The sequence below is a fragment of the Rhodococcus sp. USK13 genome (assembly GCF_018343855.1).
In the GTDB taxonomy this organism is placed as follows: Bacteria; Actinomycetota; Actinomycetes; order Mycobacteriales; family Mycobacteriaceae; genus Rhodococcus_F; species Rhodococcus_F oxybenzonivorans.
Window position 1 is genome coordinate 1 of sequence record NZ_CP069241.1, and the last position, 230,686, is coordinate 230,686.

The window sequence follows — 230,686 nt, forward strand, 5'->3', positions numbered from 1 at the left end:
CTGGTGCTCCGCACCGGGAGACGGAGCGAGTCGCTTCGCTCCCCGCCAGGGAGCCGCTGCGCGGCTCGCAGTCAGTCAATTTCCGTTGCCGTCGATCGAGTCGCTTCGCTCCTCTGAGTTTCCGAAATTAGGTGCAAACCACCGCATTTGATCGGAACGTTCTAACCAGTCCCCGCACCCCAACGAAGCCGGGGAGGCCGGTTGGCGTGCCTGGCTTCGACACCCACTACGCCTCCCCGCGCCGCTTGATCATACCCCACAGCATACCACCCAACACTCAAACATCTCAAACCTTTATAAACTAGACAATCTTCTAAACCTGTTGCTCTACACCATATTACGAATATCACAACCTGGTATTTGTGCATAACTCACGTAAGACCTTATCTGACAACCTTTTATCTAAACATATTGCATACCAACAACTTTAAAAACGGCACCAAACGGTGAAACAGACACCCGTGCGCCCCGCCCCTCACCCCGGCACCCCCACATCACAAACCGGGGACATGTCACCAACCCAGGTCACAACACCATTACGCGTCGATCCGCTCATAACCACCTACCCACCGCACAGGATCCCCAGAATGAACAACAGGGAAGTCAGCAGCGGTTCGCGTCGTACAGCGACGCCCGGGGAGGAAGTGCGTGTGTTCGAGAAATTCACCGATCAAGCCCGCCAAGTCGTCATCCTCGCCGCCGGCGCTGCCCACGCACACCACCAGAACTCCGTCGGCACCGCCCACCTCCTCCTCGCCTCGTCGACGACCCCACCTCCACCGGCACCCACATCCTCACCAACCTCGCACCCCCGCCCATCAGCGACATGCGCGAGCACCTCAGACGCAAACTGACCCAGCAACCCACCCCCGGCGCCACCCACCGCGTTACCGACGCTCTCAACACCGAACACCCCAAAAGCCAGGACACCTCCTCCGGATCGATACCAACCGGCGACCCAACGCGCCGTCACCGGCACGCAATGCCTCCCGCACCGGACTCAGACGTGCACGGACGATGCCTAAGACCTTCGCTGACCACCGACTCCCACATCGGAAACAGCCCCCGAGGCGGTCTGCGGGCGATCAACTTCGCCGCCTTCGCTCGGCCGACACCCGGCAACGCCAGCAGGGCCGTTTCCAGCCCCAGGCAGGCCACCGGGATGGTCGACCAACCCCGTTCCGATCCGGGCGCACCGCCGTCAGAAGGGCGCTCAGCAGCACCGTCCCGGTGTCGAGGAATGCCCGCATCGCCCTCGTCGGGACCTGCACCGACAGGAAGGTCACTCCGATTGGATCCGCGGGGAACCGGTCCGCCTCCCCGCCCGCTCCCCGGTACTCGACCAGGAGTCGAAGTGCGCACCCACGTAGGCATCATCGCCCAGATGCGAGCGACCGTAATACTTCGTCAGCGCCAAGGTCGCGGCAGCATCCGGAGAACACGGGGGTGGTCGGCAACCGCAATGTCACACCCCGCGCCCTCTCACCCCAGGCCCCGGCGGACCGGTGACCGGCAACCGGCGGCGATCAGGCCGACATCGACACTTTCCTGCAAAAAGACCAGGCATAATCGTTCTCTCAACCTTTCCAGGAGGTGTGGTGGAGCCAAGTAGAGGCGAAGTGAACGCCGTTGTCGGGTTCGGTGGGCAGTTCGAGCTTGCTGCGCGGGTAGTACTTGCCAAGCTCTCCACCCTCGAATGGATCCGGGTGGCAGATCCCGAAGCTGGCGTAGCTGATGACTTCCAATTCAAGTCCGGTCCTAGGCGCCACGCGCTGCAAGTCAAATGGTCTCAATCCGCTGGATCATTCACTTGGAGCGACCTCACGAGCGGAGAAGGCGGCAAACCGGGTCTACTTGCGAAGCTGGCCGATGCATGGCAACGCTTGAGGCCTTTGTCGTCCGATCCGCTCACGGTGTATCTGTGTACCAACAATCACGCTTCGAACAGCCCATCGACGGGAAAGACACCCATAGCGCTCGCATCAGCCCCCGGTCCGCGAAGCATGGCAGCATTTGTAGTGCGGTCGTTCGAACCGGTTCAGGCGAAGGTCCGGGGCGGAACAACACTGTGGAGCAATCTTGCCCAACTGCCCGAAGTAGTCCAATGGGCTCCCGTGTGGACGAGGATGCGTGAGCTGACAGGTTTGACTGCCGACGAGTTCGCCAGTTTCGTAGGCGACTTCGAGATGGTATTCGGGCTTCAGCTCGCTGACCCATTGGTGCGTCCGGACCAAGACCCGACGGACCGTGAGGTCCAGCACCTGGCGCAGACGCTTCAGAACATCGTTCGTGATGACGCCAGACAAGTCCATTTGACTCGGGACCAGCTAATGGATCGCCTGGAGTGGTCCGAGCGGCTCCGGTACCGTCACCCTCACCAGTTCCCGATACCAGCTGTCTACACGACGAACGAGGCTGCGAGAGCTGGCTTAGAGACCGCGCTCGGCCAGCTGACGAGAGGCTACATAGCCCTGCTGGGGCCTGCAGGGTCCGGCAAATCCACCCTATTGACGAGCCTACGACTGCACGGGCACGTGGCTCGCTACTACGCATTCGTGCCGGACGCGCCCGATCCGCTCAGCAGCCGTGGGGAGGCGGAGAGCTATCTGCACGACGTATCGCTCGCGCTGGAAGAAAGTGGCCTGCCTCGACAAGGAGTTGGGAACGACCTACCAAGCCAACGGTCTGTACTTCTTCGACAGATCGATGCTGCCGGACTGCGTTGGAAAGATCACGAAGAGCGAACAGTGATAGTGATCGACGGGCTCGACCACATTCCGCGGGAACAGCGACCAAGCCGTTCACTCCTCGAGGAACTACCCGCACCAACTGCGCTTCCCGATGGGGTGTTCGTCGTTCTCGGCACCCAGACCACGTCGATCCTGCCGGCTGTAGTGCGGACGGCATTGGACCAGGACGGCCGAACGGTACCGCTACCGCCACTGTCCAACGACGAGGTGGAACGTGTAGTTGTCATCGCAGGGCTTGACAGCTGGCTCTACCCAGGACAGGTGGCGAAGGTAGCCGAGGCAAGCGAGGGTCACCCGCTCGCCCTCACATACATCCTCCAAGAACTCACCGCGCTGGAATCGAGTGAACCGGACCTCCCCGGCCGACGAGAGCGAGCAGATCGGCTACTCGCCGACGCATCGGGCTACGGCGGCAACATAGAGTCGCGCTACCAGGGATATCTGCAGGCCATCGGCACGGACCACCACGTACTGGACCTCCTCGGCCTGGTTGCCCGGCTTCGTGTCCCGGTAAATATGGATTGGCTATTGACATGGGCCGACTCCTACGCGGTGTCGGCATTCGCTGAACAGGCATACACCTTCTTCCGCCGCTCCGGAACCAACTGGCAATTCATTCACAACAGCTTCCGTCGATTCCTTGAGGATCAGACTGCGAAGGTTGCCGACGAGGTCGATGAGACACGAAACCTTCTATTCCATCAGCGACTTGCTGACATCTGCGCAAATTCTGAGGACTGGAGCCTGTATCGCGATGAGGAGATGGCACACCGATTTCTTGCGAATCAGCACGATCGTGTGCTGACGCTCGCCACGCCCGCCAGGTTGCGCGAGTCGCTCCTTCAGCTCCGCCCTTCGACCACCGTTCGCGATCACGCGCTTATCGCATTGCGATCGGCGACACTAATCGATGACTCACGGTCATTCCTGCTCATGTTGATGTTCCTCAACGAGCTGCACCTGCGGAGTTTTGTGTTGGAGACCGATAAGTACGCCTCAGCGGTGTTCTCGTTCGATCCGCAACTGGCTTTGGAGCATGTCGTCCGCGGCGGTCGACTGAGAATCGAGTTGGGCCCTGCAATCGAGCTTGCGGTTGCATTCGCAGCGGAAGGGGATGTGAGTGCCGCACAACATATCGTGCGCACTTGCGGAGGGCTGGCGGGCCTCGCCAACAACACGAGCCTATCGCCGAATGTTGTGGCGGATTGGGCAGAAGTGACTTGGCGGCTGTCCGGTTTGGAAGCCGTACTAGCGGAACTCGATCACCACCTACCGGCGCCGAAACCGTACACAGCGCCATTACCGGCCTCCACAGACTCGACACGCCGTGAAGAGATCGAGCAAGACATCGACACGGCCGCCTGCCGTAACTGGGCTCATGCGCGATGCTGCAACCTTCTAACTGAAATTCGCGATGACGAAGCTCTGGATCGACTTCTCTCGCTCATTGACGTCCAAGCGTCTGCTAGCTGGCGAGGCCTCGCTCGCTATGTGCGTGCCAAGACCGCCTCGCAAGACCGCGTACCGTCGGAGGTGATGCGGTGGGTCCGTGAGATTACCGCTATCGACGCCGAAAAAATCATACCGGATGAGGAAGAAGGCGACGATGAGGATCTGACCGCGAATCGATCCACTCATGCGCTACCTTTAAACATTCGAGCCGCCGCTGTAGAACTACTCATTCGTAACGGCTTCCACGACGAACCCGAGGTCGTTCAACTGCTGCCAGCGGGCACCGCAGCAGCATGGCCATCCTCGCTGTACGGGCAGCACGGTCTCGATCCGTTCAGCACGCTGATTAGTCTCACATGCATTCGCCATGTACTGCCCGATCCCGCAGGCCTTGACCCGATGCCGCCAGGCAAGTGGTCGTCATCAGGTGACCCCGGCACCGAACGACTTCTGCGCGCCATTCGCGCACTCGCCGAGATAGAAGGGCGACAGCTCGCGGCGGCGGTCGGCCTTGGGGAAACGTCGACGGTCGCGGCACACGCGGGCCCCATTCTTCGCCTTCTCGAAGTGCCGTCGGATCAGACACGCGATTGGACCGGATGGTACAACGTCCAAGATGTCGCGCCCGATCTCTTCAGTCGCGTCGTGCGCCTCGCGGCGGCGTCCGACCCTGGCGCAAAGTTCATGCGCCTTCTCGAAATGTTCGACGAAGCTTGGACTATTCCGGAGCGGGCGCAATATTGGACACCTACACAACAACAAGCTGTAATCATCGCAGCAATCAACGCGGGTCCCGAGGCTCGCGAATGGGCGTTGGAACGACTCCATCGACTCGACGGTATGGTCGATACCCAGTCCCACGATCCCCATTCCCGAGTATCCAACTGGCTGAAACAATCTCAAACCTGGTCAGCAGCCGGCGAACCCCACCTGGCGCGACGATCAGCGCAGTCCGCCGTGCTGGCATCGCTTGGAATCGACTCCAGCGATAAAGACTATCAATTGGTCGAGTGGCTCGCCTGGCTCCGCGCAGCAATCGAACAGGGTGAGCTTACTTCAGTTGAGTTTTCGGAAACTGTGCGTAGGTATGCGAGCCGGATCGCGTCGGCCGCATCCAGCGGTTCCCGCCAGGTAGAGGCAGCTGCCGAAGAGTTGATCTCGCTCATATTCCCCCGCGACGTTTCGCTGGGGTGCGAACTCGCTGAGTGGCTGTGCGACTCCGGAGCGCTCGGCGAAGCGCACGCGATACAGGCTGTGGTACTGGCCGCCTGCCGGCATCCCGACATCCCTATTGTGATCGGCGTAGCCGCTGCAACAGAGTTGCTCTATCCAATCATTCCAGAGCCGACCAGTGGCATTTCGAAGGCAGTAAGTACTCGGAAAAACGAGGATCCAGAAGCCGTTGCAGCACTGAGTCAGGCGACTCGACTGTGGACTGTGAGTCAAGAACGTGCAGATACTACGGATGCCGTGGATGCCGAACAGGGTCACGAGGCAGCGCAGGGGGTGTCCACGCCCAGCACAGACACTTCACCGCCCGTCGTGACAATCGGCGCGCTGCTGACTCATTTGCGGAAATCTGCAACTATCGCCGATAGCCCAGAAGGCGGATGGGACAAAGCCGTGACACGAACAGCCCCGTCATCGGTGCCCGTGGGGATGGCGCGCGCTCTGTTGGAGGAGGGCAAACGTCTAGGTCTTAATGGCATTGCACTCGGAGAGCTCGTAGCTCTAGGTGCGCGTTCCGGTGAAATCGAGGGAGCCGTTAAGACGCTCACCGATGCGCTTAGCCGCATGCCTGCCTATGGTTGGCTCCGGCACTACGATGGTGGCACCAGGCTTGCCCTCTTCGCTTCTGCACTCCGAGACCGGAATCCCAGCTTGGTGCAGGTGGCACGAACGGATCTCGCGACCTCACTTGCCACCGGCGCCTTGTCGGGCCAGATGTCTCCTGACCATATCCGACGGATCGTGGACTTGGTCGCCGGTCCCGACACCGTCGCGCGCGCATGGCCCGATATCGAAGAATATCTCGATGTGGCCGCCCCCGCGGACACCGGCATGCCACCCTCGGCCACCGGGAAAACAGTCGCTCCGTTCATGGCGTTCGCGAATTGGGTTACATCCTATCTCGGCCATCCCATTCGAACCCTCGACTTCGGGGCACGGCGGGCGTTGCAGCTAATCTGTGGACGCGACGAAGCGGTGGGACAATTGGCCCTTGCCCGAGCAATCCGGCGTGGGGGTTGGGACGCCGAAGCTGCAATTCTGGCAATGATCACCGCCCGACCCGCTGACCGGGTATCAAGTCTGCTCCCTGAGCTCACCGTAGCTGTCCAGCAGGTAGCTATCGGCGACGACGGCCTGTGTCGCGACCTCGCTCGTCGACTCGCACACATCCACGATGTGGCCCTACCGGAGCCGAAACGGCGAAGTTTGCCGGGAAGCTATGGGTTGTCGCTACCGCCGCTGCCCGACCGAAGGCCGCCTGAGTTGGACCGCCGGGGAACCCCCCACCTGGATCCAAACGATCCACAACAGATGGTTGCGCCATTCGACGAACCACTACGATGGCTCGCTAGGCTCGCCGAGTTGGAGGAGTCGGCGGTTCTCTATCGCGCAGCCACGATCGCGACCGCCAGCGACCAACGATGGATTCGTGGTGGGCACCGCGCGCACGCAAGTCTGCTCAAGGGTCGCCAGCAGAAGCACAGCCATCGACCGTGGGCCTACATGGCTGGCCGCCGGGCGCTCGGTAACGTTATCGCCGAGCTAGATGATGCCGGCGCCCTGGGCGTCCTACCGAAGCTGCCCTCCTACTACCTTAGGCTTGTGGACGAACGGCTCTCGGGCATCGAACCATTCCCGCTGCCCTCATGGGTGCCGCTACCTTGGCGACCTGCAAATACACGAGACTACGACACAAGTGGCTGGTGTTCAGAGGTCTCACAGGCTGCCGCGCACTACAAGGACGAATACTCCTCCACCACAACATATGTACTTGCAGAATGCGGCGAGTGGCGCAGCCTCGAGTGGGGAAGGCCAGAGGAGGAGCGTCGAATCTATGCATCGCACCGAACTGCCTCTGCTACAGAGCTATTAGATGAAAGCTCAGCTTGGGAAGAGTCCCTGGCGGATGCACTTCGATACCCGCACCAACCTGACCTCGACTGGAATCATCAAGAACTGATATTGCGTGGCCACGAACACTGGACCGATGCACCACATACTACCTGGCTCGCCCTCCACCCCGCCGTGGGCCACAGTATTGGCTGGACGCCCAGCCCAGAAATTCTGTTTACCTGGACAGGAAGCGACGGTGACTGGCGCGCGCGAACAGTCCTTTTTGTTCGCGGCCAACTCACCCACCAACCACCCATGAGCGCGGCATGTACGGAGACATGGCAGGTGCAACTCAGCGAGAAAGGCTATAGCGAGCTAAAATCCAACTTTCCCTTTCTCCGCCGGGAGTTGCAGGTGACCCGTACGCTCCCGCAGAGCAGACGAGAAAACCGTCTCGCACAGACATTGTCACACCGAGTTGAATTGGTCGACACGGCAACGTAACCGGTGAGCCGTTGGCCTCCCTGGTCAGCGCGGGATCCTCCACCGAAACTCCGGCGACTGCGGACCGATGGATGGCGGATCGACCATGCCGAAGCCTTTCAAGTGCGCGCCTCGGGCGTGCATCGCCTCGGTTCCCGACGTGAGATCCGTCGGGCAGCGCGCACACGATGTCGTCGACCTCGTCGACCTCGTCGACCTCGTCGACCTCATCTGGGTCTCGACTGCGAACTGTGCTGGGGATGGCGTGGCCCCCTTGAGTAGGTCCGGGTTGTTCAAGAGTCCTGATTGCCCTGATGAGGGCGGAGAAGGGACGATAGGGATCATGGCGGGACGCAAACGTCACTCGGCGGAGGACATCGTGCGCAAGTTGCGCCGGGCCGACGAGTTGGCCGCAGAAGGAAAGAACGGTGAGGAGATCGCCGCCGCACTCGAGGTGTCGGCGGCGACGTTGTACAACTGGCGTCACCAGTACTCGGGTATGGACGCCGACGCCGCGAAGGAACTCAAGGAGCTGCGGGAGCAGAACAGCCGGCCGGTTGATCGAGGGCTTGGAGAAGGCATTCGCGATATGGGGTGGTCCGCCGCTGGTGCTGCGCATAGATAATGGGCCCGAGTTCATCTCGGAAGCACTGCGGGCATTCTGCGCTGGTTCGGTGGGGGTGTCCTACATTCCGCCGGGTACGCCGTGGAACAACGGGTTCATCGAGTCGTTCAACAACCGGTTGCGTGATGAGTGCCTGAACCGCAACTACTGGCCTACGCTGCTCGAGGCTCGCGTGGTGATCGAGGATTTCAAGGACGACCACAATCATCGGCACCGGCATTCGGCACTCGGGTACAAGACTCCTGCCGAGTACGCTGCCGGATGCACCCATCGGCACCAGTCGGTGGCGTGCGAGATCGACTGATCGACTGCACTGTCGCTTGCCAGGGTGATGGGACCACCTCGTTGCCACGAGCATGGGACCACCCGAAGATGTCATCGAGCATCGACCTCGCCTTCTGAACTGTCAACCGCGCCATGCCCCAGACGGGTGCGTTGCCGATAGGACGGGCCCTCGATGACGAGGGTGTGCGCCGAGTAAGTGAGCCGGTCGATCGCCGACTGCGCGAGCAGGGCGTCGGTGGTCATCGACAGCCATTCCGACGGTTCCCTATTCGAGCTGACGATCGTCGCCTTGCGGCGATGCCGCTCGACGACCAGTTCGTAGAAGTCATTGGTCTCGGTGGCGTCGAGCGGGCGAAGTGCGAAATCGTCGAGGATGAGCAAATCGACGGTGGCGATGCGCCGCATCTCCGCTTCGACCGTGTTATCCAGCCTGGCGGCGCGCAGCCGGGCGAACAGTTTGTCGGCTCGGGCGCAGAGCACCGTCATTCGGCACCGGATCGCGACGTGTCCGAGGGCGGTCGCCAGGTGCGTCTTGCCGACTCCGACCGGTCCCAGAACCAAAACCGAGTGGCCGGCCTCGGCGAACCGCAGCGAGACCAGATCCGACAGCAGGGATCGGTCGTAACGCAGGTCGTCGAGAGCGTTCCAGGTGTCGATTCGCATCGACTGCTCCAGGACGGCCTTCGCCGAACGCAAAGTTGCCGAGCGTGATTCCCTCCGGGATACCTCGTCCGCGAAGAGCAGTTCCAGGAACGCGACGTGGCTGAGTCGGTGCTGGCGGGCCAGGGCGAGGCGCTCGGGCAGGGTGTCCTTGAGGGCGCCGAGTTTGAGGGTTTTGAGGATCGCGATCAGGTCGGCGCCGACCGGGTCCACCGGCCCGGCCGCCGGTGCGGGTGGGTGGTCATCGCGTCTCCTCCGTGTCGCCAGCGCCGCCGACGATCACCGTCAGATACCCGGGCCGCTCGGCCGCAACCCCGGTCCCTGTAGTGGCAGGGGTGGTCCGCTCGGTGGCAGGGTCGATCCCCGCAGTGGCAACGCGGGCCCCGGTGGTGGGCGTGACGGTCCTGTCGGTGGCGAACTCGGCGGGATCGCGGGTGAACCTGGACGGTGCCGCCGATCCGGCGGCCGGGAGCAGCGGCGTCGTGTTCTCGGTGGCCCGTTCGAGCATCGAGGCGATCTTGCTCACCGACACCACATCCAGATCCAACGCCGTCGAACACGCCGTCTCGACCGGGCCAGGCCCGTAGCGGCGGACCAGCCCGAGCAGCCGGTAGACCGCCCGCATCCGCGTCCAGGGCAACCGGTCGTCGAGCAGCCGTTGCGCGTAGATACCGACGGCGGGGCCGTGCCCGGTGCAGGTGCCGATCAGTCGGTCCAGGTCCTTCCATCGCGTATCCGACCTTCTCGGTGGGCAGATCCTCCGGGTCGGTGCTCCGCCCGCCAGCGGGCTGGCGGGGGTGCACCTTCACCAGGGTTCCGCGCAGATAGAACTTCACCAGCGCACTGTCCGCCCGGGCCTCGAGCGTACTGCCGATCCATTGTCCCGGGATCGAATACAACGCCTTGGCGACCTCGGCATGAAAGTCGCGGTGCACCTTGACTTGTTTGAAGATCGGCACGTCATAAGTCGGTTGGGACGGGCAGCAGCATCGGCGCTTCGTCCTCGTCGAACACCTCGAGTGGGCGGGCAGCGGTGATGCCGTGCATCCGCATCCCCGCGGTGTCACGGCACCATGCCTCGGCCCGATGTTGCGCCTCCGTTAGATCTGCGAAGTGTTCACCAGCCCAGTAGTTTCCGCGCACATATTGCGTCGCCCTCTCGACCCGGGGTTTGTCTTTCGGCGACCGGATCCGCGCCGGGTCGGTCACGAACCCGGCGTGCTGGGCGTAGTCCAGCCAACCCTGCGACAACCGCGGGTTGATCGCGTCCGCGTCCGCCACTACCGGCCTCAGGTTGTCGGGGATCAGCACCTTGAACACACCGCCGAAGAAGGTCCACGCCGCCTCACAGCCGGCGATCACCGCGACCAGGGTCTGCGAGTACCTCACCCACACGAACATATGCCGCGAGTACACCGCGGTGAAGACCAGTGCATGGACCTTGCGTCGCCGCCCGGTCTCCGCATCGGTCAGGTAGCCGAGGTAGCCGAAGTCGATCTGGCATTCGCTGCCGGGATCGCCGTCGACGATGCGGACGGTGGTGTCCTTCCGGCCGAAACCGCACCGCTCGGTGGCGAATCGGTGCAACGTCCGATACGGGACCACACAGCCCTGACGGGCCAACAGCGTATCGATCTTGGTGATCGTCAGCGGCGGATGGTTCCCGTCGCCGGCCACCCACGCCCGGATCTGGTCCTCGAACCCCAGCAGCCTGTCCCAGGCGGGCCCGTGTCCGTTCGGGCGGGTCGGGCGCACCGCCTCGATCACCGTCCCGATCAGCCCGTCGTCGAGGGCCTCGACACCGTCGTCGCGCTGCAGGCCCGCAGCCTGCGCGGCCTCGACATACCGACGGGCCGTCTTGCGGTCCACCCCGCAATGCGCCGCGATCGTGCGCAACCCCGGTGGCCGGGACCCAGGCACCCCGAGCCAGACGCGGAGCACCTCCTTGACTTCGTTCACGTTGACCTCCCGAAACGCCATGCCCGTCCGCCTTCGTGACCGGGGATACCGACACGACGATCAAACGAGCGATCCGACGGGACTTCGGCGCGACGCGCCGGGTGGTCCCATAACTGGCAATCCGAGTGGTCCCATGAAGGTGGCAAGAATCAGGTCAAAACGGTCCCATGCTCATGGCAGGCGACAGCACGTAGGAACCGGCTCTAGAAAGTACCGGACCGACTATCGGGGACCCTGCCACTGCCACACGACCGTGGACGGAATGGGCTCCCCGCGCAGCATCGGCTCCCACTTCGAGAGACACGACCGGTTACGTCGCAGGTCATACGAGCCCGAACGAGCGTCGTCGCGCAGTTCGGCGAGCGTCAACCCAGGAAGTCATGACCCGAAACCAGCTTCTATATCACAGGTTTCGCCATCTGGCGACCCGCGTCTCACGTGTTTGCCGGCCACGGACCAGACCGCGGAATCAGAAGAACGAACCTGCATAATTGCCCTGTGCACACGATGACGACTCCTCCGTCCGATCTCACCGAAGCGGAGGCTCAAGTAATCGAAGCAGCCCAGTCAGGACAGTTTTGCAACCTCGCCAGCGATGTGCACCTCGATAGCACTCCGGCAACAGCGGACGGGACCCGCCGGCCGATCCGCGCTGCGCTGCTTTCCCTACTACTTTCAGATACATATCCAGGAATTAAGGTTCAGCGAGTATCCCTAAAAGGAGCCGCCATCGTCGGAGAATTGCGACTAGAAGGGGCCCAAATAGTTTCCACCCAATTAACAGATTGCCGCGTCGAGCGTGCACTATTTGGCAAATCGAAGTTCACTGGAGCCGCAGTGTTCAATCGTACCGAGTTTAGCGGAACAAGTATATTCAGCAACGCCACTTTCGTCCTCAATGCACAGTTTAAAGGTTGCACTTTTGCTAATTCGGCCGTGTTTGATAACGCAGTTTTTAATGCAGCCGCAGATTTCACGCGTGCCAAATTCTTTGCACTCGCCGATTTTAACAATGTCGAGTTTGGAGGAAAAGCCGATTTCAGTCGGAGCCTTCTAAATGAGTCGAGCATATTTAACGACGCGAGATTCAAAACCATATCGGACTTCAATGATGCTTCATTTCTGGGGACCGCCAACTTCAAAAACTCAACATTCGAAGGTACCTCGCGATTCAAGAATGTAACCTTCGCTTCGTCAGCCAGTTTTTTCGAATCCATTTTCAAAAAAGATTGTCGATTCAACGAAACGCTATTTGCGAACGGTGCCGGGTTTTCGTCTGCAACTTTCACGGGAACAGCCGGATTCAATAAGAGCCGATTCATTCATAAGGCGTGGTTCAAAGACGCGCGGTTTCTTAGCGACGCGCGATTCAACTATTCGGTCTTCTCTGACGAGGCGATCTTCAGGAGAGCAGTTTTTACAGGAGCAGTTTCATTCCAGGAAGCATACGCAAAGGATTGGAACCTTCGAGGTTCCGAACTTAGTTCCGAGATCGACGGGCTTGCAGGCGACAGCATTAACTTGGATCAGGTGTCAATCACGTCTCGAACCGATATAACATTGCTCGCGGAGCAGGTGTCCTGCGTCAGGCTGATAGCCCGCGGTGGCGTACACGCGAAAATCCGCGCCTTGCGCGTCGATATGTCGGACGCCGACTTTTCGCAGAGCAGCATCGTCGAAGGGGTATCCGAGCTGAAATTTACTATCCCCGATGCAATTCCAATCGATCCGAAATTATCCGACGAAGTGAAGTCCATCCGCCAAAGTGCCCATTACCGCATCCACACGCGCGCATCGAATTTCGATCAAGAAATTGCATCTCCGAAAAACACAAAGATACTTTCATTAGAACGTTCAGATGTCTCGGGATTATCGATATCTGATGTGGACATGACCCAGTGCACGTTCTCAGGCGCCCACGGGTTGGATAAACTGAGAATCGGTTACGGTTGCATCTTCCAACGGGTTCCAGACCGCGAAAAATACAGCCGAATCTTTCGCCGGTCGGAGCGAAACATCATCGCCGAGGAGTTGCTTTGGCGTCGTGCACATAGTCGAGGCTGGGGACCAACGCCCGCAGACGACACGAAAATTCCGGATGGAATTCGCGTAGCCTCCATCTACCGGGAATTAAGAAAAGGTTTCGAGGATGCAAAGAACGCACCGGGAGCAGCTGATTTCTACTACGGAGAGATGGAGATGCGCCGAATCGCCAGTCGCGGCCGGAAGAGTAAGGATGGGCAGTCGTCGATATTAGGAAAACAATCTTTAATCGAACGCTCCTTGCTTTCGATGTACTGGGCGATATCCGGATACGGTCTGCGCGCATCCCGGGCAATTATTTGTCTATTTATTCTTTTGCTAGTATCTGCCATACTATTTACCCTGCCGACCTTCGCGACGATTGTCCCATTGCCTGAGCGCGCAATAGCTGTCGACATGACTAATGGCCAGTTCCTTTTCGTCGCTGAAAGCACTGGGAGACAGACTGCGAGCTTGGCTCAGGCATTCCGTTTCGTAGCACAGGAAGGTGTATCGTTGCTACGCCCAGTGGGTACATCCGCTTTGCGTACAACAGGTCCGGGCACGGTTCTCGATTACATCATTCGGCTGGCGTCCCCTGTACTCCTAGCACTTGCTGTACTAGCTGTTCGAGGAAGAACAAGGAGATAGTCGAGAAGAACTTGTTGACACCGTCTCCGTGTCGGAGCCGGGTGCGAGTTTGGATGGGCGGATACTTCATCCAACTGCATTTCACCTGGCTCTAGGACCACCTGATGCAGAAGAAGGCTGGACGGACCGCGGCGTGCGGATAGCTAGCGAACGGACTGAATCGGGTGGGTCAAGATTACAGTGGTCACGATGTCGGATACGTGCGGGGCAGATCGGGATGGCAGCGACCTGGGTTTCCAATTGGGCTGATAGAAAACCGGACCCCAGAGCTGTTCCGCTCAAGCCTCCCCCATCAATCCGCCGCGGAGACGGCGATGAAGCCACCCCACCCGAGCGCCTGTGAAGCGCAAACCAGCGACGATCACGGCTGAGATGTGCTCATCAGCGCAAGTTCCTGTCTGGCGCGGCGTCGACGGTTCGCAAAGGAGACGTCATCGATCTGGATCGGGGTGCCGGCGGGAACTGGTTGATAGTGCGGTACCCAGGATTGCCGGGGCACAACCTGCTCGAACTGGTCCCTGTAGAAGTCCCCGAGTGTCCGCCTACCGGCATATGGGGTGATGCCGATGTTGATGCCCACGAACCTGGCGGCGACATCATCGAGTGGACGGCCACCCTGGAGGATGTCATCGACGCGTTCACGGAGTTTCCTCTGGCTGTCCTCAGTGAGAAAGCCGAGGTGAAAGAGCACCGAACCCGCCACGGCTGTCTCCTGGACATCGAAGTCGGCGATCGCCGCAGCGAGAGACTTCGCTTCCAGGTGCTCGACCGCAGTACGCTCCGGTCCGGACAGCGTTGTTCGATCGATTCTTGCGAGAGCTCGCACAGCCTGAGGCAGCGTCCATTCTGCCTCGACACGATCAATTACCCGGCGGGCCTCGTCGTCGGATGGAGCCTGGGTGAGGGCGGCTCGGACGAGCCAATCCGCGAGGCGAATGCGTGCGGACCACCACGAGGCCGATTGTGGGTCTTCAATCAGGCGCCCGATTGCGAATGCTGCGGACATCGCGTTCGCGGTGTTGAACTCCGAGACTCTGTCCGGTAGCAAGCTGATTGCCTTGTCTGCGGTGAAGTTAGCGGTGTTCTCGCCGGCAAGTGCCGCGCCCAATGCTGATGCGGGGTCGAGTTGTCCCGTGCTAGCCATCTCGGACAAGCCCTGCAGGACTTGGGCGTCGCTGATATCGCCGATCGGGATTCCGAACACGAAATACCGATCGAAGTACGCGGGTTCGGAAACCCGTTTTCTGCCGGGGCCTCGGCCGATGGAACGACCAATCAGTCCTCGTGATGCTGTCGCGGGGAACAGATATCCGAGCAGAAGTTTCAAGCGCTCGCGCCGTTGGTCGGTACTTTGTGGCACCGCGTCTATCAAAATCGGCGACCAGTCGACGTGCTGGTTTCCCGATCGCGTGCGGGTGTCAGTCAGGTCTATCTTCATCCGTGCGATCTGACGGTAGAGCGTGGGGTAGCGCAATCGAAGGAACGTCAGCAGAAGCAGATCCTCGGCATTGATGTCCTCCGGGCCGATCACCATCAGTGTCGTGTCGAACTGGGCAACGAGGCGGTGGATCGCACGTATGGTGGCCAGGTCGACCTCGGGAACAAGTTCGAGAAGGTTGTTCGCGGGGGACGTTCCGAATTGGCTGCGCCCGGTCAGGATCGCGCCGAGGTCACGATCAATCTCGAGAGCCTGTAGTGCCTCGGTGAGGTCGCGAAGACGGTGGCCATGCTGCAAGGGCGGGAGGTCGAACGGGTATTGCACGATCTTTTCGAGGAACTGTAGTGCACGGTCGTTGTTCGCCGCGATCGGAGTTTTTGCGAGGACCTCGCACACGGTTTCTTGGTCGTATGCCAGCAGGTAGTGGATGCCGGGGAAGTTTCCCAGTAGTCGCACGGTCTTCAGAACGGCGTTCAGTTCGTCGGGGTGGAGTCGGTCGATGTCGTCGACGATTACCAGGACCTGGAGGCCGGAGTCGGCGAAGATCTTCGACGCGGACTCGAACTGCTCGCGAAAAGGTTTATCGAGGGCCTTTGCGCCCCTTTCGATGAGCGCTTTCAAGCCGTGGCCGGCCATGGGCACGCCCGCGACGGCGCCAGCAGCGACTGGGGCCATCGATTCGAACATCTTCGAGACCTTCGCGAGTGTCTTTTTGGGAAGAGCGGAGCCGATCACGGCATAAAACTCGGCCATGAGCGTCGCCGGGTCGGAGGCGGCCCACGGCGTGAAGTACCGAACCGACCACGCCTGCGGCATCTGCTGCTCGATCATGCGTAGGACGGACGACTTTCCGCTGCCCCACGCACCGGTCAACCCGAAGGTCACACTCGGGCCGCTCCCCGCCGTTTCGATACGACGTGCAACCTGGGCGGCGAACGCTTTTCGATCGAGCCGGTCCAGGGTGATGTCTGTGATCGGTGTGTCGGTGAAAATCCCCGCCGACTGATTACTTGGCATCCGTTACCTCATCACAAGTTCAGGAACAGTCGGCGGTCGCCGCCCATCCTCGCGTCAGTAGATCCGCATGTTGCGGAGCCTGGCCGCGTCCACCAGGGTCTTGGTATGAACACCGATGTCATCTTGGCTGATGGACGTCAGCTGTTCGGATGCGGGGTCCAGTCCGTCGTCGACTCTGCGGAGCCAGATCGCCCAGGCGGGCCAATCGGCTCCCCATTTCGATCGATACACGATCCCGTGCGGAAGTGATCCGTCGTCGAGAACAACAGAACGGATCCACTCAGCGATCGTGGTGGTGATCATCTTGTCGAGGTTTCCGGTGATCACGCCCAAGGTGAGTTCGCTGACGCCGAGCTTCCCCAGGGTGTCACGCAGTTCCGCTTGGATGGTCGAGATACTCTGCGCCGCCGTCACGTCCACGAACCAACCCTGCCAGGGAAGACTCAGGGTATAGATAGACCGAGCCTGTCGCCACCCTTTTGAGATTGACGGGATCAGCATCGAGCCGTGCCGAGGGAGTTCTGCGGCGATCTGGGCATCTAGGGTCTCGGCGTCGTCATCACCGACGTCATCGAACAGCTCGTCCATCGGCGTGGCGGGCAAGCCCGGCCTGATGTAACTGATGACCTCGGAAAACGCTGCGGTCTCCTCGCTGGCAGCGTAGAGGGTGCGGTGCCCGGGGACATCCCAGCGCGACCACGATCCCCGATCATCGCTCCGGGGACGCTTCAGCGGGTTCATCGGGCCCCACTCGGTCTCGCCGATACGGTAGACCGTTTGGCCGACACTGGGAACGATCTGTAGACCGGTGCGCGAACAGATGCGCTTCTCTCCACTGCCCGCACTGGTTGTTGCTGTCTGTGTCACCGGTCTCCCGCCGCCCTATACCAAGATCAACAGTATAGGGCGGGGCGAGACAGCACCGTCCGCCAGTCTCCGCTTGGCAGAGTCCGTTTAAGCGTTGTAGCTTCCTTCGAGGAACGCTTTCGCCGCTGCAAATACGCGCTGCATCTCATCTTCGCGTATCAGCTCCGCGGGGGACGCACCGCCAAGTCGCGGGTTGGCTGCGATCAACCATGCTCTGGCCACTTGGTCGTTTTCTTTCTGGTCGATAGCCGTAGCGAGAGTGTGGGCAGCGCGCAATCGGCGCACCTTGTCCACAGCCGGGGTGACGTGATTTGGCTCCCCTGGAGCCAACGCCCAACGCGCGGGTAGTGCCCGACTCCGGGAACCGGCCACGAAGGCAGTAAAGGTGCGACCGAAGTGGTCAAGTAGGTACTTGGCAACTTCGTGGGTTTCGAGCCTGGTGGTGTCTTCGCTTGTACGTGTCAACAGATCAGTAGGCATGTGTGAACCTCTTCGAGATGGACCGACAAGGGTCCTCAGCCAAACCTGAGGCTCTTGTCAAGACAGTTGGCATTGTCGGACTAGAAGTCAGTGCGCATGGTCTGCCGTCGATCGTTCTCGTTGTGTCATACGCCTAGTGTAATCATAATTATCGCCAAATTGACCACTTATAGCGCTTGGATCTTCCGCCGGTAATGAATAAGTGCAGTTCAGGGGATTCCTGACTTGTTCCTCCACTGATGGCCCTAGGTCGCGTGGGCCGCGGGCGCCCCGACATCAGGTCCCGGAGCCTTGTCGGACTCTCAAGTTGCTCGATCATGAGGCTCGGGCGCGCCACCATCCGCGCCGGCAGTGGCCGTAGGCAGCTGACGCATCTCCGAGAAAGGCATCGTCAGACTCAGTTCGAGGTACACGCAGATACATTCATTCGATCTATACCGCTGCATCGAGTTGTCTGGTTTGATCCGACATGGAGACTCCCAGTCGCTGACGCGCAGAACCAGATTAAAGCTGCTCTGCCGCAGATGACTTCGGAGGGGTCCACTACAAGGGGGCAATTGTGACGACCGTTCAACCGACGTCGATGATCCGGAAGCAAGGGCCATGGGGGTTGTGGTGGCTGACCGTCATCACCTTCGGTATCTACTACCTGGTATGGTACGACCGCATCGGCGGGGAATTGGCCGCCACCGCAGGCGTCAGCCGGGAAGCCTGGACTCGGTGGTGGTCCCAGCTGATCCCGATCTACGGGCTCATCGGCCTGTCCCGGACTGCCAAGCGCCTCAACCAGGCTCACACCCAGGTCGGATCCTCGACGCGGGTGTCGCCGGTCGTCACGTGGCTGTGGGCGCCGTTCTGGTTCGGCTCCCATACCAGGTACCTGCAGCGCCGCATCAATATTCTCGTCGATATCTACTCCAGCCGCACCACCCAGCACGCACCCGCGTAGCCCCGGAAGCAACCCCGGCCTTCCCCTTCGAGTCGACCAGGCCTCCACATCATTCCGCGTGATGCGGAGGCTCCTGGATACGTCTCGGCCTACCTTCGATGGCCTCGCACATGTCACCTCGAGGCGCCGTTCGCGGTCCAGGCGACCAGCCCCACCAGCATGACGCCGCGCTCCGCGGATCGGCAATGGGACTACCCGTCACGTACATCGAGTGAATGACACTGACACGCCATGCATTCGCCCTATATGGCAGACGCAAGGCCGTGGCCGTCGTGCCCGGCCTCGGGCGGAATTACCGGTTGCTTCCGGTGGCGTATCCGGCCTCGGACGCCGGCAAAATACCCGCTCGCCACGCATGACCCTCGGGTACGTCAACGACGACATGGTCACCGACAACCCACGAGTCCTCGGCATCGCCGCGGCCATCGACCCTCCTGTTGCCCAGTGTTGGCGGCGTTCGCTCCCAATTATGGGAAGTCGCATGTAGCCACACGAGACAACCGATAGGCAGCTTTCGCGGCCGACCGTGACGTCGACGACCAACTTTCTGCGCCCGGGAACTACTCGATGTAGCCGACTTCAACGCCCACGATAGTCCCGTCACCGACGATGGCGCTGCAATTGAACTCGCTGCGGACGGTGGCACCAAAGGAGTTGCTGGCGTCTACATCGCCGGTGACGACCCAGCGGCTCAGTTTGCCGTAGTTGCTGTACCTGTCCAACTGCGCGTAGTCCTCGTCGATGGTCTTGAGGCTGTCTGTCTCGAACGCGGACACGTCACTGAACTCGGCAGTGCTCGGAGACTTCATCCGATCGGCCACGGCGCTTGTGCATCGGTCGACGGCTTCATCCTCTGTGCTGTCGCCGAACACGGTGAAACCGACGATGACAGCAACGATGACCAGAGCGCCCGCTGCAATCCACATGCCCTTGCGGCTGCGCTTAGCCGGCGCTGCTGACGCAGGTGTGGCCGAAGGTGCGACTTGGGCGGCAGGCGCATCGAGTTGTCGCGTATCCGTCCAAGTCTGGCCGTCCCACTACCGGACTGAGTTGGGCTCCCCCGATGGGTTGGGATACCAGCCGGGGGATGCGGAGTCAGGCATGCGGGTCCATTCGTGGTCGGGAAGCGTTCGGTCAAGCGATAGCAACTTCAAATGTCCCGAAGGAGCGAATCAATGAGTCCCGTTCGATGAATTCGAACGGGACCATCGAAACTCGCGTTGGTGGGGAGATCGAGTCTGGAGCTCACCGACAGTTCGGGACCGCCGAGCGCCCGCTGCGGTGAACGAGCGAGCCCATGAACGAGAAGTAGCTGCGAGCCGCTCTCCGTGGTCTACGTGGATGACACCGTGCGCCGCCGAACGCGCCACGCACCTGCTGCGATGGGCTAGATGTTGACGCCGTAGTCTCGGGCGATCCCGGCCAGACCGGAGGCGTAACCCTGACCGATCGCGCGGAACTTCCACTCGCCGCCATGCCGATACAACTCCCCGAACACCATTGCCGTCTCGATGGAAGCGTCCTCGGTCAGGTCGTAGCGCACCAGTTCGTTGCCGGTGCTGCGATCGACCACGCGGATGAACGCGTTGGTGACCTGCCCGAAGCTCTGCCCCCGCGCCTGCGCATCGTGGATGGAGACCGGGAAGAAGATGTTGGTGACGTTCGGCGGCACCGCCTTGAGGTCGACGTTGATGACCTCGTCGTCACCGTCACCGTCGCCGGTGAGGTTGTCGCCGGTGTGCTCGATGGACCCGTCGGGTGATCGCAGGTTGTTGTAGAACACGAAGTGCTGGTCCGACAGGACCCGCTTGCTCTCGCCGGTCGCCAGCGCACTCGCGTCGAGGTCGAAGTCGTGACCGGTGGTCGAGCGTGCGTCCCATCCCAAACCTACGGCGACCGCGGTCAGGTTCGGTGCCTGCTTGTCGAGGGAAACGTTGCCGCCTTTGGCCAGGGTGACGCCCATGAAGATCCTTCCGCCCACAGCGTGTGGATGCGCACTGTTTGCCCACCCCATTCGACGCTCAGGCTACCCACCTTAGAACGTGATGTTTCGGACACGCCATTGCAGGGTGCATCCGTGTTATGCCCGTACTATCAGCGCGTGATCGGTTGCCAGACAGCACACACCGGAGATCGAGGACGAGGGTCGAGGCGCCGCCCGGTGCAACCATGTCCGGCGGGGCGTCCGGTGTCTGAGCGTTTGCCTCGTCCGTCGACGGTCGCATAGGCCGACCATTTCCCCCTGCGGGCGGTACGCGCGATACCCACTGACCTCACCAGCACCCGGAAAGGACCGGCTCCGGCCGCACCTCATGACCGATCTCGCCCGCGGCCAGAACACCCCCATCGACGACGGCACGCTGACCGTGGCCGTTTCCGGCGTCAGCCACGGCACCATCGACCTGATGGCCTTCCAGCTCGGCGGTGATCAACGGGTCCGCTCCGATGCCGACTTCATTTTCTTCAACCAACCCACCTCCCCCGAGGGTGCGGTCCGACTGGTCGCCGCCGACCGCATCACGATCGACCTCCGCGCTGTTCCGGCCGGAATCGAGAAACTGTCCATCGCCGTGGCGCTCGACGACCAGGTCGCCGGGAGCCTCGCGGACACCGGCAACCTCGGGGTCGTCCTCGAACAACCCACCGGGATGCGGGTCACCGCACGGGCGCTCGGCCTGACCACCGAACGGGCAGCGGTCCTGCTCGAGGTCTACCGCCGCCAGGGCACCTGGAAGGCCCGCAATGTCTCCGCGGGCTGGGACACCGGGCTGGCAGCCCTGGTCACCCACCACGGTATCGACGTCTCCAACGAACCCGCCTCCCCGCCGGCGGCCCCGGCACCGCCCGCACCGGCGGCGCCGCACCAGTACACGCCCGTGCACCCACCGGTCGTGGCCGCAGCGGCAGCCACCCCTACCGTTCCCCGCACGCCCCACCACCACAGCCAGCGGTGTCGCCGATCAGTTTCGAAAAAGTCAAGGTAACCCTGTCGAAGGACTCGGCCACCAAGACCGCGCGCATCGATCTCCGCAAGAGCCAGGGCGACCCCAACTGGGTGCTGACCGTCGGACTCGAATGGGACGGCCGCGGCGCCCATTACGACGCCTATGGCAGGGTCACCCGCTACGGGACGGGGGATCTCGACGTGTATTTCTTCTGCCGCGACGAGGTCACCAACAAGTTCGTTGTCATCAGCGGCGAACCCCGCCACCGCGGCAGCCTCGACAAGTGGCCGTTCATCCACCACTACGGCGACAGCAAAGGCCCCGGCAACGGCAACCGGGCCGCCGTCGAACAGGTCCGCGTCCTGCCCACCGAGAACGGTGATCTCCTGGTCAACGTCTACCAGAGCGTTGACAACGGCACCGGCGCGATCGACACCTTCGGCCGCCCCCGCGTCGCCATCCGATACGGGCGCGCCGCACCCGGTGGGCTCCCCGGAGAGGACGCCGACGAAATCCTCGTCTACGTCGGCAACGGACAGGACTCTTACTGGGCCACCATCGCCCACATCGACGTGCAAGACGGCATCCTTACTGTCGACGGCGAAACCCGCTACAGCCACCCCGGCAGCGAACACATGCCCGGACTCGACACCACCGGCTCCTGGGTCCGTGAACCCCAGGGCGGACCCGTCGGCCGCAGCAAAAAAGCGAACCGCGGTATCGGACTCACCAAATACACCGGGCGCTGCCCCACCCCCACAGGAAAGTACTGACTATGCACCCGCACACCCCGACACGCACTGTCCGTGCCGCCGGCGTCCTCACCGCCCTCACCGGGACGCTACTCCTCGGTGCCGGCTCCGCAGGCGCCGCGGAACCAGTTCTGGCGCCGACCATCACCGCCGACGCGGACGGGCTCGTCGTCCACGCCACCGTCACCAACCCCAACCCCAACCTCGGGCCTCTGACCTACCCGGGAATCGAATGCTTCCCGCAACTGACCGACCACCAGAACACCGGCGGCGACATGCCGTGGATATGGCCGCCCCTTCCCCAAGCCAGCGTCCCCGGCTTCGGCGCATCCATCGGCGAAACCAAACAATTCCTCATCACCGTGCCCCACACCGGGGACTACACCGTCGAGGCGTACTGCTGGCTCCAAGGCGACGTGCAATCCGCCGCCGGCAGCGACAAGTTCACCCTCACCGTCGACGGAAGCACCAAACCACAACCAGAACCCGAGCCTGAACGTCCTGGGATGCCGTTCTTCGGCAGCTGACACAGCCCGCCCCATCTTCAGGTCTCAGCGCTGCACCACACGGCTCAGCCAGCGGCGGGCCCGATGGATGCGGCGAACCGGTATCTCCTCGTGGCTCTCGTGCAAAGCCGCGGCATCGACGGCCTCTCGGTGCCCGGCGGCGGTCCTCGCCGCGTCGCGGTCACGCCGTTGTTGGTCGTTGTATGCCGTCAGTTCGGCCCGCAACCCGGCCCGGAGTTCCGGGACCGTCTCGGTGGCCCCGAGCAGCTCGAAGAAACCGGGGAGTGAGAATGTGCGCTTGATCCCGTGCCGTGTCCAGTAGATCCCGACGTGATCGATGTGGTGTTCGTCGTCGAAGTCCAGCAGGGTATACCCGGCGAGTTGATAGACATCGGACTTGGTGATCGTCGTCGCGGCGTGGGTGGATTTGAAGTCGAGGAGCAGCCCGTCGACCAGCAGGTCCGCGTCGGCGCCCCCGATGGCGTCGGACCCGGAAAAGCTCATCCCCGAGCGCGCGGTCCTCGCATCGGCACGTAGCTGCCCGAGTCCGGTGTTCGCGAGGCAGACCTGGTCGTGGAGTTGGTCGATGACGAACCACGGCACCTGTTTACGCGCCTGATCGAACGTGACCGCCTTCCCGCCCTCCAGTAGCGGTGTCTTGTCGATGACGTGCAGGTACGAGCGGTAGAGCTGATCCAGCTGGCCGGCGACCACGCAGAGGCGGAGCAGGTCGTTCTCCATCGATTCGGGCAACTCGATACGGTCAGCCGGCTGCGCCGGGAACTCGGCGAGCACGCTGGCGATCGCGGCCGTCAACTCGCCCAACAGAGGTGAGGCTTCCGGATGGTCTCTGGTCAGCGCCGCGTGGCCCCTGCGCGCCGACACCGGGACGAGATCCTCCGTGGCGAACGACAGTCTCAGACGAAAATCGATCGATGTTCCGATCAGACCCCAGTCCGGCCGCTTCCCGGTATGACTGGACTTGGTCCGCAGCGCCTGCTTGCGGACACCATCGTGAACCAAAGTGACCGCGGCAGCATTAGGAATCGACTTCTGTGCGAATCGCATGAACGGCGATCCGGCCCACTCGATCTGAGACGTCAAGGACACCGGCCGAACAATACTGGGCTACTCCCGGGCACCCCCGCGCAGGTACAACCGCCGAAGCCACGGTGCCGGAACCCACCGTCAGCGACACCCCAGCTGCCGCTGAGGGTTCGTCGAACGGCCTCTGAGAGCAAGGAATCCGGCAGCGAGGACCGCGGATTCGCATCTTTATCGGTGTCTCACTTGATCCCGATGAGGTGCTACGGGCGGTAGGCCGTCGCCGCTGCGAACGTCAGGCTCGTTACTGCCCGGCGCTCACGATGGCTTCTAACACCGCTCTGCCTGCGGTCTCGCGCTGTGAGATCACCTCACCGCTGTTGTAATCGGTGAGCGTCGTAGTGCACGTCCCAGTGGTCGGCGATGTCGTCACGGACAGCGTCGCGTCATCAAATTCCACATCGGTGCCATACTGCCGGGAAAAGGTCGCCATGCCACCAGCGGCCTGCGTTGTGGGATTTCGGCCTACGAGGACACCACCCCCGTCAGACGAGTTTCCGCCATACGACACCTTGACGCTGGCGACGCCATCGTCGCCGCAGTCCACCTGCACGACGACACTGGCATCCGACCCCGTCACTGTGGGCACCGCTGACCCCTCCGCGTCGGACTCATCTGCGTTGGTCGAGCATCCAGAGACGATTGCGCCGCATATCGCAGCCGACGCCAGGAACTGGACAAGGTGCACAGGACGATCACTCATGAAATTGCTCCTGGTTCAAGCGAAGCGGACCTACGACCTTAGCAACCGCGAGTACCGCCAGCCGCACGTCAGTCAGGTGAATGAGAGATCGGCTGTACAGCCCGCACCACCCGCTTCCCGTCGCCGCTAGAGGACAAAGTCCCTGTTCTAATGCTCTTGTCGGTCGAATGATCTATTGACTCGGATATTTTGAAGCGCAACACATTGCGCGGAGAGCGCGCTACACGCGGGAGATCGTTCCGAATTGTGTTATCGCCCGGTTCGTCTGGTATTAGTTTCAACTATCGCACTCATCAACGGCGCACGACCTGGGCTTGCGCGCCTTCATGGCGCAAGGCTAGTGACTCCCCCTGAGAGACGAGACACCCGCATGACGCACCACGATTCGGCTCCTCGCTTCAGCTCCGCAGGGTTTTCGATGAATACCCCGGCAGATCCGAACAGCCGCCGACGGCTACGAGTCGGTCAAGAGTGCAACTGACCTTGTCCCTGATGTGGGTGGTTGGTTCCCCGGCCCGAGGGCTGGCCGGGGAGCACGTCCACTCCCATCAGGGGTACCACACTGAACAGGAAGGGCGCCCAATGCGTCTGACACGTCTCGCAACGGCCGTGGCTACCACCACTGTCGCTGCCGCCGCCATCGCCACCGCCGGCGCCGGCACGGCCCAGGCCACCACCTACTACGGGGACAAGGTTCGCTCGTCGATCTACTACTCCGGCACCAACTGCATGAACTACGTCATCTGGAAGGAAGACGGCTCCAAGTTCGACGGCTACACCTGCCGGGGCGTCGTCGAGGTCGACCAGATCGTGAACAAGGGCGACTGGCTCGGCATCGAGCCCACACCGGCCGCCGGTTTGTACGTTTCCTGCCACACCTTCAACCTGCGCACCTACGAAACGATCGTCTCCAAGGGTGAGTACTGGGACGAGGACTACGCAGGCTCAGGCTCGCTCGGGTCGCTGTTCGGGCCCCCGCCGCCGATGTGCATGTTCCAGGCCTGACCCACACCCTTTCCCGGACAACCACAACGGTAAGACCGCACGGTCCGAGCGACCCCGAGACACGGCCCCAGATCTGAGGGTCGTGTCCGGGGTCGCAACCCCCAGCGTACGGACGGTGCCGACCCGGCAACACAGCTCGCCTTGACCTCGACGTTCGCGTCATCACCAGTGCGAGTGAGCAGGGGATCGCCAAGGCGTGGAAGCCGATCGACGGCAAGCAGGCTCCGGAGCTGAACAAGCACCACCAGCGCTGGAAGATCATCGAGGCCGACCGGGTCCACGCGGACGCCGCCCGGGCCATGGTGGAGGACCACCCTCGTCGACCGGTACGCCTCGGAGTCGGAGCTGCGGGAGGTTCTGGCACCACCCACCCGATGGCGCACATCAAAGAGCCTTCCGTCACTGCACTAACGCCGTGGGACACCCGACGGTTACGGACAGGACGCAGCAGGCGTCGACTATCGAAAGAGACACCCAGTGAACGACACGCCCTTCCCTCCTCAGGACCCGAACCAGCCGAAACCGGGCCAGCTCGGGCAGCCCAGCCCCGGCCAGGCCCCCAAGCCGCCGATGCCTCCCAAACAGCCGTGGGCCACCGGCGACAAGAAGAAGCGCTGGCCCTGGGTGGTGGGCGGCTGCTTCGCCGCCGCGATCCTCTTCCTCGGCATCGCCGCCAACCAGCACGAGAACACCCCGACGGCGTCCGAGACCGCCCTCGCCTCCCGCACCAGCGCCGCCGCCGCGACCCTGTCAGCTCAGCAGGCCGAGGCGAAGCGGCTCGAGCAGGAGGAGATCAAGCGGCAGCACGAGGAGGAACGGGTCCGCCGCGCCGCCGAGGCCGAGGCCGAAAGTAAGCGGCAGCAAGAACTCCTGGCCGCGAAGATGGACCGGGGCACCTACGAGCAGATCGGCGACCGTGACTTCGCCCTGTTGGCGAAGGACCCGGACGCCCACAAGGGCCGCAAGCTGGTGATCTACGGGGTGGTCACCCAATTCGACTCCGCGACAGGGAAGACCACGTTCCGCGCCGAGACCGGCGCCAACCCGGGCGACTACTACGACTACGACGTGAACTCCATGGTCGGAGTGCTGTCCACCACGGCCGCGAATGTGGTCGAGGACGACCTGGTCACCCTGTACGTCGAGGTCGTCGGCTCCTATTCCTACGACACCCAGATCGGCGGCAACACCACCGTGCCGAAGTTCTTCGCGAACATCGTCGACGTCACCGGGAGCAAGTAGGGATGCACCGAGTGGTTCCCCTGCTGCTGGCAGTGAGGCTCTGGCACTGGCCGGGTGCAGCTCGGAATCCGTGCCCCGGGAGGAGACGGTCACCACGCAGGTAACCACCACCCACGGAGGTTCGGCCGACGAGGGCGAGGCCCGGTCAGACCGTGGCCCGGCCCACCGTCTCGGAGACGTTGGCCCCGCAGGAGAGAGCGTTCATCGATGAACTGAACTTCCACTGGCGCGGGGTCAGCGTGACAACCGTCCTCGGGCTCGGGGCGGACGTGTGCGCGCAGCTCGACTCCGGTGTGGACAGGAAGGTGGTCATGCAGATCATGACCGAAGCCTCCGACGCCCGAGAACGCGGAGAACCTGATGTACGCGTCGACGAAGGCGTACTGCCCACAGTACTTCACCGGCGCCAAATAGGCCTGAATAAGGCTTGCCCTGGCGGAATCCCGTCTACCAGAGGGTCCGCCGGTTACTTCCATCTGCCCATCCAGCCCGGACACGATCTCCGGACCCGACACGGCGTGACCGCTCATCCCATCCCTGCACTCCCCATTGACGGGGGTCGATCAGCGCACCTCGTGCCCCACGCCGCCATCGCGTACCAACGCTCACTGCTCTCCCCCTCGTCACCACCTACCCGGAAGGATCTGCCATGACACAGCCCCCGCCACCGAACGGGTACTACCAGCAACCCCAAGCGCACTACCCACCGCAGCAGCCCCCCGCACCTGGTCCCCAGTACGCAACGGGCACATACGGAATGCCGCCGCAGGGATACCCACCCGCCGCTCCGAAGACCAAGCCCAAATGGCCCTGGATCGCCGGCGGGATCGTCGCACTGCTCGTCATCGCCGGCCTCGCCGGCGGCGGCAACGACAACAAGTCCGCCGCCACTGCAACAACCACCACCGCGGTCGCGGCACTGGCACCGAAGATCACCACCACGACCGCAGCACCCACCACGGTTCCCGCGCAGGTCACACTGCCCGACGTCGCAGGACGCAACGGTGAAATCGTGCGACAGGAACTGTCCAAGCTCGGCCTGACCAACGTCTCCCTCGCCTCCGCCGACCCGTATGACACCCTCGTGATCATGGCCGCGAACTGGACCGCCGTCAGCATCGAGCCGGCCCCGGGAACCATCGTCGCCGGCGACGATCCGGTCGTCGTCACACTGACGAAGAAGTAGCACGTGGGCCGGTCTTTCGCCTCGAAACATCCCGTCCTGACCGGACTGGGCGTCCTGTTCGTGCTCGGGTTGATCATCAAGTACTGGTGGGTGATCGCCGCAGCGGCGGCCCTCGCCGCGATCGCGTACGGCGGCATCGGAGTGTGGGAGAACCACCGCGCCCGGCAGGGTGCCGAGCACCAACGCCGGCAGGAGCTCGCCGCACGAGCCACCTACGAGCACAACCTGTACCTGCAGGGCCACCCCGGCGGCGTGTACGGGCAGTACCACCCGCCCGCTCCCTGACAGGTGGCACCGACAGGCGGGACCTTCCAGGCCGCCGACCCCCACCTCGCACCCAGCGTCCCCTGGTGGTCGCCCTCACCGCAGAATCCGCGGTGAGGGCCAGGGCCGAGAACGATTCCTTCCGGTTACGGACCCGTCTGCGAACAGGATGAGAGGGAAGCGCTGACATGGGCGTTCCCGTAACGTTCGCCACCGGATGGGCGATCTAACAAGCACACTCATCTCTTCCCTCAGGGGTCCGGAGCCTCGCTCAGACGCTCGCTGCCCTGGACAAGGACGAATGTTGAATACCTCTATCACACACCGTATTTCAGGAAAGAAGAACTGCGGTTCACCGAGGTGCTGACGGATCACCGGGCCACCCTCAGCGCTCCCGCCCATCGCGTCGCCACTCCGGCGAGACCGTCGAGGCGGCGCGCACTTGCGTCGGCGGAATGGCATCGGTGGCGGGGCAACCACAACACCCGATAACCCGGATGCGTGTCCCGGCGGCGGGACCCTCTAATCTGGCGGATCCGAACACCCAAAGCATCAGGAAGCAGCAGGCATGGCCACCGACTACGACGCCCCACGGGTCACCGAATCCGACGAGACGGACACCTCCCTCGAACAGCTGACCGCCAGCCGGAAAGACACCCAGTCCCCCGTCGTCGACGTCGAAGACACCGACACCGCCGAATCCTTCGAACTACCCGGCGCCGACCTCTCCGGCGAAGAACTCACCGTCCGCGTCATCCCCAAACAGGCCGACGAATTCACCTGCACCAGTTGCTTCCTCGTCCACCACCGCAGCCGCCTCGCCGACCCCGCGCAGCTGATCTGCCGAGACTGCGCCTGAGAACGCCGGAGCAGCCGACGACTCGGACGTTTCCGATAGAAACGGTGCGATCCTCCGCGCCACCACCCGACCGGAGGACCACCTCTCGCCGTCTCGCGCACACTCGCGGCACGACGGCCTGACCTCGTTCATCCACGAGCCTGTCGGGCGCATGGCGATGAACGCGGTGGGGCGGGCGGGGCTCGAACCCGCGACCAAACCGATGATGAGTCCACAGCTCTCACCGCCGAGTCCGGGTTCGGGGCGGAGCGGTAGGAGCCCGGATCGATGGTCACATCTTTGGTGTCCACGAAGACCAGCCGCCCGTCGTCGAGCGCGACCGCCCACCGATGCACCGGCGCCCACTCGTGCCCACCACCGTCCCCCGCCCACAGGTGGCTCCAGCACGACTCCCACACACCGCCGTCAGCCACGTCGGATCGCACGAGATCGTTCGACACTGCTCAGCTCATCGAGAACCTCATCGAGCACGGTCGCCGGGATACGGAAGTCCTCACCCCTCCCACGCACAAAGTCGTCCGCATATATAGGCGAGCATGGCCAGTCCACACCCGAGGTCCGCTGCGGTTCGATCGCCCACAACCTCATCCTGCCCTGAGCGGGCGGTCATCAGAGCGCGCCGCTCGACACACACCAGTGGCACCGTCAGTGCGGCGCACCCTCCTGGTCACGGGGAGGACTTGGCGTTCGAGCAACTCAGCAAGCACCTCGACGGTGACCTCCACGGTGCCGAACATGCGATCACCCTCCATGGCGGCGCGGGCGACGGCCCGGGCCGAGACGGCATACCGCGGCAACAGCAGTCGGTCGGTCACGCTCATCAGCGGACCCCCACCCATTTCAACCGAGCGGGAGCGGCAACTTCGCCGCAGCGTCCTGGAATGCTCGCACAATCGCGGCCGAAATCCGACCGCGCAAGGACACTTCACGGCCCTCCCCGATTGCCCACTCGCGAATCTCCTTGGCCGTCGCCTTCGCCGGAGCGGTGCCCGCCGCCGCTCCCGTCACCGGAGCCTTCTTCACGCCCGTCGCTTCCACAGCCGACTCCGCCACCGTCGCCTTCGCCGTCGCCTTCGCCGGAGCCTTCCTCGCGACGTTCTTTTTCACGGCAGGCGTCTTCACGCCCGTCGCTTCCACAGCCGACTCCGCCACCGTCGCCTTCGCCGGAGCCTTCCTCGCGACGTTCTTCTTCACGGCAGGCGTCTCCGCGGCCGTCGCATCCGCAGCCGACTCCACAGCCGCCGTCTTCGCCCCTGCCGTCTTCGCGGCCGTCGTCTCCGCGGCAGTCGTCTTCGCGGCAGTCGTCTTCGCCGAAGCCTTCTTCGCCGCCGGAGCCTTCTCCGCGACCGTCTTCTTCGCGACCGACGTCTCCGCCGGAGCCTTCTCCGCAACTACCTTCTTCACAGGCGTCTTCTTCGCCGGCATCGCTTCTGCCTGAACCTTCTTTGCCTGAGCGTCATGGAAGGCTCGCTCGATCTCGGCCGAAACCCGACCGCGGGGCGACACTTCACGCCCCTCTCCGATCGCCCACTCGCGAATCTCCTTGGTCGTCGTCTGCGCGGGAGCCTTGCCGACCGCCGCCGCGCTCTTCGCCGGAACGTTCTTCGCAGCCACCTTCTTCGCCGCCGGTGCCTTCTTGGCGACTGCCTTCTTCGCGGCTACCTTCCTCGCTGGCGCCGTTTTCGTCTGAGCGTCTTGGAAGGCTTGCTCGATCTCGGCCGGAATCCGACCGCGGGGCGACACTTCACGACCCTCTCCGATCGCCCACTCGCGAATCTCTTTGGTCGTCGTCTTCGCCGCAGCCTTGCTGACCGCCGCCGCGCTCTTCGCCGGCGCCTTCGTGGTGACTATCTTCTCCGCGACCGACTCCTTTGCAGCCACCTTCTTCGCCGCCGGCGCCTTGTTGGCGACTGTCTCCTCCGCGGCCGCCTTCTTCGCGGCCGGTGCCTTCGCGGCCGGTGCCTTCGCGACCGTCTTCTTCGCGACCGTCTTCTTCGCGGCCGTCTTCTTCGCGGCCGTCTTCTTCGCGGCCGTCTTCTTCGCGGCTACCTTCGTTGGCGCCGTTTTCGCCTGAGCGTCATAGAAGGCTTGCTCGATCTCGGCCGGAATCCGACCGCGGGGCGACACTTCGCGACCCTCTCCGATCGCCCACTCACGGATCTCCTTGGTCGTCCTCTTCGCCGAACCTGCGGAATTCCTCGGTGATACCGCCATCGTGCTCTCCTTCTACATCGGCAACGTCGACCGCACACAGTAACGGCAGGCCCGTCTCGGTAATGAGGAAGCTCACCCGAACTGACATTTCAATTGTCTCAAGACATTGCCCATGTGAGCTAACCAACACGACCCGTTTTGGGGTTCACACTCACGTCGCTCATGCAGGACGAGCGCGGCTCGCCATGGCAGGGTTGATCTCCAACGAAATTCCGAAATTGTCTCGGCGGCTAGGGATTTAGTCTGGTTGCTTTGACGCTTTCTGTGTTCAGGCGGCGAGCGGGCGTGCGCCTTACGGCCCCCACCATCCACCCGGCGACTGTGCCGCAACTTCCGGCGGTGCAGCGTCTCCCGGACTTCCGGTCGCAGCGGTACCGACCCTGCGGCGCAGGCGCGCGCCGGCCACATCCCAGCTGCCGGGAGAACACTGTCATGACCGCGGCACCGCACGTGGAGTGTGGTCACTGCCACCGACTACGACGCACCCGCAAGTCACCGAATCCGACGACACAGCGGACACCTCCCTCGAACAGCTCACCGCCAGCCGGAAAGACACCTCATCCCCCGCCGTGGACGTCGAAGACACCGACACCGCCGAATCCTTCGAACTACCCCGGCGCCGACCTGTCCAGCGACGAACGCACCGTCCGCGTCATCCCCCACAATCCGACGAATTCCCCTGCACCAGTTGCCTTCTGGCCCACCACTTGCAGCCGTCCTCGCCCGGGGTGGGCAGCTGATCTGCCGGGACTGCGCACTCTCACAAGGCGACGCCACGTGACTGTCCTCCTCGACGCTCGACCTAGGGGCACAGGTGACAGCGTGGCACCAGATCCGCGCGCATACCCACGCTGACCGCCGCATCGATGATCCGCGGCCACATCCTCGGTTCGGCGAGCGCGAAGTCCTGCACCTCCCCGCCCGTGTCGGTGACCACCTCGATCCGGGACTCGGTGTTCCACAACGCCACAGCGGGTCCGTTCGAGTGTGCAGCGTCGTAGTAGACGCCGTGGATCCGGTGCCGGGCCACCGGCTGATCCTCATAGATCGCCCGCGCCCACTCCTGGGTACGCGGCCGCGGATGCTCGCCGGTGGCCAGCGACGGCAACGCACCGATTCGCATCGCCGCGCCCTGACCCCGCAGATCGAGCACAGCCAGCGGCGCCGTCGGTCGCAGCAGCGCCACCCGGTACCGCGGGCACACTGCAGCGGCCGGGTAGTCACCGAACACCTCACCGACGGCCGTGGCCACGTTGCCGGCGACATACAGCACCGACCGGCCGTCCGGGCACTGCCGCGGAACGCCACCCGGTGCCGGCAGGTGCGGATCGAGGCGGTGCAACGGCACGAAGCTGCGGTGGGTGATCCCGTCCGGGGTGTGCGGGGACGGGTGGTAGATGCGGCACCACCGCCACGGGTGCCCCGCACTGGGGTTCCGCCACCGCCACATCCAGGCTTGTCCGCCGCGCAGCGGCCGTACCGGTGCGCCCAGGGCGGCTACCACGCGGCCGCGGTACCCACCTGAGCCGCCCGCACCACGTCGTCGACGTGTCCGGCCGCCAGCGCCTCCACGGGGGTGGCGCCGTCGAGGTCACTGTTCGGGGCGAGAGCCCATTCGGTCAACGACACCGCACCCCCGGCGAACACCGCGGTCACCTTGGCGAGCCCGGGCACAAATCCCAACTCCGAGTCCGCGCTGAACTGCCAGGACGGCAGCCTCCACTCCCGGCCCTTCTTCAGCCCGACCAGATCCCCCGCCTTGAGCCGGTCGAGGACCGCCTGCTCGGACACATCGAGCAACTCCGCCGCCTCCGGGCGGGTCAGCGACGCCTCCACCACCGCACGGCGCGCCTGATACTGCCGGCGCAGGTTCACCAACGCCGCCGCTTTCCGCTCCGCCGGTGACGGTCCCGGGCCCCACAACGCACGGTCCAGCCCGTCTGCGTCCTCACCGACCACACCGAGCACGAAACTCTCCCGCTCGACCTCCGGCACACTCGCCAGCGCATCCTCGAGGACCGTCGAAAACCCCGCCGCCCGGCCGGTGCGGCCCTTCCGGCCGGCCGCAGCCGCCGTACGAGGATTGGTGCGTTCAGCGTGCGCCTTGGTGCTCATACCCCCATGCTACGCCGTCAAACAAGATAAACAAGTTACGCAACCTGCGGTCTCCGGAGCGATAGAAGTCACCAATACCTCGACCGCGTCCATCACACCGACCGAGTTTGCCAGGCACGTCAGCGGCGGATGCTGCCGAGAGGGGCGACCCCGTAGTCGGATGTCACCACCGGCATCGTCGCCACTGCCGCGGGCACCACGACGCTCAAGCGGTCGGCTCAGTCGGGTCCTCGGGCGAGCCCGGCGGGGTTTTTCCTTGGTCGGGAACACGCGCTCCGTGCGCCTGCGACTTCTATCTCGGTTTGGTGTGATGCAGCGACACGGCTCTGTGTTTTCCGCAGCCATGAATCTTCCCGAACACGGCGTGGGCGACAGTACCCCAGATTTCGACACACAATCGAAGGACGAAGAAGCGGAACTTGCTGGGGGGTGAGTGATGCGCCCGGAGGAATCGGCGCCGGCGCCCACACCGATCCGGTGGTGGCGGCTGCGTCCCTGGAGCCGCAACCACCTGATGCGTCGAAGCGACCGCATCGAGACCACCCTGGTATTACTCGCCGCGATACTGGTCCTGTTGGCGATCCCCGTCGCCGCCGCGTTCGGAACCGCGACGCACACCCGGCTCGAACACCGCACCCAGGCACTGCGCGCCGGCATGCATCAGGTACCGGCCGTTCTGCTCGAGGACACTCATCCCGCGCCCCGACACCCTGGAAGTCTCGCTTCGTTCCGTCGGCACTGCGGGATACTGCCCGGGCCCGCTGGTCCACCCCGCACGGGCACCGCACCGCACCAGTGCCCACTGAGGGCCCGCCAAGTCGGGTCAGACGGTCACCCTCAGTGTCGACGCCGACGGTGACCTCACCGGCCCCATTCCCAGCAGCCGGGAAATCACCGTGCTGGCTGTGAGCGCCGCGTTCGGAGTATGGGCATCCGCCGCCGACGCTGTCCTGCTCCCCATGACCCTCGCACACATACTGTTGGCCCGTAACCGGTCGCGGCAGTGAGAGAAAGAGTGGACACAGTTCGACATGCCACCGCGATCGCCCACAACCCACATCGCTGGACCGGCCACTCCCGCTGACGGGACGCGCACCGCTTACAGCACCCGCCGGGCGCTGATCTGTCAACGCGATAGTCCAGTGCACTACCGGACGGGGCCGATCCGCCCAGGACACACTCGGAACTGCTGACGCCGACCTCGACGTGGCGAAACGGCACACCGCACGGCTGGAAAAAGCGCGAATGACCGTGGTCACCGCCGACGAAGTTTCGGCGGGCCACTCGCTGTAGCAGTCCGCCGTAGGCCCACCCATCTCTCCTCGGCGGATGGCCGTGAATCGGTTCGAACCGACGCACACCCGAACGAAGTCCGATCAGTGGCAGGGAGATGGAGAGCACGTATTTTTTGCTTTTCATTGCCTGATTTCCGAGCGCATTGGCTTCGAGGAGCGTCCTTTTCGATACCTCCGGACAGGGAATGACGTCGACCGCCCCTTGGGAGGACACCCGGTGGGGCGGTCGACGAGTACGTCGATCATCTCCAGGGAGGACACCCGGCGGAGACGATCGACGAGCTGGTGGGCACGGTGACTGTTCGTCAGTGTCTGCGGTGAGAGAGGAAGTCGAGCCCGACATTCCGGGCAGGGAAGACGGCGTTCGATGGGTCAGTCCCTCACCGATTCCGGCATTTCGGTCGCCGTGGGATCGAGGGGTGATGGTGCGGAGTCTTTCAGTTAGGCAGGTGTCGGCGCGTCCTCCCGGATCAGCCCCGCGGCCCTCAGATCGTCCCAGAATTCGGTTGGGATCGGGTGTTCGAGCCAGGCCGCGTTCTGCCGCAGCTGCTCGCAGTTCCGTGCACCCAGCAGAAGCTCCCGTACCGCGGGATGCGCGGCCGCGAACTGAATCGCGGCGGCCGTCAACGGAACCCGATGACGCTCGCAAAACTTCTCGATGTCACGCACCCGGCTCAGCACCTCTTCGGGTGCGGGCTGGTAGTTGAACTTGGCGCCGGGCACCGCACCGGTGGCCAGGATGCCCGAATTGAACACACCGCCGAGGACGATCGCGACGTCGCGCTTAACCGCGAGCGGCAGCAGGTCCGTCACCGGATCCTGCTCGATCAGTGTGTATCTCCCCGCGAGGAGGATGCAGTCGAGATCGACGCGTTCGAGGGCGTCGACGCAGACGTCGGCCTCGTTGACCCCGACGCCGATCGCCCGGACTACGCCCTCCTCCCGCAACCGGATCAGCGCGGGGAACGCACCCTCGAGCGCTTCCGCGAACCGTGCGGGCTGGGCGTCGCCGTGCGTGTACCGGTCGACGTCGTGCACGTACAGGATGTCGAATCTGTCCTGGCACATGCGCTGCAGGCTGTCCTCCACCTGCCGCAGGACCGCGTCGTACGAGTAGTCGAAGTCGGCCCGGAACGGCGGGGTGTCCACCCAGATTCCGGTGTCGAACGACCCATGCGGTGCGGGTGTCAGCGTGCGCCCCACCTTCGTGGACAGCACGTAGTCGTCGCGGTCCCTGGTCAGCAGTGCATGGCCCACCCGGTGCTCGGACAGTCCGTGCCCGTACATGGGTGCGGTGTCGAACGAACGCACCCCCATCTCCCACGCCTCGGTGATCTGAGCCTGGGCCTGTGTTTCGGGGATCGGCCGGAAGATGTTGCCGATGGGCGCACCGCCGTAGCCGAGCAGGGTCACGTCGAAGCCGTTGCGGCCGAACCTCCGAGTGTCGTTAACCTTCATGAGTTCTCGCCTCCGTTGCCGAGGAACAGGGTGCCCGGGTCGCGCATCACGGCGTCCATCTCGCGGTGGCACACGAGGGTGATCGCGGCGACGACGAGCTCTGAATAGAACTGGTCGTGGAACCACTTGTCGCCGCTGTACGCCACGACCAGCCCGCCCTCGCCCACCGCGCTGCCACCCCATTTGGTCCAGCCTTGTTGGTAGAGGTACGGATGCAGCTGCTGAACGGCATGCGATGGCAGGCCGGTGGTCCAGCTGATCCGCGCTTTCGACTCGGCGATCGTGTCGTACGGCCCGGCCCAGTCCCTCTTCTCACCCCAGCTGTGGCGGTAGACGACGGGTAACTCCGCGTCGGCGGATGGGGTGACGCCTGGCCGGAGCACGACGAGATGTCCCGGAGATCCGTGGGAGAGGTTCTCGATCGACGGTCGAGCCAGCTCGGCCGCCTCCCGAGCCACGTCCTCGGTCAGTCCGGAAAAATGGGTCATCCGGTCATTCTTCCCCACGGATCAGGTCGATTGCCTTCTCGGCGATCATCACCGTGGGTGCCTGGGTGTTGGAACTGACGATGCGCGGCATGACGGACGAGTCGACCACCCGCAGACCCTCGATGCCGATCACCTTCAGTTCCGGTGAGACCACGGCGTCGTCGCCGACACCCATCGCGCACGTGCCGACCGGGTGGTATGAGGTGCGGCCGTATGCGCGCACGAACTTCACGTAGTCGTCTTTCGTGTTCACCGACAGACCGCCGGCCAGATGTTCGGCCTTGATGTGCCGGGCCATCGACGACTGCGCCATGATCTCGCGGCTCTGCCGGAGCCCTTCGATGCTCGACTCCAGGTCGAAGTCGGTGGCGAGGAAGTTCGGGTCGATCAGCGGCGGGGCGGTGGGGTCGTTCGATCTGATCTTCACCGAGCCGCGGCTCTCCGGCCGCAGTGAGTACGAGTTCAGGGTGCAGCCGTAGCCTGGGCGGACGGCGGCGACACCGGCCTCGACGCCGGCGGCGGGCAGGAAGTGGAATTGCAGATCCGGAATCGACTCCGCCGCGTGCCCGAAGCTGAACCCGCCGGCCTCGACGACCGTCGACGCCAGCGGGCCCCGCCGGAAGGCCGCGTATTCGAGTCCGGCCTTGGCCGTGGCCGGCCGCATCAGGTTCAGGCGGTCGAGGCTCTGGTACTCGCGGAGCTCGTAGATGACGTCGAGGTCGCAGTGATCGTGCAGGTTCCGGCCGACACCGGGAAGGGCATGGGCCACGTCGACATTCGCGTCGCGAAGGTCGTCGGGGTGACCGATCCCCGACAGCTGCAGGATCTTGGGTGATCCGAACGCACCCGCGGCGACCAGCACCTCGCGGGATGCGCGGAACGTCTCCACACCGTGCGGGGTGAGCACCTCGATTCCGGTGGCGCGCCCGCCGTCGAGCAGCACCCGCGACACGGCAACGTTCTCCCGTACCGTCAGGTTGGGTCGCTTCCGGGCGGGTGCGAGGTACGCGACCGCGGCGCTGCACCGGCGGGCGTTCTTCGTGGTCGTCTGATAGAGGCCGACACCGTACTGGTGCTTGCCGTTGAAGTCACCGTTGAACGGCAGCCCGAATTCCTGACCCGCCTGGACGAACGACTTCGACAGCGGATGCGGATTGATGGGATCGGAGACGCCGAGTGGCCCGTCGGTGCCGTGGTACGGCGCCGACAGCCGTTCGTTGTCCTCTGACCGGAGGAAGTACTTCTGGATCTCCTCGAACGACCATCCCGCGCAACCGTATTTCAGTGCCCACTCGTCGTAGTCCTCGTGCGCGCCGCGAGTGAACACCTGCGCGTTGATCGAGCCGCCACCGCCGATGACCTTGCCCTGGGCGAGGGGGATGACCCGATCGTTGCAGTGTTTCTGCGGAACGCTCGAGAAGCCCCAGTCGTACTTGCTCGCGGTGAGTTTCGCGAAGCCCGCGGGCACGTGGATGAACGGATGCCGGTCGTTGCCGCCGGCCTCGAGCAGGAGAACGCGGACCGTCGGATCCTCGGTCAGCCGCCCGGCCAGCACACAGCCCGCGGTGCCGCCGCCCGCGATGACGTAGTCGTAGGTGGCACTCATCGGTTGCCTCCGGTCCAGTTCGGAAAGACGCGCTTGCGTGGTCCGGTGCGGATCTGAATGGTCTTGACGTCGGTGAACTCGTCGAAGCCGGCCTGGCCCATCTCGCGGCCGAACCCGCTCTGCTTCATGCCGCCGGCAGGCAGCTGCGGGGCGCCGTCGATGGTGGTGTTCACCCACACGCGGCCGCTGCGCATCTCCTTCGCCACCCGCAGCGCCTTGTCGATGTTCTTGGTCCAGATCGATCCGGCGAGTCCGTATTCCGTGGCGTTGGCGAGCCGGATGGCGTGGTCGACGTCGCTGAACCGGGTGATGGTGAGCACGGGTCCGAAGATCTCCTCCTGGAAGGCGGCGGACTCCTCGGTCACGCCGTCGAGGATCGTGGGAGCGACGAAATGCCCACTCTCCCAGTTCTCGCCGTCGAGCCGGTCACCGCCGGTCAGGACGGTCGCGCCGTCCCGCCGGGCCGCGTCGATGTGTCCGAGCACCTTCTCGAGGTGGCCGGCGTCGATCATCGGTCCCAGTTCGCTCGCGTCGTCGAGCGGTCCGCCCACCGTGATGCGCCCGGCGGCGTCGACGAGGCGGGCGAGGAACGCGTCCGCGATCGAGTCCTGGACCAGGAGCCGGGCACCCGACACGCAGCACTCGCCCTGGTTGAAGAACACCCCGAAGAGGACGCCGTCGATTGCGTCGTCGAGGTCGGCGTCGTCGAACACGACGCTGGCGGCCTTGCCGCCCAGTTCCATCGACAGTCGCTTGACGCTGCCCGCCGAGGCCTCCACGATGCGCTTGCCGGTGGCGGTGCTCCCGGTGAACGACAGGATGTCGACCAGGCTGCTCTCCGCGAGCGGGGCACCGACCTCGGCCCCCGCGCCCGTCACCACGTTCACCACGCCGTGGGGAACCCCGGCCTCGGTGAGCAACCGGGCCAGCTCGACGGCGGTGCCGGATGTGAACTCGGACGGCTTCACCACCGCCGTGCAGCCCGCGCCGAGCGCGAACGGCAACTTCTGCGCGAGCAGGAGCAGCGGGAAGTTCCACGGGATGATCATGCCGACCACGCCGGCGGGTTCCCGGACCACCATGGCGGTGCAGTCGTCGCCGAGCGCCGTGTGCGCCTCACCGTGCATCGTCATGGCCAGCGCCGCCGCGTACTCGAACAACTCGATGCTCGCCCCGATGTCGCCGCGGGCCAGGGTGATCGGTTTGCCCGACTCCTCCGCGTCGATCCGGGCGAGTCGCTCCTCGTGTTCGCGCATCAGCCCGGCGCAGCGCAGCAGCGCCCGGCCGCGGTCCATCGCGGTCCAGTGCGGCCACTCGCCGTCGTCGAAGGCCTCCCGCGCGACCGCAACGGCCCGGTCCGCGTCGGCGCGGGTGCCCGCGGTGAACGTGGCGACGACGCGGCCGTCGGCCGGGCTGACCCGTTCGATGATGTTGTCCGACGGGGGCACGCTGCGCCCGCCGATGAAGTGTCCGTAGCTGCGGATCTGTGTTGCTTCGACTGTCGACATCTTTGGCAGTTCCTCGTCAGTGTTCGTGGATCAGGACACCACGCAGGTTGAGCCCCGCGTGCATGTCCACGTATGCGTCGTTCACCTGGTCCAGGCTGTAGCGCCGGGTGATCAGTTCGTCCAGCTTCAGTCGTCCCGACTTGTAGTAGTCCAGCAGGGCCGGGATGTCCCGGGTGGGGTTGCAGTTGCCGAACAGGACCCCGCGCAGATGCTTGGCGTAGACAACCAGTTCTAGCGGGCTGATCGGGATCCCTGGTTCGTTCTGGCCGATCGACACGACGGCGACGGTTCCCTCCTTGCGGACGGCGCCGAACGCGTCGGCGATCAGCTGTCCGTCGACCACGCCGACGGTGACGACGGCGCTGTCGGCGCCCTGCCCGTTGGTGACCGAGCGGACGAACGGCATGGCCTCGTCGATCGACGCGTACGCGTGGGTGGCGCCGAGTTCGAGGGCTCGTTCGCGTTTGAACGCGACCGGGTCGACCGCGACGACGTGCGCGGCACCGGCGTGGTGGGCGCCCTGCACCGCGTTGATCCCCACACCGCCGACCCCGACGACCAGCGTTGTGTCCCGGGGACGGACACCTGCGCCGTTCACGGCGGAGCCCCACCCGGTGGCGACCCCGCACGAGACGAGGCAGGCCACGTCGAACGGGATGTCGTCGTCGATCTTGACGGCCTGGGCTTGCGAGGTGACGAGGTAGTTCGCGAACGTGCCGAGGCGTTGCATGGCGCCGATCGGCCGCCCGGACTGCGTGGCGAATCGCGCCGTTCCGTCGAGCATGAAACCGGCCTCCATACCGGCCCCCGTGTCGCAGATATATTGCATCCCCTGCGCGCACCATGCGCAAGTTCCGCAGGCCGGCAGGTAGGCGGTGGCGACGTGATCGCCGGCGGCGAGCCGGGTGACACCGGGTCCGACCGCGTCGATCACACCGGCACCCTCGTGTCCGCCGACCAACGGTAGCGCGTTGGGGATGTCACCGGTGACGAGGTGGTCGTCGGAGTGACACAGTCCGGACGCCATCACCTTGATCCGCACCTCGCCGGGTCCGGGCTCCGCGAGGACGAGGTCGTCGACCTCCCACTTGCCGCCTACTTCGGAAATCACCGCACCGCGTGCCGTCGTACTCATCGTTCTCCTTCGAATCTCACACTGACACAGAGTCTTACTTGATGATCGAGAGCCGGCTGCGGTCGAGGGTCACGGCGACCGCGACGATGACGACCGCGCCGTACACGATCTGCTGGAAACTGGGGTCGATGCCGGCCACCGAGCCGCCGACCCGGAGAACGGTGACCACCAGGGCACCGACGAGGACCCGCCACGCTCCGCCGATTCCACCGGTGATGGCGCAGCCGCCGACCAGCACGGCCGCGATGGCGGGGAGGAGCAGCGAATCCGCGAGTTGCGGTGCGGCGCTCTGCTGCTGGGCCGACAATACGATACCCGCCGCGCCCGCGAAGAATCCGGAGAGGGCGAATGCGCCGATCCGGACGATCCGGGTGCGGACGCCGCTCATCATCGCGGCCTTCTCACTCAGCCCGACGAGGTGAAAGACGTTGCCCCGCGGCGAGAACCGCATCGCGCAGAATATCGCGGCCACCGCCGCCACCGCGGCCCACACCGCCATGGGGAGACCGAGTACCGTCCACGAACTGAGCCAAAAGATCGCGTCGTAACCTTCGCTGATGTAGATGGTGGTCGACCCGGACACCACGAGTGCGACCGCACCCCAGAACCCCAGCGCCCCGAGCGAGACGACGAACGACGGGACCTGCCCGAACACGATCAGCAGACCGGTCAGCGCACCGATCAGAGTCAGCGCCACGAGGGTGACGGCGACGGCGAGCGGACCGAGGGAGCCGATCGCCGTCGCCAGGATCACCGTGGCCAGCGACGCCAGCGCCGCCACCGACAGGTCGATGCCGCCGGTGAGGATGACGAACATCTGGCCCAGCCCGAGCAGCAGAATCGGGACCGCCTGCGCCGAGACCACCGCGAGGGCGTTCATCGACAGGAAGTTCGGTTCGGCGAGAGCGACGAGTAGGACGAGCGCGACCAGCACGACCGACGGGCCGGCCAGCCGCAACCGGTCCCGCATCGTCCGGGACACCGCCGGCGCCGCACCCTCGGGTGCGCGCATATCGGCGGAAGTTCTCGCGGTGAAAGTTTCTGTTGCCACGGCGATCACATCATCTTCTCGAGGAGTTGGAGTTTGCTGGGCGGGTTTTCGGGCGGCGAGTCGAACGCGCCGGTGATCTCGCCGTCCCGCATCACGATCACGCGGTGGCCGAGGCCGATCGCCTCGTCGAGGGTGTCGGCGAGCACCACAATCGCCACTCCCCTGTCGGAGAGGTCACGGAAGACGGCGTAGAGGTCTTCCTTCGCGCCGATGTCGAGGCCGCGGGTGGGGTGGTCGAGAACCAGTACCTTCAGGCCGTCGCCCAGGATCCACTTGGCCACCACGGCCTTCTGCTGGTTGCCGCCCGACAGTCGCGCGATGTCGGCGTCGGGGTCGGCGGGCCGGATGCCGAGTTTCTCGATCCAGCCGCGGGCGGTCTCTTGCACTCGGGCGCCCGAGGAGATCCGGCCACCGCCGGCCTTCACCGGATGCACTGTCGCGATGTTCTGCGCCACGGTCGCTCCCGAGATCATGCCTTCGACGCGACGCTCGGCGGGAACATATGCGACACCGGACCGCACGGCGTCCGCGGGTGATCCGGGGGCCGACCGCTGTCCGTCGATCTCGACGGTTCCAGAGTCGACGGGGATCGCGCCGAAGACGGCGCGGGCCACCTCCTCGCGCCCGGAGTCGACGACGCCGACCACCGAGACGATCTCGCCGGCGTGGACGTCCAGCGACACCTCCTTCGCCTTGCCGCCGCAGGTGAGGTTGCGAATCGACAGGGTCGGTGTGCCGGTCCGGGAGACGGCCTGCTTGCGCTCCGACGAGTAGATTTCCTCGGCCGCGCCCTTCCCGATCATCAGCTGGTATAGCTCGGATTCGGTTGCCGTCGAGGCGATCCGCTCACCGACCACCTTGCCGTCGCGCAGCACGTACACGCGGTCGGAGAAGCGGAGAACCTCGTCGAGACGGTGGGAGACGAAGATGACGGAACCGCGCTCCTTGAGGGCGGTGACCCGGCGATGGAGCACCTCGACGTCCTCGGGTTCGAGCACCGATGTCGGCTCGTCGAGAATGAGCAGCGGCGGGTGTTCCACCTGCCTGCCGCCGACGGCGCGCGCCACCTCCACCATCTGGCGCTGGGCGAAGCCGAGCGTCTCGGTCAGCGCGCCAGGGTCGACCGTCGACTCCACCACCGACAACATCTCCTGGGCTCGGGCCCTGATCTTCCGTCGGCGGAGGAACCCGGCACGGGCGGTGTCACCCTCGTGTCCGAGGACCAGGTTCTGGCCGACGGTGAGGTTCGGGAGCAGCGACTGCTCCTGGTGCACCACTCCGATCCCGTGGTCGGCGGCGTCAGCCGGACTTCCGAAGCTCACCTCGCGCCCGCCGAGGACTATCCGGCCGCCATCCTGGTGGTGGACTCCCGCGAGGATCTTGAGCAGCGTGGATTTTCCGGCGCCGTTCTCGCCGATCAGCCCCACGACCTCGTTCGGAGCGATAGACAGGCTCACGTCGTCGAGGACGGTGTTGGGTCCGAATTTCTTGGTGACATTGCGGAGTTCCAGGAGAGATGTCATTTCACGACCCTCAATCGACTGCGGGCGGGCCACCCGGTGGCGATCACCGCGACAACGATGATGAGACCCTGCGCGCCCTGCTGGATGTACGGGCTGGCGCCCGACAGGAGAAGTCCGTTGCCGAGGACAACGAGGAGCAGCACACCTACTAGGGAATGCAGGGGTCCGCCGCGACCGCCGCTCAGCAGCGTGCCGCCGACGACCACCGCGGACAGGGTGAGGAAGAGGCTTCCCGATCCGACGCTCACGTCGCCGACGCCGAGCCGGATGGTGGCCAGCACTCCGCCGAGCCCGGACAGCAGTCCGGCCACGGCGAACAGGATGATCTTGGTGCGCCCGACCGGGACGCCCGCCAGGCGACTGGTCGCCTCGTCGCCGCCAATCGCGTAGGTGTGCATGCCGAGCCGGGTTCCCTTGCACAGCAGCACTGTCACGACCACGGCGGCGAGCGCGAACACCACGACGACGGGAAGTCCGAGCCAGTGGCCGCCTGCCCAGGCCGTGAGCGACGGGTCGGCGAGCTGAGGGGTGGCGGTGCCGAAGAGCACGGTGGCGACACCGAGGCCGACGAACCAGGTCCCCAGTGTGACGAGGAAGGACGGCACCCGGACGACGACGTGCAGCACGCCGTTGATCACTCCGAAGAGCAGACCGACCCCCAGCGCCAGCAGGACCGCGAGAAGTCCAAGGTCGTTGCCGTTGACGCTGTTCGCCGCGAGCAGGACGAACGTCAGCCCGCTGGCCGCCATCACGCCCTCGATCGACAGGTCCACGCCGCCCACCAGGACCACCAGCGTGGCGCCCATCGCGAGGACCATGGGAATCGCGGCCTGCTCCACGATCGCTATCGCGTTGCTCGCCGTCGCGAAGCCGGGAGCCAGTGCCGCGAATACGGCGCACAGTCCCAGCAGGGCAGCAAGCGGACCGGCCGTGGCGAGCAGTCGGCGCACGCGTAGCCGTGTGGTTCGGGCGGGCGCGGGCGGTTTTGCGGGGGTCGTCACCTCCCCGGCCACTTCAGTCGTCGACATCGTCACTCCTTCGGAAGATTGTGTGGTTCGTGAATCGTGAGCGGGGGTTATCGGGCCACCGGGCCGGTGATGCGGGAGAACGGATCCTGCACGGACCGCACGATCTCCTCGTCACTCGGGACGGCGAGGAACTGGTCGGCGTTGGTCGCGGTAATCAGTGTCTGGTCGACGTAGAATTCGCGGTTCTCCCGGGGCAGCGACTCGACATCGAGTGCGCCGGTCATGGCCTGGTAGCAGATGGCGAGTCCCATCGCGCCGTTGAAGTAGGGGTCGGTCGTGTAGGTGGAGAGCAGTTCCCCGTTTGCGATGGCGGCTAGTCCTTCCGGGGTGGCGTCCGCGGCGCTGGCGATCTTGATCTCCCCGGCGCGGCCCGCCTCGCGCACCGCCTGCAGAGCGCCCAGTGCCATGGAATCCGTTGCGGCCCAAATGCCGTTAACCTGGTCGCCGTATTTGTTGAGCAGGGTCTGTGTGGTGGTGTAGGCCTTGTTGCGGTCGAAGTCGGCGGGTTGGTCGTCGAGCAGGGTGACGCCGGATTGTCCGTCCATGGCCTGCTGGAAGCCCTGGAACCGGGTCTGGCTGATCTCGTTGGCGAGCAGACCCTGCAGCGCGATCACGCCGCCGGTGCCGCCGAGCGAATCGGCGAGGGCCTTGCCCGTATCGGCGCCCTGCTGGATGCCGTCGTAGGCGACGTAGGACGCCCAACCGTTCCCGACGTCCCAGGGGTGGAGGTCTGCTGGCTTGCTCCACTGGGTGACCGCGCAGCCGCCGCTGTTCTGCACGGCGCGCACGATCGCGGGGGTGTCGGCGCTGGTGTTCGGGTTGATGTTGAGCAGGACGGTCTTGCCTGCGGCGAGCACCGACTGCAACTGCGACAGCGCGTTCTGCGAGTCACCGCCGTAGACGATCACCTTCAGTTCGATCCCCAGCGATTCGGCGTACGCGCGGCTGCCTTGCACCCACGCGGCCTCGTACGGGTTGGTCAGCGACCGGACCTCGGAGACCATCACCATGTCGCTCCGGTTGACGGCAGCCCCGTCCCGTTCGATCTGTTCCGATCCCGTCGAGCAGGCGATGGCGGAGCTCGCCATGACGGAGACTGCCGCGGCAACGCCGACGGCCCGGGCTGCCGCCCTGATTGATCGTTGCGTCCGTGTCATCGTTCGTCCACTTCCTGAAAATGAATGTAAACGCTTTCTTACCCGTGATTGCCGTCACAAGTCAAGCGCTTCTTGGTGTAGTCAGGGGTTATCCGGATGGGCCGGACACATGAGAAATCGGTTACAAGCTGCTGGTGAGGCGGGCGGCCGCGGTCGCGCCTGCCACGCGGCACCACATCGTGGGTGCGGCGAGTGCAGCTTCGGAGCTCCCCGCCAGGTCGGACAGTGAGATCCCGATGCCGGGCGGCGACGCTGTTAGGCGGCCTGCGACGACCACGGATCGGGTCGCGGTCTCCGCGCACCGTTCCAGCACGGAACCGACGAGTTTGCCGGACAGCGACGTTGCGTCGAATTGGCCTTCACCGGTGACCACGACGTCGGCGCGGTCGAACTCGGCGCTCAGCCCGGTGAGCTCCGTGATGCGGGCGGCGCCGGGCACCAGCCGGCCGCCCCAGGCCGACAGTCCGAATCCCGTGCCTCCCGCCGCTCCCGCGCCGGGTTCGTCGGGACTGCACGGCAGTCGTGCGCCGAGGCAGGTGGCGAACGTCGCGAGCGCGCGATCGAGGCGGTCGCGCTCCGCGGGGTCGGCGCCCTTCTGTGCCCCGAAGACGTGCGCCGCCCCCTGTGGGCCGCACAGGAGGGCCGTCGTGTCCGTCAGTAGTTCGACGCCACCGGGCGGGGGGGCGGTCAGCGAGCCCACGTCGATCGAGGCGAGGGCGGCCAGGCCGGCGCCCCCGTCGGGAATCTCGCGGCGGTCGCGGTCCAGGAGCTTCGCGCCGAGCGCCCGCAGTGCGCCCGCACCGCCGTCGGTGGACGCGGAACCGCCGAGTCCGATTAGCAGCGCCTTCGCACCGTCCGCGAGGGCTGCGGCGATCACCTGTCCCAGGCCGGTCGTCGACGCTCCCCCTGGATCCGGCGAATCCATCAGGGGCAGCCCACTCATCTGGGCGAGCTCGATCACCGCCGTGCCGTCCGGGAGTAGCAGCCAGCGTCCGGTGGTCGGACGTCCGTCGGGGCCTCGAACCCCCGGCACCTCTCGCCACACGCCGGTGTCGTGGCAGGACGCGACGGCGTCCACCGTGCCTTCGCCGCCGTCCGCTTGCGGGAGCAGGACCAGCTCGTCGTTCGGCCGGACCGTCGACCAGCCGGCTGCCAGAGCGGCTGCCACCTCCGACGCGGTCAGTGAGCCCTTGAACGAATCCGGGGCGATCGCCACCCGCATCGGGCCGGCGTCAGGTGACGTCATCGGGGTGGGGTCCCGTGCGCTGATCCCGATTCAGGGCCGAGATCGCGTCCATCTCCGCGGCAGACAGCCGGAAGTCGAACACGTTCGCGTTCTGCCGCATCCTGTGCACCGCAGAAGATTTGGGCAGTGGAATCGTCCCGATCTGCATGTGCCAGCGGAGCACGATCTGCGCGATCGACACACGGTGCCGGGCCGCGAGCGCAGTCAGCAATGGGTGGTCGTTCAAATGTCCCCTCGCCAGCGGCGCCCACGCCTGGGTGTGGATGCCCATCGACCGGTGCAGATCCATCAGTGCGGACTGTGTGAGCAGCGGGTGCAGTTCGATCTGATTGACCGTGGGGGTGATCGTCGCGATCTCCGCGAGCCGCTCGAGTTGTTCGGGCTGGAAGTTCGACACGCCGATCGCCCGCACCCGTCCGTCGTAGTACAGCTTTTCGAGTGCGCGCCACGTCTCCAGATAGAGCTTGCGGCTCGGTGCCGGCCAGTGGATCAGACACAGGTCGATGCGGCCCAGTTTCGCCGCACTCGCCGCGAACGCGTCCAGTGTCTGCCGGTAGCCGTGGTCCTCGTTGGAGATCTTGGTGGTCACGAAGATCTCGTCCCGATTGACATCGGCCCGGGCCAGCGCCGCGCCCAGAGACGCCTCGTTGCCGTACATCGGGGCCGTGTCGAACGCGCGGTAGCCCGCGGACAGTGCGTGAGACACCGTGGAACCCATGTCCTCGTCGGGGATGGTGAACAGGCCGAACCCGAGCGCGGGCATCGTGACGTCGTTGTTCAACGTGACCGCGGGAACGGTCGCCAGGCGCGTCATGTGATCGAGTACCCGCCGTCGACGGGCAGGACCACCCCGGTGACGTACCGCGCGGCGTCGGAGACCAGGAACAGCACCACGTCGGCGACGTCGTCGCCGTCGGCGAACCGTTGCAACGGGATACGGCTCAGCGTCTGGGCGCGGAAGTCTTCCTGGCCCAGCACGTCCGCTGTCATCGGGGTTTCGATGTAGCCCGGTGAGACCGTGTTGACGCGCACGCCGAGGGGGCCGAGTTCCACGGCCAGACCCTTGCCGAGCTGAGTCAGTGCGGCCTTCGTCGCGCCGTAGGGAACGATGCCCGGGACGGCGCGATCCGCGGACAGCGACGCAATGTTCACGATGGCGCCGCGGGCGTCGACGAGCGACTTGGCCGCCTGCCGCGTCAGCCGGTAGGCCGCCGACAGATTGACGTCGAGGAGGCGTTCCCACCCGTCCTCGTCCACGTCGATCGCCGTGGTCCGCAACTGGATCCCGGCCGCGTTGATCAGGATGTCCAGGCGCCCGGACAGGTGCTGGGCGAGATCGACCGCGCGTGCGCCGAACTCGGGGTCGGTGAGGTCGCCGCAGAGGCCGTGTCCGCCGAACTCCTCGGCGACGTCGGTGACCTTCGGGTCGGCGTCGGCCGCCACCACGAGTGCCCCGCTGCGAGCGAGGGCGCGGGCGATCGCCGAACCGATGCCGCCGGCCGCACCGGTCACGATGGCGGTCTTTCTGGACAGATCGACCGAGGTAGTGGGTTGTGCAGCGCCGCTCATGCCGCGGCTCCCTTCAGTACTGACCGGCTGATGATGAGCCGCTGCATTTCGCTGGTGCCTTCGTAGATCTTCGTGATGCGGGCGTCGCGGTAGAGGCGCTCGACCTCGTATCCGCGGATGAAGCCGTTGCCGCCGAACACCTGCACGGCGGCGTCGGCGTGGCGCACGCATCCCTCTGACGCGTAGAGCTTGGCCATCGAGCAGAGCGTCTCGGCGTCCGCTACCCCCGTGTCGAGCGCCCGTGCCGCCTCGACCGCCAGCGCGGTGCCGGCCCGCAGCTCGGTGGCGACGGTGGCGAGGGAGAAGGAGATGCCCTGGTTGGCGGAGATCGGCTTGCCGAACTGGCTGCGGTCGAGGGACTGCCGGGTGGCGGCGTCCAGGGCGGCGCGGCTGATGCCGAGGCTCAGGCCCGAGATGCCGAGACGGCCCTTGGCCAGCACCTTCATCATGTACCCGAACGCCTTGCCTTCGTCGCCGAGGAGGGCGTCGGCCGGCAGTTGGACGGAGTCGAACACCAGCCCACCGACCTGCGAGGCCCGCTGGCCCATCTTGTGTTCGTGGTAGGCCCGGCTGACGCCGGGCTGGTCGACGTCCACCAGGAAGACGGAGATGCCGCCGCGCTTCCCGAGTTCGGGGTCGGTGACGGCGAGGACGACGGCGAAGTCCGCGACGGGGGCGTTGTGGATGTAGATCTTCTCGCCGGTGAGCACCCAGCCGTCGCCGCTGCGGACCGCCCGTGTGGTGATCGACCCGAGGTCGGAGCCGGATCCTGGCTCGGTGAGCGCGTAGGCGCAGCGCTTCTCGGCGGTGAGCATGGGGCGCAGGTACTGCTCCTGCTGCTCGGGTGTGCCGTAGTTGCCGAGCAGGCTGCCGAGGATCTCGACGAGGCCGCACTGGTCGGCCACCGACGCGTACCCGTAGGACAGGGACTCCATGACGAACAGGTAGTCGAGGGCGGTGCCGCCGACCCCGCCGAACTCCTCGGGCACGGTGATGCCGAAGAGCCCGATCTTGCCCATCTCGCGGTAGATCTCTTCGGGGAATCGTTCGGTCTCGTCCAATTCGGTGGCGACCGGGCGGATCCGTTCGTCGACGAACTCGGCGACGAGCGTGCGTTCGTCGGCGCCGAGCACCGACGAGGGGATGACGCTGTTTCCGGTTGACATGTGGTTCTCCTCAGATGTGTACGGCGACGGGGGCGAATAGCCCCGCGTCCATCAGGCGTGGGTTCTTGATGATCGGACGGAATCCCATGTGCGGAAGAATGTCCCGATCGATGTTGATGCCGGGTGCGATCTCGGCGAGCTCGAGGCCGTCCCGGGTAAGGGCGAAGACGGCGCGTTCGGTGACGTACACCGCCTCGCGCCCCTCACGGACGGCGAGAGCGCCGGAGTAGGTGACCTGATCGACGCGGTCGACGAACTTCGGCACCGAGCCCTCGCGCCGGATCACCAGTCCTCCCCCGACGATCTCGACATCGAGGCCGCGGGCGGTGAACGTTCCGCAGAACACGGCGCGCGGCGAGTTCTGGGAAATGTCGATGAACCCGCCCGGTCCGACGATGCCACCGCCGATCTTGCTGACGTTGACAGCACCGGTGGTGTCGACTTCGGCCATACCCAGGCAGCTGACGTCGAGCATTCCACCCGAGAACAGGTCGAACTGGGTGGTCGACGAGTGCACGACCTTCGGTCCGCGCGCCGCGCCGAACAGATCACCGGAGACTGGGATGCCATCGATGAGCCCCTGCTCGATGGCAAGTGTGACGTCATCCAAGCGATTCTGTTCCGCGAGCGCATCCACGACCAGCGCGGAAACCCCGAAACCGACGTTCAGGACGTCGCCGTCCCGGACCTCGGCGGCGGCCCGCCGGGCGATCAGCATGCGGATCGGGTCGTGGTTCGTGGCGCCGAAACCCGAGCTCGCCGCATCGCCGGAGAGTTCCGGGTCGAATTCGCCAGCATACGTCTGCCATTGGGCCGGCGCGTGGACGACATCGTCCACCAGAACGGCTGGGATGTGCACGAGCCGCGGATCGATCGGCCGGTCCAGCAGGTTCTTCACCTGCACGATGACCCGCCCGCCACTCGCCTTCGCAGCCTGTGCGACGGCCAGCGCGTCGAGCTGGGCCGCCTCGCCCGAGCACGTGACGTTCCCGGACGGGTCGATGGAATCACCGCGGACGATGGCCACGTCGACGGGAAAGGGCTTGTAACGCAGGTACTCACGGCCGTCCAGCGTGAGGAGTTCGACGAGGTTTTCCGTGGCGGACGGCGTGAACTTGCCGCCGCCGTGCCGCGGGTCGACGAATGTGTCGAGACCAGTCGCGGTGATGAGGCCCGGCCGGCGCGCGCCGATCTCCCGCAGCAGCTGGCTGATCGCCCCGCCCGGCCACGCGTACGCCTCGATCTCGTCGTTGCGGACGAGGTCGATCATCGTCGGTGACCACGTCCAGTGCCCGCCGATGACCCGTTTGACCATGCCCTTGTGCGCGAGGTGGTTGGTTCCGCGGCTCACTCGGTCCCCGATACCGAGGGCGTGCACGATTGTCAGTTCACTCGGCGATCCGGTCGAGAGGAAGCACCTTTCCAGTGCTTTCAGGACGGTGTCCGGTTCGAGGATCCCGCCGCCCGAACCAGTCAGTGCGATCGTCGATCCTGGCGCGATGTCGCTCACGGCTCGTGTCGCGGTGGTCAGTGTCCAGCGCCTCGAGGCGGCACCCGTTCCGGGCTGTGTCATATCCGCTCCTGTAAATGCTTACATGATGCCGATCGGCCCATGAATGGTGTGGACCTCGGCAATTGCCACAGTATATTGTGAGCTGCACAACATCAAGAAAACGATTACAGGAGTTCTCATGGCCTCGATCCTGCTGCCTGATCGTCACGGATCGCTCACGACTCTCACGTTGAGCGCACCGGCACGGCTGAACACCCGGTCCACCCCACCGACCAGCAGGGCGGTGTATGCGGCCGCGCATGTGGTCGCCGATCCGCTGCGGGCATCGGCGGAGAATGCCGCGGACCAGATCGATTGGGACACGACCCTGCAACTGCGCCGCGACCTGTGGTCGCTGGGCCTCGGGGTGGCCGAGTCGATGGACACCGCCCAGCGCGGCATGGGACTGGACTGGGCCGCGGCGAAGGAACTCGCCGTCCGCACGCTGACCGACGCGAGGGCGGTCGACGGGAAGGTCGTCGTCGGGATCGCCACCGATCAACTGAAGACCGACACCCCCTCGCTCGGCGAAATCCGCGACGCCTACCTCGAACAGGTAGAGGCCATCGAATCCGTGGGCGGCGAGGTGGTGCTGATGGCGAGTCGGCACCTCGCCCACGCCGCCACCGGGCCCGACGACTACCTCGCCGTGTACGACGCGGTGCTGTCGGCGGCCACCCGCCCGGTGGTCCTGCATTGGCTCGGTTCGGTGTTCGATCCCGCCCTCGACGGCTACTGGGGATCGGCGGATCCGGGCGCGGCCATGGACACCGTGCTGGCGATCATCACCACGCACCACGAGCGCGTGCGCGGCATCAAGGTCTCGCTGCTCGACCCGGCACTCGAGATCGCCCTGCGCAACCGGATGCCCGACGGGGTGCGGGTGTTCACCGGCGACGACTACAACTACGTCGGCCTGATCGCCGGCGACGGCACCCACACCAGCGACGCCCTCCTCGGTGCGTTCGCCGCGCTCGGCCCGTTCGCCTCCGCCGCCTTCGCGCGGTTGGACGACGGTGACGAGCAGGGCTTCCGGAACATTCTCGGCCCCACCGAAACCCTGAGCCGGCTGCTGTTCACCGCCCCCACGCAGTACTACAAGGTCGGCGTTGCCTGGTTGGCGTATCTGAACGGCAAGCAGGAACACTTCCGGATGATCGGCGGCTTCGAAACCGGCCGCAGCCTCCCTCATCTGGCCGAACTGGTCCGCGCAGCCGACGCGATCGGCCTGTTCACCGATCCCGACCTCACCGCCGCCCGCGCCGCCGCCTACTTCGCCGTGCACGGAATCCGCTGACATGGACCTCGCACAGTGCAGTCTCAACTCCGTCACCGTCAAGGGGGCCGGCTTCACCGAGGTCACCGGTCTTGCCGAGGAGTGGGGATTCGGCGGCGTCGGCCTGTGGCGGGACCTCCTCGACGGCGTGGACCTGGCGGACGCGTCGGCCCGGCTCCGACGGTCGGGTTTGCGCGTCACCAGCGTCTGCCGGGGCGGAATGTTCCCGCAGCCGACCGCTCGGCTGCGACGAGAGGCCTTGGCCGACAACCGGGTGGCGGTCGATCAGGCACACGCCCTCGGCGCCGACTGCCTCGTGCTGGTCTGCGGCGCCGCCCCCGGCGACCTCCCCGGCGCACGGCGGCAGGTCCACGACGGCATCACCGAACTCGAGCCGTACGCCCGGGCTGCGGGAGTGCGACTCGCGGTCGAGCCGATGCACCCGATGATGGCGTCGAGCCGGTCGGTGATCACCTCACTGAGCGAGGCCAACGACCTGGTCGAGGCGATAGGATCCGACCTGGTCGGCATCGCGCTCGACTCGTATCACGTGTGGTGGGATGCGGCTTTGCCGCAGCAGATCGCCCGGGCAGGCGACCGCCTGTTCTCAGTGCAACTCGCCGACTGGGTCACCCCGATCCACGGCGAACTCAGTAGCCGCGGCATGCCCGGCGAAGGATGCATCGATATGACCGGATTCGTCGCCGACTGCAGAAATTCCGGCTACTCCGGGCTCGTGGAGGTCGAGGTCCTCAGTGACCGCTGGTGGGCCGCGGACCCGAAGGAGGCGGTTCACGCCGCGGCGAAAGGTCTTGCCGCCGTTCGCAATCCGGCTTAACTGGGGGCGGGCCCCGTCGACTCGCGAATGACGACGTCGGCGGGGATCAGCGGCGGAGACGTGGTGGTCTCGTTGTTCAGGGCCGCGCGCATCAGCGACCACGCCTGGTTGCCCAGGTCGATCTTCGGGCTGACCACCGTGGTCAGGCGCGGTGCCAGGTGGCGCGCCATGTCGATGTCATCGAAGCCGGTGACCGAAATGTCTTCGGGGACGCGGAGTCCGCGCTCCCGCAGTTTCGAGATGACGCCCAGCGCGGTCAGGTCGTTGAAGCAAACGAGGGCTGTCGGCTGGTGCGTGAGTGCTTCTTCCACCACGTCGTAGCCACCCTCAATGGTGCCGTCCGACGGGACCGCCGTCGCCTCGATTCCCAGTACCTTCGCCATTTCGATGGCTCGCCACCGTTCGCGGTTCTGCCAGGCCAGATCCGAGCCCTTCACGTAGACGATTCGCCGATGGCCGAGCTGCGCGAGGTGCCCACACAGCTGCATCATGGAGGTGAAGTTGTCGACGGCGACCATGGGGAGATCGACTTCCAGTTCCACCCGATTGACGAGCAGGACGGGAGTCGACTGCTTGGCGAGTTCCTTCAGGCCGCTCGTCGGAATCCTCGACGAAAGCAGCACGAGGCCGTCCACCTGGCCGAGCAGGTCGAGTGCGGTGGCGAGTTCGTCGGCCGCGTCGCCGGAGTAGTCGGCGACGAGCATCCGATATCCGTCGGCTTTGGCGCCGTGGTGCATCTGCTTGACGACGTCGAAGAAGTACGCATTCGCTAAGTCCGGCAGAATCACGCCCATGTTCCTCAGCGACCCGAGGACGAGTCCGCGTGCAGCCGTGCTGGGCCGGTAGGACAGCTCGTCGGCGACCTTGTGGACCCGAGCCGCGAGATCCGGGGTCACCGCCGGGCTGCCGCTCATAACACGGGAGACGGTGGCGATCGAGACACCAGCCGCCTTCGCTACGGTATTGATCGTGACCCGACGGCTCGCGGGCACACGGGTCTGATCAACCATCGCTGCCTCTATATCTCTCGTCACCATTGCTACCGTTTACCACCTCGATCAGTGGAAACGCTTACAGCGTATCGCGAAGATCGCCCACGATCACGCCGACGCGGGCTCCTTGCACAACAACGCGCGCGTTCCGAGCAGTTTCCGCGGCGTCAGTAACACCTTGACGTGCTTGCTGCCGTTCGATTCGAGTTGCTCGACCGCGCGTCCGAACTCGTCCAGCGGGAACGTCGCGGTATGCAGCGGTGACGCGTCCACCTTCCCGGACTCGAGCAGTTCGGCCGCCTCGACGAAGTCCTGCCGGACGTAATTTCGGCAGGCCACGACGGAAAGTTCGCGAGCATAGAGCGCGCTGTAGTCCAGGGTCAGTTCGTGCCCGGGTTTCGCGGACGCGATCGCCACGTTGCGGCCGCCGGGTGCGAGCACCCGCAGCGCCAGCCGAGACGATTCCTCGGTGCACACCGTGTCGTAGACCAGGTCGACCGAGTCCGTCCGCTCCCGGAGCCAGCCCTCGAGCGCGTCCCCCGAGTCGGTCGTGAAGTCGCTCACCCCGCACGCCAGGGCAGGCTGCGCACGCTCGGTGTAGCGATCGACACCGAACACCCGGACGCCGCGACTCCGGGCCACCAGCGTGGTCGCGAGACCAATCGCACCGGTCCCGATGACCAGCGCGGTGTCCCCCTCCGCCGCGCCGCCGCGCCGGACCACATGAACACCAACGGCGAGCGGTTCCACGAGCGCCCCGAAACGGTCCAGCACCGAGTCGCTCACGGGCACGCACTGCGCCTCGGGAACGATGAACTTCTCGCTGAAGCACCCGCGGGGGTCGGACAATCCGAACACCCGGATGCTCGGGCAGTTGTTGATCCTGCCGTCGCGGCAGGCGCGGCACCGGCCGCACCCCGTGGTCGGGTAGACCATCACCGGCTGACCGACCGTGAGACTCGTGCCCGGACCCACCCGTGACACCCGCCCGGCGCATTCGTGGCCCAACACCGTCGGATACGCGGCGACGGCGTTCCGGCCACGCAGATGCGACAGGTCGCCGCCGCAGATCCCGGCCGAGTCGAGAGCGACGAGCACCTCCCCCTCGCCGGGTACCGCGACGTCCCCGTGGTCGAGGCGATACTCATTTGGACCGTCGACCCGAATACTCAAGACTGACATGCACTTTCCTTTTCCTCGGAGAGAGTGCTCGTGATCGGCATCGTTCCGGCTGTGGCGGACCGGTAGGCGGCGTCGATCACCGACTGCACGGGCAAACCGGACCGGGCCTCGGACAGCGGCGTCGCCCCCGCCGCCCAACTGGCGAACACGTCCTCGTACAGCGACCGGAACCACGCCGTCATCGGCAGCGGGTCGGGTCCGGACGCGTCGACAGACCCGTCGACGAGCGTGCGCACACCCTCGTCGATCCGCACGAGCGAATCACCCGTCAGCCGAAGCTGTCCCGCGTCGCCGAAGAGGTGGATCGTCTCGGCGCCGCCCGGCCAGGCCGCAGTGCTCGCCGTCACGGACGCCGCGTGGGTGCCGTGGTCGATCAGCAGGTGGATCGTGTCCTCGGCCTCGAGCCGGCCTCGACTGGTGGAAGCCGTCGCCACGACACTGCGCGCGGGGCCGGTCAGAGACAGGTAGAGGTCGAGGGTGTGGATGGCCTGGGTGATCAGCACTCCGCCGCCGTCGCGGTCCCAGGTGCCGCGTCCGGCCTCGGCGTAGTAGAAGTCGGGACGCCACAGCGGGACGGTGACGGTCGCCGAGCGGAGCGCTCCGATCGCACCGTCCGAGAGCAGTTGCCGGGCGCTATGCGCCGCCGCCTTGTAGCGGTGTTGCAGCGTGACCGCGGCCCGCACGCCGGATCGCTCGGCGACGTCGACGATCGCCTGCGCTTCGTGCAACGTGGCCGCCAGCGGTTTGTCGATCACCAGGTCCAGGCCGCGCTCGGCCAGTACCGACGCGACGGCCAGGTGACTGGACGGCGGCGTGACCACCACCGCCGTGTCCGCGTCCAGGGCGGACGCGGCATCGAGGCTCGGGAGTATCTGTGCCTCCGGTGCCAGCCGGCGTGCGGCCGCCGCCCTCGCCTCGTCGCGCGTCACCACACCGACCACGTCGGCGCCGACAGCCCGGATGGCTGTGAAGTGCGCGGCGCTCGCGAGGCCGGCACCGACCACCACGACGCGACGGGTCACGATGCGGCCTCCGCGGATATGCGCGAACCCACGCTCCGGCCGAGGGTCTCGGGAAGCAGGGCGATGCCGATCAGCCCCACCACACTCAAGCCCATGAGGTAGCTCGCGACGAGCCAGGGCGTTCCGCCCGCGACGGCGACGAGGGCGGTGGCGACCAGCGGGATCGTGCCGCCGACCACGGCGGCCGGGATCTCCCGGGAGATCGCGATGCCGCTCCACCGGATCTTGGTGGGGAACAGTTCGGAGAGCAGCGCACCACCCGGACCGGACGTCGTGCCCTGGACGAGGCAGATGCCGAGGATCAGCGCCAGTCCGACGATCCACGGCGACCGGGTGTCGAGCATCATGAACATCGGAAACGGAAACACGATGCCGAAGATCGCCCCGGACAACAGGACCGGCTTGCGACCGATCTTGTCGGCCAGGCGACCGAACCCGATGATCACGGGGATGGCACAGAACTCGGCGACAATCAATCCGATCAGGGCCTGAGTTGAATCAACACCGAGCGTTTTGGTCACGAACGAGAGCGCGAAGACCTGCATGACGTAGGCCCATGGAATCACGAAACTGAACAGGGCGAGTCCGCACAGGATCTGTCGCCAGTGATTGCGGACCGCGTCGACCAGCGGCGCGCGGTCCACCTCACCGTGCTGCGCGGCCTCCTCGAAGACCGCCGTCTCGTTCACCTTCAGCCGCAGATAACCGGCCACGACAACGATGACGGCGCTGGCCAGGAACGGTATACGCCAGCCCCAGGACAGGAAGAGGTCGTCGGGCATCAGCGTCAGCAACGCGAAAATCAGCGTGGCGCCGCCGGTTCCGACGTAGATCGCGGCCCCCGGATACGCGCTGGAGAGGGCTCGCCGGGAGCTGTCCGTGGATTCGGTGACCATCGTGATCGCCCCGGCGAACTCGGCGCCCGCGCCCGCACCCTGGAACAAGCGAAGGACGATCAGGAGAATCGGCGCCCAGATACCGATCGAGTCCGCGGTGGGCAGCGCACCGATCAGCGTCGTCGAGGCGCCCATCACGAGCAGAGTCATGAGGAGCATCGGCTTGCGACCGAGCCGGTCGCCGAAGTGCGCGAAGACCAGTCCCCCGATCGGGCGGGCGCCGAGCCCGACGGCGAACGTCCCGAAGGCGGCCATCGTGCCGGCGAGGGACCCCGCCCCGGGGAAATAGAGGGGTCCGAAGACGAGGGCGGCCGCGAGACCGTAGAGCGTGAAGTCGTACCACTCGATCACGGTTCCCGCCGCGCTCGCCTTGATCACCCGGCGGCGTTGCTGCCCCGCCGACCCGTACGGCATCGCGGTCGACCGCTCATTGCCGAGTTCGGTCATGCCCATCGAGAACTCCCGACTGTGAAAAAGAAACTGCCGGAACCCGACTACTATGACCCACGTCACCGAATTTGTAAACGCTTTCTCAACGGGTCTGTACTTCTCCGTATTGGCAGTTCAGAGGTACACCACGGCGAAAGAAGCGCTTATTTGTCCTGGGTGCCGCTTTATTCAGGATCAGTCCTGGCCGAGATTAGCTGGATGCTAGCGCTTGGGTCAGCATTGGCTACCCGCCCGCCGAACGCCGCTTCGCCGCCTGACGGAGCCGAGCCCTAGACGGCCCTCCCTATGCCAAGCCGAACCTGTGGCGGTTGTAGAAGTGGAAGTTGGTGAGTCCGGGAGGTGACTGGTCCGAAGTGCCGCTGTGCGGAGTGTCAGCCGGCCGCGCAGGACGATAGAGCCGTCCCGGAGCGCCGCCAGACCTGTCGCCGAGTCGCGGAGAAGCTGCCGATAGACGAGGCCCGAGAGGCGCCTCTTCAAGCAGCGCAACGCTTCCCTGTGACTCTTTCCGGCAGCGCCGTTGATAAGTACGCGTGGCCGGGTGCGTCTCGACCGAAGTCGCACAGTCCTACATTCTCGACCTCGACGGCCTCATCCCGTTCGATTCATTTGCAGTCAGCCAATGTGATGCGCGCCTCCGAGATATGGCGACTCTCAATCGTCGGCGAGGGCGGCACGCACAGTCATGGCGATGTCTGCCAATCGAGGTTCGGGAAGTCGGCTACTGGGACCGGCAACACCGATCGCAGCGTTCGAGCCGATGGAGACTGCCACGCAGGCGACTCCGAGGTGGAACTGTTCGAGGTCGAGCGCGTAACCGTCCCGGCGCGCGTCGGAAATGCGGGCCTCGTTGTCGGACCACCGCGCGAACTCGGCCGTAGAGAGCCGTGCTGCCAGGTCCGGATCGGCGGCCAGGAGAGCGTGCCCGATTGCGGTGCCCAGAAGTGGCTCACGTTCCCCGGGGCTGACGGTCAGGCGCAGAGGTTCGCCCGACTGGACAGCCTCGACGCACAGATACTCCTCCCCGGACACGAAGGCGAGATAACTCGTCTCACCCGTCTGCTGGGTGACGCGCTCGAGGATAGGGCGCATCCGCAGCCGAAGGGCCTGTTCGGCCTCGACCGCGGGGCGCACCAGCCGGGCAAGTCGGCTGGTCAACCGGTACGGGGTCCCCTTACCTGCCTGCTCGACGTAGCCGAGCGCCTCCAGGGAGGCCAAGAGGTTGTGCGCCGTACTGCGATTGAGCCCTGCAGCATCGGCGAGCTCGCTCAGGCGGGCGCCATCGCCACCCGCGGCCACACCTTCCAGCAACTCGAACGCACGCTGCACCGACTGGATCACCCGACCCGACCCTTCACGCTGTTCCACAATATTGAACTATAGCACATTTATCTCGCCTCTAATTTGACAATAGTGCAGATGAGCCAACATCATGTTCACATCATCAAATTTTCGGGCACAATTTCGGCACCTGATTCACCAAGGAGGAATCGTGAGTGATGTTGCGCGAGCAGAGCGGGCAATCGCGGCGGTGGCCAAGTCGGCCGCCACGCAGGGTTTCGCGGTGGCAATCACCGTGGTCGACACCGCGGGTGTGCTGGTGGCGTTCCACCGCATGGACGGATCCGTGGTGGGCCCTGTCGACGTGTCGCAGAAGAAGGCACGCACCGCAGCGCTGTTCGGGATGGACAGCACCGACTTCGGACAGGTCGCACAACCGGGTGGGGCGATCTACTCGATCGAGCACACGAACGGCGGCCTGATCAGCTTCGGCGGCGGCGTGGTCCTGCGAGACGCGGACACCCTCGTCGGCGCGATAGGTGTCGCCGGCGCCACCACCGAAGCGGACGAGAGTCTTGCTCGCGCAGGCGCGCAGGCGTACTGATCCGCACGAGCCCGCGTGGGGACCCCGCGCCCACACGCGGCAACCCACAGGGCTCACACACACCCACGGTTACGAGGAACTCCCCATGATCCGTCTGATCTCTCTGACACTCGCCGCGTTCGCTATCGGCATCAGCGAGTTCGTGCTGGTCGGCCTGCTGCCCACCATCGCCGCCGACACCGGCATCTCACTGGGCACGGCCGGACTGCTCGTCACCAGCTACGCCCTCGCCATCACCCTGCTCTCCCCAGTGCTGACAAGTCTGCTCAGCCGCTACAACTCCCGCTGGATGCTCGTCGCTCTCATGATCGCCTTCACCATCGGCAACATCCTCGTCGCCACCGCCGGAGGCTTCACCGGTCTGCTCATCGGACGTATCGTCGCCGGTGCCGCCCACGGCACCGTCTTCGCGCTCGGCGCCCCGGCCGCCGCCGCGATCGTGCCGCACGACAAGGCTGCCCGCGCCATCTCCCTGATGTTCCTCGGGCTCACCGTCGCGATGGTCATCGGAGTCCCCCTCGGCACGATCATCGGCTCCGCCCTCGGCTGGCGAACCACCTTCCTCCTCGTCGCCGCCCTCGGCGCAATCGCTGCCCTTGCGATCGCGATCCTGCTCCCTCCCACCCGCGCCGGCGAAAGCATCTCCATCCGCAAGCAACTCACCCTCCTCACTGACCGCCCCCTCGCGCTCACCTATGTCGTCACCGGCCTCGGCTTCGGCGCCACCTTCGCCGTATTCACCTACCTCGAACCCTTACTCGGCGAGCACGCCGGCTACACCGTCACCGGGATCACCCTCACCCTGTTCCTCTTCGGCGCCGCCACCGTCCTCGGTAACCTCACCGGTGGCGCCCTCTCCGACCGGATCGGCACCACACCGGTCATCCGCATCGCGCTCACCGGGTTGGCCGCAAGTTTCATCGCGATCCTGCTCATCTCGACCCACCCCACCGGGCTCGCAGTCACCGTCTTCGCCTGGGGCGTCTTCGCCTTCCTCATCTCCCCCGCCGTGCAGACGCACTCCGTCGCCCTCGCCGCGCACCGCGGTGAGGGCGCCCAGAAAGCCGCCAGCGGACTCAACATCGCCGCGTTCAATGCCGGCATCGCCCTCGCCTCCTGGACCGGCGGCATTCTCGTCGAAACCACCGGCGTCACCACCACCCCCTGGGCAGCGATCGCCTTCGTCCTCATCGCCCTCGCCGCCAGCACCGGAATCACCCGCACCACACCCGTCACAGCGCAAATCCCCACCACCGAGCAGCCGTCACCAACCCGCCGATGACCCGAGCAGCGGGATGCGCCCGTCTCCGGACACATCGGCCCCACCCGCGCCCCTCGTCGTGCACTCACCACACCAGCGGGTTCACTCACCGGCCCCCGACGCCGATGCGACATCTCCTACCCCATGCTGAAAACACAACCCCAACCCCGGTAACCGCAGCCGCTGGGCGAAACGCATACAGACACAACCCGATGCCAGACCCATCACCCGCGCGACCGCACTCAGAGAGCAGACTAGCTGTTCGGCATTCCTCGGCGGAATTACGCACTTCTGGAATCGCTCGGCGTAATTTGAGGGATCAGTCAGTTGCTGCAGAAGAGTGGGACTGCACCCGAACACAGCATCCCCTTCTCCGCGTCAGTAAGGAAATGACAGGTTGGCCGCCTCGGTAAACCCCCAAATCGACAAGCTCCGCACCGGCACAACAGCTCTACAGGCGATAACGACTGAGGCGACACAACGCGCCGCGTACTTTAAGGACGCTGGCGTGTCCCCCTTGAGTAGGTCCGGGTCGTTCTAGAGCCCTGATTGCCCTGGTGAGGGCGAAGAAGGGACGATAGGGATCAGGCGGGACGCAAACGTCACTCGGCGGAGGACATCGTTCGCAAGCTGCGACGAGCCGACGAGTTGGCCGCGGAAGGCAAGAACGGCGAAGAGATCGCCGCCGCACTCGAGGTGTCGGCGGCCACGCTGTACAACTGGCGTCGCCAGTACTCCGGTATGAACGCCGACGCCGCGAAGGAACTCACAGAGCTACGGGAGCAGAATCCGGTCCAGTTCCCGCGCCGAGTCACGCTCCTGGGTGCGGTCGTCGTACGCGGCGGCCGGGCGGTAGCCGGCGGGCTTCGATGCGGGCGTGCTGCTGGTGCCGGCCTCCGGATCCAATCGGGTCGGAGGCGCGTCCGGGCTCACGTTGTACGTCACCAAATCCCCTCCCACTGCGTCGAACACACCCCAGATACGACGAAGTGTGGCAGGCATTGATGTCCCAATTGACGGCCTGCCACGCTCGAACCCAACCCGAGGGCGGGTCTACCGCGGGAGCAGCATTCCGGTGACCAAACCAGTAACTCGCTCCCACGCGCACCGTCAGCGTTACCGACGACGGCACGAGCATACCGAAATTCTATGGACCAGTGTGGAGCTCGGTGGGAGGGGCCGGACGTCGGTATCGGGAGCTAGCGGGGAGTTTCCACTGGGTGGCCGCATATAGGTCTCCGGCGCGCTACCTCGGTGCTGACGTTGCTCGGCGGTCGACCCCGTGTTGCGACTTCAGAAAGGTGGCTGATCGTTGCTCGTGTCTCCCGCGTCGCCTGGATCGTTGTCGTCAGGGGTTTGCGGCCCCTCGTCCAAGAGCGCGGTCAGCCAGGCATTTGTGACCGACATTGTTCTGCTGTTCGGCTCTGCTGCTTCGGGGAGTTTACCCACTTTCACGACGACCGGCACCTGTGCGGACACGCCTGCGACAACGCAGGTTCCTGTCGGCAGGATCGGGAGGGATTCGAACGACACCGTGTCGAGGTACGCCACGGCTTTCTAAACTGCGCGGATGTCGAGGTTGTTTACGAGTCTGTGCAGGAAGTAGTTGTGCAGCTGGGAGATGATGGTCTCGGAGATGTCATGAGGCCGTTGGCTGGCGATGGTGAGAAACACGCCAAATTTGCGGCCCTCCTTCACAATCTCTTCGAAGGTTTCGAGCCGGTAGTCGCGCCACGCTTCACTTTCTCGGCTCGACTGGGTCGAGAGAATGTTGTGCGCTTCGTCGATGATGAGGTTGAGGTACCGGTCTCCGCGCGGGTCGGTTTCTTTCTTCAGGTCGTACAGTTGTTTGCAGAGAACCATGGGGATGACCTTGCGCATCGACAGGTTCACATCACGTAGGGATACGACGGTGAGCGGGTGCGCCGCAAGAGCGTCATCTGAGACAGTGATCAGCTTCTTGATGCTGGGCACGCGCTCGTTCATCCGCTTGATGAGTGGGCCGAGGTGTTCACGGTTTGCGTGTCCGCTAATGATGTCGCGGTAGTACTGCATGACGATCTTGAATCGCACGAGGTCGACGTCGCTGATTGAGGTGAAGTCGAGGTCCAGTGTTGTGATCATGGGGGTCAGGAACTCGTCCCACCCGTCGGCATTAGCCCACCGGCCGCTAGTTGACCAGAAGAAGCTACCGTACTTCGAATGGAACCGCAGGTTTGTTCGGAAGTCCTCGATGACCTCGTCGAACTCCGGGGTTGATGCCGGACCCAAGCAGTCGCGAATTTCTTCGAGGAAGTTGAAGCTAAGTTGCCGATCGATTGTCGCGTCGCTGATTTTCGTTGCTCGGCAGACGAGGTTGGCAATGACGCCGAGCAGCGACGAGCTGTCGGGCAGGAGGTTGTCCCAGTACTCGCTCGTAAGTACACGGTTGATGAAAGGTGCCTGGGTTCGTTCCGTTGCGTCCAGTAGGACCGTCCAGAAGAGGGAGTCGTGGACGGCTTTCCGGGGGAGTGGGAGTTTGTCGCCGGAATCGGTTCGCGTCGATAAGACATAGGACTGCTTGATCGGAGCGGCGGCAATCACTTCCGTCGCGTGCGCTCCCGGCTCGTCGTCACGGTCCACGTACTCCCCGTTGAAGTCGATGAGTAGGAACTGGGCCCGATCGGCGAACCCTGGTGCTGTGGCGAACTTCTTGAAGAGCTCATGGTAGAGCTTCGCGAGGGTGTAGGACTTGCCGCTTCCGGTGTTTCCGAAAACCCCGATGTGGCTGGCGAAGACAGCATCAACTCCGATGGCCACTTCCTGAGTCGGCTCCATCGCGAGAACACCGATGGGAAGGGTTGCTGCGCCGGGTGCGACGAACTGGTGGATTGATTGGAATTCGGTCTGAGTAAGGATGAAGCACTCGTTGTCGAGGAGGGGCAACTCTCGGATGCCGCGCTGAAACCTTCCGTCTTCCAGAAATCCGATCAGGCTGACGTCGAGTGTCCTCGTGAAGCTGTCGACGGCCCGCCGGTAGCCCGGGGAAGCGTTTCGGTCTTCCTGGATGTACTCGCCGTCGACCTTGGCGATCATCTCTACGAAGCCTTTTGTGATTTTCAGGTAACTGCCGACTGCGACGTTGCGAACAATGCCACCGCGGTAGAGCAGGTGTGCCCCATTCTTCAGCCTGTCCACCACTACCCGGACCCGGCGGCCCTCGACTAGGACCACACGACCGACGCGGAAGACCGCGTCGTCTTGGAGCAGCGATTCGTCGATCACGTGTCCTCGCCATCGTCAGTCTTAAAAATGAGTTCGATCTGTCCGTCCGGTCGGCGCTGCGGCTCTGGGATCAGCGGCGCGAGGTACCTCTCGACTACGGTGTCCAGGTCGAAGACAATGGGCGGGTCACTGTCGACGTCCGGTGGCGTTATGTAGGTGAAGTTTCCGTTGGGTACGTCGAGTTCGGGGATGAGCGTTTCGTAGGAGACCCGATCGGATGCGGTGTAGCAGAATACGAGGACCTGCAGTGTGGGGTTGGTCCGCGCTGCCCGCACTATCAGCTTGCGCAGGTGCTCGTCGCGAAACGAAAAGCCATGGACGATGAGTGCGCTGTTTTCCTTCTCGAGCTCGTTCGCGAACCGTCGGATCAGCTCGTAGTAGGTCTCGGTGAGCACCGTGGTGGCGAACTTCTGTTTCTCGGGGTTCACGATCACGAGGCGGTCATACGCTTCTGAAAACGCCGAGTGCTTCGCCGATAGCGTCAGGCCGTCAGCGTGCTGCAGAAGAGTTGCTGCGTCGACGTCCCCCCGCGCGACAATTGGGATTAGTTCCGGGCGGAGCGCCTCGAGCGCATCGCGGGTCGCCGCAACGCCGGTGAGCGACCGATCGAACGCGATGTCGGACGTGGTCGTGGGGTCGTCGAGCAACTCCCATCCGATCGATCCGTGCAGTTTGTAAAGGTCGAACGTAGGTATCTCGGAGAGATGCTCGTATCTGACTCCTGAGCGATACCGCAACGAGCTCAGCGATCCCATATCGAATGTCGGCCGGATCTTGCCAGTGAATCCATCGTTGAACTCGACGCCGAGCCTCTCAAACGAGACTTCGAAGACCAGGTCGATATTGGTCGTGAAGAGGTTGACCTTCTTGCTGAGCAGTGTGCTACGCCGACGGAGGAGGATCCGGTTCAGCGTCTGCCCCAAAATGGCGTAGGACCTCAGGACCTCACTCGCCTTGCCTGTTGGGACTGGGGCGAGCAGAGCGAAGTTCGGCATGATGACGTTGTCGAAGAAGTACGCCCGGATCGACGCGCGCACAATCTTTTTCGCCTCGTCGTCAGCATCAATCTCGTTGAGCGTTGTCAGCGCGTTTTCGATGTCCCCGAGCATGCCAAAGAATGCGCTTGGAGTGCCTGCACCGATCAGAAAGTTGAGATGCGAGTCCTGAACTATGGTCCGCAATCGATCTAGTGGGAGACTGCCAGGCTGTTCCGTCGATGCTGAAGCGGTGGTGATCCGTACTCCCGTCACCGTTTCGCTCCCCGACGAGCGCCTGCGCTTCGCAGTTGCGGAAGGGCCCTGCGGCCTGCCTCATCGCTGAAGGGGCAATGTGCCCTCGCGGATTCGGGTGTCAACTCAGCGGTCGACGGTGCTGCGATCATGGCTAATACATAGCAGACGGACCGGGTCGGCTACTCGCGGGAAACCGTATGTGCGTCAATTGCTGGTCGTATTAGTCCATATGAATGACAAGCCACCGGGTGGGGGACGCGATCGGCCGAAACACCGGCCGATCGCCGTAGCCGTCGCTGACAAGCAAGTCGCCTTGCGCCGGCAGCGGGCCACGGACCCGCCTACCGTTCCGGACAGGGGTATCTCCTGCCGCTGGCGCGTCCTGAGGACTATGCGCAGTCACATGCGATCGCTCTCGGATGCCGGGGCTCTGTCCGCGGGGTTAGGACTGTCAAGTTCGCCCCACGTTCGTTCTAGCTGTCCACCCGCGGTGCGTTCCCGGCGTTCGATGTGCTCCGGCCCCCGGTCCACCGCAACGGTGCGGTACAGGTCGTATCGGGAGACGGCCAGCGATTCCTCGCTGACCTCGCGGGCATTGACTTCGCTGACGGACATGCCGTGCAGCGGTGTCCCGTCGGGCAGCCGCGTGTCGGTGAACAGTCGGTCGACGGCGGAGAGCGGAAGCCACCGCCCACCCATCCGCGTCGCCGGGTCTGCGTCGGACGTAGTCAGTGCGGCGGTCAGGCCCTGCTGCCACCGGTGCACGACCCGGGCGGTAGCAATCTCTTGGGAGGCTTCGACGTCGGCGACGTGAATTGTGTAGTGCTCCCGCTCGAGGCGAGTGACCAGCTCGGTTGCCCATGGTTTCCAGGCCATGGTGCCGTCGATGATCACGTTCTCCCCCACCGACAACGACTCCGTGAGGGCACGCTCGAGCAGAAGGTTCGATTCGATGTGCACCAGCGCGGACAGCTCGTTCGGATAGAACCGGCTTGGCTGCCCCGGCTGTGCCCGAAGCTCCTCGGGCAGCAGCTGCTGCACGGAGCCGTCCTCTACGGCCGCCTGAAGGAGGCGGAGTTTGAACTCGTCCGCATCCAGATGCCGCCACCCCTGCGCGCGGCCTCCCACCATATGGGCTGGGGCGGTGGACTTCCCGGCACCAGGCGGGCCGGCCATGAGAATCAAAACCCGGTCGCGGCGGACCTGGGTGCGCGAGGCTCGCCAGTCCGCGAGGATCCGCTCATGCAGCCGCAACCGTGCCCCGGTGGGGACAGGGTCACCCTTGATCCGGCGGAAATAGCGGCGGTCGTTGATCGTGGCGTGCGGGGCGTCGATCGTCAGCGGGCCGCCCGGGATGGACAGCGAGGCGAGGAAGGCACGGCGATCCTCGAATTCGGGAGGTGGCACAGGTCAGTCGGCCAGTGCGTCGAGGATCAGGTCGTAGTCCTCATCGGTGAGGAACCCATGGGTGAGCGCGCGGCCGATCTGGTGGTTGAAGCCGCCCTCTGTCTGGGGGCGGACGTCGTCCACGTCGGGGTAGGCGGTGGGCGCCGTCGGCTTGTCGTACTCCCAGCCGATCAGCTCGGCGCGCATCGTCTCCGGATCGATCTCGCCGGCCGCACACCGCGCGGCCACCTCGTAGGCGGTGCCGCCGTGAGTGCCCGGACGCACATCCGGCGCCTCGACGCGGGCCCGCTGGAGCATCTGGCTGATCGCGGGCTGGCTGACCCCGTTGACCTCCGCCAACCGTGTCTGTGTGACCCCACCCTCGTACAGTTGCCGCAGGTTACGCAGGAAACCGATATGCGCGACCACCTCACGTGCCCGGTTCTCGGCCATGCTCGAGAACAGCCGGTCCCGGTCCATCATGATCGTCATAACCCACACCTCCTCTATAAGTAATCTTATACCCGCAGTTCCAGGCCGTAAAGGCCGCCACACCCGCCTCGCAGACGCCCTGCGACTCGTGGGCGGCCGGCCCTCGCTCGTCGCCCGGAAGGAATCAGGTCGGATCCCACGGCAATGATTCGAGACCGCTGAGCTCATCGAGCACCTGATCGACGGCGGTGATGGGGATCCGGAAGTCTGCGCCCTCCGATGCCCGGAGGCGGTCCCGTACGTAGGTGAGCATGACGAGTTCACGCTCGAGGTCGGCTGCGGTGCGGTCGCTCACGAACCCATCCTGCCCCAGCTGGTAGCGATCAGTATCGTGCCGCCTCGTTGGCGTCGAGAAGAACGCCGGCAGCACGGCATTTGTGGGCCACCACTGCGCTTCGAGGGGCATGCTGTCACCGCAGCTCAGATGCCCCATCCTGCGAACCAGTCCTCGACCGGACGGATCACCGGTCGTTCGGCCGGCCGGGTGTCTGCGGCCCGTACTGTGTGCCCATGTCCGCCTGCCCCGGCAACCTCACCACCGACGCCGTGCTGCCGTGCCTGGCCACCGACGATGACGCCTCAGCGGCTCCCCACATCCTCGCGGCGGCGGCCCGTACCGGAACGGACATCGAACTGCGGATTCATACCTCCCTCACCCCGTTCGATGTCGCCGCCGAGCAGTGGTTCCCCGCTGCGGTCGGGTTCGTTGTCACGGTCATCGTGCACACCCTCGACGCGGCGACCGGCGGACTGCGGTATCTGCCGCCCGCCGAACCCGCCGAGTGGGCGCGGGCGATCTTCTCCACCGCCGGCGCCGCGCACGGCTACTTCCTCGGCGCCGTCGACCCGAACACCGGCACCCATCGGCGCGGGCAGCTCGCCTACCGGCTCTACCTCGACACCGACCCTCAGGTGATACCCGTGCCGCGGCAGCTGATCACCTGCCCGCACTACCTCCTACCTGGCCTCGACGGCAGAGCCGAGATCACCATTCCCACCACGGCCTGACCCCACCGCAGAATCCAGATACCGCGGAGCCGATCCAACTCGACCGCACAAAGTCGGCTCGATTCCATCGGGACAGCCTGCGAACGAAGACCTTCCGGATCACCGACCGCAATACCAGTTGTCGTGCGGCCACCCTTTCGACCCGGGCGACGACGTCCCAAGCCGCACACCCCTCCCCACCCCCGGCGGCCACACCTCGGGTCAGGTCACATCCTCGGTGGGAGCGGAGGCGGCATTGTCCTTGATCGACGCAATCCCGTTCTGGGCCGCCGCCTTCGAGGTGTAGCCCTCGCTGGCCGCGATGATCTCCCCCGTTGGCTGCCTTCAGGTGAAACCGGAACTTGCCGGCCCGCGTCCGTGAAAAGCTCGAACTTCGCAGTCATCGCCCCTCCCCGGCGTGAGCCCACGCCGGTCGCGGACACTGCCCCCTCACGGTAGGCCCACCAAACCCTCATCGGCGGCGGAACCGCCTTGACGGCGACGCGCGTGACCCCTTCCGGGGACATGCCATCTTCGCAGGTCAGTCGATGTGTTCGGCCTCGGCCCTTACCGTGTCCGGGCAGAAAGCACCGCAGTGGGAGATTGGGCCACCCCATCAACAAGATCGAAAAATGTGTGATGGTGTGGATCACAATCCCTGGACTTCCCCACCGCGGCTCACGAAGATCACTCATGCGCCGCTCGTCACTACGTGCAGGTTGACCGTGTAGCGCCCCTGTCAGCTGATATCCCTCGTTGGCGGGGGCTGCGCTTGACTGTCCCCCAACACAACCCACACCGCCACCGGCTGCCACCGATGTCCCCGGCCCCCGACTGCCCGCCGACAGTGTCACTCACGAGACGGTCGCCGCCGCCCGCGACCGGGGCCCGCCCACTCGGCGCTCGACCGACCAGCCGACACCCACTCCTCCGGCAGTGTCAGGGTGCACCCAGCTCGGCAACCCGATACCCCAGGACCAGCGACGAACTCCCCGTCGCCCTCCTGGACTACGTACCGTCAGGAGGCGGATCAGTTCAACACCTGGTCAGTCCTGCCACCACGGGGAGAACCCTGCAGCCCGGTCGCCCCTCGGGGGCGCGGCCCCCATGTGGTTCTTCCACCGGCCAGGGTCGGTCTACCCGGCGAATCCTGACGTGCTCGGATCGGCAGTGAGGTCGTCGGTGTCGGCGAAGACCAGGCGACCGTCGTCGAGGGCGACAGCCCACCGATGCACCGAAGCCCAGGCATGCCCGCGCTCGCCCTCGAGCGCGGACTCGACCACCAGCTTGGTCAACTTCGCCAGCAACCCACCGTCTCCGGTGAGCTGCAAACCCTCGGCCCGCGCCTGATCCACCAGCTCCTGCAGCCGCGCGTCGCTGACACCCACACGTGCCGAGTTCGACTCGGCCTCACGATCAATCACATCAGTCATAATGGTGCATCTCCTTTCAGAGTTACACCGTTGTTCTTACAGTCCCCGCGTTACGGGTGTACCGGTTTTCCGGCCGCGGCTCCCCAGATCAACGCGGCCAGCTCGTCGGGAACCGCCTCGCCGTCACCGAGTGGAACGCGGAGCTCGGTGCGGGCTTTGTCCGCCGGGACCTTCAGCTGCCAGCCGGGCCTTCCACGGCACCCGCGGCCCCTAGATGTTCGCGCCGGCGAGAAAATCGGCCGAACAAAATGCGCTCTGGGCCGCACTGCGATCGCACCTCACCGGCACCGATCATCCTGCGACCGAACCACATTGGCCGCCAACTTCACACACGCCACAACCCGCTGCCGAACCCGACCCGCATCCCCCGGTCACCGCACCCACCGCCACCACAGGTATGGGGCTGACACCACTGGCCACCATTGCGGGACTGACCGACACCAAGAAGCGCAAGGCACTCTCCAACCCGGTCGCCTGGCTGACCAGCCTCGCCCACAACGAACAACTCCCGATACCGCACTGGGACTACCACACCGACGGACTCGCCCACGCACACCCCGATTCACCGCCACCGCCCACCTCGCCGGCCGAACCACCACCGCCACCGCCGGGACCAAAACCGCCGAACGCGTCCTCGCTGTCACCGCCTGGAAAACAGTTCGCGCATCAACTCCCCGACCACCACAGCATCGGTGGCCTACCATCCGGCCATAAAGATGACCGCAATGCTCGCGACCACCGTGGTGCTGATCGGCGTCACCATGACCCGGTTGCGGTGCAGGAACGGACGCGTCCGACGACACCACCGCAGCGGAGGTAAACGGCTACCGAGTCGACACCCCCGGCGCAGAAACTCTCGTCCTGCACGGCCACACCCACAGGGAGCTTCGGGCTCACCCGCGTCGAAGTTGCCGACACCCGGGTCACCTGGCACACCAACAGTCCCGTCCCAGAAAACGGCGTCGTAGCGTTCATTGTGCGCGGCGGCTCCACTATGCGCGGCCTCAAATTCCTCGACGGCGCAGTGATAGCGAATCACACCTTCGCCGTCGCCTCAGCCCAACAGCAAGAAAGTTCCGAAGCGCCGACGGTCATCGGTACGCAATACGAGGTCGTCATGCCGCTCGGTTACACAATCGGCGGCGACTGGACAGCAGACCTCGAAATCCGCACCGTCGACGAGTTGGTGCGCCACGGCGCGGTCGATCGCGGCCGCGCCAGTCACTCCCACAGGCATAGAGTCGACTGGTACGTGCATCCCCACATAGATGAGTCCGATACCTGCGATGGCGATAAGTGCACCTATGGCGTCCTATCTGTAGCGTTGTTAATATGGCGAAAATTCAGACGACGACCATTATCGACGATATTGATGGGCGCGAGATCGACGCCGACGAGGCGCGCACCGTGTCCTGGACGTGGATGGGAGTCGACTACGAACTCGACGTCTCACCCACCAACCTGACGAAAATCGAAGAAGGAAAGATCACCGTCGCCAAGCTCCTCGCCGCATCCACACGAGTGGGCGGCCGCCGACGTACCCACTCAGCCGCCACCAGCAAAAGAACTCCCGATAGCGCCTCGAGGAGTGCTCAGATCCGCGAGTGGGCTCTAACCAACGGTTTCGACGTTTCCACGCGAGGGCGCATCCCAGCCCACGTCGTCGAAGCATTCACATCTATTAGCTGAATCAGTCAGTGCAAAAACATTTTTCACACCCCCAGGGACGCACCATGTCCAGAATGCTCGACGGGGACAGCCTTCCATCTGGCATATCCCACATGCTGTAAACCGGCCGGGCTCCTGGTCATCAGGGTTGACCGCAACGGTCAAAATACTCACGCTGCCGGCTAATCAGGTTGGCTTTTCCCAACGAAGTTCGCAATGTTCGCGACTGTATAGTCATCGAAACTCTGGGGTTCCCTACCGGACACCTCCAGAACGTCGCCTGTTACGAAATCTTCCAATCCCTCTGCACACGCTTCGACAACACCCGCCGCGATACTTGCATCGCGCCACGAGACCTTCCCGACGACGACCAGCATCAGACGAAACAGAGACAACGGAAGATGAAGGGGTTTTATGCGCCTACCGGCGCAGCTTGTCAGCCGCTCGCAAACCTCGAACAGGCTGACCGACTCGGGCCCTGTCAGCAAGTAGATTCGCCCATGGAGCGCTGCCGGAGTCACGGCCAACGTAGCGACAGCGAATGCCACATCGTGGAGATCCACGAAAGCGACACGTCCTCGTTCCAGGGGAAGCGGCAGACGGCCAAATTTGCTAATAGGTTCTTTGAACATCTCCAGTGACTGATAGAAGAATGTGGGTCTCACAATCGCCCACGGCAGTCCGCTCCGTATGAGGTATTCCTCAATCTGCGCGTGGGCGACTCCGATTGCACGTGGTGGGGACATTCCTGCAAGCGCCGCGGAGATCTTGATGATCCTGATTCCACCGGTCTCCTGTACGGCGTCGATGATCGCCGTCTCGCGCTGAATCTGTCCATCGCTGTCCCCAGTGGCCAGGATGACAGTCCGTACACCGCCCCGGAGCGATCGCTCGAGATCTTTTTGATTATCGAAGTTTCCTTGGATCACCTCGAGCCCTAAGGCCGCTGGTCTGGGCACTGCTTCAGGACGGCGGCTGAGAACCCTGACCGGGGGGACCGTGGTTGGGGATTGGCTTGCGATACCGTTCAAGGCCCATAGGGTTGCAGAACCAACTTGACCGGTCCCTCCGAAAATAACGATCATCGAATTGTCCTTAAATCATTCCAGAGGTCTTGCGCTGGTTGGTCCTAAACTGTCCGGATTGTGGTCCGGGCGTGGACTGTCTTCGTGTGAGGCGGGTTTTCGCAGTTCAGTTGGGCTGGTTCGAAGTGTGGTGCGAGTGCTCCGGTTTTTCATCTGTGAGTACGGATTGCGCAGTTCAGTGCACATATTGCAACGCAGGAATAGTGCACGCTCGGCGCAGCGGGACGCCTGGACGTCCGCGGGGGTGAGTCCCCCGGCACGAACATCGATGCTGCGACGGCCGCCGCGACCGGTGCGGTGTCGCATCGGCCGGGTCCAGTGTGTCTGGTACGCATCGGTACTCCTTAGCCCGCGGGTGTCATGATGACGCTCGGCTCCGCAATGTACGACTGCTCGACAATCCGGTCGCGCTCGTCAGCCCATCGAGGGAACCTCCCCAATAAGAGCTGCGTGCAGCAGCATACGAAGGTCCGCTGCCGTCACCGCCCTGGGATTCGACGGCGGCACCGACGCCAAGATTAGGTCGGCGGCCTCGGGGATGACATCGTCGGTGAACCCGTGATCGCGCAGCGCGCGAGGAGCGCCGAGGATGATGCGCAGATCTTCCAGCCCATCCACTGCGCTTGAGGAGCCGAACGCGACGGCGATCCGGCGTTCCGCTTCCGGCGCTGCGGGTGCGTTAAACGCGAGGACGTGGGGGAGCACGGCAGCGTGGGTATGTGCGTGGGGCAGATCATAGGCCCCACCGAGCACGTGGCAGATCTTGTGGTGCAGGCCCGATCCTGCGGAGGAAAACGCGACGGCCGAGAGATACGCGCCGTAGAGGGCCTGCTCACGTCCGACTATGTCTCCGGGGTCAGCCAAGATACGGCGTAGTCCCTCTGCCAGCGCTCGGATGCCTTCGCCCGCGTGTGCTCGATCGATGGGATCGGCGCGCGGTGCCCACATCGAGTCGACGCAGTGCGCCAACGCGTTCAGGCCGGACGCCACGGTCAATTCCACCGGGAGCGTCACGGTGAGTGCGGCGTCGTACACGACCGCGATCGGCAGGACGCGGTCGTCCACACCGGTGGTCTTCCGTGCCGCTTCGGTGGACCCCCACATGTTGGTAGCCTCCGATCCGGCATAAGTTGTCGGCACAGCGACGATCGGCAGTCCGGTGGTGAGCGCGACAGCCTTGGCCAGTCCCGTGGTCGATCCTCCTCCGACGCTGATCACGAGGTCCACCGCGTGATTCTCGGCTACCCGACGGGCCCGTTCGGCGTGGGCGACCGGAACGTGCTGGGCAACGTCGTCGTGATGGACCGCCACAGCGACTCCCGCCGTAACCTCACGTGCCACGACGCTCTCGGACGGGGCGGCGATGACCATGACGCGCTGCGCGCCGAGGCGTTTCACCTCGGCCGCGACCTTCTCCGCAGCTCGGCCGGTGCCGAACAGTACTCGTTGGGGGGCCGTGACGTGCTCGAAGTGCAGTGTCACATTCGGGTCCTTTCTGGCAGGGTCCACCGGGGCCGAGCCCGCGCGGACAGAGTTGTCACCGCTCGGTCATACCGCGCGCGCATAGCGGGCCACCTTCTCTTCGTCGACCTCGACGCCGAGACCGGGACCGGTGGGCAGATGCACGAATCCGTCTTCGAACGCCACCGGCCGGACGACGACATCGTCGGCGAGCAGAAGAGTGCCGAAGAGCTCGGAGCCGGCCTCAAGCGAAGGCATCGCGCAGAACGCGTGTAGCGACGCCGCCGTCCCTATCGACGATTCGATGGTGGTGCCGCCGTAACAGGTCACCCCGAACGCCCCCGCGACGACACCCGTCTCGACGACACCAGTGATGCCGCCGCCCTTGGCGAGTTTCACCGCGAGCACGTCGGCCGCTTGCTCCTGACACAAACGGGTCGCGTCGTGCACGGTGCGTACACTCTCGTCCGCCATCACGGGCACAGTGAGCAGATCGGCGATCCGAGCCATCCCACGAACATCCCAGTGCGGCAACGGTTGTTCGATCAATCCGACACCGGCTGCCACGATCTCGGGCAGAAAACGTTCGGCAGTCGCGAGATCCCACGACCCGTTCAGATCCACCGCAAGATCGGCCTCAGCCGACAGTGCATCGGCGACGAGGCACACCCGAGTGACGTCGTCTTCTGGCCGCCCCGCCCCCATTTTCAGCTTGAACGATCGGTGCTCACCCGCCGCAAGTTTATGACGGGCTTCGGCCACGACCACATCCGCGGGGTCTGCGCCCAGCGCCCAGGTCACGGGTAACCGGTCACGGTGTGGTCCGCCAAGGAGTTGATTGACGGACAGGCCGCACCCCTTCCCGTATGCGTCCCACAGCGCCATGTCGAGCGCTGCCTTCGCGAACTCGGCGCCGGCGACCATGCGGTCGAGCATCTTGCCGAGTGCCCCGATCCTGGTGACGTCCCTTCCCACAAGGAGCGGGGCGAGGTATCGATCGATGAGGATCTTCATTCCTTCGATCGATTCACCACCCCACCACGGCCCACCCGGCACGACTCCCTCACCGACACCCACGATGCCGTCGCGGGTGGTGACGCGCACCAGGAGGAGAGCCTGTGAATCGATGGTCAGGATCGAGAATTTGTGCGGTCGCCGTAGGGGAATGTCGAGAATTGTGGTCTCGATCGAGTCGACGATCATGCGGAAGCACTTGTGTTGGCGCGGCGTTCGAGCACGAAATCGTACCGGGCGTCGACGAACGGCCGGTCGAAGCCGTGCTCGGTCGAGCGCGCTGGGTCGTCGACGGTGACCAGGGGGATCACCAAGCCGTCCCGTACGGCTCCGGCGACATCGTCTTCCAGATAGTCACCGCCCTCAAAGTACAACTGGCTCGTCATTTCCTCGAAACCGGCGCCTCGAAGCTTCACGTGCAAGTGTGCAGGACGGAAGAAGTGCCGCCCCAGAGCGCGGAGCACGCGACCGGTGGGTCCGTCTTTTGGGATCTCGTACGGGGGCGGGAGGATGGTGCGGACCTGAAAAGCGCCGTCGCCGTCCGTGGTGAAACGGCCACGGAGGTTCCAGTCCGGGATGCCGGGGTGGATGTTCGAATACAAACCGTCCGCGTCCGCATGCCAGAGATCGAGCTCGATGCCGGGCAACGGACGCCCGTCGACGTCGGTCACCGTGCCGCGGAACAACAGCGGGACTCCTCGTTCGTCCGGACGTTGCGGCATCACGTTGACGGGACCCTGTAACTGCGGAGCGTTTTCCAGATAGAAGGGGCCCTCGATGGCCTCGGGGCTGCCCTCACGGCCTGCGTTGCCGACATCGGTGGCTTCCGCCTCGAAGAAGACGTCGAAAAGCAGCGATTCCTCGCCCGCTTTGACCGATTCGATGATCAGGTCCGTCGCGGCACGGTACTGCGCATGCGTGATTCCACGGGTTCGAACGAAATCCAGCAACACTCGTTCCAGATCTTCGACGACCGTACGGATGCGGTCCGCGCCGGCGACCTCGATGTGGGTCATGACGTCATTCCTTTCGTGACGAAACGAAGAGCAGCTGCGAGCGCCGGGCCGTAGACGGGGACGAACGTCGCGCGACAGGGGGGTGGAAGTTGGGTCCGCATTGCGTACTGTTGAACCGTAATGCGGACACGGTTACGATAGGTCTGCCACGCCCAACGGTCAAGAGGTGAGAAGGAGCCGCATGAACGAGCCGCCTGACATCGAACGGCGTGACTACGTCCAATCGATCGAGCGTGCAATCACCGTGATCACCGCTTTCACCGGCGCCGGTCCCGATCTCGCGCTGGCCGATTTGGTCGAGGGGACAGGTTTGACCAAGCAGACCATTCGTCGAATCCTCATGACCCTGGAGAAACTCGGTTTCGCGCGGTCCGTCGGCCATCGGTGGACGTTGACCCCCCGAATGCTCAGTTTGGGTTACGCCTACCTGTCGTCCGTCGATCTACCGGGCGCCGCGCAGCCGGTGATGGAGGCGCTGACCGATCGAATTGGCGAGGGAACTTCGGTAGCCGTCCTCGACGGGACCGAGGTGGTCTACGTTAATCGTGTTCAGCGACACAGGATAACGAGCGTACCCTTGGCGGTTGGCGCACGATTGCCCGCGCACGCGACCTCCATGGGCCACGTGCTTCTCGCGGGTGCAGCCGCGGAGGATCTCGAACATTACTTCGCCTACGCGGACCTGCGCGCGTTGACCGTCCATACTTTGAGCACCCGCGACCATCTGACCGCCAGACTCGACCTGGTGCGCGAGCGCGGGTGGGACGCAGTGGACCAGGAGCTCGAGTATGGGCGGCGATCCGCTGCTGCGCCCGTTTTCGGCGCGGACGGGCGCGTGATCGCGGCCTTGTCGCTGTCGTCTAGCACCACGTCGCGCTCGTTCCAATCCATGGTGGACGAGCTCGTACCGCCCCTCGTCGAGGCAGCCGCGGAGATTAGCGCCGCACTCGGCGCCGGCACCTCTTCCCATCACACACCGGAACAGCGAGGTCACCCATGACGTCATCGGCGTCCACCACCGATCCCTATCCCTCCTACAACGAGCTTCTCGATCGACGGGACGGACCACCGGGCTCGTCCTGGGGCGTCTTCGGCGCCGATGATCAGCTCGGTACGCTGAATTTCTTGCGCCTGGCTGATCTGACTGAATCGTCGATGTCCGTGAGTGCGGGGCAGGCATTCTCGCTCGACCTCCGGTCCGACTCGATCTCGCCGTCACTTGCACCCACTCGTGAGCCGTTGCGGCACTATATCTTTCAGCGAACCCCGTTCCACCGCGACGAGTGGCTCGACGGCTTCTACACCCAGTACGGGTCGCAGATCGACGGACTTCGCCACATCGCGCATCCGGATCACGGCTTCTACAACGGAGCGGACGGGTCCACCTTCCTCCCGGGCACCGAAAGTCTGAGCATCCACCATCTCGCGGGACTACCGGTGGTCGGCCGGGCGGTATTGGTCGATCTAGACCGATTCACCTGCGCGACCGAAGCACCGCTGAACCACGAGTCGGGCCAACCCGTTCCGCTCTCGACGGTGACCGCGGCTCTCGACTTCCAGGGCACCACCGTCCGACCCGGAGACATCCTGCTGCTGCGATTCGGCTGGCTCGATCACTACCGAAACGTCGGTGGTCCCGAATGGCGTGCGAATCTGGCGACAAAACAGTTCCACACAGGCTTGCTGCAAACCGAGGACTTCCCCCGATGGTTGTGGGATCAACGCATCGCCATGGTCGCTGCCGACAATTTCGCCGTCGAATGCTGGCCCGCTCAGCCGACCACGCCGTTCCGCTCCGTCGCCGAGTGTCAAGGCGAGACCGGCGATCCGCACGCCGGAATCATGCACCGATCACTAATCGGGTTGCTAGGTATGCCCCTGGGAGAGCTGTGGGATCTCGACGATCTCGCCGCTGCCTGCGCGGCCGAGGGTCGCTACGACTGCCTGCTCACCGTCTCACCACTACCCCTGGTGGGTGGCGTCGGTTCGCCGGCGAATGCGACGGCCGTCCGCTAACCGCGCCCCGCGTAAAGGTTTCACCACCTTTGCGCCGGAAAGTCCCGATGGTTGCGTCGTCACCCGAACGGTAGCGTCGTACAGAGGTTGCACAACGTCTACGAGAGGAGGCTGGAATGTCGGTGAACGACATTGCGGCAGACGGCTCTACGCATATCAGAGGGGGTACGCCGGGGCGCTTTCGCAGCCGACCAGACGTGCCGCCCCCGGGTTTAGGCCGGGATGCCGCATTCGAGTTCGCCCTCGAGGTTCTGCACGAACGGCGGGACGAGTTCCGCGATCAACACTTCGTACCCCGCGACTTTGTCGACCTACTCAAACTCGCAGGGGTCTACCGGGCGGCCGTGCCGGCGCAGTTCGGTGGCGAGCCGACCCCACCCGCGGAGTTCCTCGAACTCGTCGAACGCATCTCCAGGGTTGATCCGGCAACGGGCTGGGTGGCAAGTTTCGGCGCCACCGTCGTCTACCTAGCTCCCCTGCCGATCGACTCCCAGAAAGCGATCTACTCTCACGGTCCCGACATCACATACGCAGGCGCGATGTTCCCGATGCAGGACGCGGAGCGCGTCGACGGCGGCTACATCCTCGACGGCACATGGCAGTTCGCGAGTGGATGTCGGGCCGCCGACCTGATCGGCGTCGGGTTGACCGGTGGTCCGGACTCGAACGGACGTCCGCTGACAGCCTTGCTCGACCCGTCCGATGTCGAGATCGTCGACAATTGGGACGTGGCGGGGATGCGATCGACCGGCTCGCACGCTGTTCGCGTGAAGGGTGTCTTCGTGCCGGACGAGATGACCTTCGTCCGCGGCGGGGAACCCCTCGTGAACGAACCTCTGTTCCGCTACCCGTCGCTCGCCTACGCCGCGCAATTGCTCGCCGTCGTCGCGCTGGGCGCAGCCCGCGGAGCCCTCGACCACATGTGCGACGCCGGTGCGGTCAAGACCTCGGTGACGGGAGGCGCGTCAAAGGGCGCACGACCGTCGTTCAAGGACTGCATCGCGCGGAGCGAGGCCGACGTTAGGTCCGCGCGCGCATTTTTCTACGAGGCCACCACCGCAGTCTGGAAGAAGGCTGTCGCCGAGCGGCCGATCACCGAGGCGGACCGGAACGAACTGCGCCTCGCCGCCACTCACGCCGCGCACGTCGGGCGCCGAGCGGTGCTCAGCATGTTCGATCTGGCCGGCACCGCAGCCATCTACGAGTCCCATCCGCTGCAACGATACGTGCAGGATTCCCTCGTTCCCGCCCAGCACGCAATGTTGCAGACCCACACCTACGAGGCGGCAGGCTCGGTGATCCTCGGACAGGATCCCGAGCTCCCTAGCTTCCCCTGACCCTTCGGCCCTTCTCGAGAAAGGCATAGCCATGTCCGAGCGACCCCTTCGCACCTTGTTTTGTATCGGCAACAACCAGAACTTTTTCGACCTCCCTAAATCCGAGATCCGTCCGATCTGGGAGGGGACGATGGAATTCCTGTCCGCCCTCGCCGCTCTCGACGGCGTCGACGTCATCGGCACGATGGACGACGACGCCCACATGGTGGGCCCGTCGACCGGATGGCCCTGGACTGCATACGTTCTCGCCGACGTCCGGGATCAGCCCACGGTTCGCGAGGCCTGCAACCTGTTGCGTACTATCATGATCGGCGAACACGCGCTGTGGCGGTACTTCGCGATCGAGGCACGTATGGGCCGCGAACTCGTGATCCGCACCGATGTGGAGACGGCGTCGTGACTGCACTCGACGATGCGGCCGTGCCCACTGCCGACCCAAGTCGCGCCCCAGGTTCCTTCGCCGGTCTCGCCGGTGTCGACCGAGTTGCCGGTCGTTTGTACACCGACCCGGAGATCTACGCCGAGGAGATGAAGCGCATCTTTTACCGCACCTGGGTGTGGGTCGCGCACGAGAGCGAGATTCCGGAGCCGGGGTCTTTCAAGACGACGCAGGTCGGCGACCAACCGGTGATCGTCACGCGTGATCGTCACGGCACGTTCAACACACTTCTGAACCGTTGTCGGCATCGCGGCGCAACGGTGTGCGACCAGCGCAGCGGCAAGGCTAACGGCTTCACGTGCCCCTACCACAACTGGTCGTATACGTTGGACGGTCGCCTGCGGGGCATTCCCTATCCGGACGGGTACGAGGGCGTCCTCGACAAGAACGATTTTCCGCTGCGGAGACTGCGAACGGAATCGTACGCGGGGATGATCTTCGCGACGTTCGATGCCGAGAGCGAACCGCTGGTCGATCACCTCGGCGACGCCAAGCTGTGGATGGATCGATTCCTCAAGCAAACTAACGGATACCCGGCCAAGGTCCTCGGCTCGCACAAGATTCGTTTCAAGGGAAACTGGAAGATCCAACTCGAGAACACCACCGACGGCTACCACTTCCCGATGGTGCATAAGTCGTGGATGGCCTCGGTGGATGCCGAGACGGCCAACATGATGTCGTTCATGGATGACCCGGATGCGCAGACGCATGCCCTCGGGCACGGCCACAGCGTCGCGGTGATGGCCGGCGAACACGTCGACCTCGACATCGACGACGGGAGCGAAGCCATTCAGCCGCGTTTCCAGCACCTCGTCGGCGACTTGACGGCGGCCGGTGAGAGTCCCGAACGCATCCGTCGGTACATGCGGTCCATGCACGGCTGTGGGTTCAACTTGAACATATTTCCGAACATCGCGATGTCGTCGTCGTTCCTTCGAGTTCTCATTCCGATCAGCGTTGACGAGACCGAGGTCTGGCATATGGCCATTGGGATGGACGGTGGTCCGGAAAACGTCAACCGCGAGCGCCTGCGAATCCACGAACACTTCCAGGGTCCGTTCGGTTTCGGCAGCCCCGACGACGCCGAAGGGTGGGACCGGGTCCAGATTGGCGCAGTGGCAGACCCGACGATGCCGATCATGGTCAATCGCGGCGTGAACCGTGAGACGACAACGGACGAAGGATGGCCCACGTCGCACGTCACCGACGAGACCGGTATGCGCGAGTCCTACCGCATGTGGAAGGCGATGATGAGCGATGACTAACCCGATCGATCTCGGGGATCCGCGCGTCGGCCGCGCCATCGGCCTCGTGTGGAAAGAAGCCGAACTGCTCGACGACAAGGACTATCCGGCGTGGGAGGGTCTCTACACCGCAGACGCATACTACGTGGTGCCGATCGACCCGACCACCGAAGACTTCGCAGCGTCGTTGAATCTCGTCTACGACGACGCAACGATGCGCCATGCCCGAGTGGAACGCATGATGCAGGGCTACTCAATGTCCGCGGTGGCCGCAGCTCGGACCGCGCGCACGATCTCGCGCTTCACTGTGGTGGACGTCGCGGACGACCGAATCACTGTGCGGTCCGCTCAGATCGTCACCGCATTTAAGCGAGGCACCACGACGGTGGTCGGCGCCGACCTGACACACACCATCCACCTCGGCGTCGATCCCGGAGAGGATCGAATCGTCCGAAAAGTCGCCCGGCTGATCGACAGCGAAGACGCAGTCGGCGCGTCTGGATACATGCTGTGAGCGCGGTATCCCTGATCACGGGGGCGGCGGCCGGTGTGGGTGAGTACATAGCCCGCCGCCTGCACGCCCGCGGAGACCGCGTGGTGATTGCCGACATCGACGATGAGCGTGCCGCAGCACTCGCTGCCGAGCTCTCGGGGGGAACGGGCACGGCACGTGCGGCCAGGCTCGACGTGGCGCACAAAGCCGAATTCGAGCGTGTCCTCGCCGAGATCTCGTCGTCCTGGGGCATCCCCGATGTCCTGGTGAACAACGCAGCCAAAACGGTTGTCGCGCCGGTCATGACGATCGACGAAGCGTCGTTCGCTGACGTCCTAACAACGAATGCGGGCAGTGTGTTCCACGGGTGCCAGGTGATCGGCGGGGCGATGGCCGAGCGCGGGTCGGGCCGCATCGTGAACATGGCGTCGTTGGCGGGCCAGAACGGCGGCACCGCGACCGGTGCGCACTACGCCGCGTCCAAGGGCGCCATCCTCACGGTGACGAAGATCTTCGCGAAGGAATTTGCCCAGCGCGGCGTGACGGTCAATGCGATCGCTCCGGGCCCACACGACGTGCCTTCCGTCCGGGCGGTGCTTCCTCCGGACCGGCTCGACGCGATCGTCGAGGCCATTCCGGTCCGGCGGCTGGGCAACGCCGACTTCCTCGCCGACACCGCCGCACTGCTGTCCGCGCCCAACGCCCACTTCGTCACCGGCGCGTGCTGGGACATCAACGGCGGGCTGCTCGTTCGCTAAACAACTTCGCCCCACCATCTCTCGAGGAGTGTTTCCCATGGATTTTATCGACGTCGTGGTGTCGACCATTGTGCAGGAGACCTCAACCGTGCGAACGTTGTACTTCACTCGCCCGGACGGGTCATCGGTGGGACCGTACGAGCCCGGCGCCCACGTCGACGTGGTCGGTCCCACGGCGGTCACCCGCCAGTACTCGCTGTGCAGTCGACCCGACGGTCGCGAATCCTTCGCCGTTGCGGTCAAGCTGACCGAGTCGTCCCGAGGCGGATCGTCGGCCATGCACGACCTGGCCGTGGGTGACAGGGTCCGTATCAGCAATCCTCGCAACCTTCTTCGGGTCGATGAGGGCGCTGCACATCACGTTTTGATCGCCGCCGGCATCGGCATCACGCCGATGCTGAGCATGGCGCGCCACTTGGATGTTCAGGGTATTTCCTGGGAGCTGCACTACTTCGCACGGTCCGAGGAGGAAGCGGCGTTCCTCCCACTTCTGCGCGAGCGAGCGCCGAGCAGGGTCCACGAACATCTCGGTGTGTCACGTGCCGACCAGGTCGGCCGGCTCACTGCCGCCTTCGACGCGGCACCGGAGGGCTCCCACGTCTACCTCTGCGGGCCGACCGGGTTCATGGACAAGATCCGGCGGCACGCCGAGAACTACGTGCCTGCCGACGCGATCCATATCGAGAACTTTCAGGCGAGCGAGACCGACACGTCGGGTGACAGCGAGTTCGACGTCGAGCTCGACGGCAAGGTCTTCCAGGTTCCTGCTGGTCGTTCCATCGTCGACGTTCTTGACGAGGCCGGGGTCGAGGTCGACACCTCGTGTCAGGAGGGCATCTGCGGGACCTGCATCATGCAGGTCCTTGCCGGAACACCCGACCATCGAGACAACGTCCTGTCCAAAGCCGAGCGCGAGTCCGGCACCGTCATGGCCGTGTGCGTCTCACGCAGCGCCGACGGCGGCAAGATCGTCCTCGAACACTACTGACTTTCACCGAATGTTTCGCGAACGGAGAACCGATGTCACATGCTCCACTATCCCACCGGTGTGGTGATCGTGGCCGCGGCGATTCAGTGGCCTTGATCGACGGGCGCATCCGACACTGTCGACGCCGGCGACCACTAGATAGTGCTCTTCAGCGCTCTGCACCGTTCGTGACCGCGCGGTCACCAACCCGGCGTCCCCGCTCCTCTTCTTCCAGGGCGGCTACGGCAGTTTCGTGTCGAGGCGACGCCACGCTCCTCTCAAGCCAGGTCGGCCGGTCCTTGTCGTTCCGTGCCCAGTGCGAGGAGCTCGGATTGTCCTATGTGCTCGCTACTTCGGTGAACCAACGCGTCATCACCGTCGACGGCGCCGAACTGCGGGCCGATACGGCGATCGCGGCGTTGCCTGCCCAGGCGTGGCGGACCCGCTCGGCCGGCGACGGTGCGAAAGGCGAGCGACTCTACGACTGGGCGCGTGCACCGATCCGCGGGCTGAACTGGCCGACGACGGGGTACTGGCTCTTGGCCCGGCGCAGTCGCACCGACCCGGAGGATCTGGCGTACTACCTGTGCCACAGCCCGGCGCGCACCACCTTGACCGAACTGGTCACCGTCGCCGGAACCCGTTGGGCGATAGAGGAAACCTTCCAGACCGCGAAGGGACAGACGGGCCTCGACCACTACCAGGTTCGGCAGTACGCGGGCTGGTACCGGCACATCACCCTCTCGATGCTCGCGCACACCTTCCTCACCGTCACCCGCTCAAAAAGGGGCCCGAGAACACGGTGACGACAGCGACTTGATCGCACTGAGCGTGCCGGAGATCCGACGGCTGCTCTGCCACCTGATCTGGAGGTATCTACCCGATTCCCGTCACGTCCTCGCCCGCTCCCACTGGCGCCGCCGCCATCAACACCGAGCCCGGCAATCCCACTACCGAGCCCGAGGACACCTGCCCTAAACGCAACTGTAGTACTAGGTAGCGGGCTTGAGTCACGACGATCAGAAGAAGTGGCTCGCCTGGCCTCCACGGCGCCGATGCCGCGACCCTGGAAATGCAGCGAGAACGGTTGCGTCACCTCGATCGACACGCGTACCGGGGTGCGTCCGGCACTCCCCCGCCTCATGAACAGAACCCAACCCATCGGACGTTAGTTCGACCGGGCGAGTCGCACACTTGAGTCGCCACTGGAGACACTGCACCGCTCACTCGGCCTGCTCGCGAGCTCCCATCGATCGCTTCGCTTATATTGCCGATCGACTCTCTCGACAACGACGACCTCCACGCAATAGCGTCGCGTCGCACAATTATTCAGTTGGTCAGCGTCGTTAACGCCGGCCTGCGACAGGCCGACAACTGGCGTTCCAGAACAGCGTCATTCGCCTAGATCGCGCTTGCCGCCAATCACCGCGGCCAGGGAACCGCCATTCCTGAGCGGATACTCCCGGGACCGAGGTATGCCCAAGGCGCCCGACAGATGTCCGGATGGCCTTCCGTGGTGGTGACGGCAGCGCCTGGGAGTGACCCGCGAGCGACCTATGAGCAATCCTCAACTCCGCGTTTGGATCACGCTCGCCATTAGACCCGCGAACCACTCCAGCCGAACAGTCCGTCCTGCGGTAACCAACCCGCGTATATCAGTTATGTGGTCCCCTTCCGGGGACGCCCGCGCATGCGGGAAAATCGGGTGCGGTCGCTCGCCGAGGTCAATCACTCTTTGGCGCGGGTGAGCCCGAATATCAGTTTGATCCAGGGAGCCGATGGTGGGGCTGCGCATTGTTGCCACGAGCACTAGGGTCCGACTCTTTCTTTCCCCGTTCGGCTCCTGCGGGCGACCGCGTTTCATGCATCGGTTCCGTGGGAAGGAATTTCGTCATGGATGAGGTCGACGATGTCGAACTGTTAGTGGAGCGGGTCGCGGCGCTGGATCTCGGCAAAGCCGTCCTGGAGGCGTGTGTGCGGGTGCCACACCCACAGCGGCCCGGCAGGCGAATGCAGGAGCTGCGCGATTACGGCACGACCACCGCACAGCTGTTGGCGATGGTGGCCTGGTTGCGACACTGGCGCGTGCAGCGGGTGGTGATGGAATCCACCAGCACCTACTGGAAGGGCGTGTACTACCTCCTCGAGGCCGAGGGTTTTGACTGCTGGCTGGTCAACGCCCGCGAGGTGAAGAACGTGCCCGGCAGGGCGAAAACAGACCGGGCCGACGCGGTCTGGCTGGCGAAGGTGGTCGAGCGTGGCATGTGCCGGCCGTCGCTCGTGCAGCCGCCCGAGATCCGCCGGCTACGCGACCTCACCCGCTACCGCCGTGCCCTGGTACAGGACCGCACCCGCGAAGAGCAACGGGTCGAGAAGCTGCTCGAGGATGCCCAGATCAAGATCTCGTCGGTGCTTGCGGACCTGCACGGCGTATCTGGACGGGCGATGATGCGCGCCCTGATCGCCGGAGAGCGGGATCCGCGGACGCTGGCCGGGCTGGCCAAGAGCGGTGCGCGGAAGAAGACCGACCAGCTCGAAGAGGCGCTGCGTGGATTCTTCACCGACCACCACGCGACGATTCTGAAGATGATGCTCGACAACAGCGACCGGATCGGCGACCAGATCGCCGCACTCGACGCGCTGATCGAGGACGCGATCAGCCCTTTCTCCCCACAGGCGACCCGCCTCGCTGAGATCGTCGGCGTGAACACCGTTGCCGCCGCCGACTTGATCGCCGAGACCGGAGTCGACATGACCCGATTCCCGTCCGCCGCGCATCTGGTGTCGTGGGCGAAGTTCTGCCCGCAGACCCACCAATCCGCCGGCAAGTCTATGAGCAAGGGCCGGCGCAAGGGCAACCCGTGGCTGGCGGGTACTCTCGGCCGCATCGCGTTCGCCAACTCCCGCGCCGACACGTTCCTGGGCACCCGCTATCGGCGCCTGGCCCGACGCCGCGGCAAGCAGAAGGCGATCGTGGCCACCGGCAACTCGGTACTCACCGTCATCTACCACCTGCTCTCGGACCCAGACGCCAAATTCTGCGACCTCGGGCCCGAATACTACGAATCCCGGATCAACAAGCACCGCCGCGCCCGCGACCTCGCCACCCAGCTCCAGGCACTCACTGGCCAGCACATCGCCATCCGCGACGGCAAAGCCGTCATCACCGACACCGCTGCCTGACCCCAAACCTAACGCGGCAGAACAACATAACCCGGCTCCGCCGGCTGCCTTCGGCCTGCCCACTCACCATCCAATTTTCGGGTCAGAGTGACCGCGCGTCGATACAGACACGCTCGCCACCACCTCTCCCGGTCATTCGGTCAAATGAAGCGGCGTCCGCGACGACGGTCGTGGGCGCCGCTTCTCCCTGCCCTCTTGACAAAGTCCATTCCATATCAGGTTGCCGCCGGGTGCCTCTGGGCTCGAACAGATTCCACCCAGAATAGGAGACCAAAGGAGGCGATCGATGATCTTCGTCGGAGACGACTGGGCCGAAGACCATCACGGTGTCCATTTGATGGACGAGGCCGGGCGACGGCTGGCATCTCGGCGGCTCCCCGAGGGGCTGGCCGGCATCCGGCAGCTGCACGAACTGATAGCCAGCCACGCCGAAGAGGCAGGTCAAGTCGTTGTCGGCATCGAAACCGACCGCGGCCTATGGGTGCAGGCGCTGACCGCCGCCTCCTATCAGGTCTACGCGATCAACCCCCTCGCGGTCGCGCGCTACCGCGACCGCCACCACGTCTCCGGCGCGAAATCCGACCCCGGTGACGCCAAGCTGCTCGCGGACCTGGTGCGCACCGACCGGCATAATCACCGGCCGATCGCCGGAGACAGCCCGGACGTGGAGGCGATCATGGTCCTCGCCCGCGGACACCAGAACCTGATCTAGTCCCGCACCCGGCAGACCAATTCACTGCGTTCGGCGCTGCGCGAGTACTACCCGGCCGCGCTGGAGGTGTTCGACGACCTACACGACCGCGACACCCTGGCCGTACTCGGTCGCGCCCCGACTCCCGCCGAGGCCGCGCACCTGACCCTGCCGGCGATCCGATCCGCCCTCAAAAAGGCTGGTCGGCAACGAAATATCGACGGTCGGGCCCGCGAAATCCAGGCCGGACTGCGGGCCGAGCACCTGGCCGCGCCGGCGCCGGTCGCTGCCGCGTTCGCCGCCACCACCAGAGCGGCGGTCGGTCTCATCGTCGAGTTGAACCGGCAGATCACCGAACTCGAGACCACCCTGGCCGACCATTTTGAGTCACACCCGGACGCCGACATCTACCGCTCCCTGCCAGGACTTGGTGTCATCCTCGGCGCCCGGGTGCTCGGTGAGTTCTTCGGACGTCCCCGACCGCTACACCACGACCAAGTCTCGCAGAAACTACGCCGGGACCTCGCCGTTGACGGTCGCGTCGGGCAAGAAACGCGCGGTGCTCGCCCGCCACGTCCGCAACCGGCGCCTCTATGATGCGGTCGATCAATGGGCGTTCTGCGCATTGTCGTTCAGTCCCGGTGCCCGCGAGTTCTACGACCAGCGACGCGACGCCGGTGACCTGCACCACCAAGCGCTCCGTGCCCTCGGTAACCGCCTCGTCGGTATCCTCCACGGCTGCCTCCGCCACCGCACCCACTACGACGAACACATCGCCTGGGACCACCGCCGCGCCACCCGAGCTGCTTGACGACTTACGGCCCTGGGATGTCTACAATCTTCTGATGGTGCCTCAGATGAGTCCAGGGCCCAACGGAAGCCATGCAACGGATTGTTCGCGTTCGCGTCCCCAACTCAGGTTACGACCAAAAGCCGAAAATCGCAGTTACAGACACTCACTGTGGGTGCTGTCGTTCAGATGTCTGAGTTGAGGCTTGGATGCTCTCCCGCTGTCCTTACGCAACACCATCTGCTTGTGCTGCTGCCCCAACTGCGGCCGCAACGGCCGGGGCGACACGCGGGTCGAGTGGGCTCGGGACAATTTTGTCCGTCGCCAATTCGTCACCGAGAACCGAGAGGATTGCCTCGGCAGCGGCGAGCTTCATGCCATCGGTGATGCGGCGTGCTCCGACGTCGAGAGCGCCTTTGAACACGCCGGGAAAAGCGAGCACGTTGTTGATCTGGTTCTGGAAGTCGCTTCGTCCCGTTGCAACGATTGCTGCGTACTGCGCGGCCCGGTCCGGGAGAATCTCCGGGTCCGGGTTGGACAAAGCAAAGACGATCGAGTCAGATGCCATTGATGCGATTAAGCTCTCGTCGATCTGTCCAGCCGAAACACCGATGAACACGTCGGCTCCGACGAGCGCGTCGGCCGTGGTTCCGGTCACCCCGCGCGGGTTGGTGCGGACAGCCAGTTGGGCCTTGACAGTATTGAGATCAGTGCGATCGGACGAGACGACGCCTCTGGAGTCCAGCACTATGACGTCGGAAATTCCAGCGGTGAGAAGAAAGTTCGCGCATGCGACTCCTGCAGCTCCAGCACCGGAAATGACGACCTTCAAACCCTGGGTGTCACGACCTTGAACCCTAGCCGCACCGTTGAGTGCGGCGAGCACAACGATAGCCGTGCCGTGTTGATCATCGTGCATCACCGGGCAGTCCAGCGCTTCGACTACGCGTCGCTCGATCTCGAAGCAGCGCGGCGCCGATATGTCTTCGAGATTGACAGCTCCAAAACTGTGGCGCAGACGTACGATCGTTTCGACGATTTCGTCGGCGTCGGTGGTGTCGAGGACGATTGGGACGGAGTTGAGCCCGGCGAAGCGTTTGAACAGTGCGGCCTTGCCCTCCATCACTGGAAGGGATGCGAGCGGCCCGATGTCGCCTAGGCCGAGGACCGCGGACCCATCGGTAACGACGGCGACGAGGCGATCGGTCCAAGTGTACTGTTTGGCCAGCGCACCGTCTTGGGCGATTGCGCGGGAAACCTGCGCTACGCCCGGCGTGTAGGCGATGGACAGATCACGCTGAGTTTCGAGAGGTGCGGTGAGCTCGACAGAGAGCTTTCCACCGACGTGCCCGAGGAAAATCTCTCTCTCGGTTACGGCGGACAGATCAACGGCTTTGTTGATCGGCTTGGTCAAAGGCGTCATAGCGAATCCTAATTGTCGGTGAGGGTTATGGATATGGTGCGAGAAAACTGACACTTACGCAAACAGGTTCACGACTGCTGCGATCCTTTTTCCGCCGCCGATGCACATGGTTCGAATCGGTATCGCATTCAGATCAACAAAACGGCGCGCATACCTGGTCCACAGTGCCGGTCGACTTTGTTGGTCGGGGACGTCGATGTCAAGGCCTTCGTCAAGGGCGGCGACGTGGCCGAATGCGGTTACTTCTCAGTTCGGTGATACTCGTCCGTCGTCGATGTCGTTATCAGAGACGCCTATACGCGAGGGGGCCGTCTGCTACGTCGGTGGCGTCCAATGCCTCGGACGTAACGTCTTCGAACACGAATTCGAAACGGGCCGACTGGGTTAGAGAGGGATTCACAGAAACGGCGTCACGCATGACGGTGTCCTTCGCTAGGACGCGTTCGCAGTCGGTGGAGGTCGATTTCAATCGCGCCGGGCTACGGCTACCTACACACTGTCTTCATCTACCTTACGTGAAGCCCGAGACTGGCAAGCTAACAATGCCGGGCCATATCGAGGCAGCAGTAGTCAGATCATCCCGCTGCCAGCTGAACGGAATCCGACGGTCTCAGCCGAGGACGTTTTGAGACGCTGCGGTGCCGTTTCGGGCAACACGAGAAGGCAAGCCAAAGTTACTTCCATTCCGGCGGCGAGATAATAACCGACGGAGCTAGCATGGCCGGTCCACTCGATGAGGCGATTGGCGACCGAAGGGGCCAGGCGGCCGCCAAATACAGCACCGATTTGGTAAGAGAGACCGGCGTCAGTTTGTCGTCTATTGGGCTTGAACAACTCGGTGAGGTACGTAAGAAGAGGGCCGTAAAGAAATCCAGCAAGAGCGAAACCCACGGCGACCGATACTCCCCCAAGCGGTCAACGACCGCGCCTGCGCGATTGGAAATAATGCAAAGGAAAACGCGAGGACCGCAGCGGACGCAGAGAGCATGACTGGTTTACGCCCAAGTCGATCGGAGGCGATTGAACCCAGCACGACCGAGAGCCCCGCCAGTAAGAAACCGGGCAGCGAGCACCAGAGCAACGATTGAAAATCCAACCTAAACCCTCGGAGCCGGTGATGCCGCGTACGAGATCATAAACCCACCCAGTACGAACAATACCGCATTGATTCCCATATTCGCGCCGGCCTGCCGCCATAAGAATATGTCCCCAGCGATCTGCAACACGTGGGGGCCAAAGGGAAACTATCCACTCCCCTATAATCTGAAGGTCCGTGGTCACTTCAACTTGCCAAGAAGAGTATGCAACTCATCGATTCGCACCGGGCTAAATTAGAGGGCGGTACATGGATTTCTTTGCTGCGGTATCAACGGCCACGTCACGCACGCGCGCCCGTTACCGACGGTCACCCGTGACGAACGAGTAATCGGCCGGGTCCGCGGAACGCGATGTTGGGGACGAACGGGTGCTGCTGACCGGGAACCAATCCGAGGTCCGGAACTCGGTCGAGGAGCGCGGTGAGCAGCACTCTTGCCTCCAACTTCGCGAGCGGAGCACCTAGGCAGAAATGCCGACCGAATCCGAAACCGAGGTGTCGTCCCGAGTCCCGCCGGTCCAGGTCGAATGCCGCAGCCTCGGTGAAGCGGGTGTCGTCATGACCGGTGGACCCCAGGTGAACCAACAGGTTCGATCCTGCCGGTATGTGCACGCCGCCTAGCACAACGTCCTCGGCCGTTTGGCGGCGCCAAGCCGCAATCGGCGGCTCGAGTCGCAAGGTTTCAGTGAAGGCGCGGTCAATCAGGTTGCGATTGCCCGCGACGCGCTCCCATCGCGACCTGTCCTCGAGCAGCAGGCGCAGCATCGACGCCAATGCGTTGGCCGTAGTCTCCTGTCCGGCGAAGATCAGGCCGAAGACTATGCCGGCGACCTCTTTCAACGACAATTGCGTCGGGTCGGCATGGTGCTGAGCCACGAGGCGTTGGGTGATGGTGTCCTCGCCACCGCCGACACGCGTCCGATTCACAAAATCGACGCAGTACTGCCAGTAATTGTTCAGGCCTTCAGCGACCCGCAATTGCTCGGCGGCTTCGGTGCGTCCGTAAAATAGTTGCAAACGATCCATGCACCATCCCTGTAACCGGAGGTCGTCCTCCGGGGGAAACCCGATGAGCCGAAATACCACGCGTGCCGGGAACGAGTAGGTTAGTCGCTCGACAAGGTCGAACTCCCCCGAAGCGGGGAGCGCGTCGATTGCATCGATCGCCGCGTCCCGCACAACGGGTTCGAGCGAGTCGAGCCTGTCGATGCTCAAATCCAGTGCGTTCTGGACGCAGGCCCGCAATCGGGCGTGCAGGTCACCGTCGCTTCCGGTCAACGCCGGTCCGGGCGCGAACCCAGATGCGGCGAAGTACTCCACTGTCTCCGGCGCGAACGGAAAGAGAGGTTGCTGCGCGTTGGCATTGGTGAATCGGACCGGGTCTCGTAGGACCTCCCGCACGTCGTCGTATCTGGTCACTAGCCACAGCCCGACCTCGGGGATTAGCACCACTGGCGCCTCTGCGCGTGCCACAGCGAGTGCCGGATAGGGGTCTGCGACATAGGTCGGGTCGAAGGGGTTGGAATAGGGGCAACCGGTGGTGGTCACAAGTGAACGCCTTTCGTTAGATCGGGGTCGAGGACTGAGAAGTGGTCGACGCCCGGAATTTCGTGCAGGGTGGCTGTGCATCCACGACGTTGGAGATGGCGGACCAGCGCGCGACTTTGACCACGGAACAGCTCGGTCTCATTGCTGCCGTGAATGACGCGATACCGGACAGCCGAATCAGGATCGAGGCCGAGCGGACCAAGCCTCTCGACCTCGATGTCGGTCAGCCGGACCACGTCCTGCAGAAAGGACCGTTGCACAGGATCGAGGTCATACAGACCGCTGATCAGTACCGCCTCAAGGATGGGGGTGCGTGTTCGTCCGATCGTTCTCCACGGGTCCGGGCAGCAGGCCATCATCGCGAGATGCGCGCCCGCAGAATGACCCAGCAAGCGGATCGGCGACTGCGGCCGGCGCTCAGCGATCTCAGCCAGCGCGGCAAGGATCTGCCCCACAATTTCCGTTAGCGTCACGTCCGGACACAGTGCGTAATTGATCGAGGCGACCGTTTGGCCCGCCTCCCGCCAAGGATCGAGAACGAAGAAGAAGTCATCAGCGCCGTAGGCGCGCCAGTACCCGCCGTGAATGAATACAGTCACCGGGTCCTGCGGGGACGCGCTCTCAGATTCTGCCTCGAGAATCCATTCGGCCGCCGAAAGACCGTAGGGGGTGCGAACAGCCGACCACTGGGCCACGGACCGAGCGCCGAGTGCCCGTAGCCGCTCTATCCTCCCGTTCATGTCGGTGACCGTCTTGCGTAAGTCGAGGGACCGGTCGATATCTGCTGTGGTCCAGTTGGAGTCGGTCATCGCATGAACCGTCCGCCGTTGATCGGCAGCACTTGACCGGTGATGAAGGCCGAGCTTTCGCTCAGAAGAAAATCGATCGCGCCGACACAGTCCGCGGTGTCCGCAAGTCGACCCATCGGGATACCGTTGGCGAAGGTGCTTGGGTCGAACCACGACTCGACGTCGCGGGTACCGGGTGCGGTGCTCCCACCAGTCACGAACGGGGTGTCCATCGCGGAGGGTGCGATGGCGTTGACACGCACCTCCGGTGCAAATTCGAGTGCTAGCGCACGGGTCAGACCGATCATCCCGGCCTTCGACGCGATGTAAGGTGCAAAACCCGCTACCGGACCGAATGCCATTGCCGACGACACCAGCACAATGGCACCCTGTCCTGCTCGAAGTAATTGCAGCGCTGAGGTGGAACATCGGAACGCACCGGCAAGATTGACGTCGAGAATCGATGCCCATTCGTCGTCGGTCACGTCCGGTGCGGGTCGAGGAGGTGACAGAGCGTAGCCGGAGAGATATACCAAGCCGTTCGCGGCGCCCCAACGACCGGTGAGATCCTCAACGGCAAGGTCAACATCACTGCGGCTCGTGACGTCTACCGAGTACCGGAGCACCTCGTCGGGCAGGGTCGCCCGATCCAGAGACACAGGAAGATCGAGCACCGCGACAGTTGCGCCGCGCGACACGGCCAAGTCGACGTAGGTCAACCCCACCGCGCCTGCGCCCCCGACCACGATGATGCGTTCGCCCTCCATCGTTTTTCCTCCGCTCGATCTCTCGCCGTCCGAGGTGGATCGGCAGTCGAATGCTAGGAGGCCATGATCAGCTTGTGAAGTGCATCGTTTAAATTGTGGATATTCATGTGGTTAATGACCCGCCGGTGTGGTAATTCGATCGAATCAGTCCGAATGCAGTTTCCGAAGCGTAACCGAGGACGTATAAATAGCATCATCGTCACACGTCAATAAATCAGGCGGCCGAACCGATAGATTCGCCAAACGTCACTTAATGCGCAATCGGCCCGTTACCATCCGCAAAATTTCTCGAGTTCTTGTCGAGAACTACACGTTGGTACACCGCAGCCTCGTCGCAGAAACGAAATACGTGACCCGATTTTCTTCAAACATCGAGACCACCGCAGGCAACCGGCGTTGCACGACCGGCGCTGCGGACTCCGTTGATGCTCTCGGTCGGCCCGCCCACGCCCGTCGACATCGTCGATCCTGCCCATCCCGATCCCGATCCCGATCCCGAAGGGTGACTACATGCCGAAAGCGCAGCGATGGTAGAACCACGCTGCCTCAGAGGAATCACCCTCGTGGGATGCGTCTTTGCTTTAGTATCAGGTCATGCACCACGTCGATCTTCGTAGTGTCGACCTCAATCTACTCGTAGTTCTCGACGTTGTCTTGCGAGAGCGCAGCATGACCCGCGCATCGCAGGCTCTGAATATGAGTCAGCCAGCAGTCAGTCACGCGATGTCGAGGGCCCGAGACATGTTCAGGGACCAATTATTGGTGCGCTCTGGCAACGAGATGGTACCCACTCGCAGGGCTATCGAACTCAGCAATGATTTGACCGACACGCTGCGTAGGATTCGAGAAATTGTAGACTCGGGAGAGAGATTTGAACCGTCTGAGTTCGACGGGACAATCAGCATCGCGGCCACGGAGGGGGCGACCATCGCTGTCCTCGGAGACGTTCTATCGAAGATCGCTACAGTCGCGCCGCGAATAAGAATCCGATTGTCCAACGATGTCGAGGATGCCTACGTACGGATGCGCAGCGGGGATATAGACATGCTTGTGGATACTGCACCATCCTCGCTCCCTGCCGACTTCCGTCAGCACTCGCTGCTCTCAAACGGACTGGTTTGCGTGACCTCCACCGCCGCTGGCAGAGGCGATTTGACACATAGAGACTACTCCGAACTTTCCCACGCAATAATATCAGGCGGAACAAACGACGATATTAGTCGCCAACTTCTCCTACGAGGGGTGAACCGTCGAGTGATGTGGGAATTTCCCGGCCTCATCTCGGCGGCAAGCATCGTGTCGTGTACGAACCTCGTGCTCACGGTCCCAGAAGCGCTCGGCTTGAAGGCTGAGCCGCTCTTTCCGTTGACAGTATTTCCGATGCCGATCTCAGTGCCTCCCGTGACGCTGACTCTGGTGTGGCATGCTCGCCATCAGGGTGACCGGGCTCAGTCGTGGCTGCGAGATCAAATCGTGGCGGGCATTATTCGCTGATTCAGATCGTCGGGATGGATTGAGCGCAATGCACGACGGCTATCTGACCCGTCGGCTGACCACCGAGCGTCAAAGCCCGAAGGGTCGCACTTCAATGGCTACAACGGGCGACACGTCCTCGTTCCAGCGGAAGCGGCAGACGGCCAAATTTGCTAAGAGTTTCTTTGAAATCTCCAGTGACTGATAGAAGAATGTGGGCCCACAATCGCCCACGGCAGTCCGCTCTGTTTGATCTCTCGACCTCCCGGGCACCACATTCTGACCCGGAGACATCCTGTTGCTGCGATTCGGCTGGTTCGATCACCACCGAAGCGTCGGTGGTCCCGAATGACGTGCGAATCTGGCCTGACTTGCACAGATTTAGTGTGCCAACACAGACTACGAGTGCGGGATGTCCAGTGCGGTGAGGATGCGGGCGGCGTCGGCGGTGAGTGGGTCGGCGGCGGTGTGGGGTTGGCCGGCGATGGTCAGGCTGATTTCTTGCAGGGGCCGGAGGGTTTTCACGATGCGCCCGATCGAGATCCCCCGGTCTCGGCTTGGAGGTAGCGGGCTACGGCGAGGGCCGTGAACACGACGGTGAGGTGGGCTTCGATCGCGTCTCGGGTGTGGTGGAACATCGGCCGCTCCCGTAGATCAGTTTTCGACATGCGGAACGACTGCTCGACGTGCCAGAGGTCGTGATATTTGCCGATGACCTCGCCCGGTGTCATCAGGGTGGCGGAGAGGTTGGCGGATGTAGCCCTTCAACCCGACCAGCGACCGGGCCCGATCGAGAGATGCGCTGTCGAGGGCGCGGCCGCCCGCGGTGGTCTTGACGAACCTCGTCGATTTCGGTGCTTTCGCCCGTCGACGACCTCGCGGGCCCGGGCTTCTTGGGCGTTCAGGGTTTGGTTGTCGCGGACGGCGCGGCGTTTCGAGTACTGCCACACGGCCCGCCACGACTTCAGATGTCCGGCTGCGTCCCAGACGGGTTCGGTGCGGTGACGGACATTGTTGACGGTGCTCTTCGCATGCCCCGGGGTGACGGTGTCGATGATCTGACCTTCGGTGAAAACATCACCTTCCAATGAAAATGGTTCGCTAGATCAGCGGGCGCCTTGGTAACACGGGAGCCGACGATGAACTTCAGGACAGCGTCGTCGAGGTCCTTGAGGTTGCCGGCCGACAGCATGCCGGCGTCCGCGGCGACGACCATCTCGACACCAGCGATGTCGTGCCGGGTCTGGAACTGCCGGATCATGGGCACGATCGTGTGGGTTTCGGCCTTGTTGCCCTCGAAACAGCCGATCTCGAGGGGGAATCCGGTCCGGTCGACGAGCAGGCCGACCACGATCTGTGGATCGACGCGACGTTCCTTCGAGTAGCCGACCTTGCGGAGGTCGTCTTCCTTCTCAGCCTCGAACTACAGGGTCGTCACGTCGTAGAGAATCAGTGACAGGCCCCCCGGTCGGCGCGGCATGCTCGAAGCATTTCGTGGCGACACGGTCCTGGTAATCGCCTGTAGTGCAACGCTTGAGTGCGTTGGCGTAGGTGTTGCGGTGGGCTGGGGTCAGGCCGATCTCGCCGACGACACGGGCGGTGTCGCTCATCGAGGTCGGCTCCACGAGTCGACCGAGGACCAACTGGAAGAACGCGTCGTCGTCAATCGCATCGAACCCTAACCTGCGCCATCCGGTCTCGATCACCTCGATCAGCCAGCGGGATCGTTTCCCCGCGATCACCGACCCGCGCTCACTACCGCCAAGGCCGAGGTCGAGTTCCTGCTGGCCGGCCTGCAACTTCTCCCGATCCGTCTGCGGCAGGGCCGCCAACTCGCCGTCCGTGTGTGCGGAGCCGAGGTGCTCGACGACTTTGTCGCGGCGGCCCTGCTTGACCGCGATCTGCACCGCCGTCGCCCCGGATGCAGTCCGAACTTTGCGAATGTACGCGCCACCTGCTAGATCCTACCGACCCGTTAGTGTGCCAAATCTCAAACCAGCAAGCTCTCTACCAGTGCAGACGCCACGTCGACCCTGGCAATCCTCTCCAACCTGTGCAAGTCAGGTGCGAATCTGGCAACAAACAGTCCCACACACGATCGCTAATCGGGTTGGTGGGTACGCCCCTGGAGAGCTGTGCTCGCGATCTGCCTGCTCACCGTCTCGCCACTACCCCTGGTGAATGGGGTCGGTTTGCCGGCGAATCCGCTGACCGCGCCCGGGTAAAGGTTTCACCTCCTTCGCGCTGGAAATTCCCGATGGTTGCGCTGGCACCCCGTCGATAGCGTCGTACACAGGTTGCACAACGTCTACGAGAGGAGGCTGCGATGACGGTGAACGACTGCAAGCTGCACTACTTCACACGGTCCGAATAGGAAGCGGCGTTCCTCCCATCGCTTCCCGAGCGAGCGCCGAGCAGGGTCCGAGAACATCGCCAGTGTGACACGCGAGGTCCTCGGGGTCCCTGCCGACCGTTCCATCGTCGACGTTCTCGACGAGGCCGGGGTCGAGTTCGACACCTCGTTTCAGGAGGGCATCTGCGGGACCTGCATCATGCAGGTCCTTGCCGAAAGACCCGACCATCGAGACAACGTCCTCTCCAAAGCCGAGCGCGAGTCCGGCACCGTCATGGCCGTGTGCGTCTCACGCAGCGCCGACGGCGGCAAGATCGTCCTCGAACACTACTGACTTTCACCGAATGTTTCGCGAACGGAGAACCGATGTCACACAGCGAGATCGATGTGATCGACACGCAGGTGTTCCGCACCGTCATGAGCCACTATCCCACCGGTGTGGTGATCGTTACCGGTATCGATCCTGCCGGCGACGTGCTGGCAATGGTGGTCGGAACGTTCTGTTCGGTATCACTCGACCCACCACTCGTGTCGTTCATGCCGATGAAGTCGTCGCGGACGTTCGAGCGGATGCAGCAGTGCACGTCGCTCTGCATTAACGTGATCGGTGACCGACAGGAGAACGTCGTCGTCGACGTCGCCCGCCGCTGGGAGAACAAGCTCGAGGGTATTGCGTGGTCACCGTCCCCGTCGGGGGCTCCGGTCCTCGACGATTCAGTGGCCTGGATCGACGTGCGCATCCGTGACACCGTCGACGCCGGCGACCACTGGATAGTGCTCTGCACCGTTCGTGACCTAGCGGTCACCAACCCGGTGTCCCCGCTCTTGTTCTTCCAGGGCGGCTACGGCAGTTTTGTATGCACGTCACTGATGGCAAGAATGGACCACGAAATCCTCCCGGCAATTCACGCCGCGCAGGCCGGCCGGTCGGCCCTCGAAGAAATGGCCATCGACATCGGGTGCGAGGTTCAGGTGTTCACTGTCGTCAGCCGCGACGAGATGGCGGAAGTTCTCTCGGTCACTGCACCCGACGTGGACCGGGCCAACGGTCTCTCACAACGGATTCCGATGGTCCCACCGGTCGGCGACACCTATGTAGCAGGCCTAAGTCACGATGAGCAGGAGAAGTGGCTCGCCGGCCTCCACGGCGCCGATGCCGCGACCCTGGACATGCACCGAGAACGGCTGCGCCACCTCGATCAACACGGGTACGCCGTGTCCTTCCTGCCTGCTGAGGGCGCCGCTGCCTACGCTCAGATGCGCCAAGCGACGAGGGAATACGAGAGTGGTCGCCTCACCCCCGCGCAGGAACGTGACATTCGCATGCGCATCGCGGCTTCCCTGATCGATCACCGAGTCCGCGAGATCCACGACGACGAGATCTACGACGTCGCGTCCCTCGTCTTCCCCGTCCGGAACGCGGCGGGTACTCACGAGTTGACGGTGCGGTTCTCGCAGCTGCCCACCCGGGTCCGCGGCTCCCGACTCACCACCTGGATCGACCAAGCAACCCATACTCTTCAGGAGCTCGCACGATGACAGACCGTTCCACACTGGCCGCGCTCGCTGCCCGACTCGATGTTCTGGAGTCGGAGGCGGAGATCCGCCGCATTCAGTCCCGCTACATGTTCCTCTGCGACACCCCGTGTCCCGAATTCGCTGTCCGCGACGATGCCGACCGTGTCGACGCTGTCCTGGACCTGTACACCGATGACGCGATCTGGGAGGGAGTCGGAGATTACTACGCCGATCAGTTCGGTGCCGTCCAGGGCACCGCGGCGTTGCGAGCGCATTTCGAACGGTTCTGGGGGACACGAACGAACCCTCGACTCGTCCTGAACGCGCACTATCTGACATCCGAACAGATCCATGTCGACGGTGACAACGCATCCGGTCAGTGGATCCATATGCAGCCGTGGCTTTTCGCGGACGGCACCGGTGTTCTGCGGTCGAGCAGACTGAACAACCGTTTCCGCCGAGACGATGGCATCTGGCGCGTGTCCCGCACCCGTACCGAGAATGTCTTCGTGGCCACTCTGCCGACCAATTTCGCCGATAGTTACGCCCGGACGACGGTCCTGATGGACGAGTGACCACCCGGCTCACGGTGTCGCCCCGGTCTCCAGTGGAGATCGGGGCGACACCGTGTTCAGGGGTCCTCAGAGGAGGACGGACACCGTTTTCAGCTCGGTGTCCGCGAGGATGCCGTCGTATCCGAGCTCACGGCCGATGCCGCTGCTCTTGAGTCCGCCCCACGGTAGTTGAGGCGCCAGCGGCGACCAGCAATTGACGCCGACAGCACCGGCCTGCAGGCGGTTGGACACTGCGTGGGCTCTACCCACATCGCGAGTCCATACGCTCGCACTCAATCCGTACCTCGTGTCGTTGGCCAGTTCTATCGCGGAGTCCTCGTCGTCGAAGGGGACGACGGTCGCAACCGGTCCGAAGATCTCCTCGCGAGCGATGGTCAGGTCGTTCGTGCCGACGAAGACGGTGGGTTGCACGTAGAAGCCCGGATCGACAGTCTCTCCACCGGTCACCAGGCGTGCACCTTCGGCGCGGCCCTTTTGCACGTAACCCATGACCCGCTCGCGCTGCCGGGCGCTGATCAAGGGACCCATCGTCGTCGCAGGGTCCAGCGGATCCCCGAGCATCAGTGACCGTGCGGCACTCTGCATGCCGTCGAGGACGTCGTCCACTATCGACCGGTGGACGAGGATTCGCGATCCAGCGGCGCACGACTGGCCCTGGTTGACGAAGATGCCCATTGCCACGCCTTGGGTGGCGGCGGCGAGATCGCAGTCCTCGAAGACGATCTGGGGTGCCTTCCCGCCGAGCTCCAGGGTCGTTCGTGTCATGGTGTCGGCCGAGTGGCGCAGAATTCGTTGTCCGACTGCCGTCGACCCGGTGAAACTGACCTTGTCCACTCCGGGATGGGTCACCAACGCCTCCCCGGTCACGGACCCCGGCCCCGTCAGTATCTGGACGACACCCGGCGGGAAGCCGGCCTCGGCCACGAGGGACGCTAGGTGCAGAATGGCCAGGGAGGCGTCTTCGGCCGGTTTGACGATCATGGTGTTCCCGGTCGCCAGCGCAGGCCCGAGCTTCCATCCCAGAATCATCAACGGGGAATTCCACGGCACGATCGCGGCGATGACGCCGATCGGTTCCCGTCGCGAGTAGGAGTGCAGTGGCCGCCCCATGGACCCGTCGTTGGCAATGGACTCGCCGTTGATCTTGTCCGCCCACCCTGCGTAGTACCGCAGCGTCGAAATCAGGTTCGGTACGAACAGCATCCGTGCAACGGTGATCGGTGCGCCCATGTCCGATGCCTCCAACGCGGCCAGCACATCTTGGTCTCTCTCCACCAAATCGGCCAGCCGGAACAGCAGGACGCCTTTGCCCGACGGAGGTGTCGCCGCCCAAGCACCGCGCAGAGCGGCCCGCGCCGCGCCAACGGCACGGTCCACGTCTGCGGCGTCCGCACTCTGCAATCGGGTGATCGTGTCACCGCTCGACGGGTTGATCGCGGGAAACTCGTCACCGTGGCCGGCGACCCATTCACCGTCGAGGAAGAGCTGGCGCGGAGCGTCCGAGATAGTCGTCACAGTGTATTTTCCTTAACATTGTTGGAGACGGTTCGACGAAGGCCGGCGGTCGCCGACCCGCTCGATGGCGTGGGAATGGACCCGATCAACCCAGGCCCGATGCGGTGAGGGAATTGAAGTCGTTGGCCTGCAGCAACTCCTGGAGCTGTCGCCGACGCACCCCAATGTTGCTGCCCTCGATGAGGGTAAGCGACAGGGTGTCGTGCAATAGACCAATCAGCGGATGCGCGTTGTCGTACGCTTCCACGCCGACAACCTTAATCATCGAATTGACGACGTCGAGTGCCATTTCCGATCCGAAGATCTTCGCGTGCAATGCCAACTCCGGTCCGGCGGGCGATTGCGCCACCACCGCATCGAGCGCCCGCCAACCCAGCAGACGGGTTGCCTCGATCTTGCCCTTGGCGTCCGACAGCAGGTCGGCGACTGCCTGATGCTCGATAATCCGAACCGCGCCGCCGCGCTTCTCCCGGCAGGCGAAGTCGTGCGCGATGTCGAAAGCACGACGCATGAATGCGGTCGCGGTGATGGCTATGGACGCACCGCTTCCGAAGAAGGCGTTGCGACACAACTGCACGCCGTCGCCCTCCGCACCGATCAAGTTGTCCTTGGGGACGCGGACGTTCTCGAGCAGGACACGCGTGGTCAGACAGCCACGGAGGCCAGGCAGGTCGTAGACGTGATCGACGGTCAAACCGTTTGCCAGGTGCTCACGCTCGGCTGCGATGAGCGAGACCCCGCCCGGGGTTCGACACACGATCGTCATGACATCGGGTCCCTTTCCGTCCCACCCGGAGAGGTGCGACGACCACGCCTTGGCGCCGTTAATCACCCATTCGTCACCGTCGAGGTACGCCGTGGTCCGGGTGCCCTCGGCGGGCGGTGGTGCGTCGAAATTGGCGCTCCCGCCGGGCTCGCTGTAGGCCATCGCGGCGAGCGGGGCGCCGGAATCGGCCAGGAAGGGTGCGGTGAATCGTTGGATCTGATCGGGGGTCCCCGCCTCGAACACGGGCGCCAGAGCGATCACCGGACCCGCCATGGAGATCAGGAAATCCGGTGCCACACAGCAGAGTTCTTCGATCGCGGCGGCGAGTCCCGCCCCGCTGACAGCGCGTCCCCCGAACGGAGCGGGAATGAACTCCTTCAAGAGCCCCGCGGCGACAGCCTTCTCCATGTACGGACGGGCGAGCATTGCACGCTTCTCGGGATCGGGCTCCGAGGCGAAGGCCGCTGCAAGGGGCGTAAGGTGTTCGACGGCGAATGTGCGCGCGAATTTCGCCAAGTGCAGCTGCTCGTCGGTGAGGGTGAACTGTGCGTTCATCTGATACTCGTTTCGTCAATCGGGTGACGCCGCCACGGGCCGTGTCGTGTTCGGCGCCGACGGCTTCGCATGTCGATCGGGAGCCTAGGGGGCCGGCGGCGGGACGGTGCTCGTCGTAGGCGAATGCACAAATATGGGGGGTTTTTGCACAGCCTTCGACGGGGGCCTGGCTCCACGCCCGTCAAGACGGGCTTCGGGCCGTTCGTTGGTATTCGCTGGGGGTGGATCCGAACTCACGGCGAAACGCGCGCGAGAAGGAGGCGGCGTTGTCGAATCCGAACTCCGCAGCGGTGGCAGCGATGCTACGGGTCGGCGACGTCGTGAGCGCTGCCGCGCACCGGACCAACCGCTCGTGGCGGACGTGGGCCGCGAACGTTGTCCCCGAGGCACTGAAAAGCTTTTGCAGTGACCGTTCCGAGATGCCGAAGTACGCGCAGACCGATGCCGCAGACAGGGAGCCGTCACGCGAACGACTGGCTACGTAGGTTTCGACTGCACGGCGCAGGGCGGCGGGATCCGTGACGATGTCCGCAGCCGACCCACTCGGCATGCTGGCACTAACTGTTGCCGCAAATGCTCTCTCCCACAGCGTGTCCTGGACGTCACCCCTACGCGGGGGGCCGTCGTCCGCGATAGCTGGATCATCGGCGGCCATCTCCCACACCTGCCGCATCATTGCACTGACTACTCGGCCGATACCGTCTCTGGTGTCGAGGACGGCACCCACGCCGGGTACCTCGATCTCCGACGGGTCGACGTCCGGCGACCGGCGGAGTTGAAAGGAGACGATCTTGAAGTCGGCCGGGCAGATGAACCGATACGGTGCGCGGGTATCCACCACGGTGAGCTGACCGGGTCGGACTCGAATTCGTCGGCCCGGGTGTTCGACCAGCGACTCTCCAGTCAGCTGGAGATTGACGTAGTAGTAGTCACCGACTGTTCGTCGGACCTCGGCTATTCCGTGTCGGACGTTCTGGGGGCGCGACGACAACACGCTGCACGTCAGCCCACCGACCGACCGCTGTTCCACCCGCGAGGTGAAGCCCACTCTGGAGTCGGGAGTAGGTACCGTCGACAAAGGCACGAACGCCCGCGCGACGATGTCGCACCAGCGATCGAACTGCTCGTCGACGGGCGCATCCGTGACATCCCAGACCGGCACCGTGGACCTCCTTTGTTGCGCTACGCGGTCGTTCTGCCGACTGTACGCCCTCCGAACTGCACAAACTGGACAGCCAGAGCAAAGGTTCCTTTACTTGCCAACAGCCGCACACCAGGGGCAAACAGATCAGTACAGGGTGACTCCGATGTCGTTGGCGGTTGCAGTACAGGAGTGGCCAGACTTGGATTCCGATCAGGCTCCGTCGCCCAGCAGCAGGCCGGGCACGCGCCCGAGATCGCCCCGCCAGGAACTGCCATAGCGATCGCCGCTCACGAGCAACTGCCCGTCAACGCGCGACGGACCAGGTTTGACAGGTCGTGGCATCTCTGTACTTGTTGGTACACTATGTACTGGTCAGTACATAGTGTATCCTTTGGTACAGTTTTTGCCCTCGAAAGGAGCCCTTCATGTCTCGTCCTCCGCTTCCGCCGTTCACCGAGACCACCGCGAGCCAGAAGGTCCGCGCCGCCGAAGACGCGTGGAACACGCGTGACCCCGAGCGCATCTCCCTCGCGTACAGCGAGGACAGCTGGTGGCGTAACCGCTCGACCTTCGTCCAGGGCCGCGCCGCGATCGTCGAGTTCCTCACAGGCAAGTGGGACCGCGAGCTCGACTACCGGCTCATCAAGGAGCTGTGGGCATACACCGGCGACGTCATCGCTGTGCGCTTTGCCTACGAGTATCGTGATGTCACCGGTCATTGGTTCCGCGCGTACGGTAACGAAAACTGGCGCTTCGACAAGGACGGCCTGATGACCCACCGCCACGCGAGCATCAACGACGTCGCGATCACGGAGCCCGACCGAAAGTTCTTCTGGGACGCCTCCGGCTCCCGTCCGGCCGACCACCCCGGCTTGAGCGACCTCGGACTGTAATGGCCCGAACCGTCCTCGACCGCTCGGATGCGGTCCGCGCCCTGGCCGGAGTCTTCCGCAAGCGAGGCTTCGAAGGCAGCTCTCTGTCGGTCATCCAACAGGAGACCGGACTCGGTCGCGGTAGCCTCTACCACTTTTTCCCCGACGGGAAAATAGACATGGCCCGCGCCGTCCTCGACCAGGTAGGCGAGTGGTTCGAGGAACGGGTCTTCGCACCCCTGCGCACGGCCGAGAACACAGCGAAAGCGGTCGAGGCGATGTCACAGGAGGTAGCCGACTACTTCATGTCCCACGAAAGCGTGTGCCTGTTCGCGGCAATCACGTTAGGCCAGGGGAAGGAGACCTTTGCCGAGGCGGTCCGGAGCTACTTCACTGACTGGATCGACGCCCTCGCGGAAGCGTTGCGGCGCGGCGGGCTCGCCAACCAAGAGGCGGCCGACCGCGCCCTGGACGCGGTCGCGACGATCCAGGGCGGGCTGATCTTGGCCCGTGCCTACGGCGACTACGCGACCTTCCTGCGGATCGTCGACCGCACCCAGCAGCACCTGCTCGCACCCGTTCCCTGATCGGGCTCACGCGGTAGACCCGCGCCGACGTCGCTCGGTTGCCGGACTGGCCCCGTCTCATCACGCACAACGTTCGTGCCCTGTGACTATCTCGTCCAATCCGCTACGCCTCAGACACACTCAGCATCAGTCCAACGGGTCGTGTGCCAGACCGCCGTCGGCGACTCCGGTGGGAGCCGCGCAAAGTGTCGCTGTGCCTCCTCATCGATGGCCTGTGCGAAGAACAATTGTCGCGAGACCCTCGATGGGTGAGGGTCGGCCGGGCGAGTGGGGTCGGTGGGGCGCTCGATCGGCTCCGGCGCAAAGGTGGTCTTAGGAACCACCGGCGCGAGCAGCACCAGCGCGGCCGTCTCGGCCGGATGCCCGCGTCGCACAGGTGAGGGAGGCAAGTCCGCCATTCTGTGCCCGATGAGGATCGGCCGGCTGTCCGCCTCCCGGGTCACGGCTGCGCAGACCGTGCCTACGTCCTCACAGGCCGCCGTCAGGATGTCGCAGCAGATCCATGTCTGCTCAGGCAGGGCCGCGGAGTCACCGTGGTTCAGTCGAGCGCAATGGTCCGCCAGCGGCGTCGGCCGAGAAGAGGCGCTGCACTGGCTTCCAACACCAGGCGCCGTGATGGCCCCATGCACCATGACGACAGGAGGACGGTCAGTCGGGGCCGGCCCCAGCTCGGTCACGGCGATGTCGCCGAGCTTCCGGTAGTCGACATCGGGAATGGGTGAGGACATGACCGCAACGTAGGGCACGCCGCGAACGACACAGGGTCACCCGAACGACGCAACTTTAGGCTGCTAGACCGCGCCGCGAAAGTACACGTCCAGGTGACGGAGCCGGAACTTGAAACCGCCTACGCTACGTGGGGTCAGACCGCCGACCATCTGGGGGAGCCCGTGCACGACCAACGCCTGCGAGCCGAGACTCCTGAGCCGCCGGACGCGATGGACGAGGTCGCCTACGTCGAGGACCTCGTCCGCCGACGCGGGTACGCACTGATGTACCACCGCGTCCTGGCCAAGCACGACCTCCCCGTGCTGCGCGCCGCGGACGGTCTGGTCTCGGCCGCCTACCTCGAGCACCGGAGCTTGGACCGCAAGACCAAGGAACTGTTGTTCGTCCTAAGCCTGACCGTTCTGCGGGGCGACCCAGCGCACATCGCGAGCCATGTGCGCGTGGCCCTCGAGGTCGGCGCGACCCCCACCGAGATCCTGGAAGCCATCGAGATCGCGCTGCCGGAGGCAGGCGTCGTCGCCTTCCAGCACGGGTTCGACGTCTGGCGCGAGGTCGTCGGTGCCGAGGGCGTGGTCCTCCCGTCCGAGGCAGAGACGGGAGCGAAGTAATCCCGGACGAGGCCGCGATCGAACGCCGGAGGATGCCACACACTCCTGACCGGAGTTGTTAGGCCATAACGGAAGTTCTGTACACGACGAGAGTCCCTGGGACAGTTAGCAGATGAGCCCGTCGTCAACTCATCCTAGCCGTGCATGGCTGGAAGAACGTGCTGAGCGCGGCGGCCCGCGCCGCAGGAGCCGCACCGATCTACGCCGGCCAACCCGGTTACAGCCGCAAACTCGACCGCGACGGCGACGGCGTCGCGGTCGAGTTTGCAGCGCTATCTGGACACGGTGGATCGTCGGCTGAGAGGTTTCAAGGTGGCATGCGAGAGTTTATGGATGTATTTGGTCCGCCGATCGCGCTCCTGACACTCATCCTTCTTGTCTGCGGCCCCCGATCGCAGGGGGAATGTGGCTGGTAGACAGAACGTTTTTAGACACTCTGGATCACCCGAAACGCCCTGTGTGACAACCCTTACGAGAACCAGTTGCAGGCCATCCCCGAACGACTCGCGAGAACGCCCCTCCAAGAGAACCCCGGCAGTCCAGATTCCTACAACACAGGAACAACCGCGTCGAGTACCGGGGGTTCTGCATACCGACAGGTGCCCTGGCGTTTAGATCGGCTACGCCGGAACCTCACGCCGGGTGATGCTGAGGCCCGTCAGTACCTTCGGCACGCCAGCTACAGGTCGACGCGACAGCGATGGCTTCGAATCTGGACCTGACATCGATCTTTCTGTAGATCTTCGACAGATGGAAACCCGACGCAGGCCGAGTCCGCTTCTTCGGTCGCCGCCCGAGGGTAGAGCGGGAACAGCTTGGAGACCACCATGAGTAGAACACGCACGTGGCGCTCCGTAATCGTCGCGGCGATGCTGTTGCCCTTCGGCGTGGCCTGCGGCGCAGGAAGTTCGGAGAACGCGATGTCGGTCATGGTCGACGTCGGGTACCTCCCCAAACACGCCCCCTTCTTCGCCGCCGTCGATCGCGGGTTCTTCGGCGAGGAGGGACTCGATGTCACCATCATGCCCGGCTCCGGTTCGAACAATACCGTCGCTGCGGTGAAAACCGGAAAGGTGGATGCCGGTTGGGCCGACTTCGGTGTCACCGTCCTAAATCAGGGCCGCGGCGCTCAGTTCACGCAGGTCAACCTGTTACAGGCACGATCCGCATATGCGGTAGTCGCGATGTCCGACGGAAACATCCATGACTGGGACGACCTCAAAGGCAAACCCGTCGCCACCGAAGGTGCCGACGCCATGACATCTATGTGGCCCTACGCCCTGAGCAAGTTAGGACTGACCGAGCAAGACGTCGATGTCGTCCACGCCGCCAGCAGCGCCAAGATCCCCGGTCTGCCCTCGAAGCAGTGGGATGCCAACCTGGCGCTATCGGTATCGGATGCTCCCGCGATCGACGCGCTCGGCAAGGTGCCGGTGGTGCTGAAGTGGTCCGAATTCGGCATCGACTTATACGGCAACGGCATCATCTTTCCAACGAACAGCTGAGGAGCCATCCCGACCGGGTCAAGCGATTCAATCGGGCGATGCAACGTGCCTACCTGTGGTCGTGTGAGCACCCGCAGGAAGCCGCCGACTCCTTCCACAAGGAGGTCCAAGGATATGAGACCAGCACCGTGGTGCTCGCACTGGAAGAACAGTGTGCTCTCAACCAGCGCGTCGGTGAAGAGGATGTGCCATTCGGTCACATGAACGATGCCGGGGTACAGCAGATGATCGATGTCTCGCGCGAGTTCCTTGGCCTCGACCCGAATACCACACTGAATCCCACCCAGATCTACAGCAACGACTACCTCGAGCCTCTTTCCAGTGACGACATCGCCGCACCTTGACCCCCACTCGCCCCGGAGCCAGTAATCAACAGTCACAAAGCAATCCGTGTCAACAATGTCGGGGTCTCGTTCCGGTCCCGTGACGGCGACACCAACACCGTCCTACGGGGCGTGGATTTCGACGTCGAGCACGGCCAGTTCGTGTCCATCGTCGGTCAGTCCGGTAGCGGTAAGACAACGCTACTCAAGACGATTTCAGGACTGCAGCCTGCCACCGAAGGCGAAGTGCTCATCAAGGGCGCACCCATCGCCGCGGGGCTGGAGGACATCGGCATGGTGTTCCAAAGCCCCGTCCTTCTGCCCTGGCGTCACAACCTGGACAACGTGTTGCTGCCTCTAGAATTTCACGGCACCCGCGACGCGAAAGCCAAAGACAAAGCCAAGCAACTCCTAGCGATGGTCGGGCTGGATGGCAAGGCGAAACGGTATTCCTACGAGCTCGCCGGCGGCATGCAGCAACGTGTCGCCATCTGCCGGGCTCTGGTCTCCGACCCGGAATTGCTGCTCATGGATGAACCGTTCGGGGCCCTCGACGCAATGATCCGCGACAGCATGAACTTCGAGATCCAGCGGATCTTGCGGCAAGCGGGATGCAGCGTCGTATTCGTCACGCACAGCATCTCCGAAGCTGTCTGGCTCAGGGACCGGGTCGTCGTGGTCGGCGGACGCCCCGGACACATCGTCGGCGGCATCGCCATCGACCTGCCCCGCCCGCGGGACAAAACGCACCGCTACTCCACCGAGTTCGCCAGCTACGTCATCGAAGTCGAATCACACATCGGAGTCACAACCGGAATCAGCTGACCGACAAGACTCCGACCACCTTCGCCTCAACGACAGGAACGCCATGCTGCATCTCATCTATCCGCAGACCCCACACCACTGGCCGCCCAATTCGATCTGAATCCACAACGCAGCCTGCTGTTCACCGCTATCCGGCTGGACTCTCATCCGCTGGTCGCACCGCTGATTGCCACGCGCGATGGCGACGAACCCACATTGCTGGTTCGCCAGCAGGAACAGGGCAACATGCTCTCCGCCGGAGTCCCTCGAGACCGAATCCGATTTTATGCCCCGTGGGCGACCATCGATCCGCGCCCCGTCGCTGGTGTCGACGCGGCCGCATTGTTGACCGCCCTGGTATCCGAGATCGCCGGTGACGGCGCGGTCGTGTTGGGAGCCGATGTGGTCTACAGCCACCAGCTGGCACTCGCCGAGGCCTTGGATGTCACCACCGAATCGGGCGAGCCGACTCCGGTACGGGTCCACGCGATCTCCACCGCTGAGGTAGAAGAGCGGTTTACGCAATGGCGTGAACGCGGTGCTGTCACGGCAACCGAGCTGATCGCCGACGTTGCTCACCTGAACGGCCTCGCCGCGGATTTCGGTGTCGGTGACACCCGTTATTCGCGGCTGGAATCCCTGGCCACGGAGCGTGAGCTCGATGCTCTGGTCATCGCCGCGCCGCCCAACTTCTCCGAAGTCACCGGACATGTGCCCGGCGACGGAGCGGTCGCTGTATGGGTGCCGGGCACCGACCGGATTCTCGTTGCGGCCTCCGACGCCGCTGACAGAAATCACTACGGCACCGCGGTCGGCGAGTACGCGTCACTCGGCGAGGCCGTCACCGCTCTCATACCCGGTCGCCGGATCGGCGTCGAAGAAGAGTTCATCTCGGTGAGTGCCGCCGGCGAACTCGCGGCTCACGGTCTCGAACTGGTGCGGGCTTCCACGGATCTCGCCCACTGGCGCGATATCCGCGACAACGAAGATCTTCCCTTCCAGGTGCTCGCCGCGCGCACCAGTGTGTACGCCATCGTGGAGGCGCTGCGTGGGCCGAGCACGAAATCGACGCCGGGATCGAATTCACCGAGATCGACATCTACCACCGATACCTCGGCCACATCGAAGACTTCCAGCGCGACAACGACATCCCGTTCGAGGTGAAGCCGTACTTCATCAACCTCCACTCGTCGAACCGGATGCTGTTTCCCGGGCCGCCTGTGGACTTCCCCATCAACAGTGAGACCACCTGCATCCAGCTCGATGCCGGGGTGCAAGTCACCATCGACGGCGTCGTCGTGGCCACCTCAGACATGGCGCGATCGCTGCCACGAACGGCCGCGGCGAAAGAGGCCTACAAGTTCTTCTTCACCGTAGTCCGGGAGGGAATCATCGGTCAGTTGCGTCCCGGCGTAGTCTGCGAGGACGTTCATGAAGGGACCCTCGAGTTCCTGGCACCGGATCTGCCCCGCATGATCGAGATCAGGATGATCGGTGAAGAAGTTGACTTCAACACGATCTACCGAGGCCGCAACGTCGGGCACCTGATGGGCAAACAGGAGTCCTTCGCCAATGAGTTGCGCCCGGGATACAAGCACGCCCTGGATGTCGGCTCCTACGGTGCCGCCGAGATTCCCTGGCGGTACAACGATGCCGCGATCGGCACCGAGGACCTGTGGTTCATCGGTACCGACCGAACCTACATCCTCACGCAGCGCTGAACAGGAGCAGACACGTTGATCGACAGCAACACCCTTGATCCGCACCGCCGCCTGGCCGACAGACAGCTGAGCCTGCCTGACCTCGGCGCCCCTGACTACGCCTACGAAGCCTGGACAAGGCACCGTGACATCTTGTACATGTCGGGACAGATCTCCCGGGCCGCGGACGGACAGATACTCACTGGCCGCGTCGGTGCCGACGCGACCGTGGCTGACGCATCCACGGCCGCGGAGACCGCAGCGCTGAACCTACTGGACAGAATCGATCAGGCCGTCGGCCTCAGCCAGGTCTGACAGATCCTGAAGCTGAACGTCTGGATTGCCAGCGACACTGATTTCACCGACCAGCCGACGCCGCATCACGACTCCTGATCGACATCCTCGGCGAGGCGGGCCGGCACGCCCGGACCACGCTGCCGTCACCTGTGCTGCCGAAGAACGCTCTGGTCGAGATCGACGCCACGGTCGCAGTCTCGGTGAACGAATAAGAATTGGTTCCGTCGGGGAGTTCCTTGAAGCGCGACGGCGGCGTGGTGAAGGAACCAGCGAAGTGTTCGCCGCGGCGTTCATACAGGCTGGTCAGGAATCGGAAGCCGCCAAGCCAGGCGACCAGCAGGAAGTCGCCTGGCTTGACGAACCTATCGGCGCACCCCGACCCTAAAAGGATCCGGTGCTCCGATTAACGATCCCTGACCGGTAAGGGCTGTCGCCGCCGATCGCCCTTCGACGGGACCCGGTGACCCCTGTCGCGGTGAATCAAGTCGCGGAGTGCGCCCTCGATGTCGCTCAACTCATCGCGTCTAGGTGACACCCTGAAACGCTGGTTAGCTTCTTCGAGCACTCTCGCGGTGAACAAGTGCTGACAGCCACTTGGACAGCGCGGCAGGGCATGCACCTAATGTCGTCGGACCTGCCGGATGCGTGGGTCAACGCGCTGGGTCGCATTGGCCATGATCTGAACGTGCGTCAGTACGGCGGTGTGATCGAGCGGATCGACTGGGTCGCCGAGTACGAACCGGACAGCGGCTACGTGTTCCTTCTGAGCGATGTGACGGTGCTCGGTCGCGGGCCCAGCGGGTTAGGCATGAGCGGAAGTACCGCGCAGGTCGACGACGACGAGGAGTCGGTCGTCGTCTGCACCGCCGACCTCGTTCAAGACCAGGTGGCCCGATCCCATGTCGCGTGGCCGTGGGGCGATACCGGTGGATTCATGACCCCTCGACTCGTCGATGCCATCGCGGTCTGGTCCGAGAAAGGCCGCCAAAGAGTGATCGGAAGCCTTTGACAGCAATTAAATCCGGGCGACGAATGTGACAGTTGATCTCGCATCGAGACACCACAGAGGGATCGGCCATCGGACGTGCGGTCGTGCTCGTGCTCGTCGTCGATTTCGACCTGCACGAGCACATGGTGCATGTGAGCCCATCGTGTCCGCTTCCCCCGACGCGGAGGCGTGGCAGTGCGGCGGGTAGGTCAGAAGAGGGTGTCGCGGACCCGCAGCGGCCGGTAGCCGGTGGGGCCGAGCTGGGCGATTTCGCCCTCGATGTCCACGTCGATGGAACCGAAGAAGTTGATGTTCGCGCTGTGCGCCGGCGAGATATGGGCCAGGACCTCGTCATCGACACGCCGTCCCGCGGTGCGCATCGCGGCCACCGCAAGCCCGTAGTACTCGGTCGTCCAGGCCACCACGGCGTTGGTGACCAGCGTCAGGCACCAAACCTGCTCGGTCTGCTGTTCGAGGTGACGGGCACGGACGGCGCCCTCGTGCGCGTAGAGCAGGTCCCGCTTGAAGGCGTGCAACGACTCACCCTTGTTCAGCTGACGCGAGATCCTGCGGCGATACGCCGGATCGGTCAAATACCGGACGGTGTAGATCGTACGACGCAGCGCCCATACTCTTTCAGCGCCGCAGCCAGGGTGTTCTGCCGGCCCGACGCAGAAAGCTTCCCGACCAGCAGCGACGCGCTCGCGTGCCCGAACTTCAGCGACCCGGCCAACCGCAGCAAATCGTCCCAGTGCCCGGCGACCAACTCGATGTTCACTCGGCGGGTCAGCAGCGGCCCGACGAGCGGGTCTACGACGACGGACGGATGCGCCGTCTGCGCGTCGAACGCATGCTCCAGGGCTACTCCCCATCGGCAGTCGCAGCAGCGCGCACCGTCCGCGTGATTTCCCGATTCACTGAGCACGAGATTACCGACACCTCGGTCACCATCCGGTCGGCGCAGATCGTCAACGCATTCAAACGCAACGATTTCCTGACCTTCGGCGCGAACCTGACCCACACCATCGTCTTCGACGACGAGGGCCCCGACAAGATCTCCCTCAAGGTGGTCCGTCTGATCGACAGCGAGGACGCGGTCAGCGCGTCCGGTTATCTGCTCTGAGAGGCTCGCGATGAACCCTCACACTGCGTCGGGTATCGCCGTCGTCACCGGCGCCGCCGGCGGAATGGGCGCTGCCATCGCCCGCAAGCTGCACACCGACGGCCACCGAGTACTCCTCACCGACCTCGACACCGTCGCGGTCGACGCCCTCGCCGCGGAACTGTCGGCGGACGGTGCCACCGCCCGCGGCATCAAGCTGGACGTCAGCCGAAAGCTGCCTTCGAGGAGGGCCTCGCGGCCTGTGAAGACCTTTGGGGTACCCCCACTGTCGTCGTCAACAACGCCGCCGTCACCCGCGCGGCCGATCTAATGACACTCGACGAAGACGAGTTCACGGGCGTGCTCACCACTAACGTCAACGGCATCTTCTTCGGCTGCCAGGTGTTCGGAGCAAGCAATGGCCGACAAGGGATTCGGGCGTATCGTCAACATAGCGTCGCTGCCGGGCCAGAACGGCGGAACCGCCACCGGCGGGCACTATGCCGCGTCCAAAGGCGCCATTCTCACCACGACCAAGATCTTCGCCCGGGAACTCGCCGCGCAGGGCGTGACGGTCAACGCCATCTCCCCCGGTCCCCACGATCTTCCTGTCATCCGCACCACGGTGCCGGCCGACAAACTCGACGGGATCATCGCGGGCATCCCGGTCGGGCGACTCGGGAGCGCATCGTTCATCGCCGACACCGTCGCACTGTTGACCTCCAAGGACGCCTTCTTCGTCACCGGCGCCTGCTGGGACATCAACGGCGGCCTCTATCTGCGCCGACCATCCTGTCCCATGGTCCCTTATTCCGTTGTCGCTACACAAGGAGAAAAGGACATGACACTCATCGACGTCATCGTCTCCGACATCACTCAGGAAACACCGACCGTCAAGTCAATCACGCTCGTAAAGGACGACGGGTCACCGCTGGGCCTTACCTGCCGGGCGCACACATCGACGTCGAGGGTCCGACCTCGATTACCCGCCAATACTCGCTCTGCAGCACGCCCTACGCACCGGACTCGTTCGTCTTCGCCGTCAAGAAGGAGGCGAACTCACGCGGCGGATCCGCAGCACTGCACGAACTCACCGTCGGGGACGCCCTCCGCATCAGCGCACCCCGAAACCTGCTCACCATCGCCCCGAAGGGGCATCACCACGTCCTAGTCGCCGCCGGCATCGGCATCACGCCGATGCTGAGCATAGCCCGCTACATGGACGTCCACGGTTTCAGCTTCGAGCTCCACTACTTCGCACGCACCGAAGCCGAAGCCGAGTTCCTGCCCCTGCTCAACGACCGGTGCCCGGACAAACTGCACCAGCACCTCGGAGTTTCCCGCGAGAATCAAAAGCAGGCATTAAGGGGCGCATTCGCCGCACTGCCCTTGAACACTCACATCTACACCTGCGGACAAGCAGCTTCATGGACAAGGTCGTCGCCGTCGCGCGCGAACACGTCGCACCCGATGCCATCCACCTCGAGAACTTCCATGCCTCGGAGCAACCCGACTCATCTGAGAACACCGCGTTCGCGGTAGAACTGGACGGATCGACCTATCAGATTCCGGCGGACAAGAGTATCGTCGAGGTCCTCCAGGACAACGGTTGCGATATCGACACCTCCTGCCAGTCTGCGGGACCTGCATCATGCAGGACCTCGAAGGCTCACCCGAACACCGCGACAACGTGCTCACCAAAGCCGAAGGAATCCGGCCAGGTCTTGGCGGTGTGTGTGTCCCGCGCGAAGGGGCCACGACTCGTCCTCGACTACTGTTGATCCGCCCGTGATCAGAACTCGTTCGGGACCTCGACGTCGTACCGGAGCAGGTCCCGAACGAAGGTTCCGATGCTGTCCGAATCGGTCTTGCTCTTGATTCGGGCCCGATGCACATCCACGGTCTTCACACTCATCCCCAGCCTGCGGGCGATGTTCCGACTAGGCAGACCTTCGAGCACCAACGCCAGAATCTGCCGCTCCCGCGGCGTCAACCCCTGAAGCTTCTCCCGCAGCTCCACGCGTGCGACATGCCCGGCGAAACGAGTCCTGGCTCGATCCGCACCGGACTGGACCGCATCGAGCAACCGCTGCGGATCGTACGGCTTCTCGAGAAAGTCCATCGCCCCCTTCTGCAGAGTCGACACGGACGTCCTGATGTCGCCGTGTCCGGACACGAAAATGATCACGACATGCGGGGCGAACTCGTTGATTTTGTCCTGCAACCGCGTGCCGCTAATTCCCGGCATACGCACGTCGAGGACGATGCATGCCGGATTCGTACCGTCGTATACGTCGAGGAACGAATCGGCACTATGGCAGATCACCGGCTGGATTGCAATACTTTCGAGAATCCAGTTGATAGAGTCACACAACGCCGGGTCATCGTCGACGACATACACCCTCGCATCGGGTACGGGGACATCTTTATCCATCACTTGCTCGGTCATATCAACTGTCCGCTCCCACCGCGACAAGTGCGCTTCGCGCCATTCGGCGCTCCCCCTGTCACCGGCCTCCATATCGGGTTGCATCACACGGGCTCTTCGACGGCCTTGTCCCAGGCTGCTTCGGCAGTCCAGTACTGGGCTCCTACCGCGCTGGTCTTGGACTCCCAGTCAGTGGTGCGTCGGAGCAGCGGTTCCTCACGACGGACCGATGCGTCCGCTGCTTCCGGCCCGTCCGCCTCCACCGTCCAATGCACCCAGTTGACCTCACGTCCATACTCGTCATGGACGAATAAGTCGACATGATGCCAGCCGTAGTTGAAGGTGTCCTCGTAGCAGGTGAGAAATATCCGATGATGGGTGACCGGACGCGGTCTCAGCATCGATTCTCCTGACATCATAAGTTGGCCCATTCCTTACATCACTGGTCCACCGGAGGACTTTCCCGGAGAATCTCTTCGAGCCTCTCCCCCATCGCGAACAAGTAGTCCTCTCTCCCCGGCAAGCCGAGGATCTGCACCCCTAGCGGCAGTCCTGCAGTCGTGCGCGCTCCCGGAACGACCACCACCGGTAAGCCCAAGAACTGCCAGGGGCGACTGAGGACAGGCGACCCGGTCGCCGCCAGTCCTTGCGGCGCAGGGCCTGTAGCGGCAGGGCCGATGATCACGGCCGATCCGCCGAGGATCTCACCTACCGATTCCCGTGATCGATCCCGTCTGATCAGCGCCGCCAAGTGCTCGGAGGCGGAGATCGCCCGCCCCTGCTGCAGCAAGTCCTTGAGCTGCGGACTCAGATCGTCCAGATGCCGTTCGAATTCATGAACGCGGGTACGTGCGGCCTCGTAAGCCATGACCGTGACATGGTCCCCTGCAAGGGTCCGCACGTGATCGTCCCAGTCGAGCGGTTCCGAATGCAGACCCACCTCGGCCAAGACGGCCGGGAGTCGGCCCAACAAAGCGATCATCGGGGAGTCGAGATAAGCGAGATTACTTCCTCTCCACACGAATGCGCGGTCCGGAAGACCGGACCGCGCACAGGTGGTAGAACCGACGAAGGCGTCGTGAACGTAACGCAGATCAGTGACGGTACGGGTCAGCAAACCCAGGGAATCGAGAGAGCTACTCAGACCGACGATTCCCGACATCTCGGTGCTGCCATGAGCGAAAACCATTCCCGCCGTCCCGCAGTAGGAGGCCGGCCGAGTCAGAGAACCTGCAGTCTGGGTGCCGAGCGCCAACGGCACAGTCCCGGCTCCTACCGCCGCAGCGGATCCGCTGGACGATCCCCCGGGCGTGCGATCAGGTGCATGCGGGTTACGAGTGGGTCCCGGTCGGAAGTATCCGAACTCTGTCGTGACCGTCTTACCTTGGACAACGGCGCCGAGTGCACGCAGCCGGGCCACGCAGGGAGCATCTGAGACCGCCGCGGTGGACGAGAGGATCGACGATCCTGCGCGAGTCGGTATCCCGGCGACATCGATGAGATCCTTCACGCCAAGCGAAATTCCTTGCAGTGGGAAATCATAATGGTAGCCCTCGACCTTCGCTGCATCGTCGAGGGAACTGGTCGACAACTGCACCCAGGCCTTCAGCACGGGCTCTTGGGCATCGATCGCAGCTCTGACTCGGGACACGAGTTCCGCCGCCGTCGTCAAACCGGTCCGGACCGACCTCACCTGATCTGCAATGGACAGCTCAACCTCGGGCGCGTTCAAATCATCCTCCTGCAGTCGCTGGCCCTCTTAGTTTGCCCGTGAATTGGGTCCACCGACAGTAAAGGTTTCCCCCCTACCCGAGTAATGCAAGGCGCCGTAAGTTTTTCAACATCTGAGCACCTGATTCGCCCGTCGGTGGTCCGGTACGGCGCGATCACCCCGGACGCCTCTATCGCACCCTCCAGCCCCATTCCCAGCCCACAAGAAAGGCCGCCTCTCATGGCTTCAGTCGTGGCACCGGAAAAGATCCTCGATGTCTTCCGATCTGGAGGCATCGAAGAAGATCGACTTCGGCAGGATGAACCGAGATGCCTGGCTGATCACAACGTCGCTCGTTCCCTTCCAGATCCTCGCGCTCGCCGACAAAGCGGTATTCGGACTCATTGTCACCGAAACGATTCCCGGTCTGGAAAGCTCAGCCGTCGAGTTGGGCTAGTCCGCGCTGCGCGGGCCTACGCCCGCAAACAAGTCCGAATGACGGCCGAGTGACAGTCGCTCGTAGGCCTCCCATCGGCAGCGCCTTCTTCCTCGACGCCGCTGTCTCCGTGATCACGAATATTCTCCCAGCCAGGGTCTCGGTGCGCTGCACCATTCTCGCGGTGGGTGTGATGTGGACTGTGATGCAGTTCCCCATTTCGCTCGGCGATGGCGCCGCAATCCGTCTGGTTACCCGGTTCGTTATCAGCGGTGCCGCGAGGGGGACGCCGGCCCCTGCCATGTCGTTGGCTTCCGCAACGATCACCCGCGTCGTCCTGCTGTTCGGCGGCAGACGGAGCATCCTCTTCTTCCGTCCCGAGTTTCTCGGACGCGCAGCGCAGACACATCACCGTAGAGGCAGAAACCCTCCAGATTGACTATCTCTCTCGACCGAGGAGAGCCTTTATGCGTGCCGACACTAATAACATTGACAAAGGACTTCTCCGCGAGGTGATGGGCCACGATCCCACCGGCGTTGCAGTCATCACCGGACGTTGCAGCAGACGGTGAACTACTTGCCCTCGTCGTCGGAACATTCAGTTCGGTATCGCTCGATCCCCCCTCGTATCCTTCATGCCGATGAAGACTTCCAAGACCTTCGACAAGCTCCGTCGGTGTGACTCGATATGCATCAATGTCGTCGGCGGCGAGCAAGAAGATCTGGTTACCACGATCACCCGACGCCGGGAGAACAAGTTCGACGGAATCGACTGGTGAACATCACCATCCGGTGATCCGATTCTCGAACAATCGATCGCCTGGATCGATGCGCGAATCGCGGACCTCGTCGATGCCGGCGACCACTGGATCGCCCTCTGTCGCGTGAGCGGCATGGCAGTCACCAACCCTGTTGCGCCCCTGATCTACTTCCAAGGCGGCTACGGCAGCTTTGTCAACACATCGTTAATGGCTCGCCTCCAGCACGAAATCGATGCCGCGGAAGCAGTACGCCCTGAGGTCGAATCCCTTGCCCACACTATTGGATGCGAGGTCGCTCTCTACACGGCAATCAGTCGAGACGAAATTGCCATGGCTCTGTCCGCATTCGGCCCCGGCATCGAACGGGAGAACGGACTCGCACGACGGTTACCGACCGTTCCACCCATCGGCGACAGTATCGTCTTCAACCTGGCCGATGACGAGCAGGAGCGATGGCTTGCGAAGGCCGCCGGAACGGACGACCACGCGCGAGAGGTCTACCGGCAACGGATCGACTTCATCCGAACACACGGTTATGTGCTGTCGCTGCTCCCGCAGGAAGGACAAACCGCCTACGGGAGGATGAGCGAAGCCACGCGACGCTACGAATCTGGACGCCTCACGCCACTGGAAGAACGTGACATCCAGGCATCAATCCTCAAATCCGATGTCGATTACCGGGTCCAGGAACTCGATCCCGGTAGCCGCTACGACGTCGGCTCGCTCGTACTGCCTATCCGCGATTCGGAGGGAAACGGCACACTTACTTTACGCCTGGCTCAACTTCCACTTCGCGCATCAGGGACGACGGTCGCCGAGTGGGTCTCACAAGCCATGATCATCGTCGCTGCGCTAGAGCGTAAGGACTCTCGACGAAGCCCCTATATCTCGTTGACCCGAATCTGTGTCTTCGAGGCCGCGTTGCATTGCCGGTAGATGCTCCGGGCGAGGTAGCCGCTGGAGGATACGGCGGATCGCGGTCGGTCTTACCCGCAGCGCGGCGCGGTCGAGTAGCGCGGGTGTTGGGGGCGTGGACCATTCGCACCATCGCTTCGCCGACACCATCGCTTCGCCGCGACGAACTGACCGCGCGTGGCGCCGCCTGTGTTGACCGCGGCACCGAGAACGGCCATCACACCGCAGCCGAGCAGGCCAAAGATGGCAGGATCGGCACTCGGGTCAACCTCAGTGCACTGACCGGCGTGCACCAGAGTCCTGTCGGCGAATGCTCCGAGGCCCAGCGCCGGGTGATTTCGGTGCCGTCCTCGAGCGTCATCTTCATAGTGGCATTGAAGTTGTCGAAACAGCCGCGCGGCCTTGGCCGCACACCGCGCGCCAATTCAGGATGAAGACATCACCACGGCGACCGACTCGAGGACGCCGGCGGCCTCGTGGCACTAGGAACGGGAACTCGCCGTTGATGTCGATCTCGCGGTGGTGCAGGTCGGTGTGCAACTTACCGCAAGCCGCGATGGCGACGACAACTTCACCGGGTCCGGGATCGAGGATCACGATGGGCGCTCCTCTCAAGCGAGCGACGAATCGGCGGACCTGCTGTGGCATGACTGTCGCTCCTTGACTTCTGCGCGGATTTACTGTCCGCTGTTGACAGCGTGGACTTGACTGCTCACCTGGAATTCGAAGCCTCTGCGCGCGATATACTCACGCAAATGCGGCGTGAGGTAAGTACCTCGACAGTCGGTGCGAGGACGACTGACGTTCCCCGTTTATCCAGTCCTGGCGAGAGACCCGCAGTTCCGAGGGCCTCCTACAGTAAGTAAGATCAGAGGTGAAAATTCCGTGAACGCTCGCGAAGCTCGTCAATGGCGCCAGAGGCGCCGCGCCGGTTGGATGGAAGCCAACCGCCAACGGACCCATCCTGACTGCGAGGCGGAGCGCCTCATAGGGTTCGCCAGCATGTGGGTGCCGTACGGGGGTGCTTCCGAGGAGGAAATCCTTGTGCAGTTCGGGATGACGCGGCGCCGGTTCCTCGAGCGATTGTGGCAGGTCATCCCCGAGTCGACCTGTTCCGAGGCCGAGATACACAGATTGGCGAACGCATACCCGCGCCACCGGCGCGGTTCCTCACCCCTCCCGTAAAACGCGACAATCTGTTACGCCCAGCTTCGCATTTCAGCTGACGACCCGACGGTCTTGAGAACATGCGAGAAACTGCGGCACTCCAGAGTTGATCGCGATGCGCCGCAACATTTTCGACCATGTCCACAAACGCTCAGCATGGTCGCGGCGCGACTCGGACAGAAACAACGTTCCCCGGGCCCGGCTTATGGTCGCTCGATGCGTCAGATACTCCCGCAGCAACACCCCGGTCGGCGCCGAATACCGCACTATTCGCTCGAGCCGGTTCTTCGTCGTCTCTGCCCGCACTCGTAACATTCGACGAGCTGGATCAAGGTCGTCGGTGCGCAGCGCGCACAGCTCCTCGCACCGCAACGCGGCGTCGTAGGCCAGAGCGAGCATCAGCCGGTTGCGCAACGGCTCGGCCGCGGCGACGGCGAGGATGTCGAGCCACTGCTGCTCGATCGGGATCCACGGAAGTTTCACCAGCCGCCGCACAAGGCCACGCTGCTGCCCACCCCACGTCCGCCCTGGCGTATACCAGCCTCAACCAACAGGATTAGATACCCGAACGCCCTCCTCCACCAAAAAGTCGAAGAATAGCCGCACTGAACCATCCCGGGTCCGATGCACACACTGTTATTTGTGTGCGACCGGTTGATCGGCACGTTGTGCAGCGTAGTACCTGGCCTCGTACTCGGTGGGCGGGATCCGCCCAAGGCGGTGCATCAGCCGGTCGGTGTTGTACCAGTGCACCCACGCCGAGGTGGCCTCCTCGACGTCGCTGACGGTGCGTAGCGGCCCGATGCGGAACGGGGAGTCGTCGGCGATGCACTCGGCCTTGTAGAGCCCGACCGTCGTCTCGGCGAGGGCGTTGTCGAAGGCGTCGGCCACCGACCCGCTCGACGGCAGCAGTCCCTGCACGAACAGGGTCTCCCCGAAGCGCAGAGCCGTATATTGACCAGGCTCAACCGGTGGAAGCAACACCTCGATCATGGAGGTGTGGGAATGGGACGCCCACCCGGGTGGGCGGCAGCGTTGACGGGGCGTGCGGTGATGCGGTCACCGGGACGACCTCGGTGCGCCGAGACCTCGAGCGGGCATTCTGGGCGCGGATCGCCGAAGGCCTCACAAGCGACGACGCAGCGACCGCGTGCGGCGTGTCGGGGCCGGTAGGGACACGGTGGTTCCGCCAGGCTGGCGGGATGCCACCGATCGAGTTGACCCCGGTCTCGGGGAGGTACCTGTCGTTCACCGAAAGCGAGGATATCGCGCTGTTGCGAGCCAAGGGTATGAGTATGCGCGGCATCGCTGACCGGCTCGGACGATCCCCGTCGACGATCTCGCGAGAGTTGCGGCGGAACGCCGCCACCCGTAATGGGAAGCTCTCATACCGGGCGTCGACCGCACAGTGGAAGGCCGACCTCGCCGCCAGGCGCCCGAAGCCGGCGAAGCTCGCCGAACATGATCGATTGCGAGAATATGTGCAGGACAAACTGTCCGGTGTGATTCGCGCCCAAGACGGCACCGTGGTGTCCGGTCTGGATGCGGCTTGGATTGGCCGCAACAAGCCTCGGCGCGGTGATCGCCTCGGCGCGGTGATCGTCGGTGGGCGACGGCGTGGAGTCCGGAGCAGATCTCGAATCGCCTACCGATCGACTATCCGGAGGATCCGTCGATGCGCATTTCACATGAGGCGATCTACCAATCGCTCTACATCGAGGGGCGTGGCGGCTTGGAGCGCGAGCTTGTCGCGTGCTTACGCACCGGTCGGGCGCTACGTAAGCCTCGTGCCCGAGCGCGGAAGCAGCGCACCGGTTTCATCACCGATGACGTGACCATCGGAGCTCGGCCGGAGGAGGTCGAGAGCCGGAAGACGCCGGGGCATTGGGAGAGCGACCTCATCATCGGTCTGACCCGGTCCGCGATCGGCACACTGGTCGAGCGCACCAGCAGATACACAACACTACTACACCTGCCGCGCCTGAAAGGTCATGGGACAGCGGCGATGGTGAAGAACGGGCCGGCGCTGTCCGGATATGGTTCCGAGTCAGTTCGTGATGCTCTGGCCGCGACGCTGACACCATTGCCCGAACATCTACGCAGATCCGTGACATGGGATCGGGGAAGGGAACTGGCGCGTCATGCCGAGCTGACGGCACAACGGGTATCCGTGTCTACTTCTGTGATCCGTACAGTCCATGGCAGCGCGGGACGAACGAGAACACGAATGGGCTCCTGCGGCAGTATTTCCCGAAGGGTACTGATCTGTCGCGATACAAGTTCCGTGAACTTCAGGCGGTCGCTGATGCGCTCAACAACCGCCCTCGAAAGATCCACGGTTGGAGAACTCCAGCGGAAGTGTTTGCCGAACAGGTACACTCGTCCTCACGGCACGGTGTTGCGACGACCGGTTGAATCCGCCTTGCGACCCCGCGTCGCTGTGGTGAATGGTGTTTCCGCGCAATGGGTTACCTTGCATAGACCGCAAGGTGCAGGCCTGGTTCACCGCCCGCTGCACGAACGCGGTCTCCTTCGACGTCGACACCTCCCAACCGACGATCGTGCCGGCGAACGCATCGATGACGAACGCCGTGTACGCGAAGCCGGACACCATCCGGACGTACGTGAAGTCCGCGACATAGAACGCGTCGGGCCGGTCGACCCGGAAGTTCCGGTTGACCAGATCCGGCGGCGCCGACGGCTCCGGCACGGTGGTGCGGACCCTCTTCGCCCTGCTGGCACCGCGCCACCCGTTGACGCGCATGAGCCGTTCGACGGTGCAGCGGGCCACCTCGATGCCCTGACGGCGCAGGTGGCCCACATCTTCAACGAGCCGTACAGCGACTCCGGCCTGCGTCGACCGTGCTCGTCCCGCTCGACGTAGTAGGAGGCCAGCACCGCGGTGATGGTGGCGTCCCACAATGCCCGTTTCGACAACGGCCGGCTGCGCCAGGCGTAGAAGGTTCTCGGGGCGATCGTGCACCCGTGCTCGGTGAGCACCCGGCAGATCGGTACGATCGAAGAACTGATCGCGGTGTTCGGCGATGAACCGGCAGATCACTTGCGTGGCGGGTCGCACTCCCGCGCGAAGAAAGACGTTGCAGACTTCAATATTTCGATGGTCTTCTCGAGCTCGGCGTTCTTCCGCCGCAAAGCCCGCAGTTCGGCCTCAGCCTCCGATGCCGACGCAGCCGGGGTACCGCCGCCCGCCGCCTCGGCCTTAGGGACCCACACCCGCACCGTCTCCGTCTTCAGTGCCATCCGCTCGGCGATCGTACGGATCGCCTCGTACTCCGAGGCGTACTCGTCACGGTGTTCGAGGACCAGGCGCACGGCCTTCTCCCGCACCTCGGCTGGATAAACATTCGGCATAAGGATCACCTTCCCAAGAAAGAAGGTGTGCATCAAACTCGGGACGATTCAGGATAGCGTTTCTCCCATTTTGCGCTGAACTCGGCGAACCGGTCCAGTGCGGCCTGCTCCGACGGCGCGGTGGGGGTACCGCCCTGCACTCAGTGCTCGGGGAGACCGGGTTGAGGTCCTTGGCTATCTCGGCCCAGTCCTTGCGGGAGGCGTAGGCGTACGTATTGCGAAGGAGGTGTTCTCTGAACTACGACCGTTTTGCTTAGATCTGTTCGTCATCGGACCGTTCGGCCGACGAGGTGGGAGAAGTGGGGTAGTCCAAGGTGGACGGTAGCTGTGCGGGTGGTGAGTTCGCCGAGTTGTGCGAGTTTGTGTTCGGCTCCGGCGAGGCTGATGCGGAGTCCGTCGACTTCGCCGAGCCAGCCTTCGCGGTGGGCTTCGTCGATACGGGCGAGCAGGTGGTCGCGGACCTCGGTGAGTCGGCCGCGTTGCTGGGGGTCCGGTCGCAGTAGCGAGCAGCGCAGACAGGAGTGCTCATGAATGCAGGGCGTGTTGTATGCGCGCCCGCAGGTTCCGAGGGCGACCTTGCGGTGCTCGAAATTTCTCTGCACCAAGCGAGGCGACACGCCGCAGCTGCGGGCCCCACTCCGCTGTGCAGCCGACGGCGGCCTCCGTCGAGCCCACCTCGTCCCGCAAAGTCTGCGGGGAGTTGTAGATCAGTTCGGCAACATGCTGACGCATTCTTCTGCCGCAATGAACGCGTTTTACTAGCGAGCCGGATCGTTCCCAGGTTGTTCGTCGCGCTGGGAACGATCCGAGTGGGGCTTATGTCATTGCGGCGCTGCGACGACCGGCGTGCCGAGATCGACGGGGGCGATGCGGGCCAGTCGCTTGGTCTCCTCTCGTTTCTGCCGGAGGAAGGCCAGGGTGAGGTCGATGCCCTCGACCTCACCAAGCCAAGCCTCCTGTTCTGCGCGGGCGCGGCGGGCGATCAGGTCGTCCTCGATCTCATCGAGCCGCGGCAGCATTTTCGGGTTGATATTGAGCATTGGGCAGCGCAAACAAGCGTGCTCATGCTGGCAGGCAGAGCCGTATGGTCTTGCGCAACCTCCTAATTCGACCTTTCGGCGGTCGAAGTGTTCCTCAAATTCGGACCATTCGGTGTCGGTAACGGGCTTGTACTCGTCCGTCGCCCGCGCCTGGCGTCGGTGGTCGAGGAATTCTGGGTAATGGCGTACGACATCTTCGTTGAACACGGCGACATATCCGCGAGTTGTCTGCAGATTCAGGTGTCCGAGTAGTGCTGCGCCGATGTGGATGGGTAGCCCGGTGTTGACCAGATCCGTGGCCAGCAGTCTGCGGAAGTCATGGGGTGTGAACGAGGTGGCGCGGAAGCCGGGGTGCTGCTCGGCCAGCTCAGCGCAGCGGCGGCGGAGCATGACCAGCACCGTCGCGGACGAGATCACCCTCGGAACGGCACCGGTATGGCGTTGGAACAGGAACGGCATGGGCTCGCTCATCCGCCGCTCGTGGTTGTCGTAGCGCTGGATGAGTGGAATGGTGCGGCCGTGCTGGGTGTGCCGCCGGATGATCGCGGCGATGACAGCGAACAACTCCGCCGACATCGGGATGACGCGCTCGCGGTCTGTCTTGGACGGCGCGATCACCAGCAATGCGATGACTTCTCCATTGGGGCGCTGATACTGCCGGATGCTCAGATGGGTCAGCTCCAGCAACTCCTCGATGCGAATACCTGCGTGACGAAGGACTTCCACTGCCGCGAATTCCCAGAAGGCAATGTCCTCGGCGGTGGTGACATTGATGTCCTCGCCGCTGCCGAGGTCGCGGACCCGTGTGTTCGCCTGACCGCCTCGCCGGGCGCGCCGGTCATCGGCGGCGGTCCAGACGCGCTGATAGGTCCGGCCGTGGACAGTGACGGCCTCGCCGCCGAGCAGGGGCGAGGCGGCCTGCAGCAGCGCCTGCAGGTGGCTGTAGCGGTCCTCCAGGTGAGCTACCAGCACGGGCAGCAGCGGTTGCCGCTGGCGCACCCGGTCGTCCATCCGCTCCTTGCGTCGTCGTTGGCGGACGATGATCCCGCGCAGCGCGCCGTTCGGGATCGGGCACGGCGCCACCCACGGTGCCCACTTCTCGGGTTCCTCGACCGCCCAGCTGTGCAGATCGGTGTAGAAGGAGCGAACCGCTCGCAGGATGCGCTCGAACTCTTCGCGCTGTTTGCGGCCGTCCTGGTGGGTGCCCAGCGCCTCGCGCCACCGTTGGTAGAGCTCGGCGCCGATCCGCAGATCCGGCTGGCCGGGAGCGAGGGCCTCGATCTTGGCCCAGAACAGCCCAGCCAGAGAGCGAGACAGCTGATCCAGAGTCGAGTAGTCCATCTCAGGTTCGCGTCGCTCCAAATAGTCCAGCAGCAGTTGCCGGACCCCCTGGTGGCGGATGTCGTATCGGTCGACCAGCTCTTGGATCGTCCGGCGCCCGCTGAGCACGGCCGCCCGCAGCGTCGCCGGGGTGCCGGATGGGAAGTGACCCATGTCGTGGAGCACCTGCCAGGCCAGTTGCCCAGGGAACTGGCCACGGCCTGTTTCACCGCGGCCCTTGAACGCCAGGCCGTGGTCACGGGTTTCCCACACATAGTGCAGGAACGCCTCGGGTGTCAGGTCGGCCAGCGCAATGCCCTGCGTCGTCAACGCAGCAGTGATGTCGAACAGCGCCGCACCGTGGTGCAAGGGATGCACCACGGTGTCCTGCACGCGCTTCCAGAACTCCTCCAGCAGCGGATCGCGCTGGGCGGTGAGAAACCGTTCGCCGTAGCGGAGGAACCTTGTCGAGCGCAGCGCCTGCAGCGATGGCCGGATCACCCGGAGGCTGAACACGCAGGCCGTGCCGACGCAGATCTCGTCCCGCTCGGCCTGCTCACCCTTCACCGCGGTCACGGGGCGTCCCGGTTCGTTGAGGTCGCTGGCCTCCCAGCGCTGCTGCCAAGTCTCGCCGGGGAAGCCGGCGATATGCTCCAACAGGAACCGGGCGCCGCGCGCTCTGCGCCGCACGGCGTCGGGGCTGCCCGGCCAGACGTCGCGCACGACCTGCTGGATCTCATCAATGTCAGCGGCGGTCAGGTCACCGCGCGGCCTCGGTGCGGCGGTCGGTTGTGCCGGCTCACCGCGTTGTCCAGCGAAGCGGGTGGGCGGGACCGACCCATTCTGGCGGCGTTGTGCCGTGGTGGACTCAGGCACCGAACACCGCCTCGATGTCGGCGGGGTCGTAGCCCGCCGGGTAGGACCGCTGCGGCCTGGGTTTGGTGTAGTGCTCCAGCAGCTTGTCGTGCATGTCCTCGATCCGGACGGTGAGGTAACGCCCCGTGGTGTCCAGGTGGGCATGCCGCAGGATCGCCTGGACCTCGGCCAACGTCAGCCGCTCGTCGCCGGCCATCCTGGTGGCGGCAGTGTGCCGGGCGTCATGCAGGGTGTAGTTGGTGCCCAGCTTCTCGTTGGCGCGCTGCAGCACTCGCCGCATCGCCCAGTACGTCAGCGGGCGGGAATTCCCGCGCCGGGTTCGCCACACCTGTTGCCCCGCAGCAGGAAGGCCGTCGGTGGCCAGATAGCGGCCCAGGTAACGGAAGGCATCCGGTGAGGCCGGCACCGGCTGACGCAGCCTGCTCCCCTTGGACACGACATACAACAGCTGGCCGGCCCAGTCGACGTCTTCAACGTCACCCCCAGCAACTCGCTGGCCCGAGCACCCGAGCTGACATAGCACTCGAGCAATGCGCGATCGCGGTCGCAGCCCATCACGGCGAACAACTCGTCCCACAACGCATCCGGGATCGCCCGCGGCGCCCGCTGGGGCACGCGCTGCCGCAACCGCGCCCGGCGCACGACCGGGACCGGCTCCAGCGGGCTGCGGTGAGCCAGCACCTGCCGACGCTGCGCGGAGACCGGCACCGGATTGACCACCGGCCCAACCCCGAAACGCCCATGGAACGCGTAGAAGCCGTGCACCACAGTCAAAGCGTGATTGATCGTCGTCGGTGCATACCCAGCCCGGAGCGACGGCCTGCCGGTCTTGAGGTTCACCGACCCCGCCGGTGGCGAGCTCGGGCTGCGGCGCTGCCGTTGCGGATTACGGGCAGCACGCAACCACGCCACCAGCGTCGCGACCTCGCCCTCGGTCGCCCGATCCCACCCAATCCCCAAGAACCACAACAGCCGGTGCCACCGCAACAGGTCAAACCCGTAGCTTCGGCATGTGAGCGGGCTCGCGTCGCCGAGCATGAGGTCCCGCAAGTACGCGGCGACCGGCTCCAGCCGCGCGCCATCGCCGTCCACGACCACGAACGGCAAGTCCGGGGTCTCGCCCTTGACCACCGCCCCGACCGACGGGACAGCTCGTCGCCCTTCGGCCAGCTCCCGCCGCATGTTCTCGACCACACCACGTCCCTTCGCCAGACCGGGTAACCCCGGTCATTGATCTTGTCGTGGTGCAGTCAACAGGGTGCCCAAGGAACTCGTTCCATTCGGCGTCGGTGGGAGTGCGGTATTCCTCGCCGGGCCGCAGGGCGCGGCGGCGGGCAAGGAAGGCGCGGTGGCCGGTGATGACTTCTTCGGGGTAGACGGCCTTGTAGCCCATGGTGGTGTTGATGTCGCGGTGGCCGACGACGAGTTGGGCGATGTGAGGTGGCATGCCGTTCATGATGGCGTCGGTGATGAAGATCCGGCGGAAGTCGTGCGGCAGGAACCGCAGTGGTTGCCCGGTGGTGTCGGTGAGAGCGGTTTTGACCAGCGCCGCGTTGAGCAGTCGGCGGACGGCCGGTGGGGTGATGGGGCGGCGTTCGCCGCCGTAGTGCCGCTGGAAGAGCAGCGGGATCGTCGGGTTCCAGACCTTCTCGTGGTAGTCGTAGGCGGCGACCAGCGGAACCGCGCCGTCGTCGCCGCGGACACGGCAGACGATGGCCGATAGGACGTCGGCGAGCTCGGGGCTGATGACCAACAGCCGTTCGCAGTCGGTCTTCGACGGCGCGACGTGCAGTAGCGGGATGAGCTCTCCGGTAGCGGGCAGGGTGTATTGGACGAAGCTGTGGTGGCTGAGCTCGCAGAGTTCTTCAATGCGCAGCCCGGTGTGGTGGAGCACTTCAACTACTGCCCATGCCCAGAACGCTTGGTGTTCTTGGAAAGTCAAGTCGAGTCGGGGCCCGCCGGTAGGATCCTCGGACCAGATCTTCGCGCCACCGTCGCGGGCGGCCAGGACGCTGCGGCGCAGGGTCTGCCCGGCTGCGGTGAACGTGTCGCCGGGGCGAGCAGCTTGGGCTGCGTGGAGCAACTCTGCTGCCTGGCGTCGCTCGGTGTTGACGGCGGCGACAAGGTTGGGCAGGACAGGAAGTCGTTCGCGGGTGCGCTGATCCATGCGGGATTTGCGCTGCCGCAGGGTTTTCGTCCGCGACATTTCGTCGCTGCGGATCGGGCACGGCGCTGCCCACGGACCCCATCGTGTGGGTTCTGCCATCGCCCATTGCGCGATATCCAGATAGAACGCCCGGACCATCGCTAGGGTGGACAGGCCCGACTCCCGGGTGAGGACGCGCTGCTTCCAGGCCGCGACGACCTCGGGGGCCAGTCGCGGCGAGTCGATGCCCGGGTGGTGGTGTTCGAGGTCGGCCCAGAACAATTTGCCCAGGGTTCCGGCCAGTCGTTGCAGGGTCACGTAGTCGACAGTGGATTGGCGTTCGCGCAGGTAGTCGACCAGCAGGTCTCGGACGGGGCGGCATGCTATGCCGTATCGGTCGATCAGCTGTTCGACGCTGACCTGCCCGGTGGTGCCGAACACCCGCACCGTGGACGGAGCGTCTGCGCCGAGGACGCCGATGGTGCGCAGCAAGTGATAGAAATAGCCGCTGGTGGTGGTCTTGCCGCCCCCGATCCGCTGGATGGCCTGCAGCAACTCGAGGCAGTCGCCGACGGTGATGTCGGCGACTGTGCCGCCCTTGGCGGCGATGATGACCGCGATCCGACACTGCGCCCTCGTCTTCGTGGAGCGCCCGGCCGGGTCAGCGTCGCAGGCTGCGCGCAAAGGCAGCCCACCCGTGCGGATCACGCGCCTGCTCCAGACGCATGGCCAGGTTTTTCGGCGTTCTGGGGCTCATCAACCAGTCCACCGGGGGCCGCAGCACGTCCGCGCAGATCAACGAGGCGGTGCCGATGGCTATCATATTGATGCCGTTCTTGACGGTTGTCGGTTCTGGTCGCGTGCTCGACCACCAGTGCGCTGCAGCGTGTTTCCAGCCCTGGTTATCCGCAGGCGCCTCAATACTGTCGAGGAACCGTTCCTGCCAGGTGACGCCGGCGAACTCGGTCAGCCAATCCAGCACCGCCAGCAGACCACGGTGATGTCGTGACTGCTCGTGCCGGTCGGCGCCCCGCAGAGGCTGCGCAAGTGCCCGCGCAAGCACCTCGCCCCGTGAGTCCCGTGTCGCGTCCCAACTCACCGGCAGCGGTCGCGGTGGGAACTGGCGCAGCAGCTGAGGGACCGTCTGCAGACTCGACGGCTTATAGCGTGGATCGGGCAGGGCTCTGGTCGGCGGCGGTGCGGCGATGAACGGCTCGATCACCGGACGCCTCTGCCGAACAGCACGTCCAGCGACTCGGGTCGGTATCGCTGGGTTGACGTGTCGTCGCCGGCACGTTGTTGGTCGTCTGGGTTCGCGCGGCGGACGTGGTGGGCCAGCACCGAGGCGATCACGTCTTCCGGGACGGGGTTGGTATAGATCTGCGTCGTGGTCAGCGACGCGTGGCCGAGCACCCACTGGACATCGGTGATCGGCATCGAGGGATCACGCGCCATCCGATAGGCAGCGGTGTGACGGAGGTCGTGCAGCGTCCAATTCGCGTCCAGCAGCGCGTTGACCCGAGTGAACATGCGATGGGCCGCGTGGTAGGTCAACGGCCGAAAGGGCTTGCGCAGCGTCCACCACAACGGGTCATCGCCTCCGGCGGACACCAGGCCGTGCATCTGCTGCTGGTAGAGCCTCAACCACACGAATGCGTCAGGTGATGCGGGAACCTGCTGCAGCACCCGTGATCCCTTGCGCACCGCAGTGATCAGCTGTCGCCCCGTGTCGGCGTCGGCTCTCGTGCAGCCCAGCAGCTCCGACGCGCGGGTACCGGTGGAGACCCAGAACGCAACCAACGCCCGATCGCGATGCGATCCCAGTCGCACGAACAGCTCATCGAAGCACGAATCCGGAATGCTGCGCGGGATTCGGGGCACCAGCCGCGGTCGATACTGCCCCGAGCGTTCACGCCGATACGGCTCCATCGGATTATGATGCGCATTCGCGCGACCATCCCGGCTTCGCCCCCGCGACAACGGAAACGGGTTGATCATCGGTCCGCTGCCAGTTTCTCGATCGAACTCGTAGAAGCTGCGCAGCACCGTTTCCGAATGCGCTCGGGTCGAGGACGCGTACTTGCGTCCCGGACCGACCTTGCCGGTCACAGGGTTTGGTTTCGGCTCCGGTGCGCGCTCTCGCCGACTCGGCTTGTCAAACGATCGAATCCAGATGCTGAAGTCCCGGGCTTCGACCTGGGTCGCCTCGTTCCACGGCACCTCGACTGCCCACAGAAACCGGAACCAGCGCAGCAAGGCCATCCCATACGACCGCTGCGTCGCCGCCGATCGGCCCGCTGCGCTCAAGTCGCTGAAGAATGCGGTCACTGCTGCGACCGGCGCTCCGTCCGGATCAAGCAGCCGCCACGGCTGCCACCCCTCGCCGGTCTCCATCAGTGAACCCCGGCGACCCACCACCAGCGCGGCCAGATCCCGCGGACTGCCATCGGATTCGATCATGGCAACGAACCGTATCCGCACCGGCCATGACCTGCAAGAACTCCGGCGGTAGTTCAGTCAATAGGTGAACCACGCAGGTCTGCACGATGGTCTGCGGCCACACCTGCCCGATCGAGTCGGGCAGATGCTCCAAACCGTCACACTTGACGATCAAAACATCCTGCACACGAAGATTTTTCAGCTCAGACAACACCCGAAGCCAGTACTTCGCCCCTTCCCCGTCGCCGTGCTCTCCGGCCCACAATCCTGGGGGTACCTCCCGCTCGCGGGGGCGGATGTCTCGGGTGCCGTCCACGGTCACGCCCATCACGACGTAGATCGGCCGGTTGGCCACGTTGCCGTCGCGGATCTTGACGTGGATGCAGTCGATGAACAGCACCGGGTACACCGGGTCCAGTGGTCGGTTCTGCCGCTCGAGCATGCCGTCCATCACCCGCTCGGTGGGGGTACCTCCCTGCACGCAGTGCTTGGGGGAATCGTCGAGATCGTCTGTTTGGACACCTCGGCGCCGTAGACCTCGGCCAGGTGCGCAGAGATCTCACCGGTGGTCAGTCCCTTGGCCGACAGCGAGATCACCATGTCCTCCCGGTGAGCCGCCGCTGCCGCTTGGCCACGATCTTCGGCTCGAAACTCGACTCCCGATCGCGGGGCACCTCCAGCTCGACCGGCCCGGCCTCGGTCAACACGGTCCCGCGCAACAAAGTACTACTAGCCTTAGCCATCGCGTGGCTAACGGCCGGCTGGCTGAGATGAAGCCGCTCCGCGGCACGCGTGAGGTTCTTCGTCGCTAGAACTGCGTCTAGCACCACCTGAAGATTCAGATCGACCTTCCGGCAATTCGTGCTGTGCATGATTGTCATTCATAGTATTCAGTTCCCGAATCTGCAAGCCCTGGATAACCTGTGACGATCAGCCTCGGCAGCCCCGTCGCGGACAGGTTCGATGGAGGAAATATGCTGGAAACAAAAGGGATACGACACGATGCGGTCGATAGTGCTGAATGGACACAGCTGGATGTTCACGGAACACTTATGGACAAGGCGACCATCTTCGAAGGCGATTACGACGTCCGATCCGCGTTCTTCAGACTCGGTCAGGGAGAGGTAATCCACCAGCATACGCACACCAAGTGGGTCCAGGTATTCATTATCGACGGGCTGATGCGGGTCCAACAGGAAGGAGCCGAAGAATTCGACGCCACGCCAGGAACGGTCTACTTCCTCGACCCCGGCTTCGCGCACGTCGAAACCGCTGTTGAGGAAACAACGGTTCTCGTCACTCAAGGCGAGGATCGTCCGGGATGGATGTGAAGGCTGCGTCAACCAACGGTGAAACGCATTCCGGCTCGCCATCTACGGGGAGCACCCTGTCAGCGCGGCGGGTCGCATCCGCGAGCATGGTGGGTACCACCCTTGAGTTCTATGACTTCTTCATCTACGGAACGGCAGCGGCGCTTGTCTTTCCCAGACTGTTCTTCACCGACTCCGACCCGCTGATCGGCTCCCTTCTATCCTTCGCCACATTTGGTGTCGGCTTCCTAGCGCGACCGCTCGGCGGAATCGTGTTCGGGCACTTTGGGGACAAGATCGGCCGCAAGAAGGTCCTAATCATCTCCCTGCTAATGATGGGAATCGCGACGATCTGCATGGGGTTGTTGCCTACCTACGAGTCGATCGGACTCCTTGCGCCGTTGCTCCTCACGCTCCTCCGACTCGTTCAGGGATTCTCGGTCGGCGGCGAGTGGACGGGAGCGGTCCTGATGGCCATCGAGCACGCCGGTCCTCGTCGCCGGGGCTTTTTCGGTTCGTTCCCGACGCTGGGCCTTCCTGCGGGAACACTGTTGGCAACGGGCGCCTTCCTGGCCGTAGCGCAGCTGGACGACGATGCCTTCTTCAGTTGGGGCTGGAGGCTGCCCTTCCTGATCAGCATCGTCCTCGTCGTGGCAGGAATCCTGCTTCGACTCCGCATCTCCGAGAGCCCCGAGTTCTCTAAGGTGAAGGAACGGAAATCTGTGGTGGACATACCAATCGTGGAGGTCTTCCGGAAACACTTCAAGCAGATTGTGCTCGTCGCCGGTGCCGCGCTCGGGCACAACATCTGCGTGTACATCAGTATGTCGTACCTGGTCTCGTATGCCGGCAATGTGGGCATCGACCGGAGTGGAGCACTCCTAGGTGTGATGGTTTCCTCTATGGTCGCGATTTTCCTTTTTCCCATTTTTGGTGCACTCTCCGACAGGATTGGGCACCGACGGACCTACCTCGCGGGCCTTGTCGCCATGGCCATCGTGATCTTTCCTGTTTTTACTCTGGTGAACACCGGTTCCACGCCAACGTTTGTCGTCGCGCTCGTACTGTTGTTCGGCGTAGCAATGGCCCCCGTTGGCGCTCTGTCCAGTGTCGTGCTGACACAGGTTTTCCCCGCGAGGGTCCGTTTCAGCGGGACATCGGTGGGCTATACGTTGGCAGCGGTCCTGGGCGGTGCCTTCGCCCCAATGATCGCGGCCTGGCTGTATGCAAGCACCGGCTCCAGCACTGCGATCGCCGCCTATATGACCATCGCGGTGCTGATATCCATGACGGCAGTAATACTGATGCCGGGAGATAGCTGGCGGGAGGACCGCCCCGACAGTGAGAACTTCGAAGGATCGGCGTCGGCCGCTGCCGCGCGGCTTTCCTCCGGGTGAGGACAGAAGTTGCCTCCCTCGCCGGGTATACAGGACCACCCGGTGAGGGAGGCAACACTGCACTAATGCCAATGCCGCGCAGTTAGGGATTGCCCTGTCAGGTCAGGTGAGGTCGACCAACCGGGGCGTGTCGTCAGATAGAGCAACGGAACTCCTGGTAGAGAAGCTTTGTCCGCCAAAGACAAGCCGCTCCGGGAGTTCCGTTGCCTGACCATACTGTCATCAAACCCGAGTCGGTGGTAGCTGCCGGGCCGTTCGCGCCGGGACATATCGGCGAGTTGACCAGGATCGTGCCGTTCGAGATGGTCAATGCCGCACTCGACTCGGCCAGAGCCACCCAAACTCGGCTACGGGAGTTGCCGTCGCGGGTCGTGGTGTACCTACTGCTGTCCGCGGCCCTGTTCCCCAACATCGGCTGTACCCGAGTGTGGGCGAAAATGACCGCGGGCCTCGCGGGCGCGGTGGCCGCTCCGGGTTCCTCCGCGTTGTCGCAGGCCCGCCGCCGGATCGGAGTCGCACCACTGTGGGAATTGTTCAACCTGATCAAAGGCCCCGCTGCCGGGGCCGCTCGGTGGCCCGGACTGTTGGTGTGCGCGATCGACGGAACCTCGATGTTCGTGCCCGACAACGTGGCCAACCTCGGTGCCTACCACCGCCAAACCGGTGGCCCGAACGGAGACTCGGGCTACCCGATGGTGCGGATGCTCGCCGTGGTGGCGTGCGGCACCCGCACCATCGTCGATGCTGTGATCGGAACCTACGGTGTCTCCGAGATCGCTTATGCACCAAAACTGGTGGGGTTTCTGCGCGAGGGCATGTTGTTGTTGGCCGATCGTAACTTCGCTGCCGCCTCGTTGATCGAGCAGATTGTCGACACCGACGCCGACCTACTCATCCGCTGCAAGAACAACCGCAAGCTTGCCTCCATCGAACGACTGCCCGACGGGTCCAGGCTCGCTCCGATCGGCCCGGTCATCGTCCGGGTCATCGACGCCGAGATCGTCGCGCCCCGAAAGGCGGTCCCCTCCTCACCGGCCGTTACCGGCTCATCACCACTCTGGAGGATCATCGCCGCTATCCGGCATCAGACTTGGTCCGGCTGTATCACCAGCGATGGGAGATCGAGACGACCTATCTCGAGCTGAAGTCGACCATCCTCGGCGATGCGATGCTGCGGGCCCGGACCCCGTCCGGGGTCACGCAGGAGATCTGTGCGTTATTGACCACCTATCAGGCGTTGCGAGTCGCGATCGCCGACGCGACGACCGGCGCGGACGTCCCACCGCTGCGTGCGCAGTTTTACGATCGCCCTCAGTACCGCCCGTGACCTGGTGGTACTCGCTGTGTACTTCGATGGCGAGGACACCCGACTACTATCGCCAGCAATCTGGAATGAGTCAAGTGTTTTCGAAAAGCACTGTCCAGAAACGTCATCCGATCGCATATTGGACGGTCTGAGGTCCAGGAGTGGCGGTTTCACGACCTGTACCCGCCGCGCTGGGGCAGTGGCAACGAGTGGAGTTTACGGATCCGGTCGTAGAATTGCGCACGAGTCAGACCGAAGCGAGTGAATATCTCGCCTTACGGCGCACCGCCGTTGGGTGCCCACGTCTGCGCGAACTCGAAAAAATCGTCGATGTCCCTGTGTTCGGCTTGCCGCGTGGTCCGGCCACCGCGCATCGCTGTGTTCCTAGGTATCCGTGTCCGATGGCCGCCGAGGGCCGTTGGGTGGTGATCTTCACGGGCGTGGTCGGCTGTGTCGGGAGATGCGGCGCAGCGGTGGGTGGGCCCAGCGGTCGTGGTCCGAGTGGGTTCGGGCATGAGTTCTCGCTTTCTGTGAGTCCCGCTGCGCAGGAGGGCGATCCGAAACTGGGTTCGGGGATTTTGGCAACTGATGCCGATATGCGCTTGTTGCAGGGTCAGTGGCGGGGACTGCCGCCACCCATCCGTGTGGTGAGTGGTGGAACCGAAGCGTGCTGCGAAGCGTGGGTTCTGGTGGTGGTTCCTCGGGCGCGGCAGATGCGTGTGTCGAGTGCGTGCCGGAGGTCTTCGATTCCTGGTGCCGCCGAGTAGGGAAGGATAGGCCCGCGGTAGAGGTCGAGCGCGGTGTCGAGGTCGCCGCGGTCGAGGGCGCGACGGACCTGGGAGGCGTCCGAGGTCAGGTCGGTCAACAGCCGATACGGCTTCGACCCGATGCGGTCTGTGCCGAAGACTTTGCGCACCCGGAACATCTCGGCGCGGATGGTGACGGGATCGAGGTCGTAATCCTCGAGTAGAACTGCCAGACGGTCCGCAGTCAGGCCCTCAGGGTGTTCGGAAAGAAGCAGCAGGATTTCTGAATGCCTTTGGGACAGTGGGATCCGCCGTTGATTCCGGATAAGATTCGGGCGGCCCGATCCGAGTATTTCGAGTCGATCGGTCGATGTAGTCAGATTCTCAGAGGTGCGCACCAGGTGTAGCCGTAGTTCGGATTCCGCGGCTGCGCCAGTGGCACGGATGAGTGCAAGCACTTCGGGTGTTGCGACTCGGTGGCTGCCGGTGATGTCAATGGTGCCGATGACGAGCCCTGTCGCGGGGTCGTGGACCGGCGCCGCGGAGCAGCTCCAGCCGTGCACGGCACGACTGTAGTGTTCGGCGCCGAAGAACTGCACGTGGTGGTCGAGTGCGAGGGCGGTACCGGGAGCGTTTGTCCCGACGGCGTCTTCGCTCCATTCGGTGCCCTCGGCAAAGTTCATCGCGGCCCCGCGGTCCTGCGCAACGCTGTCGCCGGCGACCCACAGCAGCAATCCGCGTTCGTCGGTGATCGCGATGAGCATTCCGGTGTCGGCGGCGTCGTCGACGAGGAGTGTGCAGACCACAGGGCGGATCAGGGCCATCGGGTGCGCGGACCGGTATGCGCGGAATTCGGAGGTGGTCATGTCCGCAGACCGACCGAAGCCGTCCGGGTCGACGAGGTTGTCAGTGCTACGCCTCCACGAATCGAGCACGACGGGTCGCACGAGTTGAGCGGCAGTGTGGCGTTCGGTGCGGGAGAAGGTGGGTTGGTCGATGAGGACCTCACGCGCAGAGGACACTCTGCGCGTGAGTGCGGTGGGGTCGTCTCCGGGGCGCAGTGCGATCCAGGGGTTGAGGGTGGTGGTCACTGGGCGAGAACCTATCTAGGGGATGCGGATTGCCATTGGCATTGTTCGGCCACACGGTCGAGGATCGGGGCGAAGGGAGCATTGTGCCCGGCTGGGCTGCCATAGATGGTGCCGACGGTGCGTGTGGGTGTTTCGGCAGTGAATCGGATCGCTACGACGGCCGGTGGCAGCGGGTTGGGATGCAGTGCCGACTCGGGCACCACCGCGACTCCGCAGCCGCCGATGACCCAGGCGATCGCGGTGTGCACAGTGATCGCGCGCGAGGTCGGTGTCGTGGGACTGGTCGCCTTGCCGCCGGGGTTGGGGTCGTCGTCGACACGCACGGTGACCCTGTTCTGCAGCGTCGACGGCGACAGGTGGGTGTAAGCGCGGAGGGGGTCGTCGCGGGAGACGATCAGGCGGTAGTCCTCCCGATACAGGGGCGCTGCAACCAGTCCGGGACCGATTCCGGGTGGCACTGACCCGATCAAGGCGTCGAGTTCACCGGCGCGAAGTTGGCGAAGCATGCACGGTGGATGGTCTTCGACGATGCGCAGTTGCACGTCGGGAATCTGTGCGCGGAGCGTCGGGAGCACGTCGTGGACCATGCGGGCGGCGACGGTGGGGCTCAGCCCGAGCCGGAACGAGGTGGGTGCTTCGCCGACTCCGCGGGCGGCGGCGAGGAAGCGATCGGCGGCGGCCACGGCACGCTTCGCGTGGAAGAGGAGCTCACTTCCCTGTTCGGTCAGTGTCACGCGGCGGCTGGTGCGGTGCAACAGCGGGGTTCCGACCGCCGCCTCGAGTGCAGACAGGGTCCGGGACAGTGACGGCTGTTTGATGCCCAACGTGGCCGCGGCAGCGCCGAAGTGCAGTGATTCTGCGACGGCGACGAAGCACCGGAATTGCGTGAGGGTGTAGTCGCAGGTGGACGGCATCGTCAGCTCGGCGTGGTGCGGAACCGCCCGTGGGCCGCGGACATCACTCGGCCGGGGTCGTGCGGTGGCGCCGGAAGGTGCCCGGCAGGACTATGACGACCGCCATGGCGACCTGGACCAGTGCGAGTGCGCTCGCGCCGTAGAACAGCAGCCCGAGCGGGCCGTCCGGCAGGGATGCGGTGTTCATCGTATGGGCGGCTGAGCCGTGATGGTGGCCGGTGGCGGCTGTTGTTGTTGCGGCGGTGCCGGTCTCGGCGTGCGTCATCGAGAACATCAGCATCGCGTGCAGGACGAGCATCCCGGCCGCCAGTGCCCCGGCGGTGACCCAGTCACGGATGGTGGGCTTGGTCCACAGGTGTCCGGCGCAGGGCAGGCAGGCACCGGCAAGGGCGAGCATCAGCAGGCTGGTGCCGGGGAAGTGAGCGAAGTGGGCGAGCAGTACCGGGATGTGTGCGGTGACGCAGGCGAGGGCCAGGAGGGCGGCGATTTTCCCGGCGGCGGTCGCTCGTACGGGATTGTCCGGCAGGGTTGGCCGCCAACCTGCGGCGGTGGTGGTGGCCATAGGACGCTCCTCGAGGATTCGCTGGCAGTTCGGGGGGTGGTGGCACCGCCCCTGGCGCTGGGGATGGAAAAGGGGCGGTGCAGGTTCTTTCGGCGTTGCGATCAGGCGACGGGTCACGCCGAAAGTTGCGGGGCCGGTCCGGTCCGCACTGTCTCCGAGCACGGACCGGACCGGGCGGTCATCGGTTCTCGAGTTCGGATTCGGCCGCCTCGAGGGCGGCGAATTCTTCTTCGGGTGCCTTCGCGACGAGGTGGTGTCGGCTGTAGAAGGTGAAGTACGCGATCATCACCGCGTACGCGGCGGCCGCGTACAACACCACCGAGGGGTCGACCATGAACCCTGCTGCCAGGGCGGCGGCGGCCAGGACCAGCGCTATTCCGGAGGTGAGCATCCCACCGGGGGTGCGGTAGGGGCGGTGCAGGTCCGGTTCCCGGATCCGCAGGACGATGTGCGAGATCATCATCAAGATGTAGGAGACCGTGGCCCCGAACACCGAGATCAGGATGAGCAGGTCCCCGGAACTGGTAAGGGACAGAATGAATCCGATCACCCCGGGCACGATCAGCGCCAGGAACGGGGTCTTACGTCCGTTGGTGAGCGAGAGCACCTTGGGCAGGTAACCGGCCCGCGAGAGCGCGAACGTCTGCCGCGAGTAGGCGTAGGTGATGGTGAAGAAGCTCGACACCAGACCCACCAGCCCGATGACGTTGACGAACTGGCTCAGCCAGGTGGTGCCTCCGTCGGCGGCCTCCATGGCGTCGATCAGCGGGTTGTCGGAGTCCTGCAGGGTCGATGCGCCCGATCCGCCGGGGCCGAGGGTCAGCAGCAGCGCGGCGAGGGTGAGCAGCACCAACACACCACCGATCAGGCCCTTGGGGATGTCGCGCACCGGGTTGCGGGCTTCCTCGGCGGCGAGGGGGACGCCTTCGACCGCGAGGAAGAACCACATCGCATACGGCAAGGCGGCCCAGACTCCGACGATGCCGAACGGTAGGAAGCTGTTGGCGCCGACCGCATTGGTGGGAGCGATGTCGATGAGGTTGCTGACATCGAAATGCGGGATCATCCCGATCGAGAAGGCCAGCAACCCGATCACGGCGACGATGGCAATGCCGAACATCAGCTTGAGCACCTGTGAGACGCCATACAGGTGCAGACCGATGAAGGCGATGTAGAACACCGCATACACCAAGGGTCCGCTGATCCCGAAGAGGCTGTCGACATAGGCGCTGATGAAAGTGACCACCGCGGCCGGGGCGAGGACGAATTCGAGGAGCACGGCGGTGCCGGTGAGGAAACCGCCCCACGGTCCCATCGCGCGGCGGGCGAAGCCGTACCCGCCGCCGGCGGTGGGGATGATCGAAGCCATCTCGGCCAGGGCCAGGCACATCGCGGTGTACATCAGGCCCATCAGCCCGACCGCGATAAGCATGCCGCCCCAGCCGGCGTGGCCGATTCCGAAGTTCCAACCGGCGTAGTCACCGGCGACGACGTAGCCGACGCCGAGTCCAATCAGCAGGACCGGTCCTGCGGTGCCGCGGCGCAGCTGACGGCGGAGCATGTAGTCGTCGGCGACGTTGTCGTAGTCGACTCCGCCCGCGGCGTGGGCACCGGTGGTGCCCACGGGGGTGTGGCGGTCGGGGGCCGCCACCGGATCGGTACTCATGGCTAGTCCTCGCATCCGCAGTGCGACCCCTCGGCCTGCCGCTCCGGGCGGGGCAGGTTCAGGGTGGGGTTCTGGTCGAAGAATCCGTGGGGTTGGAGGATGAAGCCGACGTGCTGGCGGGGCATGACCGGCCAGTCTTCGAGGCGCACCACGTGGTGCATGCCGAAGGTGTACCAGACCACGATGTCCTCGTCGACGATGTTGCGGTTGCCCGCGATGTAGGAGGGAAGGCCGCCGCCGCCGCGGGACTGGTTCGGGTACTCCCCTGCCGGGAAGCGCTCGGTCTCGTCGTATGCGGTGACCCAGAAGTTGTTGGTGGCGAACCCGGCTCGCTTGGCCACCCAGGAATCGGGAGTGGCGGACAGGGTGATCGCGTCGGTGGGCTGGAGCCGGTAGGCGACCGGTTCGTCGACGATGTTGCGGCGGTTGTGGTTGACGATCTTCCAGAATCGGTGCTTGCCGGCGTCGGCGCGGCGGGCGGCGTCCTGTTCTCGTTCGAGGAGGCGATCGACGGTGTAGAAGCAGCTCTGTGTCGGGTTGGTGCCGGGCACCTCGGTGTCGACCTCGTAGACCGCGTTCTTGGTGCCGTCGAGCTCGAAGTCCATGCGCACGTTGAAGATGTGCTGGTGGATGGGGGCGTAGAGGCCGTCGTTGTTGAGGGTCTGCCCGTACAGCGATTTGGTGCCCGGCTGCTGACCGGCGGTGGAGAGGATGCCGGTGGCCTTGACCAGGAACTCGATGGTGCCGTCGAGGTAGAGGTGCCAATAGAATCCGTACTCGTAGTTGGCGACGGTGGCGATGAAGGAGATGATCAGTTTCCGTGAGCGCCGGACCTCGGCGGTGTCCTGCCGGTAGTCGTAGTGCTTCCACATGATCGAGTCGTCTTCCTCGTGCATGCAGACCGCGTTCTTGATCGTCATCGGGTTGCCGTGGCTGTCGCTGACGATGCCGTCGAAGTACTGGATCTCGCCGAGGCAGTCGCAGCCGAGTGCAAGGGAGTTCGCCAGGGCACCGATGTTGTATTCGCCGGCGTCGAAGGCATTCTTCTTGTGCTGCACCGGGGACGGGTCACCGTAGGGCACCACCATTTCCACCAGCGAGGCGCGGTTGATCACCGATCGATCGGTGCCGCCGTCCCGGAACTTCAGCTGATGCAGCACCAGACCCTCACGAGGGGTGAAGCCGACCCGGAAGCTCCAGTCACCCCAGGTCACGTGCTGGCCGTCGACCTGGAAGGAGCGGCCCTGGGGTGAGGTGATCTCGAGGGGTTTGATGTCGGTGCGGGCCGGACCGACGTGCTGGGGCAGGTAGTTGCCGGTTTGCTGAGGAACCGGGATGAGGCCGTTGTCCTCGATCTCGACGACCTCACCGTTGTTGAGGTCGTAGATGATGATCAGGCCCTCGGCCGGGTGCGCGTAGGGGCTGTCGTCCGGATCGAGCCGGGTGAAAACGAGGGCCCGCATCAGGCGGCGACCCTGGTCGTCCTTGCCGAAGTAGCCGGCCGACCACGGCTCGATGCACACCAGGTCCAGGTTGGTCAGCCCGCGGCTGGCCAGGGCTTCGACGACGCGGGGATCGCGTTTGCAGTTGACCTCACATTCGTCGAACTCGTCGAGCATGATCGGCGGCTGGGCACCGGACGGCAGCTCCACCCACCGCTCGAGACTCTCGTTCTCGAGGTCGACGGTGGCCTCGTAGCCGTTTCCGGTGGACCGGTCGATCAGCACGGCGCTGGCCTCGCGGCGAATCTGCGAGAGGTCGCCGCGCAGTGCCTTCTTCGATGGTTCCTTCAATTCCACCTGCACGAACCGGAAGCTGTCCGCCTGCGCCTGCGTGCTCTTCAGCACGGACACCGCCTTCGAGATTTCGTCGCGGCTGAGGGGGTCGAGGGGATGAGTTCCCGGTGCGGCGACCGTGCGATCGATTTCCTGAATGGACATGGGTGTCTCGCTCCTTGGGCATGGTTCTTTCCACGACGTCGACATCACGAAGAGGTGCCCTTGATGGTGGGCATTCCGGGTGGCGCGGCGGCCGGGCCGGTCATGAATCGATCGGTGGAGATGTCTGCGTAGATCAACGGACTGTTCGCTTCGCGATGTGACCAGCGGCCGACGCCCTTCGAGATGTCCCTGAGGAGGAACCTCACGGGGTGCGGTCAACCGCCCACAGCAACCGTAACGCCGCTGTGTGACCGGGAGCACACGCAGAGAGAACAAAGGTGAGAACTTCGCGCCAGAAAATTCTCGACCTAGTTAACATGGACGAAACATTCTCGTCATATATCGGACATGGTTGGATTCGACGCTGAGCGTGACATCGAGCACCACCGAGAGCCGCGTGCAGCCTCCTGACCAGGCGACTCGCTGCTTCTTTCAGAGATGAGTGGAGTGTGCGGAACATGACGACTTCACCGCACAAGCGGGCGCTGGTCGCGGCCCGGTCCCCCGTGCAGGGGTTGCCGCGCCGTCAGCTGCCCTTCATACCGGTGTTCGCCCAATCCGTCGCAGCGATCGCACCGTCCGGTGCGGCGGCAGTGATCCCAGTGCTGGTGATCAGCACCGCCGGTGGGGGCGGGGCGCTCGCGGCGTTCGTGTGCGCGGCCGTGGTCATCCTGCTCGTCTCCGCGTGCCTGCGGCCGATGGCACAGCGGATGGCCTCGGTCGGCGGAATCTACAGCTATACCGCCCGCGGCCTCGGCCCGACCGCCGCCGTTCCGACCGGCTGGTCCGCGATCGTCGGATATGCGACGGTCGGCATGGCCGGCCTGCTCGCCGTCGGCACCTACCTCTCGCACATCGCCGTCACCACCGGGTTGGCGCGGGGCACCCCCACCGGTGCGATCGTCGCCGTCACGGTGGTGGCCGCCGTGGTGGCCACCCTGGTGATGATCCGCGGCATCCGGATCTCGGCCCGGATCACCCTGCTCGTCGAGTGCGTCTCCATCGGCCTCGTCGGCGCCCTGCTGATCTTGCTGCTGGTCACCACGACTCGCACCGGCGCACCGGTCGCCGCCGCTATGAGCTGGGAGGGCAACGCACAGGGCATGGCGCTGTCCGTCATCGTCGCCGTCAGCGCCTTCGTCGGCTTCGAAAGTTCCACGACACTGAGCGGCGAAGCCCGCCACCCATTCCTGTCGGTGCCTCGCGTGATCCGGTGGACCCCGGTCGCCGCCGCCGCGTTGTATCTGATCGCCCTGCCGGTGCAGGCGATCGCCCTCGCCGAGGCCCCCGACTCGGTGCGCGAGAGTGCCACCCCGCTGGTCGCGCTGCTGGTCTCGGAGGGCTCGACCGGTTTGTCGGCGATCCTCGACCTGGGAATCGCCGCCTCGTTCTTCGCCTGCACCCTGGCATCGGTCAATGCGCTCGTACGCGTGCTGTTCTGCATGGGCCGCGAGGGCGTCGCCCCGTCCGCCCTCGGCCGCACTCACCCGCGTTTTCAGACGCCCGCCCCTGCCATTGCCACGTCGATGCTCGTGATCACCGCTGTGCCGATCACGGTTCTACTCGCCGGTGTCTCACCGGATCAGGGTCTGCGCATCTTCCTCACCCTCAGCGCCTGCGGCTATATCGGCAGTTATCTCGCGGGGTGCCTGTCCGCCCCGATCCTGTTGCGGCGCATCGGAGAGTCGACCCCCGCGGTTTGGGTGCTCGGCACCGTGACCACCACCATCCTGCTGTTCCTGGTCGTCAATGCCGTCGTCTTCGCCATTGCGGACGGAATTGTGCTCATCGCGGTCTATGCCGTGATCATGGCGGCAGCGGTGCTCTACACCCTTGCGCTTCGGCGTCTGGCCCCGCACCGACTCGCCTCGGTCGGTATCTACGACGAGACCCAGCGCACCGACCTGCTGCCCACGGCCGCGTTCCGATGAGCCCACACACCGACCCGTCCCGACACCACCCCAGCACCGTCTCGAACTCTCTCGACATCCTCGAGGTGGTCGCCACCCTCGGCCTCGGGGTCACCGCCAAGGAGATCGCCGGCGCCCTGCACCTCCCCCAGGCCACCGCCTACCGGCTCATCAACTCGCTCGTCGCCGAGGAGTATCTGGTGCGGACCTCGGATCTGCGCGGCTTCGGGCTCGGCGCGCGCCTCAACGGGCTCGTCACCGCCGCCGCCTCCCCCACCGTTCCCACCGCCGCGCGCCGGCAACTCGACGACCTCCGCGACAACGTGCGGTTCGCCGTCCACGTGATTGCCTTCCACAACACCACGCTGCGGGTCCTCGACGCCGACCCCGATCACCCCGTGCGCGCCGAACGTGAGCTGGTGCGTTACCCGCATGCTTCGGCCGCCGGCAAACTCTTACTCGCCGACCGCACCATCTGGCAGGAAGCGTTGCCCTCGACTCCGCTGCGGCAGCTGACCTCGGCCACCGTCATCGATCTCGCCGCTCTCGACACCGAACTGCGCACCATTCGCGATCAGCAGTTCGCCGTTCAGGTCGACCAACTCGAGCAGGACCTCGCCTGCCTGGCGGTGCCGCTGCGCGACCCGGACGGAAACACCGCCGGCGCCCTCTGCCTCGCCGGCCCATCCGCCCGCATCGACGCGCTCCTCGGTCGCGCCGACTCACTGCAACAGTGCGCGGGTGTGCTCGCGCCGCTGCTGTTCTGACCTTCCGCGCATTCGGCTCATCACCCGCCGCTAATTCTGCTCATCCGATACAGAGAGAGACCACCGTGGATCTCAGGCGCCGACACCCAGCACTCCGCACGGGGAGGCCCACCCCTCGTGGAGGGGGTGCGCTCGCGTCTGGTTCTGGTTTGCCCGGTTCCGAGGCGCGGCGCGTGCGGTCCTCACCGCGTCAGCAGCCCTGTCGTGGATCGTCTTTGGCCGCCAAACACCGTTCCGTTCGTCGATACTGGCACTTGGACCGTCACCTCGGCCGACCAGGCGAACTTGTCGCTGCAGCTGCATATCGTGGCGACCGACTGGACCCTCCGCCCACCAGCTGCCGCTGCTTCGAAGCGTCACTCGGTCCTGCACCTCCGATAGCGCGGATGTGGTACCAGCGGGCGTGCCCGACATCCCCTTCCTATCAGGCACATGCGATGGTGACTCGACAGACCGGGTTCTCGCGCGGTCAGCACCCGCCGCGGCGCCGCCGCCCGGGCAGCACGCTCTCGGTCGACGAGGGCGCCGTCGACCGGGCATCCAGCCCCGCACGTCCTGCTCGAGATGGTGCGATGTCTGGTCGACGGCCGCTGGCCTCAGCGCGGACTTGGCGTTCACGACCCGTCCTGCCGCGCAATCGATTCCGCGAGATCTTTCCGAAGCTTAGCGATCAGGCGGGTCTGGGTGGACATCTGCGATTGCTCGACGAGGTAGGACCCTTTGCTCGAGCAGGTCCAGTGCGGCCTCCGAGTCGTGGACGGCCAGGGCACGGTCGACCGCCTCACCGAGCAAATTTCATCCCGGAACCATCCGAACGCCCGGCGATGCAGTTCATCGACTCGCTCCGGTTGATCGCGCTCGATCCTGTGATGCAGAAACTCAGCGAACAGGTGGTGGCACCGGAACCATTGGGCTTCGTCGTCCACCCTGTGCAGTAACAAGGTTTCAGATCACGGTCCCCGTACAGACGTGCTGATGGCTATTTGCCTCGTCGCGGTCGTCTACGGAGCCCGATGTACGAAAGCACCCCGACATGTGACTCAAGTCACGAAGTCCGGTATCTTTAGCAAAGCCGTCAACAAACAAGGGCGGCCTTTTCATGCTGGGTAGGAATGATGCAAATCGAGGCGGTTCTCCCGTCGATGGCTTCTGTCGGCAGCAACTCCCTCGTCGATCGAGATGGCGTTCGTACGCTTGCGGGTGCAGCCATTCGCACTCTGCGTGACCTGATTCCGTGGGATGGGTACTTACTGTCCGCCTGGGACGCCGTATCAGGAACCCATCGTCATGTCACCCTCGCTAGCGAGGGCTACCCGCCGGACGTGCAAACCCATATGAACGACGCATTCGTCAAGACTGATGCCACCTTCGCGCTACTACATACACGTGCTCCGGGAGCCTTGCGGTGGCGTGACCTCGAGCGCGATTGGAATATCCCGTTCTCCCGCACCTTCACGGCGGAAGAAATCCTCATTCCGTCCGGCTTCCAGGAAGGCACGACGATGTGCCTGCGTCTCCCGGACGGGAGGTACACCGGGGCGCTTCATATCAGCTGGGAGTCACCATCGAAGCCACGTGACGAGGTGCGGAGCACGATAGAAGCCTTTCACCCGCTACTCGCCGGAGTGTGCGACCTTCTTCGCGCGGCACAACTGAATGTCGAGCGCATGGGACCCGACGCTCATGCAGTTGTAATCGCACGGGACGGGAGAGTTTCCGACCTGCCAGGACGTTCAGCTGGACCTGTCCTTAGCGAGAGCCGCTTTCTGCGCACACTGTTGGCGCGGCACGTCCGCACGACTGACCGCCGTCGATACCTGTGGGCCGATGAGGACGGCGGATGCCACCGCATCGACGTGGCCCCATGCCGAGGCCAGGTCTGGCTGGTAACCGAGCGCAGCATTCCTTGGCCCTTCGGACTCAGCCGCCGAGAGCTTGAAGTTCTTCAACTGATTACCGAGGGATACTCGAACCCCGACATTGCCGGCCAGTTGCGCATCAGCCCGCGGACTGTGTCCACCCACGTCGAGCACATCCTGAAAAAAATGGACTGCCAATCCCGAGCCCAGCTCGCTGCCCTCATGGTCCGGGCTGATCTTCTCCTGCTAGACCACCTGGGTGGCCTGAGAAACGATCCGATCGCCTGATCGCCGCCCGCCCGAGGACCTCGATACAACGGTGTTTGTGAAACCCTCCTCCCCGTCCCACGCGGAGGACACCTCCCGGGATCTCGACAAGCGGAGACCAGCGAGGCCGTCACCCGGATGAGACAACGCCGACAGCGTCTGCGCCGGGGTCTACCGCACCGGCGACCACGGCGACACAGCAGCGGGGACGATTACGCGCCACCCGCGCGCTGGTTGCCGAGCTATCGCCGAATTGCGCGCGTGGATGCCCACTCGCATCGAGCAAGGGCTCCAAAGCGTGCGGCTAACCAAGAGCCCATGCCGAGTTCGCGTCCATCACGGGGACTCGATCGTGCCTGACAACACGCCTCTGCACATCATTCATCGAGCAGGGCGGATCCGATACGTCAACCAACGTATTGCCCGGTGTGGCTTTGTGGGCGGATTCTGGTCCTAACGAAAGGAGCGCACCATGTCCAGCACCTCCGACACTGTGATCGACCGACAACTACTGGTCTATGAAGACTGGAAGGACAAGCAACGCCGCGTGATCGCCGACCTCATCACCGATGAGTTGATCGAGGAACATCGCGCAAAACCGTTGGGACAGCATTCAGAGACCCTCGAACGGGTGCTGCAATACTTCCGACGCCAGCCGCAGGCCGGCAAGTATCTCGGTGTGATGACTACACCCTGGCTCGAGTACAAGATCGGCGTCATCTCCGGGATCCGCGGAGTGCCCCCCAAGATTCTCGATGAGCCGGTCTTCAAGTCCGAAGAAGACGTTCTCCATGGGATCTTCGTGCGCCGCGTCAACGACCTGAAGGGAACAGCGTAATGACCGAACTACGAGCCACTGAGATCCACGGGTACGGTGACCGTGCCTCAGTGGGCCCAGGTGAGACGATCGAGTTCAAGGTAAGTAGCACCGCCGCGGGCACATACCGTGCCGACATCGTCCGCCTGGTCAACGGCGACACCAATCCCGCAGGGCCCGGATTCACCGAAGTAGAGGTCGACGGTGTCAGTGGCGAGTACCCCGCGCGCTTCCAGCCTACCGATGCTGGTTCATACATCCTGGTGGACGATGGCGGGCCACTCGCGACCGAGGGAGCGCTCACACTCCACGCCTTCATCTACCCCACCACGCCCCAAAAGCATGATCAAATAGTGCTCGGACGTTACGTCAAGGGGACAAATGCAGGGTACGCCCTCAGTATTAATGACGGTCGGCTCAGCTTCTTGATCGGTGACGGTGATTCCACCACCGTGTTTGAAGCCGACCAACTCTTCCATCCCTCGTGTTGGTACTCGGTCGCCGTCACCCTGGACCCCGCGGCGCAGCGCTATACCCTCTACTCGCGGCCCGTGGTGAACTCCGTCAACAGCCTCCTCGCCCCGATCAGCCCGATTATCGGTGGGGGCGACAGCACAGGCGTCGTCGATATCCTCCCCGCCGACAGCGCTGGCCCCTTCATCATCGGTGGTGGTCGCACCTCCTCGCACGACGAGGCCGTCGACTCACACTTCAACGGCAAGGTCGACTCGCCGAAGGTATGGTCTCGGGCGTTGTCGGTCGTTGAACTCGACTCCATTACGCGCGGCGAGAGACCCACCTCCGATGGGCTCCTCGCCTGGTGGGACTTTGCTGCCGCGATCGGGTCGGACGGAATCTCGACCGATGCAGTCCACGACAATGGTCCGCTTGCACTGCATGGTCAGTGCGTGAACTTCCCTACGCGTGCAGTCACCGGCTGGCGATGGGAGGGTCGGGAAGAGAACTTCATCCACGCACCAGAGCAGTACGGCGCCATCCACTTCCACGACGACGACCTCGAGGACTGTCGTTGGGATACAGATATTTCATGGGAGATCCCCCCGGGTTTTCGCACAGGCATCTACGCACTGCGGCTGCTGCAGGGTGAGTCCGAGGACTGGGTTCCGTTCTTCGTGCTCCCCCCGGCCGGGAAAGCCACCGCCAGGGTGCTCATGCTTGTACCCACCACCAGCTACTTGGCCTATGCCAACGAGCACTTCAACGACGTTCAGATCGCGCAATCGATCTTCGGACGTACCTCGGTAATCGACGAACTCGATTTCTGGCTACACTCACACACCGAGTTTGGACGCTCGACATACGACACCCACACTGATGGAAGTGGAGTTCACTACTCGTCCTGGTTGCGCCCGATCGTCAACCTCCGGCCGAAGTTCCGCACAGTCACCGGTGGCCCCTGGCAGTTCCCTGCCGACCTACATCTGGCCGCATGGCTCGAGTCCCTCGGTATCGAGTACGACATCGCAACCGATCGCGAACTCCACGATGAGGGCGACGAGTTGCTCAGCCGGTACAAGGTCGTGCTGACAGGATCACACCCCGAGTACTACACCCGGCAGATGCTCGACGCGTGGGAAACCTACCTGGCCGGAGGGGGACGAGGGATGTACCTGGGTGCCAACGGTTTCTATTGGATCGCGAACTGGCATCCGGAAAAGAAGCACCTGATGGAGGTCCGGAAGGCGGAGTGGGGATCCCGTGCGTGGCAAGCCGCACCCGGGGAGTATTACCTGCAGACCAACGGCGAACGTTCCGGCCTGTGGCGCGGCCGTGCCCGCGCTCCCCAGAAGCTCTTCGGCACTGGCTTCACCTCGGAAGGATTCGACGAGTCCTCGTACTACGTCCAGATGCCCGACACTCGCGACCCCCAGGCCGCGTTCATCATGGAAGGCATCGATCCTGGAGAGAAGATCGGCGACTTCGGGCTCGTCGGAGGTGGTGCGGCGGGAAGCGAAATCGACCGCTACGACCTGTCGCTCGGCACGCCGCCACACACCTTCTTACTCGCATACAGTGAAGGCCACTCGGACAACTACCCACGGGTCGTTGACGACATCATGTTCAACTACCCGATGGTCGGCGGAACGATGGACCCGAACGTCCGGGCGGACATCACCTACTTCACCACTAGTCAGGGCGGCGGGATGTTCTCGACCAGCTCGATTGCCTGGTGCGGGTCGCTGCTCGAGAACGATGCCATCAATAACGTCTCCCGCATGACCGAGAACGTGCTACGCCGATTCATGGCCGACGAACCACTTCCACCTCTGCACCAACCGCAGGTCGTCACGCCCCCGGTGCCAGCCTCACCCTAGCCCTGCCACCCGGGACCGCTCCACGACGACAATCACCTCGGGGGGCTCCACCCAAGCCCGCGGCTAGTGCGGCGCCACCTTTCCACTAGCCGCGGGCCCCCAGCGCGAGGACGATGAAACAGCTTCGCGCTGGGCCATTTCGGCAGACACTCACCGCAAGACCAAACAGGACCGGACCAATAGTGATTTCACTTTTTCTCATTTTCGCTGGCGTGACGTTATTCGTAAACGGAATATGGATGTGGATGGATCAGAGCAATCGAACGCGCCACCTGAAACTTACAGGTCAAGACATTGCGGTCGTCAACATTTTCACCGCAATTATTGGCCTCGTTCTCATGATTTCCATCATCGCCTACGGACAGAACGACAACTACTACGACTATTCCGCGGCGGCATATATTGGTTTATTTTCTCTCACCTATCTGTGGTTGGGGATAAATCAGTTCACCGGAGCCAACGGGGCCGCGCTGGGTTGGTTCGCGCTTATCGTTCCGTTCATCGGGATCCCGGCCGGCCTGACCGCGCTGAAACATGCCAACGGGGTATTCGAAACGTGGCTTGCGATCGACTGGTTCGCCTGGTCGGCGCTGTGGTTCATGTTCTTCCTGGTCCTCGCACTCGGAAGGAACATCCAACGCGCAACCGCCGGCATGACACTCGCGCAGTCCATCGGCACAGCCCTGTTACCCGGAATACTTTTCTTCTCCGGAGTCGTCGGATTCTCGCAGGTGTAACCCGGACCCGACACCCATCATTAGATCAGAAGGACGATATGTTCGCCATCATGCTCAATATTCTTACCCTTGTATTCAGACCATCTCAGCACGTACGTAACGCCGAGATGGCACTAACCATAATCCGGCAGATCGCGCACGCCCGAGCCCAATTCCGCTGGATTCAAATGTGTGCTGCGAAGCTTGTTTAGCAATATCTTGCCGCTCCGGCGGGTTAGGAATTCGTCCGCCGTTCATCTACAGCCCGAAAGACATCGACACTCTGATGGCCGGGGCCCGGCGTTTACGTCGGCCGCTACCCACGGCCACCCACGAAACCCTGATCGGGCTGCTGGCGGTAACCGGCATGCGGGTCGGGGAAGCGATCCGGCTCGATCGCGGCGGCATCGACTGGGCCGATGCGGTATTGACGATCTGAGAGTCGAAGTTCGGCAAACCAGACTGGTTCCCGTGCACGCGTCCACACTCACCGCGCTCGATAACTACGCCCGGACTCGCGATCGGATCTGTCCGCCGACAACCGCCCCGAGCTTCTTCGTCTCGATGGCCGGAACCAGACTGATCTACCAGCTCGTCCAGCAGAACTTCCGGCGGCTCTGCGACGACACCGGAATCGGCGACGAAGCCGAACGCCCACCACGAATCCACAACCTACGCCCCACATTCGCGGTGCGCACCCTTCTCGGGTGGCATAGAGCAGGCGAGGACGTCGAAGCCCGACTGCAGACCCTGTCGACCTACCTTGGGGCATCGAGATCCGCGCTCCAACTACTGGTATATGTCCGCGCAGCCCGAACTGCTCGCACTGGCCGCCGGTCGGCTCGAGCTGTCGCGGGAGGTGAGCCGATGAGTCCGATCGCTCCCACCCCGCAGAGCTTCTTCATCGACCGCCTGGCCAAACAACGCCGGGTCAGCCCACGCACGATCGCCTCCTTTCGAGATTCGCTCAAGCTGCTGTTCGTGTTCGTCAGGAGAAAACCGGCAAGAAGCCCAGCTCCTTGAGCTGGGAAGACCTCGACACCGAGACGATCGTCGCGTTCCTCGATCACCTCGAAGCCGAGCGTCACAACAGCCCGAGAACCCGCAACCTGCGACTGACCGCGATGTGGTCGCCGTTCACCTACGCGGAACTGCGAGCACGCCGCGCTTATCCAACGGGTCCTCGCCATCCCCGCCCAGCGGTTCGACAAGCAGCTCATATCGTTCTCACCGCAGCAGAGATCGACGCTGTCATAGCCGCGCCCGATCGCGGCCGATGGGAAGGTCGCCGCGATCGGGCGCTGCTGCTGGTGGCCCTCCAGACTGGCCTTCGAGTCTCCGAGCTGACCGGCCTGGACTGCGCCGATATCGCTCTCGGTGCCGGCGCGAATGTCCGATGCGTCGGAAAAGACCGCAAGCACCGGGCCATTCCGTTGACCTCGGCCACCCAATCCGTTGTTTGCGTCTGGATGGCCGAACGCGCCGGTCGACCCGACGAGCCACTATTCCCTACCCCCACGGGACGACGCCTGAGCACTGACGCCGTTCAGCGTCTCGTCCACAAACATGCCGTCACCGCCGCCCAACAATGCCCCTCGATCCGGGCCGACAAGCTGCCCCCCACGTGCTGCGCCACAGCTGCGCCACGTCGCTACTCCGAGCAGGCGTGGATACCGCGGTCATCGCGCTCTGGCTCGGCCACAGCGACATCCGCTCGACGAACGTCTATCTCCACGCCGACATGACCATCAAACAGCGGGCCCTAGAACTCACCGCCCAAACCGACACCCCCCTGGGCGCTACCGCCCCAACGCTGCCCTGCTGACATTCCTGGAAGGCCTGTAATAATGCCGACCCACAGTCGTCCCACCTCAGCCAGAAGCCCACCACGGCAGAAGGAAGTTCACATCACCGCACCCGCACCTCGGCATAGTTACCGACTCGGCATAGGTCGAGCTATGCCGATCTCGGTATAGGTCGATGACACCGGCTTCTTGAAGAAGGGCACCCGCTCGGCCGGTGTGCAGCGCCAGTACTCGGGCACCTCGGGGCGGGTGGAAATTGTCAGATCGGGGTGTTCCTCGCCTATGCAAGCGCGGACGGGCACGCGTTGGTCGACCGGGAGCTGTACCTGCCCAAAGCCTGGACCGACGACCGACGACCGAGAACGGTGCCGCGCCGCCGGGATCGGTGACGATGTGGAGTACACGACGAAACCCATGCTGGCGCAGCACATGATCGAGCGCGCTCGACGCGAAGGTGCCGTTCGCGTGGCTCACCGCGGACGAGGCCTACGGTCAGGTGAAGTACCTGCGGGTGTGGCTCGAGGAACGCGATATTTCCTACGTGCTGGCCACCCGCCGCAACGACGACGTGTTCACCCCGGACGGGCGCACTGGCCGGGCCGACGAGATGATCCCCGCGGTCCCACCGAGGCAGTGGCGCCGGATCTCCGCCGGCGACGGCGCACACGGCCCACGGGAGTACTCCTGGGTGCGTGTACCGATCCGGATCGCCTGGTCGCCCGGGCGTGGGCACTGGCTACTCGCCCGCCGATCCTTGTCGGATCCGACCGAGATCGCGTACTACATCTGCGCCGGACCACGCCGGGCCACGCTCACCGAACTCGCTGCCGTCGCCGGGTCGCGGTGGCGGGTCGAAGAGAGCTTCCAGCAGGCCAGAACGAGGCCGGCCTCGATCGGTATCAGGTGCGCACCTACCGGGCCTGGTACGCCCACACCACCTTGTCGATGCTCGCCCTCGCCTGGCTGGCCGGAACGAAACCCGAAGCAGTAAGGGGGAATCGGGAGCGGCGATCAGGGCATGATCGGCTACACGGTACCCGAGATCCGGCGGCTGCTCGTGCATCTGATCCTGCGACTCGCCCGCCCCGACGAGCACGTCTGGTCCTGATCGCACTGGCGGAGGCGCCGACAGCACTGCCACTACCGAACCCGCGGACACGTCCCATAGGTGCCGTTACAGTACTAGTATCACCGTCGGTAATGGTGACCTCGCCCGTCTCCGCACCACAGGGCGGGTCTTGAGGACGAGCCGTAAACGTCTCACGGTGAGTGACCCTCTCACGTCAGCTGGCACTTAGGGGACTTGACGAAGCGTCGTTGCCCATCCAATTGCGAAAGCACACGCACCCCATCGCGTTCCGAACAGGCACAATCCACTGGCCCCACTGCGGCGAGCGCCGTAGACAACTCTCGCGGCGGTTCACTGTGCGGATCGCGAGTCGCGTTCTAGGCGTCGCCCGCAGCAGGGGCGGTCTACATCAGCTGCGGCCTCGATGTGAGAAGGAAAGCCGCAGTGCCGGCGACAGCGATCACAGGCAGTATCGCCAGCAACACCGTGCTAGTTCCGCCACCGCCGCCGAGGATGGGGATGACGGCAAGCGGTCCGACCGCGGCGCCGAGACGTCCCATTGCCGTCGTGGCACCGACACCGGTTCCCCGCATGAGTGTGTCGTAGAAAGTCGGCGCCATGGCGTACAGCAACAGTTGAGATCCAGCGATAAAGGCACCTACGATGCCTGTTAGTAGAGCCGCCTGAATGATGCTGTTACCCATACCGCTTAGGACGAGGAGGCTTGAAGCGGCACCAGCAAAAGTCGCCGCAATGACGCCCTTGCGACTAATTCGATTAATCGTGTACGCGATTACGATCGCGCCGAGCACTGAGCCGCCGTTGAGACATATCTGAATTTTGCCGGACTCTTGGCGGCTGAAGCCATTCGAAACCATGAGTGTCGGCAGCCAATTCTGAAGCAAGTAGATAACTAGCAACGTACAGAAGAACGCTAATCCCAACAAAATCGTTGTACGTCCTCGGCCGCCCGAGAACAACACCTCGTGAACACTCGGCTTCGGACCTTGCACACTCGCCATTTCGAACTCCTGAGACTCGCGCAAGGCGAAGAAAACTATCCCGGCGACAATCAGCGGAGCAACACCTCCAATGACGAATATTGCACGCCAGCCCGATTCGATATTGGCCACTAAAAGTCCAATGGTGGCAGCAATCATCCCGCCGAACGGAAGTCCAATCATCGCCATAACCACAAAGTTGACCTTCGACTTGCGGCCGCTGGCTTCCGCAGCCAACGCAATCAGGTTCGGCATGGCCCCGCCCAGCCCTAATCCCGTCAGGAAGCGAAACAGTAGGAGCAGCTCGAAACTCGGCGCGAATGCGCTAGCGAGACTAAAAACTCCAAACAAGCCTAGCGACCACATTAGACCGGTCTTACGTCCAACGAGGTCCGCGGAGCGGCCACCAAGAATCGTGCCAAACAGTAGGCCAATCGGCGTCCCCGCCAAGACGAGACCCAGCGCGCCGGATTCCAAGTCATAATGGGCGGCCATACCAGGCGCGGCGACACCCCCGCTTTGCATATCAAAGCCCTCGACGGTGACAGCAATGAAGCAAAGAACGATAGTCATCCGCGATGCTGCGTCCCGGGATTTCACCTGGATCGTGGGACTTTGAGCCCGATAGTTCGCCATTTCTTCCTCACTCGTCTTCTTTGTGGGATACAGGGGCTAATGACATCCGCGTATTGGGGCGCGCCGCCCACTCAACGCGATCGAGTTTCGGATTCGACTCTTAACATGCCATCTCGATTTGCACGCTAGTGTGCGCCAGGATCGGGAATCGAATCAGTGTCGAGCATAATCTCGACCAGTAGTGGACCAGGGATATCCAGTTCTTCCGTGACCTTGGCGAGATCTGTCCAGGAGGTGACACGGATTCCCCGGCCACCGAGAGTGTTGGCGATCTCGGAGAAGCTTGGCCAATCGAAGGTTGTGTTGATCGGATCGAAGTCCTGATTGACAAACCTGTAGTATTCCGCCCCGTATGCGCCGTCATTGAACAGGAACACTTTTAGGTCAGCCTGGTACCGAACCGCGGTGTTGAACTCGGTAAGGCCTCCCAGCATGAATCCACCGTCGCCGCAGACGACCACTGCAGGCACCTCCGGCAGCGCTATGGCGGCGCCGATTCCGTAACCTATCGACAGCCCGATGTGCCCGACGTTGAGGCAGTATGCAAAGTCGACTGGATTCTCGACTGCGAGGACGCGCAACGCCTCCATTGCGAACCTGCCACCGTCAATGCTGAGCGTTCGCCGACCGGGCACCATCTCGTTGATGCGGTGCAACATACCGGTTAGGGTGAGATCACCACTGTCGTCAACGGTCGATCGTCGATCGGTTTGGTGATACTGAGACATCTTTTCAGCAAGACTGTCACTTCTGAAAGGGGAAATTGGTGCTTGAACCTCGTCAAAAAGGTCGATGAGCATTGTAGCCGTGAATTCGGCGTCTCCTATCAGGCCGACATCGGGCTGATAATAGCGGCCGATCGACCCCGGATCATCGTCTATTTGAACAACCCGTTTACCCTCGAGCAGCTCCCCTTTGAGTGTCGAGTGCGCAGACAGGCTCGCCCCTAATACGACAAGACAGTCGGAACGGGCAATGACCTCACTACATACCGGGTTGGCGAGCATTCCAAATATGCCCAAGTTGAACGGATCTGTCGTAAACAAGCCTTTCCCTCGCAATGTGGTTGCGACGGGTGCGCCGATCCTCTGTGCGACGGCAGCTACAGCCTTTTCCGCGTGCCGCGCTCCCCGCCCAGCGACAACCAGCGGGCGGTTCGACCCCATAATTACCCCGGCGGCCTCCTCCAGAGAGTCGCGGGAGGGGTTCGCGACCCCAACTCCCAGGCTCAGGGTGCGGGGCATCACCATCCTCTCGCATTCAGCTTGTTGGAAATCGCTAGGGATGTCGAGGACGACAGGCCGCCGATATGAGAGCGCAAAACGGATCGCTGCGGCTAGATCCTCTGCGGCAGTCTCTGGAGCTCGCATCCGACGGTATTCGGCGCCGGTAGGAGCGACGACATCTTGTTGCGGAATACTCTGAACGTGACGACCTTCCTTGCGGGAAGTGTTGCCAGCGATTACGACAACTGGGTAGTTGCCCCTTACCGCGTCAAAAAGCGCGCTGACACAGTTCGCGATAGCTCCGTGCGTCACGGTAGCGACGCCGAGCCCGTCGGTCACAGCTGCATAGCCAGCAGCCATCAACACTGCGCCACTCTCGTTGGCCGAGGCGACGAACCGGCCGCCAGGTGACCGATGAAAACTATCTGCGATGTACATGTTGGCGTCGCCCATCACACCGAACATCACTTCGACCCCGAGTTCTCGAAGCGCTGTAGCGAATAGGTCGTTGAACGTTCCCTGCACCAAGACTCTCCTAAATGGCTATCCGGCAGGCCGGGAACACGCGTGCGGCCCACTCGCTCAGAGTATTTCGTGTGGTTTAACCTCGATCACTCTCACGAACATAATTGAGTGAGCAACTTCGAGATGTCACCCGGACGGATACACTTCGAAGCGTCCACTCGTGTAGCCCGGGAGTCTCGCCAAATGCGCTGGGCACGGGGACGTCCCGGCCAGCGGATGATCCGGGACTGCCAGACCGCGGTAAGCAAGTGCGACTGTGAACTAACAAGCACGGCAGGTTCTAGCGATCACCGCAACAGCCTAACTAGGAGGCTGGTGTTGGCGTGGTGGTTCGTGCAGGGTTTTGGGAGGCGATTGATGCTGGTGCATCGGTAGCGGCAGCGTCACGTGCGGTGGGCGTGGGGGTTTAGGACCGGATACGTCTGAATGCATGCTGCGGGGCGGCCGTTGCCGTCCGGGCGTGGACAGGGACGAGCGAAGTCGGCCCTGTCCACGAAGGAGTTCTGGGCGGGGCTGAGGTTGCCCCCTTGGAGTGGACGCCCCGGACAATGGTTCTAGGAGAGCCAGGAGGGATGTCGAGGTGGGACGCCAGTCTCTGTACACGGAGGAGTTCCGGAAAGACGCGGTCGCGTTGTATCGCGCGGACGACGGTAAATGCACGTACGCGGCGGTGGCCGCGGATGTGGGCGTCAGTGGCGAAACGCTACGGACGTGGGTCCGCAAGGACACCGCCCGTAACGCGCGCTCGCAGGACCGCAGTACCGGCGCCGACGGGACCGAGGCGGACGAGCTCGCGCGGCTGCGCGCGGAGAATGCGCGGCTGCGCGGTGCGGAGAAGGAATGGCAGCTCGAACGTGAGATTCTGCGCCGGGCAGCCGCGTATTTCGCATCAATGTCATCCTTGGAGAGGTCCGGTGGGATTCGTTCGCTATTTCGCTGCCCCGGCTCGCGGGCTGGTGGCTTGTCCTGATGTGCGGTCCCACCGGGCCCGGAGGGTCGTTCGTGTGGCCTGATAGAAGCCTGCCGCTAATGCCCGATTGAGGCCTGCCCGCGAACGCACCGATCCGACGCCCAATAGCCCATCAACCGGATTGGAGTCGCCAGTGTTCGTGATCGGAGTCGACGCCCACAAATCCACCCACACACTTGTCGCTGTCGACGACATCGGCCGTCAGGTCGGGCAGCGGACCGTCAAGGCCACCACCGAGGGTTATCTGTCGGCGATCGAGTGGGCCGCTCAGTGGCCGCAGGTGCAGTTCGCGCTCGAGGACTGCCGCCACGTGACTCGGCGGCTCGAATCGGATCTGCTGCGCCGGGGCCACGCGGTCGTGCGCGTCAAGACCCAGTTGATGGCCCTGCATCGGCGTAGCGCCCGCCAGCCGGGAAAATCCGACCCCATCGACGCGCACGCCGTGGCGATGGCCGCGCTGCGTGAGGAGAATCTGCCGATCGCCCAACTGGACGAACCCACCAGGGAGGTCAAGCTCCTGTCCGATCACCGACGCAATTTGGTTTGTGAGAGAACGAAACTCATCAACAGGCTTCGCTGGCACCTTCACGAGCTGGATCCTGAACTGGTGATTCCCGTGCGGGGGATTCGGCGGTACTGCGTCATGGATGAGCTCGCCGAACGGTTGACTGCGTTCACCGGTGTGGTCGCCCAGATCGCGGGCGATCTCCTCGACCGGTGCCGGCAGGTGACCGAGCAGGTCAACGCTCTCGAGCGCCAGATCCGTGACCGGGTTCGGCGGATCGCGCCGTCGCTACTCGCGATACCCGGGTGCGGGGTTCTCTCCGCCGCCGTCATCATCGGCGAAACGGCCGACGCTCGACGGTTTCCCTCGAAAGATGCTTACGCGAAGTTCAACGGCACCGCTCCGATCCCGGTCTGGTCGGCCCACGAGCGGGTCCGCCTCAATCGCGGTGGCAACCGTGCCGTGAACTCCGCGCTGCACGCGATCGCCACTACGCAGGTCGCGCGCGGCGGCCCGGGTAAGGACTACGTGGCCAAGCTGCAGGCGGCGGGAAAGACGAAGCGGGAGGCCGTGCGCCTGCTCCGCCGACGTGTTTCCGACCGGGTGTTTCAGGTCCTGCGCACCAACGAATCTTCAATCGAAAACCGTTCACAAGGACCACTTTCGGCGGCGGCTTGACATAGAAGCATCAAGGAGGTGAAGTGAAGACCCGCCGCTGGGACTTCATCTCCGACCATCGCGCCGAGTTCGGCGTGCAGCGGCTGTGCCGGGTGCTCGGGACCTCCCGTTCCGCCTACTACAAGCACCTGATCACGGAGCCGGCCCGAATCGAGCGCCAGGCCGAGGAAGCCGCGACAGTCGCCGAGATCCGCGCAATCCATACCGAGCACCGGAGCGCCTACGGCGCCCGCGGGTTCACGCCGAACTCCGCTCCCGCGGACGCAAGATCAACCGCAAACGGGTGACCGAAGCTGATGCGAATCCACCACGTGGTGGGCAGGCACCTGCGCCGCAGCAAGCGCACGACCGTCGCGGACAAGTCGGCTCCGTCGGTGCCGGATCTGGTGATGCGAGACTTCACCGCTACGGCTGTCGATACCAAGTGGTGTGGGGACTTAACCTACATCCCGGGGGGATCCTCGTGGTTGTTCTTGGCCACGGTGATCGACATCTTCTCACGCCGGGTGGTGGGCTGGCCGATCGCTGACCCTCCCCCAAGGACTTCGTTCAGGGGGTACCCCCATGCGCACCGATCTCGTCACGGACGCGATCGAGATGGCGGTGCGCACCCGTGGTGGTGACGTACGCGGCGTCATCTTCCACAGCGACCGCGGATCGCAGTACACCGAAGCAGCTTTCGTCGATGTATGCCGCCGTCATGGGATTCAGCAAAGTCGAGGACGGGTCAGGTCAAGTTACGATAATGCTCTCGCCGAGTCGTTCTTCCAAGGACTCAAGAGGGAGTGGCTGCACGGACGGAGTTGGACGTCGAAGTCGCAGGCACGGATGGAGTTGTTCGTGTGGCTCTCGTACTTCAATCGACGTCGCCGTCACTCCGCCCTCGGATACCTCACCCCAGTGGAGTTCGAACAACGACTCATCGCGTCGTCTACGCTGTCAGTCGCGGCATGAAATCCGGTGTCCACTCCCGAGGGGGCAACCTCAGTAGATCGTAGCCCGGTAACGTGGCCGCTGAACGCAACGCCCGACCCCGCAAACGACAACGGCTGGCGAAGCCCCGCCTATAAACTCGACGAACTACTACGCTCGACACCAACCGATCCCGCTGTTGCAGCGACCGCTTGAATCCGCCCACTTGTGCCGGTCGTAGCCCCGGGGACTGGGTAACCCCCGGGGCTACAACCGGGGAAGCGCCTCACTAGGTCGATGTTCGGAGCCAAGGGGGCTCCGGACCCGGCGGCTCAACCTCAAGCGCTTCCCCTGGCCACAACCGTCGAACCGAATTCCGGTCGGACACCTACCCACTATTCTCGCGCTCGATGAAAGCCGAGCGTTCGTCGCGCCTGCTAATCGCAAAACTACGCGAAAATGAACTGAACGTCGCACGGCGGCGTTGTGTTCGCGCAAGAGGCCCTCTGCATATAGGCACACAAGCCGTCTCAACCGGCGGTACAAACGACAGTCTGATAGGTCAGACTAGGAGCCCTTCCTGCACTACGGTTCATCACCAGCTCCGTGGGTATGTTTGGCAACGTGCGTTTATCAGATCCGTCCTCGTTCAATTGCTTCGGCACGGGACATACCTCCAACGCGTGCGTTGATTCGGCCGCGGTCCGATACCGCAGCGATGATCACAAGCTCGTCGGGATGGGGAGCGTCGGCGATCTGCACAGTGATCGCGTCGTAATGGCTTCGGACCCAGACGTCGTCCTTAAACGCCAAAGGAACGTCAATTACCGCGTCTGTACCACTTGGCTTGGTGACCGATGTGATCCAAGCCCGCCCTCCACCGATAGATTCACGGAACGCGTCGCCGAAAACCGATGTCAGCGCCGCATTGATATGCTCCTGCTCGCCGGAGGAACCCACCAACCCTGCTTTGCCGTAACTCTGCGGCTCTGCGCCAAGTAGATCTACCGCCATCCCGCCGAGTTCAGAGCCAATCTTGGCTGATGCGTCAACAATCTCCGACAGGTCAGAAACGTAACCTTGGCCGGCGTGGGGATTCGTCACCACTGCACATACCGCGACTTTGCGTAGAGGCCCATCTCCGTCGGACTGTCCGGCGACTGAGCGAACCTCCTCGATATGGGAAACCACTTTGCGTACATATAGGTCACTCACTATTACTCCTTCCGCTGCGGCGCCGTCATTGGATGCCACGTGGCATACCCAGGTAAAGGTAGTTGGCTCCACGAAGCATCTGATAGGACCCGAACGGGGTAACTCAGCCGTGCAGGGGATCGCAAACCGCAATTGTTGCCGGCAGGCTGCAAATTTGGCAGTGGCGGCAGACGCACCGCCACCGCAACTGGGGCGAAGCTACGCCACCTTGACCAAGCCACCGGGCTACCACCGGTACGCCAGACCCCCCACTACGCCAGACCCCCACTACGCCACTACGCCACTACGCCACTACGCCACTACGAACACAACGCTCCCTGAGATCCTGATCCACGTCGATACTATGCCTGAATCCGTGGAAGCAGTAGTGGGCGTGTCTGGCATGTGAACAGCGAAAGTGCCTCCCGTAGTGAGAGAATCGAAATTCTCAGGTAACGATTATCCACATACGGAAAGGCAATTTCAGTGCTATCATCGCACACGGCGAATCCGGCAGGAAACTGACCTCGATCATCGGCCGGATGCTCACCGGAGCCGCATCGACGATGTGGACACGATCCGCGCCGGCGGCACCCCGATTCTCTTCGACCAGGTGTACGCCCCGTCGACATTGGGGATCTTTCTGCGCGAGTTCACCTACGAGCACAGCCTGCAGCTCGGTGCGGTGCTGCGCCGGCACCTGATCGGCCTGTCCGCCCGCACACCGCTGCTGCCGGGCATCGAGGACCGGGCGTTCCTCGACATCGACTCGCTGCTGCGCCCGGTCTACGGACACCAGAAACAGGGAGCGTCCTACGGGCACGCGAAGATCGCCGGCCGCGCCCTGCTCCGCAAGGGACTGTCCCCGCTGGTCACAATCCTGTTCCACCGCGATCAGCGCCCCGGCGATCGCGGAGATGCGCTGCGGGCCGGCAAGACCGGCTCCGGGCGCGGCGCCGCCTCCCAGCTGCGCTCGGCGATCAGCACCGCCCGCGCCTGCGGTGCGATGGGCAAGATCATGGCCCGCGGCGATTCGGCGTTCGGCAACAAGGCCGTCATCGGTGCCGCGGTCACCGCCGGCGTCGAGTTCTCCCTGGTGATGACCCGCAATCCGCGCATCACCCGGGCCATCGCCTCCATCGACGACACCGCCTGGATACCGGTGCGCTACCCCGGTGCGGTCACCGACCCCGACACCGGGGAGCTGATCTCCGACGCGGAGGTCGCCGACACCTCGTACACCGCGTTCTCCGGACGCCACCGGGTCACCGCCCGACTGATCGTGCGCCGGGTCAAGGACGCGAACTAGCCAGACGCCTTGTTTCCGGTGTGGCGGTATCACCCGTTCTTCACCAACTCCGACCTGCCGACCCTCGATGCCGACATCACCCAGCGCAAACATGTCATCGTCGAAACGGTGTTCGCGGATCTGATCGACGGACCACTTGCTCACGTTCCTTCCGGTCGTATCGGCGCGAATAGTGCCCGGGTGCTCTGCGCGGCGATCACCCACAACCTGCTGCGCGCCGCGGGCACCGTCTGCGGAGGAAGTCACGCCGTCGCCCGTGGTGCCACGCTGCGTCGGCACCTGGTCAACTTTCCCGCCCGATTCGCCCAGCCTGCACGCAAACCAGTACTTCACCTACCCCTCCACTGGCCACGGCAGAACACGTGGAAAATGCTTTGGCACAACGTCATCGGATACGAACCACTACAAGTGGCCTGACTCACGAACCCGGCCACACCGGCCCCGACCCAGGAACACCCACGTGGACGAGCTGACGCCCCGGCCAGCGGATCAACCATGCCCACCACCAGCTTCGCCCGTCGGCATCACCAACAATCCGACCCGACATCCACCGAGATCCACCGAGATCCACCGAGATCCACCGAGATCCACGGATCCAGGCTGGTATGTTGGGCGATTTGTCAAGTAGGCACGCCAACATTGTCCCGCAACATGATTCAGGACAGGGGGATTCCGTTCCCCGTTAGTTGCCGCTGGTCTGGCCGGGCCGCAGCCGGAGGGCAAGGCCCCTGGGCCGGGAGGTCCACGCGTAGCGCTCGGGGCCTTGACCCCCGGCGAGGAGCGGCCTCACACTGTGGCGGCGTTCAGGGAAGGGTGTTGACCGTTGGGGCGAAGAAGAGGTCAGCGTGTCGTTGCACGACGCGTGGTCAAGCTGATATGCGCGGGTTGGTTACCGCAGGACCATGTGTTCGGCTGGAGCGATGCGCGGTCTAAGGTCGAGCGTGGCCGAGATCGCCTCGCGCGCTCCGGCTGCTCAATAGCCTCAAGGGCGCGTTACTCCTCGCGCTGCGGTTCTTCGACTCGTCGCCGCCAACGGTCGGTTCAGGGGAGGCCGGTTCAGTCGGGCCTCACCGCCAGCGACCAGCAGCAGCCGGCCAGCTCTCGCGCGACGGCGACGTTGGCGATCACCGGCCGCTTTCTGCGAACGTTCAGGTTGACCCAACGGGTGTGCAGGCGCTGATTGCCGGCGTGCCCACGGGCTCGGGCCGCTGTCGGCGCTTGATCCCAGCGACGCCGCAGCACCGCACCCGGGTGGTAGGTGGTCCGATGGTGCCAGGCCGCCTCGACCAGTAGCCGCCGCACGTGCGCGTTGCCGGTCTTGGTGATCGAACCCTGCGCTCGGCTCTGTCCGGAGGAGTGTTCGCTGGGTACCAGCCCGAGGTACGCACCGATGCCGGCGCCAGTAAATCGTTGCCAGTCCCCGATCTCGACCGCCAGCGCGAAGCCCGTCAACGTCGCGATGCCGCGCAGACACCCCAGCCGCCGCGTCATCGCGGTGAATTCACTGTCCCCGGCCAGCGCGATGATCTTCTCGTCCAACCGGGCACGGCGGGCGGTGGCCAACACCACCGTCTCGTAGGCGTCGTCGAAGGCCGCCTGCGTCGACGCCTGGTCGAACTTCTGTTGCCGCAGCCACCGATCGTGCATCTCGGTCCACGCCTTGCCGCCGGAATAGACGATCCCGTTGCGCAGCAACAGCTTCGACACCCGATGCCGCGACCGCATCAAATCCTGCCGCGCGGCCTCCCGGGCACGGACCAGATCACGGGCGGATTCCTCGGCCTGGGTCGGGACCCGGACCGACACCACCTCGTCCAACCGCAACAACCGAGCCAGGTGCAGAGCATCTCGGGCATCGGTCTTGATCCGATCGCCGGCCGGGCGGTGCAGCTTCGACGACGCCGCCACCACCTCACAGCGCCACCCCGCCGCACTCAGCGTGCGAGCCAAGCCGAACCCGGTCGGTCCGGACTCGTACACCACCGCGCACGGGCCCGGAAGTTTGCCGACCCACTCAAGCACCTCGGTGGGCGTGGGCGTCAACCGCGCCCTGAACACCTCTCCCGTCTGCCCATCGATCGCCGCCGCGACGACCGAACGGGCATGCACATCCAACCCAACACTCGTACGCTCACAAAACACCGGGGCCTCCTCACACCTGTCGGAAAGGCCGAGCACGGAAACCCCGCGCTCGGTAACCCACGAGGCTGCGTGAGCGAGGTCCCTGCCAGCAACTACTCCGCTCCGCGAGTAGTCACTACATACGGTCTAAGAATTGGCCGCAACCGTGACAGTGGTGGTCACCGCAACCGAGGACGCACAGCCAGGCAACCGGCACAACAAAGAGCAACGATTTTGGGGCACGCCTACTACATCACGCCGTCGACGATCGCTCCCGGCTGGCCCCGACCAGATACTCCCTCCGACGAGCTTAACGAGACCGCCACGAGACCACGAAACGCAGGATACGCCCGCCGCATACGTGCCCTAATCGCACTGCACCTACTCTCTGACTGCACCTCGCACCAATAGCCGTAATACCGCTGCGCGGTGACCAACTAGGCAAGTACCCGCGCGGAAGCGCATTCTAATCGGCACTCCGCATCTCGGGAGGGTGATGCGTGGGTTCCGGCGGCGCGGCCAAGGCGTAGCCTTACGAAATGGGTGGGTTGGCCAGTTACTCTGCCTGAGGCACTGCCGAGAAGAACGGCAGAAATCCCGTTTCGGGGTGACAGTTATTGTACTCCGCGTAAACCCCTCCGGCTGGAACGACTACGACCTCGTGCCCTAGGTTTAGGCGCATCTCGCCATTGAACGATTGTGCGTGCTCGGCTACCTTGGCCAAGATCGCGAGATGACGCGGGTGAGACCTAGTCCACCGTTCGAGTTCTTGGAGCGTTAGGAACCATCCGAGTGCCTCAACCTCCACGTTGTTGTCGTAACCAATATGCGTCGATCGTGTCTGTCGCATCGAGATACACCCAGAGTCCACCGGATTGTCGCGAAGGTACATGGAGCCCTCGGTCAAAACAGGCAGCATGTTCTCTTGAAACGCCCTCTGCTCTTCGGGTTCCGCTCGCGTCCAGCCCCATGCACCGCGTATGAAACAAAGGTTTCCTGGAAGGTTCTCGATTACAAGATGCCTGCCAAACGATTCGACGCTAGTTCCTCTCGTCAACTGGCCGTCGTCCGGCCCGTCAGCTGCTCCACTTAGATAGTCCGGAATTCGATCGCGCATCGATCCCATGTATCCAAAGAACTGACCTTGATCAACGTCAGAATATCGTGCCACACCGTAGTCCGAGTCCGGGACGGAGTAGCCACCATCGAGAGACGTCACTGGTGCGGCGAGCGACTCGCGCCACCACCCGACTTCACCTCGCAATGCACTCAACCGCCAGGCGGCTACGTCCTTCCGGTTGAAAAATCCATCCATTTCATCTGGAGTTCGCCAGTAAGGCATAACGATGTCGTTACGGTAACCTTCTGAATCGATATGCCAACTCGTTTCCACAAAGAGGGGACGGTTCTCGCCATCGCGTCCCATCAGTCCTAAAATTTCGAACAACAGAGCTGAGCCGGCACCCTCCAATTTCGCCTGAATCCCGAGCATTGCAGTTGTGTAATGGGTAGTACCCTGCAAGGTCGAAACATAGGCCGGATACGGAGGTTCATAATCGTCTGGCTTGCTCCGCGCAGGACAGAACTGATCTTTTAGCGTTTTCTTTGCTTCCGCGCTCAGATTCATCTAGTTTGCTCCTCATTCAAGACCAAGTCATGCTCCACGTTGCGACGCGTCCGTTCGGCCTGGTCTGCAATTAGAGTGGTGGTCCACGCCACACCGGCGGACTTAATGTTATGTAGGCCACAGAAGAGCATTTGTCACCCAGGCGGGTACACTTGTAGGGCTTGCTGCGCTGTCGCGCATGCATAGGACCGAGGCGGCTGGTCGGAGTTAGCGGTACGACTATGGCACCCGGCGGTTACCCGTGTGCACCGAGAATACAATAGGAGTAGTCCATCAAGACGAGTTCTCCTACCACGCAAGGGCCGTCGAATTCGGAGCGTGGCCAACGTTATGTCGCGGCAACGCCCTCGATTTGGAGAACGGTTCGCCGACTACGCTGCTGCGCAGCCTTCCCTCAGCCAGGTACGGGGCGGAATCCTTTTCCGCTCTTCGGAAGAAGCTTAATGGCTTTCCGTGGACAGCAGTAGCTCACTCGACCGGCAGCTGAGAATTCTGGGATAATCGCTATAGGCGTGAACTATTCGACATTTAATCGACCGTCACCAAGAATTACAGGGTAAGTTTGAACGATTGACGATTAACCGCCGATTACCGATCGATGCCCTTGCGTGCGATCTTTTTCTCGACGCCTGGACATGGCAACGAACCAATCAGATCCGAGATCCAGGCGCTCCAGATCACTCGCTTACAATTCGTAGAAAATATCTACACTTTCCACCGCTTGCAGCGTGTGTATCAACGGGTAGAAGTTAACCCTACGTAAGTTCGCGATCTGTACTTTTCGGGTTAACGTTTACTGCGCGCTCTTACGAAGTTGGGTCACCGCTGTCACCAGCGGTCCAAATAAGTTGTACCAACTCGGCTCGCGTACTCACATCCGTCTTCGCAAATACTCGCTTTAAGTGTTGCTTGACAGTGTTTTCGCTAATGAACGCGCGCGCGGCAATCTCCTTGGTCGTCAAACCTTCGCTGACAAGCTGTGCGATTTCCTGCTCCCGCCGCGTCAACACATCCCAAACGGGTAGCTGCTTCTTTTCACCATCGGAGTAGGGAAACAACAACGTCACCGCAGTGCTGTCTTTTTCGGAGAGCCTATATGACTTCACAACTGCGCGTTTCTTCGACGTCGTACTTTCTACAGCGCTTACGAATAGCCGCTTACCAGCGTGACGAAATTCGGCCATTGCCTGCGTGATGCTGTCCCCGACTCCGCTGGGAACCGGGAACCCCTCGGAATCCACGTCGAGATCCCATTCTCGGCGAGCAACTCGGTTCTGGAATAGCACCTGTCCATCAAGATCCGTAACAACAACAGCCTGACTCATGCGATCAAGCGCTTGCTCAAGAACGGTGGCCCGGCGGCCGGTGGCCTCGAATCGCAGTGCACGCTCGGTAGCGAGACCCAGCTGCTCACTAACAGTACGCGCTATCACAAGATCTGTTGTGCTGAAACGAGGAGCGTCCGCAGGCCGAGCGAAGTTGATTGTTCCGAAGGGTAACCCAGACACTAGGAGAGGTGCTTCCAATGAGTGAGCAAGGCCCTCAAGGCGCAGCGCTTGCCTCGCGCCGCATTGTTCCCAGGATGTCGGCCGCACGACGCGTGAGGAGTCTATTGGGCGTTGCTGACCAATGGCGAATTGTAGTACCGGGTCGTCCTGCCGGCCAAACTCTTCGTAGCGATCCAACCACTCGCCTGCGGCAGGGGATTGCAGCTCGAGTAGCGATTGATCCGCGGGATCTAGTTCGTAGATACCTACCGCAGTAGCGTCAATTACTGAACTCACTACGTCGAAGTATGCTTGAACTACTTCTTCTCTCGTCAGTGCCGAATGCAGCGCGTCTGAGAACTTCCGAAAGCTGACCTTAGCCGCGGTTGTCAATATGTTCACTCCCAGTCCCCCACTGGCGCTCGTGTAGATGCGCGCAGCTTGTGCAACGGACGCGTTACGACGTGATGCATGTCACTCTAGCGTCTCGGGCTCGGGTAGGCCATGCCCCGTTCGGGTACTTCCCGCGTGCTCGCTGTTCGATCTACTCTCGAAGGAGAGCGCCGCACCTGTTCGCAACCCGGATATCTCGCCCCACCGGACAGCACGCGCGCCATCCACGCCTACTGAGTCTCGCGGAGATGAACCGGATGTCCAAGATCGTTATCGTCGGAGGATCGCTCGCTGCAGTGCACGCAATCGAATCGCTGCGCAGCAATGGACACGACGGTGACATCATCCTAGTCGGAGCAGAAAAGCACCTACCGTACGACCGCCCACCGCTCTCCAAGGAAGCCCTCTTCTCCGAAGGTGGTCCGACGCCGCTGCGCCCCGCGGCGTGGTACGACGAGTTCGACGTCCGCCTCCACCTGGGCCGCGCAGCCCGCGGGCTGCGCCCCAACGACCGGACCCTCGTGCTTGAGGACGGTGAAGAGATGAGCTACGACAGTTTACTTATCGCAACCGGTTCCCGGGTACGCCACCTTGGAAGCGGAGACAAGTACATCCACTACCTACGTACACCCGAAGACGCTGCCTCCCTTCGAGACGAATTCGGTCGTGTTAAGCACGTCGTAATCATCGGAGCCGGCCTTATCGGCATGGAAGTAGCCGCAACCGTTAGCGTCTTAGGTATCCGTGTGACGATCATCGAAGTGGCTCCGGCCCCTCTTGCTCGAGTCCTCGGTGACGAAGTGGGCCAATGGTTCAAGCGGCTCCACGAGAGCCACGGAGTCACAGTTTTGTGTAGCGTTCTTGCAGTCGACGTACACGCTGACCCGCGCGGCGGCTACCTGGTGTCGACGTCGAACGATGAATTAGTGCGGGCTGATCTCGTCGTAGGTGCGTTGGGGGCCGCGCCTGCGGTCGACTGGTTGCGGACAAGCGGTCTTGATCTCGGTGATGGCATATTGTGCGACGCGACTCTGCAGACCAATGCCCCCGGAGTGGTCGCAGCCGGTGACGTAGCTCGTTGGTATAACCCTCTGTACGATGAGGATATGCGTGTCCAGCAGTGGGTCAACGCCGTAGAGCAAGGACGCCACGCGGCCATGACACTGTTGGGCGCGTCTAGTCCCTATGTGGCAGCGCCGTATTTTGGGTCTGATCAATTCGGTACAAAGCTTCGCTTTGTTGGGCGAGCGACCGCGGCAGACGACATACGCATCGATGAGATGACGAATGACGTTCTTGTGACAACATACTGGAGACAAGGCTCTAAAATTGGCGCGCTTTGCGTTAACGCTGCAATGCAGCTGCCGCGACACCACGCCGAGATCGTCGACGCCCAATTAAACTCTCCTAGGGACTTCTGTCGATAACCTGAATCCGTCTGCTTCGGAAGTTTTCTTCATTCCGTCAATTGACTGGTTTTTCCGGGCACAACGAAACCCATGGTGTCGAGTGCGCGGATAATCCCATCTTTCTACGCTCTAGCTGCCTACCGCACCTTTTAATGATGCAAGCACGCTATGAACCTGAGGCGATTAACTAAATCAGGTTCGACGTGCATTAAAGAGGCCCTGACCCGCGCCACGCGCAGGTCAGGGCCTCAAGCCACCATCGTCAGATAGCCGCGACGAGCAAGCTGTCGGTAGTTTCCAATCTACCGCGACGACTATCCAGCTAGTGTTGGTCGTCGCCACCGATAGTATTCGAACGTCACTTATCGGTCGGCTGGATGATCAACTACGGGGCCTCTCCAGGCGGTTCCCGTGCTCGTCCACTGGGTACTGCTTATTCGGCTCGTGCTTAATCACCAAGACCAAAGCCTCACCGACAGATGTCTCGACGTGATCTTCACCGGGGGGGACAAAATAGAAGTCGCCCGCCTTACAGAATCGTTCAACATCCCCGGACTTGTAGTGCAGGTTGCCCTGGACGAGGAACACCGCGACCCAGGTGTCGTGACGATGCCGTGTGAGCTGGCTATTCCACGACATCTTCACTAGCGAAAACGACACATCGTGACCGTCGTACCAAAGCTTGCACCGATCAATCGCATGGCCGACTACATCTTCATGAATCCATTCACGCTCATCGGCCGGTGTGTAAGTTGGCATCGCTACTCCCTTTCGTTCCCGCTGTTGGGCCATGCCGGTCACTCGCGGGGGACTGTGTGACCGGCATAACACACAGCCTAAGCGGGTTGCGCAGCGGACAATGTCACTCCAACGGGTACTAAAAGGTCCGGAGGTGAGGTCATACAGTGCGCTCGGCGCACACGTTGCACATGTCACGCGACGCCGCTGCAGCACTGTGGAGGCCGACTTGAACAGTCCTGGACGAGGTGGAGGCTCCTGATCTAACAAGGAGAATGCTGGTATGCCTGCACCGAGGAAGTACGACGCGGAGACCCAGGAACGGGCGGTCCGGATGTATCGGGACCGGATCGCCGAGCACGGAGGCTCGAAGGTCGCCGCCCGTCGCCATGTCGGCGAGCTGCTTGACATCGCGCCGGCGACGCTGCGGAACTGGATCGAAGCCGCGGAGCGGAACGACGCCCCGACCACCTCGGAAGCGGGGGAACGAATCGACCTCGACGAGGTACGTCGCCTGCGTAAAGAGAACGACGAATTTACGCAGGGCCAACGAAATACTGAAGACCGCGAGTGCGTTTTCGCGGCGGCGGAGGTCGACCGCCGACTGCGGTGATCGTGGACTACATCGACGCCCACCGGGAACGATTCGGGGTCGACCCGATCTGTGCCGTGCTCACCGAGCACGGCATCAGCATCGCCCCGTCCACCTAATGGGTGGGTCGGCTTGTCCCGACACGGAAGAGGCAACCGGCAGGAGATCACTGCCCGTCCACGGATCCGGGTGCAGTATGGCTGGTGAGCTGCCGGCAGGTGATCACTGCATGTGATGGCACGGAGCGCACCGGAGATCTCGTATGTAGACGGTGACCCTGCCGGTCCGCCGCGAGGTGTATGTGTGAACGGCTGGTGAGATGCCGCGCCACAGAGCGCTGTCCATTAGGTTGCCGCACCCGCCTCGAGCTCAACGGAAGGTCACCGGCACAAGAAGGATGTATGGGCATCACCTGCGGGATCGACTGGGCCGAGGCGCATCACGATGTGGCTCTGGCCGACACGAATGGCGAGATAATTGCACGCACCCGAATCACCAACGGCGCAGCCGGATTCACCAATCTCCTGGCACTGATAGCGGAATTCTGCGACAGTGTCGAGGACATTCCGATTGCCATCGAAACCGACAAGAACCTGCTTGTCGTCGCCCTCGCCGACGCCGGGTTCACCGTATACCCGATAAACCCGCGTGCGGTGGCCCGCTACCGCGAACGCCACGGGCAAGCCGGCGGGAAGTCCGACCCGGGCGACGCCGCCGTCCTCGCGCACGTACTGCGAACCGACCGGCACATGCACAGGCCGCTACCGGCCATCAGCGAGCAGGGGCGCGCGGTGAAGACGCTCGTACGTCAGCATCAGGAAGCAGTGTGGGCGCTGAATCAAACGGTCAGCCGACTCCGCTCATTGCTATTGGAGTTTTATCCGCAAGCGGTGCAGGCATTCCCGAACCTCAAGCATCGCGCGGCGACGACTGTGCTCGCGGCGGTCCCGACACCCGCCGCTGCGGCCAAGCTGACAGGCCGCCGCGTCGTTACCCTGCTGCAACGCTCGGGTCGTGGCAACCACCCTGCCCTGGCCGAGCAGATCCTCAGCCTCTTTCGGGCACCGGCTTTGCGGCAACCCCTGCAAGTCGAGGCCGCATACGGCCACACCGTCACCGGGCTGATCGCAGTCCTGGTGGCGATGCGACAGGCCGTCGACGCCCTCGAGGCGCAGCTCGGGCAGCAGTTCGAAGCTCACCCGCAAGCCGCTATTCTGCGGTCGGCACCCGGCCTGGGCCCCGTCCTGGCCGCCCGAGTCCTCGGCGAAATCGGCGACGACCCCGAACGATTCACCGGCTCGAACAATCTTCGCTCGTACGCCGGCACCGCGCCGGTGACGATGTCATCGGGCCGATCGCACTACGTCAAGGCCCGCAAGGTCCGTAACAAACGCCTGGCCGACGCCTGCCATTGGTGGGCGTTCTCGATGCTCACCAAATCAGCCGGCGCACGAGCCCACTACGACAAGCGCCGAGCCGCGGGCGACCAACACAACGCGGCACTGCGTAATCTCGCGAACAAGCTACTCGGGGCGCCTGTGGTGGTGTCTGCGACACGACATACCCTGGGACGACCGCGGCATGGCCAGTCCTTACCGACGCTGTCAGACCGATCGTCGGTTGACGCTGACTCGCGTGGGATGTCTACTACAAGGCGAAGGCTCGCGGACGGATCTCCGCCGCCGAACTGGCCTACGCCTACGCCTACGCCGCGAACGCCGTGCATGCGGTGTATGTGGCCAATCGGCGGGTCTACGGTGTCCGCAAGATGTGGCACGCGATGAAACGCGCTGGTCACCAGATGGGCAGAGACCAGGTGGCCCGGCTGATGTCGATCACCGGCATCACCGGCGCGGTCCGGGGCAGACGACGCACGGTCACCACCGAACGCGATGAGCGAGCGCCCCGGCATCCGGACCTGATCGAGCGGAACTGGGCCGCACCGCAACGCCCGGATCAATGGTGGGTAGCCGATTTCACCTACTGTTGGCCGGCTGGGTTCGTCTATACCGCGTTCTGTGTCGACGTGTTCTCGCGTCGAATATTGGGTTGGCGGGTGATGACGACGAAGTCCACACCGTTGGTCAGCGGTGTTCTCGAGCAAGCTCTCTTCACGAGACGACGAACTGACTTACTTTTCACATCAACAGGTTTGGTTCATCTTTCCGATGCCGGAAGTCAATACACGTCCCTTGCCTTCACCGAGTCTCTGGTCGAATCCGGGGTCGCCGCTTCCATCGGCAGTGTCCGGGACGCCTCGATAACGCTCTGATGGAGTCGACGATCGGGCTCTACAAGACAGAGCTGATCGACCGGGCACAGTCCTGGTCCGGTCGGGCCGAGGTCAAGTGGGAGACCGCCGACTGGGTCCGCTGGTTCAACGCGGACCGGTTGCATTCGTCGATCGACTATCTCTCGCCGATCGAGTACGAGACGCGCTACCGTGAGCAGCGCCCCACCGCTACCTCCATCCCCCGAGGTGGCCTGAACGAAGTCTCCACTCGATCCAGGATGCTTCTATATCCGTCAAGTGATGCTGGGGCCGGATACGCAGCGGTCAGTGTTCGGAACAATTGCCGGGTGATGTACCTCTTCAGGCATCGCATGATCTCCTTGGTCGTGCGACCCTCGCGGCGGCGGCGGGCGACATACGCGCGGGTGTCGGGGTGGGTGCGCATCCGGACGAGGACGATAGTGGTCAGCGCCCGGTTCAGTCCTCGATCCCCGCCACGATTGAGCCTGTGACGCACCGTGTTCCCCGACGACGCCGGTATCGGGCAGGTCCCGGCGAGGGCTGTGAACGCGGCTTCGGAACGGACTCGGCCCGGATGAGACCAAGCGATGAGCACCGAAGCGGCGACCACCGATCCGACACCGGGTAACTCCGGCAGTTCCGGTGCGACGGCGTTCACGGCAGAGTCGAGTGCCTTCCTGTTGTCGATCAACTCGGTATCGAGGGCACGGATTCGTCTCGCCAGTCGTACCGCCTCCTGCCGGCATGTTTGCATGGTGATGTCCTCCGACCGGGGACGCCAGGTAGATATCGCATCAATCTGTCTGCGCGTCAGCGCTTTGCGCGCATCGACACCAAGGTCGGTTCAACTAGCTGTACTGACCCCGGCAGGTTGGGTACGCGGTCGGCGGGGTGAGTTGCCTCCGAGTGAGGTTGCCCCTTGAGCGTGGACACCTCAGAACATTGTGGACCGGTAACATGACCCGTTATCGGTCATCACCCACGCAGTGGTGACACCGATAGAGGCGAAGTGAGCCAACGCCCGGGTCATAAACGCGGCAGCGCTTTCCTTCCTCTCATCAGCCAGGATCTCTGAGTAGGCGTACCGGGAATGGTCGTCGACGGCGTGGTAGAGGAAGGCGTACCCCAGGTTAGGGCGGCCATGGACTTTCGGGGTCGCGCAGGCTCGCGCTGCGCGCTGGAGTTGCGGGAGCCCTGAGCGCGGCCATGTATCCGATGTCTGTCACCATGGGGAATCCTGCCGAGTTTCTTGATTTCGACGTGGATCAAGTCAGCGCGCCTGACGTTCATACCGGCGAACCACACGCCTGCGCGCACGCACGGGCGCGCGCCGGGTCGGTCCATGACAACTGCACATCGGTACCGGGTCAAGATCCGGTGCACAGTCGAGACGTTCAACCCGAGGTGATACCCGATCCGGGCAGGCCCCCAAGCGGCTTGAGACGCGTAACCCGACCACCCGACGCTCCCAGCGCCGGCTGGTGCGATGCGGACACGAAGCGGCCGGCTGGACCGGCCGAGCATCCCGGCCGACCCGAATTCACGGTATCGATCCGACCACCGTTTGGCCGTCGTGACCGACACATTGAACCGGTCAGCAGCGCGGCGCAGTGGCCACCGGGCATGCACGACGCACTGAGCCAGACGCAACCGACCAGTCGGGGACAACGGTGAATTACGGTGAGAAACGAAGACCTCCTGGTTGAGGAGCGGTTCTTAGACAGCTCCACCTCCCTCGGAAGTCTTCCCTATGTCACGCAGACCCGCCGAACCCCGTCCTAACGTCCCGGGCCAGTACACAGCTACTGCCCCGGCTCATCGAGTAAGAGAGGCGCTTCCATCGTCAGGCCGGTCGCCTCCAAAGTGGAAGGGCCGAACACGAACTCCATCCCCGGGTGCAGGAAGATTCCAGAACCACCCAGCATTTGATCGGCAGTGCAATGACCACCGATACTGCCTGATCATCGCGGCTTCGCGATGAGTGATAGTCCGGCCGATGGCACCTTCGCCACGAAGCTAGATCAATGCCGTACTCGCCGCATCCCGGATCGTCAGCCACCCCGCCTTTACGCGTCACCGGGTCCGGGTGCCTGAGGCTGGGAGGACCCTTAGGGCCAATACCGTTCAGTTAGCAACTAAGTATGGTGCATATTGGTGACTGGGTGGGTTGTGGATGGTGTTGGTGGTGTCCGCGTTTGGCTGCCCATTTGAGGACTTTGCGATTTGACGACCCGGGGGTTGGCGCGGTGTCGGCGTACAGGGTTGATGCGGCGTAGGAGTTTGGCGATGCCCTGATTCCACAATCGGGTGGCGGCGTGGTGGTTATGAGGGGGAAAAAGAGCTGTGGGACAGGGATCGTCGGGTGATCCGCAGGGCGGCGATGAAGGAGATCCGGTCGGGGTCGTGACTGCCGGCGGTTGCGGCGTCGCGCATCAGGGTGCGGATGGCGAAGTGGCAGCACAGGTGCCCCCAGATTTCCTGCTCCACCAGCGGTGGGGATTTCGACCGCAGCACGGCGCGTGGTCCGCGCTGGTGGGTCTTGAGTTCGTCGAAGGTGTTCTCGATTTCCCAGCGCTGGGCGTAGGCCAGCGCCAACTCTTCTGCAGGTGCGTCGGCGGGGTCGAGGATCGTGGTCAGCAGCCGATACTGCTCGGGGTTCTCCCGCCCGTCGTCGAGGGTGTAGTCGATTACGCGCACCGTGAGCGGTGTTCGCTGCTGCCGATTCTTTCCGGAGGTGGGGATGATCTGTGCCAGCCAGGATCCGTCGTCGAGGGTCTCGAAGTGTCGAGGTGAGAGGGTCGATTTGAGCCTCCACAGCAGGTCGGCGCCGGTGGCTGCGGCTCGGGTCCACATGTCGAATCCGTAGAGGCTGCGGTCGGCGAGCAGCAGCATCCCGGGTTCGAGGGTGTCCATCAGCTTGTGGGCGAGCTCCCGCTCGGAGGTGCGGCACGGTCCGATCCCGGCGTCGAATACCGCGTGGGTGCCGCATTCGGCGAGGGCCACCAACCGTGCCTGCGGGAACGCGGACTTCTCGCCGCGGCTCGATGCGGGCCGCCCGAAATGCTCGGCGTTGGCCGGGGTGTCGGGCAGGTCGAGGCAGGTCCCGTCGAGGGCCACCAACCGGCGCCCGGCGAGCCAGGATCCGGGTGTATCCGTGTCGGCGAGAGGTCTGGCGACACGGCGGAACAACTCCCGCACCGGTTCGTATCCCAGACGTGAACGAGCCTGGAAGATCGCCGATTTCGTCGGCGGCGACCAGGACTGCGACCATCCCGACGCCCACGACAAACCGTCGGTGAGCTGCTCGAAGACCTCCTCGTAGGAGCCTTGCGAATTCAATGCCATCCCGATCGAGAAATACGCCGTCACGCGAGCGGTCAACGACCTACTGCGCTGCTCGGTCCGCCCGCATTCCGCGATCACCTCATCGACCAGGGACGCGGGAAACACCCTGGTCAACAATCCCACCGACACCACATCCGACAACCGCCGATCCGTGACCGGCTTCACCCATCCACTCCGAGGCACACCTCATCGTATCGCAAACACCACTAACTGAACGGTATTGCCCTTAGGGCCGTATGTCAGTTGCCGCGTTTGATCCATTCCTCGAGGTGCGGCGCCTCGTCGCCGACGGTCGTGCCGTCGCCGTGGCCGGTGTAGACCTTCGTCTTGGGGTCGAGGGTGAAGATCTTCTCGGTGATCGAGGCGATGATCGTCGAGAAGCTCGAGAACGAGCGGCCCGCCCTGGAACAGGGTGTCGCCGGAGAACAGCACCTTCGGATGGATCACCGACGAGCCCGGCGAATGGCCCGGGGTGTTGATGATCGTCAGCTCGGTGCCGGCGACCCCGATCTTCTGCCCGTCCTCGAGGTCCTGGTGCGCGACATCGGATGGGTGTCGTTCCATAGCATGTCGTCGCCGGGGTGCAACAGGATCGGCGCGCCGGTGGCCTGGGACAGTTCCGGGGCGACGGTGACGTGGTCGTTGTGCCCGTGGGTGAGCACGATCGCCCTCACCGTGCGGTTGCCGACGCCATCGAGGATCGGCTTCGCGGAGTGCGCGGCGTCGATGATGATCACCTCGTCGTCGTCGCCGACGAGCCAACACGTTGTTGTCGACGTCCCAGGTGCCGCCGTCGAGGCTGAAGGTGCCGGAGGTGACGACGTTGTCGATGCGCAACTCGCCGCTCACAGTTCCACCACCGATCGCAGCACCTTTCCGGCCTCCATCGCCGAGAACGCGGCCTCGACGTCATCGATGCCGATGCGCTCGGTGACGACTTGTCCAGCGGCAGACGGCCCTGCTCGTAGAGATCGATGAGCATCGGGAAATCACGCTCGGGCAGGCAGTCGCCGTACCACGACGACTTGAGCGCACCCGGGAGAAGAAGTCGACCAGCGGCATCTCCAGGGTCATCTCCGGAGTCGGCACACCGACCAGCACGACGACCCCGGCGAGGTCACGCGCGTAGAAGGCCTGCTTGTAGGTCTCCGAGCGGCCGACCGCATCGATCACGACGTCGGCGCCGTTGCCGTCGATCAGCTCCTGCACCGCGGCGATCACGTCATCGACCTTCGAGCCGTCGATAATGTGGGTGGCACCGAGGTCCTTCGCCCACTCGAGTTTCGCGGGGTCGCGGTCGATCGCGATGATCGTCGTCGCACCGGCCAGGAGGGCACCGGCGATCGCGGCAACACCGACGCCGCCGCAGCCGAATCCCCACGGCCCACGTTGCCGGCGTTCATCGCGGCGCCGATCCCGGCCATCACACCGCAGCCGAGCAATCCGGCCACGGCCGGGCCGGTGCCGGGATTGACCTTGTTTGCACTGCAGCTCGTGAATGAGGGTCTTCTCGGCAACGCGCCGATCCCTAGCGCCGGGGTCAGGACGGTGCCGTCGGTCAGCGTCATCGGCACGCTGGCGTTGAAGGTGTCGAAGCAGTACCACGGACGAACCCGCTTACAGGCACGACACTGCCTCACGCCAGTTCAAGACGACTACGTCGCCGACCTCGACGTGGGTCACGTCGGAACCGACCGACTCGACCACACCCGCGGCCTCGTGGCCGAGCAGGAACGGGTACTCGTCGTTGATGCCGCCCTCGCGGTAGGCCAGGTCCGTGTGGCAGACACCGCACGCCTTGATCGCCACGACCACATCACGCGCACCCGGGTCCGGGATCACCACGTCCACGACCTCCGTCGGCGCCTTCTTGCTGCGCGAGATGACTTCCTTGACTGTCTGAGACGTGCGTTGTTCCTTCCGCAACTGCGTTGTTCGGGGTACGTGTGCGACGTGGGTTCGCAAGGACGGCGACGCGTCGTGGCATCGCCGGAACACATCGCCACAGCCTTATCGGTACGGCTGATCGCGGTCTACTCAGAGTGCAGCATCGCCGCTCCAGGCGGTGACAGCCGGTTCGGGGCGAACAACAAAGGCCAAGCCTATTCTCAGACCCTGCAACCCCCGTCTGCGTTGATTACGACGCCGGTCAGAACCCGGCCAGCCTGTGGATCGGCGAGATAGACATAGGCGGCCGCAAGGTCTTCGGGGGTCGGCACTACTCCCAACAGATTGGAGCGGGCGATGCGCTCCTCGCGACCAACGGAGTCGCGTACTGACAGTTCGTCTTGACCAAGTGCGAGCAGGCCAGAGAAGCCGGTTGCAGCGGTTCCGCCAGGTGCGACGCCATTCACCCGGACATTGGGAGCGTAGTCCACGGCCAGGTGTGCGACGGCGCCGCGTAGGGCCCACTTCGAGGTACCGTACAGCACGCCGCCGCCAGATCCCCGAAACGCCGACTCCGACAGAGTTAGGGTAACCGAACCACGCGCGTCATTAAGTGCGGGCCATGCCAGCCGCACAGCCGACAGCGTGCTGAGTACGTTCACACGCCAGATTTCGGCCGCTGCTTGTTCGAATTGTTGCGCGTTCAAATTTCGCAATGAAGCATAGTGGTCAAAAACTCCTACACAGCACGTCAGATTGTCCAACCTCCCACGGTTATCGACAATCGAGTCGATCACCTCACTTACGGTGTCGGGGTCAGTCGCGTCGCCGACGTAGACCTCCAATTCCGAACTCCCTGCGAGCTTCTCGGCGATATCTGGTGCGCGTTCGAGCACGACGACATGTGCCCCGGCACGGTGGTAAGCTAACGCTGCGCCTAGGCCGATACCTGAGCCACCGCCGAGAACCAGAATAGTATTCTTTGTGAGTCTTTCGTCACGCGTCATAGGGCGCACTCCTGGTCGATGGTTTGCCAGTCAGGCTCGGAGAATGATAAATGCTCATCGCCATAAATGACGTTTATTATGCACTGAAACGCCAGAACTTAGTGGCACATCCCTTTAGCTAGTTCGGTGAACGAGACCAATGACTTCTAAGCAGTGAGTCACTTCTTGTGCCGGCGGTTGTTCAGGTCGAACATTACGGTCCTGGCAGGGGCCGCCCCTAGGGCGATTCCCTGCCAGGACCGCTGCACCAATCAAGCTGATCGGTGCTAGTCGCTGCAGTGTCGATTACACCGCGGCAACCTGCGTAGACGCGCGCGCACCGAACTTCGCCTCGATCTCTTGCCGGATCTGCTTGTATCGCTCGACGTGCTCGTGCGTTGTGCGCACGTGCTCCTCCGGCACCAAATCCTCTGTGTAGGGCGGCCGGCACTTACCCACGTTGATGTAACCGGCACCGTTGACGCGGATCTTCTCCAGGGGAACGTTGTACTTGGCGAACTCCATGAAGTCCTGACCCACAAGGAACGGTTCGTGCGCCCACCGCAACCGCTCGGTCAGCCAGCGGGCGTCGTCGAATCGGCCCTGCTGCAGCGCATCGCGTAGCTCCAGCACTGGGCCAGGTCCCATAGCGGTCGTGGACGACCAAGCCATGCCGACGAACTCCTCACCGTACATCTCCCAGGCGGGGAACCAGTCAGTCTCAATCGACATCAGCGGGAAGTGGGTGCCAGTATGGGCCATATCATTGTGGTAACGGAAACCGACGGAGGCGCCACCCGCGTACTTGACCGCCACGACCTGCGGCAGCTCGACCAAGGTCTTGTACACCCGGCGCGGAATGATTCCGCGGAACGCGGCGGTGTTGTCATAGACCACGATTGCCATGTCCGGGACTGCCGTTGCGACGTCGCGATAGAACCGTTCCATGACCGGGGCCACCATCTCACCCCACATCGGGCGACCTAGAAGGGTGCCGGTGATGCCTAGGTCGGCCAAGTACTGCATCCGCGACACCGTGTCACGTGTGTTCAGCGTCGTCGCGCCAATGAAGATCGGGAAGTCAGGGTTAATCGCCTTGGCGGTTTCAGCGACACACGCGGCGTATGCTTTCCACTCCTCGATGGTGAGGGTAGCCATTTCGCCGAGGGTCCCGTTGAGGGCGATCGCGTCGACACCGTCATTGATCAGGGAGCGGATCATTCGCTCGGTCTCGACCAGGTCAACGGTGTCCTTAGCGTCCACGCGTTCCGCTCCAGGCAAGGCTGGCGTGGGCGGATAGGCCATGACACCGCGCAGGTCGGCGCCAGTGATTCTGGGCTGCTTAGTCATCAATGATCTCCTGTTGTGTGGATGGAAAAATGAGGTGGAAACTAGTGGCCTTCACATACGGGCGGCCGCGACCGATGTTCCTGTGAGCCATTCTGGGACAGCCTCGTAGGCCAAAATTTCGAAGCCCACACCGACCGCGCCCGCCGCGACGAGCCAAGTTCTAATCTCGTGGGCGCCGTTACCAGCCGCGTCTATCTCGTCCTTCGTGTAGGCGGTCAGATGGGTCGGGTCGCCATCGTCGAGCCGAGCGAGGAAATCCCGGTCGAACTCTTCATTGACGTTCCCAGACTCGGGCAGGCCAACCCAGTGCGAAAGTCCCCCGGTGCCAACGATAACGACGCGTTCGTACGCCTCCTGGTCGCTTACTGCACGAGCGAGCATCTTCCCAAAGTCGTAACAGCGACGCGGTGAAGGCCAGGGCGGATTGACGCCGTTGACGATGATGGGAGCAAGGGGGTACCGGCTGTCTGGGTCGAGATGCTTGAACGGCACACAGAAGTTCTCATCAAAATCCAGGCCACCTTCAACCAGCGCGGGATCGAACTCTGACTCCAGCGCAAACCGGTAAATATGCTGGCCTAGGTCAGCCGCACCGGGATAGCGGTGCTGCGGCACATTAACGAAATTCGCCATCTCCGCGGTAACCGGGCCCAGGTATGACTCACCGGTGGCCACCGCGAAGGCGGGAAGATTTCCTAGATTGAAGTTGGTGAAGTGCTCAACTGATACGGCGATGATGGCATCTGGTCGCAGCGCCTCGATGCGGTCTCGCGCCTGTGCGTACGCTGCCTCCACGTTGCGACGTTTCACGGCTTCCGCGCGATCGGGCCACCCGGTGATTCCCGGTGAGTGAGAGGCTGCAAATCCTCCGACAATCTTGCCGCTACTCATACCAGTTCACCTCTGATTCGGGCGTAATATTCGGCTCGGTCAATTTCAAGCTGGATGGCACAAAAGTACAGCAGGTACGGATTCACACCGGCTTCGTAAAGGCCCTTGAAGTCCAGCCGCTGCATCATCCAGCGCAGATCCCCGCTGACTCCGTAAGAGTCGAGCACCTGGCTACTGTTGGCCATGTAAGCGTCTTTGACCGCTGCGTCACGTCGGATATCCCACAGCAGTTGGTGCAGGCTATACAATTGCTCCTCCTTCTAGCGCACCTCAGTGCCGCGGCACTGAGTACCTCGCTCTGGGACAGTATTGTGCTTGCAGTCAAGAGCCCAGCTTGTGGACGAACCAGTCAGTCAAGCGAGCGGCAGCGACGGCGAGATAGTCATAGCTGCAGTGCAGCGAACCAGCGGCGTCGTAGACGTCGAAGGTGACGTCCTTGGCGGTTAGCGCGTCGACGAACTTACGCGCTCCATCAATGTCCATAATGATGTCGCTCGTCCCGTGCATGACATAGACTGGAATGTCGATCTTGTCGGCGATTCCTTCAAAGGTGAACTCTGCCAGTTTGCTACGGGCTTCGCTGTCATCTTTTGATCCAGACAGCCATTGGAGCTGCTCACGCAGCGGCGGGTAGAACTCGTAGAAGTCGGTGAGAATACTCCAAGTTCCACACCAGGCAGCGACAGCCTTCACCCTCGGTTCGAAGGCAGCCGCTCGAGGTGCGTAGTATCCACCGAAGCTCACACCCGCCAGACCGATCCGACTCTCGTCAACATCATCTCGGTCTTCGATAAAGTCCAGAATGGCCTTCACCGGCACTTCGTAATCCGGGCGGCTATAGAGCTGCTTGAAACGTAGCGAACTCCCTCGCCCGGGGGTATCGACAACCACAACGTTCATGTCGCGCGCGGGGAACTCGGTACCGCCTAGAAAGTAGAGCTCTTCGGCCCAGGAATCGGCGCCGCCCAAGAACAGCACGGTCGCGCGTTCTTTGCCACTGGCATCAGGTCGAATGAAGTAGCCCTCCATGGAGGTACCTTCGAACGGAACGCTAATGCGTTCGATGAGTCCATCGCTGAGTTCGGCAGCCTTCTGAAAGTTCGCGGTGCCGGCACGGTAGGCGTGCTCACGGCGAGGATCGTGAGACCCGAGGAAGAACTCGGAGTGGCGGTAGTAGCTGCATGAGCGGAAGAACGCCCGCCTTGCGGTGGTGTTGTCCCCGGCGGCGAGTGCAGCGGTTGCGGTCGCCGCAACTTCCTCCGCTGTCCGGTTCCATTCGCGATGCCACACCTCATCGTCGGTGGTGGTCGTGCCGATTCGCGCAGCGGTGCGGGCACATTCAAACAGGTCGGCGCCGCCGACGGCCACCTGTGCGAGCAAGCGCATTGTCTGCAGTGACCAGTCCTCGTGCTGGGGGAAGAGTTCAATAACGGAAAGCGAGTCAGTACGCGCCTCAGTTGCTGAGTTCGTCATGTAGTTTTCCTTTCGTGTAAATGGCTAAGGGTTTGAGTGTCTTCGCTGCTAGGCGGTACATACGACGTCGGCCCACGCGGTTGATTGGTCCAGGGCAGCACGGTATTCGGCGAGTCTGCGTGGTGCGTTGACGCACACCGCACCGCGCAGCTTTCCGTGCCTCCCGAATAGCGCAACAAGGGATTTGTCATCCTGATGCTCAATGGCGACATCGTCATCGGGGGACGCGCGGCCGACAAACCGGAGTTTGGCGCCGAACTGATCTGTCCAGAAGTACGGGATGGAGACGAACGGTGTACGGTCATCCAGCAGCCGACCCGCGCTGTGCCGACCCTGTTCGACCGCATTCGTCCAGTGCTCGATCCGCATCGTCTCGCCAAAGGTGGCGTTATGCCAGATGGCGAGATCACCAGCAGCGACGACTGAGGGTGCCGAGGTAGCCAAGTCTCGCTGACACACCACTCCGCAATCGACGTTTACACCGGAGCCGACTAGCCAGTCGACGGCCGGGCGGCCACCGATGCCCACCACGATGAGGTCAGCGGCCATACGTTGACCATCGGTGAGTGTCACGTCGACATGATCACCGCGCCGGTTAACCTGCGCGACTGATGTCGAACAGCGAATGTCCACACCGTGACCGACGTGCAGGGCAGTGAACCAGCCACCGATGACGTCTCCAAAGACACGGCTCAGCGGGGCGGCCGCGATGTCGACTACCGTGACGGCGGCGCCCAGCTTAGCCGCGGTCGCGGCAACTTCCAGGCCGATGAATCCAGCGCCGATCACCACTACACGGGTACCGGGCAACAGCCGTTGCCGTAGTCGGGTGGCGTCAGCGACGGTACGTAGAGTGTGCAAGAAGTCCCCGACACCCTCGCCGAGAATCCCGTGGGGTAAACCTCGTGCTTCGCATCCGGTAGCAATGACCAACCCGTCGTACGGGTGAGTAGCCCCACAGTCGTCTCGAATGAGTCTGGCGGCGGTATCCAGTGCGGTCACAGAGGAGCCCAGATGCAGATCTATGCCCTTCTCGGCATACCACGCCGGTTCGTGCAGTGCCAGCGTCTCCGCAGTTGGTTCCGGCCCTTCCATTGCGTCCTTGGACAACGGCGGACGGGTGTAGGGCATCTCTTTCTCAGCTCCGAAGAGGTGAACCTCACCCTCGAACCCTCTGTCACGCAGACCCTCCGCCGCGCTGACCCCAGCCAACGAGGCTCCTACAATCAGAACCCGCCTCACGGTTCTATCTCTTCAATCGAAATCGCTTGGGCAGGACAACATCTCACCGATGCTTCGGCGCGTTCACGCTGCGATTCGTCCAGTTCACTGACCAACAAGACCGCACGGTCGCTCTCGTCGTCAAAGTCCCAGAGCGTGGGCGCCTCAATCAGACAGTTGGCATACCCCTGACACTTCGCAGCGTCTAGATGAAGTCGAATTTTCATGTTCACTCCTGCACGTGGTCCTAGTGGCCGTCGGAGGCGAGATGGGTCATCTCCGGTGAAATGCTTGGCAACCTGGCTGCCCGTGGGGTGTTCCTGCTCGTGAGGTTCCGCACGATGCCGGCGGTGACAACTGCGGTGACGCCAGGAATATCACCGATACTCAAGGCACCTAGAGCGTCCTGCTTACTTGATCCCCAGGGAGCGTCAAGAATCACGAGATCGGCCACTGAACCCGCCCGGACGAACCCCGAATCGAGACCCCAGGTGCGTGCGTTATTGCCAGACGCTGCCGCCCAAATCATGGCGGGGTCAATGCCAGAAAACGAAGACAATTCGGCAATGGTCTTGATGACTCCCAGTGGCATTACACCAGTGCCGGTCGGAGTGTCAGAGCCAATCACTATTCTCTGAAACTTATTGTCTGAGTGGGCCTTTTGTAGGATGCGCAGCGACGATTGCAGATTCCCCGCTTGTACCAGTTGTAAAGCCATCTCGGTATCATCGATGATCTTGTCCACGCCCTCGGCAGGGAGCGACGTCGGCCCACCATTAATGTGCCCACATACGTCGGGGGCCAAGTGCAACAGATGATCAGGCGTGATAGGTTTGCTGCCCGGAATACTTGCGCCGCCGGAGTGGCACATCACGGTGATGCCGTGTTGCTGTGCCCAGCGCACCTGGTCGTATCCGTCGGCGGGGTCCGCGTAGCGGCCGAAGCCGAACTTGGCGAGCTTCACCCCAGCGTGCTGCAAGTCGGCGAAGTCCTGCTGGGTCAAAGTTGGCTCGAGAACGACCGCGCCGGCGTGAACGGTCATGCCACCTGGGTGGAAGTTGCGGAAGCAAGACATCGCCGCAATGGCCAACGCCTTCACTCCGATTGCGTCATGAGGGCGCCCTTGAGCATGGATCTCGCCTGGCGAGACAACGCTCGTAATTCCCCCGTGTACATAGCTTGCCAAGAAGTCGACCGTCTTCTGCCGTGGCGTGTAGTCACCGAGCACAACGTGGCAATGAGAGTCTATTAAGCCTGGAGCAACTGTTGTGCCGCGCGCGTCAATTGTCACGTCGGCATCATCAACCTGAGTCCCTAGGTCTTCGAGCGAGCCAACTGCGACAATGACACTTCCGTCGACGATTACGGTGTCGGCGCCGTCTAACACCGGGTTCATGTAGTCGCCAGACAGGACTGTGCCGGCATTAGTGATAGCCAAGCTCGCCATTAGCCAACCTGCCCGTCCTGCGCGTCGTCGCGCCTCATGTGACCCTCGGTAGCTATCTCAGGCACATTCTCCCGAGGCGCACCACCCTTGCAAAAAGCCTCCGGGTGGTTGCATCCCATTTCAGAGAGTCTTTCTACACAACCCCACACGACATGAGACCTGCCGACTTTCGCTTTACGTCGAGATGCGCTTCTGTTGCGTCCAAATGCGCTGCGGATCCTACCCGCGTGCGCGGGGGCTTTGCCTACCTCAACCGAACTCACGTTGTCTCCTTGGCTGTCAATACCATCAACATGGCGTCATCTTTGACGGTATCCCCGGTCGACACGTCGGGCCATCCCCCGGAAGGGTTACTTCTGTCCCGTACCCAGTTGCCAGTTGCCAGTTGCCAATTGCCACCGGGCCGAGAGCGCTGAGTCGTGATTCTCGTTTGGCGCTCCGACTGGTCCGATATGGGCCAATTACTATTCGATACACGTCAGACGCCACAGTCCGCAGCTGTAGCATCCCCGGCCGAGTCGGATCTATTCGATACCCGATCAGGGTCTATCGTTCGTCTACTTTAAGACGCGTCGGAATCGCCAGCATCAACAGCATCAGGTCTGCCATTATCGCGGCTAAAACCTATTTCTTGGAGGGAAACCCCCAGGCAAGGGTCATTCCCAGACTCGCCGGAATCTCGGGCGCTGACTGATCAGCAACCTTGTTCACGGGAGTTTCGCCGGCAGCTCGACGCCGCCTTGACAGAATCCAGAACACACCTCTCTCCTGTGGCGTCCCTACCCATCGACACACTGCGATCTGCAGTCCTACTCCCGGCGGATTACACCGGACAGTCAACGCTGAAGTACTGGATCGCTTGGAATTCCTCAATACCGTGTCGTCCGCCTTCGCGGCCAAGCCCACTTTGCTTCACGCCCCCGAACGGCGCCGAGGGGTCCGACACCCCCCCCCCGGTTGATGCCGACCATGCCAACTTCGAGTTTCTCGGGAATCTGAATCGCGCGTTGCAACGTGCCAGGCGTTAACATATTCGGTTTAAACCGAATTCACTTGTATTGGCCAAAGAGAGCATGCGACCCGCATCGTCCCACGAAATGATAGGAGCGACAGGACCGAATATCTCGCGACTCACGACCGCGGCATCGGGACGTACATCAGTCAGCATAGTCAGCGGATAGAACCAGCCGGCGCCCCCGGGGACCGCTGCCCGGTAAGCGACACGCGCACCCTCAGCAACCGCCTGATCGACCAGACGGGACACTCCGTCAACCGCGCGTCGAGAGATGAGGGGTCCGATGTCGGCGCCAGTCGACCCGGGACCCACCGTGAGCTGTTCCACCGCAGCGCCGAGTCGGGCGGTAAACTCCTCGTCTACGGCGGCATGCACCTAGAACCGATTGGCAGCTGTACAGGCCTGGCCACCATTGCGGAACTTCGCAGTCATTGCTCCCGCGACTGCAGCGTCAATGTCTGCATCCTCGGTCACGATAAATGGCGCTTTTCCTCCAAGCTCCATAGAGGAATTTACAATTCGGTCAGCAGCATGACGTAGTAGGCGTCGCGCGACTTGGGTTGACCTGTGAACGAGATCTTGCGTACGCGAGCATCGTCCAGCCACGCGCCCACCACCTCAGCGGCTCGGGTGCTGGGCACTACGTTGACCCCCCGTCGGGACACCAGCGTCGGCCAGTAGCTGAGCAATCGCAATAGTCGTAAGGGGCGTTTCATCAGCAGACTTGAGAACCACAGTGCATTCAGCAGCCAGAGCAGGGGCGATTTTCCGAGTTGCCATGGCGGCGGTAATGTTTCACGGTCTCCCAAGCGCCGCCACGCCCACGGGCAGATGCGTGACGATGGTCCGAGCTTGTCCGCTTGTTGCGGCACCATAGCGCCCGTCCCCTCGAACGGCGTCCTCCGCGAACCACCGAACGAACTCAGCTGCATAGAGCACTTCGCTATCCGCGTTCCATTTTCGCCGGTGATCAAGTCCGACAGGCGACGGCGATCCTCCAGCATCAAGCCGTACGCGCGGGCCAGGACCTCAGCACGAACGCGCGGTGGTGTACCCCACCATGCAGCTAAGGCGTCGTCGGCGCGGTTAACGGCCGACGCGGCATCGGCGCGGTTATCGGCCGACGCGGCATCGGCGCGGTCACCGTCGGGCACCTGAGCAATGACTTCAAACATAGTTGGGTCTTCAACACCAAATACGCCGGCGCCCTCGACAGTGCCATCGGTCCAGAGGGGCGCCTCTCGAATTGCTTTAAGGTGCCGCCCTGGTGTATTCATCCTCGAAACTCTCCGCACAATCTTTTCTGAATGTTCTGACATGCCCGAAACGATTCGACATTGGTTGGGAGACTCGGCCGACAACAGGTTGACTATGCGCCCATGCTTCTACAATTAGACTATTCAGCGGCCGAGCGCCCGGTCGCGCTTCGTCCGGGCTGGGCAATGTCCATTGCGTCGGTTCTATTCCTATCGAGTTGCCTCGACTAGCCACGCCTCGATTTCCGCCGCGAGCGACTCCCAACCCGGATCTATACAAACGCCATGTCCTGCGTTGGCGAGGACAATCTCATGAGCACCCAGAGCGCGCCCGAGCGCGCGGACGCTCTCCGCCGGAACCAGAAGGTCGTTTTTGGCAGCCACCACTACCGCGGGTGCGCGCACCTGGGTGACGTCAACCTCGGCGGTCCACCGCGTCGCTTGCCATACAGCTGCGGGAGATTCGGGTTGCAGCAATGAAAAATATCTTTCAGCGGCGATGTCATCCGCTCCGGAGTAGAACATCTGCCGCGCAACGTCAGGAGGTGGCGGGCCCCAGGGTTGCGTCATGTCGACTTCGATGTCAATGGGTGCGCCAGCGAACGCGCGCGGTACCACAGGAGTTAGCAAAGCGAGCGCGGCGAGGGTACGCGCAGTGGTTGAGGCATAAGCCAGAGAGGCGAGACCGCCCATGCTGTGGCCGACGACGATGGGCTCAGCTCCGTAGGCTGCAACGGCAACCTCTACGGCGGTCTCGATATCCTCAGCCACGGCCGTGATTGGCCGTTCGAGCCAGTCACCTTCGTCGATTCGCCTCGAGGACCCGTGTGACAGCCAGTCCAGTGCGATGCTGCCCCGACCACGCGCGGCGAACCACGACTGCCAGTCTGACCAACACCATGCTCCGTGGCACCCTCCATGAACGAACACGATCGGGTTCTCGCCAACCGGAACACCAACAGGGGGCTCGCACCTGGTCAAGGCAATTCCGCTCACGACATCGGTAACCGCAGACGCTGGTTGATTCGGCATTCTTGTATGATACGGCGTCGACCATCTTTAGACCCGTCACCCGAATGGGTCAATCTGAGATGGTTGGTTCGAGCTCAACTGCGATGGCAGAGAACCGTCTATGGACGAATCTTTGTCTTCGAGGTTGAGCTTCTACGGCCAGTTCGACCCCGGCTCGGGAGGCAGTTGGTCGCCCAACCTTTCGAAGAGAGGCACCACCGCTTCACGCCGATGACCCAGTACGCCACATCGGGGGCCCACCCCGCACTTGAGGAATCGTCAAATCCTGTGGATTGAGGTGTGCCAGGCGGCCTCGGATACCGGCGTGTCCGGTGACGGTTCCGGGATGATCTCGACGGGCCGTTCGAGGAGCTTGCCCTCGTGGAACAGCGCACCGGCCCGCACCAACGCCACCAGATGCGGGGCGTTCACGGCCCGCCAGCGGGCCTGGGCGGCCTCGATCAACTTGTAGGCCATCGCCATCCCCACCGCGCGCGACCCCGGACCCTTGGTCACCTTGGTTCTCAAACGCACTGTCGCAAAAGTTGATTCGATTGGATTTGTCGTACGCAGATGCACCCAGTGCTCAGCCGGATACCGGAAGAACTCGAGCAGCACGTCGGCGTCGTCGGTGATCTTCACGACCGCCTTCGGGTACTTCACGCCGCAATCGATCTCGAATGCCTTGATCACCACCTGCTCCATGTCGATGTCCTCGGCGAGGTAGATCTTCTTCATCGCCGCAAACGCACCGGGATGAGCCGACTTCGACAGCGCAGAAGGAATATTCGCCTGCTTGTGAAACCAGCAGCGCTGTTCCCGCGTTTCCGGGAACTCCTCGCGCAGGGCCCACCAGAGCCCCAAGGCACCGTCACCGACCGCCAGCACCGAGGCCCGCGTCCCACGCCGGCGGCAATCCCGCAGCAGGTCCGCCCAGGACTCGGTCGATTCCCGGTACCCGTCGGAGCGGGCGACGCTCCTTGCGGCCGTCGGCGCGGACCCCGATCATCACTAACAGGCAAAGCTTCTCCTGCTCTAGACGCACTTTTAGGTGAATACCATCGACCCAGAGATAGACGTAATCCGCCTGCGAGAGATCCCGGGCGGCGAAGGCTCTCGCCTCGTCCTGCCACTGCGTCGTCAGGCGGGTGATCGAGCTGGCCGACAGGCCGGCACCGGTGCCAAGGAACTGTTCGAGGGCGGGACCGAAGTCGCCTGGTCGAGAGCCCGTGCAGGTACAACAGCGGCAGCACCTCGGACACCTGCACGGATTTGCGGGCCCATGCCGGCAGGATCGCCGAGGAGAACCGTCTACGTTCACCGGTGTCGGGGTCGACGACGCGCTTGTCATTGACCCGCGGTGCCTTCACTGCCCACCGCGCCGGCGGCGGTGACCACCTCGCGCTCGGCGTGGTAGCCATTGCGAACCACCAGCCGGTGACCGTTGTCGTCGATCTCACCGACATGCCGGGCGATGTAGTCGGCGACCTCGGCCTGCAGGGCTGCGGCGAGCATCTGCCGGGCACCGTCACGGACGATCTCGTCGAGCAACGAGCGGCCCGCGCCGACTGCCTGGCCGGTCTCGTTGGAGTCGTCGTCGTAGTCCACTACCGTGAGCACGGGCGTACCTTCCCGCCACCGTTGGCGCGCTGGACTTGATCAGAATCCTGTTCGTGTACAGATCATCATCCGGGAAGGTGCGTCCTCCCGGAATCCACAGGTTTCGATCATTCCTCAGCCCCTTGCCGCGGGCACGCTGAAGCCCGCAGCATCCACAGACATCTGTCGAATTCCGTTTTTACCACTACGTCATTATCTGTTACCCCGAACGGGTAACTTTTTACTCAGCGCCTAGCATACGACGGGCATCCCGCAGACACTAGGTGTCAGCCCCCGCTCGTTCGACGTTTGGACTCGCGATCGGCCGTTGTCCCTACAGCGGCTCTCACAGATCCTCTCAGGTACGCACGAGTAGAGGTCGGTCTATTTTGAGCTTCAGCACCGACACCTGCAAAGGAAAGCAATGGCACTCACACACGAGCACCGTCCACCGAATGTCGAGCCAGATAGCAGCGCTGCGATGCAACTAGTTCGCCGCGTTGCGGACAACATTCACTCTGGCCGCTTGCCTGCGAAGATTTTCAATGAGCCGGGCGTTTACGACTTGGAAAAGCAGAATCTATTCAGCAAAGTTTGGAACTTTCTCGCCCATGAGTCTGAAATTCCGAAGGCAGGCGACTACGTTATCCGAACCATCGCCGACAACTCCATCCTCGTTGCTCGGGACGAGAATGGAGAGATCCACGCCCACCTCAACATGTGTCGCCATCGCGGAAATCAGATGTGCAAGTCGAGCCTGGGAAATGCCTCACACTTTCGTTGTTCCTACCACGGATGGGTTTACAAGAATAATGGTGACCTAGTTGCTGTGCCCTACCACAAACAGGGCTACGGGGACAACCTGAACAAGGCGGACTGGGGTTTGGTTCCCGTCAAGATCGAATCATACCAGGGTTTGATTTTCGGTTGCCTCGATGATCAGGTCGAAAGCTTGTCAGACTACTTGGGTGGATTCGAATTCTATCTTGACTACTATCTGAAAGCCGGAATCGACGGCGTCGAGGTTTTTGGGCCGCCGGACGTTTGGGAATCAAACTGTGACTGGAAGCTGTGGGCTGAAAACAGCTCAGGTGACGGATACCACACGCCTGTCACTCACCAGTTCGGCTTCCACCTCGGATACTTCGCCTCGTCAGGTGCCACCCACAGCACAGGACATGCTGCACACATCGCTGGGAAAGGTCACGGCATCGGGTTGGGCGAGACTCCCGGCATGCCGCCATTTATGGGCTTCCCGAGCGATATCGTGTCCGAGCTTGATGAGTCGCTGACAGAATCCCAGCGGCAGGCATTCAGCCCAGTGCGGACAGCAGTAGGACTCGTTTTTCCCAATTTGAATTTTCTGAGCCAGCCATTTAGCCGTATTCCCGGTGAGAATGGAGTGCGCTTCTGCACAATGCGGCAAGCTCAGCCTTTACGCGCAGGACGCATGAGGATGACCTCGTGGTGCCTCGTCCCCAAGTCCGCTTCCCAGGAGTTCAAAGAGGAGTCCTACCGTGCGTACACCCTCGCCTTCGGGCCAGGTGGGATGTTTGAGCAGGATGACATGGAGAACTTCAACAACATCACGCACCAGTTGCAGGGCAGCGCGATTCGTGAGCTCGATCTGCCATATGTGATGGGTATCGACCAGCAGCAAGTTCCAGATTATCCAGGGCCAGGGCACGTTGTGCAGCCCTATATGAACGACTCCAACTTCCGCAATCTGTGGTCGACATGGGCTTCGTATGTGTCGGGCGATCGCGCGACCGAGGCCACTTATGACGCAAGCGAGGCTTCGAAATGACTAGCAGCACAGTTGCCGACGCCCATACTTTCGGCGATCAGCCAGCTGTATCCGTTGAGGTCGACTATCGAGTTCGGCACTTCTTGAACTACGAAACACGGCTGCTCGATGAGCGCATGTTTCATGAGTGGGTTCAGCTTTTTTGTGACGACGCTACATATGAGATCCCCGTTCGGCTCAACCGTGAGATGGGGTCGGACCCGTTCGGCTCCGCGAAGTCTTTCGACGACTCCAAACAGACTTTAGGCATTCGCGTTGATCGGTTGTATACCGACTTCGCGTGGTCCGAGCAGCCACCATCGCGAGTGAGGCACTACGTAACCAATGTGATGGTCTCGCCAACCGACTCGGATGACGAATATGAGGTTGCTTCGAATGAACTGGTGTACCGAAGCCGTGGTGAATCCGTCGAGTACGATCTCATTTCCGCCGTGCGATATGATCGACTTCGGTTGATTGGCGAAAGTTTCCGGATCGCCCGGCGACGCATATGCCTAGATCAAACCGCTATCGGCGCCCACAACCTCTCCATGTTCTTCTGATAGGTGAGAGATGTCTGATAACAATAGCGGCATTGAGCTTCGCATCACGAATGAGTTTGCCGAGGCGGTGGTAAACCTCGTTCCTCATGGCAACGGCACTCGTCTGCGTGTACAAGCCCCGAGAGCTGGGCGCGAAATTCTCATTGATGCGGTTGTACTTGAAGCTATCGCGTCAGTTGCAGCAGATGACCTGACCGCAGTTCTGGTTTCGACAGTACCTGGCAATGAACGCCCCGCATTCAAGGAAGGTCTCCATATCGTGACTCGCGAAACCTAGTGATAGGGCTATGGCCAGGCCCCTTGTTGCTCAGCTCAACGTGGATGGACCGCGTGTGCCTCAGTCTTCACACCACTCCCCGCTAAACAGACTCTTCGTGCGAAGATCTCTATCTTGTGTGCCGCCTAAAGGCTCGCTGATCGACTCCCATTAGGAGGGAACATGAACCCCGACCATAAGGCGATGGTCGATCTGGCGATGCGCTGGCTGCCGTTTGGCGGGCCACCAGCTGGCGACATCCTGGTGACCTTCGGCCTCAGTTCTACTGAGTTTTATCGTCGTATCCTTAACTTTGTCGGTAACCCCGCGGCACCGTCGGTGCCTCGGAGCCTGCAGGTACTCGCACTTGAGCAAACCAGCACACGCGTGCGCGAGTCTGTCGCGTAAGAGGCTAGGCCCCCAGCGACCGGTGTTCGAACTCGAGCGTGAAAGCGTCCCGCTAGTTTCCAGCCAGATCGGCGTTGGTCAAAGACGCCTAACCCTGGCGACACCAAAGTGAGACGCCATCTGGCCCGAGATTCGGTCTTGGGTCTACGCTTTCGGTTCGGGTCTACGCGTTCGGTTCGGCGCTGGGGTCTAGTCCTACACAGAACCAGTTATCGAGCTCGTCACGTCATACGAGAGCAGAGTGATGCCCACCCCAGCGCCCGACCACGACATCGTGGAAGACGACGTGATTGTCACCGGTGAGAAGGATCATGCCGCACATGAGGAATCGTCAAATCCTGTGGATTGAGGTGTGCCAGGCGACCTCGGATACCGGCGTGTCCGGTGACGGTTCCGGGATGATCTCGACGGGCCGTTCGAGGAGCTTGCCCTCGTGGAACAGCGCACCGGCCCGCACCAACGCCACCAGATGCGGGGCGTTCACGGCCCGCCAGCGGGCCTGGGCGGCCTCGATCAACTTGTAGGCCATCGCCATCCCCACCGCGCGCGACCCCGGACCCTTGGTCACCTTGGTTCTCAAACGCACTGTCGCAAAAGTTGATTCGATTGGATTTGTCGTACGCAGATGCACCCAGTGCTCAGCCGGATACCGGAAGAACTCGAGCAGCACGTCGGCGTCGTCGGTGATCTTCACGACCGCCTTCGGGTACTTCACGCCGCAATCGATCTCGAATGCCTTGATCACCACCTGCTCCATGTCGATGTCCTCGGCGAGGTAGATCTTCTTCATCGCCGCAAACGCACCGGGATGAGCCGACTTCGACAGCGCAGAAGGAATATTCGCCTGCTTGTGAAACCAGCAGCGCTGTTCCCGCGTTTCCGGGAACTCCTCGCGCAGGGCCCACCAGAGCCCCAAGGCACCGTCACCGACCGCCAGCACCGAGGCCCGCGTCCCACGCCGGCGGCAATCCCGCAGCAGGTCCGCCCAGGACTCGGTCGATTCCCGGTACCCGTCGGAGCGGGCGACGCTCCTTGCGGCCGTCGGCGCGGACCCCGATCATCACTAACAGGCAAAGCTTCTCCTGCTCTAGACGCACTTTTAGGTGAATACCATCGACCCAGAGATAGACGTAATCCGCCTGCGAGAGATCCCGGGCGGCGAAGGCTCTCGCCTCGTCCTGCCACTGCGTCGTCAGGCGGGTGATCGAGCTGGCCGACAGGCCGGCACCGGTGCCAAGGAACTGTTCGAGGGCGGGACCGAAGTCGCCTGGTCGAGAGCCCGTGCAGGTACAACAGCGGCAGCACCTCGGACACCTGCACGGATTTGCGGGCCCATGCCGGCAGGATCGCCGAGGAGAACCGTCTACGTTCACCGGTGTCGGGGTCGACGACGCGCTTGTCATTGACCCGCGGTGCCTTCACTGCCCACCGCGCCGGCGGCGGTGACCACCTCGCGCTCGGCGTGGTAGCCATTGCGAACCACCAGCCGGTGACCGTTGTCGTCGATCTCACCGACATGCCGGGCGATGTAGTCGGCGACCTCGGCCTGCAGGGCTGCGGCGAGCATCTGCCGGGCACCGTCACGGACGATCTCGTCGAGCAACGAGCGGCCCGCGCCGACTGCCTGGCCGGTCTCGTTGGAGTCGTCGTCGTAGTCCACTACCGTGAGCACGGGCGTACCTTCCCGCCACCGTTGGCGCGCTGGACTTGATCAGAATCCTGTTCGTGTACAGATCATCATCCGGGAAGGTGCGTCCTCCCGGAATCCACAGGTTTCGATCATTCCTCAGCCGGGGACTTCCGGTGCCCGTCCGTGTGGTGATAGATGGAACCGAAGTGTGATGCGAAGCGTGGGTTCTCGTGGTGGTTCCTCGGGCGCGGGAGACACGTGTGTCGAGTGCGTGCCGGAGGTCTTCGATTCCTGGCGCAGCCGAGTTGGAGTTTTCGTCCTCCAGTCCGTCGATGTATCCGACCACGCTGGAATCACACGTGCGCCGCGAATGGGTCGTCTGGGCCTCGATGGTCGTTGTGATCAGTAGTGCGCTGCTCATCTTGCGGGCGTTGATATGGCCTTGGATCGCAGCGGCTGAAGGCGGGACCGGTGACGTATGTCAGGGATCGATCCGGTCAGGTGTCACCAGTGAAGCCGGCGTCGAACGCGATCAGTCGTGGTGGCCGGTCGGCGTGCAATGTGTAATGCCCGAATCGGTGTCGGGTGCGCGTGTTGTCGATGTGCCAAGTTCTCCGATCTATACGATCGCCGCCCTTCTCGGGGTACACACGTTGCTGGCGGGAGAATCGAGTTTCGTCGCCGAAGTGTATTTCCGACCTCGGTTGCAACGAGTCCTGACTATTGAGTCAGATTACTCAGCCATGAGAACCTGATGCTCGATCATCGGGTTCGACAGTCACACAATCTCTTCGGCGAGCAACAGGACCACGCTTCCTACGATGACAGCAACTACCCGTTCAGAACCGATAACCTCTGACGGCTCCCGCGCCGCCGCGCAGATACCGGCTGCTCCAAACAGGCATCGCGGTCTGCAATGCGACGAGGAAGTCATAGGAAACCGCGGGCCACTGAGCGGGCCAACGGTTCTGATGATGGCGCTCGGCCAGGGCTTCGATGATCGAGGCTTACTCGAAGAAGTGGTCCACGGTCTCGAGGACCACGGCGGGTCGCTCGCTGACCTTGGTCGAGAGCCATCGTCAGAACCGGTTACCCGCGGATTCTTATGACGGCTCACGCTCACTCTCGACGTCGCCAGGCCAAGCCGAAACCGAACGGCGCGCCAGACGGGTGGCTGAAATTCCCGACGGATTCCGCCCGCGATTTTGAACCGTGAAATATCCACGTGGCCAGTGTGATCGTTCGCGTCCCATCGACCGCGATCGGTTCAATCCGCGCTCCCCTTGCCAAGGGCGCATGGCGACCGGGATGAGCGTGCTCGCTCCGTGTACGCGATCCGACGTACGCCGTTCGACACCGTCTACCCTGCCTTGCCGTGGTCGAACCGGAACGTCGAGACCTCGACGTGGACGAAGTCGGTACTCCGAAAAGCAGCACCCCAACTGGTGGTCGCCGAACTAGTGTCCGAACGTGCCGGATATGCAGGATGTGGTCGCCCCGCGCGTCCGAACGATCTCGACCTCCAGAGGCGGAGCGATCATCGTCTCCGGTGTCTCTGGCTCACCCGTCGCTCCTTCACCTGACGTCGCTGTAACGGGCTCGATGCGGCTATGCCGTCGCTAGTGGTCCCGATCCCGGTCCCGTTGCACAACAGAGAGATCGGATACCGTCTCCTTTTCCGATATGAATTCGCCGACCAGTCGCATCGTTCCTGCACAGGGCCTTGTGCAGGTCCGCGCCCTGCCGACGAAACCACCCGAAATAATTCGGGCGTGCCATGACTCGATCAAGCCAGGCGGGGAGGAGTGACTCCGCACCGCCGAACTGGATACCTAGGCCTGATTCCACCGAAGGATCAGCTATGTAGCAGCGTGTCGAACTGAAGAAAGGCCCCCTGAACTGGGAAGATTGGAGTTCTCATACAACCATCCCGCCAGTTCAGGAAAGGCACTTCCGGTGAAAGTGTCCCACAAGTTCGTCGACGGCTCCGCCGTGTTCGACGAGGACCGATCGCGCAGTTCCTCGTGAGTGATCGCTTCGTTCGTCGCCACCGAGAAGGCGCACCAGCAGGTCGGTCGAGGCCGAGAGCACCCAGATCACCGGGCGCATCACTGTGGCGAACTGATCCAGGGTCGGTGCCGTCGACAGGCGACCCCGGTGCGTTGCAGCGCAGCGTTCGGGAACCAGCTCGCCGAGGATCAGGGACAGGTAGGCGATCACCAGGGTGATTCCGATGAGAGCGTCGCGTCGACGGCCCCGGTCGGCAGGCCCCACGATTCGAGGGTAGGCACAAGGGGGGGGAAGGTGGCGGCGCCGTAGGCGGCAGAGAGGAATCCGGCCACGGGTGGCCAGCGCGGCGGTGCGGGCGCCGCGGCTCCTTTGCCGCTGCAGGTGCCGGATCTGCCCCTCTCGCAGAGACACCAGGGCGATCTCGGTGGCCGCGAACACGCCACCGACCAGCACCAGTCCGGCGTTGACCGACGATGTCGTTCAACGCCGCCGCCACAGTCGGGGGCCGGGGTCTGTGACGGTGGCCCATGCCCTTTTCTCCTGGAAAAGTCCATCGATCGCGGGGTCGGGTTCAGTGTAGGAGAAAACGGACGAAACGGACATGGTCATCCGTGTGCGGTGGATCGGCGCTGGTTCATCACCGGTGCGTGGGCGGACACGGCCGGTGGGTGCGCGTGCCGCGGCGAGCGGCATCATGAACACCGGGTTGCGCCGGCCGCGGTTCTCGGCCACATTCGCGTATGTGCCGCGGAGTGTGCTGATTCAGCTGAGAAGCGTGATCGCGTTGATGCGGTGGGCACCATGCTGGTGCTGGTGGGGGCCTTCGGTTCGTTCGGCTCTACCGCGACAGCGGGCCCTGACCGGAAATCGGTCCCTGCCAGGGCCCGCTGTGTCGGGGCGTTCGGTCAGGTGATGGCTCGGGTGGCCGGTAACAGCCGATGCAGCACGTCGGTGAGGGTGATCAGCCCGGTGACCTCGCCGTCGTCGCCGAGGACGAGCACCAGATGGCTGCGGGTCTCGCGCATGGTCCGCAGCGCCTCGTACACCGGTGCCGCGGCGGGCAGGGTGAGCACCGCGCGCATCAACGTCCGCGCCGTGTATGTCGGCGGCGCGTGCAGGCTGTCGCGCACGTGTACGACGCCCTCGACCCCGGCGTCGCCGCGGACCAGCAGCCGTAGATGTCCGCTGCGCTGGCAGGCCGCGCGAATCTGGTCCGGTGTCGCCTCCGGCGGAACACTGCTCGGTGCCGGGTTCGGCCGGACCATCTCCCCGACGGTGAGCGCCTCGAGTTCCAGGGCGCTGGTCAACTGTTCGTGGTAGCGCTCGTCGAGGGTGCCGGCGGTCGCGGAGTGCTCGACGAGGTGGCGCAGTGCGTCCGAGTCCTGGCCGGAGAGAACCTGGTCGACCGGGGTCACCCCGACCTTGATCAGGCACCAGTTCGCCATCCGGTTCAGCGCATTGAGGGCGGGTCGGGTGGCCCACATGAAGCCGCGCATCGGGATCGCCAGCAGTGTCGCCGATTTCTCCGGGTGCGCGATCGCCCACGACTTCGGTGCCATCTCCCCGACGACGAGGTGCAGGAAGGTGACGATGATCAGGGCGAGGATGAACCCGGCGACGTCCGCCAGCCATAACGGTGCGCCCCAGCCTTCGAACGCCGGGGTCAGCCAGTGGTGCACGGCGGGTTTGGTGATCGCGCCGAGCGCCAGGGTACACACCGTGATACCGAGCTGCGAACCGGCCAGCAGCACCGACAGCTCCGAGGCACTGCGCAGGGCGGCCCGGGCCGCCCTGCTGTTCGGTGCGGCATCCTCGAGGCGGTGGTGGCGAGCCGCGATGAGCGCGAATTCGACCGCGACGAAGAACGCACTGGCCGCGATCAGTGCGACCGTGACGACCAGGATGAGCCAGGGACTACTCATGCGCCGACTCCTCCGACGTGCTGGCGAAGGTGACGAACAGCGTCGACGGCACATGCTTGTCGATGTCGCGGACCTCGGCGGTCAGTCGCCGCTCCGGCGGTTCGGTGTCGTTCACCAGGTCGCCCGGGTCGGGCTCTAGCGCGATGGTGACGCGATCACCGACGGCCGGAAGCCCCCCGAACTCGGCGATGACGGCACCGGCTAGGGTTTCGGCATCACTGGCGGGCAGGCGGTGACCGAGGAGGCGTTCGACCTCGTCGAGGTGCAGATCACCGGGCATGATCCAGCCGTCGGCCTCCGATCCGGCCGCCGCCGGGGCGGTGTCCGGGTCGTGTTCGTCGGCGATCTCGCCGACCAGTTCCTCGGCGATATCCTCGATGGTGACGATCCCGGCGAATCCGCCGTACTCGTCGATCACCAGGGCCATCTCCTCCTTCGCCTCGCTCAGCGCGGTGAGCACCTGCGGCAACGGCAGCGACGTGGGCATGACCACCGGGGTCCGGCACCGGGAGGCCGCCGTTCCGGTCGGCGAGGTGCCCAGGAGATCGTGCAGGTGAATCACCCCGTACAGGTCGTCCGAGCTCTCACCCACGACCGGGTAGCGGGTGTGCCCGGCCCCCATCCGGTGAAGGACCGCGGACACCGGTTCGTCGGCCCGGACGGTGTCGACGTGGGAGCGCGGGATCATGGCATGCTCTGCCGTCTCGGTGGGGAAGTCGAGAATGCGATCGAGCAGAGTGGACAGCTCGCGCGGCAACTCTCCGGTCTCACGCGACTGCGCGACGATGTGCACGAGGTCCCGCGGTGTCGCCGAGTGCTCGACATCGTGCACCGGTTCGATCCGCAGCGCTCGCAGCAGCAGGTTCGAGGACTGGTCGAACAGCCAGATCAGCCAGCCGAACAATCTCAGATAGATCGTAGTCGACAGGGCCAGCCAGCGGGCGACCGGTTCGGGTCGGGCGATCGCCAGGTTCTTCGGGAACAGCTCACCGAAGACCATCTGGACGAAGGTGGAGAAGAGTACGGCGAGGATAGCGCCGAGTCCGATTCCCACCGCGGTGGGGACACCGACGCCGCCGAGGAGTTCGCCGAGTCCTCGTCCGATGAGAGGTTCGGCGACGTAGCCGACCAGCAGCCCGGTGACGGTGATACCGAGTTGGGCGCCGGACAGCATGAACGAGGTGCGGCGGGTCACCGTCAGGGCCCGGGCGGCCCCGGTGTCACCGGCCTCAGCCCGCGCCTTCAGCCGCGAGCGGTCCACCGACATGTAGGCGAATTCCTGGGCCACGAAATACCCGGTCAGCGCGGTGATGGCGACGACCACGAGGATGCCGAACGCGATGCTCAGAACGACGGTCATCATCTGCGCACGTCCAGTGGGGGTGCGGGGCTCCGGTCGGCGCGGGGCGGGCGGGGTCTTCGAGGTTTACGTTTGCGCGAAGCGCTGCTCATAGCTCTCTCTGTAATTCGGGGACACGAACGTCGCTACCAGGTGGACGAACCAGTAATAGTAAAGGGTTCTTTACGATTGGTACTCACCCAGCCAGCCACGCGGACCTGACCGGTGCGCTGGACTCGGTCTGCGGTCGTGGTCTCCGCGCCCGGGGCCGGTCCCCGGTAATCGAGCCGATCGTCATTCGGTGCCGGAATCTGCCGACCGGACAACCAGGCGTTCGGTCGCCCCTCAGCCTCCCCGAAACTGATCTCCGCAACCGCGCATCCGCCCTGACCTCAGCACCAAGTGCGTCGGCGAGGATTCGCGCAGTCTCCGCGGCGCGTTCGAGATCGGACGTCGTAATCCGCAGCCGCCGGCCCACCTCCTCGCGGGCGACGACACAGCTCCTGCGCGACCAATCCGGCATCACGACGTCCCCGCGGTTTTTGCCGTCCATCCACGCGATGACATCAAACACGCGGAGCGCGGAGATCTCTTCGGGGAGGCCGGCCTCCTCCCGGATCGACAGCAACCGGTGATGCACCGCTGCGTCGTCGGCGCGCAGCGCCTCCCGGACCGGGTTCAGATGTGATCGCTCGGTGCCCAGGACCTGCTGACGACCGAATCCCAGATCGGGTACAGCCGGGAGCGTTTGCGGGCGATCAGCTTCGTTGCCTTCGTCCAGCCCACGTCGCGCCGGCCACGGAGGGCGGTTTCCAGGTCCCACGCGGGCCATCCAGGGCTCAGTCCGGTTCGTCGAACCAGGTCCCGATCCGGCCCTATCGCCGTCAGAAGGGCGTCCAGCGCCTTCGCCTCGGTTTCGAGGATCGCCCGCGCCGCTTTCGAGGGGACCTGCACGGACAGGAACACCCGCCGAACCAGGTCATCCGCAGTGAACCGGTCCGCCTCCCCCACCCGGTCACCGGTGCTCGACCAAGAGTCGAATTGCGCCCCGACGTAGGCGTCCTCGACTAAATACGGGCGGCCGTAATACCTCATCAGCGCCGCGACGCCGCAGCATCCGAGTCGGTCACGAGAGTGGTCGGCAGCCGAATGTCATACCCCCACACCCTCCCACCCTCAGGCGCCGGCGACCGGGAACCGAGCCGGGGTGGTCGCTACGCGCCGAGCCCGGAATCAGGGGCGGTGTCGACCGCGGCGTTGGCCGTCGGCTGCCTCCGGCAGAAGCGTGCACACCTTCTCCGCCAGATCCGGCAGTCCCAGCGCACCCCGCCAATCACCGTAGGCCCGCGCCGGCCAGAGCCAGTTCCTCGTCGACCAGCACCACCGGCCTGGTGGGATACGCGACGCGGACCACGAACCGGGCGATCTCGTCGGCCGTCAGAATCTTCCCGAGCGGCGGCGTGGTTGCTGCACCGGTCATGGCATCTCCCCCATTGCCTGAGCTGACTGGACGTTGTGTGGACAGTATCGCGTTGCAGGCGTGGCCCTTCGGACATCCAAGGATGTGTCATCTGCCCAGTTCAGTGATAGGAATGCGCGGTGATCGATGCGCACAAAGGATGGTCTGAAGGCGAGTGCACCACCACTCGCTTCTTCGACGGCATTGTCCCGGCCGGGCCGTAATCGACGACACTGCCGAGCTCAAGATCGAGCAGTTCCCCGACCCGCAACGGCGCCGTATCCGGCGGCGAGCTGCTCGATGGACAGGTGCACGTATTCGGCGGTGGTCTCCGGGGACACGTGCCCCATCAACTCCCGCAGCACCATCAAATCGATTCCTGCGGAAGCGAGTTTCGGTTCCGTAGGTGTGTCGCAGCCGGTGCGGACGCACTCGACCGGCGCCGGACAGCTCCCGGTGCCGCCGGAACAACGATCGTAACCCGGCCTCGGTCACCGGCGCCCCCACGGTGGGGCCGCGCAGCACCACGAAGCACTCCGGTGTGACCAACCCGGGTGGCCGCTCGAGGCGCAGATAGGCCGATAGTTCGGTGAAGAACACCGCATCGACCGGCACCACACGCTCCTTCGAACCCTTGCCGAGCACCCGCAGCCGGTGTCGACCGAAATCCACCTCCGCCAACCGACGCGATCACACCTCGGCGCTGCGCAGACCGCCGAGCAGCATCGCCCACACCATCGCCCGATCCCGATGGGTGCGCAGCGACGAGACGAACATGTCCACCGCGTCGGCGTCGAGGGATTCGGGCAGCAACCGCGGCTGGCGCACCAGTCGGCCTCCGGCCCGGGGCCGGCCGGGCCCAAGATGCCCGAGCAGTCCTCGAGCCGACGGCCGGAGTCCCTGCCCGCGCCGGGGTGAGGGCACCGGATTGTCGGCGCGCACCCCGGTTATCACCAGGTACTCGAACAACGCCCGCACCGCCGCGACCCGCCGGTTGATCGTCGACGCCGCCGCAGTCCGCCGGTCGTTCCTCGGCGTTGCGTCGGGTCGGGGATCACGGCGCACACCCTGCCTGTCGATCCACTCGAACACGGTCACCGGCGTCACCGCCGCCAATCCGAGATCGCGGTCGAGCAGGAACCGCGCCAGGTTCAGCACATCGAACGCATACGCCAGCACCGTCGCCACGCTGAACGCCCGCCCCGCCAGATGTTTGAGGAACGCGTTCGCCGCCGCGCAACCCTCCCACTCGCCGTCGACCACAAAGCCGCCGTCGCCGGTGCGCGTCCGCACAGTCATCGTCTGCCGCTCTCCTATCGAGCCGCCACCGTCAGCATGCGCCTCATCCAGCCGTCGGCCCCGGACCTCACGCCGCGGACAGAATCGTGTCGTCCGAGAGCCGGTTAACCGATCGCGGATTGTTGCTCCAGATCTGTTTCCAAATCTGCTTGGGAAATGCGGTGAACGCCAACAGGTCCGGCCGTGCTGCGTCGAGGTGGTCAGCGACCCTCGGCAACTTCTCCGACAGTGCACCGATGATCCGATCATATTGGGCATGATCAGATCCGCGTCGGGTTGGTCGTAGACCGAGTGCAGCAACGTCTTCACCCAAGGCCACGACGCCTTCGGGGTCACCGCCATGCCCCCAAGCACTACGTGCAGGGAGGTACCCCCGGTTCGTCGAGTAATGGGTTCGACACCTCTGCCACGAGGCGCCCGGCAGGGTCCCACCGATCGCCGCCACCAACCCGGCATGCGCATCGGAGGTCTTGGGCCGCACCCCGGACAGCCCGCGGGCGACGAGCGACCGGAAGAACGCCAGCCAGCCGGCACCGTCCTCAGACGAGGTCACATCCACGCCCAGGATCTCCCGGTAGCCCTCGGCGTTCACCCCGACCGCGACCAGAGTGTGCACATTCACCACCCGCCCGTTCTCCCGCACCTTGAGCACCGGGGCGTCGGCGGCGACGAACGTGTACGGGCCGGCATCCAACGGGCGGCTGCGGAACGCCTCGACCTGGGTGTCGAGGTCCTTGGCCATCACGGACACCTGCGACTTGGCTCCCCCAAGCACTTCGTGCAGGGAGGTACCCCCAGGCCGGTGATGCCTAACGTGTCGACGAGCCGGTCCATCCGCCGGGTGGAGACCCCGAGCAGGTAGCAGGTGGCAACCACGGTAGTCAGGGCCTTTCGGCGCGTTTGCGACGCTCGAGCAACCAATCGGGAAAGTACGAACCGGACCGCAGCTTCGGGATCGTCACGTCGAGGGCGCCGACGCGGGTGGGTCGAGTGGCCGGAGGCCCGTAGGCCTCCGGCTCCCACAGAACCGTGCGTGACAGTCTCCCGTCACACGGCTCTTCCCATTCCTGCCGTTGAGACCTGCGTGGTCATCCTCCAATGGACAAACGCCCGTGGATACGGACACGCCCAAGCCGCACCGTACCGCCAGGAAGGTCGATTCGAAAGGAGGCCCCGGTCAACGCAGCAACGCGACCACCTGAGTAATCCTCATGGTGGGGCAGTCCTCCGCCTGCGGGGACGATCACGGTGGAGGTCCGTGCACTACTGCGGCAGGTCAGAGCGAGTCACGCGACTGCGTCTACAACGAGGATGGGGGAAAATTCTTGTCCTGTCGCAGACTTTCTGCGACCTTCGAGAAGTTCGGGTCTGAGAGCAATCCCGAGTCATCATAATTCAGAAGTAGATCTCGAACTCTCCGGAACTTTTCTTGCCTGCCAGAATCATCGGGGTCCCCTTCGATGAATGACCGAAGGTCATCCAAAAGGGCACGCTCATTCTTCTGCTGGTTCTCGACCAGCCACAAAGCGAGTTGAACATCTTTCTCCTCAGGCTCTCGGCCACCTTGCATCATCGCTACAGCACGGACCAGCGTCGCATGCGCCACCTTCCCTTCGGGAAGTTCCCTCAGGAGCCGTGCGATCTCCTCGCTCCTCGACGGGTGACGAAGCCTGCTGATTAACGATCCCAGAGAGGCGGTCTCCGATGCTACCGGCGGGGTCACACTCGTGATTGTCTCGTCGTCGATGCTGATCGAGAGGTGTTCCTTCGCGTATTGCAGTAAGGACCTGAGGGTGGTCTGGTGGTAGGGAACGGTGGTACCCGTGCTGGCCCACTCGGCACGAAGTTCGGTCCGAGGGCCGACGACCTTCCCGCTGCTTCGGCGGTACCAATCCTCCTTGACATCGTCCGTGACGAACAGGACTGGGCTGTCCGCGGATTTCGCCAAGTCCAGCAGTTCGAACCAGATCAGCACGTCGCCGGTCGGATCCTGCTTCTTGTCAGAATCTTTGTATCCGGGCGGTGTCCGCGAATCGATCCGCTTGCGTGCTCGTTCTTGTCGATCGTTCAAGTCGGCCGGTTTTGATCCGATGCTCTCCGCGCCGAGCATCGAATCTAGCGCGTTGCGGACCGGATCGTCATGTCTCGCATCTTCATACCGAATGGAGTGCGTTTTGTGGAGATCGCCCAACAGGGTCTCCATCTCGGAGGCGAACTGCTGGATTGCGCCTGCCACCTGATCGCGAATCTCCGGATCCCGGATGGTGTTCTCGGCCTTTGCCTTCAGCTTGATAATCTCGGCATTGAGGTCGCCGTACGCCTTCTCCTGTTCAGTGATCCTATCCAGCCGTCCCCGCTGATACTCAAGTCCCACCTGGTATGGGATCCACAAGCGCCCGGCTACGCTGCGCAAGACCTCCAGCACCTGGAAACGCTGCTTGTTGTTCACCCGATAGAGCGAGAAGAGCACATTCGTATCGAGCACGATTGTGCCCGTCATGACGAAGGCAGCGATTTCATCCGCGTCGGGTTCGTACCATTCGGGAAATACGGACTTCATCGATGGGGTCGAACCTTTCAAGTATTGACGGCTGCCAGTGACTGCAACGCCTACCGCAACATTAGAAGAATCGTAGCGGGTGCATGTTGCCGATCTCCGCGGCACGCTCGCACCTCCACTTCCGTGGCCGATTTGGGTACCGCCGATGTGGGCGTTCCTCATCGGCGGCCTCGGCGCGCACACGTGGCACCGCCCAGCAGCCGAACCGAGTCCATCCGGCTCCGCGACCAAGCAACGCCCGCGACGGCGGTCCAATTCGCTCCAGGGGGGCTACTCGATTCGATCCCTCCTGGAAGGGGACATGCCATCCTCGCAGTTCACGGCCTGTATCCAATACGTTGCCTGGGAGGCCGCCGATCCCGGATCCGGCAAACCCGGCGTTCGCACCCGCTACCGTTTGACTATGGGGACCACGTTCCACGGTCCGAGCCCGTGGCCGCACACCACCCGCGCCATCCGAACCCGCGGTCCCGGTTCACGCCAGTACCGAACCTCCTGCTCGCGCCCACCGACGCGCCAGATGTCTGTTTCCAGCACCACATCGAAATACGAACCGCCCTTACGGAGCCAATCCGTCGTCGCGTGCTGCGTCGAGATCACACACCGACCACCCGGCCGCAGCACCCGAAAGAACTCACGGAATGTGGCGCGACGATCAGCAGCGTAATGAATCGCCAAGGCACACAGAACGCTGTCGAACGATCCGTCGCCATACGGCAATGGCTGATCGAGGCTGGCCTGCCGGATCTCCACACCCTCGCCCACGCGTTGCCGGGCGAGCCGGATCATTTCCTCGCTGCCATCGAATCCCCACACCCGAGCTCCACCCTCGATCAACTCCTCGAGGTAGAAACCTGGGCCGCACGCCGCATCCAAAACGTCCTGGTCCGCGACGTTCCCGAGAGCGGCGAGCATCGCGGGCCGGTCATAGTGCGCGTTGGCCGCCCCACCAGCTGCATGATCTGCGAAATCCTGTCCCATCGTTTCGTACGCCACCCAAGAATCCATGCCGAGGAACGATACTTCGTCCGCCAGATTGCTTCGCCACGTGAGCGAACCGTCACCGGGTGGGTCCTCGGACGACAACGTTCGCAGGTTTCGATGAGAGCTACCCGGCTACGCACACTGGGTGCCGCGAAAGGAGGGGACGTGTCATTTCCCCCGGTCAGCGGCCTAACTTGGGGCGCTGGAGGCGAGTCGGGAGTTGTTGGCCAGGGCGGCGCCGACGGTGAGGGTGATCAGAACCGCCGCGACCGCGGCGAGGCCCCATATCTTGTGCTCGGCCAGGCGGCCCAGCAGAGCGGCACCGGCCACCGTCGCCGAAGACCCGAGGCTGCGATTAGGTCGAATCGCCGCGTGCGCGTCGGTGACGCCAGCCACGGCAGCGGCCGACCGGTGTTCTCGCGCAACGTCCGTGCCACCGAGGCGGTGTAGAGCGCCACTCCAGCCGCGGAGATCCCCGCACCTAGCACCACTGTCACCGGGACGTGTCATCCGTGCAGGTGGAGCCGTTTTCGGGCCGGTAGCCGTTGCCGCGGGCAGTGGTGTGGAGGCTGTCGACGTTGATGCTGACGACCCGGCCGGGCCGGGTGACGTCGCCTGTTTCGGTGTTGCGTGCCTGCACCACGGTGCACACCGCGGTGGTGCCGAGGGTTCCGGCGTCGGTGAAGTCGTCGACCCGCAGGGAGCGGATCACCGTGCGGCGGGTGTCGTCGAGCCAGATCTGGCCGATACGGATTTCATCGCCGTGCCGGTTGGTCATCATCGCGGGCATGGTGGGTTCTCCCCCACATTGATCCGAACAGGGCAGATTACACATCCCCCGGAACACGAGCAACTGGCTCCGGTCCTACGGAATCTGGCTCAACAGCCAGGGACCCGCCGCGTTTCATACAGCCGCGAGCTACCCGACGAGATTGGCCGACTCGTCCCAGTCCCGCGCCACAGCACGACTACGCGTTCGCCGATCGTGAGCGACCTCGACTGCTAGGCCTCCCATGCGGAGGAGCACCGGAACATTCACGTGCCGCAGCGCCATATCCTTCCGGTCATCGAGGATGATCATCCGTGCCAGCGTCTTCCCTGCGGAGGCGAGCCCGACCAGTGAATGGGCGGCGAGGAGCAGCTCATTGCGCCGGGCCTGCTCCCGCTCGTCCAGGTGGGTGCTGCCGGTGGCCGCGGACGCCCGGGCATGCACATGGGTGCAGAGGATGACCTCGGTGGTGACCACGCTCAGCGAGGGGGTGAGGATCCCGGATCGCACGCTCAGGCCGTTGCCCGCCGACGTGCCCAGGGTACACCTCGTGCGCGAACGTCCGCAGTGTCCGGTTGTCGAGCTCGTACAGCCAGGAGGAGCCGGGCATCGGGGTCACCAAGTCCGCCGCTCCCCCGCCGCCCTCGCCCACTACTTGGACAAGGGGGTGCGGGTGCTGTCGTCACCGACCCTGCACGCCAAGGTGATCGCCACCAACACCCGGGCGGTGATCGGGTCCGCGAACGCCTCCGACAATTCCACCCTCGCCGACGACGCCGTGATCATCACCGACGACCCCAACATCATCGCCTCCGTGCGGACGTTCACCGACAGCCTCGACGAGATCACCGAGGTCGATCAAGTGTTCCTCGACAACGCCATCCTCGAATGGGAGATCGGCCGCGACGTCCCACTACCCGGGGTCACCGGCCGCGTCCACACCGACACAGACTTCCTCCCCGCCCCGATGACCCGAATGTTCGTCAAACACGCCGTCGACTACGAACCCACCCACACCGAACAACAAGTCCTCGACAACCAGCGCGGCCGGCACCCCGGCCGCGGTGGCCCGGCGGTGAAGTACCAGCTCGAATCACTCCGGCTCGACACCCCCGGCACCATCCGGCGCGGCGACCTGATCGTCTTCGTCTCCACCGGCGACGAATGGATCCACCCGCCGGCCGTGGTGATCTCCGATCCGATGCGCATCCCACGGTCCGGCGGGGCGGTGCTGTTCTTCCTCCGCACCCGCACCGACCTGCCACCCCTACCCCTCCCAGGCGCCGAGAAGACGCTCACCGACCTCGGGCACCCCGGCTCACGGCTACGGACCGACCACTACGTCCGCTCCCCCAACCTCCGGACCGCGCTGCTCGCACTATGGACCTCTGAGCAGCTGCGGCCACAAAAGGAGCGGCGCACACCAACACCGAGCCACCCAACCGCTCCAATGCGACGCGGGTCTGCGGGGAACACGACAGCGTTCTCGCCCGCGAACTCTCGGACTCGACAATGCCTGGCGTGTAACTGCTGCTCGCTCACCGCCCAACACCATCTCCGTCGATACCGTCACCGATTCCACCCCTACCCACGCCCCACGAGAACTTACTGCCGGGGAGGTCAATACCGATGAGCCACAAGACGGGTGTCAAGTAGGGCCGGGCAATCCTCGTCATCGAGCGTCCCGGCCGGGCTGCGGCCGTGGTCACTAGCTGGCGCCGTCCGCCGTGCGTGTTCCCGGCCGCCGCTGACCCCAGCCTCAGTCGATACACGCACAGTCACACGCTGCATCACACGCACTGGTGCACGTGAACCTGCAGGTGCACTCCAATCTCCGCCCGCCGGGCCGATAGCCGATCCTCAAACGGACCCGGCCGTAGCCCGAGACTCCACTGACCGCTCCAGCCCGGCTTCACCTGGGTCGCATCCCGCGATGCCAGGGGGTCAGCCGTCAGCCGATTCCATTAGCCTCGAGCAATGTCCTCCCCCGTCCCTACCGACTACGCCGCCACGCTCGAAAGCATCAAGCGGCTCGTGCATGAGGCGCGCTACGTCGCCCAGCGCCGAGTGAACACCGAACTGCTCAGACTCTATTGGCAGATCGGGGCGACGATCATCGAGCGACAGAAGACAGCCCCGTGGGGCAGCAAGGTCCTGTCCCGACTCTCCGCGGATCTGCGCACAGAGTTTCCCGGAGCGAAGGGTTTCTCACCGGCCAACCTCAAGTACATGCGCAGGTTCGCCGAGGCGTGGCCCGACCCCGAGGCAATCGGTCAACGACCCGTTGGCCAATTGCCCTGGGGTCATGTCATCGAGTTGCTCGAGAAGCTCGATGACGCCGAGTTACGCGACTGGTACAGCGCCAAGGACATCGCACATGGCTGGAGTCGCCCCGTGCTGGCGCACCAGATCAAGACCCAACTGCACCTGCGAGAGGGTGCCGCCCCCTCCAACTTCCCGCACGCTCTCGAGCGCACCGATTCCGAGCTCGCTCAGCAGATCACCAAGGATCCATTCACGCTTGAGTTCCTCGCCATCGACGGGGACGCCGCCGAGCGACAGCTCGAGGATCGGCTCGTCGAACGCATCATCGACACCCTTCGCGAGCTCGGCCCCGGATTCGCGTTCGTGGGCCGCCAGGTCCACTTCGATGTCGAGGGCGATGCATACTTCGTCGACCTACTTTTCTTTCACGTCGAGCAACTCCGGTACGTGGTCATCGAACTCAAGACCACGAAATTCGACCCACGCGACGCCGGCCAGCTCGGCTTCTACGTCGCCCTCGTCGAGGACAGACTGCGCAGGCCACAGCACCAGCCCACGGTCGGGATGCTGCTGGTGGCGGACAAGAACGAGTCCGTCGTCCGGTACGCACTGGCCGGCACCACCCAGCCGATCGCCGTCTCCCGCTACGATCTCTCGCCCGCCGAGCAGGCCGCGCTCCCCGCCGAGGACGCCCTCACCCGCGCGGTCGCCCTCGAGCTCGACGACCACACCCCGCAGTCGACGAAACCCCATCAGAAACACTCGTAACGCGATGGATCCGGTGTGTGATGTCGGACGTTCGTCTCCGATAGGGGATCCCGCTTACCGGATCGCACACCACACCCTGAGGCAAGTGTTAGGGCGTCCGGATCGCCCGTCGCGGCAGGGGCATCGGCAGTCAGAAGAGGGTGGAGTGCCCCCGTCCACTTTCCCGGAAACAGGACATCGCACCTGCGTTAGCCCGCAACGGGTCCCGGCTCGCGTCGGCGCGCACGTGGCGTGAGTGCGATGCGGATCCGTCGGATCGGCCGGAGCGCCGCGGGCTCACAGGACGCCCCGCCGCCAACCCGGCAGGCGCGCACATCAGTCGTCACGCAGCTCGGTCGGTGGGACCTGATGGTGCTCCGACGCAGTTTCAAGGCGCGGGCGGGCGGTTCCTCACAGGTCGGCGACCCTCGACGGAGCGCACGATGACCGGCCGGTCAGTGGCGCGAGCGGGCCTGGTCCCCGGTCTGCATCGCCAGGACGGCAGCGAACGCCGCGGCCAGCACCATCAGCAGAAGCACTACATTCACGAGACTATCCCCCGTCGCTGGTCAGCGGGGGCCGTCGGGCGGGCGGGGCTGCGGTCGTCAGCGAACATGGCCTCGATCCTCGACTTGATCTCCGCGGTACTCATAGCACCAGGCCGCCGCACCGGTCGGGTGGTGATCGAAGACGCCGGAATCATCGAGGCTGTGGTCATGCGCCCTACCCTTCGTCGTGTCGGCGGACGGCACTCACCCCGTCAGTGCGCACCATCATGTGATCCTCTTCACATTTTCTGTTGCTGACGTTGTACACCACAGCCGTCCTAGACTCCACCCGGGCAGTGGCACCACCCTGGACCGACCCCCTGATGGGGACCGCAACCCCCTTCGGCTGCGGGCCGACGCCGCGCGTGGGCCACCCACAAGATCACAGGCCCGCGCGGGGCCGGCGGTGCGACCGTGTGCGGACGCCACTTCAGGCGACCACGTCCGGGGGCCGGGGGACATCAACGTCGAGAAGGGAACTCGCCAGACCGGGGGCACCTGCATTGCGGAGCACCATCGTGTCTTGCCTGATGAAAGGCTCGGCGTCCTCATCGTGACCGCTAGTTTTGCCCCGCGAAAACCACCACCAAGACCGTCAGTATCGTCGGCCGAGTAGTGACACCCCGCAGTGCCGACCGCACACCATTCCATGGGACCTCACACGAGAACGCCACCCCGCGCCTGCGGGGTGGCCCGGCGTGTGCCGGCAACCCGCGACGGCAGCCGGTTATCGTCGGATACCTGTAGAGAACCAAGGGGGATCGATCATGGCATCACCGACCACGACCGACATGTCGACGCTGCTGATGATCGATTCCGCGTCTGCCCGGGACCGGGACGACGCCTTCTCGGTCATCCCGCTCGCTGGTGGCCGCGGGTGGGCGGTGGAGGTTCATATCTCCGGTGTCGCCGACGTCGTCGGTCTCGGGTCGGTGGCCGACGAGCAGGCGTTCCTGCGGGCCGAGACCCGCTATCTGCGCAGCCGCACCATTGCGATGCTCGGCGAGACGGCCGAACAGGCGGCCACCCTGACCACCGAAGCCGCGCGGACCACTCTGCGGATCACCGGCACTATCACCACCGACGGTCGGTTGGTTGACGTCACCGTCGCCCGCGGCGAGATTCCGTCCGGTCGGTGCGTGGCAGTCGATCACGCTCAGGTTCCGGACATTCTGACCGACCCCCGCCATCCATTGCATGCCCAGCTGGCCGCGGCGGATGCCGCCGCGCAGGTCTTGCTCGGCGCCCGCCGTGATGGCGGGGCGCTGGCGTTCTACGACCTCACCCAAGGGTGGGCGGCCAACGAGGACGGGGCGATCGTGGCGATCGCCGCCGAACTGCGGACCGTTGCCTACGTCATCGTGCAGGAGCTGATGATCGCTACCAACGAGGCTGTGGCGTTGTGGTGTGTGGAGCGGGGGTTGCCGATCTTGTTCCGCAACCACCGGCCCAACCCGGTCGCCGGTAGCACCGACGAGCTGATGACCGAGATCGCCGCCGCGGCCGGGGACCCGGACCTGTTCGCGAAACTGCGTGGGAGACTGCTGTCGACGCTGCGGGCCGCGACCTACGACCCGACGGTCCACGGGCACTACGGGCTACGGTTGAGCGCCTACACCCATGTCACCTCACCGTTGCGGCGGGTGGCTGATCTGATCAACCAGTGGATCATCTTCGCCCACCTCGACCACTGTTCCGCCCCCTACATCCCGGATCAGTTGGCCGCCCTCGGCGCCGATCTGAACCGGCGCACCCGCGCCGCCCGAGAGGCGAAGAAGAATCACTTCAAGCACGCCGACCAACGCATCGTCGCCGAGCAGGCCACCACAGATCTCACCACCCTCGATTCCCGCACCTTCCACAAGGTGCTCAAATCCGCAGCCACCGAACCGCTTCGGGCCGCACTCGCCGCCGAGCTCGTCCGCCGAGTCGATGCCGACCTGCTGACCGCCCCGGACGTCGCGGTCCTGATCGACGTCGCCGACCCCACGTGGCTCCCGGCTCAACTCCGCGTCCTGGATACCCTGGCCGATACTCACCCGGAGATGGGCCCCAGCGTGGCGTCGGTGTGGCGGCAGACCCACCCCGACCAACCGCCCACCGACCTCGAGACCCGGCGCAGCGGCGCCGACCACCACCCACTGTTCGCCGCCCGCGCCACCCACCTCGGCGTCCGCGGATCCTGGACCATCGCGGCTGCGAAAAAGCCGGCCGAACAGGCCGCCCTCTGGGCCGCCATACGCGCGCAACTGACCGGCACCGACCACCCCGGCCCGGAACCCGAATGGCCTGCAGCACCGCAGAACCCGCAGCCCCCTGCCACGCCCGCGTCCGCAGATCCCGGCCCGGCCATCGCCTCGCCACCGCACGATACGACCACGCTGACCGTACTGAACCTGGACGGGGCGAAGAAGTCCAAGGCCCTGTCCAACCCCATCGCCTGGCTGATGAGCCTCGCCCAGAACAACGATCAGCCCCCGCCCGAGTGGGAGATCCGCACCGATGGTCCCGCGCACGCACTGCGCTTCACCGCCACCGTGCACCTCGCCGGCCACACCGCCACCGCCGATGCGACCACGAAAACCGCGGCGAAGACCGCATCGGCCACCGCGCTCATCGAGGCACTCTTCGCCCGGCAATGATGCCGCCGCGCGGTCTTGTGTGGACCGCGGGGGTCTGTCCAGATAACGGTGTAATTGGTTGATTTGTGGCTACTTTCGTCCTGAGGATAGGCGTCCGTCGAAGGTGATCTCGAAGGCATTCAGTGCTGCCTTCCATCGGTTGGACCAGCGCTGGCGGGCGGTGCCTGTGGGTTCGAGGCTCATGATGGCCAGGTACACACACTTCAGGCCGCGGCCTCCGTCGGGAAATGGCCGCGGGCCTTCACGGCCCTGCGAATTCGGGCGTTGACCGACTCGATCGCGTTGGTCGTGTAGATGACCTGCCTTATCGCGTGGTCGAACTGCAGGAACGGCCGCGTTCTCGGCCCAGGTGTTGGTCCAGAGCCGGATGATCGCGGGATAGCGTTTCTCCCATTTCTCACTGAACTCGGCGAACCGGTCCAGCGCGGCCTGTTCCGACGGCGCGGTATAGACCGGTTTGAGGTCCTTGGCGATCTCGGCCCAGTCCTTGCGAGAGGCGTAGGCGTAGGTGTTGCGGAGGAGGTGCACCACACAGGATTGCACGATAGTCTGCGGCCACACCTGTCCGATCGAGTCGGGAAGATGCTTCAGACCGTCGCACACGACTATCAGAACATCCTGCACACCGCGGTTTTTCAGCTCCGACAACACCCGAAGCCAGTACTTCGCCCCCTCCCCGTCGCCGTGCTCGCCGGCCCACAACCCGAGGATGTCTCGGGTGCCGTCCACGGTCACGCCCATCACAACGTAGATCGGCCGGTTGGCCACGTTGCCGTCGCGGATCTTGACGTGGATACAGTCGATGAACAGCACCGGATACACCGGATCGAGGGGCCGGTTCTGCCACTCGAGCATGCCGTCCATCACCCGCTCGGTGGGGGTACCTCCCTGCACGCAGTGCTTGGGGGAATCGTCGAGATCGTCTGCTTGGACACCTCGGCGCCATAGACCTCGGCCATGTGCGCAGAAATCTCACCGGTGGTCAACCCCTTGGCCGACAGCGAGATCACCATGTCTTCCACCCCGGTCAGCCGTCGCTGCCGCTTGGCCACGATCTTCGGCTCAAAGGAGGAATCCCGGTCACGGGGCACGTCGAGCTCAACCGGCCCGGCCTCGGTCAACACGGTCTTGGCGCGCCTGCCGTTGCGCGAATTGCCGCTGCCCCTGCCAGCCGAGTCATTCCTGCCGTAGCCGAGGTGGTCATCCATCTCGCCCTCGAGCGCGGACTCGACCACCAGCTTGGTCAACTTCGCCAGCAACCCACCGTCTCCGGTGAGCTGCAAACCCTCGGCCCGCGCCTGATCCACCAGCTCCTGCAGCCGCGCGTCGCTGACACCCACACGTGCCGAGTTCGACTCGGCCTCACGATCAATCACATCAGTCATAATGGTGCATCTCCTTTCAGAGTTACACCGTTGTTCTTACAGTCCCGACCGCGGTAACACTCGGGCGTCGGGGCGGCTGAACCGCTGCCGGGGGGTTGGGCGAGAGCGGGTCGTCAGGCAGGCGGTCGAGACCGGCACGGATGCGAGATTTCCGGCCGATGCGTCGGCGGAGTGTCCGCACCGCGTTGCGGTGTGGACGGCGCCTGACCGGCATCGCCGAAATGGGTGCTACCCGCCCGATCGAGTGTCTTTGAACCTGCTTTTGGCGCCGCTTTTGTGCCCTCACTCCCCACCCATCGACAACTCATTTAGTCCCTGTGAACTGCAATCATGTTGCCACTCCCCCACTCCCCACCTGAATCGACGAGCCGTGAAAATGTGTGTCGCGGTTCGGCGACGAATACGGGACGGGAACAGGTGGCTGGCGAGCATGGCCCGGCTCGGCACAGGGAGAACTGAGTGTTTGCCGGTGGCCCCGTGCAGAACCGAGTGGGTCACGTCGAACGTGTACGAGCTCGAACGTCGGCATCATCTACAGCTCAGTCCCGCACGCTCGATGTCACTCCTCGAGCGACTTCCGAGTTCCCGACCCGCGCCGCGGCCCGTCTCCGCCGAAGAACTACGGGAGCCGCGGACCTTGCGGGGAGGGCGGCCGCCGACACTGCTGCAAAGCAGCTAACAGTGATCATCCCGCTACTCTTTCCGCGTATGGGGACCACCTTCCACACGCCGAGCCCCTGGCCGCACATCACCCGCGCCATCCGCACGCGCGGACCCCCGCACGCCGCGATCGCCTACCTCGGCAAGGACGCACCCACCCTGCTGCCGCTGCGCGCCGGAGACGTCCTCGTCATGCATGCCTCGAGGGCCGCGGTGCGTGCGCACGCCACCTCCCCGGCCGCGCTCGCGCACTACGTGGCCGCCGGGGTGCGGGTGCTGTCGTCACCGAACCTGCAGGCAGGCGTGATCGCCACCGGTAGGTGGGCGGTCATCGGCTCCGCAGGCGCCTCCCACAGCTCCACGATCTCGGATGAGGCCGTCGTCGTCAACGATGATCGGCGAGGTCGTCGCCGCCGTCCGGGCCTTCATCGACGGTATCGACGAGATCACCGAGGTCGACCAGGTGTTCCTCGACAACGCCACCGCCATCCGGCCGCCGATTCCGGGCCGTACCCCTGCCCGGGATCGGCGGCCGCAACCGCGGCGAACCCGACTTCCTCCCCACCCCGGTAACCCGGAAGTTCCTGTGGCACATGCCCATTACCAGCCCGGAACGGCGGAACAACACGAGCGTGCAGCCCACATCAGCCGCCACCGTATGTCCGCGGGGCCGGCGGCGAAGTACCAGCTCGAATGGTTCCGCATCGACACCCCCGGCAGCCGCGGCCGTGGCCAGCTCCAGCGGGGCGACGTCCTATCCAAGGTCACCACCGACAACGAATGGCTCTACTCGCCGGCGGTCGTGGACTCCGACCCGATCGCGATCCCCCACACCCGCACAGCGGTGGCGTACCACCTGCGTACCCGGGTCGACCTGGAGCCGATCGCGGTGACCGACGCGGAAGTACTACTCGCCGATGCCGGGCACCCAGGTCCCCGGCTGCGCACCGACCACAGCATCGTCTCCGCCAGCCTGCGGACCGCGCTGCTCCGACTCTGGAACCTGTGACCCGATCCGCACGTTTCAAGCGTGACCCGTGACTACGACATGTCCGCCCGGCGGCGACGGTGCAGCGAGATCGCCGGGGGGCACGGGCTGGAGTGATCGGGCCAACGCCAGGACGGGGAGGGCGCTTCCCTGCACCGGGGGCGGCCACGGATCCCGGCGGGCCGGTGCGCGAGCGCGGAATGGTCCTGCGCGCTGTCGATCAGCTTCTGGATTCCACCAGTGTCACGACCTGTGCACAGGTTGCCATCCGATCGCCCGAGAGGACCGGTCGTGAAGAATTCATTGCGCCCCCGTCTGCCGCGCCTTCTCGCGGCCGGAGTCGCAACCGTGGCGGCGCCGACGGCTGCGATCGTCGGGGCCCAGACTGTGTCCGCGGTACCGGTCGATACGGTTCTGCCGGTGCCGGTGGCCGGCAACACGCTGTCGTTTCAGTATGCGACGTGGATGGGAATCTGTCAGGGCCGCGTCATCGCGCAGACCGACATCGCGACACCGGGTCTCACGTACTTCCGCATGGAGACCGGATGCACCGGGACCGTGCATTGGCGCAACCTCACCACCGGCGCGGCCGGGGATGCCGAGGTGCGAGCATCCAACTCCCCACAATCACCGCCACCCGCCGCTGTCGCGACCGGGTCCGGTGTCCTCGTCGCCACCATCACCCTGGGCATCCCCTACAGCACCACATTCTGGCCGGGGATGGGTATGTGGACTGTGCCCTGACCTGGAACGCGGGCTGGTTTCCAGGCACGCGGGTGAAGTGGCAGCTGATATCGGCCCCCGTGACGTCATCGGGGCGCGGCCAACCCCGCGCCCGCCACCCCTTCGCGCCGGTGACCGGCACCCCGAGGATCTGCGCGGAATCAGGTGGGATCACACGGTGATCGTTCTAGCCTGTTGAGCTCATCGAGAACCTGGTCGACGGCGGTGGTCGGGATGCGGAAGTCGCTGCCCTCCGAAGCCCGCAGGCGGTCACGTATGTAGGCGAGCATGGCGAGTTCACGCTCGAGGTCTGCCGGCCTTCGGGCTCTCACGGTTTCATCGTGCCCTGAGTGTGCGGTGATCAACTGCGCGCCCCTTCTACTCGCTGCAACGAAAGCAACGAAAGCAACGAAAGCAACGATGTAAGATTACGGTGCAAACGTAGCAAGGAGTGCTCATGTCGACCCACCGATCGATCTCTCCCCGGCGTCACCACAAGCTCGCCGGCTACCGCATGCGCCGAGACACGGTGACCGGCCGCTACCCGCGTGTCGGCGACCGCCCGCAGGGCACGCCATCGCCGGACGAACGGCGCCGTTTGTCGGATCTGTCGACCCCCGAACTCATCGACGTCGTCGCCTCCGAACTCGCCGCCCGCCCCGAGATGCACCTGGTCCGCAACCAGGTCACCGCCCTGCTGGCGATGGCACCGACCCTCACCGACCGCACCCAGACCGCCCGGATCGGCGCCGACCTCGTCGACGACGCCATCGCACAGGCCGACCTCGAGCAAGCCGCCCGCCGGCACATCCTCGACCACCCCATGCTCACCGCCGGTCAGGTCGCCGCCGTCCTGCACCGGCCCGCAGCCGATCGCACCGTCGCCTCGAGGCTGCGCACCACCGGCAAGGTCGTGGCCCTCCCAGTGGGCAACAGCTACCGGTACCCGGCGTTCCAGTTCGACGAGGCCACCGCCGCGGTCCGCGAGGCCGTGGCCGCGGTCAACACGGCCCTCGGTGCGGCCGCCGACCCGTGGGGGGTGGCGTCGTGGTGGCTGACCCCCTCCACACGATTGTCCGAGGGGCAGACCCCGGCCGACCTCGCCGCCGACCCGGACCCCGCGGCGGGCCGGAAGCTCGAGCGGCTCGCCGCCGCGGTGCTGCCCGACTGATGCCGAACATCGAACCACCGGCCGCAGGTTTACTCCGGCCGGCGCATAAGACCGTGCTCACCCCCGGAACCAGGGTGTGGCGGGTACACAGCAACCACCGCGCCCCGCACGCCCCCAACCCGACCGCCCAGCCCGACGAACTCGCCGGTGGCCGGTTCGACTCCCTCGACGGCAGCTACGCCTACCTCTACCTCGCCGACAGCCCCGACGGGGCAATCGCCGAAACCCTCTGCCGGGACCTCCCCTTGCACCCATCGATCGATCGCTCGGATTGTGCCCGCCTCCGCAGTGGCCGGCCGTACTCTGACCGCGCGCCGTCACCCGCACCCTCACCACCGCCGCACTCCACGGCCCACACCTGGCCGCGGTCGGACAAGACCTCTGGCTCACCACATGCGAAGCCCGGCACTTTTGTCACCACCAGCCGGTGGGCGCACGCCATCCGCGCCGCCGACCCCGACCTCGACGGACTCGACTACCGGCCCCGGCACAACGAAGACACCCTCGCCTGGATCCTCACCACCAACCCCGCACTCACCCCCGACCTGACCCTCGACCCCACCACCGCGCCGCTGTCACTCGACCACGGCCCCGGTCGCTCGTCGCCCGCATCATCGCCGACCACAGCGCCATCCTCTCCCTCACCTGAACCACACCAGCGTCAACACCCGCCGACACATGACACCGAGGGTGATGCGTACCGACCGCAACGAACGGCAGCCGCTGGCGTCACTGTGCACGATCTCCGTTCAAGCCACCACCCCGGAAGCGCACGGACCAGTAAGGATTCGCCCACCTGACCCAGTGATGTCGCGCAAACCGCCTACCTGCCTTCCGAAAAGGGCAGGGTCCTCGCTCAGATACTCGTCAACTGGACACGTACGAAAATTGAATACTTCTACCACGCACCGTATTTCAAGAAAGAAGAACCGCGGTTCACCGAGGCCCGGACGGATCACCGGGCCGCCCTCAGCGCTCCCGCCCATCGCGTCGTCGCTCCGGCGAGACCGGCGCGGCGGCGCGCACGTGCGTCGGCGGGATGGCATCGGTGGCGGGGCAACCACAGCACCGGTAACCCCGGATGCGTGTCCCGGTAGCGGACCCTCTAGCCTGGCGGATCCGAACACCCAGAGCATGAGGAAGCAGCAGGCATGGCCACCGACTACGACGCCCCACGAGTCACCGAACCCGACGAGACGGACACCTCCCTCGAACAGCTGACCGCCAGCCGGAAAGACACCCAGTCCCCCGTCGTGGACGTCGAAGACACCGACACCGCCGAATCCTTCGAACTGCCCGGTGCCGACCTGTCCGGTGAAGAACTCACCGTCCGCGTCATCCCGAAGCAGGCGGACGAATTCACCTGCACCAGTTGCTTCCTCGTCCACCACCGCAGCCGGCTCGACGACCCCGCGCAGCTGATCTGCCGGGACTGCGGCTGAGAAAGCCGGAGCAGCCGACAACTCGGACGTTTCCGGTAGAAACGGTGCGATCCTCCGGCGCCACCACCCGACCGGAGGACCACGCGTCGCTGTCTCGCGCACACTCGCGGCTCGACGGCCTGACCCCGCCCCACGAGCCATTCGGGCGCGCTGGCGATGAACGCGGTGGGGCGGACGGGGCGCGAACCCGCGACCACCCGATTATGAGTCCACGGCTCTCACCGACTGAGCTACCGCCCCATCACCGCACCACCCCCACCATCGTGGGGCGTGGTGATGCTACCGGCCACCCCGCCGGCTCTCCCCGCCCGCGTCGGGAAGTCTCATGCGCGGCCGACGAGTTCCCGCACGTCACCGTCCTCATCGACCGCATACAGTGCCATCCTCAACAGATCGAGAATCCATTGAGGTGCCCGCACCGCAGCCTCCACCGAACGCGGCTGGTCCCGAACGACCAGCGCACACGACACCGACTGATCCGGCTCGCTCGGCATCCGCCTCACCAGCTGCCCGATCGCGGTATCGACATCCAACCCCGGTGCGGCGGTCGCACCCTTGACCTCGACGTAGAGCCGGCGCCCGTCCTTCTCGGCCACGATGTCGACGAAATCCACCTCGGTACGCACCATCCACCCCTGAGACGACAACCACCCCGCGAAGTCCCGGGCCACACGAGCCTCATCACCTCTCATACCGGACACCGCACGCCTAACACATCAGTTCCGAACCACACCACCACACAAACACGTCCAGTACTGTTGTGCCACGACTGAGGCACCCGACAGATCATGCGGTGAGATCGACGCAGCCCCGCCAGGACCTCATCCACGTCATTCATGTAATCAATTGCCTGCCAGCCCAATTCGAGTGAAGGATGTGTGACGCCGTCCCAGAACCGGCCACGAAGCGGCTGCCGCCGATCATTCTCCCCGGTGTCGACCGGACGTCCGCCCGGCCGGATCCGGATCCACGTTTGTTTTCGGGTCCGGGGCGGAGCGGTTAAAGCCCGGATCGATGGTCAAATCTTCGGTGTCCACGAAGACCAGCCGCCCGTCGTCGAGCGCGACCGCCCACCGATGCACCGGCGCACACTCGTGCCCACCACCGTCCCCCGCCCACACGTGGCTCCATCACGATTACCACACCTCGGGGTGCCGCACCGCCGTCAGTCACGTCGGATCGCGCGGGTGACCATGTGACGGCCGGCCGCACCGATCTGGGCGCGAGCGCCCTCGTTGGTGATACACGAGATCGTTCGACACTCCTCAGCTCACCGAGAACCGATCGTCGGGGATGCGGAACTCCTCACTCTCCGACGCACAAAGTCGTCCGCGTATATAGGCGAGCATGGCGAGTCCACGCTCGAGGTCTGCTGCGGTTCGATCGCCCACAACCTCATCCTGCCCTGAGCGGGCGTCATCAGAGCGCCGCTCGACACACACGAGTGGCATCGTCGGTGCGGCGCAGCATCCTGGTCACGGGGAGGTACTTGGCGTTCGAGCAACTCAGCAAGCACCTCGATGTTGACCTCCACGGTGCCGAACATGGGAACACCCGAGACGGCATACCGCGGCAACAGCAGTCGGTCGGTCGCGCTCCTCAGCGGACCCCCACCCGTTTCAACCCAGCGGGAGCGGCAACTTCGCCGCAGCGTCATGGAATGCTCGCACAATCGCGGCCGAAATCCGACCTCGCAAGGACACTTCACGGCCCTCCCCGATTGCCCACTCACGAATCTCCTTGGCCGTCGCATTCGCCCGAGCGGTGCCCGCCGCCGCTCCCGTCACCGGAGCCTTCTTCACGCCCGTCGCTTCCACAGCCGACTCCGCCACCGTCGCCTTCGCCGGAGCCTTCCTCGCGACGTTCTTCTTCACGGCCGGCGTCTCCGCGGCCGTCGCATCCGCAGCCGACTCCACAGCCGCCGTCTTCGCCCCTGCCGTCTTCGCGGCAGTCGTCTTCGGCGCTGTTGTCTTCGCCGAAGCCTTCTTCGCCGCCGGAGCCTTCTCCGCGACCGTCTTCTTCGCGACCGACGCCGACGTCTTCGCCGGAGCCTTCTCCGCAACTGCCTTCTTCACAGGCGTCTTCTTCGCCGGCATCGCTTCTGCCTGAATCGCCTTTGTCTGAGCGTCATGGAAGGCTCGCTCGAGTTCGGCCGGAATCCGACCGCGGGGCGACACTTCACGGCCCTCTCCGATCGCCCACTCGCGAATCTCTTTGGTCGTCGTCTTCGCGGGAGCCTTGCTGACCGCCGCCGCGCTCTTCGCCGGAGCGTTCTTCGCAGCCACCTTCTTCGCCGCCGGTGCCTTCTTGGCGACTGCCTTCTTCGCGGGCGTCTTCTTCGCGGGCGTCTTCTTCGCGGCTACCTTCCTTGCTGGCGCCGTTCTTGCCTGAGCGTCATGGAAGGCTTGCTCGATCTCGGCCGGAATCCGACCGCGAGGCGACACTTCACGGCCCTCTCCGATCGCCCACTCGCGAATCTCTTTGGTCGTCGTCTTCGCCGGAGCCTTGCTGACCGCTGCCGCGCTCTTCGCCGGCGCCTTGGTGGTGACTATCTTCTCCGCGACCGACTTCTTCGCGGCCGCCTTCTTCGCAGCCGACTTCTTCGCAGCCGGTGCCTTCGCGGCCGCCTTCTTCGCAGCCGGTGCCTTCGCGGCCGTCTTCTTCGCGGCCGTCTTCTTCGCGGCCGCCGATTTCGCGGCTACCTTCCTCGCTGGCGCCGTTTTCGCCTGAGCGTCATAGAAGGCTCGCTCGATCTCGGCCGGAATCCGACCGCGAGGCGACACTTCACGGCCCTCTCCGATCGCCCACTCACGGATCTCCTTGGTCGTCGTCTTCGCCGAACCTGCGGAATTCCTCGGTGATACCACCATTGTGCTCTCCTTCTACATCGGCAACGTCGACCGCACACAGTAGCGGCAGGTCCGTCTCGGTAATGAGGAAGCTCACCCGAACTGACATTTCAATTGTCTCAAGACATTACCCATGTGGGCAGATCAACACGACCCGTTGTGGAGCTCACACTCACATTGCTCATGCAGGACGAGCGTGGCTCGCCATGGCAGGGGTTAATCTTCAAAGAAATTCCGAAATTCTCTCGGCGGCTAGGGATTTAGTCTGGTTGCTTTGACGCTTTCTGTGTTCAGGCGGCGAGCGGGCGTGCGCCTTACGGCCCCCACCATCTACCCGGCGACTGTGCCGCAACTTCCGGCGGTGCAGCGTCTCCCGGACTCGGGTCGCAGCGGTACCGAACCCTGCGGCGCAGGCGCGCGCCGGCCACATCCCAGCTGCCGGGAGAACACTGTCATGACCGTGCCACCGAATGTGGAGTGTGGTCACTGCCACCGACTACGACGCACCCGCAAGTCACCGAATCCGACGACACAGCGGACCCCTCCCTCGAACAGCTCACCGCCAGCCGGAAAGACACCTCATCCCCCGCCGTCAACTTCGAAGACACCGACACCGCCGAATCCTTCGAACTACCCCGGCGCCGACCTATCCGGCGAAGAACTCACCGTCCGCGTCACCCCTCCACGGTCCGACGAATTCCCCTGCACCAGTTGCTTCCTCGTCCACCACCGCAGCCGCCTCACCCCGGGTGGGCAGCTGATCTCCCGGGACTGAGCACTCTCACAAAACGACGCCACGTGACTGCCCTCCTCGACGCTCGAACTAGGGGCACAGGTGACAGCGTGGCACCAGATCCGCGCGCATACCCACGCTGACCGCCGCATCGATGATCCGCGGCTGGCAGGTCCCCGATAGTCGGTCCGGTTGTTTCTAGAGCCGGTTCCTACGTGCAGTCGATCAGTCGATCTCGCACGCCACGGGCTGGTGCCGGTGGGTGCATCCGGCAGCGTACTCGGCAGGAGTCTTGTAACCCAGCGCCGAATGACGGTGTCGATGATTGTGGTCGTTCTTGAAGTCCTCGATCACCACGCGGGCCTCGAGCAGCGTAGGCCAGTAGTTGCGGTTCAGGCACTCATCGCGCAACCGGTTGTTGAACGACTCGATGAACCCGTTGTTCCATGGCGTGCAGAGGCACGGCGGCCGCAGCCCGGATCAGAGTGTGCCGGGGTCGAGGGTGAGGTCCTCGGTGTCGGCGAAGGCCAGGCGCCCGTCGTCGAGGGCGACGGCCCACCGATGCACCGGCGCCCACTCGTGCCCACGCTGGGAGTCGGCCAAGGCGGCGTAGTCCTCGACCACTTCACCGGTCTGCACCTCCTCAGACTGTCGGCGGACCAACACCCGAGCACCCACCGCTACCGCCGCAGGCACCGGTTTCTTCGCACTCATGTTTCTGGGCATGCTCGCACCCTCTCGCTCGGCGGACCCCCAAAGCATATGCAGGAACCCGCATCAGCGACGAACGATCCCCAGACGCGTGACGGTTACCGGAGGGTATGTCGGGGTAGTCACCGGGCGGTGCACCCTGCGCCGACCAATACGTCCACGCCGAAGGGGAAAACGTATGAGCACATCCGACACCGCCACACTGCTGACCCAGCTGCGCACCATCCTGGACGTGACCAATACCGAGATCCAGGTCGCCGAGACCCGAGTAGCCCAGGCCAGAACCGAAGCAGTCCGGCGGGAACTTCTCGAGAACGCCCCAGAACGCCCGCGGCCGGGCCGAGGCCATCGACGCCGCGCTCCGCGACCTCGGCGGAATCCCCGAGCTGAGCGGGCCGTTCCTGGGACGTGCCGCCGCCTTTACTCCGGAACGTAGTCGGTGGTCAGACGTAGCAATCGGACGTTGGGTTCCGGGTCCATCTGTAAGCTATCCGACATTCGCAGACCACCGTTTGTGGCCGCCTCTAGCAGGTTATCTACGACGGCCTGCAGGTCGTCCGCTTCGATCTCGTAAATTGCCACGAACGGGCCATCGTCATTCACGGGAGATAAGCGACGCGCGGCAGTAAAGCCATCGAGCGCTACTACTTCTGGCAGGTGAATTGTGTCGTACCAGGTGTGAAAGTCGGCCTCTCGTTCCGGCGCGCTGGGCCACGTCTCCACGTAGAAGATTCCTTTTGCCATGACGTGTCCTATCTCTTGATGAGTGGTTGCGAAGATCAGCGGAGGCTTCCGCGGATTCACGTCCGGTCGGAACCGGATCAGCGAACAGTCCCGTGGGCGGACCACAATTTTCGACTCAGTTACTGAAACCGCTTCGCGAGCGCCGCTTCCCGTAGATCAGAATGTCTTAAGTCACAATAGTCACAATGTTGTCGATAGCGGTAGTGGCAGAGCCGTGGCTCGCGCCGAGCGGTTGTGGGTCTTCATTCCATTCAGCATCCTCAGAGTCACGTATCAGGCTGCAACCTTGGCCCTCATCCATGCGGTGACCAGCTGCGCGAGTGCTGCACGGTGATCGGAATCCAGTACGACATCGGTCAACGCGGTCGCACCGGCATCCGAGAGCGCCTTAACGATCGGTACGAAGTGCTCCGGCAGGGGACTTACCACATCCATTGTTGCCCCAACGATCAGCAGCTTCTTGTCCACCAGCGCGGATGCTCGGGCGATGATGCTCGCGCGGTCGATATCGCCTGCCCGCATATCCCGACGTGCCTCTCAACATCCACGCGGCCCGCTGTCTCTGCTTTGACGTGCTCGAAGAATTCCTTGCCGTGTTCAAGGATGCTCACGTCGCGCTGCAGTTCAAGATTGGTTGGACAGACTGCAATCGCAAAATCGATTGCTTCATTCTCGGCACAACACGCAACTCCCACCGTTCCACCTCCCCCGCTCAGGCCCAGAACGTCGTGGCAGGTCCTCGATAGTCGGTCCGGTCGTTTCTAGAGCCGGTTCCTACTTGCGGTTGATCAGTCGATCTCGCACGCCACGGGCTGGTGCCGGTGGCGTGCGAGATCGACTGATCGACTGCACGTAGGAATCGGCTCTAGATGTATGAGGCCATAACGTTGGTGACACCGGCGTGGAGCTTGCTCGCGGGTGGCCGGTTTCCGGCGGCAGTGTGAGGTCGATGGTAGTTGTAGTGCACGTTCCACACCTCGAGAGCTTGTGCGCGCTGCTGCTCGCTGGTCCAGGTTCGGGCGCAGAGGAATTCCTCGGACAGGATCGAAGTTGTAGCGCTCGACCTTGCCATTGTGCCGTGGGGTGTATGGGTTGATCCGCTGGCGGCGCGCGCCGTGCAGGACCTTGGCGAAGTCTTTCGCGCAGTAGTATGAGCCGTTGTCGGTGATGATCCGATTGATGTGGCCGATGCCGTGTGCAGCGAAGAACACCCGGGCTCGATGCATGAATCCGATTGCCGTGGCGTCTTTCTCATCGGTCAAATCCTCGGTGTAGGAAAGGCGGGAGTACCCGTCGACGGCGGAGTGCAGGTACACGTATCCGGCGCGGGCTCCGGTAAAAGGCGCGGCCAGGGGTGTCTCGGCTGATCTGGGTGATGGCCATGGTGTGCAGGCAGCAGTTCAATTGCCGGTCACCGGCGCGGGAGAGACGGTGCCGGATGACGTCGCCGGATGACGCCTCGATCGGAGCGGTGCCGGTATATGAGGCGAACGCGGCCGCGGACCGGAACCGGTGGATCGATCCGACCCGGGCGACGATCTTGCCCGCGGTCAGGGTCCCGATCCCGCACAGCTCGGTCAGTGAGCTGCCGGATTCGACGACTGCAGCTTCGATGTCGCTGGCGGCCTTGGAACTCCGCCGGTCAAGTTTTCGCACCTCGGCGACCAGATCCACCGCCAGTCCGCGAAGTGTTCTATCGGCGACGTCGTGGGGACGCACCCGGTGCAGCATTTAGGCTGCCCGGTCGGCGCTCAGTCCGCGGGGAGCGCCCGCAGGGATCAGGTGAGTGAGCACGACGTGGAGCCGGTTGACGGTTTGGGTGCGCGTCTTGACCAGGTCATCGCGGTGCGGGGCGATCGCCCGTAGCGCGGTGACCGCGGTATCCATCCGGGCGGTGTCCAGCCCATGCGCGGTCAACGCGGCGATCCCGACGGATACGGCGTCGGCATCGACGCTCTTGTGGCCGTGACCGGTGGAGAGCAACCGCACCCGGGCGGCCAGCTTCGCGGGGACGTCGACCACGTCCACGTCGTCCTCACTCAAGCGCCTGGTCAGCGGGGCACCGAGGCCGGTGGCTCCCTCGATGGCCCAGCCGCCGTCCGTCCAGCGCCTTGCGAATCGACGCAGCCTTCGGTATCCGTCGTCGCTGACCGGAACCGAAGATGGTGGCCAACGGCCGCAGTGAGGCGTCGACCGCGGCTGCGGTCCACGACGCTTTGTGCGGGTCGATGGCGATCACCACCGGGGTTGTGCAGTTGTCGAGCGCCTGCGTCATCACCACTCCCTCGACTCGGTTCGATTCGGTTAGCGAGGAGGGCACACCAACTTTTGGCTTTGCAGACCTCTCTCGAGCCACTCCGCGCCAGCGGAGGTGGCCGGACCGCATGCCGTAACTGAGTCAACCCGCAACGGGTGACAGGTGGAGCATGAGCCTTGCCCGGCCACCGCCTCGGACATCATGGCTGCAGACCACGACGCCTGCATCAAATTGAACAAGTTGGTGGAGCACGGACGGGTTCTTCCTGTCGGCGGATGCGTTGGTGGTACTTCTCATCCTGCCGTCGGAAGGCCCGTCCCCTTCGCTCAGCCCATGCTCCGCCCGGCGTCTACAACGTCATGACCCGCAACATCTAGAAGCGACCGGACCGACTATCGGGGACCTGCCACCGAAGTCCGCGGCGATCGGCCGGAGGTGCCGACCTGGTTCGCGGTTGCGGGCCACCCGCACGACGTCGTCGCGGAACTCTCTGGGATACGCTTTGGGCACGGTGTCCGTCCTTCCAGCAGTGCCTCACAGCACCACAGTTCAGATGTCACCTGTTCCTACATCAGTCCCTCATCAACCCGAGGTGGGGGCGGGCTTAGCTTCTGATGTGTTTCGATACGTCGCCCATACCGTCCGCAAAGACGTGACGTTCGTTGAAGCACCACACACCGTCATCGAACGTGAAGGTGTCGTTGTAGTACCCCTGCAATATGATTTGCGGACCCGAATCATCAACCGCCTGGTAGATGATCACGTAAGACTCGGCGGTGGCACTCTTGACATCGTCGGCAAGGTCGATCAGCACGTTGCTTATGACGTGTCGCGTCTTCGGGACGCCGTCATAGAGGATGACAAAATCGTTGAGGAAGCCCGCAACTGCGTCTTGTCCCTTCAACGGGCTCCCCGGACTCGGAATCCATGTTCCCCTGCTGAACAGTGCAGCCATGTCATCGAGCTGACCCTTATCAATATTGAAGCAGTAGGCGAGCATCAAGCGATTGATTGCGTCTTTGGCTTTGAGCTCTTCTTCAAAAATCATGTGCGACCCCAATTGTTTGTGGCGGGAAAGTGGACCACCCAGAATGCAGACAGCCCGCCCACTTGCGGCCGACGAGTTCACTACCTTCTGCGTGTACACCTTGGGTGCTGCAGAAACACCCGTTTCGGCGGCCGACTCACATCGACCGCCGAGACGGTACTACCAGTTGCTGGGAAGGTACGCTACGAGCCCCTCTTCAGGTGTGACGTCGAGTGATCGCATCACCATCGCCAGCATCGAATAGCACCCCACGGTGTAGAGCAGATCCATGCATTGCTGGGTGTCAAAGTTCTTCGAGAGGACCGCCCAGTTATCATCTCTGATCTTGCCACCGTCGAGGAGGTCGTCGACCGAACCCAGCAGAGCCCTCTCGACATCGGTCCATTCGGGAGAGTCCGGCTCGTCCCTCACCCGCGCGATCTCGGCATCGGAGATTTCGGCCCGGCCCGCGATGATCACGTGCTGAGCCCACTCGTACTCACATTTCTGAAGAAAAGCGACACGCAGGATCATCAGTTCGCGGTCCCGCAGCGTCAAAGAAGATCTCGACAACAAGTAGCCGTTGAACTTCAGAAAGGCATTGATCAACTCAGGGTGGTAGGCGAAAACACCAAACAGGTTGTTGCCGGACTGACTGTTTACCGCAGGCTTCGCTCCACGTACATTGGCGCGGTAGCTTTCGATTGTTTCAACGAACGCGGTAGGCCATTCCTCGCGCCCTAACGGTGGTAAGCGGGACATCAGTTTGGTTCCTTTCAATGTCGGACCTCATCAGAGTGGCCCACGAAGAAATTCTGCTATGTAGCTGCCAGGCGTTCTTGATGTCGAACTAGCGCTGAAAAGACAGCCTTGCTACATATTTCGTCCACCGTTGACACCGAAGACCTGCCCGGTGATGTAGCCGGCTTCCTCACTGACAAGGAATGAGCATGTCACAGCAATATCTTCAGGTTCGCCGATCCGACCAACAGGAGTCGCCGCGATCTGTGCGTCGAGATCCACGAAACCGGAATCGACGGTCCGGCGAAACATCGGAGTGTTGATGAAGCCCGGAGGAACCGTGTTGACCGTGATCCCGAATTTGCCGAACTCCTTTGCAAGAACCTTGGTCAGTCCGACCACTCCTGACTTTGCAGCAACGTAACCCGCCAGACCGGGCGCACCACTGTGGAAGCTCGACGACGAGATGTTGACGATTCGGCCCCAGCCCTCGCTTATCATGTCCGGAATCACCACCTGACAACAATCGAATGTTCCGGTGAGGTTGACTGCGATGGAGGCTTTCCAGCTTTCCTGGGTGGTTTCTAGGAACGGACCATCAAGCGCCAGCCCAGCACTGTTGACCAGTATCGTCGGGCGGCCGAGATCGCGCCGCACCGCTTCGACTGCACCCTCGATGCCAGCCCGGTCCGTTACATCGACCTGCAGGGCCATCGTTTTAGCACCCTGCTCTTCGATGGACGCAGCAATTT

Annotated in this window: 178 protein-coding genes, 1 tRNA gene, 52 pseudogenes and 1 other annotated feature (1 of these 232 cut by a window edge); of the genes and pseudogenes, 90 read left to right on the forward strand and 141 right to left on the reverse strand. The window is 63.8% G+C overall.

Annotated elements, in window-relative coordinates; all coding sequences use genetic code 11:
* Positions 1-1,619: 1,619 nt before the first annotated feature.
* The 3 genes from JQT59_RS00005 (at position 1,620) to JQT59_RS38130 (ending at position 8,677) form a co-directional block, all read left to right on the forward strand.
* Positions 1,620-7,769, forward strand: a complete 6,150-nt coding sequence (locus tag JQT59_RS00005) for a P-loop NTPase family protein (RefSeq protein WP_213570944.1) — start codon at positions 1,620-1,622, stop codon at positions 7,767-7,769.
* 85 nt (positions 7,770-7,854) lie between these two features.
* Positions 7,855-8,373 (forward strand): transposase, encoded by a 519-nt coding sequence (locus JQT59_RS38125; RefSeq protein ID WP_502939673.1) that lies wholly within the window; start codon positions 7,855-7,857, stop codon positions 8,371-8,373.
* Positions 8,357-8,677, forward strand: coding sequence for an integrase core domain-containing protein (locus JQT59_RS38130; RefSeq protein ID WP_502939675.1), 321 nt, complete (start codon positions 8,357-8,359; stop codon positions 8,675-8,677). The genes JQT59_RS38125 and JQT59_RS38130 overlap by 17 nt, the downstream gene beginning before the upstream one ends.
* A gap of 71 nt (positions 8,678-8,748) precedes the next feature.
* Here the strand turns inward: JQT59_RS38130 and istB are convergent, their stop codons facing one another.
* From istB to istA, 4 genes and pseudogenes are all read right to left on the reverse strand, one after another.
* Positions 8,749-9,531, reverse strand: coding sequence for an IS21-like element helper ATPase IstB (gene istB / locus JQT59_RS00015; RefSeq protein WP_249353551.1), 783 nt, complete (start codon positions 9,529-9,531; stop codon positions 8,749-8,751).
* A 28-nt stretch (positions 9,532-9,559) separates the two neighbouring features.
* Positions 9,560-9,943, reverse strand: a complete 384-nt coding sequence (locus JQT59_RS38135; protein ID WP_502939677.1) for a transposase — start codon at positions 9,941-9,943, stop codon at positions 9,560-9,562.
* Positions 9,944-10,160: 217 nt separating this feature from the next.
* Positions 10,161-10,385, reverse strand: a pseudogene (locus JQT59_RS38140) (Mu transposase domain-containing protein); the annotation flags it as partial.
* A complete protein-coding gene (gene istA, locus JQT59_RS38145; protein ID WP_502939679.1) occupies positions 10,279-11,298 on the reverse strand; it encodes an IS21 family transposase in 1,020 nt (339 codons plus the stop codon). The gene istA and the pseudogene JQT59_RS38140, both read right to left, overlap by 107 nt.
* A gap of 486 nt (positions 11,299-11,784) precedes the next feature.
* Between istA and JQT59_RS00025 the strand changes: the two genes are divergently transcribed.
* Positions 11,785-13,950, forward strand: coding sequence for a pentapeptide repeat-containing protein (locus JQT59_RS00025; protein ID WP_249353633.1), 2,166 nt, complete (start codon positions 11,785-11,787; stop codon positions 13,948-13,950).
* 361 nt (positions 13,951-14,311) lie between these two features.
* Here the strand turns inward: JQT59_RS00025 and JQT59_RS00030 are convergent, their stop codons facing one another.
* Positions 14,312-16,405 (reverse strand): KAP family P-loop NTPase fold protein, encoded by a 2,094-nt coding sequence (locus JQT59_RS00030; protein WP_213570948.1) that lies wholly within the window; start codon positions 16,403-16,405, stop codon positions 14,312-14,314.
* Between the two features lie 54 nt (positions 16,406-16,459).
* Positions 16,460-17,272, reverse strand: a complete 813-nt coding sequence (locus tag JQT59_RS00035; protein WP_249353552.1) for an RES domain-containing protein — start codon at positions 17,270-17,272, stop codon at positions 16,460-16,462.
* Between the two features lie 1,039 nt (positions 17,273-18,311).
* Here JQT59_RS00035 and JQT59_RS00045 point away from each other — a divergent pair.
* A complete protein-coding gene (locus tag JQT59_RS00045; protein ID WP_213570952.1) occupies positions 18,312-18,701 on the forward strand; it encodes a hypothetical protein in 390 nt (129 codons plus the stop codon).
* A gap of 560 nt (positions 18,702-19,261) precedes the next feature.
* Here JQT59_RS00045 and JQT59_RS00050 read toward each other — a convergent pair.
* Both JQT59_RS00050 and JQT59_RS00055 read right to left on the reverse strand, forming a co-directional pair.
* Entirely contained in the window at positions 19,262-19,627 is a 366-nt protein-coding gene (locus tag JQT59_RS00050) for a hypothetical protein (protein ID WP_213570954.1), read from the reverse strand.
* A gap of 461 nt (positions 19,628-20,088) precedes the next feature.
* Positions 20,089-20,664 carry a TerD family protein gene (locus JQT59_RS00055; RefSeq protein ID WP_213570956.1) on the reverse strand — a complete coding sequence of 192 codons (576 nt, stop codon included), beginning with the start codon at positions 20,662-20,664 and terminating at the stop codon, positions 20,089-20,091.
* Positions 20,665-21,013: 349 nt separating this feature from the next.
* Between JQT59_RS00055 and JQT59_RS00060 the strand changes: the two genes are divergently transcribed.
* From JQT59_RS00060 to JQT59_RS00070, 3 genes are read left to right on the forward strand one after another with little or no spacing between them, the layout of a single operon-like run.
* A complete protein-coding gene (locus JQT59_RS00060) occupies positions 21,014-21,685 on the forward strand; it encodes a TerD family protein (RefSeq protein ID WP_213570958.1) in 672 nt (223 codons plus the stop codon).
* The gene (locus JQT59_RS00065; protein ID WP_213570960.1) at positions 21,652-22,419 is read left to right on the forward strand and encodes a hypothetical protein; all 768 of its coding nucleotides are present in this window, start codon (positions 21,652-21,654) and stop codon (positions 22,417-22,419) included. Before JQT59_RS00060 ends, JQT59_RS00065 begins: the two co-directional genes overlap by 34 nt.
* Before the next feature lie 2 nt (positions 22,420-22,421).
* Positions 22,422-22,925 (forward strand): hypothetical protein, encoded by a 504-nt coding sequence (locus tag JQT59_RS00070; RefSeq protein WP_213570962.1) that lies wholly within the window; start codon positions 22,422-22,424, stop codon positions 22,923-22,925.
* Between the two features lie 24 nt (positions 22,926-22,949).
* Here the strand turns inward: JQT59_RS00070 and JQT59_RS00075 are convergent, their stop codons facing one another.
* Positions 22,950-24,014, reverse strand: coding sequence for a hypothetical protein (locus tag JQT59_RS00075; RefSeq protein WP_213570964.1), 1,065 nt, complete (start codon positions 24,012-24,014; stop codon positions 22,950-22,952).
* A gap of 238 nt (positions 24,015-24,252) precedes the next feature.
* Positions 24,253-24,588 carry a hypothetical protein gene (locus JQT59_RS00080; RefSeq protein WP_213570966.1) on the reverse strand — a complete coding sequence of 112 codons (336 nt, stop codon included), beginning with the start codon at positions 24,586-24,588 and terminating at the stop codon, positions 24,253-24,255.
* A 705-nt stretch (positions 24,589-25,293) separates the two neighbouring features.
* Here JQT59_RS00080 and JQT59_RS00085 point away from each other — a divergent pair.
* Both JQT59_RS00085 and JQT59_RS00090 read left to right on the forward strand, forming a co-directional pair.
* Positions 25,294-25,716 (forward strand): hypothetical protein, encoded by a 423-nt coding sequence (locus JQT59_RS00085; protein WP_160094565.1) that lies wholly within the window; start codon positions 25,294-25,296, stop codon positions 25,714-25,716.
* Between the two features lie 477 nt (positions 25,717-26,193).
* Positions 26,194-26,958 (forward strand): hypothetical protein, encoded by a 765-nt coding sequence (locus tag JQT59_RS00090; RefSeq protein WP_213570968.1) that lies wholly within the window; start codon positions 26,194-26,196, stop codon positions 26,956-26,958.
* A gap of 145 nt (positions 26,959-27,103) precedes the next feature.
* Here the strand turns inward: JQT59_RS00090 and JQT59_RS00095 are convergent, their stop codons facing one another.
* Positions 27,104-27,271, reverse strand: a complete 168-nt coding sequence (locus JQT59_RS00095) for a hypothetical protein (RefSeq protein WP_213570970.1) — start codon at positions 27,269-27,271, stop codon at positions 27,104-27,106.
* A 336-nt stretch (positions 27,272-27,607) separates the two neighbouring features.
* Between JQT59_RS00095 and JQT59_RS00100 the strand changes: the two genes are divergently transcribed.
* From JQT59_RS00100 to JQT59_RS00110, 3 genes are all read left to right on the forward strand, one after another.
* The gene (locus JQT59_RS00100) at positions 27,608-28,144 is read left to right on the forward strand and encodes a PASTA domain-containing protein (RefSeq protein WP_213570972.1); all 537 of its coding nucleotides are present in this window, start codon (positions 27,608-27,610) and stop codon (positions 28,142-28,144) included.
* Positions 28,145-28,147: 3 nt separating this feature from the next.
* Positions 28,148-28,429 carry a hypothetical protein gene (locus JQT59_RS00105; protein WP_213570974.1) on the forward strand — a complete coding sequence of 94 codons (282 nt, stop codon included), beginning with the start codon at positions 28,148-28,150 and terminating at the stop codon, positions 28,427-28,429.
* Between the two features lie 547 nt (positions 28,430-28,976).
* Positions 28,977-29,267: a DUF4193 domain-containing protein gene (locus JQT59_RS00110; protein WP_213570976.1), complete on the forward strand. Its 291-nt coding sequence runs from the start codon at positions 28,977-28,979 to the stop codon at positions 29,265-29,267.
* Between the two features lie 128 nt (positions 29,268-29,395).
* Here the strand turns inward: JQT59_RS00110 and JQT59_RS36490 are convergent.
* The 3 genes and pseudogenes from JQT59_RS36490 to JQT59_RS00120 form a co-directional block, all read right to left on the reverse strand.
* Positions 29,396-29,626: pseudogene (locus JQT59_RS36490) on the reverse strand (hypothetical protein); the annotation flags it as partial.
* 225 nt (positions 29,627-29,851) lie between these two features.
* Positions 29,852-30,088 carry a hypothetical protein gene (locus JQT59_RS00115; protein WP_213571575.1) on the reverse strand — a complete coding sequence of 79 codons (237 nt, stop codon included), beginning with the start codon at positions 30,086-30,088 and terminating at the stop codon, positions 29,852-29,854.
* 19 nt (positions 30,089-30,107) lie between these two features.
* On the reverse strand, positions 30,108-31,481 hold the full coding sequence (locus tag JQT59_RS00120) for an Lsr2 family DNA-binding protein (protein ID WP_213570977.1): 1,374 nt from the start codon (positions 31,479-31,481) through the stop codon (positions 30,108-30,110).
* A gap of 455 nt (positions 31,482-31,936) precedes the next feature.
* On the opposite strand from JQT59_RS00120, the gene JQT59_RS00125 reads away from it, so the two are divergent.
* Positions 31,937-32,221: a DUF4193 family protein gene (locus JQT59_RS00125; protein WP_213570979.1), complete on the forward strand. Its 285-nt coding sequence runs from the start codon at positions 31,937-31,939 to the stop codon at positions 32,219-32,221.
* A gap of 62 nt (positions 32,222-32,283) precedes the next feature.
* Here JQT59_RS00125 and JQT59_RS00130 read toward each other — a convergent pair whose 3' ends face one another.
* From JQT59_RS00130 to JQT59_RS00210, 17 genes are all read right to left on the reverse strand, one after another.
* Positions 32,284-32,985, reverse strand: coding sequence for an RES family NAD+ phosphorylase (locus tag JQT59_RS00130; RefSeq protein ID WP_213570981.1), 702 nt, complete (start codon positions 32,983-32,985; stop codon positions 32,284-32,286).
* Positions 32,979-33,596, reverse strand: a complete 618-nt coding sequence (locus JQT59_RS00135; protein WP_249353556.1) for a helix-turn-helix domain-containing protein — start codon at positions 33,594-33,596, stop codon at positions 32,979-32,981. Before JQT59_RS00135 ends, JQT59_RS00130 begins: the two co-directional genes overlap by 7 nt.
* A gap of 550 nt (positions 33,597-34,146) precedes the next feature.
* The gene (locus tag JQT59_RS00140; RefSeq protein ID WP_213570983.1) at positions 34,147-34,335 is read right to left on the reverse strand and encodes a hypothetical protein; all 189 of its coding nucleotides are present in this window, start codon (positions 34,333-34,335) and stop codon (positions 34,147-34,149) included.
* A 997-nt stretch (positions 34,336-35,332) separates the two neighbouring features.
* Positions 35,333-36,349 (reverse strand): aldo/keto reductase, encoded by a 1,017-nt coding sequence (locus JQT59_RS00145; RefSeq protein WP_213570985.1) that lies wholly within the window; start codon positions 36,347-36,349, stop codon positions 35,333-35,335.
* Positions 36,346-36,837 (reverse strand): hypothetical protein, encoded by a 492-nt coding sequence (locus JQT59_RS00150; RefSeq protein WP_213570987.1) that lies wholly within the window; start codon positions 36,835-36,837, stop codon positions 36,346-36,348. Before JQT59_RS00150 ends, JQT59_RS00145 begins: the two co-directional genes overlap by 4 nt.
* Positions 36,838-36,841: 4 nt before the next feature.
* Entirely contained in the window at positions 36,842-38,443 is a 1,602-nt protein-coding gene (locus JQT59_RS00155; protein ID WP_213570989.1) for a GMC family oxidoreductase, read from the reverse strand.
* Entirely contained in the window at positions 38,440-39,951 is a 1,512-nt protein-coding gene (locus tag JQT59_RS00160) for an aldehyde dehydrogenase family protein (protein WP_213570991.1), read from the reverse strand. Before JQT59_RS00160 ends, JQT59_RS00155 begins: the two co-directional genes overlap by 4 nt.
* A 16-nt stretch (positions 39,952-39,967) precedes the next feature.
* On the reverse strand, positions 39,968-41,086 hold the full coding sequence (locus JQT59_RS00165; protein WP_213570993.1) for a Zn-dependent alcohol dehydrogenase: 1,119 nt from the start codon (positions 41,084-41,086) through the stop codon (positions 39,968-39,970).
* A gap of 34 nt (positions 41,087-41,120) precedes the next feature.
* Entirely contained in the window at positions 41,121-42,098 is a 978-nt protein-coding gene (locus JQT59_RS00170; protein ID WP_213571532.1) for an ABC transporter permease, read from the reverse strand.
* A gap of 44 nt (positions 42,099-42,142) precedes the next feature.
* Entirely contained in the window at positions 42,143-43,660 is a 1,518-nt protein-coding gene (locus JQT59_RS00175) for a sugar ABC transporter ATP-binding protein (RefSeq protein ID WP_213570995.1), read from the reverse strand.
* A complete protein-coding gene (locus JQT59_RS00180; protein WP_213570997.1) occupies positions 43,657-44,688 on the reverse strand; it encodes an ABC transporter permease in 1,032 nt (343 codons plus the stop codon). The genes JQT59_RS00175 and JQT59_RS00180 overlap by 4 nt, the downstream gene beginning before the upstream one ends.
* 47 nt (positions 44,689-44,735) lie before the next feature.
* Entirely contained in the window at positions 44,736-45,845 is a 1,110-nt protein-coding gene (locus JQT59_RS00185; RefSeq protein WP_249353557.1) for a sugar ABC transporter substrate-binding protein, read from the reverse strand.
* 121 nt (positions 45,846-45,966) lie between these two features.
* Entirely contained in the window at positions 45,967-47,091 is a 1,125-nt protein-coding gene (locus tag JQT59_RS00190) for a glycerate kinase (RefSeq protein ID WP_213570999.1), read from the reverse strand.
* On the reverse strand, positions 47,078-47,905 hold the full coding sequence (locus JQT59_RS00195) for an aldo/keto reductase (RefSeq protein WP_213571001.1): 828 nt from the start codon (positions 47,903-47,905) through the stop codon (positions 47,078-47,080). The genes JQT59_RS00190 and JQT59_RS00195 overlap by 14 nt, the downstream gene beginning before the upstream one ends.
* Positions 47,902-48,660 (reverse strand): SDR family NAD(P)-dependent oxidoreductase, encoded by a 759-nt coding sequence (locus JQT59_RS00200; RefSeq protein WP_213571003.1) that lies wholly within the window; start codon positions 48,658-48,660, stop codon positions 47,902-47,904. Before JQT59_RS00200 ends, JQT59_RS00195 begins: the two co-directional genes overlap by 4 nt.
* The gene (locus JQT59_RS00205; RefSeq protein ID WP_213571005.1) at positions 48,657-49,826 is read right to left on the reverse strand and encodes an acyl-CoA dehydrogenase family protein; all 1,170 of its coding nucleotides are present in this window, start codon (positions 49,824-49,826) and stop codon (positions 48,657-48,659) included. Before JQT59_RS00205 ends, JQT59_RS00200 begins: the two co-directional genes overlap by 4 nt.
* A 10-nt stretch (positions 49,827-49,836) precedes the next feature.
* Complete coding sequence (locus JQT59_RS00210; RefSeq protein WP_213571007.1) at positions 49,837-51,399, reverse strand: CoA-transferase; 1,563 nt, start codon at positions 51,397-51,399, stop codon at positions 49,837-49,839.
* 118 nt (positions 51,400-51,517) lie between these two features.
* Here JQT59_RS00210 and JQT59_RS00215 point away from each other — a divergent pair, with 118 nt between their 5' ends.
* Both JQT59_RS00215 and JQT59_RS00220 read left to right on the forward strand, forming a co-directional pair.
* Positions 51,518-52,675 (forward strand): dihydrodipicolinate synthase family protein, encoded by a 1,158-nt coding sequence (locus tag JQT59_RS00215; protein WP_213571009.1) that lies wholly within the window; start codon positions 51,518-51,520, stop codon positions 52,673-52,675.
* A 1-nt stretch (position 52,676) separates the two neighbouring features.
* Entirely contained in the window at positions 52,677-53,492 is an 816-nt protein-coding gene (locus JQT59_RS00220) for a sugar phosphate isomerase/epimerase family protein (protein WP_213571011.1), read from the forward strand.
* Here JQT59_RS00220 and JQT59_RS00225 read toward each other — a convergent pair.
* From JQT59_RS00225 to JQT59_RS00245, 5 genes are all read right to left on the reverse strand, one after another.
* A complete protein-coding gene (locus JQT59_RS00225) occupies positions 53,489-54,502 on the reverse strand; it encodes a LacI family DNA-binding transcriptional regulator (protein WP_213571013.1) in 1,014 nt (337 codons plus the stop codon). The genes JQT59_RS00220 and JQT59_RS00225 overlap by 4 nt on opposite strands.
* Positions 54,503-54,592: 90 nt before the next feature.
* Positions 54,593-55,657, reverse strand: a complete 1,065-nt coding sequence (locus JQT59_RS00230; RefSeq protein ID WP_213571534.1) for an alcohol dehydrogenase catalytic domain-containing protein — start codon at positions 55,655-55,657, stop codon at positions 54,593-54,595.
* Positions 55,654-56,688, reverse strand: coding sequence for a Gfo/Idh/MocA family protein (locus JQT59_RS00235; protein WP_213571015.1), 1,035 nt, complete (start codon positions 56,686-56,688; stop codon positions 55,654-55,656). Before JQT59_RS00235 ends, JQT59_RS00230 begins: the two co-directional genes overlap by 4 nt.
* Positions 56,685-58,037 carry an MFS transporter gene (locus JQT59_RS00240; RefSeq protein ID WP_213571017.1) on the reverse strand — a complete coding sequence of 451 codons (1,353 nt, stop codon included), beginning with the start codon at positions 58,035-58,037 and terminating at the stop codon, positions 56,685-56,687. Before JQT59_RS00240 ends, JQT59_RS00235 begins: the two co-directional genes overlap by 4 nt.
* A 648-nt stretch (positions 58,038-58,685) precedes the next feature.
* Positions 58,686-59,399, reverse strand: a complete 714-nt coding sequence (locus tag JQT59_RS00245) for an IclR family transcriptional regulator (RefSeq protein ID WP_213571019.1) — start codon at positions 59,397-59,399, stop codon at positions 58,686-58,688.
* Positions 59,400-59,523: 124 nt separating this feature from the next.
* Between JQT59_RS00245 and JQT59_RS00250 the strand changes: the two genes are divergently transcribed.
* The 3 genes and pseudogenes from JQT59_RS00250 to JQT59_RS36505 form a co-directional block, all read left to right on the forward strand.
* Positions 59,524-59,916, forward strand: coding sequence for a GlcG/HbpS family heme-binding protein (locus JQT59_RS00250; RefSeq protein ID WP_249353559.1), 393 nt, complete (start codon positions 59,524-59,526; stop codon positions 59,914-59,916).
* An 85-nt stretch (positions 59,917-60,001) separates the two neighbouring features.
* Positions 60,002-61,198, forward strand: a complete 1,197-nt coding sequence (locus JQT59_RS00255; protein WP_213571023.1) for an MFS transporter — start codon at positions 60,002-60,004, stop codon at positions 61,196-61,198.
* 627 nt (positions 61,199-61,825) lie between these two features.
* Positions 61,826-61,906 (forward strand): annotated as a pseudogene (locus JQT59_RS36505) (hypothetical protein); the annotation flags it as partial.
* 45 nt (positions 61,907-61,951) lie between these two features.
* Here the strand turns inward: JQT59_RS36505 and JQT59_RS36510 are convergent.
* The 7 genes from JQT59_RS36510 to JQT59_RS00290 all read right to left on the reverse strand — a co-directional run bounded on the left by JQT59_RS36510 (position 61,952) and on the right by JQT59_RS00290 (position 67,846).
* Positions 61,952-62,179, reverse strand: a complete 228-nt coding sequence (locus JQT59_RS36510) for a hypothetical protein (RefSeq protein WP_249353668.1) — start codon at positions 62,177-62,179, stop codon at positions 61,952-61,954.
* Between the two features lie 291 nt (positions 62,180-62,470).
* Positions 62,471-62,728, reverse strand: a complete 258-nt coding sequence (locus JQT59_RS00265) for a hypothetical protein (protein WP_213571025.1) — start codon at positions 62,726-62,728, stop codon at positions 62,471-62,473.
* A gap of 6 nt (positions 62,729-62,734) precedes the next feature.
* On the reverse strand, positions 62,735-64,441 hold the full coding sequence (locus tag JQT59_RS00270) for an ATP-binding protein (protein ID WP_213571027.1): 1,707 nt from the start codon (positions 64,439-64,441) through the stop codon (positions 62,735-62,737).
* Positions 64,438-65,550: an SIR2 family protein gene (locus JQT59_RS00275; protein WP_213571029.1), complete on the reverse strand. Its 1,113-nt coding sequence runs from the start codon at positions 65,548-65,550 to the stop codon at positions 64,438-64,440. The genes JQT59_RS00270 and JQT59_RS00275 overlap by 4 nt, the downstream gene beginning before the upstream one ends.
* A 522-nt stretch (positions 65,551-66,072) precedes the next feature.
* The gene (locus JQT59_RS00280) at positions 66,073-67,080 is read right to left on the reverse strand and encodes a zeta toxin family protein (RefSeq protein WP_213571031.1); all 1,008 of its coding nucleotides are present in this window, start codon (positions 67,078-67,080) and stop codon (positions 66,073-66,075) included.
* Positions 67,081-67,083: 3 nt separating this feature from the next.
* Positions 67,084-67,551, reverse strand: a complete 468-nt coding sequence (locus JQT59_RS00285) for a hypothetical protein (RefSeq protein WP_213571033.1) — start codon at positions 67,549-67,551, stop codon at positions 67,084-67,086.
* Positions 67,552-67,675: 124 nt separating this feature from the next.
* On the reverse strand, positions 67,676-67,846 hold the full coding sequence (locus JQT59_RS00290) for a hypothetical protein (RefSeq protein ID WP_213571035.1): 171 nt from the start codon (positions 67,844-67,846) through the stop codon (positions 67,676-67,678).
* Between the two features lie 215 nt (positions 67,847-68,061).
* Between JQT59_RS00290 and JQT59_RS00295 the strand changes: the two genes are divergently transcribed.
* Complete coding sequence (locus JQT59_RS00295) at positions 68,062-68,559, forward strand: N-formylglutamate amidohydrolase (RefSeq protein WP_213571036.1); 498 nt, start codon at positions 68,062-68,064, stop codon at positions 68,557-68,559.
* A gap of 201 nt (positions 68,560-68,760) precedes the next feature.
* Here JQT59_RS00295 and JQT59_RS00300 read toward each other — a convergent pair.
* The 3 genes and pseudogenes from JQT59_RS00300 to JQT59_RS38150 all read right to left on the reverse strand — a co-directional run.
* A pseudogene (locus JQT59_RS00300) lies at positions 68,761-68,942 on the reverse strand (YegP family protein).
* A 732-nt stretch (positions 68,943-69,674) separates the two neighbouring features.
* Positions 69,675-69,971, reverse strand: a complete 297-nt coding sequence (locus tag JQT59_RS00305) for a hypothetical protein (RefSeq protein WP_249353560.1) — start codon at positions 69,969-69,971, stop codon at positions 69,675-69,677.
* Positions 69,972-70,024: 53 nt separating this feature from the next.
* Positions 70,025-70,189: pseudogene (locus JQT59_RS38150) on the reverse strand (CYTH and CHAD domain-containing protein); the annotation flags it as partial.
* Between the two features lie 179 nt (positions 70,190-70,368).
* On the opposite strand from JQT59_RS38150, the gene JQT59_RS00310 reads away from it, so the two are divergent.
* The gene (locus JQT59_RS00310; protein ID WP_213571039.1) at positions 70,369-70,791 is read left to right on the forward strand and encodes a hypothetical protein; all 423 of its coding nucleotides are present in this window, start codon (positions 70,369-70,371) and stop codon (positions 70,789-70,791) included.
* 512 nt (positions 70,792-71,303) lie between these two features.
* Entirely contained in the window at positions 71,304-71,660 is a 357-nt protein-coding gene (locus JQT59_RS00315) for a histone-like nucleoid-structuring protein Lsr2 (protein ID WP_213571041.1), read from the forward strand.
* Between the two features lie 161 nt (positions 71,661-71,821).
* On the opposite strand, the gene JQT59_RS00320 is transcribed toward JQT59_RS00315, so the two are convergent.
* The 4 genes from JQT59_RS00320 to JQT59_RS00335 all read right to left on the reverse strand — a co-directional run bounded on the left by JQT59_RS00320 (position 71,822) and on the right by JQT59_RS00335 (position 76,215).
* Entirely contained in the window at positions 71,822-72,724 is a 903-nt protein-coding gene (locus JQT59_RS00320) for an NmrA family NAD(P)-binding protein (protein ID WP_213571043.1), read from the reverse strand.
* Between the two features lie 414 nt (positions 72,725-73,138).
* Entirely contained in the window at positions 73,139-74,206 is a 1,068-nt protein-coding gene (locus JQT59_RS00325; protein WP_213571045.1) for a maleylacetate reductase, read from the reverse strand.
* Positions 74,207-74,272: 66 nt separating this feature from the next.
* Entirely contained in the window at positions 74,273-75,388 is a 1,116-nt protein-coding gene (locus tag JQT59_RS00330; protein WP_213571047.1) for a muconate/chloromuconate family cycloisomerase, read from the reverse strand.
* Complete coding sequence (locus JQT59_RS00335) at positions 75,385-76,215, reverse strand: dioxygenase family protein (protein ID WP_213571050.1); 831 nt, start codon at positions 76,213-76,215, stop codon at positions 75,385-75,387. The genes JQT59_RS00330 and JQT59_RS00335 overlap by 4 nt, the downstream gene beginning before the upstream one ends.
* Before the next feature lie 181 nt (positions 76,216-76,396).
* Here JQT59_RS00335 and JQT59_RS00340 point away from each other — a divergent pair, with 181 nt between their 5' ends.
* The 11 genes and pseudogenes from JQT59_RS00340 (at position 76,397) to JQT59_RS00390 (ending at position 88,154) form a co-directional block, all read left to right on the forward strand.
* Positions 76,397-77,215, forward strand: coding sequence for an IclR family transcriptional regulator domain-containing protein (locus JQT59_RS00340; protein WP_213571052.1), 819 nt, complete (start codon positions 76,397-76,399; stop codon positions 77,213-77,215).
* Positions 77,212-78,231, forward strand: coding sequence for a cyclase family protein (locus JQT59_RS00345; RefSeq protein WP_213571054.1), 1,020 nt, complete (start codon positions 77,212-77,214; stop codon positions 78,229-78,231). The genes JQT59_RS00340 and JQT59_RS00345 overlap by 4 nt, the downstream gene beginning before the upstream one ends.
* Positions 78,232-78,347: 116 nt before the next feature.
* Positions 78,348-79,568 carry an acyl-CoA dehydrogenase family protein gene (locus tag JQT59_RS00350; RefSeq protein ID WP_213571056.1) on the forward strand — a complete coding sequence of 407 codons (1,221 nt, stop codon included), beginning with the start codon at positions 78,348-78,350 and terminating at the stop codon, positions 79,566-79,568.
* A gap of 31 nt (positions 79,569-79,599) precedes the next feature.
* The gene (locus JQT59_RS00355) at positions 79,600-79,968 is read left to right on the forward strand and encodes a hypothetical protein (protein WP_213571058.1); all 369 of its coding nucleotides are present in this window, start codon (positions 79,600-79,602) and stop codon (positions 79,966-79,968) included.
* 20 nt (positions 79,969-79,988) lie between these two features.
* On the forward strand, positions 79,989-81,272 hold the full coding sequence (locus tag JQT59_RS00360) for an aromatic ring-hydroxylating oxygenase subunit alpha (RefSeq protein ID WP_249353637.1): 1,284 nt from the start codon (positions 79,989-79,991) through the stop codon (positions 81,270-81,272).
* Positions 81,265-81,765 (forward strand): aromatic-ring-hydroxylating dioxygenase subunit beta, encoded by a 501-nt coding sequence (locus tag JQT59_RS00365; RefSeq protein ID WP_213571060.1) that lies wholly within the window; start codon positions 81,265-81,267, stop codon positions 81,763-81,765. The genes JQT59_RS00360 and JQT59_RS00365 overlap by 8 nt, the downstream gene beginning before the upstream one ends.
* Positions 81,762-82,502: an SDR family NAD(P)-dependent oxidoreductase gene (locus JQT59_RS00370; RefSeq protein WP_249353561.1), complete on the forward strand. Its 741-nt coding sequence runs from the start codon at positions 81,762-81,764 to the stop codon at positions 82,500-82,502. The genes JQT59_RS00365 and JQT59_RS00370 overlap by 4 nt, the downstream gene beginning before the upstream one ends.
* A gap of 37 nt (positions 82,503-82,539) precedes the next feature.
* Positions 82,540-83,490: a PDR/VanB family oxidoreductase gene (locus JQT59_RS00375; RefSeq protein WP_213571062.1), complete on the forward strand. Its 951-nt coding sequence runs from the start codon at positions 82,540-82,542 to the stop codon at positions 83,488-83,490.
* 269 nt (positions 83,491-83,759) lie between these two features.
* Positions 83,760-84,275: pseudogene (locus tag JQT59_RS37895) on the forward strand (IS701 family transposase); the annotation flags it as partial.
* A gap of 1,087 nt (positions 84,276-85,362) precedes the next feature.
* Positions 85,363-86,652 carry an IS110 family RNA-guided transposase gene (locus JQT59_RS00385; protein WP_213571066.1) on the forward strand — a complete coding sequence of 430 codons (1,290 nt, stop codon included), beginning with the start codon at positions 85,363-85,365 and terminating at the stop codon, positions 86,650-86,652.
* Positions 86,653-86,938: 286 nt separating this feature from the next.
* A pseudogene (locus JQT59_RS00390) lies at positions 86,939-88,154 on the forward strand (IS110 family RNA-guided transposase).
* Positions 88,155-88,359: 205 nt separating this feature from the next.
* Here JQT59_RS00390 and JQT59_RS00395 read toward each other — a convergent pair.
* The 5 genes from JQT59_RS00395 to JQT59_RS00415 form a co-directional block, all read right to left on the reverse strand.
* Positions 88,360-89,556 (reverse strand): NAD(P)-dependent malic enzyme, encoded by a 1,197-nt coding sequence (locus tag JQT59_RS00395; protein ID WP_213571068.1) that lies wholly within the window; start codon positions 89,554-89,556, stop codon positions 88,360-88,362.
* Positions 89,557-90,126: 570 nt separating this feature from the next.
* Positions 90,127-90,447, reverse strand: coding sequence for a hypothetical protein (locus JQT59_RS00400; protein WP_213571070.1), 321 nt, complete (start codon positions 90,445-90,447; stop codon positions 90,127-90,129).
* Positions 90,448-90,961: 514 nt separating this feature from the next.
* Positions 90,962-92,200: a cytochrome P450 gene (locus JQT59_RS00405; protein ID WP_213571073.1), complete on the reverse strand. Its 1,239-nt coding sequence runs from the start codon at positions 92,198-92,200 to the stop codon at positions 90,962-90,964.
* Complete coding sequence (locus tag JQT59_RS00410) at positions 92,197-93,009, reverse strand: alpha/beta hydrolase (protein ID WP_213571075.1); 813 nt, start codon at positions 93,007-93,009, stop codon at positions 92,197-92,199. Before JQT59_RS00410 ends, JQT59_RS00405 begins: the two co-directional genes overlap by 4 nt.
* Entirely contained in the window at positions 93,006-93,755 is a 750-nt protein-coding gene (locus tag JQT59_RS00415) for an SDR family NAD(P)-dependent oxidoreductase (protein ID WP_213571077.1), read from the reverse strand. The genes JQT59_RS00410 and JQT59_RS00415 overlap by 4 nt, the downstream gene beginning before the upstream one ends.
* 594 nt (positions 93,756-94,349) lie before the next feature.
* Between JQT59_RS00415 and JQT59_RS00420 the strand changes: the two genes are divergently transcribed.
* A complete protein-coding gene (locus JQT59_RS00420) occupies positions 94,350-95,249 on the forward strand; it encodes a LysR family transcriptional regulator (RefSeq protein ID WP_213571079.1) in 900 nt (299 codons plus the stop codon).
* A gap of 378 nt (positions 95,250-95,627) precedes the next feature.
* Here JQT59_RS00420 and JQT59_RS00425 read toward each other — a convergent pair.
* A pseudogene (locus tag JQT59_RS00425) lies at positions 95,628-97,171 on the reverse strand (IS1634 family transposase).
* A 495-nt stretch (positions 97,172-97,666) separates the two neighbouring features.
* Between JQT59_RS00425 and JQT59_RS00430 the strand changes: the two are divergent.
* Genes JQT59_RS00430 through JQT59_RS00440 form a run of 3 tightly spaced genes read left to right on the forward strand, consistent with a single transcriptional unit; the run spans position 97,667 to position 99,674 of the window.
* A complete protein-coding gene (locus tag JQT59_RS00430) occupies positions 97,667-97,915 on the forward strand; it encodes a 2Fe-2S iron-sulfur cluster-binding protein (RefSeq protein WP_502939681.1) in 249 nt (82 codons plus the stop codon).
* 32 nt (positions 97,916-97,947) lie between these two features.
* Complete coding sequence (locus JQT59_RS00435) at positions 97,948-99,120, forward strand: flavin reductase family protein (RefSeq protein ID WP_213571081.1); 1,173 nt, start codon at positions 97,948-97,950, stop codon at positions 99,118-99,120.
* Positions 99,117-99,674, forward strand: a complete 558-nt coding sequence (locus JQT59_RS00440; protein ID WP_213571083.1) for a nuclear transport factor 2 family protein — start codon at positions 99,117-99,119, stop codon at positions 99,672-99,674. Before JQT59_RS00435 ends, JQT59_RS00440 begins: the two co-directional genes overlap by 4 nt.
* A gap of 66 nt (positions 99,675-99,740) precedes the next feature.
* On the opposite strand, the gene JQT59_RS00445 is transcribed toward JQT59_RS00440, so the two are convergent.
* The 3 genes from JQT59_RS00445 to JQT59_RS00455 all read right to left on the reverse strand — a co-directional run bounded on the left by JQT59_RS00445 (position 99,741) and on the right by JQT59_RS00455 (position 103,672).
* Positions 99,741-101,189 carry an aldehyde dehydrogenase family protein gene (locus tag JQT59_RS00445; RefSeq protein ID WP_213571085.1) on the reverse strand — a complete coding sequence of 483 codons (1,449 nt, stop codon included), beginning with the start codon at positions 101,187-101,189 and terminating at the stop codon, positions 99,741-99,743.
* A gap of 85 nt (positions 101,190-101,274) precedes the next feature.
* A complete protein-coding gene (locus JQT59_RS00450) occupies positions 101,275-102,510 on the reverse strand; it encodes an acyl-CoA dehydrogenase family protein (RefSeq protein WP_213571087.1) in 1,236 nt (411 codons plus the stop codon).
* 181 nt (positions 102,511-102,691) lie between these two features.
* Entirely contained in the window at positions 102,692-103,672 is a 981-nt protein-coding gene (locus JQT59_RS00455) for a helix-turn-helix domain-containing protein (protein ID WP_213571089.1), read from the reverse strand.
* Between the two features lie 407 nt (positions 103,673-104,079).
* Here JQT59_RS00455 and JQT59_RS00460 point away from each other — a divergent pair, with 407 nt between their 5' ends.
* Together JQT59_RS00460 and JQT59_RS00465 are read left to right on the forward strand one after the other, a co-directional pair.
* Entirely contained in the window at positions 104,080-104,547 is a 468-nt protein-coding gene (locus JQT59_RS00460; RefSeq protein WP_213571091.1) for a nuclear transport factor 2 family protein, read from the forward strand.
* A complete protein-coding gene (locus JQT59_RS00465; RefSeq protein ID WP_213571093.1) occupies positions 104,547-105,113 on the forward strand; it encodes a TetR/AcrR family transcriptional regulator in 567 nt (188 codons plus the stop codon). Before JQT59_RS00460 ends, JQT59_RS00465 begins: the two co-directional genes overlap by 1 nt.
* A gap of 110 nt (positions 105,114-105,223) precedes the next feature.
* Here the strand turns inward: JQT59_RS00465 and JQT59_RS00470 are convergent, their stop codons facing one another.
* A complete protein-coding gene (locus tag JQT59_RS00470; protein ID WP_213571095.1) occupies positions 105,224-105,841 on the reverse strand; it encodes an alpha/beta fold hydrolase in 618 nt (205 codons plus the stop codon).
* A 93-nt stretch (positions 105,842-105,934) separates the two neighbouring features.
* Between JQT59_RS00470 and JQT59_RS00475 the strand changes: the two genes are divergently transcribed.
* The 7 genes and pseudogenes from JQT59_RS00475 to JQT59_RS00505 all read left to right on the forward strand — a co-directional run bounded on the left by JQT59_RS00475 (position 105,935) and on the right by JQT59_RS00505 (position 112,088).
* Complete coding sequence (locus JQT59_RS00475) at positions 105,935-106,450, forward strand: carboxymuconolactone decarboxylase family protein (RefSeq protein WP_502939682.1); 516 nt, start codon at positions 105,935-105,937, stop codon at positions 106,448-106,450.
* A 170-nt stretch (positions 106,451-106,620) separates the two neighbouring features.
* Positions 106,621-106,713: pseudogene (locus tag JQT59_RS37900) on the forward strand (excalibur calcium-binding domain-containing protein); the annotation flags it as partial.
* A 564-nt stretch (positions 106,714-107,277) separates the two neighbouring features.
* A pseudogene (locus JQT59_RS00485) lies at positions 107,278-108,299 on the forward strand (ABC transporter substrate-binding protein).
* 24 nt (positions 108,300-108,323) lie between these two features.
* Positions 108,324-109,103 carry an ABC transporter ATP-binding protein gene (locus tag JQT59_RS00490; RefSeq protein ID WP_213571541.1) on the forward strand — a complete coding sequence of 260 codons (780 nt, stop codon included), beginning with the start codon at positions 108,324-108,326 and terminating at the stop codon, positions 109,101-109,103.
* Between the two features lie 78 nt (positions 109,104-109,181).
* A pseudogene (locus tag JQT59_RS00495) lies at positions 109,182-110,803 on the forward strand (aminopeptidase P family N-terminal domain-containing protein).
* A gap of 138 nt (positions 110,804-110,941) precedes the next feature.
* Positions 110,942-111,291, forward strand: a pseudogene (locus JQT59_RS38155) (RidA family protein).
* A 368-nt stretch (positions 111,292-111,659) separates the two neighbouring features.
* Positions 111,660-112,088, forward strand: a complete 429-nt coding sequence (locus JQT59_RS00505; protein WP_249353563.1) for a hypothetical protein — start codon at positions 111,660-111,662, stop codon at positions 112,086-112,088.
* Positions 112,089-112,276: 188 nt separating this feature from the next.
* Here JQT59_RS00505 and JQT59_RS00510 read toward each other — a convergent pair.
* Positions 112,277-112,875, reverse strand: a pseudogene (locus JQT59_RS00510) (Tn3 family transposase); the annotation flags it as partial.
* Between JQT59_RS00510 and JQT59_RS00515 the strand changes: the two are divergent.
* From JQT59_RS00515 to JQT59_RS37910, 4 genes and pseudogenes are all read left to right on the forward strand, one after another.
* Positions 112,819-113,190: a nuclear transport factor 2 family protein gene (locus tag JQT59_RS00515; RefSeq protein ID WP_249353564.1), complete on the forward strand. Its 372-nt coding sequence runs from the start codon at positions 112,819-112,821 to the stop codon at positions 113,188-113,190. The pseudogene JQT59_RS00510 and the gene JQT59_RS00515 overlap by 57 nt on opposite strands.
* A 10-nt stretch (positions 113,191-113,200) precedes the next feature.
* Positions 113,201-113,500, forward strand: coding sequence for an SDR family NAD(P)-dependent oxidoreductase (locus JQT59_RS37580; protein WP_283253993.1), 300 nt, complete (start codon positions 113,201-113,203; stop codon positions 113,498-113,500).
* Positions 113,501-113,575: 75 nt separating this feature from the next.
* Positions 113,576-113,932: pseudogene (locus JQT59_RS37905) on the forward strand (SDR family oxidoreductase); the annotation flags it as partial.
* Positions 113,933-114,010: 78 nt separating this feature from the next.
* Positions 114,011-114,950 (forward strand): annotated as a pseudogene (locus JQT59_RS37910) (PDR/VanB family oxidoreductase).
* Positions 114,951-114,961: 11 nt separating this feature from the next.
* On the opposite strand, the gene JQT59_RS00535 reads toward JQT59_RS37910, so the two are convergent.
* The 3 genes from JQT59_RS00535 to JQT59_RS00545 form a co-directional block, all read right to left on the reverse strand.
* A complete protein-coding gene (locus tag JQT59_RS00535; protein WP_249353565.1) occupies positions 114,962-115,618 on the reverse strand; it encodes a response regulator transcription factor in 657 nt (218 codons plus the stop codon).
* Positions 115,619-115,701: 83 nt separating this feature from the next.
* Complete coding sequence (locus tag JQT59_RS00540) at positions 115,702-115,998, reverse strand: hypothetical protein (RefSeq protein WP_249353566.1); 297 nt, start codon at positions 115,996-115,998, stop codon at positions 115,702-115,704.
* Between the two features lie 38 nt (positions 115,999-116,036).
* Positions 116,037-117,329 carry an amidase gene (locus JQT59_RS00545; RefSeq protein ID WP_213571102.1) on the reverse strand — a complete coding sequence of 431 codons (1,293 nt, stop codon included), beginning with the start codon at positions 117,327-117,329 and terminating at the stop codon, positions 116,037-116,039.
* A gap of 253 nt (positions 117,330-117,582) precedes the next feature.
* On the opposite strand from JQT59_RS00545, the gene JQT59_RS00550 reads away from it, so the two are divergent.
* From JQT59_RS00550 to JQT59_RS00560, 3 genes and pseudogenes are all read left to right on the forward strand, one after another.
* Positions 117,583-117,765 carry a hypothetical protein gene (locus tag JQT59_RS00550; RefSeq protein WP_213571104.1) on the forward strand — a complete coding sequence of 61 codons (183 nt, stop codon included), beginning with the start codon at positions 117,583-117,585 and terminating at the stop codon, positions 117,763-117,765.
* A 49-nt stretch (positions 117,766-117,814) separates the two neighbouring features.
* Positions 117,815-118,183 (forward strand): hypothetical protein, encoded by a 369-nt coding sequence (locus JQT59_RS00555; protein WP_213571106.1) that lies wholly within the window; start codon positions 117,815-117,817, stop codon positions 118,181-118,183.
* A 28-nt stretch (positions 118,184-118,211) separates the two neighbouring features.
* Positions 118,212-119,441 (forward strand): annotated as a pseudogene (locus JQT59_RS00560) (flavin reductase family protein).
* Between the two features lie 137 nt (positions 119,442-119,578).
* Here JQT59_RS00560 and JQT59_RS00565 read toward each other — a convergent pair.
* From JQT59_RS00565 to JQT59_RS00575, 3 genes and pseudogenes are all read right to left on the reverse strand, one after another.
* Positions 119,579-120,068, reverse strand: a pseudogene (locus JQT59_RS00565) (alcohol dehydrogenase catalytic domain-containing protein); the annotation flags it as partial.
* 570 nt (positions 120,069-120,638) lie between these two features.
* Complete coding sequence (locus JQT59_RS00570; protein ID WP_249353568.1) at positions 120,639-121,082, reverse strand: site-specific integrase; 444 nt, start codon at positions 121,080-121,082, stop codon at positions 120,639-120,641.
* Positions 121,083-121,223: 141 nt separating this feature from the next.
* Positions 121,224-121,544 (reverse strand): annotated as a pseudogene (locus JQT59_RS00575) (integrase core domain-containing protein); the annotation flags it as partial.
* Between the two features lie 48 nt (positions 121,545-121,592).
* On the opposite strand from JQT59_RS00575, the pseudogene JQT59_RS00580 reads away from it, so the two are divergent.
* Positions 121,593-123,002, forward strand: a pseudogene (locus tag JQT59_RS00580) (IS30 family transposase).
* A 7-nt stretch (positions 123,003-123,009) separates the two neighbouring features.
* Here the strand turns inward: JQT59_RS00580 and JQT59_RS37915 are convergent.
* From JQT59_RS37915 to JQT59_RS00630, 11 genes and pseudogenes are all read right to left on the reverse strand, one after another.
* Positions 123,010-123,959, reverse strand: a pseudogene (locus JQT59_RS37915) (IS3 family transposase); the annotation flags it as partial.
* A gap of 35 nt (positions 123,960-123,994) precedes the next feature.
* Positions 123,995-124,188, reverse strand: a pseudogene (locus tag JQT59_RS38160) (hypothetical protein); the annotation flags it as partial.
* A 37-nt stretch (positions 124,189-124,225) separates the two neighbouring features.
* Positions 124,226-124,561 (reverse strand): hypothetical protein, encoded by a 336-nt coding sequence (locus tag JQT59_RS00595; protein ID WP_213571113.1) that lies wholly within the window; start codon positions 124,559-124,561, stop codon positions 124,226-124,228.
* A gap of 219 nt (positions 124,562-124,780) precedes the next feature.
* Complete coding sequence (locus JQT59_RS00600; RefSeq protein ID WP_213571115.1) at positions 124,781-127,195, reverse strand: tyrosine-type recombinase/integrase; 2,415 nt, start codon at positions 127,193-127,195, stop codon at positions 124,781-124,783.
* Entirely contained in the window at positions 127,188-127,772 is a 585-nt protein-coding gene (locus JQT59_RS37920) for a tyrosine-type recombinase/integrase (RefSeq protein WP_349306968.1), read from the reverse strand. Before JQT59_RS37920 ends, JQT59_RS00600 begins: the two co-directional genes overlap by 8 nt.
* A gap of 414 nt (positions 127,773-128,186) precedes the next feature.
* A complete protein-coding gene (locus JQT59_RS00610; RefSeq protein WP_249353569.1) occupies positions 128,187-130,049 on the reverse strand; it encodes a tyrosine-type recombinase/integrase in 1,863 nt (620 codons plus the stop codon).
* Positions 130,003-130,563: a hypothetical protein gene (locus JQT59_RS00615; protein WP_213571117.1), complete on the reverse strand. Its 561-nt coding sequence runs from the start codon at positions 130,561-130,563 to the stop codon at positions 130,003-130,005. Before JQT59_RS00615 ends, JQT59_RS00610 begins: the two co-directional genes overlap by 47 nt.
* Positions 130,560-131,801 (reverse strand): tyrosine-type recombinase/integrase, encoded by a 1,242-nt coding sequence (locus tag JQT59_RS00620; protein ID WP_213571119.1) that lies wholly within the window; start codon positions 131,799-131,801, stop codon positions 130,560-130,562. The genes JQT59_RS00615 and JQT59_RS00620 overlap by 4 nt, the downstream gene beginning before the upstream one ends.
* Complete coding sequence (locus JQT59_RS38165; protein ID WP_502939700.1) at positions 131,695-132,261, reverse strand: transposase; 567 nt, start codon at positions 132,259-132,261, stop codon at positions 131,695-131,697. Before JQT59_RS38165 ends, JQT59_RS00620 begins: the two co-directional genes overlap by 107 nt.
* Positions 132,231-132,380, reverse strand: coding sequence for a transposase (locus JQT59_RS38170; protein WP_502939701.1), 150 nt, complete (start codon positions 132,378-132,380; stop codon positions 132,231-132,233). The genes JQT59_RS38165 and JQT59_RS38170 overlap by 31 nt, the downstream gene beginning before the upstream one ends.
* A 74-nt stretch (positions 132,381-132,454) precedes the next feature.
* Positions 132,455-132,661, reverse strand: a pseudogene (locus tag JQT59_RS00630) (LysR family transcriptional regulator); the annotation flags it as partial.
* Positions 132,662-132,703: 42 nt separating this feature from the next.
* Between JQT59_RS00630 and JQT59_RS00635 the strand changes: the two are divergent.
* The 4 genes from JQT59_RS00635 (at position 132,704) to JQT59_RS38175 (ending at position 135,814) form a co-directional block, all read left to right on the forward strand.
* Positions 132,704-133,111: a cupin domain-containing protein gene (locus JQT59_RS00635; protein ID WP_249353570.1), complete on the forward strand. Its 408-nt coding sequence runs from the start codon at positions 132,704-132,706 to the stop codon at positions 133,109-133,111.
* A gap of 86 nt (positions 133,112-133,197) precedes the next feature.
* Complete coding sequence (locus tag JQT59_RS00640; RefSeq protein WP_249353571.1) at positions 133,198-134,487, forward strand: MFS transporter; 1,290 nt, start codon at positions 133,198-133,200, stop codon at positions 134,485-134,487.
* A 203-nt stretch (positions 134,488-134,690) separates the two neighbouring features.
* Entirely contained in the window at positions 134,691-135,632 is a 942-nt protein-coding gene (locus JQT59_RS00645) for a transposase domain-containing protein (RefSeq protein ID WP_213571123.1), read from the forward strand.
* Complete coding sequence (locus tag JQT59_RS38175) at positions 135,545-135,814, forward strand: transposase (protein ID WP_502939694.1); 270 nt, start codon at positions 135,545-135,547, stop codon at positions 135,812-135,814. Before JQT59_RS00645 ends, JQT59_RS38175 begins: the two co-directional genes overlap by 88 nt.
* A 592-nt stretch (positions 135,815-136,406) precedes the next feature.
* On the opposite strand, the gene JQT59_RS00650 is transcribed toward JQT59_RS38175, so the two are convergent.
* From JQT59_RS00650 to JQT59_RS00675, 6 genes are all read right to left on the reverse strand, one after another.
* Entirely contained in the window at positions 136,407-137,645 is a 1,239-nt protein-coding gene (locus JQT59_RS00650; RefSeq protein WP_349306978.1) for a GAF domain-containing protein, read from the reverse strand.
* A complete protein-coding gene (locus JQT59_RS00655) occupies positions 137,642-138,544 on the reverse strand; it encodes a LysR family transcriptional regulator (protein WP_213571127.1) in 903 nt (300 codons plus the stop codon). Before JQT59_RS00655 ends, JQT59_RS00650 begins: the two co-directional genes overlap by 4 nt.
* 43 nt (positions 138,545-138,587) lie before the next feature.
* A complete protein-coding gene (locus JQT59_RS00660; protein ID WP_213571129.1) occupies positions 138,588-139,106 on the reverse strand; it encodes a hypothetical protein in 519 nt (172 codons plus the stop codon).
* A 178-nt stretch (positions 139,107-139,284) separates the two neighbouring features.
* Positions 139,285-140,772 carry an ethanolamine permease gene (gene eat, locus JQT59_RS00665; protein WP_213571131.1) on the reverse strand — a complete coding sequence of 496 codons (1,488 nt, stop codon included), beginning with the start codon at positions 140,770-140,772 and terminating at the stop codon, positions 139,285-139,287.
* A 2-nt stretch (positions 140,773-140,774) separates the two neighbouring features.
* On the reverse strand, positions 140,775-142,712 hold the full coding sequence (locus JQT59_RS00670) for a primary-amine oxidase (RefSeq protein WP_213571133.1): 1,938 nt from the start codon (positions 142,710-142,712) through the stop codon (positions 140,775-140,777).
* 44 nt (positions 142,713-142,756) lie between these two features.
* Positions 142,757-142,918, reverse strand: a complete 162-nt coding sequence (locus tag JQT59_RS00675; protein WP_213571135.1) for a hypothetical protein — start codon at positions 142,916-142,918, stop codon at positions 142,757-142,759.
* Between the two features lie 252 nt (positions 142,919-143,170).
* On the opposite strand from JQT59_RS00675, the gene JQT59_RS00680 reads away from it, so the two are divergent.
* Both JQT59_RS00680 and JQT59_RS00685 read left to right on the forward strand, forming a co-directional pair.
* The gene (locus JQT59_RS00680; RefSeq protein WP_213571137.1) at positions 143,171-144,643 is read left to right on the forward strand and encodes an APC family permease; all 1,473 of its coding nucleotides are present in this window, start codon (positions 143,171-143,173) and stop codon (positions 144,641-144,643) included.
* Positions 144,640-145,389: an IclR family transcriptional regulator gene (locus JQT59_RS00685; RefSeq protein WP_213571139.1), complete on the forward strand. Its 750-nt coding sequence runs from the start codon at positions 144,640-144,642 to the stop codon at positions 145,387-145,389. Before JQT59_RS00680 ends, JQT59_RS00685 begins: the two co-directional genes overlap by 4 nt.
* 614 nt (positions 145,390-146,003) lie before the next feature.
* On the opposite strand, the gene JQT59_RS38180 is transcribed toward JQT59_RS00685, so the two are convergent.
* Positions 146,004-146,315, reverse strand: a complete 312-nt coding sequence (locus JQT59_RS38180) for a winged helix-turn-helix domain-containing protein (protein WP_502939684.1) — start codon at positions 146,313-146,315, stop codon at positions 146,004-146,006.
* A gap of 186 nt (positions 146,316-146,501) precedes the next feature.
* Between JQT59_RS38180 and JQT59_RS00690 the strand changes: the two genes are divergently transcribed.
* From JQT59_RS00690 to JQT59_RS00720, 7 genes and pseudogenes are all read left to right on the forward strand, one after another.
* Positions 146,502-147,536, forward strand: coding sequence for a helix-turn-helix transcriptional regulator (locus JQT59_RS00690; protein WP_213571141.1), 1,035 nt, complete (start codon positions 146,502-146,504; stop codon positions 147,534-147,536).
* A gap of 451 nt (positions 147,537-147,987) precedes the next feature.
* Complete coding sequence (locus tag JQT59_RS00695; protein ID WP_213571143.1) at positions 147,988-148,353, forward strand: N,N-dimethylformamidase alpha subunit family protein; 366 nt, start codon at positions 147,988-147,990, stop codon at positions 148,351-148,353.
* On the forward strand, positions 148,353-150,668 hold the full coding sequence (locus tag JQT59_RS00700; RefSeq protein ID WP_213571145.1) for a N,N-dimethylformamidase beta subunit family domain-containing protein: 2,316 nt from the start codon (positions 148,353-148,355) through the stop codon (positions 150,666-150,668). Before JQT59_RS00695 ends, JQT59_RS00700 begins: the two co-directional genes overlap by 1 nt.
* Before the next feature lie 182 nt (positions 150,669-150,850).
* Positions 150,851-151,405 carry an AmiS/UreI family transporter gene (locus JQT59_RS00705; RefSeq protein WP_213571147.1) on the forward strand — a complete coding sequence of 185 codons (555 nt, stop codon included), beginning with the start codon at positions 150,851-150,853 and terminating at the stop codon, positions 151,403-151,405.
* A 265-nt stretch (positions 151,406-151,670) separates the two neighbouring features.
* On the forward strand, positions 151,671-151,823 hold the full coding sequence (locus tag JQT59_RS00710) for a site-specific integrase (protein ID WP_213571149.1): 153 nt from the start codon (positions 151,671-151,673) through the stop codon (positions 151,821-151,823).
* A gap of 428 nt (positions 151,824-152,251) precedes the next feature.
* A pseudogene (locus tag JQT59_RS00715) lies at positions 152,252-153,229 on the forward strand (tyrosine-type recombinase/integrase).
* 131 nt (positions 153,230-153,360) lie between these two features.
* Positions 153,361-154,194 (forward strand): annotated as a pseudogene (locus JQT59_RS00720) (IS701 family transposase); the annotation flags it as partial.
* A 468-nt stretch (positions 154,195-154,662) separates the two neighbouring features.
* Here JQT59_RS00720 and JQT59_RS00725 read toward each other — a convergent pair.
* The gene (locus JQT59_RS00725) at positions 154,663-155,832 is read right to left on the reverse strand and encodes an MFS transporter (RefSeq protein WP_213571151.1); all 1,170 of its coding nucleotides are present in this window, start codon (positions 155,830-155,832) and stop codon (positions 154,663-154,665) included.
* A gap of 188 nt (positions 155,833-156,020) precedes the next feature.
* The gene (locus JQT59_RS00730) at positions 156,021-157,646 is read right to left on the reverse strand and encodes a thiamine pyrophosphate-binding protein (protein ID WP_213571153.1); all 1,626 of its coding nucleotides are present in this window, start codon (positions 157,644-157,646) and stop codon (positions 156,021-156,023) included.
* Positions 157,647-158,226: 580 nt separating this feature from the next.
* Between JQT59_RS00730 and JQT59_RS00735 the strand changes: the two are divergent.
* The 3 genes and pseudogenes from JQT59_RS00735 to JQT59_RS00745 form a co-directional block, all read left to right on the forward strand.
* Positions 158,227-158,567 (forward strand): annotated as a pseudogene (locus JQT59_RS00735) (transposase); the annotation flags it as partial.
* Positions 158,568-158,749: 182 nt separating this feature from the next.
* Positions 158,750-159,799 (forward strand): IS110 family RNA-guided transposase, encoded by a 1,050-nt coding sequence (locus tag JQT59_RS00740; protein WP_213571155.1) that lies wholly within the window; start codon positions 158,750-158,752, stop codon positions 159,797-159,799.
* 11 nt (positions 159,800-159,810) lie between these two features.
* A pseudogene (locus tag JQT59_RS00745) lies at positions 159,811-160,753 on the forward strand (IS3 family transposase); the annotation flags it as partial.
* A 591-nt stretch (positions 160,754-161,344) separates the two neighbouring features.
* Here the strand turns inward: JQT59_RS00745 and JQT59_RS00750 are convergent.
* Positions 161,345-161,926 (reverse strand): amino acid synthesis family protein, encoded by a 582-nt coding sequence (locus JQT59_RS00750; RefSeq protein WP_249353573.1) that lies wholly within the window; start codon positions 161,924-161,926, stop codon positions 161,345-161,347.
* A 538-nt stretch (positions 161,927-162,464) separates the two neighbouring features.
* Between JQT59_RS00750 and JQT59_RS00755 the strand changes: the two are divergent.
* A pseudogene (locus JQT59_RS00755) lies at positions 162,465-163,631 on the forward strand (IS1380 family transposase); the annotation flags it as partial.
* 639 nt (positions 163,632-164,270) lie between these two features.
* Here the strand turns inward: JQT59_RS00755 and JQT59_RS00760 are convergent.
* The 3 genes from JQT59_RS00760 to JQT59_RS36540 form a co-directional block, all read right to left on the reverse strand.
* On the reverse strand, positions 164,271-165,356 hold the full coding sequence (locus JQT59_RS00760; RefSeq protein WP_213571159.1) for an IS110 family RNA-guided transposase: 1,086 nt from the start codon (positions 165,354-165,356) through the stop codon (positions 164,271-164,273).
* 535 nt (positions 165,357-165,891) lie between these two features.
* Entirely contained in the window at positions 165,892-166,962 is a 1,071-nt protein-coding gene (locus JQT59_RS00765; protein ID WP_213571161.1) for a phenylacetaldoxime dehydratase family protein, read from the reverse strand.
* 806 nt (positions 166,963-167,768) lie between these two features.
* On the reverse strand, positions 167,769-168,851 hold the full coding sequence (locus JQT59_RS36540) for a LuxR C-terminal-related transcriptional regulator (protein WP_249353574.1): 1,083 nt from the start codon (positions 168,849-168,851) through the stop codon (positions 167,769-167,771).
* Between the two features lie 248 nt (positions 168,852-169,099).
* Between JQT59_RS36540 and JQT59_RS00775 the strand changes: the two genes are divergently transcribed.
* Positions 169,100-170,269, forward strand: coding sequence for an NAD(P)/FAD-dependent oxidoreductase (locus tag JQT59_RS00775; RefSeq protein WP_213571163.1), 1,170 nt, complete (start codon positions 169,100-169,102; stop codon positions 170,267-170,269).
* Between the two features lie 363 nt (positions 170,270-170,632).
* Here JQT59_RS00775 and JQT59_RS00780 read toward each other — a convergent pair whose 3' ends face one another.
* The gene (locus JQT59_RS00780; protein ID WP_213571164.1) at positions 170,633-171,010 is read right to left on the reverse strand and encodes a cupin domain-containing protein; all 378 of its coding nucleotides are present in this window, start codon (positions 171,008-171,010) and stop codon (positions 170,633-170,635) included.
* A gap of 262 nt (positions 171,011-171,272) precedes the next feature.
* Between JQT59_RS00780 and JQT59_RS00785 the strand changes: the two are divergent.
* From JQT59_RS00785 to JQT59_RS00795, 3 pseudogenes are all read left to right on the forward strand, one after another.
* Positions 171,273-171,697, forward strand: a pseudogene (locus JQT59_RS00785) (transposase); the annotation flags it as partial.
* Positions 171,561-171,691: a sequence feature (AL1L pseudoknot), on the forward strand. Its footprint overlaps the pseudogene before it by 131 nt.
* Positions 171,698-171,982: 285 nt before the next feature.
* A pseudogene (locus JQT59_RS00790) lies at positions 171,983-173,050 on the forward strand (IS110 family RNA-guided transposase); the annotation flags it as partial.
* 161 nt (positions 173,051-173,211) lie between these two features.
* Positions 173,212-174,050, forward strand: a pseudogene (locus tag JQT59_RS00795) (IS3 family transposase); the annotation flags it as partial.
* 65 nt (positions 174,051-174,115) lie between these two features.
* On the opposite strand, the pseudogene JQT59_RS00800 reads toward JQT59_RS00795, so the two are convergent.
* The 18 genes and pseudogenes from JQT59_RS00800 to JQT59_RS00875 form a co-directional block, all read right to left on the reverse strand.
* Positions 174,116-174,676, reverse strand: a pseudogene (locus JQT59_RS00800) (transposase); the annotation flags it as partial.
* A gap of 96 nt (positions 174,677-174,772) precedes the next feature.
* Positions 174,773-175,012, reverse strand: a pseudogene (locus tag JQT59_RS38185) (IS481 family transposase); the annotation flags it as partial.
* Between the two features lie 362 nt (positions 175,013-175,374).
* Positions 175,375-175,464 (reverse strand): annotated as a pseudogene (locus JQT59_RS38190) (helix-turn-helix domain-containing protein); the annotation flags it as partial.
* 693 nt (positions 175,465-176,157) lie between these two features.
* Positions 176,158-177,363: an IS4 family transposase gene (locus tag JQT59_RS00810; protein WP_213571168.1), complete on the reverse strand. Its 1,206-nt coding sequence runs from the start codon at positions 177,361-177,363 to the stop codon at positions 176,158-176,160.
* 56 nt (positions 177,364-177,419) lie between these two features.
* A pseudogene (locus JQT59_RS00815) lies at positions 177,420-178,029 on the reverse strand (MBL fold metallo-hydrolase).
* Positions 178,026-179,106, reverse strand: a pseudogene (locus JQT59_RS00820) (S-(hydroxymethyl)mycothiol dehydrogenase). The pseudogenes JQT59_RS00815 and JQT59_RS00820 overlap by 4 nt, the downstream one beginning before the upstream one ends.
* Before the next feature lie 182 nt (positions 179,107-179,288).
* Positions 179,289-180,074 carry an SDR family oxidoreductase gene (locus JQT59_RS00825; RefSeq protein ID WP_213571170.1) on the reverse strand — a complete coding sequence of 262 codons (786 nt, stop codon included), beginning with the start codon at positions 180,072-180,074 and terminating at the stop codon, positions 179,289-179,291.
* 285 nt (positions 180,075-180,359) lie between these two features.
* On the reverse strand, positions 180,360-181,403 hold the full coding sequence (locus tag JQT59_RS00830) for a dihydrodipicolinate synthase family protein (RefSeq protein WP_213571172.1): 1,044 nt from the start codon (positions 181,401-181,403) through the stop codon (positions 180,360-180,362).
* Between the two features lie 51 nt (positions 181,404-181,454).
* Positions 181,455-182,294, reverse strand: coding sequence for a DODA-type extradiol aromatic ring-opening family dioxygenase (locus JQT59_RS00835; RefSeq protein WP_213571174.1), 840 nt, complete (start codon positions 182,292-182,294; stop codon positions 181,455-181,457).
* Positions 182,291-182,542 (reverse strand): hypothetical protein, encoded by a 252-nt coding sequence (locus tag JQT59_RS00840; RefSeq protein WP_213571176.1) that lies wholly within the window; start codon positions 182,540-182,542, stop codon positions 182,291-182,293. The genes JQT59_RS00835 and JQT59_RS00840 overlap by 4 nt, the downstream gene beginning before the upstream one ends.
* A gap of 73 nt (positions 182,543-182,615) precedes the next feature.
* Positions 182,616-183,767 carry an alpha/beta hydrolase family protein gene (locus JQT59_RS00845; RefSeq protein ID WP_213571178.1) on the reverse strand — a complete coding sequence of 384 codons (1,152 nt, stop codon included), beginning with the start codon at positions 183,765-183,767 and terminating at the stop codon, positions 182,616-182,618.
* Positions 183,768-183,815: 48 nt separating this feature from the next.
* A complete protein-coding gene (locus JQT59_RS00850; RefSeq protein WP_249353576.1) occupies positions 183,816-185,009 on the reverse strand; it encodes an NAD(P)/FAD-dependent oxidoreductase in 1,194 nt (397 codons plus the stop codon).
* The gene (locus JQT59_RS00855) at positions 185,006-185,215 is read right to left on the reverse strand and encodes a ferredoxin (RefSeq protein WP_213571182.1); all 210 of its coding nucleotides are present in this window, start codon (positions 185,213-185,215) and stop codon (positions 185,006-185,008) included. The genes JQT59_RS00850 and JQT59_RS00855 overlap by 4 nt, the downstream gene beginning before the upstream one ends.
* Before the next feature lie 20 nt (positions 185,216-185,235).
* Positions 185,236-186,435 (reverse strand): amidohydrolase family protein, encoded by a 1,200-nt coding sequence (locus tag JQT59_RS00860; RefSeq protein WP_213571184.1) that lies wholly within the window; start codon positions 186,433-186,435, stop codon positions 185,236-185,238.
* A gap of 823 nt (positions 186,436-187,258) precedes the next feature.
* Positions 187,259-187,954 (reverse strand): annotated as a pseudogene (locus tag JQT59_RS38195) (aldehyde dehydrogenase family protein).
* A gap of 8 nt (positions 187,955-187,962) precedes the next feature.
* Complete coding sequence (locus JQT59_RS38200) at positions 187,963-188,769, reverse strand: aldehyde dehydrogenase family protein (RefSeq protein WP_502939686.1); 807 nt, start codon at positions 188,767-188,769, stop codon at positions 187,963-187,965.
* Positions 188,770-188,916: 147 nt separating this feature from the next.
* Entirely contained in the window at positions 188,917-189,738 is an 822-nt protein-coding gene (locus JQT59_RS00870; protein WP_213571186.1) for an alpha/beta hydrolase, read from the reverse strand.
* A gap of 258 nt (positions 189,739-189,996) precedes the next feature.
* A pseudogene (locus JQT59_RS00875) lies at positions 189,997-191,337 on the reverse strand (IS256 family transposase).
* A gap of 403 nt (positions 191,338-191,740) precedes the next feature.
* Here JQT59_RS00875 and JQT59_RS00880 point away from each other — a divergent pair.
* The 4 genes from JQT59_RS00880 to JQT59_RS00895 all read left to right on the forward strand — a co-directional run bounded on the left by JQT59_RS00880 (position 191,741) and on the right by JQT59_RS00895 (position 194,329).
* A complete protein-coding gene (locus JQT59_RS00880) occupies positions 191,741-193,123 on the forward strand; it encodes an aromatic ring-hydroxylating oxygenase subunit alpha (protein ID WP_213571188.1) in 1,383 nt (460 codons plus the stop codon).
* Entirely contained in the window at positions 193,120-193,665 is a 546-nt protein-coding gene (locus JQT59_RS00885; protein WP_213571190.1) for a 3-phenylpropionate/cinnamic acid dioxygenase subunit beta, read from the forward strand. The genes JQT59_RS00880 and JQT59_RS00885 overlap by 4 nt, the downstream gene beginning before the upstream one ends.
* Positions 193,666-193,675: 10 nt before the next feature.
* Complete coding sequence (locus tag JQT59_RS00890) at positions 193,676-193,942, forward strand: hypothetical protein (protein ID WP_213571192.1); 267 nt, start codon at positions 193,676-193,678, stop codon at positions 193,940-193,942.
* Between the two features lie 162 nt (positions 193,943-194,104).
* Positions 194,105-194,329 (forward strand): hypothetical protein, encoded by a 225-nt coding sequence (locus tag JQT59_RS00895; protein WP_213571194.1) that lies wholly within the window; start codon positions 194,105-194,107, stop codon positions 194,327-194,329.
* A 331-nt stretch (positions 194,330-194,660) separates the two neighbouring features.
* Here JQT59_RS00895 and JQT59_RS00900 read toward each other — a convergent pair.
* Positions 194,661-196,001 (reverse strand): annotated as a pseudogene (locus tag JQT59_RS00900) (IS256 family transposase).
* A gap of 290 nt (positions 196,002-196,291) precedes the next feature.
* Here JQT59_RS00900 and JQT59_RS00905 point away from each other — a divergent pair.
* Positions 196,292-196,714, forward strand: coding sequence for a hypothetical protein (locus JQT59_RS00905; protein WP_213571196.1), 423 nt, complete (start codon positions 196,292-196,294; stop codon positions 196,712-196,714).
* 1,227 nt (positions 196,715-197,941) lie between these two features.
* Here JQT59_RS00905 and JQT59_RS00910 read toward each other — a convergent pair.
* The 14 genes and pseudogenes from JQT59_RS00910 to JQT59_RS00970 form a co-directional block, all read right to left on the reverse strand.
* Positions 197,942-198,425 (reverse strand): annotated as a pseudogene (locus tag JQT59_RS00910) (CNNM domain-containing protein); the annotation flags it as partial.
* A gap of 449 nt (positions 198,426-198,874) precedes the next feature.
* On the reverse strand, positions 198,875-199,891 hold the full coding sequence (locus JQT59_RS00915) for a hemolysin family protein (protein ID WP_213571198.1): 1,017 nt from the start codon (positions 199,889-199,891) through the stop codon (positions 198,875-198,877).
* On the reverse strand, positions 199,884-201,251 hold the full coding sequence (locus tag JQT59_RS00920; RefSeq protein WP_213571546.1) for a hemolysin family protein: 1,368 nt from the start codon (positions 201,249-201,251) through the stop codon (positions 199,884-199,886). Before JQT59_RS00920 ends, JQT59_RS00915 begins: the two co-directional genes overlap by 8 nt.
* Before the next feature lie 175 nt (positions 201,252-201,426).
* Positions 201,427-201,783, reverse strand: a complete 357-nt coding sequence (locus JQT59_RS38205; RefSeq protein ID WP_502939695.1) for a histidine phosphatase family protein — start codon at positions 201,781-201,783, stop codon at positions 201,427-201,429.
* Between the two features lie 51 nt (positions 201,784-201,834).
* Positions 201,835-202,325, reverse strand: a pseudogene (locus JQT59_RS00930) (DUF6308 family protein); the annotation flags it as partial.
* 238 nt (positions 202,326-202,563) lie between these two features.
* Entirely contained in the window at positions 202,564-202,710 is a 147-nt protein-coding gene (locus JQT59_RS36550) for a hypothetical protein (protein WP_249353578.1), read from the reverse strand.
* 221 nt (positions 202,711-202,931) lie between these two features.
* A pseudogene (locus JQT59_RS37925) lies at positions 202,932-203,988 on the reverse strand (tyrosine-type recombinase/integrase).
* A 67-nt stretch (positions 203,989-204,055) separates the two neighbouring features.
* The gene (locus JQT59_RS00945; RefSeq protein WP_283253995.1) at positions 204,056-204,730 is read right to left on the reverse strand and encodes a transposase; all 675 of its coding nucleotides are present in this window, start codon (positions 204,728-204,730) and stop codon (positions 204,056-204,058) included.
* A pseudogene (locus JQT59_RS38210) lies at positions 204,730-204,950 on the reverse strand (transposase). Before JQT59_RS38210 ends, JQT59_RS00945 begins: the two are co-directional and overlap by 1 nt.
* Before the next feature lie 338 nt (positions 204,951-205,288).
* Positions 205,289-206,548 (reverse strand): PIN domain-containing protein, encoded by a 1,260-nt coding sequence (locus tag JQT59_RS00950; RefSeq protein WP_213571201.1) that lies wholly within the window; start codon positions 206,546-206,548, stop codon positions 205,289-205,291.
* Between the two features lie 561 nt (positions 206,549-207,109).
* Positions 207,110-207,556 (reverse strand): annotated as a pseudogene (locus JQT59_RS00955) (class I SAM-dependent methyltransferase); the annotation flags it as partial.
* A 165-nt stretch (positions 207,557-207,721) separates the two neighbouring features.
* Positions 207,722-207,928, reverse strand: coding sequence for a hypothetical protein (locus JQT59_RS00960; protein ID WP_213571205.1), 207 nt, complete (start codon positions 207,926-207,928; stop codon positions 207,722-207,724).
* Between the two features lie 97 nt (positions 207,929-208,025).
* Positions 208,026-208,313, reverse strand: a complete 288-nt coding sequence (locus JQT59_RS00965; protein WP_213571207.1) for a hypothetical protein — start codon at positions 208,311-208,313, stop codon at positions 208,026-208,028.
* Positions 208,314-208,451: 138 nt separating this feature from the next.
* Entirely contained in the window at positions 208,452-208,811 is a 360-nt protein-coding gene (locus tag JQT59_RS00970) for a hypothetical protein (RefSeq protein WP_213571209.1), read from the reverse strand.
* 121 nt (positions 208,812-208,932) lie between these two features.
* Here JQT59_RS00970 and JQT59_RS00975 point away from each other — a divergent pair.
* The 3 genes and pseudogenes from JQT59_RS00975 to JQT59_RS00985 form a co-directional block, all read left to right on the forward strand.
* Positions 208,933-209,685 (forward strand): annotated as a pseudogene (locus JQT59_RS00975) (phospholipase D-like domain-containing protein); the annotation flags it as partial.
* A 593-nt stretch (positions 209,686-210,278) separates the two neighbouring features.
* Positions 210,279-211,334: a PDDEXK nuclease domain-containing protein gene (locus JQT59_RS00980; RefSeq protein ID WP_213571211.1), complete on the forward strand. Its 1,056-nt coding sequence runs from the start codon at positions 210,279-210,281 to the stop codon at positions 211,332-211,334.
* 1,294 nt (positions 211,335-212,628) lie between these two features.
* Positions 212,629-214,503 carry an RNB domain-containing ribonuclease gene (locus JQT59_RS00985; protein WP_213571213.1) on the forward strand — a complete coding sequence of 625 codons (1,875 nt, stop codon included), beginning with the start codon at positions 212,629-212,631 and terminating at the stop codon, positions 214,501-214,503.
* Between the two features lie 69 nt (positions 214,504-214,572).
* On the opposite strand, the pseudogene JQT59_RS00990 reads toward JQT59_RS00985, so the two are convergent.
* A pseudogene (locus JQT59_RS00990) lies at positions 214,573-215,888 on the reverse strand (IS256 family transposase).
* Between the two features lie 708 nt (positions 215,889-216,596).
* Between JQT59_RS00990 and JQT59_RS00995 the strand changes: the two are divergent.
* Positions 216,597-217,557 (forward strand): annotated as a pseudogene (locus JQT59_RS00995) (phosphatidylserine/phosphatidylglycerophosphate/cardiolipin synthase family protein).
* 270 nt (positions 217,558-217,827) lie between these two features.
* Entirely contained in the window at positions 217,828-218,280 is a 453-nt protein-coding gene (locus JQT59_RS01000; protein WP_213571215.1) for a hypothetical protein, read from the forward strand.
* 140 nt (positions 218,281-218,420) lie between these two features.
* On the opposite strand, the gene JQT59_RS01005 is transcribed toward JQT59_RS01000, so the two are convergent.
* Positions 218,421-218,591 carry a hypothetical protein gene (locus JQT59_RS01005; protein ID WP_213571576.1) on the reverse strand — a complete coding sequence of 57 codons (171 nt, stop codon included), beginning with the start codon at positions 218,589-218,591 and terminating at the stop codon, positions 218,421-218,423.
* A 125-nt stretch (positions 218,592-218,716) separates the two neighbouring features.
* Between JQT59_RS01005 and JQT59_RS01010 the strand changes: the two genes are divergently transcribed.
* From JQT59_RS01010 to JQT59_RS01020, 3 genes are all read left to right on the forward strand, one after another.
* Positions 218,717-219,430 (forward strand): hypothetical protein, encoded by a 714-nt coding sequence (locus JQT59_RS01010; RefSeq protein WP_213571217.1) that lies wholly within the window; start codon positions 218,717-218,719, stop codon positions 219,428-219,430.
* On the forward strand, positions 219,430-220,230 hold the full coding sequence (locus tag JQT59_RS01015; protein WP_213571219.1) for an RES family NAD+ phosphorylase: 801 nt from the start codon (positions 219,430-219,432) through the stop codon (positions 220,228-220,230). Before JQT59_RS01010 ends, JQT59_RS01015 begins: the two co-directional genes overlap by 1 nt.
* 351 nt (positions 220,231-220,581) lie before the next feature.
* On the forward strand, positions 220,582-220,872 hold the full coding sequence (locus JQT59_RS01020) for a DUF4193 domain-containing protein (protein WP_213571221.1): 291 nt from the start codon (positions 220,582-220,584) through the stop codon (positions 220,870-220,872).
* Positions 220,873-221,038: 166 nt separating this feature from the next.
* On the opposite strand, the gene JQT59_RS01025 is transcribed toward JQT59_RS01020, so the two are convergent.
* The 5 genes and pseudogenes from JQT59_RS01025 to JQT59_RS01035 form a co-directional block, all read right to left on the reverse strand.
* Positions 221,039-221,112, reverse strand: a tRNA-Ile gene (locus JQT59_RS01025).
* A gap of 83 nt (positions 221,113-221,195) precedes the next feature.
* Positions 221,196-221,543 (reverse strand): hypothetical protein, encoded by a 348-nt coding sequence (locus JQT59_RS01030; protein ID WP_213571547.1) that lies wholly within the window; start codon positions 221,541-221,543, stop codon positions 221,196-221,198.
* 249 nt (positions 221,544-221,792) lie between these two features.
* Positions 221,793-221,978: pseudogene (locus tag JQT59_RS36560) on the reverse strand (hypothetical protein); the annotation flags it as partial.
* A gap of 159 nt (positions 221,979-222,137) precedes the next feature.
* Positions 222,138-222,263, reverse strand: a complete 126-nt coding sequence (locus JQT59_RS37600; RefSeq protein WP_283254002.1) for a hypothetical protein — start codon at positions 222,261-222,263, stop codon at positions 222,138-222,140.
* Positions 222,264-222,491: 228 nt separating this feature from the next.
* Complete coding sequence (locus tag JQT59_RS01035) at positions 222,492-223,742, reverse strand: Lsr2 family DNA-binding protein (RefSeq protein WP_213571223.1); 1,251 nt, start codon at positions 223,740-223,742, stop codon at positions 222,492-222,494.
* A gap of 449 nt (positions 223,743-224,191) precedes the next feature.
* Between JQT59_RS01035 and JQT59_RS01040 the strand changes: the two are divergent.
* Positions 224,192-224,496, forward strand: a pseudogene (locus JQT59_RS01040) (DUF4193 domain-containing protein).
* A gap of 183 nt (positions 224,497-224,679) precedes the next feature.
* On the opposite strand, the pseudogene JQT59_RS01045 reads toward JQT59_RS01040, so the two are convergent.
* Together JQT59_RS01045 and JQT59_RS01050 are read right to left on the reverse strand one after the other, a co-directional pair.
* A pseudogene (locus JQT59_RS01045) lies at positions 224,680-224,907 on the reverse strand (integrase core domain-containing protein); the annotation flags it as partial.
* A 27-nt stretch (positions 224,908-224,934) separates the two neighbouring features.
* Positions 224,935-225,168, reverse strand: coding sequence for a hypothetical protein (locus JQT59_RS01050; RefSeq protein ID WP_349306969.1), 234 nt, complete (start codon positions 225,166-225,168; stop codon positions 224,935-224,937).
* 175 nt (positions 225,169-225,343) lie between these two features.
* On the opposite strand from JQT59_RS01050, the pseudogene JQT59_RS36565 reads away from it, so the two are divergent.
* A pseudogene (locus JQT59_RS36565) lies at positions 225,344-225,584 on the forward strand (ferritin-like domain-containing protein); the annotation flags it as partial.
* Between the two features lies 1 nt (position 225,585).
* Here JQT59_RS36565 and JQT59_RS01055 read toward each other — a convergent pair.
* The 7 genes and pseudogenes from JQT59_RS01055 to JQT59_RS01085 form a co-directional block, all read right to left on the reverse strand.
* On the reverse strand, positions 225,586-225,909 hold the full coding sequence (locus JQT59_RS01055) for a DUF4286 family protein (protein WP_213571227.1): 324 nt from the start codon (positions 225,907-225,909) through the stop codon (positions 225,586-225,588).
* Positions 225,910-226,182: 273 nt separating this feature from the next.
* Positions 226,183-226,431 (reverse strand): hypothetical protein, encoded by a 249-nt coding sequence (locus JQT59_RS01060; RefSeq protein ID WP_213571229.1) that lies wholly within the window; start codon positions 226,429-226,431, stop codon positions 226,183-226,185.
* A gap of 343 nt (positions 226,432-226,774) precedes the next feature.
* Positions 226,775-227,243: pseudogene (locus tag JQT59_RS01065) on the reverse strand (integrase core domain-containing protein); the annotation flags it as partial.
* Positions 227,233-228,184 (reverse strand): annotated as a pseudogene (locus JQT59_RS38215) (transposase); the annotation flags it as partial. The pseudogenes JQT59_RS38215 and JQT59_RS01065, both read right to left, overlap by 11 nt.
* A 586-nt stretch (positions 228,185-228,770) precedes the next feature.
* A complete protein-coding gene (locus tag JQT59_RS01075) occupies positions 228,771-229,214 on the reverse strand; it encodes a nuclear transport factor 2 family protein (protein WP_213571231.1) in 444 nt (147 codons plus the stop codon).
* Between the two features lie 159 nt (positions 229,215-229,373).
* On the reverse strand, positions 229,374-229,955 hold the full coding sequence (locus JQT59_RS01080; protein WP_213571233.1) for a carboxymuconolactone decarboxylase family protein: 582 nt from the start codon (positions 229,953-229,955) through the stop codon (positions 229,374-229,376).
* 111 nt (positions 229,956-230,066) lie between these two features.
* On the reverse strand, positions 230,067-230,686 hold the 3' portion of the coding sequence (locus JQT59_RS01085) for an SDR family NAD(P)-dependent oxidoreductase (RefSeq protein ID WP_213571235.1). The gene runs 124 nt beyond the window's last position; only the last 620 of its 744 coding nucleotides appear in the window; its start codon lies beyond the right edge, outside the window; it ends in the stop codon at positions 230,067-230,069.

Excerpts from the sequence above, each read along its gene's own strand:
- JQT59_RS00335 (WP_213571050.1), bottom strand. The coding sequence starts at position 76,215 with ATGACCCACATCGAGGTCGCCGGCGCGGACCGCATCCGTACGGTCGTC.
- JQT59_RS00315 (WP_213571041.1), top strand. The coding sequence starts at position 71,304 with ATGGCGAAAATTCAGACGACGACCATTATCGACGATATTGATGGGCGC.
- JQT59_RS00225 (WP_213571013.1), bottom strand. The coding sequence starts at position 54,502 with ATGGTTGATCAGACCCGTGTGCCCGCGAGCCGTCGGGTCACGATCAAT.
- JQT59_RS00775 (WP_213571163.1), top strand. The coding sequence starts at position 169,100 with ATGTCCAAGATCGTTATCGTCGGAGGATCGCTCGCTGCAGTGCACGCA.
- JQT59_RS00835 (WP_213571174.1), bottom strand. The coding sequence starts at position 182,294 with ATGAGTAGCGGCAAGATTGTCGGAGGATTTGCAGCCTCTCACTCACCG.
- JQT59_RS36550 (WP_249353578.1), bottom strand. The coding sequence starts at position 202,710 with ATGACCGGTGCAGCAACCACGCCGCCGCTCGGGAAGATTCTGACGGCC.
- JQT59_RS00905 (WP_213571196.1), top strand. The coding sequence starts at position 196,292 with ATGTATCCGACCACGCTGGAATCACACGTGCGCCGCGAATGGGTCGTC.
- JQT59_RS00275 (WP_213571029.1), bottom strand. The coding sequence starts at position 65,550 with ATGCTCGGGGACATCGAAAACGCGCTGACAACGCTCAACGAGATTGAT.
- JQT59_RS00830 (WP_213571172.1), bottom strand. The coding sequence starts at position 181,403 with ATGACTAAGCAGCCCAGAATCACTGGCGCCGACCTGCGCGGTGTCATG.
- JQT59_RS00295 (WP_213571036.1), top strand. The coding sequence starts at position 68,062 with ATGTCCGCCTGCCCCGGCAACCTCACCACCGACGCCGTGCTGCCGTGC.
- JQT59_RS00680 (WP_213571137.1), top strand. The coding sequence starts at position 143,171 with ATGACGACTTCACCGCACAAGCGGGCGCTGGTCGCGGCCCGGTCCCCC.
- JQT59_RS37580 (WP_283253993.1), top strand. The coding sequence starts at position 113,201 with ATGAACCCTCACACTGCGTCGGGTATCGCCGTCGTCACCGGCGCCGCC.
- JQT59_RS00200 (WP_213571003.1), bottom strand. The coding sequence starts at position 48,660 with ATGAGCGGCGCTGCACAACCCACTACCTCGGTCGATCTGTCCAGAAAG.
- JQT59_RS00460 (WP_213571091.1), top strand. The coding sequence starts at position 104,080 with ATGTCTCGTCCTCCGCTTCCGCCGTTCACCGAGACCACCGCGAGCCAG.
- JQT59_RS00120 (WP_213570977.1), bottom strand. The coding sequence starts at position 31,481 with ATGGCGGTATCACCGAGGAATTCCGCAGGTTCGGCGAAGAGGACGACC.
- JQT59_RS36510 (WP_249353668.1), bottom strand. The coding sequence starts at position 62,179 with ATGCCTGCCACACTTCGTCGTATCTGGGGTGTGTTCGACGCAGTGGGA.
- JQT59_RS00870 (WP_213571186.1), bottom strand. The coding sequence starts at position 189,738 with ATGCCGAATCAACCAGCGTCTGCGGTTACCGATGTCGTGAGCGGAATT.
- istA (WP_502939679.1), bottom strand. The coding sequence starts at position 11,298 with ATGGCGTTTCGGGAGGTCAACGTGAACGAAGTCAAGGAGGTGCTCCGC.
- JQT59_RS01010 (WP_213571217.1), top strand. The coding sequence starts at position 218,717 with ATGTCGACCCACCGATCGATCTCTCCCCGGCGTCACCACAAGCTCGCC.
- JQT59_RS00345 (WP_213571054.1), top strand. The coding sequence starts at position 77,212 with ATGACGTCATCGGCGTCCACCACCGATCCCTATCCCTCCTACAACGAG.
- JQT59_RS00685 (WP_213571139.1), top strand. The coding sequence starts at position 144,640 with ATGAGCCCACACACCGACCCGTCCCGACACCACCCCAGCACCGTCTCG.
- JQT59_RS00365 (WP_213571060.1), top strand. The coding sequence starts at position 81,265 with ATGACTAACCCGATCGATCTCGGGGATCCGCGCGTCGGCCGCGCCATC.
- JQT59_RS00540 (WP_249353566.1), bottom strand. The coding sequence starts at position 115,998 with ATGCTGAGACCGCGTCCGGTCACCCATCATCGGATATTTCTCACCTGC.
- JQT59_RS00845 (WP_213571178.1), bottom strand. The coding sequence starts at position 183,767 with ATGACGAACTCAGCAACTGAGGCGCGTACTGACTCGCTTTCCGTTATT.
- JQT59_RS00355 (WP_213571058.1), top strand. The coding sequence starts at position 79,600 with ATGTCCGAGCGACCCCTTCGCACCTTGTTTTGTATCGGCAACAACCAG.
- JQT59_RS01050 (WP_349306969.1), bottom strand. The coding sequence starts at position 225,168 with ATGAGTGCGAAGAAACCGGTGCCTGCGGCGGTAGCGGTGGGTGCTCGG.
- JQT59_RS00420 (WP_213571079.1), top strand. The coding sequence starts at position 94,350 with ATGCACCACGTCGATCTTCGTAGTGTCGACCTCAATCTACTCGTAGTT.
- JQT59_RS00950 (WP_213571201.1), bottom strand. The coding sequence starts at position 206,548 with ATGAAGTCCGTATTTCCCGAATGGTACGAACCCGACGCGGATGAAATC.
- JQT59_RS00165 (WP_213570993.1), bottom strand. The coding sequence starts at position 41,086 with ATGAGTACGACGGCACGCGGTGCGGTGATTTCCGAAGTAGGCGGCAAG.
- JQT59_RS00030 (WP_213570948.1), bottom strand. The coding sequence starts at position 16,405 with ATGCCAAGTAATCAGTCGGCGGGGATTTTCACCGACACACCGATCACA.
- JQT59_RS00240 (WP_213571017.1), bottom strand. The coding sequence starts at position 58,037 with ATGGGCATGACCGAACTCGGCAATGAGCGGTCGACCGCGATGCCGTAC.
- JQT59_RS00320 (WP_213571043.1), bottom strand. The coding sequence starts at position 72,724 with ATGATCGTTATTTTCGGAGGGACCGGTCAAGTTGGTTCTGCAACCCTA.
- JQT59_RS00415 (WP_213571077.1), bottom strand. The coding sequence starts at position 93,755 with ATGGAGGGCGAACGCATCATCGTGGTCGGGGGCGCAGGCGCGGTGGGG.
- JQT59_RS00375 (WP_213571062.1), top strand. The coding sequence starts at position 82,540 with ATGGATTTTATCGACGTCGTGGTGTCGACCATTGTGCAGGAGACCTCA.
- JQT59_RS00055 (WP_213570956.1), bottom strand. The coding sequence starts at position 20,664 with ATGGGCGTCACCCTGGCCAAAGGCGGCAACGTTTCCCTCGACAAGCAG.
- JQT59_RS00050 (WP_213570954.1), bottom strand. The coding sequence starts at position 19,627 with ATGTGGATTGCAGCGGGCGCTCTGGTCATCGTTGCTGTCATCGTCGGT.
- JQT59_RS00690 (WP_213571141.1), top strand. The coding sequence starts at position 146,502 with ATGATGCAAATCGAGGCGGTTCTCCCGTCGATGGCTTCTGTCGGCAGC.
- JQT59_RS00470 (WP_213571095.1), bottom strand. The coding sequence starts at position 105,841 with ATGTCCTCACCCATTCCCGATGTCGACTACCGGAAGCTCGGCGACATC.
- JQT59_RS00070 (WP_213570962.1), top strand. The coding sequence starts at position 22,422 with ATGCACCCGCACACCCCGACACGCACTGTCCGTGCCGCCGGCGTCCTC.
- JQT59_RS00965 (WP_213571207.1), bottom strand. The coding sequence starts at position 208,313 with ATGATGACCAACCGGCACGGCGATGAAATCCGTATCGGCCAGATCTGG.
- JQT59_RS00465 (WP_213571093.1), top strand. The coding sequence starts at position 104,547 with ATGGCCCGAACCGTCCTCGACCGCTCGGATGCGGTCCGCGCCCTGGCC.
- JQT59_RS00340 (WP_213571052.1), top strand. The coding sequence starts at position 76,397 with ATGAACGAGCCGCCTGACATCGAACGGCGTGACTACGTCCAATCGATC.
- JQT59_RS38135 (WP_502939677.1), bottom strand. The coding sequence starts at position 9,943 with ATGCGGGCGGTCTACCGGCTGCTCGGGCTGGTCCGCCGCTACGGGCCT.
- JQT59_RS00305 (WP_249353560.1), bottom strand. The coding sequence starts at position 69,971 with ATGACTGATGTGATTGATCGTGAGGCCGAGTCGAACTCGGCACGTGTG.
- JQT59_RS00660 (WP_213571129.1), bottom strand. The coding sequence starts at position 139,106 with ATGGCCACCACCACCGCCGCAGGTTGGCGGCCAACCCTGCCGGACAAT.
- JQT59_RS00435 (WP_213571081.1), top strand. The coding sequence starts at position 97,948 with ATGTCACACAGCGAGATCGATGTGATCGACACGCAGGTGTTCCGCACC.
- JQT59_RS00145 (WP_213570985.1), bottom strand. The coding sequence starts at position 36,349 with ATGAAGGTTAACGACACTCGGAGGTTCGGCCGCAACGGCTTCGACGTG.
- JQT59_RS00205 (WP_213571005.1), bottom strand. The coding sequence starts at position 49,826 with ATGTCAACCGGAAACAGCGTCATCCCCTCGTCGGTGCTCGGCGCCGAC.
- JQT59_RS00410 (WP_213571075.1), bottom strand. The coding sequence starts at position 93,009 with ATGACCGACTCCAACTGGACCACAGCAGATATCGACCGGTCCCTCGAC.
- JQT59_RS00215 (WP_213571009.1), top strand. The coding sequence starts at position 51,518 with ATGGCCTCGATCCTGCTGCCTGATCGTCACGGATCGCTCACGACTCTC.
- JQT59_RS00550 (WP_213571104.1), top strand. The coding sequence starts at position 117,583 with ATGTCTTCCGATCTGGAGGCATCGAAGAAGATCGACTTCGGCAGGATG.
- JQT59_RS00095 (WP_213570970.1), bottom strand. The coding sequence starts at position 27,271 with ATGACCACCTTCCTGTCCACACCGGAGTCGAGCTGCGCGCACACGTCC.
- JQT59_RS00085 (WP_160094565.1), top strand. The coding sequence starts at position 25,294 with ATGCGTCTGACACGTCTCGCAACGGCCGTGGCTACCACCACTGTCGCT.
- JQT59_RS00025 (WP_249353633.1), top strand. The coding sequence starts at position 11,785 with ATGACGACTCCTCCGTCCGATCTCACCGAAGCGGAGGCTCAAGTAATC.
- JQT59_RS00160 (WP_213570991.1), bottom strand. The coding sequence starts at position 39,951 with ATGTCGACAGTCGAAGCAACACAGATCCGCAGCTACGGACACTTCATC.
- JQT59_RS00310 (WP_213571039.1), top strand. The coding sequence starts at position 70,369 with ATGGGGCTGACACCACTGGCCACCATTGCGGGACTGACCGACACCAAG.
- JQT59_RS01055 (WP_213571227.1), bottom strand. The coding sequence starts at position 225,909 with ATGGCAAAAGGAATCTTCTACGTGGAGACGTGGCCCAGCGCGCCGGAA.
- JQT59_RS00285 (WP_213571033.1), bottom strand. The coding sequence starts at position 67,551 with ATGACGATCATGATGGACCGGGACCGGCTGTTCTCGAGCATGGCCGAG.
- JQT59_RS00700 (WP_213571145.1), top strand. The coding sequence starts at position 148,353 with ATGACCGAACTACGAGCCACTGAGATCCACGGGTACGGTGACCGTGCC.
- JQT59_RS00350 (WP_213571056.1), top strand. The coding sequence starts at position 78,348 with ATGTCGGTGAACGACATTGCGGCAGACGGCTCTACGCATATCAGAGGG.
- JQT59_RS38170 (WP_502939701.1), bottom strand. The coding sequence starts at position 132,380 with ATGGTGATCTCGCTGTCGGCCAAGGGACTGACCACCGGTGAGATCTCT.
- JQT59_RS01020 (WP_213571221.1), top strand. The coding sequence starts at position 220,582 with ATGGCCACCGACTACGACGCCCCACGAGTCACCGAACCCGACGAGACG.
- JQT59_RS00695 (WP_213571143.1), top strand. The coding sequence starts at position 147,988 with ATGTCCAGCACCTCCGACACTGTGATCGACCGACAACTACTGGTCTAT.
- JQT59_RS00220 (WP_213571011.1), top strand. The coding sequence starts at position 52,677 with ATGGACCTCGCACAGTGCAGTCTCAACTCCGTCACCGTCAAGGGGGCC.
- JQT59_RS00885 (WP_213571190.1), top strand. The coding sequence starts at position 193,120 with ATGACTAGCAGCACAGTTGCCGACGCCCATACTTTCGGCGATCAGCCA.
- JQT59_RS00170 (WP_213571532.1), bottom strand. The coding sequence starts at position 42,098 with ATGCGCGCACCCGAGGGTGCGGCGCCGGCGGTGTCCCGGACGATGCGG.
- JQT59_RS00190 (WP_213570999.1), bottom strand. The coding sequence starts at position 47,091 with ATGACGTCACCTGACGCCGGCCCGATGCGGGTGGCGATCGCCCCGGAT.
- JQT59_RS00150 (WP_213570987.1), bottom strand. The coding sequence starts at position 36,837 with ATGACCCATTTTTCCGGACTGACCGAGGACGTGGCTCGGGAGGCGGCC.
- JQT59_RS00725 (WP_213571151.1), bottom strand. The coding sequence starts at position 155,832 with ATGACTATCGTTCTTTGCTTCATTGCTGTCACCGTCGAGGGCTTTGAT.
- JQT59_RS00450 (WP_213571087.1), bottom strand. The coding sequence starts at position 102,510 with ATGAACGCACAGTTCACCCTCACCGACGAGCAGCTGCACTTGGCGAAA.
- eat (WP_213571131.1), bottom strand. The coding sequence starts at position 140,772 with ATGAGTACCGATCCGGTGGCGGCCCCCGACCGCCACACCCCCGTGGGC.
- JQT59_RS00100 (WP_213570972.1), top strand. The coding sequence starts at position 27,608 with ATGACACAGCCCCCGCCACCGAACGGGTACTACCAGCAACCCCAAGCG.
- JQT59_RS00330 (WP_213571047.1), bottom strand. The coding sequence starts at position 75,388 with ATGATCGTCGACTCGATCGAGACCACAATTCTCGACATTCCCCTACGG.
- JQT59_RS00945 (WP_283253995.1), bottom strand. The coding sequence starts at position 204,730 with ATGGCCAAGGACCTCGACACCCAGGTCGAGGCGTTCCGCAGCCGCCCG.
- JQT59_RS00535 (WP_249353565.1), bottom strand. The coding sequence starts at position 115,618 with ATGACCGAGCAAGTGATGGATAAAGATGTCCCCGTACCCGATGCGAGG.
- JQT59_RS00860 (WP_213571184.1), bottom strand. The coding sequence starts at position 186,435 with ATGGCGAGCTTGGCTATCACTAATGCCGGCACAGTCCTGTCTGGCGAC.
- JQT59_RS00895 (WP_213571194.1), top strand. The coding sequence starts at position 194,105 with ATGAACCCCGACCATAAGGCGATGGTCGATCTGGCGATGCGCTGGCTG.
- JQT59_RS01035 (WP_213571223.1), bottom strand. The coding sequence starts at position 223,742 with ATGGTGGTATCACCGAGGAATTCCGCAGGTTCGGCGAAGACGACGACC.
- JQT59_RS00180 (WP_213570997.1), bottom strand. The coding sequence starts at position 44,688 with ATGTCGACGACTGAAGTGGCCGGGGAGGTGACGACCCCCGCAAAACCG.
- JQT59_RS00915 (WP_213571198.1), bottom strand. The coding sequence starts at position 199,891 with ATGAGTAGTCCCTGGCTCATCCTGGTCGTCACGGTCGCACTGATCGCG.
- JQT59_RS38200 (WP_502939686.1), bottom strand. The coding sequence starts at position 188,769 with ATGTCAGAACATTCAGAAAAGATTGTGCGGAGAGTTTCGAGGATGAAT.
- JQT59_RS01080 (WP_213571233.1), bottom strand. The coding sequence starts at position 229,955 with ATGTCCCGCTTACCACCGTTAGGGCGCGAGGAATGGCCTACCGCGTTC.
- JQT59_RS01075 (WP_213571231.1), bottom strand. The coding sequence starts at position 229,214 with ATGATTTTTGAAGAAGAGCTCAAAGCCAAAGACGCAATCAATCGCTTG.
- JQT59_RS00155 (WP_213570989.1), bottom strand. The coding sequence starts at position 38,443 with ATGAGTGCCACCTACGACTACGTCATCGCGGGCGGCGGCACCGCGGGC.
- JQT59_RS00175 (WP_213570995.1), bottom strand. The coding sequence starts at position 43,660 with ATGACATCTCTCCTGGAACTCCGCAATGTCACCAAGAAATTCGGACCC.
- JQT59_RS00110 (WP_213570976.1), top strand. The coding sequence starts at position 28,977 with ATGGCCACCGACTACGACGCCCCACGGGTCACCGAATCCGACGAGACG.
- JQT59_RS00980 (WP_213571211.1), top strand. The coding sequence starts at position 210,279 with ATGTCCTCCCCCGTCCCTACCGACTACGCCGCCACGCTCGAAAGCATC.
- JQT59_RS00640 (WP_249353571.1), top strand. The coding sequence starts at position 133,198 with ATGGTGGGTACCACCCTTGAGTTCTATGACTTCTTCATCTACGGAACG.
- JQT59_RS00780 (WP_213571164.1), bottom strand. The coding sequence starts at position 171,010 with ATGCCAACTTACACACCGGCCGATGAGCGTGAATGGATTCATGAAGAT.
- JQT59_RS00855 (WP_213571182.1), bottom strand. The coding sequence starts at position 185,215 with ATGAAAATTCGACTTCATCTAGACGCTGCGAAGTGTCAGGGGTATGCC.
- JQT59_RS00890 (WP_213571192.1), top strand. The coding sequence starts at position 193,676 with ATGTCTGATAACAATAGCGGCATTGAGCTTCGCATCACGAATGAGTTT.
- JQT59_RS00185 (WP_249353557.1), bottom strand. The coding sequence starts at position 45,845 with ATGACACGGACGCAACGATCAATCAGGGCGGCAGCCCGGGCCGTCGGC.
- JQT59_RS00880 (WP_213571188.1), top strand. The coding sequence starts at position 191,741 with ATGGCACTCACACACGAGCACCGTCCACCGAATGTCGAGCCAGATAGC.
- JQT59_RS00115 (WP_213571575.1), bottom strand. The coding sequence starts at position 30,088 with ATGAGCGTGACCGACCGACTGCTGTTGCCGCGGTATGCCGTCTCGGCC.
- JQT59_RS00985 (WP_213571213.1), top strand. The coding sequence starts at position 212,629 with ATGGCATCACCGACCACGACCGACATGTCGACGCTGCTGATGATCGAT.
- JQT59_RS01060 (WP_213571229.1), bottom strand. The coding sequence starts at position 226,431 with ATGCGGGCAGGCGATATCGACCGCGCGAGCATCATCGCCCGAGCATCC.
- JQT59_RS00825 (WP_213571170.1), bottom strand. The coding sequence starts at position 180,074 with ATGACGCGTGACGAAAGACTCACAAAGAATACTATTCTGGTTCTCGGC.
- JQT59_RS00395 (WP_213571068.1), bottom strand. The coding sequence starts at position 89,556 with ATGACGCCTTTGACCAAGCCGATCAACAAAGCCGTTGATCTGTCCGCC.
- JQT59_RS00655 (WP_213571127.1), bottom strand. The coding sequence starts at position 138,544 with ATGCCGTCCACCTGCGACTACACCCTCACGCAATTCCGGTGCTTCGTC.
- JQT59_RS00135 (WP_249353556.1), bottom strand. The coding sequence starts at position 33,596 with ATGAGCACCAAGGCGCACGCTGAACGCACCAATCCTCGTACGGCGGCT.
- JQT59_RS01015 (WP_213571219.1), top strand. The coding sequence starts at position 219,430 with ATGCCGAACATCGAACCACCGGCCGCAGGTTTACTCCGGCCGGCGCAT.
- JQT59_RS38205 (WP_502939695.1), bottom strand. The coding sequence starts at position 201,783 with ATGGACGGCAAAAACCGCGGGGACGTCGTGATGCCGGATTGGTCGCGC.
- JQT59_RS00670 (WP_213571133.1), bottom strand. The coding sequence starts at position 142,712 with ATGTCCATTCAGGAAATCGATCGCACGGTCGCCGCACCGGGAACTCAT.
- JQT59_RS00385 (WP_213571066.1), top strand. The coding sequence starts at position 85,363 with ATGGATGAGGTCGACGATGTCGAACTGTTAGTGGAGCGGGTCGCGGCG.
- JQT59_RS00710 (WP_213571149.1), top strand. The coding sequence starts at position 151,671 with ATGGCCGGGGCCCGGCGTTTACGTCGGCCGCTACCCACGGCCACCCAC.
- JQT59_RS00210 (WP_213571007.1), bottom strand. The coding sequence starts at position 51,399 with ATGACACAGCCCGGAACGGGTGCCGCCTCGAGGCGCTGGACACTGACC.
- JQT59_RS00255 (WP_213571023.1), top strand. The coding sequence starts at position 60,002 with ATGATCCGTCTGATCTCTCTGACACTCGCCGCGTTCGCTATCGGCATC.
- JQT59_RS00440 (WP_213571083.1), top strand. The coding sequence starts at position 99,117 with ATGACAGACCGTTCCACACTGGCCGCGCTCGCTGCCCGACTCGATGTT.
- JQT59_RS00620 (WP_213571119.1), bottom strand. The coding sequence starts at position 131,801 with ATGATCGAATCCGATGGCAGTCCGCGGGATCTGGCCGCGCTGGTGGTG.
- JQT59_RS00920 (WP_213571546.1), bottom strand. The coding sequence starts at position 201,251 with ATGACCGTCGTTCTGAGCATCGCGTTCGGCATCCTCGTGGTCGTCGCC.
- JQT59_RS00060 (WP_213570958.1), top strand. The coding sequence starts at position 21,014 with ATGACCGATCTCGCCCGCGGCCAGAACACCCCCATCGACGACGGCACG.
- JQT59_RS38125 (WP_502939673.1), top strand. The coding sequence starts at position 7,855 with ATGCCGAAGCCTTTCAAGTGCGCGCCTCGGGCGTGCATCGCCTCGGTT.
- JQT59_RS00195 (WP_213571001.1), bottom strand. The coding sequence starts at position 47,905 with ATGACGCGCCTGGCGACCGTTCCCGCGGTCACGTTGAACAACGACGTC.
- JQT59_RS00765 (WP_213571161.1), bottom strand. The coding sequence starts at position 166,962 with ATGAATCTGAGCGCGGAAGCAAAGAAAACGCTAAAAGATCAGTTCTGT.